Source organism: Micromonospora sp. LZ34 (assembly GCF_052981855.1).
Map to the genome: position 1 here is coordinate 1 of NZ_JBRIQN010000007.1, position 218,871 is coordinate 218,871.

At 74.7% G+C, this 218,871-nt stretch carries 195 protein-coding genes, 8 pseudogenes and 2 riboswitches; of the genes and pseudogenes, 121 read left to right on the forward strand and 82 right to left on the reverse strand.

What is annotated here, in order from left to right:
* Positions 1 to 458 precede the first annotated feature (458 nt).
* From ACVCAH_RS10195 to ACVCAH_RS10205, 3 genes are all read right to left on the reverse strand, one after another.
* Positions 459 to 2,501 carry a serine hydrolase gene (locus ACVCAH_RS10195; RefSeq protein ID WP_447135822.1) on the reverse strand — a complete coding sequence of 681 codons (2,043 nt, stop codon included), beginning with the start codon at positions 2,499 to 2,501 and terminating at the stop codon, positions 459 to 461.
* Between the two features lie 8 nt (positions 2,502 to 2,509).
* The gene (locus tag ACVCAH_RS10200) at positions 2,510 to 4,330 is read right to left on the reverse strand and encodes a glycoside hydrolase family 3 protein (RefSeq protein WP_447135823.1); all 1,821 of its coding nucleotides are present in this window, start codon (positions 4,328 to 4,330) and stop codon (positions 2,510 to 2,512) included.
* A gap of 96 nt (positions 4,331 to 4,426) precedes the next feature.
* Entirely contained in the window at positions 4,427 to 5,542 is a 1,116-nt protein-coding gene (locus ACVCAH_RS10205; protein WP_447135824.1) for a DUF4185 domain-containing protein, read from the reverse strand.
* A gap of 176 nt (positions 5,543 to 5,718) precedes the next feature.
* Here ACVCAH_RS10205 and ACVCAH_RS10210 point away from each other — a divergent pair, with 176 nt between their 5' ends.
* The gene (locus ACVCAH_RS10210) at positions 5,719 to 7,236 is read left to right on the forward strand and encodes a peptidoglycan DD-metalloendopeptidase family protein (protein ID WP_447135825.1); all 1,518 of its coding nucleotides are present in this window, start codon (positions 5,719 to 5,721) and stop codon (positions 7,234 to 7,236) included.
* A gap of 15 nt (positions 7,237 to 7,251) precedes the next feature.
* On the opposite strand, the gene ACVCAH_RS10215 is transcribed toward ACVCAH_RS10210, so the two are convergent.
* Positions 7,252 to 7,674, reverse strand: a complete 423-nt coding sequence (locus ACVCAH_RS10215; RefSeq protein ID WP_447135826.1) for an acyl-CoA thioesterase — start codon at positions 7,672 to 7,674, stop codon at positions 7,252 to 7,254.
* Positions 7,675 to 7,823: 149 nt separating this feature from the next.
* Here ACVCAH_RS10215 and ACVCAH_RS10220 point away from each other — a divergent pair, with 149 nt between their 5' ends.
* From ACVCAH_RS10220 to ACVCAH_RS10230, 3 genes are all read left to right on the forward strand, one after another.
* Positions 7,824 to 8,585 (forward strand): ABC transporter permease, encoded by a 762-nt coding sequence (locus tag ACVCAH_RS10220; protein WP_447135827.1) that lies wholly within the window; start codon positions 7,824 to 7,826, stop codon positions 8,583 to 8,585.
* A 404-nt stretch (positions 8,586 to 8,989) separates the two neighbouring features.
* Positions 8,990 to 10,045, forward strand: a complete 1,056-nt coding sequence (locus ACVCAH_RS10225; protein WP_447136006.1) for an IS110 family transposase — start codon at positions 8,990 to 8,992, stop codon at positions 10,043 to 10,045.
* 518 nt (positions 10,046 to 10,563) lie between these two features.
* Entirely contained in the window at positions 10,564 to 11,499 is a 936-nt protein-coding gene (locus ACVCAH_RS10230) for a rhomboid family intramembrane serine protease (protein ID WP_447135828.1), read from the forward strand.
* 10 nt (positions 11,500 to 11,509) lie between these two features.
* On the opposite strand, the gene ACVCAH_RS10235 is transcribed toward ACVCAH_RS10230, so the two are convergent.
* Positions 11,510 to 11,938: a DoxX family protein gene (locus ACVCAH_RS10235; RefSeq protein ID WP_447135829.1), complete on the reverse strand. Its 429-nt coding sequence runs from the start codon at positions 11,936 to 11,938 to the stop codon at positions 11,510 to 11,512.
* A gap of 224 nt (positions 11,939 to 12,162) precedes the next feature.
* On the opposite strand from ACVCAH_RS10235, the gene ACVCAH_RS10240 reads away from it, so the two are divergent.
* Entirely contained in the window at positions 12,163 to 13,194 is a 1,032-nt protein-coding gene (locus ACVCAH_RS10240) for a hypothetical protein (protein WP_447135830.1), read from the forward strand.
* Between the two features lie 71 nt (positions 13,195 to 13,265).
* Entirely contained in the window at positions 13,266 to 14,033 is a 768-nt protein-coding gene (locus tag ACVCAH_RS10245; RefSeq protein WP_447135831.1) for a Stf0 family sulfotransferase, read from the forward strand.
* A 51-nt stretch (positions 14,034 to 14,084) separates the two neighbouring features.
* Here ACVCAH_RS10245 and ACVCAH_RS10250 read toward each other — a convergent pair whose 3' ends face one another.
* The gene (locus ACVCAH_RS10250; RefSeq protein ID WP_447135832.1) at positions 14,085 to 14,465 is read right to left on the reverse strand and encodes a YccF domain-containing protein; all 381 of its coding nucleotides are present in this window, start codon (positions 14,463 to 14,465) and stop codon (positions 14,085 to 14,087) included.
* A gap of 77 nt (positions 14,466 to 14,542) precedes the next feature.
* Between ACVCAH_RS10250 and ACVCAH_RS10255 the strand changes: the two genes are divergently transcribed.
* The 5 genes from ACVCAH_RS10255 (at position 14,543) to ACVCAH_RS10275 (ending at position 19,772) form a co-directional block, all read left to right on the forward strand.
* Positions 14,543 to 15,466: a hypothetical protein gene (locus ACVCAH_RS10255; protein WP_447135833.1), complete on the forward strand. Its 924-nt coding sequence runs from the start codon at positions 14,543 to 14,545 to the stop codon at positions 15,464 to 15,466.
* Between the two features lie 326 nt (positions 15,467 to 15,792).
* Positions 15,793 to 16,890: a PQQ-dependent sugar dehydrogenase gene (locus ACVCAH_RS10260; RefSeq protein ID WP_447135834.1), complete on the forward strand. Its 1,098-nt coding sequence runs from the start codon at positions 15,793 to 15,795 to the stop codon at positions 16,888 to 16,890.
* Positions 16,891 to 17,231: 341 nt separating this feature from the next.
* Positions 17,232 to 18,050, forward strand: coding sequence for a basic amino acid ABC transporter substrate-binding protein (locus tag ACVCAH_RS10265; RefSeq protein ID WP_447135835.1), 819 nt, complete (start codon positions 17,232 to 17,234; stop codon positions 18,048 to 18,050).
* An 82-nt stretch (positions 18,051 to 18,132) separates the two neighbouring features.
* On the forward strand, positions 18,133 to 18,927 hold the full coding sequence (locus tag ACVCAH_RS10270; RefSeq protein WP_447135836.1) for an amino acid ABC transporter permease: 795 nt from the start codon (positions 18,133 to 18,135) through the stop codon (positions 18,925 to 18,927).
* A gap of 5 nt (positions 18,928 to 18,932) precedes the next feature.
* Entirely contained in the window at positions 18,933 to 19,772 is an 840-nt protein-coding gene (locus ACVCAH_RS10275; protein WP_447135837.1) for an amino acid ABC transporter ATP-binding protein, read from the forward strand.
* 46 nt (positions 19,773 to 19,818) lie between these two features.
* Here the strand turns inward: ACVCAH_RS10275 and ACVCAH_RS10280 are convergent, their stop codons facing one another.
* From ACVCAH_RS10280 to ACVCAH_RS10290, 3 genes are all read right to left on the reverse strand, one after another.
* A complete protein-coding gene (locus ACVCAH_RS10280) occupies positions 19,819 to 20,715 on the reverse strand; it encodes a bifunctional helix-turn-helix transcriptional regulator/GNAT family N-acetyltransferase (protein ID WP_447135838.1) in 897 nt (298 codons plus the stop codon).
* 109 nt (positions 20,716 to 20,824) lie between these two features.
* The gene (locus ACVCAH_RS10285; protein ID WP_447135839.1) at positions 20,825 to 22,006 is read right to left on the reverse strand and encodes a low temperature requirement protein A; all 1,182 of its coding nucleotides are present in this window, start codon (positions 22,004 to 22,006) and stop codon (positions 20,825 to 20,827) included.
* A gap of 325 nt (positions 22,007 to 22,331) precedes the next feature.
* Entirely contained in the window at positions 22,332 to 22,532 is a 201-nt protein-coding gene (locus ACVCAH_RS10290; RefSeq protein WP_447135840.1) for a hypothetical protein, read from the reverse strand.
* Positions 22,533 to 22,635: 103 nt separating this feature from the next.
* On the opposite strand from ACVCAH_RS10290, the gene ACVCAH_RS10295 reads away from it, so the two are divergent.
* Positions 22,636 to 23,382, forward strand: coding sequence for an ANTAR domain-containing protein (locus ACVCAH_RS10295; RefSeq protein ID WP_447135841.1), 747 nt, complete (start codon positions 22,636 to 22,638; stop codon positions 23,380 to 23,382).
* A 219-nt stretch (positions 23,383 to 23,601) separates the two neighbouring features.
* Positions 23,602 to 24,339, forward strand: coding sequence for a SigB/SigF/SigG family RNA polymerase sigma factor (locus tag ACVCAH_RS10300; protein WP_447135842.1), 738 nt, complete (start codon positions 23,602 to 23,604; stop codon positions 24,337 to 24,339).
* Between the two features lie 109 nt (positions 24,340 to 24,448).
* Here ACVCAH_RS10300 and ACVCAH_RS10305 read toward each other — a convergent pair whose 3' ends face one another.
* The gene (locus tag ACVCAH_RS10305; RefSeq protein ID WP_447135843.1) at positions 24,449 to 25,276 is read right to left on the reverse strand and encodes a DUF5994 family protein; all 828 of its coding nucleotides are present in this window, start codon (positions 25,274 to 25,276) and stop codon (positions 24,449 to 24,451) included.
* Positions 25,277 to 25,674: 398 nt separating this feature from the next.
* Here ACVCAH_RS10305 and aceB point away from each other — a divergent pair, with 398 nt between their 5' ends.
* From aceB to ACVCAH_RS10325, 4 genes are read left to right on the forward strand one after another with little or no spacing between them, the layout of a single operon-like run.
* Positions 25,675 to 27,258: a malate synthase A gene (gene aceB / locus ACVCAH_RS10310; RefSeq protein WP_447135844.1), complete on the forward strand. Its 1,584-nt coding sequence runs from the start codon at positions 25,675 to 25,677 to the stop codon at positions 27,256 to 27,258.
* Between the two features lie 28 nt (positions 27,259 to 27,286).
* Complete coding sequence (locus ACVCAH_RS10315) at positions 27,287 to 28,753, forward strand: FAD-linked oxidase C-terminal domain-containing protein (RefSeq protein WP_447135845.1); 1,467 nt, start codon at positions 27,287 to 27,289, stop codon at positions 28,751 to 28,753.
* Positions 28,753 to 30,015 carry an FAD-binding oxidoreductase gene (locus ACVCAH_RS10320; protein WP_447135846.1) on the forward strand — a complete coding sequence of 421 codons (1,263 nt, stop codon included), beginning with the start codon at positions 28,753 to 28,755 and terminating at the stop codon, positions 30,013 to 30,015. Before ACVCAH_RS10315 ends, ACVCAH_RS10320 begins: the two co-directional genes overlap by 1 nt.
* A 1-nt stretch (position 30,016) precedes the next feature.
* Positions 30,017 to 31,420, forward strand: a complete 1,404-nt coding sequence (locus tag ACVCAH_RS10325) for a (Fe-S)-binding protein (RefSeq protein WP_447135847.1) — start codon at positions 30,017 to 30,019, stop codon at positions 31,418 to 31,420.
* Positions 31,421 to 31,476: 56 nt separating this feature from the next.
* Here the strand turns inward: ACVCAH_RS10325 and ACVCAH_RS10330 are convergent, their stop codons facing one another.
* Positions 31,477 to 32,985 carry an Nramp family divalent metal transporter gene (locus ACVCAH_RS10330; RefSeq protein WP_447135848.1) on the reverse strand — a complete coding sequence of 503 codons (1,509 nt, stop codon included), beginning with the start codon at positions 32,983 to 32,985 and terminating at the stop codon, positions 31,477 to 31,479.
* 397 nt (positions 32,986 to 33,382) lie between these two features.
* Here ACVCAH_RS10330 and ACVCAH_RS10335 point away from each other — a divergent pair, with 397 nt between their 5' ends.
* A complete protein-coding gene (locus ACVCAH_RS10335) occupies positions 33,383 to 33,901 on the forward strand; it encodes a hypothetical protein (protein ID WP_447135849.1) in 519 nt (172 codons plus the stop codon).
* 54 nt (positions 33,902 to 33,955) lie between these two features.
* On the opposite strand, the gene ACVCAH_RS10340 is transcribed toward ACVCAH_RS10335, so the two are convergent.
* Positions 33,956 to 35,191, reverse strand: coding sequence for a M14 family zinc carboxypeptidase (locus ACVCAH_RS10340; protein WP_447135850.1), 1,236 nt, complete (start codon positions 35,189 to 35,191; stop codon positions 33,956 to 33,958).
* Between the two features lie 361 nt (positions 35,192 to 35,552).
* Between ACVCAH_RS10340 and ACVCAH_RS10345 the strand changes: the two genes are divergently transcribed.
* Positions 35,553 to 37,385 carry an AMP-dependent synthetase/ligase gene (locus tag ACVCAH_RS10345; protein WP_447135851.1) on the forward strand — a complete coding sequence of 611 codons (1,833 nt, stop codon included), beginning with the start codon at positions 35,553 to 35,555 and terminating at the stop codon, positions 37,383 to 37,385.
* Positions 37,386 to 37,387: 2 nt separating this feature from the next.
* Here ACVCAH_RS10345 and ACVCAH_RS10350 read toward each other — a convergent pair whose 3' ends face one another.
* A complete protein-coding gene (locus ACVCAH_RS10350; protein WP_447135852.1) occupies positions 37,388 to 37,924 on the reverse strand; it encodes a GNAT family N-acetyltransferase in 537 nt (178 codons plus the stop codon).
* A gap of 60 nt (positions 37,925 to 37,984) precedes the next feature.
* On the opposite strand from ACVCAH_RS10350, the gene ACVCAH_RS10355 reads away from it, so the two are divergent.
* Positions 37,985 to 38,575, forward strand: a complete 591-nt coding sequence (locus ACVCAH_RS10355) for a TetR/AcrR family transcriptional regulator (RefSeq protein WP_447135853.1) — start codon at positions 37,985 to 37,987, stop codon at positions 38,573 to 38,575.
* 95 nt (positions 38,576 to 38,670) lie between these two features.
* Here ACVCAH_RS10355 and ACVCAH_RS10360 read toward each other — a convergent pair whose 3' ends face one another.
* The 7 genes and pseudogenes from ACVCAH_RS10360 to ACVCAH_RS10390 form a co-directional block, all read right to left on the reverse strand.
* Positions 38,671 to 39,390 carry an HD domain-containing protein gene (locus ACVCAH_RS10360; RefSeq protein WP_447135854.1) on the reverse strand — a complete coding sequence of 240 codons (720 nt, stop codon included), beginning with the start codon at positions 39,388 to 39,390 and terminating at the stop codon, positions 38,671 to 38,673.
* Positions 39,391 to 39,615: 225 nt separating this feature from the next.
* Positions 39,616 to 40,965 (reverse strand): annotated as a pseudogene (locus tag ACVCAH_RS10365) (pectate lyase family protein).
* Between the two features lie 198 nt (positions 40,966 to 41,163).
* Positions 41,164 to 42,315 carry a Gfo/Idh/MocA family protein gene (locus tag ACVCAH_RS10370; RefSeq protein ID WP_447136007.1) on the reverse strand — a complete coding sequence of 384 codons (1,152 nt, stop codon included), beginning with the start codon at positions 42,313 to 42,315 and terminating at the stop codon, positions 41,164 to 41,166.
* Positions 42,316 to 42,407: 92 nt separating this feature from the next.
* Positions 42,408 to 43,898, reverse strand: coding sequence for a mannitol dehydrogenase family protein (locus ACVCAH_RS10375; RefSeq protein ID WP_447135855.1), 1,491 nt, complete (start codon positions 43,896 to 43,898; stop codon positions 42,408 to 42,410).
* Positions 43,889 to 45,193 carry an enolase C-terminal domain-like protein gene (locus tag ACVCAH_RS10380; protein ID WP_447135856.1) on the reverse strand — a complete coding sequence of 435 codons (1,305 nt, stop codon included), beginning with the start codon at positions 45,191 to 45,193 and terminating at the stop codon, positions 43,889 to 43,891. The genes ACVCAH_RS10375 and ACVCAH_RS10380 overlap by 10 nt, the downstream gene beginning before the upstream one ends.
* Entirely contained in the window at positions 45,190 to 46,620 is a 1,431-nt protein-coding gene (uxaC, locus tag ACVCAH_RS10385; RefSeq protein ID WP_447135857.1) for a glucuronate isomerase, read from the reverse strand. Before uxaC ends, ACVCAH_RS10380 begins: the two co-directional genes overlap by 4 nt.
* A gap of 24 nt (positions 46,621 to 46,644) precedes the next feature.
* Positions 46,645 to 47,973, reverse strand: coding sequence for a Gfo/Idh/MocA family protein (locus tag ACVCAH_RS10390; protein WP_447135858.1), 1,329 nt, complete (start codon positions 47,971 to 47,973; stop codon positions 46,645 to 46,647).
* A 231-nt stretch (positions 47,974 to 48,204) separates the two neighbouring features.
* Between ACVCAH_RS10390 and ACVCAH_RS10395 the strand changes: the two genes are divergently transcribed.
* The 6 genes and pseudogenes from ACVCAH_RS10395 to ACVCAH_RS10420 all read left to right on the forward strand — a co-directional run bounded on the left by ACVCAH_RS10395 (position 48,205) and on the right by ACVCAH_RS10420 (position 54,164).
* Positions 48,205 to 49,335 carry a LacI family DNA-binding transcriptional regulator gene (locus ACVCAH_RS10395; protein ID WP_447135859.1) on the forward strand — a complete coding sequence of 377 codons (1,131 nt, stop codon included), beginning with the start codon at positions 48,205 to 48,207 and terminating at the stop codon, positions 49,333 to 49,335.
* 19 nt (positions 49,336 to 49,354) lie between these two features.
* Positions 49,355 to 50,700 (forward strand): annotated as a pseudogene (locus ACVCAH_RS10400) (ABC transporter substrate-binding protein).
* Positions 50,701 to 50,729: 29 nt separating this feature from the next.
* Positions 50,730 to 51,713, forward strand: coding sequence for a carbohydrate ABC transporter permease (locus ACVCAH_RS10405; RefSeq protein ID WP_447135860.1), 984 nt, complete (start codon positions 50,730 to 50,732; stop codon positions 51,711 to 51,713).
* Positions 51,713 to 52,594, forward strand: coding sequence for a carbohydrate ABC transporter permease (locus tag ACVCAH_RS10410; RefSeq protein ID WP_447136008.1), 882 nt, complete (start codon positions 51,713 to 51,715; stop codon positions 52,592 to 52,594). Before ACVCAH_RS10405 ends, ACVCAH_RS10410 begins: the two co-directional genes overlap by 1 nt.
* Positions 52,578 to 53,240 (forward strand): hypothetical protein, encoded by a 663-nt coding sequence (locus ACVCAH_RS10415; protein ID WP_447135861.1) that lies wholly within the window; start codon positions 52,578 to 52,580, stop codon positions 53,238 to 53,240. The genes ACVCAH_RS10410 and ACVCAH_RS10415 overlap by 17 nt, the downstream gene beginning before the upstream one ends.
* 89 nt (positions 53,241 to 53,329) lie before the next feature.
* A pseudogene (locus ACVCAH_RS10420) lies at positions 53,330 to 54,164 on the forward strand (DUF6807 domain-containing protein).
* A 28-nt stretch (positions 54,165 to 54,192) separates the two neighbouring features.
* Here the strand turns inward: ACVCAH_RS10420 and ACVCAH_RS10425 are convergent.
* The 16 genes from ACVCAH_RS10425 to ACVCAH_RS10500 form a co-directional block, all read right to left on the reverse strand.
* Positions 54,193 to 54,963, reverse strand: a complete 771-nt coding sequence (locus ACVCAH_RS10425) for a hypothetical protein (RefSeq protein ID WP_447135862.1) — start codon at positions 54,961 to 54,963, stop codon at positions 54,193 to 54,195.
* A gap of 29 nt (positions 54,964 to 54,992) precedes the next feature.
* Positions 54,993 to 55,454, reverse strand: coding sequence for a hypothetical protein (locus ACVCAH_RS10430; RefSeq protein WP_447135863.1), 462 nt, complete (start codon positions 55,452 to 55,454; stop codon positions 54,993 to 54,995).
* Positions 55,455 to 55,530: 76 nt separating this feature from the next.
* A complete protein-coding gene (locus tag ACVCAH_RS10435) occupies positions 55,531 to 56,457 on the reverse strand; it encodes a hypothetical protein (protein WP_447135864.1) in 927 nt (308 codons plus the stop codon).
* A complete protein-coding gene (locus tag ACVCAH_RS10440) occupies positions 56,454 to 56,972 on the reverse strand; it encodes a phage tail protein (protein ID WP_447135865.1) in 519 nt (172 codons plus the stop codon). Before ACVCAH_RS10440 ends, ACVCAH_RS10435 begins: the two co-directional genes overlap by 4 nt.
* Positions 56,953 to 59,613, reverse strand: coding sequence for a putative baseplate assembly protein (locus ACVCAH_RS10445; protein WP_447135866.1), 2,661 nt, complete (start codon positions 59,611 to 59,613; stop codon positions 56,953 to 56,955). The genes ACVCAH_RS10440 and ACVCAH_RS10445 overlap by 20 nt, the downstream gene beginning before the upstream one ends.
* Positions 59,610 to 60,041: a GPW/gp25 family protein gene (locus tag ACVCAH_RS10450; RefSeq protein ID WP_447135867.1), complete on the reverse strand. Its 432-nt coding sequence runs from the start codon at positions 60,039 to 60,041 to the stop codon at positions 59,610 to 59,612. The genes ACVCAH_RS10445 and ACVCAH_RS10450 overlap by 4 nt, the downstream gene beginning before the upstream one ends.
* Complete coding sequence (locus ACVCAH_RS10455) at positions 60,038 to 60,376, reverse strand: hypothetical protein (RefSeq protein ID WP_447135868.1); 339 nt, start codon at positions 60,374 to 60,376, stop codon at positions 60,038 to 60,040. The genes ACVCAH_RS10450 and ACVCAH_RS10455 overlap by 4 nt, the downstream gene beginning before the upstream one ends.
* A complete protein-coding gene (locus tag ACVCAH_RS10460) occupies positions 60,376 to 61,971 on the reverse strand; it encodes a phage baseplate assembly protein V (protein ID WP_447135869.1) in 1,596 nt (531 codons plus the stop codon). Before ACVCAH_RS10460 ends, ACVCAH_RS10455 begins: the two co-directional genes overlap by 1 nt.
* The gene (locus ACVCAH_RS10465; RefSeq protein ID WP_447135870.1) at positions 61,968 to 62,726 is read right to left on the reverse strand and encodes a CIS tube protein; all 759 of its coding nucleotides are present in this window, start codon (positions 62,724 to 62,726) and stop codon (positions 61,968 to 61,970) included. The genes ACVCAH_RS10460 and ACVCAH_RS10465 overlap by 4 nt, the downstream gene beginning before the upstream one ends.
* Positions 62,726 to 63,094 carry a hypothetical protein gene (locus ACVCAH_RS10470; protein ID WP_447135871.1) on the reverse strand — a complete coding sequence of 123 codons (369 nt, stop codon included), beginning with the start codon at positions 63,092 to 63,094 and terminating at the stop codon, positions 62,726 to 62,728. Before ACVCAH_RS10470 ends, ACVCAH_RS10465 begins: the two co-directional genes overlap by 1 nt.
* A 1,025-nt stretch (positions 63,095 to 64,119) precedes the next feature.
* Positions 64,120 to 64,599, reverse strand: a complete 480-nt coding sequence (locus ACVCAH_RS10475; protein WP_447135872.1) for a phage tail protein — start codon at positions 64,597 to 64,599, stop codon at positions 64,120 to 64,122.
* Between the two features lies 1 nt (position 64,600).
* On the reverse strand, positions 64,601 to 65,851 hold the full coding sequence (locus ACVCAH_RS10480) for a phage tail sheath family protein (protein ID WP_447135873.1): 1,251 nt from the start codon (positions 65,849 to 65,851) through the stop codon (positions 64,601 to 64,603).
* Between the two features lie 19 nt (positions 65,852 to 65,870).
* Positions 65,871 to 66,569, reverse strand: coding sequence for a carboxypeptidase-like regulatory domain-containing protein (locus tag ACVCAH_RS10485; protein ID WP_447135874.1), 699 nt, complete (start codon positions 66,567 to 66,569; stop codon positions 65,871 to 65,873).
* Positions 66,566 to 67,174, reverse strand: a complete 609-nt coding sequence (locus ACVCAH_RS10490) for a glycine zipper family protein (protein WP_447135875.1) — start codon at positions 67,172 to 67,174, stop codon at positions 66,566 to 66,568. The genes ACVCAH_RS10485 and ACVCAH_RS10490 overlap by 4 nt, the downstream gene beginning before the upstream one ends.
* Before the next feature lie 11 nt (positions 67,175 to 67,185).
* Positions 67,186 to 67,530 carry a hypothetical protein gene (locus ACVCAH_RS10495; protein ID WP_447135876.1) on the reverse strand — a complete coding sequence of 115 codons (345 nt, stop codon included), beginning with the start codon at positions 67,528 to 67,530 and terminating at the stop codon, positions 67,186 to 67,188.
* Between the two features lie 115 nt (positions 67,531 to 67,645).
* Entirely contained in the window at positions 67,646 to 68,434 is a 789-nt protein-coding gene (locus tag ACVCAH_RS10500) for an LppM family (lipo)protein (RefSeq protein ID WP_447135877.1), read from the reverse strand.
* Positions 68,435 to 68,788: 354 nt separating this feature from the next.
* Here ACVCAH_RS10500 and ACVCAH_RS10505 point away from each other — a divergent pair, with 354 nt between their 5' ends.
* Together ACVCAH_RS10505 and ACVCAH_RS10510 are read left to right on the forward strand one after the other, a co-directional pair.
* The gene (locus tag ACVCAH_RS10505) at positions 68,789 to 69,274 is read left to right on the forward strand and encodes an RrF2 family transcriptional regulator (protein ID WP_447135878.1); all 486 of its coding nucleotides are present in this window, start codon (positions 68,789 to 68,791) and stop codon (positions 69,272 to 69,274) included.
* A gap of 32 nt (positions 69,275 to 69,306) precedes the next feature.
* Positions 69,307 to 69,780, forward strand: coding sequence for a cupin domain-containing protein (locus ACVCAH_RS10510; protein ID WP_447135879.1), 474 nt, complete (start codon positions 69,307 to 69,309; stop codon positions 69,778 to 69,780).
* A gap of 90 nt (positions 69,781 to 69,870) precedes the next feature.
* On the opposite strand, the gene ACVCAH_RS10515 is transcribed toward ACVCAH_RS10510, so the two are convergent.
* Positions 69,871 to 71,055 (reverse strand): FAD-dependent oxidoreductase, encoded by a 1,185-nt coding sequence (locus tag ACVCAH_RS10515; protein WP_447135880.1) that lies wholly within the window; start codon positions 71,053 to 71,055, stop codon positions 69,871 to 69,873.
* A 69-nt stretch (positions 71,056 to 71,124) separates the two neighbouring features.
* Between ACVCAH_RS10515 and ACVCAH_RS10520 the strand changes: the two genes are divergently transcribed.
* A complete protein-coding gene (locus ACVCAH_RS10520) occupies positions 71,125 to 71,754 on the forward strand; it encodes a TetR/AcrR family transcriptional regulator (protein ID WP_447135881.1) in 630 nt (209 codons plus the stop codon).
* A 104-nt stretch (positions 71,755 to 71,858) separates the two neighbouring features.
* On the opposite strand, the gene ACVCAH_RS10525 is transcribed toward ACVCAH_RS10520, so the two are convergent.
* The 3 genes from ACVCAH_RS10525 to ACVCAH_RS10535 form a co-directional block, all read right to left on the reverse strand.
* The gene (locus tag ACVCAH_RS10525) at positions 71,859 to 72,800 is read right to left on the reverse strand and encodes an AraC family transcriptional regulator (protein WP_447135882.1); all 942 of its coding nucleotides are present in this window, start codon (positions 72,798 to 72,800) and stop codon (positions 71,859 to 71,861) included.
* 26 nt (positions 72,801 to 72,826) lie between these two features.
* The gene (locus ACVCAH_RS10530; protein WP_447135883.1) at positions 72,827 to 73,531 is read right to left on the reverse strand and encodes an alpha/beta hydrolase; all 705 of its coding nucleotides are present in this window, start codon (positions 73,529 to 73,531) and stop codon (positions 72,827 to 72,829) included.
* An 89-nt stretch (positions 73,532 to 73,620) separates the two neighbouring features.
* Positions 73,621 to 74,607 carry a LacI family DNA-binding transcriptional regulator gene (locus tag ACVCAH_RS10535; protein ID WP_447135884.1) on the reverse strand — a complete coding sequence of 329 codons (987 nt, stop codon included), beginning with the start codon at positions 74,605 to 74,607 and terminating at the stop codon, positions 73,621 to 73,623.
* 158 nt (positions 74,608 to 74,765) lie between these two features.
* Between ACVCAH_RS10535 and ACVCAH_RS10540 the strand changes: the two genes are divergently transcribed.
* Together ACVCAH_RS10540 and ACVCAH_RS10545 are read left to right on the forward strand one after the other, a co-directional pair.
* Positions 74,766 to 75,980, forward strand: a complete 1,215-nt coding sequence (locus ACVCAH_RS10540; RefSeq protein ID WP_447135885.1) for an MFS transporter — start codon at positions 74,766 to 74,768, stop codon at positions 75,978 to 75,980.
* A 162-nt stretch (positions 75,981 to 76,142) separates the two neighbouring features.
* On the forward strand, positions 76,143 to 76,478 hold the full coding sequence (locus ACVCAH_RS10545; RefSeq protein ID WP_447136009.1) for a hypothetical protein: 336 nt from the start codon (positions 76,143 to 76,145) through the stop codon (positions 76,476 to 76,478).
* A gap of 18 nt (positions 76,479 to 76,496) precedes the next feature.
* Here the strand turns inward: ACVCAH_RS10545 and ACVCAH_RS10550 are convergent, their stop codons facing one another.
* Positions 76,497 to 77,204, reverse strand: a complete 708-nt coding sequence (locus ACVCAH_RS10550) for an MBL fold metallo-hydrolase (RefSeq protein WP_447135886.1) — start codon at positions 77,202 to 77,204, stop codon at positions 76,497 to 76,499.
* A gap of 342 nt (positions 77,205 to 77,546) precedes the next feature.
* Positions 77,547 to 77,676: riboswitch (cobalamin riboswitch) on the forward strand.
* A gap of 48 nt (positions 77,677 to 77,724) precedes the next feature.
* Between ACVCAH_RS10550 and ACVCAH_RS10555 the strand changes: the two genes are divergently transcribed.
* From ACVCAH_RS10555 to ACVCAH_RS10625, 15 genes and pseudogenes are all read left to right on the forward strand, one after another.
* Positions 77,725 to 77,847 (forward strand): hypothetical protein, encoded by a 123-nt coding sequence (locus ACVCAH_RS10555; RefSeq protein WP_447135887.1) that lies wholly within the window; start codon positions 77,725 to 77,727, stop codon positions 77,845 to 77,847.
* Between the two features lie 142 nt (positions 77,848 to 77,989).
* A complete protein-coding gene (gene cobN, locus ACVCAH_RS10560; protein ID WP_447135888.1) occupies positions 77,990 to 81,658 on the forward strand; it encodes a cobaltochelatase subunit CobN in 3,669 nt (1,222 codons plus the stop codon).
* A pseudogene (locus ACVCAH_RS10565) lies at positions 81,655 to 83,874 on the forward strand (putative cobaltochelatase); the annotation flags it as partial. The gene cobN and the pseudogene ACVCAH_RS10565, both read left to right, overlap by 4 nt.
* 125 nt (positions 83,875 to 83,999) lie before the next feature.
* A complete protein-coding gene (gene cobO / locus ACVCAH_RS10570; RefSeq protein ID WP_447135889.1) occupies positions 84,000 to 84,611 on the forward strand; it encodes a cob(I)yrinic acid a,c-diamide adenosyltransferase in 612 nt (203 codons plus the stop codon).
* Positions 84,608 to 85,984 (forward strand): cobyrinate a,c-diamide synthase, encoded by a 1,377-nt coding sequence (locus ACVCAH_RS10575; protein WP_447135890.1) that lies wholly within the window; start codon positions 84,608 to 84,610, stop codon positions 85,982 to 85,984. The genes cobO and ACVCAH_RS10575 overlap by 4 nt, the downstream gene beginning before the upstream one ends.
* 86 nt (positions 85,985 to 86,070) lie before the next feature.
* The gene (cobI, locus tag ACVCAH_RS10580; protein WP_447136010.1) at positions 86,071 to 86,808 is read left to right on the forward strand and encodes a precorrin-2 C(20)-methyltransferase; all 738 of its coding nucleotides are present in this window, start codon (positions 86,071 to 86,073) and stop codon (positions 86,806 to 86,808) included.
* Positions 86,805 to 87,677, forward strand: coding sequence for a precorrin-4 C(11)-methyltransferase (gene cobM / locus ACVCAH_RS10585; RefSeq protein ID WP_447135891.1), 873 nt, complete (start codon positions 86,805 to 86,807; stop codon positions 87,675 to 87,677). The genes cobI and cobM overlap by 4 nt, the downstream gene beginning before the upstream one ends.
* Positions 87,674 to 88,825, forward strand: a complete 1,152-nt coding sequence (locus tag ACVCAH_RS10590) for a cobalt-precorrin-5B (C(1))-methyltransferase (RefSeq protein ID WP_447135892.1) — start codon at positions 87,674 to 87,676, stop codon at positions 88,823 to 88,825. Before cobM ends, ACVCAH_RS10590 begins: the two co-directional genes overlap by 4 nt.
* Positions 88,822 to 90,090, forward strand: a complete 1,269-nt coding sequence (gene cbiE, locus ACVCAH_RS10595; protein WP_447135893.1) for a precorrin-6y C5,15-methyltransferase (decarboxylating) subunit CbiE — start codon at positions 88,822 to 88,824, stop codon at positions 90,088 to 90,090. The genes ACVCAH_RS10590 and cbiE overlap by 4 nt, the downstream gene beginning before the upstream one ends.
* Positions 90,087 to 91,904, forward strand: coding sequence for a precorrin-3B C(17)-methyltransferase (cobJ, locus tag ACVCAH_RS10600; protein ID WP_447135894.1), 1,818 nt, complete (start codon positions 90,087 to 90,089; stop codon positions 91,902 to 91,904). The genes cbiE and cobJ overlap by 4 nt, the downstream gene beginning before the upstream one ends.
* Positions 91,892 to 92,062: pseudogene (locus tag ACVCAH_RS10605) on the forward strand (4Fe-4S binding protein); the annotation flags it as partial. The gene cobJ and the pseudogene ACVCAH_RS10605, both read left to right, overlap by 13 nt.
* A 23-nt stretch (positions 92,063 to 92,085) precedes the next feature.
* Positions 92,086 to 93,240, forward strand: a complete 1,155-nt coding sequence (locus tag ACVCAH_RS10610) for a HoxN/HupN/NixA family nickel/cobalt transporter (RefSeq protein ID WP_447135895.1) — start codon at positions 92,086 to 92,088, stop codon at positions 93,238 to 93,240.
* Complete coding sequence (locus ACVCAH_RS10615) at positions 93,237 to 93,827, forward strand: precorrin-8X methylmutase (RefSeq protein WP_447135896.1); 591 nt, start codon at positions 93,237 to 93,239, stop codon at positions 93,825 to 93,827. The genes ACVCAH_RS10610 and ACVCAH_RS10615 overlap by 4 nt, the downstream gene beginning before the upstream one ends.
* Positions 93,824 to 95,464 carry a uroporphyrinogen-III C-methyltransferase gene (cobA, locus tag ACVCAH_RS10620; protein WP_447135897.1) on the forward strand — a complete coding sequence of 547 codons (1,641 nt, stop codon included), beginning with the start codon at positions 93,824 to 93,826 and terminating at the stop codon, positions 95,462 to 95,464. The genes ACVCAH_RS10615 and cobA overlap by 4 nt, the downstream gene beginning before the upstream one ends.
* A 56-nt stretch (positions 95,465 to 95,520) precedes the next feature.
* Positions 95,521 to 96,252 carry a hypothetical protein gene (locus ACVCAH_RS10625; RefSeq protein ID WP_447135898.1) on the forward strand — a complete coding sequence of 244 codons (732 nt, stop codon included), beginning with the start codon at positions 95,521 to 95,523 and terminating at the stop codon, positions 96,250 to 96,252.
* Positions 96,253 to 96,288: 36 nt separating this feature from the next.
* Here ACVCAH_RS10625 and crcB read toward each other — a convergent pair whose 3' ends face one another.
* The 4 genes from crcB to ACVCAH_RS10645 form a co-directional block, all read right to left on the reverse strand.
* Complete coding sequence (gene crcB, locus ACVCAH_RS10630) at positions 96,289 to 96,651, reverse strand: fluoride efflux transporter CrcB (protein ID WP_447135899.1); 363 nt, start codon at positions 96,649 to 96,651, stop codon at positions 96,289 to 96,291.
* Entirely contained in the window at positions 96,648 to 97,124 is a 477-nt protein-coding gene (locus ACVCAH_RS10635; RefSeq protein ID WP_447135900.1) for a fluoride efflux transporter FluC, read from the reverse strand. The genes crcB and ACVCAH_RS10635 overlap by 4 nt, the downstream gene beginning before the upstream one ends.
* A 110-nt stretch (positions 97,125 to 97,234) precedes the next feature.
* A complete protein-coding gene (locus ACVCAH_RS10640) occupies positions 97,235 to 97,993 on the reverse strand; it encodes a class I SAM-dependent methyltransferase (RefSeq protein WP_447135901.1) in 759 nt (252 codons plus the stop codon).
* Positions 97,994 to 98,163: 170 nt separating this feature from the next.
* Positions 98,164 to 99,387 carry an MFS transporter gene (locus ACVCAH_RS10645; RefSeq protein WP_447135902.1) on the reverse strand — a complete coding sequence of 408 codons (1,224 nt, stop codon included), beginning with the start codon at positions 99,385 to 99,387 and terminating at the stop codon, positions 98,164 to 98,166.
* Between the two features lie 139 nt (positions 99,388 to 99,526).
* Between ACVCAH_RS10645 and ACVCAH_RS10650 the strand changes: the two genes are divergently transcribed.
* From ACVCAH_RS10650 to ACVCAH_RS10680, 7 genes are all read left to right on the forward strand, one after another.
* Positions 99,527 to 99,976, forward strand: coding sequence for a MarR family winged helix-turn-helix transcriptional regulator (locus ACVCAH_RS10650; protein ID WP_447135903.1), 450 nt, complete (start codon positions 99,527 to 99,529; stop codon positions 99,974 to 99,976).
* An 86-nt stretch (positions 99,977 to 100,062) separates the two neighbouring features.
* Entirely contained in the window at positions 100,063 to 100,503 is a 441-nt protein-coding gene (locus ACVCAH_RS10655; protein ID WP_447135904.1) for a DUF6766 family protein, read from the forward strand.
* Positions 100,504 to 100,594: 91 nt separating this feature from the next.
* The gene (locus tag ACVCAH_RS10660; protein WP_447135905.1) at positions 100,595 to 101,560 is read left to right on the forward strand and encodes a zinc-binding dehydrogenase; all 966 of its coding nucleotides are present in this window, start codon (positions 100,595 to 100,597) and stop codon (positions 101,558 to 101,560) included.
* Between the two features lie 180 nt (positions 101,561 to 101,740).
* On the forward strand, positions 101,741 to 103,048 hold the full coding sequence (gene paaK, locus ACVCAH_RS10665; RefSeq protein ID WP_447135906.1) for a phenylacetate--CoA ligase PaaK: 1,308 nt from the start codon (positions 101,741 to 101,743) through the stop codon (positions 103,046 to 103,048).
* 31 nt (positions 103,049 to 103,079) lie between these two features.
* On the forward strand, positions 103,080 to 103,460 hold the full coding sequence (gene paaI / locus ACVCAH_RS10670; protein WP_447136011.1) for a hydroxyphenylacetyl-CoA thioesterase PaaI: 381 nt from the start codon (positions 103,080 to 103,082) through the stop codon (positions 103,458 to 103,460).
* Between the two features lie 45 nt (positions 103,461 to 103,505).
* The gene (locus ACVCAH_RS10675; RefSeq protein ID WP_447135907.1) at positions 103,506 to 104,615 is read left to right on the forward strand and encodes a nucleotide disphospho-sugar-binding domain-containing protein; all 1,110 of its coding nucleotides are present in this window, start codon (positions 103,506 to 103,508) and stop codon (positions 104,613 to 104,615) included.
* Positions 104,616 to 104,713: 98 nt separating this feature from the next.
* Entirely contained in the window at positions 104,714 to 105,277 is a 564-nt protein-coding gene (locus ACVCAH_RS10680; protein WP_447135908.1) for a dienelactone hydrolase family protein, read from the forward strand.
* On the opposite strand, the gene ACVCAH_RS10685 is transcribed toward ACVCAH_RS10680, so the two are convergent.
* Positions 105,274 to 106,155: an oxidoreductase gene (locus tag ACVCAH_RS10685; RefSeq protein ID WP_447135909.1), complete on the reverse strand. Its 882-nt coding sequence runs from the start codon at positions 106,153 to 106,155 to the stop codon at positions 105,274 to 105,276. The two genes, ACVCAH_RS10680 and ACVCAH_RS10685, sit on opposite strands and share 4 nt — an antisense overlap.
* Positions 106,156 to 106,361: 206 nt before the next feature.
* On the opposite strand from ACVCAH_RS10685, the gene ACVCAH_RS10690 reads away from it, so the two are divergent.
* On the forward strand, positions 106,362 to 107,036 hold the full coding sequence (locus ACVCAH_RS10690) for a flavin reductase family protein (RefSeq protein WP_447135910.1): 675 nt from the start codon (positions 106,362 to 106,364) through the stop codon (positions 107,034 to 107,036).
* A 19-nt stretch (positions 107,037 to 107,055) separates the two neighbouring features.
* Here ACVCAH_RS10690 and ACVCAH_RS10695 read toward each other — a convergent pair whose 3' ends face one another.
* Together ACVCAH_RS10695 and ACVCAH_RS10700 are read right to left on the reverse strand one after the other, a co-directional pair.
* Positions 107,056 to 107,952: an aldo/keto reductase gene (locus ACVCAH_RS10695; RefSeq protein ID WP_447135911.1), complete on the reverse strand. Its 897-nt coding sequence runs from the start codon at positions 107,950 to 107,952 to the stop codon at positions 107,056 to 107,058.
* Positions 107,953 to 108,095: 143 nt separating this feature from the next.
* Entirely contained in the window at positions 108,096 to 110,411 is a 2,316-nt protein-coding gene (locus ACVCAH_RS10700) for an adenylate/guanylate cyclase domain-containing protein (protein ID WP_447135912.1), read from the reverse strand.
* Positions 110,412 to 110,598: 187 nt separating this feature from the next.
* On the opposite strand from ACVCAH_RS10700, the gene ACVCAH_RS10705 reads away from it, so the two are divergent.
* The 4 genes from ACVCAH_RS10705 to ACVCAH_RS10720 all read left to right on the forward strand — a co-directional run bounded on the left by ACVCAH_RS10705 (position 110,599) and on the right by ACVCAH_RS10720 (position 118,731).
* A complete protein-coding gene (locus tag ACVCAH_RS10705; RefSeq protein ID WP_447135913.1) occupies positions 110,599 to 113,499 on the forward strand; it encodes a helix-turn-helix transcriptional regulator in 2,901 nt (966 codons plus the stop codon).
* A gap of 111 nt (positions 113,500 to 113,610) precedes the next feature.
* Positions 113,611 to 114,381 carry a DUF5995 family protein gene (locus ACVCAH_RS10710; protein ID WP_447135914.1) on the forward strand — a complete coding sequence of 257 codons (771 nt, stop codon included), beginning with the start codon at positions 113,611 to 113,613 and terminating at the stop codon, positions 114,379 to 114,381.
* 467 nt (positions 114,382 to 114,848) lie between these two features.
* A complete protein-coding gene (locus ACVCAH_RS10715; RefSeq protein WP_447135915.1) occupies positions 114,849 to 116,945 on the forward strand; it encodes an amino acid transporter in 2,097 nt (698 codons plus the stop codon).
* Between the two features lie 217 nt (positions 116,946 to 117,162).
* On the forward strand, positions 117,163 to 118,731 hold the full coding sequence (locus tag ACVCAH_RS10720; protein ID WP_447135916.1) for a right-handed parallel beta-helix repeat-containing protein: 1,569 nt from the start codon (positions 117,163 to 117,165) through the stop codon (positions 118,729 to 118,731).
* A gap of 140 nt (positions 118,732 to 118,871) precedes the next feature.
* Here ACVCAH_RS10720 and ACVCAH_RS10725 read toward each other — a convergent pair whose 3' ends face one another.
* The 3 genes from ACVCAH_RS10725 to ACVCAH_RS10735 form a co-directional block, all read right to left on the reverse strand.
* Entirely contained in the window at positions 118,872 to 119,831 is a 960-nt protein-coding gene (locus ACVCAH_RS10725) for a TIGR03557 family F420-dependent LLM class oxidoreductase (RefSeq protein WP_447135917.1), read from the reverse strand.
* A 117-nt stretch (positions 119,832 to 119,948) separates the two neighbouring features.
* A complete protein-coding gene (locus tag ACVCAH_RS10730) occupies positions 119,949 to 120,605 on the reverse strand; it encodes a class I SAM-dependent methyltransferase (protein ID WP_447135918.1) in 657 nt (218 codons plus the stop codon).
* Positions 120,606 to 120,857: 252 nt separating this feature from the next.
* Positions 120,858 to 121,067, reverse strand: a complete 210-nt coding sequence (locus ACVCAH_RS10735) for a hypothetical protein (protein WP_447135919.1) — start codon at positions 121,065 to 121,067, stop codon at positions 120,858 to 120,860.
* 247 nt (positions 121,068 to 121,314) lie between these two features.
* On the opposite strand from ACVCAH_RS10735, the gene ACVCAH_RS10740 reads away from it, so the two are divergent.
* A complete protein-coding gene (locus ACVCAH_RS10740; RefSeq protein WP_447135920.1) occupies positions 121,315 to 122,142 on the forward strand; it encodes a hypothetical protein in 828 nt (275 codons plus the stop codon).
* A 41-nt stretch (positions 122,143 to 122,183) separates the two neighbouring features.
* On the forward strand, positions 122,184 to 122,888 hold the full coding sequence (locus ACVCAH_RS10745; RefSeq protein ID WP_447135921.1) for a maleate cis-trans isomerase family protein: 705 nt from the start codon (positions 122,184 to 122,186) through the stop codon (positions 122,886 to 122,888).
* A 20-nt stretch (positions 122,889 to 122,908) separates the two neighbouring features.
* On the opposite strand, the gene ACVCAH_RS10750 is transcribed toward ACVCAH_RS10745, so the two are convergent.
* From ACVCAH_RS10750 to ACVCAH_RS10770, 5 genes are all read right to left on the reverse strand, one after another.
* Positions 122,909 to 124,114 (reverse strand): low temperature requirement protein A, encoded by a 1,206-nt coding sequence (locus ACVCAH_RS10750; protein WP_447135922.1) that lies wholly within the window; start codon positions 124,112 to 124,114, stop codon positions 122,909 to 122,911.
* A gap of 176 nt (positions 124,115 to 124,290) precedes the next feature.
* Positions 124,291 to 125,217: a helix-hairpin-helix domain-containing protein gene (locus tag ACVCAH_RS10755; RefSeq protein WP_447135923.1), complete on the reverse strand. Its 927-nt coding sequence runs from the start codon at positions 125,215 to 125,217 to the stop codon at positions 124,291 to 124,293.
* Positions 125,218 to 125,452: 235 nt separating this feature from the next.
* On the reverse strand, positions 125,453 to 126,802 hold the full coding sequence (locus ACVCAH_RS10760; RefSeq protein WP_447135924.1) for an FAD-dependent oxidoreductase: 1,350 nt from the start codon (positions 126,800 to 126,802) through the stop codon (positions 125,453 to 125,455).
* 13 nt (positions 126,803 to 126,815) lie between these two features.
* Entirely contained in the window at positions 126,816 to 127,169 is a 354-nt protein-coding gene (locus ACVCAH_RS10765) for a TcmI family type II polyketide cyclase (protein WP_447135925.1), read from the reverse strand.
* Between the two features lie 123 nt (positions 127,170 to 127,292).
* Positions 127,293 to 128,099, reverse strand: a complete 807-nt coding sequence (locus ACVCAH_RS10770) for an AfsR/SARP family transcriptional regulator (RefSeq protein ID WP_447135926.1) — start codon at positions 128,097 to 128,099, stop codon at positions 127,293 to 127,295.
* A 428-nt stretch (positions 128,100 to 128,527) separates the two neighbouring features.
* Between ACVCAH_RS10770 and ACVCAH_RS10775 the strand changes: the two genes are divergently transcribed.
* The 13 genes from ACVCAH_RS10775 to ACVCAH_RS10835 all read left to right on the forward strand — a co-directional run bounded on the left by ACVCAH_RS10775 (position 128,528) and on the right by ACVCAH_RS10835 (position 139,493).
* Positions 128,528 to 128,866, forward strand: a complete 339-nt coding sequence (locus ACVCAH_RS10775) for a TcmI family type II polyketide cyclase (RefSeq protein ID WP_167189890.1) — start codon at positions 128,528 to 128,530, stop codon at positions 128,864 to 128,866.
* Positions 128,863 to 130,587, forward strand: a complete 1,725-nt coding sequence (locus ACVCAH_RS10780; RefSeq protein WP_447135927.1) for an acetyl-CoA carboxylase carboxyltransferase subunit alpha — start codon at positions 128,863 to 128,865, stop codon at positions 130,585 to 130,587. The genes ACVCAH_RS10775 and ACVCAH_RS10780 overlap by 4 nt, the downstream gene beginning before the upstream one ends.
* A gap of 101 nt (positions 130,588 to 130,688) precedes the next feature.
* Positions 130,689 to 131,267, forward strand: coding sequence for an acetyl-CoA carboxylase biotin carboxyl carrier protein (gene accB / locus ACVCAH_RS10785; RefSeq protein WP_447136012.1), 579 nt, complete (start codon positions 130,689 to 130,691; stop codon positions 131,265 to 131,267).
* 10 nt (positions 131,268 to 131,277) lie between these two features.
* Entirely contained in the window at positions 131,278 to 132,807 is a 1,530-nt protein-coding gene (locus ACVCAH_RS10790; RefSeq protein WP_447135928.1) for an acetyl-CoA carboxylase biotin carboxylase subunit, read from the forward strand.
* Positions 132,804 to 133,547 carry an SRPBCC family protein gene (locus ACVCAH_RS10795; RefSeq protein ID WP_447135929.1) on the forward strand — a complete coding sequence of 248 codons (744 nt, stop codon included), beginning with the start codon at positions 132,804 to 132,806 and terminating at the stop codon, positions 133,545 to 133,547. Before ACVCAH_RS10790 ends, ACVCAH_RS10795 begins: the two co-directional genes overlap by 4 nt.
* Positions 133,540 to 133,944 carry a cupin domain-containing protein gene (locus tag ACVCAH_RS10800; protein WP_447135930.1) on the forward strand — a complete coding sequence of 135 codons (405 nt, stop codon included), beginning with the start codon at positions 133,540 to 133,542 and terminating at the stop codon, positions 133,942 to 133,944. The genes ACVCAH_RS10795 and ACVCAH_RS10800 overlap by 8 nt, the downstream gene beginning before the upstream one ends.
* A gap of 55 nt (positions 133,945 to 133,999) precedes the next feature.
* The gene (locus ACVCAH_RS10805) at positions 134,000 to 135,274 is read left to right on the forward strand and encodes a beta-ketoacyl-[acyl-carrier-protein] synthase family protein (protein WP_447135931.1); all 1,275 of its coding nucleotides are present in this window, start codon (positions 134,000 to 134,002) and stop codon (positions 135,272 to 135,274) included.
* A complete protein-coding gene (locus ACVCAH_RS10810) occupies positions 135,271 to 136,518 on the forward strand; it encodes a beta-ketoacyl synthase N-terminal-like domain-containing protein (protein WP_447135932.1) in 1,248 nt (415 codons plus the stop codon). Before ACVCAH_RS10805 ends, ACVCAH_RS10810 begins: the two co-directional genes overlap by 4 nt.
* Entirely contained in the window at positions 136,515 to 136,841 is a 327-nt protein-coding gene (locus tag ACVCAH_RS10815) for an antibiotic biosynthesis monooxygenase family protein (protein ID WP_447135933.1), read from the forward strand. The genes ACVCAH_RS10810 and ACVCAH_RS10815 overlap by 4 nt, the downstream gene beginning before the upstream one ends.
* Positions 136,842 to 136,900: 59 nt before the next feature.
* Positions 136,901 to 137,203, forward strand: coding sequence for a hypothetical protein (locus tag ACVCAH_RS10820; protein WP_447135934.1), 303 nt, complete (start codon positions 136,901 to 136,903; stop codon positions 137,201 to 137,203).
* 89 nt (positions 137,204 to 137,292) lie between these two features.
* On the forward strand, positions 137,293 to 137,760 hold the full coding sequence (locus ACVCAH_RS10825; RefSeq protein ID WP_447135935.1) for an SLOG cluster 4 domain-containing protein: 468 nt from the start codon (positions 137,293 to 137,295) through the stop codon (positions 137,758 to 137,760).
* A gap of 261 nt (positions 137,761 to 138,021) precedes the next feature.
* Positions 138,022 to 139,071 (forward strand): L-dopachrome tautomerase-related protein, encoded by a 1,050-nt coding sequence (locus tag ACVCAH_RS10830; RefSeq protein ID WP_447135936.1) that lies wholly within the window; start codon positions 138,022 to 138,024, stop codon positions 139,069 to 139,071.
* Positions 139,072 to 139,211: 140 nt separating this feature from the next.
* Entirely contained in the window at positions 139,212 to 139,493 is a 282-nt protein-coding gene (locus tag ACVCAH_RS10835) for a DUF6959 family protein (RefSeq protein ID WP_447135937.1), read from the forward strand.
* A 29-nt stretch (positions 139,494 to 139,522) separates the two neighbouring features.
* On the opposite strand, the gene ACVCAH_RS10840 is transcribed toward ACVCAH_RS10835, so the two are convergent.
* Positions 139,523 to 139,930 (reverse strand): MmcQ/YjbR family DNA-binding protein, encoded by a 408-nt coding sequence (locus ACVCAH_RS10840; RefSeq protein WP_447135938.1) that lies wholly within the window; start codon positions 139,928 to 139,930, stop codon positions 139,523 to 139,525.
* A gap of 402 nt (positions 139,931 to 140,332) precedes the next feature.
* Between ACVCAH_RS10840 and ACVCAH_RS10845 the strand changes: the two genes are divergently transcribed.
* The 3 genes from ACVCAH_RS10845 to ACVCAH_RS10855 all read left to right on the forward strand — a co-directional run bounded on the left by ACVCAH_RS10845 (position 140,333) and on the right by ACVCAH_RS10855 (position 143,669).
* Positions 140,333 to 141,460: an alpha-hydroxy acid oxidase gene (locus ACVCAH_RS10845; protein WP_447135939.1), complete on the forward strand. Its 1,128-nt coding sequence runs from the start codon at positions 140,333 to 140,335 to the stop codon at positions 141,458 to 141,460.
* A gap of 150 nt (positions 141,461 to 141,610) precedes the next feature.
* Positions 141,611 to 141,871 (forward strand): hypothetical protein, encoded by a 261-nt coding sequence (locus ACVCAH_RS10850; protein WP_447135940.1) that lies wholly within the window; start codon positions 141,611 to 141,613, stop codon positions 141,869 to 141,871.
* A gap of 133 nt (positions 141,872 to 142,004) precedes the next feature.
* Complete coding sequence (locus ACVCAH_RS10855; RefSeq protein WP_447135941.1) at positions 142,005 to 143,669, forward strand: ribulokinase; 1,665 nt, start codon at positions 142,005 to 142,007, stop codon at positions 143,667 to 143,669.
* Positions 143,670 to 143,849: 180 nt separating this feature from the next.
* On the opposite strand, the gene ACVCAH_RS10860 is transcribed toward ACVCAH_RS10855, so the two are convergent.
* The gene (locus ACVCAH_RS10860) at positions 143,850 to 145,289 is read right to left on the reverse strand and encodes a glycine hydroxymethyltransferase (RefSeq protein WP_447135942.1); all 1,440 of its coding nucleotides are present in this window, start codon (positions 145,287 to 145,289) and stop codon (positions 143,850 to 143,852) included.
* 18 nt (positions 145,290 to 145,307) lie between these two features.
* A riboswitch (ZMP/ZTP riboswitch) is annotated at positions 145,308 to 145,397 on the reverse strand.
* A 212-nt stretch (positions 145,398 to 145,609) separates the two neighbouring features.
* Between ACVCAH_RS10860 and ACVCAH_RS10865 the strand changes: the two genes are divergently transcribed.
* Complete coding sequence (locus ACVCAH_RS10865) at positions 145,610 to 146,464, forward strand: metallophosphoesterase family protein (RefSeq protein WP_447135943.1); 855 nt, start codon at positions 145,610 to 145,612, stop codon at positions 146,462 to 146,464.
* A gap of 43 nt (positions 146,465 to 146,507) precedes the next feature.
* Here ACVCAH_RS10865 and ACVCAH_RS10870 read toward each other — a convergent pair whose 3' ends face one another.
* The 5 genes from ACVCAH_RS10870 to ACVCAH_RS10890 all read right to left on the reverse strand — a co-directional run bounded on the left by ACVCAH_RS10870 (position 146,508) and on the right by ACVCAH_RS10890 (position 150,872).
* Complete coding sequence (locus ACVCAH_RS10870; RefSeq protein ID WP_447135944.1) at positions 146,508 to 147,008, reverse strand: hemerythrin domain-containing protein; 501 nt, start codon at positions 147,006 to 147,008, stop codon at positions 146,508 to 146,510.
* Between the two features lie 114 nt (positions 147,009 to 147,122).
* A complete protein-coding gene (locus tag ACVCAH_RS10875) occupies positions 147,123 to 148,613 on the reverse strand; it encodes a S8 family peptidase (RefSeq protein ID WP_447135945.1) in 1,491 nt (496 codons plus the stop codon).
* A 151-nt stretch (positions 148,614 to 148,764) separates the two neighbouring features.
* Positions 148,765 to 149,637: an NAD(P)H-hydrate dehydratase gene (locus ACVCAH_RS10880; protein WP_447135946.1), complete on the reverse strand. Its 873-nt coding sequence runs from the start codon at positions 149,635 to 149,637 to the stop codon at positions 148,765 to 148,767.
* Complete coding sequence (locus ACVCAH_RS10885) at positions 149,621 to 150,349, reverse strand: histidine phosphatase family protein (RefSeq protein ID WP_447135947.1); 729 nt, start codon at positions 150,347 to 150,349, stop codon at positions 149,621 to 149,623. Before ACVCAH_RS10885 ends, ACVCAH_RS10880 begins: the two co-directional genes overlap by 17 nt.
* Positions 150,350 to 150,401: 52 nt before the next feature.
* Positions 150,402 to 150,872, reverse strand: a complete 471-nt coding sequence (locus ACVCAH_RS10890; RefSeq protein ID WP_447135948.1) for a hypothetical protein — start codon at positions 150,870 to 150,872, stop codon at positions 150,402 to 150,404.
* Positions 150,873 to 151,016: 144 nt separating this feature from the next.
* On the opposite strand from ACVCAH_RS10890, the gene ACVCAH_RS10895 reads away from it, so the two are divergent.
* A complete protein-coding gene (locus ACVCAH_RS10895; RefSeq protein WP_447136013.1) occupies positions 151,017 to 151,247 on the forward strand; it encodes a hypothetical protein in 231 nt (76 codons plus the stop codon).
* A 215-nt stretch (positions 151,248 to 151,462) separates the two neighbouring features.
* On the forward strand, positions 151,463 to 151,789 hold the full coding sequence (locus tag ACVCAH_RS10900) for a hypothetical protein (RefSeq protein ID WP_447135949.1): 327 nt from the start codon (positions 151,463 to 151,465) through the stop codon (positions 151,787 to 151,789).
* Positions 151,790 to 151,964: 175 nt separating this feature from the next.
* Here the strand turns inward: ACVCAH_RS10900 and ACVCAH_RS10905 are convergent, their stop codons facing one another.
* Complete coding sequence (locus tag ACVCAH_RS10905) at positions 151,965 to 152,135, reverse strand: type II toxin-antitoxin system prevent-host-death family antitoxin (RefSeq protein WP_447135950.1); 171 nt, start codon at positions 152,133 to 152,135, stop codon at positions 151,965 to 151,967.
* Between the two features lie 34 nt (positions 152,136 to 152,169).
* Between ACVCAH_RS10905 and ACVCAH_RS10910 the strand changes: the two genes are divergently transcribed.
* Both ACVCAH_RS10910 and ACVCAH_RS10915 read left to right on the forward strand, forming a co-directional pair.
* Positions 152,170 to 153,429 (forward strand): RNA-guided endonuclease InsQ/TnpB family protein, encoded by a 1,260-nt coding sequence (locus ACVCAH_RS10910; protein ID WP_447135951.1) that lies wholly within the window; start codon positions 152,170 to 152,172, stop codon positions 153,427 to 153,429.
* A gap of 3 nt (positions 153,430 to 153,432) precedes the next feature.
* Positions 153,433 to 154,404, forward strand: a complete 972-nt coding sequence (locus ACVCAH_RS10915; protein ID WP_447135952.1) for a DNA polymerase domain-containing protein — start codon at positions 153,433 to 153,435, stop codon at positions 154,402 to 154,404.
* 7 nt (positions 154,405 to 154,411) lie between these two features.
* On the opposite strand, the gene ACVCAH_RS10920 is transcribed toward ACVCAH_RS10915, so the two are convergent.
* Positions 154,412 to 154,921 carry an Lrp/AsnC family transcriptional regulator gene (locus ACVCAH_RS10920; RefSeq protein WP_447135953.1) on the reverse strand — a complete coding sequence of 170 codons (510 nt, stop codon included), beginning with the start codon at positions 154,919 to 154,921 and terminating at the stop codon, positions 154,412 to 154,414.
* Between the two features lie 69 nt (positions 154,922 to 154,990).
* Here ACVCAH_RS10920 and pdhA point away from each other — a divergent pair, with 69 nt between their 5' ends.
* The 4 genes and pseudogenes from pdhA (at position 154,991) to ACVCAH_RS10940 (ending at position 160,434) form a co-directional block, all read left to right on the forward strand.
* Positions 154,991 to 156,184 (forward strand): pyruvate dehydrogenase (acetyl-transferring) E1 component subunit alpha, encoded by a 1,194-nt coding sequence (gene pdhA / locus ACVCAH_RS10925; protein WP_447136014.1) that lies wholly within the window; start codon positions 154,991 to 154,993, stop codon positions 156,182 to 156,184.
* Positions 156,181 to 157,197, forward strand: a complete 1,017-nt coding sequence (locus tag ACVCAH_RS10930; protein WP_447136015.1) for an alpha-ketoacid dehydrogenase subunit beta — start codon at positions 156,181 to 156,183, stop codon at positions 157,195 to 157,197. Before pdhA ends, ACVCAH_RS10930 begins: the two co-directional genes overlap by 4 nt.
* Positions 157,194 to 158,585: a dihydrolipoamide acetyltransferase family protein gene (locus ACVCAH_RS10935; RefSeq protein WP_447135954.1), complete on the forward strand. Its 1,392-nt coding sequence runs from the start codon at positions 157,194 to 157,196 to the stop codon at positions 158,583 to 158,585. Before ACVCAH_RS10930 ends, ACVCAH_RS10935 begins: the two co-directional genes overlap by 4 nt.
* Before the next feature lie 189 nt (positions 158,586 to 158,774).
* Positions 158,775 to 160,434: pseudogene (locus tag ACVCAH_RS10940) on the forward strand (right-handed parallel beta-helix repeat-containing protein).
* A 48-nt stretch (positions 160,435 to 160,482) separates the two neighbouring features.
* Here the strand turns inward: ACVCAH_RS10940 and ACVCAH_RS10945 are convergent.
* Positions 160,483 to 162,579, reverse strand: a complete 2,097-nt coding sequence (locus ACVCAH_RS10945) for a PQQ-dependent sugar dehydrogenase (RefSeq protein WP_447135955.1) — start codon at positions 162,577 to 162,579, stop codon at positions 160,483 to 160,485.
* 25 nt (positions 162,580 to 162,604) lie between these two features.
* Positions 162,605 to 163,552, reverse strand: coding sequence for a sugar phosphate isomerase/epimerase family protein (locus ACVCAH_RS10950; RefSeq protein ID WP_447135956.1), 948 nt, complete (start codon positions 163,550 to 163,552; stop codon positions 162,605 to 162,607).
* Between the two features lie 643 nt (positions 163,553 to 164,195).
* Here ACVCAH_RS10950 and ACVCAH_RS10955 point away from each other — a divergent pair.
* Complete coding sequence (locus ACVCAH_RS10955; protein WP_447135957.1) at positions 164,196 to 165,449, forward strand: Ig-like domain-containing protein; 1,254 nt, start codon at positions 164,196 to 164,198, stop codon at positions 165,447 to 165,449.
* 80 nt (positions 165,450 to 165,529) lie between these two features.
* Here ACVCAH_RS10955 and ACVCAH_RS10960 read toward each other — a convergent pair whose 3' ends face one another.
* Complete coding sequence (locus tag ACVCAH_RS10960; RefSeq protein ID WP_447135958.1) at positions 165,530 to 166,549, reverse strand: SMP-30/gluconolactonase/LRE family protein; 1,020 nt, start codon at positions 166,547 to 166,549, stop codon at positions 165,530 to 165,532.
* Positions 166,550 to 166,733: 184 nt separating this feature from the next.
* On the opposite strand from ACVCAH_RS10960, the gene ACVCAH_RS10965 reads away from it, so the two are divergent.
* A complete protein-coding gene (locus tag ACVCAH_RS10965; RefSeq protein ID WP_447135959.1) occupies positions 166,734 to 167,084 on the forward strand; it encodes an STAS domain-containing protein in 351 nt (116 codons plus the stop codon).
* Between the two features lie 63 nt (positions 167,085 to 167,147).
* Here ACVCAH_RS10965 and ACVCAH_RS10970 read toward each other — a convergent pair whose 3' ends face one another.
* Complete coding sequence (locus ACVCAH_RS10970; protein WP_447135960.1) at positions 167,148 to 167,540, reverse strand: FKBP-type peptidyl-prolyl cis-trans isomerase; 393 nt, start codon at positions 167,538 to 167,540, stop codon at positions 167,148 to 167,150.
* Between the two features lie 204 nt (positions 167,541 to 167,744).
* Positions 167,745 to 168,322 (reverse strand): annotated as a pseudogene (locus ACVCAH_RS10975) (hypothetical protein).
* Positions 168,323 to 168,666: 344 nt separating this feature from the next.
* Between ACVCAH_RS10975 and ACVCAH_RS10980 the strand changes: the two are divergent.
* Entirely contained in the window at positions 168,667 to 169,617 is a 951-nt protein-coding gene (locus ACVCAH_RS10980) for a TerC family protein (RefSeq protein ID WP_447135961.1), read from the forward strand.
* Between the two features lie 23 nt (positions 169,618 to 169,640).
* Here the strand turns inward: ACVCAH_RS10980 and ACVCAH_RS10985 are convergent, their stop codons facing one another.
* Positions 169,641 to 170,369, reverse strand: coding sequence for a helical backbone metal receptor (locus ACVCAH_RS10985; protein WP_447135962.1), 729 nt, complete (start codon positions 170,367 to 170,369; stop codon positions 169,641 to 169,643).
* A gap of 184 nt (positions 170,370 to 170,553) precedes the next feature.
* Here ACVCAH_RS10985 and ACVCAH_RS10990 point away from each other — a divergent pair, with 184 nt between their 5' ends.
* Positions 170,554 to 171,450, forward strand: a complete 897-nt coding sequence (locus ACVCAH_RS10990) for a phytanoyl-CoA dioxygenase family protein (protein ID WP_447135963.1) — start codon at positions 170,554 to 170,556, stop codon at positions 171,448 to 171,450.
* A 116-nt stretch (positions 171,451 to 171,566) separates the two neighbouring features.
* Here the strand turns inward: ACVCAH_RS10990 and ACVCAH_RS10995 are convergent, their stop codons facing one another.
* A complete protein-coding gene (locus tag ACVCAH_RS10995; RefSeq protein WP_447135964.1) occupies positions 171,567 to 172,160 on the reverse strand; it encodes a GNAT family N-acetyltransferase in 594 nt (197 codons plus the stop codon).
* Between the two features lie 130 nt (positions 172,161 to 172,290).
* On the opposite strand from ACVCAH_RS10995, the gene ACVCAH_RS11000 reads away from it, so the two are divergent.
* Together ACVCAH_RS11000 and ACVCAH_RS11005 are read left to right on the forward strand one after the other, a co-directional pair.
* Positions 172,291 to 173,169 carry a hypothetical protein gene (locus ACVCAH_RS11000; RefSeq protein WP_447135965.1) on the forward strand — a complete coding sequence of 293 codons (879 nt, stop codon included), beginning with the start codon at positions 172,291 to 172,293 and terminating at the stop codon, positions 173,167 to 173,169.
* A gap of 499 nt (positions 173,170 to 173,668) precedes the next feature.
* On the forward strand, positions 173,669 to 174,934 hold the full coding sequence (locus tag ACVCAH_RS11005; RefSeq protein WP_447135966.1) for a hypothetical protein: 1,266 nt from the start codon (positions 173,669 to 173,671) through the stop codon (positions 174,932 to 174,934).
* 167 nt (positions 174,935 to 175,101) lie between these two features.
* On the opposite strand, the gene ACVCAH_RS11010 is transcribed toward ACVCAH_RS11005, so the two are convergent.
* Positions 175,102 to 175,449, reverse strand: coding sequence for a histone-like nucleoid-structuring protein Lsr2 (locus ACVCAH_RS11010; protein WP_447135967.1), 348 nt, complete (start codon positions 175,447 to 175,449; stop codon positions 175,102 to 175,104).
* Positions 175,450 to 175,585: 136 nt separating this feature from the next.
* On the reverse strand, positions 175,586 to 176,227 hold the full coding sequence (locus ACVCAH_RS11015; RefSeq protein WP_447135968.1) for a response regulator transcription factor: 642 nt from the start codon (positions 176,225 to 176,227) through the stop codon (positions 175,586 to 175,588).
* A 65-nt stretch (positions 176,228 to 176,292) separates the two neighbouring features.
* Here ACVCAH_RS11015 and ACVCAH_RS11020 point away from each other — a divergent pair, with 65 nt between their 5' ends.
* The 5 genes from ACVCAH_RS11020 (at position 176,293) to lon (ending at position 181,847) form a co-directional block, all read left to right on the forward strand.
* Entirely contained in the window at positions 176,293 to 177,018 is a 726-nt protein-coding gene (locus ACVCAH_RS11020; protein ID WP_447135969.1) for a sensor histidine kinase, read from the forward strand.
* Positions 177,019 to 177,103: 85 nt separating this feature from the next.
* Entirely contained in the window at positions 177,104 to 177,973 is an 870-nt protein-coding gene (locus ACVCAH_RS11025) for a manganese catalase family protein (RefSeq protein WP_447135970.1), read from the forward strand.
* A gap of 69 nt (positions 177,974 to 178,042) precedes the next feature.
* Positions 178,043 to 179,167, forward strand: coding sequence for a putative manganese transporter (locus ACVCAH_RS11030; RefSeq protein WP_447135971.1), 1,125 nt, complete (start codon positions 178,043 to 178,045; stop codon positions 179,165 to 179,167).
* 23 nt (positions 179,168 to 179,190) lie between these two features.
* Positions 179,191 to 179,472: a hypothetical protein gene (locus tag ACVCAH_RS11035; protein ID WP_447135972.1), complete on the forward strand. Its 282-nt coding sequence runs from the start codon at positions 179,191 to 179,193 to the stop codon at positions 179,470 to 179,472.
* A gap of 38 nt (positions 179,473 to 179,510) precedes the next feature.
* Positions 179,511 to 181,847 carry an endopeptidase La gene (lon, locus tag ACVCAH_RS11040; protein ID WP_447135973.1) on the forward strand — a complete coding sequence of 779 codons (2,337 nt, stop codon included), beginning with the start codon at positions 179,511 to 179,513 and terminating at the stop codon, positions 181,845 to 181,847.
* Between the two features lie 88 nt (positions 181,848 to 181,935).
* On the opposite strand, the gene ACVCAH_RS11045 is transcribed toward lon, so the two are convergent.
* Complete coding sequence (locus ACVCAH_RS11045; RefSeq protein WP_447135974.1) at positions 181,936 to 182,430, reverse strand: SgcJ/EcaC family oxidoreductase; 495 nt, start codon at positions 182,428 to 182,430, stop codon at positions 181,936 to 181,938.
* A 55-nt stretch (positions 182,431 to 182,485) separates the two neighbouring features.
* Here ACVCAH_RS11045 and ACVCAH_RS11050 point away from each other — a divergent pair, with 55 nt between their 5' ends.
* Entirely contained in the window at positions 182,486 to 182,950 is a 465-nt protein-coding gene (locus ACVCAH_RS11050) for a MarR family winged helix-turn-helix transcriptional regulator (RefSeq protein ID WP_447135975.1), read from the forward strand.
* 57 nt (positions 182,951 to 183,007) lie between these two features.
* Here ACVCAH_RS11050 and ACVCAH_RS11055 read toward each other — a convergent pair whose 3' ends face one another.
* On the reverse strand, positions 183,008 to 184,786 hold the full coding sequence (locus tag ACVCAH_RS11055) for a DEAD/DEAH box helicase (RefSeq protein WP_447135976.1): 1,779 nt from the start codon (positions 184,784 to 184,786) through the stop codon (positions 183,008 to 183,010).
* A 147-nt stretch (positions 184,787 to 184,933) separates the two neighbouring features.
* On the reverse strand, positions 184,934 to 185,794 hold the full coding sequence (locus tag ACVCAH_RS11060) for a DUF6010 family protein (RefSeq protein WP_447135977.1): 861 nt from the start codon (positions 185,792 to 185,794) through the stop codon (positions 184,934 to 184,936).
* Positions 185,795 to 185,876: 82 nt separating this feature from the next.
* On the opposite strand from ACVCAH_RS11060, the gene ACVCAH_RS11065 reads away from it, so the two are divergent.
* The 9 genes from ACVCAH_RS11065 (at position 185,877) to ACVCAH_RS11105 (ending at position 195,203) form a co-directional block, all read left to right on the forward strand.
* The gene (locus ACVCAH_RS11065) at positions 185,877 to 187,082 is read left to right on the forward strand and encodes a sensor histidine kinase (protein ID WP_447135978.1); all 1,206 of its coding nucleotides are present in this window, start codon (positions 185,877 to 185,879) and stop codon (positions 187,080 to 187,082) included.
* A complete protein-coding gene (locus tag ACVCAH_RS11070) occupies positions 187,079 to 187,684 on the forward strand; it encodes a response regulator transcription factor (protein ID WP_447135979.1) in 606 nt (201 codons plus the stop codon). Before ACVCAH_RS11065 ends, ACVCAH_RS11070 begins: the two co-directional genes overlap by 4 nt.
* A gap of 36 nt (positions 187,685 to 187,720) precedes the next feature.
* Positions 187,721 to 188,242, forward strand: a complete 522-nt coding sequence (locus ACVCAH_RS11075) for a 2'-5' RNA ligase family protein (protein ID WP_447135980.1) — start codon at positions 187,721 to 187,723, stop codon at positions 188,240 to 188,242.
* Positions 188,243 to 188,361: 119 nt separating this feature from the next.
* Positions 188,362 to 189,153 (forward strand): ABC transporter ATP-binding protein, encoded by a 792-nt coding sequence (locus tag ACVCAH_RS11080; RefSeq protein WP_447135981.1) that lies wholly within the window; start codon positions 188,362 to 188,364, stop codon positions 189,151 to 189,153.
* Entirely contained in the window at positions 189,150 to 189,926 is a 777-nt protein-coding gene (locus tag ACVCAH_RS11085; protein ID WP_447135982.1) for an ABC transporter ATP-binding protein, read from the forward strand. Before ACVCAH_RS11080 ends, ACVCAH_RS11085 begins: the two co-directional genes overlap by 4 nt.
* A gap of 76 nt (positions 189,927 to 190,002) precedes the next feature.
* The gene (locus tag ACVCAH_RS11090) at positions 190,003 to 191,895 is read left to right on the forward strand and encodes an AMP-dependent synthetase/ligase (RefSeq protein WP_447135983.1); all 1,893 of its coding nucleotides are present in this window, start codon (positions 190,003 to 190,005) and stop codon (positions 191,893 to 191,895) included.
* On the forward strand, positions 191,892 to 192,776 hold the full coding sequence (locus ACVCAH_RS11095; RefSeq protein ID WP_447135984.1) for a branched-chain amino acid ABC transporter permease: 885 nt from the start codon (positions 191,892 to 191,894) through the stop codon (positions 192,774 to 192,776). Before ACVCAH_RS11090 ends, ACVCAH_RS11095 begins: the two co-directional genes overlap by 4 nt.
* Positions 192,773 to 193,888 (forward strand): branched-chain amino acid ABC transporter permease, encoded by a 1,116-nt coding sequence (locus ACVCAH_RS11100; protein WP_447135985.1) that lies wholly within the window; start codon positions 192,773 to 192,775, stop codon positions 193,886 to 193,888. Before ACVCAH_RS11095 ends, ACVCAH_RS11100 begins: the two co-directional genes overlap by 4 nt.
* A gap of 16 nt (positions 193,889 to 193,904) precedes the next feature.
* Complete coding sequence (locus ACVCAH_RS11105) at positions 193,905 to 195,203, forward strand: ABC transporter substrate-binding protein (RefSeq protein WP_447135986.1); 1,299 nt, start codon at positions 193,905 to 193,907, stop codon at positions 195,201 to 195,203.
* Between the two features lie 46 nt (positions 195,204 to 195,249).
* Here ACVCAH_RS11105 and ACVCAH_RS11110 read toward each other — a convergent pair whose 3' ends face one another.
* On the reverse strand, positions 195,250 to 197,460 hold the full coding sequence (locus tag ACVCAH_RS11110; protein WP_447135987.1) for a family 43 glycosylhydrolase: 2,211 nt from the start codon (positions 197,458 to 197,460) through the stop codon (positions 195,250 to 195,252).
* Between the two features lie 130 nt (positions 197,461 to 197,590).
* Between ACVCAH_RS11110 and ACVCAH_RS11115 the strand changes: the two genes are divergently transcribed.
* From ACVCAH_RS11115 to ACVCAH_RS11140, 6 genes are all read left to right on the forward strand, one after another.
* A complete protein-coding gene (locus ACVCAH_RS11115; protein WP_447135988.1) occupies positions 197,591 to 198,337 on the forward strand; it encodes an ArsR/SmtB family transcription factor in 747 nt (248 codons plus the stop codon).
* 110 nt (positions 198,338 to 198,447) lie between these two features.
* Positions 198,448 to 199,464 carry a cytochrome P450 gene (locus ACVCAH_RS11120; RefSeq protein ID WP_447135989.1) on the forward strand — a complete coding sequence of 339 codons (1,017 nt, stop codon included), beginning with the start codon at positions 198,448 to 198,450 and terminating at the stop codon, positions 199,462 to 199,464.
* Positions 199,461 to 200,243 (forward strand): isocitrate lyase/PEP mutase family protein, encoded by a 783-nt coding sequence (locus ACVCAH_RS11125; protein WP_447135990.1) that lies wholly within the window; start codon positions 199,461 to 199,463, stop codon positions 200,241 to 200,243. Before ACVCAH_RS11120 ends, ACVCAH_RS11125 begins: the two co-directional genes overlap by 4 nt.
* Positions 200,244 to 200,395: 152 nt before the next feature.
* Positions 200,396 to 201,364: a hypothetical protein gene (locus ACVCAH_RS11130; protein ID WP_447135991.1), complete on the forward strand. Its 969-nt coding sequence runs from the start codon at positions 200,396 to 200,398 to the stop codon at positions 201,362 to 201,364.
* 5 nt (positions 201,365 to 201,369) lie between these two features.
* Positions 201,370 to 202,983, forward strand: a complete 1,614-nt coding sequence (locus tag ACVCAH_RS11135; protein WP_447135992.1) for an asparagine synthetase B family protein — start codon at positions 201,370 to 201,372, stop codon at positions 202,981 to 202,983.
* A gap of 181 nt (positions 202,984 to 203,164) precedes the next feature.
* The gene (locus ACVCAH_RS11140) at positions 203,165 to 204,094 is read left to right on the forward strand and encodes a PfkB family carbohydrate kinase (RefSeq protein ID WP_447135993.1); all 930 of its coding nucleotides are present in this window, start codon (positions 203,165 to 203,167) and stop codon (positions 204,092 to 204,094) included.
* 86 nt (positions 204,095 to 204,180) lie between these two features.
* On the opposite strand, the gene ACVCAH_RS11145 is transcribed toward ACVCAH_RS11140, so the two are convergent.
* Positions 204,181 to 204,804, reverse strand: a complete 624-nt coding sequence (locus tag ACVCAH_RS11145; RefSeq protein WP_447135994.1) for a maleylpyruvate isomerase family mycothiol-dependent enzyme — start codon at positions 204,802 to 204,804, stop codon at positions 204,181 to 204,183.
* A 97-nt stretch (positions 204,805 to 204,901) separates the two neighbouring features.
* Here ACVCAH_RS11145 and ACVCAH_RS11150 point away from each other — a divergent pair, with 97 nt between their 5' ends.
* Complete coding sequence (locus ACVCAH_RS11150) at positions 204,902 to 205,894, forward strand: sigma-70 family RNA polymerase sigma factor (protein WP_447135995.1); 993 nt, start codon at positions 204,902 to 204,904, stop codon at positions 205,892 to 205,894.
* Between the two features lie 52 nt (positions 205,895 to 205,946).
* Here ACVCAH_RS11150 and ACVCAH_RS11155 read toward each other — a convergent pair whose 3' ends face one another.
* Positions 205,947 to 206,945: a linear amide C-N hydrolase gene (locus tag ACVCAH_RS11155; protein WP_447135996.1), complete on the reverse strand. Its 999-nt coding sequence runs from the start codon at positions 206,943 to 206,945 to the stop codon at positions 205,947 to 205,949.
* Between the two features lie 102 nt (positions 206,946 to 207,047).
* Between ACVCAH_RS11155 and ACVCAH_RS11160 the strand changes: the two genes are divergently transcribed.
* Positions 207,048 to 207,269: a DUF2188 domain-containing protein gene (locus ACVCAH_RS11160; protein ID WP_447135997.1), complete on the forward strand. Its 222-nt coding sequence runs from the start codon at positions 207,048 to 207,050 to the stop codon at positions 207,267 to 207,269.
* A gap of 307 nt (positions 207,270 to 207,576) precedes the next feature.
* Here ACVCAH_RS11160 and ACVCAH_RS11165 read toward each other — a convergent pair whose 3' ends face one another.
* Complete coding sequence (locus ACVCAH_RS11165) at positions 207,577 to 209,022, reverse strand: LVIVD repeat-containing protein (protein ID WP_447135998.1); 1,446 nt, start codon at positions 209,020 to 209,022, stop codon at positions 207,577 to 207,579.
* 138 nt (positions 209,023 to 209,160) lie between these two features.
* Between ACVCAH_RS11165 and ACVCAH_RS11170 the strand changes: the two genes are divergently transcribed.
* The 5 genes and pseudogenes from ACVCAH_RS11170 to ACVCAH_RS11190 all read left to right on the forward strand — a co-directional run bounded on the left by ACVCAH_RS11170 (position 209,161) and on the right by ACVCAH_RS11190 (position 215,231).
* Complete coding sequence (locus tag ACVCAH_RS11170; protein ID WP_447135999.1) at positions 209,161 to 209,844, forward strand: DUF305 domain-containing protein; 684 nt, start codon at positions 209,161 to 209,163, stop codon at positions 209,842 to 209,844.
* An 83-nt stretch (positions 209,845 to 209,927) separates the two neighbouring features.
* Entirely contained in the window at positions 209,928 to 211,169 is a 1,242-nt protein-coding gene (locus tag ACVCAH_RS11175) for a sensor histidine kinase (RefSeq protein WP_447136000.1), read from the forward strand.
* The gene (locus ACVCAH_RS11180; RefSeq protein ID WP_447136001.1) at positions 211,166 to 211,831 is read left to right on the forward strand and encodes a response regulator; all 666 of its coding nucleotides are present in this window, start codon (positions 211,166 to 211,168) and stop codon (positions 211,829 to 211,831) included. Before ACVCAH_RS11175 ends, ACVCAH_RS11180 begins: the two co-directional genes overlap by 4 nt.
* Positions 211,832 to 211,976: 145 nt before the next feature.
* Positions 211,977 to 212,754, forward strand: a pseudogene (locus tag ACVCAH_RS11185) (ABC transporter ATP-binding protein).
* Positions 212,751 to 215,231, forward strand: coding sequence for an ABC transporter permease (locus tag ACVCAH_RS11190; RefSeq protein WP_447136002.1), 2,481 nt, complete (start codon positions 212,751 to 212,753; stop codon positions 215,229 to 215,231). Before ACVCAH_RS11185 ends, ACVCAH_RS11190 begins: the two are co-directional and overlap by 4 nt.
* A gap of 262 nt (positions 215,232 to 215,493) precedes the next feature.
* Here ACVCAH_RS11190 and ACVCAH_RS11195 read toward each other — a convergent pair whose 3' ends face one another.
* Positions 215,494 to 216,849: a protein kinase domain-containing protein gene (locus tag ACVCAH_RS11195; protein WP_447136003.1), complete on the reverse strand. Its 1,356-nt coding sequence runs from the start codon at positions 216,847 to 216,849 to the stop codon at positions 215,494 to 215,496.
* A 535-nt stretch (positions 216,850 to 217,384) separates the two neighbouring features.
* On the opposite strand from ACVCAH_RS11195, the gene ACVCAH_RS11200 reads away from it, so the two are divergent.
* Complete coding sequence (locus ACVCAH_RS11200) at positions 217,385 to 218,017, forward strand: RNA polymerase sigma factor (protein ID WP_447136004.1); 633 nt, start codon at positions 217,385 to 217,387, stop codon at positions 218,015 to 218,017.
* 16 nt (positions 218,018 to 218,033) lie between these two features.
* Positions 218,034 to 218,871 (forward strand): hypothetical protein (locus ACVCAH_RS11205; protein WP_447136005.1); only part of this gene is annotated, 838 nt, incomplete at its 3' end.

Here is a 218,871-nt window from a genome sequence, read left to right on the forward strand (position 1 = left end):
ATCGACAGGCGGCTGCGTCCACTTCGCACGCCCCCACCGCATCCCGCGAGGTCAGACCGCCAATGGCGGCTGCCGTACTAGGCTGGGCGGCGGCCGGTCCGGCCGCGACCGGGTGACTCGCGGGCCGGGGCGGCCGGCGGCGTGGACGCCTTCTTCGCCAGGAAGCCCGGCGACGTTCGCAAGATCGTCGTCTCGCACCAGCGGCTGGAGTTCACCTGGCGCGACTCCGAGCAGCTCCAGGGCGATCTCGTCGAGGCGGTCACCGCCCTGAAGAACGAGCCCGGTGACGGCACGATCGGGATGAGCGGCTCGGTCTCGGTCGTTCGTCAGTTGCTGGCCGCCCGGGCTGCTGGACGAGCTGCACCTGCTGGTGCACCCGATCGCCGTCCGGAGGGGGATGCGGCTGTTCGACGAGGGCGAGGCGCCGATCCCGCTCACCCTGCTCTCGGCGCAGACCTTCACCCACCGGGGTGCTCAACCTGGTCTACGCCCCGGCCCCGTCCGCCGGCGGCGCCACCTACGGGGACGCCAAGGCCCACCTGCCGCAGGCCTGAGGACAGGAGCGGCGGCCGCCGACCCGGCAGTCGGCGGTCCGGCACGCCGCCGACCGGTGCCGGCGGCGTGCGCGGCGCCACCCGGGGACGGCTGGCGGCGGCCGGCCGTCCCCGCCGGTCAGCTGCGGGCGGGCGACCACCCGTCGGCGACGATCCGCCCGGCGTCCCGGTCCTCGCCGAGGAAGAGCAGGCCGTCCCGGTCCGCCGCGACGATCCGGTCGACGTAGACCCCGCGGCCCTGGCTGGAGACGTCGGTGCTGCTGCTCCAGCGCAGGTGGGTCGCCTGCTCGGGCAGGTCCACCGACACCTGCCACCAGACCCGGCCGCCGTAGCCGGTGACCGCACCGTCGCTGGTCCAGCGCTGGTTGCCGTGGCGGAGCAGCATCCGCGCCGTTGTCCAGGTCGCGCCGCCGTCGGTGGAGACCTCGAACCGGGCGCTGTCGTAGCGCGGCTCGGTGTCGTACCAGAGCAGGAAACTCGCCGTGCCACCGCGCGCCGCCGGCGCAGCGGGGCGGTGAGGGTGACCGTCGCGAGGTCGCGCGGGTCGGCCCGCCAGGCCTCGCGCGACCGGGGCCGCACCGGCATCGCCTCGGCGAGATCCCGCGCGACGGCGCGCCGGGCGACGTTGTTGCTGCCCCAGCCGCGGTCGGGGTGCACCCGGTTGCTGAGCAGGATGACGAACGAGTGGGCGAGCGGGTCGATAACCAGGGAGGTGCCGGTGAAGCCGGTGTGCCCGAACGCCACGGGGGAGGAGAGCCCCATCATGTACCAGTGCTTGTTGAGCTCGAAGCCGAGCCCGCGGTCGCTCTCCGGATAGGCCTGTTCCAGCGGGGCGTTGTAGTTGACCAGCATCGCGCGCACCGTGTCGGGCCGCAGGATCCGCTGCCCGCGGTATTCGCCGCCGTTGAGCAGCGACTGGCAGAGCACGGCCAGGTCCGCCGCGGTGGAGAAGACGCCCGCGTGCCCGGCCACCCCGCCGAGCGACCAGGCGTTCTCGTCGTGCACCTCGCCCCACACCATGCCGCGCCCGGCGTACGGCTGGTACTCGGTCGCGGCGATCCGCGACCGGCGCTCCGGCCCCGGGTTGTAACCGGTGTCGGTCATGCCCAGGGGCGCGGTCACTCCGTCGTGGACCAGGTCGGCCAACGACCGGCCGGTCGTCCGCTCCACCAGCACGCCGAGCGCGATCAGCCCGAGGTCGGAGTAGACGTACCGGGTACCGGGGGTGGCCCCGGCCGCGAGCGGCGTGGCCAGCGCCGCGGCGAACCGCTCGGCCGGCGTCGGGTAGCGGCTCCACAGTGGCGTGAAAGCGGGCAGCCCGGAGGTGTGGGTGAGCAGCATCCGTACGGTGACCGTCGCCTTGCCGCCGGCGGCGAACTCCGGGACGTACCGGGCGACCGGCGCGTCCAGCTCCACCTGTCCCCGCTCGACCTGCTGCATCACCACGATGGTGGTGAACAGCTTCGACACCGAGGCCAGGTCGAAGATGGTGTCGGGCCGCATCGGGAGCTGCTGGTCGGCGGGAAGCTCCACCCCGACCAGTCCGGGCGGCGGCCCGACGGCGGAATAGCGCACCGCCGTCCCCACCGCCGCGTGCTGTACGACCACGCCGTCCTTGGCCGCCAGGACGACGGCACCCGCGAACGTGGGATGGCCGGGGTGGTCCGGCGTCGGCTCGAGGTATGCCGCCAGGTCGGCGGGCATGCGGTCCACGTGCTCGGGGAGCAGCCCCACCTCGGGAGCGCTGCCCGGCCGCAGCGTGTCGTGGCGGAACTGGATGTCGGCGGGAGTGACGGCCGGCGGCGCGGACCCGGCCGGGGGTCGCTCGGCGGCGGCTGCCCCGGTGGCCGGGAGCGTCGCGCCCAGCACGGCCGCGGCCAGTCCGAGCGCCACGGTTCGCCGGGGCCGCGTGGCCGCCGAGGCGGCGCGGACGGTGCTTTCGGCCATGGTCCCTCCTACCAGGTCAGCCCGTGGCCGTAGGGGTAGAGCACCGCCCCGCCGGCCGCCGGGATCGTGACGGGCAGCCGCCCGCCGGGGGACAGCTCGCCGTGCAGCGCGCGGACGAGAGCGTCCATCGCCGCCCGGGTGTACGAGTAGGTCGCCAGGTAGGTGGAGACGCCCGGCAGGTGCGCGATGTCGTACGGGTCCCGGACCGCCACCACGACCACGGGTCTGCCGGTGGCCAGCAGTGCCGCGACGAGCCGCCGCTGGCTGCCGCGCGGGTCGGTGATCTCGATGTCCCACGCCTTGTTCACCAGCACGACGGTGAGGTCGTGGTTGGCCGCCTCGGCGGCGGTCGCGGCGATCACCTGGTCGGACGGCAGGGTCGCGGGTCGGGCGGTGGCCCGGGCGCCGCGGGCGGCGAACCCGTCGGCTACCGTCGCGACCGGCGCGAAGGCGGCGCTGTTCCAGCCGGTGACCAGCACCGACCGGTCCGCGCGGGCGAGTGGCAGCAGCCCGGCGTCGTTGCGCACCGCGGTGAGCGTCGGATCGGTGACCCGGGCGACGGCGGCGACGTGCTCGGCCGCCCCGACGGTGCGTACCGCCGCCTCGACGTCGACCAGCGGGGACCGGGCCAGGCCCTGCCGGTACTTCATGGCGAGGATGCGCCGGACCGACTGGTCGATCCGCCGCTCGGTCAGCTCGCCGGTGGCCACCGCCCGCAGCACCGCGTCCCGAGCCAGCCGCAGGTTCGGTGGCATCAGGAGCTGGTCGGCGCCGGCCTTGAGCGCCAGCACCGGCACCCGCTCGTCGCCGTACTTCTGCCGCACGCCGGCCATGTTCAGCGCGTCGGTGACGATGACGCCGCGGAAGCCGAGCTCGCCCCGCAGCACGCCGGAGAGGATCGTCGGCGACAACGTCGCCGGGTCGCCGGACGGGTCGAGCGCGGGCACCACGATGTGCGCGGTCATGATCGATTCGACGCCCGCGCTGATCGCCCGCCGGAACGGCGGGGCGTCGATCCGGTCCCACTCCTCGCGGCTGTGGTCGATCACCGGCAGGCCGGTGTGGCTGTCGGTGGCCGTGTCGCCGTGGCCGGGGAAGTGCTTCGCCACCGCGGTCGCCCCGGCGTCCTCCTGGAACCCGGTGACCTGCGCGGCGGTCAACTCGGCCACCAGGGTGGGATCGGCGCCGAAGGACCGGACACCGATCACCGGGTTGGCCGGGTCCACGTTGACGTCGGCGATCGGCGCGTACGGCTGGTGGATGCCGACTGCGCGCAGCTCGCGCCCGGTGATCTCCGCCGCGGTCCGTGCCGCCCGGGGTGACCGGCCGGCGCCCAGGGCCATCGCGCCGGGGAACTGGGCGGCGGGCGCGGGCATCCGCAGCACCACGCCCTGCTCCTGGTCGGTGGAGATGAGCAGGGGCACCCGGTCCTTGCCGCCGTCGCCGAGAGCGGCTCGCTGCAGGCCGTTGGAGAGGGTGGCGATCTGGCGGGGACTGTCCAGGTTGTGTGACCAGGAGAAGTAGCAGACGGCGCCGAGGTGGAACTCCTCGACGACCTCGGCCGGCGTCTCGACGCCGAACGCGGCCCGGTTGGCGGCCCGGTCCGCGGCCGTCGGCGCGGTGGCGTCGCCGCCGTAGACGTACGTGGCGAAGAGTTGGCCGACCTTCTGCTCCAGGCTCATGTGGCGCAACGTCGAGGTGACCCAGCCGTGCTCGGCGGCCGGCGGAAGCCCGGCGGTGGAGGCGGCGGTGGCCTGGACGGGGAGCGGTGCGAGGGTGGTGGCGAGGGTGGCCACCAGGACGGTCGCGGTGCCGAGTCGAGTCTTCATAGACGACGGCCTCTCAGTCCGGATGGCTGAAACTTAGCTACACTTCGATTAATCGTCAAGAAGGTTTGCTACATCCCGACGGGTGCGGGCGGGTGGTCACGCGGACCCGACGAACTGGCTGACGTGGTACGCGGTGCTCCGGCCGTCGGGTGTCCTGGTCCACTTCGACACCATGAGATGCAGGTCGTTGGCCCGCCGGCTGGACCAGGGGTGGATGAAGCCGCCGTAGAGCCCGGGCTCCTGCCAGGGGGTCACCTGCACCTTCTCGGCCGTCCAGACCTGGTCCGGCCCGCCCGCGGTGCGGGTGACGATGCAACCGGTGACGCAGTTGAGGTAGGCCATCACCCAGGTGCCGTCGGCCAACCGCCGCACCGACGGCTCGCCGAAGCGGCCGGTCAGGATCGGCGTGCACGGGCGGCCCCAGCCCCAGGTGCTGCCGTTCCAGCCCCAGCCCTCGTAGGACTCGGGGTAGAACAGCCGGTCCCAGCGGACCCGGCGCAGCATCATCGGTCCGTCCTGGCGTCCGGAGCGCACCGAGAAGACGTACACCCAGTCGCCGTCGCGTTGCATCGTCCACATCTGGAACGGGTCCGTGTTGGCGCCGTTGTTCCACCACTTCAGGGGCGTACGGATGAAGTCGTTGCCGTTGTCGCTGTAGGCCAGTCCGGCGTAGCGCGACCTCCAGTGCGGCCCGGCGGGGCCGGCGGAGGCCCAGTTCTCGATGCTCATGTACGAGACGAGCTGGCGGCCGGTCTCGGGGAAGCTGATGCCGTCGTTGGGGATGACGGTCACCTCCCAGAGGCCGTCGATGCCGATTCCGTTGTGGCCGTTGTGCATCAGCTCCGGGGCCCGGCCGTTGCCGGCCACCCGGGCGGCGCTGTCGAAGACGACCCCACCGGCGGCGCCGGGGTGGACGTTGGAGCGCAGCATCACCGGTGAGCGCCAGTCGTTGGGCAGCGGTGGACCCTCCGGCCACGGGGTGTTGAAGGTGTCGCCGAAGAGGTATCCGATGGAGCCGTTCTCCAGCACGTACGGGATGCCGAGGTCGGTGCCGGCGACCTGCCACCGGTGGTTGGTGTCCAGGTCGGCCCCGGTGAGGCGCTTCTTCCAGGTGGCGGCCCGGGCGGCGGCGGGGGCCAGGATCGGCCCGACGGCCGCGGCCGCGCCGACCACGGCGACCCTTCCGAGCAGGGTGCGGCGATCGATGGTCATGGCGGTAGTCAAGCGGGCGGCGGGTGGACGAAGGATGTCTTCAGAGGTCCCTTCTCGCTCTGCCAGAAGTTTTCGAGATTCCATTGACAGGCGTCGTGGTGTCTCCTCAGACTCGCGGCAGTCGGAGCTCAACACCGGCCGGCCCATCACCGGCAACTGGGCGGGAGCGTCGCGTCATGACCAGAGCTGTCCCTCGGACGGGCCCCGCCGCGATTCTCGCGGTGTGCCTGGCGGCCGTCAGCGTCCTCGTCGGCGCGTCGCCCGCACACGCCGTGCCCGTCTTCAAGGCCCCGTTCCCGTGCGGTCAACGGTGGACCTACAGCCACCACGGCAGCGAGGTCCGCCAGGCGCTGGACTTCGTCCGCGCCGACGGCGGCGTCACCAACGGCACCCCCGTGCTCGCCTCGGCGGCCGGCACCGCCTACCGGTACTCGCAGCCCAGCGGCGCCGGCAACTACATCGCCGTCGAGCACGGCGGCGGGTGGAAGACCTACTACTTCCACCTCTCCGCGTACTCGGTGGCCAACGGCGCGACCGTCACCCAGGGGCAGCAGATCGGGCTGACCGGCAACACCGGCAACTCCTCCGGTCCGCACATCCACTACGAGCAGCTCTACAACGGGGTGGGGCAGGCGATCGTCATCAACGGCGTCTCCCTCGCGCCGTATCCGGGCTCGTACCACCAGCGCTACCTCACCAGCGACAACTGCGGCCGCTCCACCGAACCCGTCGCCGGCCGGGCGTTCGGGTTCGGGGCAGGTCAGCACTACGTCGCTGTGGGATCCGCCGGCACGCTGGCGAACCTGTCATGGTCGCCGAACACCGGGCTGGTACGGGCGGACTGGGGCGGTGGTCCGCTGACGGGCAAGGCGGTCGGCTACTCCCATGCGAACCAGCAGCACGTGTTCGCGCGGGGGAGCGACAACACGTTGCGGCACTGGTGGTTCGCGCCGGGGATGGGCTCGCCGGGGCTGGACCACTGGAACACCGTCGGGCGGGTGCTGTCGAATCCGACGGGGTTCGCGTACGGCAGTCAGCAGCACGTGTTCTACCGGAACCCGGACGGACACCTGGAGCACCGCTTCTACGACCTGAACACCGGTCAGATCGCCGGCGGTGTCTGGCCCGGCGGTGCCTTCGTCGGCAACCCCTACGCGTTCGTGCACCGGGACCAGCAGCACATCTTCGGCCGTACCGCGTCGGGCGGACTGATTCATTGGTACTGGTGGCCGGGCATCGATCCCGGTGTCGACAACTGGGGTGTGACCTCGGGGGTGGCGTCGGATCCGACGGGTTTCTCCTACACCGGCAACCAGCACCATGTGTTCTTCCGCAACGCCGACGGCAACCTGCAGCACCGGTTCTTCGACGACCCGTCCGGCACCCTCAACGGCGGGGTGTGGCCGGGTGGGAGCTTCGTGGGGAACCCGCACGCGTTCGTGCACCGCGACCAGCAGCACATCTTCGGTCGGACCGCCGCCGGCGACCTGGTCCACTGGTACTGGTGGCCGGGCGCCAACCCGGGCGTCGACAACTGGGGAGCCCGCGGGGTGGTGACCGACGACCCGGCCGGCCTGTCGACGCCCGGCCAGCATCACGCCTTCTACCGGACCACCAACGGCACCCTGGAACACCGCTTCTTCGACGACACCACCGGCCAGATCGTCACCGACAACTGGGGCGGCGCTCTGTAGTCGCCCTCGCCGGGATCAGAGGTTGAGCGGCCGGGGGTCGCCGGCCAGCTCCCGGAACCGCTCCTGCGGGCTGGGCACCAGCCGCCGGGCCGACAGGTCCAGCAGCCCGCCCACTCCGGTCAGCGTCGCGACCCGGGTGCCGTCCGCGCGGACGAAGTCCTGCTCGATCCGGAAGGTCTTGCCCTCGCCCCAGTGGAACCCGCAGGACACGTCCACCTCGTCGCCACCGCGCAGCTCCCGCAGGTACCTCAGGGTGACCTCGAGGGCGACCGGTCCCACGCCGGTGGCGATGAGCCGGTCCTGCGAGATGCCGGCGGCGCGCAGGCACTCCCACCGGGCGTGCTCGGCGTACTGCAGGTAGACGGCCTGGTTCAGGTGGCCCTGGGTGTCGAGCTCGTAGCCGCGGACCGTGACGCGCACCCGGAACTGATCTTCCACACAGCTGAGCCTACCGGCGGGTACGACACGAGCAGCAGGGTGCCGTTGCCTGCCCACCGGGAGGTGCCTGGCGACGGTAAGCGAGCTGAAGCACATCAACACCCGGCTTCCGACGAGTCCGCCGGGCGTCGGGGCGGGAGACTAACCGGATGTCCTCGACGATCCTGGTGGTCGGCCCCGAGCTGGGGGTCGCGCTGGTGGTGCTGGCCGTCCTGGCGGCCGTGGTGGCGACCGTCGGGCAGCTCGGGCACGGCCGGCAGATCCTGGTCGCCGCCGTCCGCGCCGCGGTCCAGTTGGCGGCCGTCTCGCTGCTGATCACCGCCATCGTGGTGTCGCTCTGGGCGACCGCCGCCTTCGTCGTCCTGATGTGCGTGGTCGCGGCGGGTACCGCCGGTCGACGGATCACCGGTGGCCGGCGGGGCTGGTGGGCCGGCGTGCCGATCGCGGTGGGGAGCCTCTCCGTCGTGGCGGGGCTGCTGCTGGCGGGACTGGTGCCGCTGCGCGGCATCGCGATCATCCCCGTGGCGGGCATCCTGATCGGCGGGGCGATGACCGCGACGTCGCTCGCCGGTCGGCGGGTCGTGGACGAGTTGACCGCCCGGCGGGGCGAGGTGGAGGCCGGTTTGGCGTTGGGGCTGCTGCCCCGGGACGCGATCCTGCTCGTCGGCCGTCCGGTGGCCGGCCAGGCGCTGGTCCCGGCGTTGGATCAGACCCGCACGGTGGGTCTGGTGACGCTGCCGGGCGCTTTCGTCGGCGTGCTGCTGGGCGGCGCGGATCCCCTGACCGCGGGGATCACGCAGGTCTTCGTGCTGGTCGGACTCCTGGCGGTGGAAGCCGTCGCGGTCGTGCTCACCGTCGAACTCGTGGCCCGCGGCCCGCTGTCACCGGCCCGGTCGAAGACGCTCCGGTGACCCCCGGTTCCACCTTCAGTGGATCCGGCGGTGCCGGCCGCCAGCATCGCCACCCGTGTTCCGGGCGGCGGACCCACCACCCCGACAGCCGTCGTGCTGCCGGAGGTGGTCACGCACCGTCGAGCCGGCCGGCACCTTCCCGGCGCTGGCCAGTCCCGACGTGACAGTGAGGATGATGGGGACGGGGTCACCCGGCTGTCTGACTCTCGACGTGATCGACGGTTGCTGTCCTTCGTGGGGATTCGTCGACTGTCCGGGTGCCCCCGCTCCCGCACGTCACCGGCTGGTGCATCTGTGACCTGATAGGAGCCTGTGCGAGAGGCCCATCACTGTCGTGTCCACCGCGCCGGCGGGTGCGTGCCGACCCTCTGTTCGGTGCGAGCGAAGAGGACGACACCTTCAGCATGGCAGCTAAGAAGCGTCAGATCACGGGTGGGGTTGACACCCACGGCAAGACTCACCACGCGGCCGCGGTCGACCGGACCGGCCGGGTACTAGGTGATCAAGAGTTCCCGGCCACCATGGCCGGGTACCAGGCTCTGCTGGCCTGGCTACGTTCCTTCGGCCGCGTGGTCAGGGTGGGGGTGGAAGGTACCGGCACATACGGTGCCGGACTGGCCCGCTATCTGACGGGTGAGGGTATCGAGTTGGTCGAGGTCGACCGGCCGGACCGCAAGACGCGCCGGGCCAAGGGTAAGTCCGACCCGATCGATGCGATCGTCGCCGCCCGCGCCGCCCTGTCGGGACAAGCGTCCGGGACGCCGAAGACCCGAACCGGGCCGGTCGAGGCCATCCGCGCGTTGCGGGTCGCCCGTCGGGGTGCGGTCAAGGCCCGCACCGCCGCGCTCAACCAGATGCACGGCCTGATCGCCTCCGCCCCCGAAACGCTGCGCGTCGAACTGGCCGCACTGCCCGCCGCCGCACTGGTCGCCGCCTGCGCGGACCTGCCAGTCAACGAGGCCGCGATGATCGACCCTACCCAGGCCACCCAGGCGGCGTTGCGCGCGATAGATATCCGCATCCAGACGTTGACCGCCGAGATCACCCAGGCCGACCGGCGGCTACGCCCCACCGTGGCCAAGACCGCGCCACGCTTGTGCGCGCTGCAAGGCGTCGGTGCCGAGGTCGCCGGACAACTACTCACCACCGCCGGCGACAACCCCGACCGGCTACGTTCCGAGGCCGCCCTGGCCCACCTGTGCGGCGCCGCCCCCATCCCAGCCAGCTCCGGACGCACCGACCGGCACCGCCTCAACCGCGGCGGCGACCGAGCCGCGAACAAAGCCCTATACACCATCGCCCTGTGTCGAATGCGTTACGACCCACGCACCAAGGCCTACGTCGAACGCCGCACCAAGCAAGGACTGGGCAAGAGAGAGATCATGCGCTGCCTCAAGCGCTACATCGTCCGCGAGGTCCACGCCGCCCTACTCGCCGACTTTGCCGCCCTCACCCCTTGACATCCATAGGAGAAGAACATGCCTCTGGCGAGGCGCCCGTGGGCGGCGCGAGGATCAGTTGGCCGGCGGAGGCCCGCCCCACCACCATCCGGTGGGGAGTCGCTCACCCTGAACGGTGAGGATCCACAACACCACCAAACACCCGGTGAACGTTAGTGGACACCGCACCAGAGAGGCTCCGCCTCGGACCGCCGAGCAGGCCGGTTGAGCCGGACAAACAGCCTGTGGCCCTACCTCGGGCCAAGCTCACGCAGGGACCTGCGGCCCGATCTTGGCCGGCCGCCGCCACCCGCTGCGCCGATGTCCGGCCGCCGTGGCGACCGGCTGTGCCACACCAAAGTGGCTGGTCAGAACCCATGTCTGCAAAATGTGGAGCGGGCAACCCAACGTTACGCCCGCTCAAAAACTTGACACAAACGTCGAGAATCTGGCGGCCAAGGATCTAGCATGACGCGGCTGACGCCGGCGACGGCGGACGCGTACCCCCAGGCCTTGTCGCGCCAGAACCAGGACTTCAGATGGACACGTTGAACACCGAGCAGCCGCCGCCCGAGGCGGGAGCCACCTGCTTCCGACACCCGCGCCGGGAGACGTACGTGCGATGCACCCGGTGTGACCGCTCGATCTGCCCGGACTGCATGCGGGAGGCGCCCGTCGGCTTCCGTTGCCCGGAGTGCGTCCGGGCCGAGAACCGCACGGTGCGGCAGCCCCGCACGGTGTTCGGCGGCCGAGCGGTCAGCCAGCCCGTGGCGACGTACGTGCTGATCGGGCTGAACGTCGTGGTGTACCTGGTGCAGCTGGCGCGGCCGTCGATCGTCGGCCAGTTCGACAGCCTGGGCACGGGCCTGGTGGACGACAGTGGCCGCTACTACCTCGACGACGGCGCCAGCTACCCCGGCTACCAGCTCGTCGGCATCGCGCACGGCGAGTGGTACCGCCTGATCACCTCGGCCTTCCTGCACGCCGAACCGTCCCAGGGCTACTTCGGGATCGCCCACATTCTGTTCAACATGTACTGGCTCTGGCTGCTCGGGCGGATCCTCGAGGAGCGGCTGGGAGTGGTGCGCTTCCTCGCCGTCTACCTGCTCGCGGCGCTCGGTGGCGCGGTGCTGTTCTTCCTGGTCGAACCGCGCTCGGCCGCGATCGGCGCGTCGGGGGCGGTCTACGGCCTGGCGGCCTGCTACTACGTGGTCAGCCGTCGCCTGGGCTATCAGCCACTGGACCGGAACCGGATGCTCCTCTGGCTGACCGTGTGGCTGGTGCTCTCCGCGGGCTTCACGGCGTGGCAGGGCCACCTCGGCGGCCTGCTGGCCGGCGGCGCCGCGGGCCTGGGGATGGCGTACGCCCCGCGGCGGCGCCGTGGTCTCGTGCAGACCGCCGTGGTGGTGGCGCTCGCGGCACTCCTCGTGGCGTTGGTCGTGCTCAAGTCGCTGAGCCTGGACACGGCAGCCTGAACCGGAGCGGTCACCGCGCGGGGACCGGGGGCCGGGCGGTTCGGCGGGCCGGTAGCAGCGTGTCGACCGCCCACGCGCCCGGGCCGAGCACCGCGATCAGCAGGAACGACCAGCAGAACAGCACGGCCAGCTCACCACCGTTGCGCAGCGGCAGCAGGGCGTCCGGCTGGTGCACCACGAAGTACGCGTAGGCCATCGAGCCGGACGCCAGGATCGCGGCCGGCCGGGTGAGCAGGCCGAGCAGCACCAGGCCGCCGCAGACCGCCTGGATCAGCGCGGCCCACCAGCCCGGCCACTCGCCGGCCGGCAGGGCCTCGCCGCTGCCCCGGTTGCCGCCGAAGACACCGAACACCGAGGCCAGGCCGTGGCAGAGGAACAGCAGCCCGATGACCGCGCGGAAGAGGGCCACCGCCGGTCCGAGGATTTGCTCAGTACGCATTCCGGTACCTCCGTTGGGGACGGGATCGGGCCCAGGATGCCGGGCGTAATTCAGCTGTGTCGATGCTTTCCCCCTTTGTGGGAACGCTCCCATCGATCAGGTCCCGCCGTCTCGCCAGGCTCGCACCACGCACCGGCCTGTCCGCCGCGGCGGAGCCGACCGGCGATGGAAGGATGCCGGTGATGCGACGAGGTGACGGAACGACTCGGAGGCGACGGGGCGCGGTGACCGCGGCCGTGGTCCTCGCCGGCACGGTGATCCCGGGCGGTGCGGCGGCCGCCCCCTCGCCCACCCCGATCGGTGGGGTGTGCGAGATCCGCGACGACCGGCTGACCGAGATCTCCGGGATGGTCGCCACGCAGGACGGGTTCGTCGTGGTGAACGACGGTGCCGACGACGCGGCCCGCCGTCAGGTCTTCTTCCTCGACCCGGACTGCTCGGTGGTACGGACCGTGCGCTACCCGTCCCGGCCACGGGACACCGAGGATCTCGCCATCGGCCCGGACGGCACGATCTGGGTGGCGGACATCGGCGACAACGACCGCTCCCGGAAGACGATCGGGGTGTGGAAGCTCGCGCCGGGAGCCGACCGCCCGGTGCTGTACCGGATGGCCTATCCGGACCGCCCGCACGACGCGGAGGCCATGCTCCTGACCGGCGACGGCCGGCCGCTGATCGTCACCAAGTACTCGGCTGTCCTGTACGCCCCGAGCACCGCCCTGCGGCCGGGCGCGACGGTACCCCTGACCCAGGTGGGACAGGTCCGGCTGCCGACCACCACGACGAGTAACCCGTTCTCGGTGATCGGCCGGACCTCGGTCACCGGCGCGGCCACCGCGCCGGGCGGGGACCGGGTGGTGCTGCGCACCTACGCCGACGCGTTCGAGTTCGACGTCCGCGACGGCGACGTGATCACGTCGCTGACCAGCGGGCAACCACGGATCACCGCGCTGCCCGACGAGCCGCAGGGCGAGTCGATCACCTACAGCCGGGACGGGCGGTCGCTGCTCACCGTGTCCGAGACGGCCGACCAGCCACCAGGAACGAGACCGGCGATCCGGGGGTACCCACTGGCGGCGGCCCCGTCGTCCGTGCCACCGGCCACCCCCGCGCCGACCCACCCGGCCGCCGGCGATGCCGCCGAGGACGCCGGCACCGAGGTCGCACCCATGCTGGCGGCCGGAGCCGTCGGGCTGGGGCTGCTCGTCCTGGCACTGGTGGCGCTGACCCGGTCCCGGCGGAGCAGGTCCCGGTAGCCGTGCGGCCCGGTCCGGCCCGCCGATGAACTCGGTTGCGGGGCCCGCGACCGGTGCGCTTGGGTGTGGCCATGCCGGCCGATCACGTCGACTCGTACTTCGTCTGCGCCACCCCGCGCACCGGCAGTTCGCTGCTGCTCGGGTTGCTGGAGTCCACCGGCGTCGCCGGTCGTCCCCAGGCCTACTTCCGCTCGCCGGACGAGCCGCTCTGGGCTGACCGGTGGCGGCTTCCCCGCGACGCCGCGGGCGGCGTCGACTATGCGGAGTACGTGCGGGCCGCGCTGGCCGAGGGCCGGACCGACAACGGCGTCTTCGGCGCGAAGCTCATGTGGGGCACCCTGGACGAGGTGGTCGCCAAGCTCGCATCGGTCCATCCCGACCTCGCCGGCAAGGACACCGCCCTGCTGAGCCGGGCGTTCGGCCGCACCCGCTTCGTCTTCCTGCGCCGCGACGACGTCCTGGCGCAGGCGGTCTCCTGGCTCCGCGCCGAGCAGACCGGCCGGTGGTTCGTCGGCGGCAACGGGGAGATCAGCGGCGCCGCCCCGGGTGGCGGGGCGGCCCGCTACGACGCCGCCGGAATCCGGCACTTCATCGAGACGATCAGGGAACACAACGCCGCCTGGGCGGCGTGGTTCGCCTCGTGGGGGATCGAACCGCACGTAGTGCGCTACGAGGACCTCGACGCGGACATGGTCGCCACCACACATAGGATCCTGGCGTTTCTCGGGCTGGACCGGCCCGCCGGTGCGGGCGCCGTCGTCGCCCGGCACCAGCGCCAGGCCGACGCCGTCAACCGGGAGTGGATCCGGCGGTACCGGGCCGAGGTGGCCGACATCTGACCGGTTGTCGACGCTCGACGTGACCGGCCGGCGGTGGCGGACAGCTGGCGCCTACGGCGCGTCGACCACGTCCCGGCCGAGGGGCCAGAACGCCACCGGGACGAGCTTGAGGTTGGCCACGCCGAACGGGATGCCGATGATCGTGAGGCAGAGCACGACGCCGGCGACGAGGTGGGACAGGGCCAGCCACCAGCCCGCCAGCACCACCCAGAGGACGTTGGCCAGGCCGGAGGCGACGCCCGCGCCCGGCTTGGGCACCACCGTCCGGCCGAACGGCCACAACGAGTAGCCCGCCAGGCGCAGGGAGGCGACGCCGAATGGGATCGTGACGACGAGGACGAAGCAGATCAGCGCGGCGATGCCGTAGCCGACCGCGAGGACGAGACCTCCGCCGAAGACAAGCCACAGCACGTTCAGCAGAAAGCGAATCACCCTTCCAGCATGAACACCGCTCGCCACCGCAGGCCGCGCCACCGCCGACGCAACCGCGGGCGGCCGGGCACCGTCTCATGACAGGGACCGGCGGCGGCCGGGTACGGCGGAAGGACGGCGACGAGATGGCTCGACGCAACTACCTCTTGGCGATGGTCGTGGCCACGGCCCTGCTGGCCGGCTGCGCCGGGCAGGGCGGGCCGGAGGCGAGCGCCCCGGAGACCCCGCGGCTCGGCGGCGGCGGAAGCCCGGCACCGGCGGATCCGGTGGCCCTGGTCGGCAATTGGACATTGGCGGAGGTTGCCGAGGAGCCGAGCGGCATCCTGCGCATCGCACCTGACCAGATCCAGCTCTTCGGCCGCTGCGGGATGCTGGTCGGCTCCTGGCGAGCCGACGCCGCCGGTCTCTTCGTCGCCGGGACCTTCGGCGCCTCCGGCGCGGAGGGCGTCGCCGGCTGCGAGAAGGCCGCCGAGTCGACCCCGCCCTGGCTGCGGCGGGTCACGTCGTACCGGCTGGTGGGCGGGACACCCGTACTCCTCGACAACCAGGGCGCACCGGTCGCCCGACTGCTGCCGGGTGCGAAGCCCACCGCCGGCCCGAACCTTGCCGCGTCCGAAGTGGCTCCGCCGGAGATCACCGACGAGGTCCGGCGGAGGTTCGCGCCGGCAGCCGCGCTGCCGGCGAGGCTGACCCCAGCGGACCGGGACCGGCTCGTCGGGAAGTGGGTGCCCGCGCGGGGGCCAAGGACGGCGTACGTCGAGTTCCGCGCCGACGGCGAGTGGCGCGGCTCGGACGGTTGCAACGGGCAGGCCGGGCGCTGGGTTGCCGGGCCGGCGGGAGCCCTTCTCGCCACCACCGGGTTCAGCACCCTGATCGGCTGCGACAGCGCGCCGGTCGGGGCCTGGCTCTCCTCGACCTGGCGCGCCGGGCTGGACGGCGAGACCCTGGTGCTCCTCGACGCCGGGGCCGAGGAGGTCGGGCGGATGCGCCGCGTCGGCTGAGCGGTCGTTGGTCCGGCCGAACGTGCGGCTGAAGCCGCAACTTTCCAGGGGCAGGGTCAGATCTGGTACGCCATGAGCGCGTCGCTCAAATCACATCGGTGACAGCCACCGTGGAGCACCGGCGATTCCTGTCGTGGGTGCCGGCCATGTGGCCCACGCCGTAACCCGGGGTGCGCGACCGGCGTCACGCTCGACCGTCAGGTGCGTGTCGGCGCGGTGACGCTTCCGAGACGCCCGGCGATGGATGCTGGTGCATGCCCGCCCCGGTTGCCGGGTGGGCGGCGCCGGTGTCGGCCGGCGTACGTCGGGAAGGCCAGGGGGCCGGCATGAGAAGACGCAGTGTTGTCGCCACGATCGCCCTCACCGTCTGCGCCGGCGTCGCCGGGTCACCCGCCGCGGCGACCGCGCAGCGGCCCGACAGCAGCGGTCCGTTCGGCTGGTGGGGGTTCGACTTCACCCGACCGGAGGTGGTCGCCACCGGTCTCGAAGCACCGTGGGGGCTGGCCTTCCTGCCGGACGGCAGCGCGCTCGTCGCCGAGCGGAACAGCGGGCGGGTCCTGCGGGTGCGCCGGGGCGTGGCCCCGGTGCAGGTCGCGCAGATCGCCGGCGTCGCCGCGACGGGCGAGGCCGGGCTGCTCGGGCTGGCCGTCTCGCCGCGCTACCGCAGCGACGGTTACGTGTACGCGTACTTCACCTCCGGCGTCGACAACCGGATCGTCCGCTTCCGGCTCACCACGCCGAACGTCCAGCAGCCGATCCTGACCGGGCTCGCCCGGGCCAGCGTCCACAACGGCGGGCGGATCGCCTTCGGCCCCGACGGGATGCTCTACGCGGGCGTCGGCGATGCCGGCCAGAGCGCCCTGGCTCAGGAGCCGCGCAGCCGGAACGGGAAGATCCTGCGGTTGCGCCCCGACGGCGGCGTGCCGTGGGGCAATCCGGTTCCCGGATCACCGGTGTACAGCCTCGGCCATCGCAACGTGCAGGGCCTGGCCTGGGACTGGCGGGGTCGGCTCTACGCGACCGAGTTCGGCTCGAGCAGGTGGGACGAGGTCAACCGGATCGTGCCGGGCGGCAACTACGGCTGGCCGGTGGTGGAGGGGGTGGCCAACGACCCGCGCTTCCGCGACCCGATCGTGACGTGGACGCCGGCCGAGGCGTCGCCCAGTGGCGCGGCGATCGTGGGCGGGACCCTCTACGTCGCGGCCCTGCGCGGTGCGCGGCTGTGGGTCGTGCCCCTCGACGCGGCCGGCCGCGCCGGCACGCCCTCCGCCCAGCTCGTCGGCACGTACGGCCGGCTGCGCACGGTCGCGGCCGCACCGGACGGTTCCCTGTGGATCATGACCAGCAACCGGGACGGTCGGGGCACCCCCGCGCCCGGCGACGACCGGATCGTGCGGTTCGTGCCGCGCTGGTGGTGGTGGTGAGCGGAGAGCCGCCGCGACTACTGAGGGCAACCGGCCGGCTCTTCCACCGTTGCCCCGACTCCGTTGCGTGCGACGCCGGTAGCCCGGACCGGTCAACCCGGTAACCCTTGGATCGCCTGGGCCGAGATGCCGTAGTGCGGGAGCAGCGGTCCGTCGTGCCGCCGCTTGCCGTCCCATTGCTGGCCGATTGCCGGGTTTACCGACCGTGACGGTCGTCGCATCGGCTCAACGGCGGGATGTGATCTAGGTGCGACTCCTCACATCAGGTACCGTGCCGTGTCACACCGTCTTTGCACCAACGCTGGCTGCCTGTCAGAGGGGCCGAATCGGAGGACACCGCCGTGACTTTCCATAGCGCCGTCCGCAAGGCTGGTCTCGTCGTGGCGATCGCCGCTCTCGCGGTGAGCGCCGGATGCGCCAAGAAGGATGAGGGCGAGGTCCAGGCGAGCGGGGTCAAGCTCATCGAGAAGGGCAAGCTGACCGTCTGCACCCACCTGCCGTACGCGCCCTTCCAGTCGAAGGACGCCAGCGGCAAGGTGGTCGGGTTCGACGTCGACGTGATGGACCTGGTCGCCAAGGAACTCGGCGTCGAGCAGACGATCGTCGACACGCCGTTCGAGGGGATCAAGTCCGGCCAGGACCTGAACACCGGCAAGTGCGACGCGGCCGCCGCCGGCATGACGATCACCGAGGAACGGCAGAAGGTGATGAACTTCTCCGATCCGTACTTCGACGCGACCCAGGCGCTGCTGGTCAAGACCGGCAAGCCGTACAAGTCGCTCGACGACCTCAAGGGGAAGAAGCTCGGCGTCCAGGCGGCGACCACGGGTCGTGACTACGCCCGGAAGTTCGAGCAGGAGAAGGGCCTGCAACTGGTCGAGTTCGAGGACCTCGCCGCCCTGCAGCAGGCGCTGGCCAACGGCCAGGTGGAGGCCGCCGTCAACGACCTGCCGGTCTGGACCGAGTACATCAAGGAGCACCCCGGCGGGTTCGAGGTGACGGCCGAGTTCGACACCGGCGAGCAGTACGGGTTCTCGGTGAAGAAGGACGGCAACCCGGAACTGCTCAAGAAGATCAACGAGGCGCTGGCCAAGGCGAAGCAGGACGGCACCTACGACAAGATCTACGAGAAGTGGATCGGCAAGCTGCCGAACGCGTGATCCGAACTCCTGGCCGGAGGGCGCGCGCCTGGCGCGCGCCCTCCGCGTCGGCCGCCCCCGCACAGTCAAGGAGCATCGAACCGTGAAGCTGCGACGCCGCCAGCGAGAGCGGCTGTCCCTCTGGCTCCAGTACCTGGCCTTCGCCGCCGTCATCGCCGTGGTGATCTTCGCCGCGGACTGGGGCAGGCTGGGGGACGCGTTCTTCCGCGTCGACATCATCGAGTCGATGTTCCCGACGATCATCACCGTCGCGCTGCGCAACACCATCCTCTACACCCTGGGGGCGTTCGCCTTCGGCCTGGTGTTCGGCACCATCCTCGCGCTGATGCGGCTGTCCAGGGTGGCTCCGTACCGCTGGGTGGCGACGGCGTACATCGAGCTGTTCCGGGGCCTGCCCGCGCTGCTGGTGCTCTTCCTCGTCGGGTACGGCATCCCGATCGCCTTCCCCGAGCGGGAGATCCCGGGCGGGGTGTTCGGGTCCATCACGATCGGTCTCGGGTTGACCGCCGCGGCGTACATGGCCGAGACCATTCGGGCCGGCATCCAGGCCGTGCCGAAGGGGCAGATGGAGGCGGCGCGCACCCTCGGCATGTCGCACTTCACCGCGCTGCGCACGATCGTCATCCCGCAGGCGTTCCGGATCGTGATTCCGCCGCTGACCAACGAACTCATCCTGCTCACCAAGGACTCGTCGCTCGCCTACGTGCTCGGCGTGACGGCGCAGACCATCGAGGTCACCAAGTTCGGTCGGGACACCCTCAACGACCGGGTGAACGCCACCCCGCTGCTGGTGGCCGGCCTCACCTACCTGGTCATCACCCTGCCCCTCTCGCAGGTGGTACGACGCCTCGAACTCCGCTACGCCAAGGCTCGGTGACTTCCATGACGACTACCGAACCCCGTTCCGCCGTCGAGATCCGCGACCTGCACAAGTCGTTCGGGCCGATCGAGGTGCTCAAGGGCATCGACTTCGAGGTCGGCCACGGCGAGGTGGTCTGCGTCATCGGGCCGTCCGGGTCCGGCAAGTCGACGCTGCTGCGCTGCGTCAACCTGCTGGAGGAGCCGACCGCCGGCAAGATCTGGGTGAACGGGATCGAGATGACCGACCCGGACGTCGAGATCGACGCCGTCCGCCGCGGCATCGGCATGGTCTTCCAGTCGTTCAACCTCTTCCCGCACCTGACCGTGCTGGACAACCTCACCATCGCCCAGCGCCGGGTGCTCCGGCGCGGCCGCGCCGAGTCCGAGCGGATCGCGCGGGACAACCTGGAGCGGGTGGGGCTGACCGACAAGGCCCGCGCGTACCCGGCCCAGCTCTCCGGCGGGCAGCAGCAGCGGGTGGCGATCGCCCGATCGCTGTCGATGGACCCCAAGCTGATGCTCTTCGACGAGCCGACCTCCGCACTCGACCCGGAACTGGTCGGCGACGTCCTCACCGTCATGCGCAAGCTGGCCGAGGACGGCATGACGATGATGGTGGTGACCCACGAGATGGCGTTCGCCCGGGACGTCGCCGACCGGGTGGTGTTCATGGACGGGGGTGTGGTGGTCGAGCAGGGGCCGCCCCAGGAGGTGCTCGGCGCGCCGCGGCACGAACGGACCCGCTCGTTCCTGTCCCGGGTCCTCGACCCGACCCATGTCGCGCAGCTCGGTCAGCCCGACCAGTCCCCGGAGCCGACCCGCTCGCCCGGCCTGCCGGCCGACGACCGCCACAACCTGTGACGGCGGCGCGGCGCGCGGGAGTGCCCGCCCCGCGCCGCCGGCCGCGTCACGGCGCCAGGTGCTTCTCGAACCAGTGGTGGGCGTAGCGCTCGGTGTTGTAGGGCTCGATCTCCCGGTAGCCGGCCGAGCGGTACATCGCGATCGCCTCGGTGAGGGTGCGGTTGGTGTCCAGCCGAACCGTGGTCCAGCCCCGCTCGGCGGCGTACCGCTCCAGCTCACCCAGCACCCGCTGGCCGATCCCGAGCCCGCGCACGGTGTCCGACACCCAGACCCGCTTGATCTCGGCGGGCGCGCCGAGGTGGAGCTTGACCGCGCCGCAGCCGACGGGCTCGGCGTTGAGGGTGGCGAGCAGGAACACGCCGGCGGGCGGGACCAGTTCCTCGTCCCGCACCGGGTTGCTCAGGGCCGGGTCGTACCCGTCGTCGAAGCGTCGGGCGATGTCTCGGGCGTAGGCCCGCACGCAGGCCCGGGCGCGGGGGTCGCCCGGCGGGCACGGCTCGATGACCACCATCGACGCGATGAGCAGCCGCTCGACCTCGGCCATCGCCGCGACGAGCCGTTCCCGACGCTGCGCGGTGAGCGGTTCGAGGATCGACCGGGCGAAGTCGTCGGAGCGCTTGTCCAGCCCGGCCCACTCGGCCCGGCCGACGTCGGTGAGCGCCGCGGTCCGCACCCGCAGGTCGCCGCCGGCCCGGTCGGCCGGCCCGACGGTGACCAGCCCGTCGCTCTCCAGGATGCGCAGGAGCCGGCTGAGGTGTCCCGAGTCCAGGCCGAGCCGGGCCCGCAGCGCGGCGACCTCCGCGCCGCCGGGGCCGATCTCCCACAACAGGCGGGCCTGCGCGAGGGGGCGCCCGCGGGCCATGTACTCGTCGTCGAGCGCCCCGACCCGCTGGGTGACCGTCCGGTTGAAGCGCCGTACCGCGGCGATGAGTTCCGAGTCCATATACCTGACTTTAGTCAGGTATATGAGGCCGCCGCCAGTGCGGGGCCGGGTGCCCCGGCCGCTACGCGTCGCCGATGACGGCGTGGCCATGCTGCGTCGACGACGTCGGCTACAGGGCCGGTGCTGGTGCCTCGGGTGGGCCTCCAGCGGCACGGACGGCGTCCGAGACGGCTATCCCGGCCAGTACGACGGTGCCCGCGAGACCGGCCAGCAGTGCGGGCACGAGCACCATCGCGGGTGCCGCGACAACCAGCACGAGCAGCCCGACCAGCCGGGACGGCGACACCCGACTGAACACCTCGTATTCGAACCGGGCCCGTCCGGCCAGGAACAATGCGGGTCCGCCGAGGAGGTAGGCGGCCAGCCAGGGGGTGGTCTGCTCGGTGGGATGGGCGATGACGAGCTCGAAACCGGCGGCGGCGGCGACCACGCCGGCCACCATGAGCAGGTGGGTGTACGGGGCGGACCGTACGAACCGGCCCGGGTCCCGGGAGGCCTCGATGGCGGCTTTCAGCAAGGCGCCGGCGCGATGGACGTAGATCTGCCACAGCAGCACGGTGGCGGTGAACGCGACCAGAAGAGCCCACGTCCTGGCGCCGGTCACATCGCCCGCGGCGTAGGTGAGGGTGATGACGAGGATGAGATCGCCGAGCGCGAGGGTGAAGAACTGCTGGTAACGCTCTGCCAGGTGGTCGGCTGCCACCGCGTACTGGGACGCGGGCACCCGCCCGAGCCGTGGTGTCGGGTAACGAAGCCAGGCTGCCCCGTAGTCGATGGCCAGCGCAGCCGCCCACAGCAGGCCCCGCGTCGTGCCTGCCGCGAGGCTGCCGGCGAGCCACGGTACCGCGGACGCGACGAACCAGAAGATGAACCTGCCGGCGTGAAGTTGCGCCTGGCGACTCTTCAGCGCAGCGGCGAGGAACAGGCCACGACCGATGTGGATCGCCACGTACGCGCCCGCGAAGAGGAGGCCATGGCCGGAGAAGGCTGCGCGCAGCGAACTGGCCATCAGGATGGTGCCGAGCATGACCCAGAGCGTCATGACGAAGATGGGAGGCCGCTGTGCGTGGTAGAGGTCGGTTGTCAGCACCGTGACCGACCAGACCCACCAGACCGCCATCAGCATCACCAGGGTCTGGAGAATCGCGCCCCAGCCGAGGTCCTGCGCCAAGGTCCGCGAGGTCACGGCGAGTGCGGCCACGAACACCAGATCGAGGAACAGTTCCAGCAGGGTCGCTCGCTGTGGGCCCCCGCCCTCCCGCGTCAGCCCTACCGCCTGATTGATCGTCATCGGCGTCCCTGGTCTCCGGTCCGGGTCCACGAGTCGGTCGCCGTTGCCGACGGCGAGATGGCGCCAGTCGGACATCGCAGGACGGCTTCATCAACAATAGCGGCACATATCGTCGGAAACGGCATTCACCACATATCGCCCCGCAGTCCGGTGCCCTTGACGTCGTCGACGTCCGTGTATGCTCGGCGCGAGTCGCCAGGCGGGCTCACCGGTCGCGCGAAATCCGCAGGTTCTGCGGTCAGTATGGCGGCGAACTGGAGATCAGCGCTCGCGACGAGGCGTACGACTCGGCGACGCGCGGCACAGGGACCTGGCGGCTTTGGCGTCACCCGTTCGTCTCTTGACGTGGCACAACGGACAGCCGGAGCCCGTCCTGCGTCTCCTCGATCCGTACCCGTTCCCCATGGCTGTGGTCGGGCAGCATGGCGTCGTACAGTTCGGCGTTGCTGATCTCGACCGTGCCGCCGGCCCGGTCGATCAGGACGTTGAGGACGGCGCGTAGGTTGACGTCACTGAGGTATCGCATGTCATCGTCTCCGTGCTCTCATGTGCAGGGGTGAGTGCCGTTCTGCCTGCTCCCCGTCCGGTGGACGTCAGGTCGCTGCCGCACATCCAGGTGGGACGAGCGTATGCCGGAGGCGAGTGACGTGGCCGAAGTGCAGTTGTCCGACGTGTTCGTGGAGATGGCCGACACACTCGTCGACGACTTCGACGTGATCGAGCTGTTGCACGTGCTCACCGAACGGTGTGTCCAACTGCTGGGTGTCTCGGCGGCCGGGCTGCTTCTGACGGACGAGCACGGCAACCTTCAAGTGGTGGCCGCCTCCTGTGAACGCACCCGGCTGCTGGAGCTGTTCCAACTACAGACCGACCAGGGCCCCTGCGTGGACTGCTTCCGCACCGGGCACCCCGTGTCGGTGATCGACCTGCCGGCGGCCGGCCGCTGGCCCCGGTTCACCGCCGCCGCGGCCGAGGTCGGGTTCGTCGCGGTACACGCGCTGCCCATGCGCCTACGCTCCGAGGTGATCGGCGCGCTGAACCTCTTCGACACCCAGCCGGGTGCGCTCGATGAAGGCAAGCTCCGCATCGGTCAGGCGCTGGCCGACGTGGCCACCATCGGCCTGCTCCAGCAACGCGCCATCCACCGCCGCGACATCCGCACCGCGCAGCTGCAGACCGCACTCGACAGCCGGATTCTGATCGAGCAGGCCAAGGGCGTGCTCGCCGAGCGCCTCGGGGTGGACGTGGGTGCGGCGTTCGCGCTGATGCGCAGCGGCGCCTGCAGCCGCAACCGGCGACTGTCCGACCTGGCTCAGGCGATCGTCGACGGCACCGAGCAGCTGACGCCGGAAACGACAACCGCCGTGTCCGCCTGAGTGCCCGATCAGGTTGCGCGGCCCGGCCGCCACCGCACGTCCCGCCGCCGACGTCCGCCCGTGCGGATCGGCGCGATGAGGCGTACGGTGACGTTGTCGCCCGGGCCCCCGGTGGCCGTCAGTTCCGCCGCCACCAGCCGTAAGGGGCGTTGAACAATGGTCATCCCCACCGCGACAGCGGCCACCGTTCGCCGACATCTGCCGGCGGGTCACGTACCGATGACCACCGACCAGTTGATGCGTCGACAGGCCGCCCTGGCCGGCGACGACCCCGACCGTCGGAAGCTGCGGGATCGGATCATCGAGGGCAATCTGCCGATGGCCAGCCGACTGGCCAGCCGATACACCGGGCGCGGAGAGCCGTACGACGATCTGGCTCAGGTCGCGGCCCTCGCGCTGGTCCGGGCCGTCGACGGATTCGACGTCAGCCGAGGCGTACCGTTCTCCTGCTACGCCGTCCCCACCATTCTCGGCGCGCTCCGCCGGCACTTCCGCGACACCACCTGGGCGATGCGGGTCCCGCGCCGCGCCCAGGAGCTGAACAGCGTGGTACGAGCCGTCACGGGGGACCTCACCCAGCGGCAGGGCCACCACCCGACCGCCGCGGAACTCGCCGAGCACCTGGACGTCAGCATCGACGACGTGGCGTTCGCCCTCGCCGCATCGCAGGCCTACCGCCTGGCGTCGCTGAACGCGCTCCACCGCGGAGCCGACGGCATCGAGACCGAGAAACTGATAGGCGGCGTCGACCCCGGCTACGCGGGCGTGGAAGACCGCCTCACCCTCCGGCCGTTGCTCGCCACCCTTCCCCTGCGTGAGCGCCGGATTCTCGCCATGTCGTTCTACCGTCACATGACCCAGTCGCAGATTGCCGCCGAGGTCGGGCTGTCGCAGATGCACGTGTCCCGGCTGCTGAAGCGCTCCCTGGCCCAGCTCAGGGCCCACCTGCCCGGGTAACGGGTCGGTGGTCCGATCGCGTCCGGCGAACGGCCGATGCCTCAGCCGGTGCGGCATGTGTCCGGCGTGACCAGTAAGCACTGCCGTAGGTGGCTCAGCGGGGCCACTGTCACCGGGCAGGCGGCTCGGTGAGCTCGGCGGGATCCAGATGCAGGGTCGCGAGGAGTCCGGCGTGCCGGGCGATGTCCACCTGCTCCGGCAGTTCCCGCTCGACCCAGTCGGCCCTGGTGTGCTGGCCGCGTCGACGCAACGCGGAGATGATCGTGTGTCGGGCGATGGTCATGATCTGCACCTCGTTGGTGATGGTGGGAAGGTCGCCGGTCCGCTGCTGCCGCGGCCGAGGTGTGGTCGGCGCGGGCGGCGGTGCCACCGGCGCGGACCTCGCGGCCCGGCTGGCGTCGGCTCCGGAGTGGGCGACGGTGGCAAGCGGGTCATGGGTGGTGCGGAGACCGCCGCCCTCCGACTCCCAGGAGCGTCTGCTCGCGCTGTCCACCTGCGCCTCGAACAGCGTGCCAACGGCGGTGAGCAGCTGCGGAGCGTGGATCAGGTTGCCGGCGGTGGCGGCGAGCGCCAGCGCCGCCTCGGCCAACTGGGCAGTGGTCTCCGGCGGGACGACCAACAGGTCGACCCGGTCGTCGTTGCGGCAGATCGCGGTCAGCAGGCTGGCGGGCTGACTGGTGAAGTAGCCCAACCGCAGCACCCTGTCGCCAACCCCGAGGCGGTGCGGACTGCCGTCCCAGGTCCCGGCGTGGAGGACCAGCCGGGTGATCGGCCCGTGCAGCAGATCGATGGCGAGGACGAGGCCGGGCAGCTCCGCGAGCGGATCGGTCGAGCGGGGCCACCAGCCGCCGTCGAGCAGCGTGCGCGGCGACCGGGTCGGTTCGAGCCGCAGGCGCGGCGTCGACGGGGGAGCGAGGGTGTCGGTTCGTGACGTCATGTCGGGTCCCTGTCGCCGTGGCCGCGGCGTAGCGGTGGGGTCGTGCGCGGAATCGCGCCGTGCGAGCGCCACGGGGCGGAACGAATCCGACCTGCGTCGACGGTGATCAACGCTCCCGGGCCGGTGGGTGGTGGGGAGCGCGTCCCGATGCGTCGACGGCGGAGGCGGGACAACCCCAGCCTACGCCTGTCCAGGCCGATCTGCTCGGCGCGGCCGCGACTGGGCCGAGGCTCACCCCGAGCGGCCCGACCACCCCGGCACCTCTCGCGGGCCGGTGACGCGTTGGAGGGAGCAGAGCGTTCCGCCACTCGCGGTCCGTCGACCTCAGCACTAGAGTCGGCAGCAGCATCCCGTGGATCGATCCGACTGCATCTTCCCTCGACGGTGAGGAGCGCGTCATGGGCATGCCCGACGGCGTGGAGCTGGCCGGCCCCCGGCACGACCGGTTCCAGGAGATCCTCACCCCGGAGGCGCTCGCCTTCCTCGGCGACCTGCACCGCTGTTTCGACGCCCGACGGCGGGAGCTGCTCGCCCGGCGGGCCGAACGCGAGGCCGCGCTGGCCGCCGGTGAGCTGCTGGACTTCCTGCCCGGGACGAAGCACGTCCGGGACGGCGAGTGGCGGGTGGCCCCGCCCGCGCCCGGGCTCGTCGACCGCCGGGTGGAGATCACCGGACCGACCGACGCGAAGATGACGATCAACGCTTTGAACTCGGGCGCGAAGGTCTGGCTCGCCGACCACGAGGACGCTAACACGCCACTGTGGGAGAACGTGATCGACGGCCAGCTCAACCTGCGCGGCGCTATCGACCGGAAGCTCTCGTTCACCGCCCCGGACGGCCGGCGGTACGCGCTGCACGACGGCGAGTTGGCGACCATCGTGTTCCGGCCCCGCGGCTGGCATCTGACTGAGAAGCACCTCCTGGTCGACGGCGAGCGCACCTCGGGCAGCCTGGTCGACGCCGGGCTGTACCTCTTCCACTGCGCCGCCCGGCAGCTCGAGCGCGGTTCCGGACCGTACTTCTACCTGCCGAAGCTGGAGAGCCACCTGGAGGCGCGGCTCTGGAACGACGTGTTCCTGTTCGCCCAGGAGCGGCTGGGCATCCCGCGCGGCACCATCCGCGCGACCGTGCTCATCGAGACCTACCCGGCGGCGTTCGAGATGGAGGAGATCCTCTACGAGCTGCGCGAGCACTCCGCCGGCCTCAACGCGGGGCGGTGGGACTTCATGTTCAGCGTGATCAAGAAGTTCCGCACCCGGGGCCGGGACTTCCTGCTGCCCGACCGGAACGCGGTGACGATGACCGCGCCGTTCATGCGCGCGTACACCGAGCTGCTGGTGCGTACCTGCCACCGGCGAGGTGCGCACGCGATCGGTGGCATGGCGGCGTTCATTCCCAGCCGGCGGGACCCGCAGGTGAACGAGACGGCGCTGGCGAAGGTCCGCGACGACAAGACCCGTGAGGCGGGCGACGGCTTCGACGGGTCCTGGGTGGCCCACCCCGACCTGGTGCCGGTCTGCCGCGAGGTGTTCGACGGCGTGCTCGGCGACCGGCCGCACCAGCTCGACCGCACCCGCGACGACGTACGGGTCACCGCGGCGCAGCTGCTGGACGTGCGGAGCACCCCGGGGCAGCGCACCGAGACGGGGCTGCGCAACGACATCAGCGTCGGCATCCAGTACCTCGCGAGCTGGCTGCGCGGCACCGGGGCGGTGGCCATCTTCAACCTGATGGAGGACGCCGCGACGGCCGAGATCTCCCGGTCGCAGGTGTGGCAGTGGCTGCACAACGACGTCACCCTCGACGACACCGGCGAGCAGGTCGACCGGGACCTCGTCGAGCGGCTCGCCGACGAGGAACTGGCGAACCTGCCGGGTGGCCCGGCCGACTACGCCGAGGCCCGGGCGCTGTTCATGGCGGTCGCCGTGGCCGACGAATTCGTGGACTTCCTGACCCTGCCCGCGTACGAGCGGATGCCCTGACCCCTACGGCCGCGACGGGAGGTCGGCGATGACCACGACGGACATCAGCGCCCTCGCCGCCGCGCTGCGGGCGGTGCTCGGCGACGCGCAGGTGATCAGCGACCGGCAGGAGCTGCGCACCTACGAGTGCGACGGGCTCGCCCAGTACAAGGTGGTGCCCGCCCTGGTCGCCCTGCCGCGTACCGCCGCCGGGTGCGCGGCAACGGTGCGGGCCTGCGTGGACGCCGGGGTGCCGTTCGTCGCCCGCGGCTCCGGCACCGGCCTGTCCGGCGGGGCGCTGCCGCACGCCGACGGGGTGCTCATCGTCACCTCGCAGATGCGGGCGATCCGGCAGGTCGCCCCGGCCGACGAGCGGGCCGTGGTCGAGCCCGGCGTGATCAACCTCCAGGTCACCCGGGCGGCCGCCCCGCACGGCTACTACTACGCCCCGGACCCGTCGAGCCAGCAGGTCTGCTCCATCGGCGGGAACGTGGCGGAGAACTCCGGCGGCGCGCACTGCCTGAAGTACGGCTTCACCACCAACCACGTCACCGGCCTGGAGGTGGTCACCCCGGACGGGGACCTGGTGCGCCTCGGCGGCCGGGCCCCGGACACCCCCGGCTACGACCTGCTCGGCGCCTTCGTCGGCTCCGAGGGGACGCTCGGCATCGCCACCGAGGTGACCGTGCGGCTGGTCCGGCTGCCCGAGTCGGTCCGTACGCTGCTCGCCGCCTTTCCCTCCACCGACGAGGCGGGGGCGGCGACCTCGGCCGTGATCGCGGCCGGGGTGGTGCCGGCGGCGATCGAGATGATGGACGCGCTCGCCATCTCCGCCGCCGAGGCGGCCGTGCGCTGCGGCTATCCCGCCGGCGCCGGAGCCGTGCTGATCGTCGAGCTGGACGGCCCGGCCGCCGAGGTCGACGCCCAGTTCGCCGACGTCGAGCGGCTCTGCCGCGACAACGGCGCCACCGAGATCCGGGTCGCCGCCGACGACGCCGAGCGGGCGCTGATCTGGAAGGGCCGCAAGTCGGCGTTCGCCGCGGTCGGCCGGATCAGCCCGGACTACATCGTCCAGGACGGGGTCATCCCGCGCACCGCGCTGCCCGAGGTGCTGCGCCGCATCGCGGAGATCTCCGCGCAGCGCGGCGTCCGGGTGGCCAACGTCTTCCACGCCGGCGACGGCAACCTGCACCCGCTGGTCCTCTTCGACGACAGCGTCGACGGCCAGGCCGAACAGGCGGAGGAGGTCTCCGGCGCCATCCTCGACCTCTGCATCGAGCACGGCGGTTCGATCACGGGTGAGCACGGCGTCGGCATGGACAAGGCGAAGTTCATGCCGCGCATGTACACCGACGACGACCTCGACACGATGCAGCTCCTCCGGTGCGCCTTCGACCCGCGCGGGCTGGCCAACCCGGGCAAGGTCTTTCCGACGCCACGGCTCTGCGGCGAGGTGCCCGGCCGCCGCCGCGGCGTCCACCCGTTGCAGCAGGCCGGTCTGGCGGAGGTGTTCTGATGCCCGACGACGTCCTGGCTGCCCTGCGTGCGGCGGCCGGCGGTCGCGACGCCGTCCGCCCGGCCGGCCCGGCCGACGCCGTGGCCGGCGTACCACCCCGCCACGTCGCCGCGCCCGGCTCCACCGAGGAGGTGGCCGCGCTGCTGCGGGCCGCCGCCGCCCGGGACCTCGCCGTGGTGGCCGAGGGCGGCCGCACCAAGCAGGACTGGGCCAACCCGCCGCGCCGGCTGGACCTGCTGGTCAGCACCCGCCGGCTCAGCGGCGTGGTGGAGCACGCGGCCGGGGACCTCATCGTCGTCGTCCGGGCCGGCACCCCGCTGACGGAACTGCGGGCCAAACTGGCCCCCGCCGGCCAGCAGTTGGCTCTGGACGCGCCGCTGCCACCCGGCGGGGGCGCGGCGACCGTCGGCGGCGTCGTCGCGACGAACACCAGCGGGCCGCGCCGGATGCGCTACGGCACCGTCCGTGACCTGCTGATCGGCGTCACCATGGTGCGCCCCGACGGGGTGGTGGCCCGCGCCGGCGGCAAGGTGGTGAAGAACGTCGCCGGCTACGACCTCGGCAAGCTCCTCACCGGCTCGTACGGCACCCTCGGCCTGATCACCGAGTGCGCGTTCCGGCTGCATCCGGTCCCCGCCGCCCGTGCCTGGCTGCGCCGCCGCGCCGCGGACGATGCCGAGGCGGGCCGCCTCGCCGCCGCCGTGCTCACCGCGCAGGTGGTGCCGAGCGCCCTGGAGGTCGACGCGACGCCCGACGGCGCGCTGGAGGTCGCCGTGCTGTTGGAGGGCACACCGGAGGGGGTCGCCGAGCGGGTCGCCACGACCCGGCGGCTGCTCGACGGCGGGACGGCCACCGACGACCCGCCGCCGTGGTGGTCGGCCTACCCGTGGCGGACGGGTGATGTCGGCCTGAAACTCACCGCCGCGCTCTCCGGCGTCCCGCGACTGCTCGCGGCGGCCCGCGACGCGCACCGGCGACACCGGCTGCCGCTGGCCGTCCGCGGGTCCGTGGGCACCGGCGTGCTCTACGGCGGCGTGACCGGCGCCGCGCCGCCTGAGGCGGTGGCCCGGGTCGTCGCGGACCTGCGCGCCGCGACGGCGGCGGTCGGCGGGCACGCCGTCGTGCTGACCGCGCCGGCCGCGGTGCGGGAGCGGGTCGACCTGTGGGGACCGGTCGACGGGCTCGAGTTGATGCACCGGGTCAAGGCGCAGTTCGACCCGGACGGGCGCCTCGCGCCCGGCCGCTTCGTCGGAGGGATCTGACATGGCCAGTGACCTTCCGGCCCAGCGCGGCGTCGCCCGGCCGAAGGGCAGCCGGGCGGGCAGCACTCCGCCGGACGTGCTGGGACCGGTCGCCGGGTCGCCCGGCGCGCCGGCCTTCGACGACCACCACCCGCCGAGCCGAGACCTGATCGACGACTGCGTGCACTGCGGCTTCTGCCTGCCCACCTGCCCCACGTACGTGCTGTGGGGGGAGGAGATGGATTCGCCGCGCGGGCGGATCTACCTGATGAAGGAAGGGCTCGACGGCGAGCCGCTGAGCGCGTCGATGGTGCGCCACTTCGACCGGTGCCTGGGCTGCATGGCCTGTGTGACCGCGTGCCCGTCCGGCGTCCGCTACGACCGGCTGATCGAGGACACCCGGCAGCAGGTGGAACACCGGCACCCCCGGACCCGCCGGGAGCGGCTGCTCCGGGCCGCCGTCTTCCGGGTGTTCCCGTACCCGCAGCGGCTGCGCCTGCTGCGCGGACCGTTGCGGGCGTACCAGGCCAGCGGCCTGCGGCGGCTGGTGCGCCGGACCGGGCTGCTGGGGCGCCTGGCGCCGACGCTCGCCACCCTCGAATCACTGGCACCCGCGCTGGGACGGCCGGCCCGGATCCCGACCCGGGTGCCGGCGAACGGCGCGCGGCGGGCCACCGTCGGCATGCTCACCGGCTGCGTGCAGCGGGCCTTCTTCCCCGAGGTGAACGCGGCCACCGCCCGGGTGCTCGCCGCCGAGGGGTGCGAGGTGGTCGTGGTCCCGGACCGGCAGGGCTGTTGCGGCGCGTTGAGCGTCCACAACGGACGGGCCGAGGAGGCGCGGCGCTTCGCCCGGGCGATGGTCGACGTCTTCGCCGCCGCCGGCATCGACTACTTCGTGGTCAACGCGGCGGGGTGCGGGTCGTCGTTGAAGGAGTACGGCGAACTGCTCCGGGACGACCCGGCGTACGCCGAGCGGGCGGCGGCGTTCGCCGCGAAGGTCCGCGACCTCTCCGAGGTGCTCGTCGAGCTGGGGCCGGTCGCCCGGCGGCACCCGCTGCCGGTGACCGTCGCCTACCACGACGCCTGCCACCTGGCGCACGCCCAGGGGGTGCGGGCCCAGCCCCGTGCCCTGCTGCGCGGGATACCCGGGCTGGAGCTGCGGGAGATCGCCGACCCGGAGATCTGCTGCGGATCGGCCGGTGTCTGGAACGTGCTCAACCCGGAGCCGGCGGCGCAACTCGGCGAACGCAAGGCCCGCGCCGTCCTGGCGACCGGCGCCGACCTGCTCGTCACCGCCAACCCCGGCTGCCTCCTGCAGGTCGCCGCCGCGGTCGCGCGGCTCGGCGGCACCGTCGCCCTCGCCCACACCGCCCAGGTGCTCGACGCGTCGATCCGCGCCCGACCGGTCACCGACCTGCTGCCGTGACGAAGGTGGCCCCGCCGGCCGCTGGCGCGACCGGAGGGGCCACCGGCGAACGGCGGTCAGAACGTGACCAGCGGGTCACCCACGAAGTCGGCGATGAAGTTGACGAAGAAGAAGCCGAAGAAAATGACATTGATGATGAGCAGTGCGTAGTGCCACGCCCGGGGGCGCGCCGCGCGGGGCAGTCTGCTGTTCAGGTAGATCAACATGAACGGGAAGATCAGTGCGCCCAGATTGGACATGTTCGCCGACCACTGGACCAGGCTGACGGGCAGCGCGAGGTGCAGGACGACCGCGATGATCACCAGCAGCATGAGCATGAACGGGTAGTAGAACCGGCGCGGGTCGCCCTCCAGCAGGCGGCGCAGCCGCGGACTCGTGGCGTGGGCGGCGTCGGTGGTCACCCGGACCATCGCCTCGAAGATGCCGAGTTGGGTGCTGAACAGGATGAGCACGCCGATCGCCAGCATGCCGTAGAACATCACCCGGCCGTACTCGGGCTCGAGTGCGGTGGCCACGAAGGTGGGCACCGTGGCGGTGGTCGGCGTCTCACCGGACAGCTCCACCGCCTGCGCCATCAGGATCGTGGGCAGCAGCATGCCCAGCATGGCGCCGACGAAGAAGATGCCCCACATGTCGGTGAGCAGCAGCCGGTACCACCGCTTCCACCGGGCGGCGTTGGCGGCGTCGTCGGGGAAGGTGACGCCGCTGGCCAGCAACTCCCGCCGATCGCCGCGCAGCCCGGAGATGTAGCCGGTGCGGTAGCCCATGCCGTAGCCCTTGTCCCGGTAGTGGCCCATCACGTACCAGTTCAGACCGGAGGCCAGCGCGGTGAAGCCGGCCAGCCCGCCCAACTGGGTCGCGGTGATGCCGGCCGGCGGCGCGGCGGGGGTGAAGAACCCGCGGATGCCCTCCCACCACAGGCTCCCCGGCACCACGAGCAGGGTGACGAACAGCAGCGCGACCAGGATCGTCCCGACCATCAGCCAGTTGGCCAGCTCCAGCGTCCGGCTGATCCGTCTGGCCGCCGCGGTGATGCCGAAGACCAGCAGCAGCAGGCCGATCGCCCAGAGCCTCGGCTCCTCGGCCCCGGCCGGCGGCACCGCGCCGTGGACCAGCGCGTACAGGCCCTGACCGGCGGACGCGGCCCAGCCGCCGGCGATGAACGCGAAGATGACCAGGAACACCGACAGCGGCACCCACAGCAGGTAGCCGGGGGGCACCCGTCCCCAACCGACGACGGGCGCCTCGCCGGTGGCCATCACGTACCGGGACGACTCGACGTTGTAGAACGTCTGCAGCACGGCCGACACGAGGATCACCCAGCCGACCCCGACGAAACCGAACTGGCCCACCGCCTGCGGGCCGAGCAGCCACTCCCCGCTGCCGATGGAGATGCCGAGCGCGATCAGGCTCGGGCCCAGCGCGTACTTGACCAGCTGCGGGAGCCCGAGCTTGCGAACGCCGAACACCTCTTCCGGCTCGGGCAGGTCTGCCACGGCGAGCGGAGGACGGCTCTTCCCCAGTTCATAGGTGCGGACGTCCGGGGCCTCAGTTACTTCGGTCATGAAGAACCTCCTTATGGGAAGGGCCCCCCTGATCAATCGTCATACTTCGTTAACCCGGAAGCAATAACCATGACGACGGCAGAAATCGCCCGAGTCCTTTTCGCAATCGCGAAGAGATCGCGGAGAACGATCCTGGCCGGCCGGGGCGCACCGCGACACCGGGCCGGTGACACGCGACCGGCCGCCGGCCCGATGCCCTGGCTCCGGCTGGTTCCGGCCGGTCAGTAGATAGGGATTTCCCCGATTCGTCGACGCCCGCCGGCAACTAGCGTCGAGCGTGCCGAGCCGCCCGGGGAGGCGGTGGCGGCGGGCCGACGGGGCGTGCCGGGCCGATCCGGCTCGGCGATGCGGGGTCCCGGCCGGCCGCTCCAGTGGCTGACGGAAGCGAGGGATGGTCATGCGGCGGTGGATTGCGCCAGCGGCGTTGTCGGTTGTGCTGGCCCTGACCGGGTGCGGTGGCCCGGACGAGCCGGAGGCGTCGCCCGGGTCGGCGGCGGACGCCGAGGGCGGCAGCGACGACAGCGTCCTCGACGGCGACGCGGCGGCCGTCGCGCGCCCGTCCTGCCCGTTCACCCCCGAGCGGGCTTCGGAGATCGTCGGGCGGACGATGCACGCCGACGGCAACTGCCTGTTCCGCGACGGCAACGGCGTCGCCATCCTGACCGTCACCCTCGCCTCCGAGCTGGCGGGTCAGACGACCTTCGACTACAGCAGGGAGCAGGCCGGAAAGCGGTTCGAGCGGGTGTCCGGAGTGGACAAGGGGGACCAGGGGTACCTCGCCGCCGGGGGAACCGAGGCCGAGGCCGTGGTGATCAGCGAGGCGGGCAGCTACACGGTGCAGATCAGCAGCTTCAGCGACGACGCCGCCGCCAACGAGGCGCTGCTGCGCAAGCTGGTCGACGCCATCCCCGCCTGACGCGGACGGCGGCCGCGGGAGCGATGACTCCCGCGGCCGCCGGTCGGTCGATCGTCAGTCGGCGGCGGTGTCCCAGCCGTAGTCGGGCAGGTCGAAGAAGTCGTCCCCGTCGACGCGGTCCACCGTGCCGTCGGCCAGGCCGCTGATCAGCGACTCCACCCCGGTGCGCACGCTCTCCACGAGCATGCCGTGCAGCTTCTGACCCAGGTCGTCCTGCTGTCCGCGCACCTCGAACAGCACCGTCCCGGTGCCGTTGAGGGCGAGCGCGGACCGGCCCTGGCCCGCGTACTCCCGGGCGTCGGGGTGGAAGTACCGGCCCACGGCGGCCAGCGGGGACTGGCTGCCGTAGTGCGCCTTGATGCCGTTGGCGACGGTGAGCGCGTACCGGCGGGACTTGTCCTGGTCCAGGGCCGGCCAGGCCGCCCGGTAGGCGGCGCCGTCGTTGACGCCGAGCGGCGGGTAGTCGAGTGAGACGGAGATCAGCTTGCCGTCCTGCTCGCCGCCGGTGAGCCGGTCGCACGGGCCCATGTGGTGCAGGTCGACGTACGCGTCGACGGCGCCCTTCTCCGCGCGCAGCCCGACGTACACGTCCCGGATGGCGCGCGACTCGGGGGAGAGGAAGAAGCCCGCGTCGGTCTCCCGGCCGGGCAGGTCGGCGGCCCGCGGCTGGTAGTCGAGGTCGGGGTTGAAGTCCCGGTTCAGGTCGTAGCCGGGCAGGTCGATGCCGTCCCCGCTGAGCCGGTGGTACCAGGCGCGCGGGGCGCCGGCCAGTTGCGGGAAGTCGGCCACGGTCTCGTCCCAGGACCGCACGTTCATCCGCCGGTTGAGTTCTCCGCCGTCGGGGTTGACCATCGGCATCGCCACGAAGGTGATCTCGTTCAGGACGCTGCGGGTGTGCGCGTCGCCGCTGCTGCCGAGCTGCTTGAGGATCCCGAGCAACGCCTCGGTGCCGGTGCGCTCGTTGCCGTGGATGGCGCTGGTGACCAGCAGCACCCTGTCGCCGGTGCCCACCCGGGCCGCCCACAGTTCCCGGCCCTGCGGTGAGTGTCCGACCACCTGGACGTCGACCCGCCCGCCGCTGGTCCGTTCGATCTGCGCCAGTTGCTGGCCGACCTGTTCGTGGTTGCTCCAGCCGGACCACGACGGGTCGTCGGCGGTCCGGCAGGTGCCCTGGCCGGGTCCCTCCGGGGCGGCGGAGACGGGTGGGGCGGCGAGGATCGAACCGGCCAGCGCCGTTACCGCGACGGCGGCCAGCGCCTTCCGAGGTCGGAGTGTCGTGTGGATCTGCACGCGTGCTCCTTTCGCGGGTCCACACCGCCGCCGGGCGCGGGTCGGATCAGGTGATGCCCGGGGGAGCGGACCACCGCTGGGTTCCGTCGATCCTTTCCGGCGGGTGGGTGGGAATGCAACGGAAACCTTCAAGTTTCTTGGCGTATGTGCAGATTTCCTACGAGTGACGAAGTGGCCACCCGATTCCGCGCCGGTGAAGCCGACAATCGTCCCACCCGCTGCGTCCCGGTACGAGAACGCCGGCCATGACGTTGCTCTTTCCGCCGTTCACCGCCGCCCGCGCCGCCGGCCGCGCCATGATGGCCGCGGAGCCAACCCGGCGGGCCCCGCGTGCCGACGACGGATGAACGGGGGAGTGGACGTGCAGGAGGTGTCGGTCGAACCCGTGACCGCCGAGGCCCGGATGGCGGGCCTGGCCGACATGGTGTGGGAGAACGCCCGCGCCGCTCCGGACGCTTTGCAGTTCCTGCGCCCGGACCCGGTTCCCCGGTCCTGGCCGGGGCCCCGTTCACTGCGCGCCGGCCCGCAGCCGGTGACCTGCCGCCAGTTCCGCGACGACGTGCTCGCCCTCGCCCGCGGCTTTCTCGCCGCCGGCATCGGCCACGGCGACCGGGTGGGCCTGATGAGCCGCACCCGATACGAGTGGACGCTCGTCGACTACGCCCTCTGGTCGATCGGCGCGGTCACGGTTCCGGTCTACGACACCTCCAGCGCCGAGCAGCTGAGCTGGATCCTGGCCGACTCGGGTGCGGTCGGCTGCGTGCTGGAGACCGCCGAGCACGCCGCGATCCTCGCCGGCGTCCGCGGTGACCTGCCGGCCCTGGGCACGGTGTGGCAGATCGAGGGCGGCGACCTCATCGCCCTGGCCGGGCAGGGCCGCGAGGTGGACGACGCCCGCGTCGACGCCCGTCGCGCCGCGGTGACCGGCGGAGATGTCGCGACCATCGTGTACACCAGCGGCACCACCGGACGGCCGAAGGGCTGCGCGCTGACCCACCGCAACATCCACTGTGACCTCGACGGCGCCACCGAAGTGCTGCGCGACCTGCTGCACCCCGACGCCTCGACGGTGTTGTTCCTGCCGTTGGCGCACTCGTTCGCCCGGCTGATCCAGGTCGGCATGGTGCACAGCCGCGCGACCATGGTGCACAGCGCCGAAATGGGCGGCGTCCTCGACCAGCTGCGGACGTTCCGCCCGACGTTCATCCTGGCCGTGCCACGGATGTTCGAGAAGGTGTACAACCGGGCCCGGCAGAAGGCCGACGAGGCGAACCGGGGGCGGTTGTTCGCCGCGGCCGACTGGGTGGCGGTCCGCTACAGCCACGCCCTGGACACCCCGCGCGGGCCGGGGCTGCTGCTGCGCCTGACGCATGCGGTCTTCGACGTCGTGGCGTACCGGAAGCTGCGCGCCGCCCTCGGCGGACGGTGCCGGATGGCCATCGTCGGCGGCGCCCCGCTCGCGGACCGGCTCGGGCACTTCTTCCGCGGTGCCGGGATGGCCCTGCTGGAGGGCTACGGGCTGACCGAGACCTCGCCGGCGCTGACCGTCAACCCGCCCTCGGCCATGCGGATCGGCACCGCCGGCCGCCCGGTGCCCGGCGCGCGGCTCCGGATCGACCCGGACGGCGAGATTCTCGCGCACGGCCCGATGGTCTTCCCCGGCTACTGGAACAACCCCGACGCCACCCGGGAGACGTTCACCAGCGACGGGTGGTTGCGGACCGGCGACCTGGGCAGCCTCGACGAGGACGGCTACCTGCGGATCACCGGCCGGAAGAAGGAGATCATGGTGACGGCGGCCGGGAAGAACCTCGCCCCGGCGCCGATCGAGGAGCAGATCCGCGAGCATCCCCTGATCAGCCAGGTCATGCTCGTCGGCGACCGCCGTCCGTACGTCGCCGCGCTGGTGACGGCCGACGAGCACGCCTGGTCGCGGTGGCGCGCCACCCAGGGGCTGCCCGACCTGCCCGTCGCCGAACTGCGCGACAGCCTGGAGCTGCGTGGCGAGATCCAGACCGCCATCGACCGGGCCAACGCCACGGTGTCCCGGGCGGAGCAGGTGAAGACCTTCCGGGTGCTGCCGCGGGACCTCACCGAGGCCGACGACGAGATCACTCCCACGCTGAAGATCAAGCGTGAGGTGGTGCAGGCGCACTTCGCGGATGACGTCGAGAGCCTGTACCAGGGTCACTGACCTCAGCTCGGCGGAGGAACATCCATCGCAACCTCGGACCGGAGCTTTAGGCTCCAGGTCTGCCCGGTCAGGTCGTGTCCGAAGCTGTGGTGGCGGGCCTCCGCCACGAGTTCGAAGCCGGCGGCCTGGTAGATCCGGCGAGCCGAGGTCAGCACGTCGTTGGTCCACAGGCTGAGCCGCCGGTAGCCGGCGGCGCGGGCGAAGCGCACGCACTCGTCCACCAGTCGTCGGCCGAGACCGAGGCCGCGGGCGGCCGGGTCGACCAGCAGGATGCGCAGCTTGGCGGTCTCGGCGTCCCCGGCGACGCAGAACACGCATCCGGCCCGCTCGCCGTCGACCTCGGCGATCCAGGCCGCGTTCCGGGCGGGGTCGCGGGCGGCGGCGTAGTCGGCCACGATCCGCGCCACCAGCGCCTCGAAGTCGGTGTCCCAGCCGAACTGCTCGGCGTACGTCTCACCGTGGGTCATCACCACCCAGCCCAGGTCGCCGGGCTCGCCCAGCCGCCTGATCGACGTGGTGCGCTCGTCCGTGCGGTCCATGCCCCCTCCGCTGGCCGTCGAACCACTGACACAACTGTTTCAGTCGGTTACGGTAGCAGCGTGAGCGCCGTTGAGCCATCGCCCTCCCCCCGTCGACTCGAGTTGACCGAACTGGCGTACCGGTACGTGCTCGAACACGGCCTGGCGGAGATGTCGCTGCGTCCGCTGGCGACCGCGATCGGGTCGAGCCCCCGGGTGCTGATGTTCCTGTTCGGCAACAAGGAGGGCCTGGTCCGGGCCCTCCTGGCGCGGGCACGCGCGGACGAGTTGGCGATGTTGGCGCAGCTCCGCGACGCCACCCCCGGCGAGCCGGTCGGCCTGGCCGAGGCCGGCCGGCGGCTCTGGGCGTGGTTGAGCTCGCCACGGCATCGACGCCTGCTCACCCTCTGGGCCGAGGCCTACGCCCGCTCGCTGGCCGACCCCGACGGTCCCTGGGCCGGGTTCGCCCGGCAGACCGTCGAGGACTGGCTCGACGTCCTGGCCAAGGCCGACGGACCGGCGACCCGGCGCGGCCACGCGACGGGAGACGAACGCACCCTGCTGCTCGCGGTCCTCCGCGGCGCGCTGCTCGACCTGCTCGCCACCGGCGACACGGTGCGGACCACGGCCGCCGTCGAGCAGCACCTGCGGCACCTGCCGTCCGGTCCCTGACCGGCGGAACGCCTCCGCTCCAGGGCCGAAAGTGCGCGGCTCCGCCGCCGATCGCCGCCGCTGCGTCGCCGCCCGGGCCACGGCAGGGGGTGCGGTCAGGCGGGCTGGTCCAGGATCGCGCTGAACCGCTCCTCGGCGAGATCGAGTTGGTCGAGGATGTGCTGCTTGACCGGGGCCGACAGCGGGGTGTCCGGGCGGGTGACGAGGTCGCGGAAGACCGGCACCAGCGGCCGGTACTTCGTCGCCGAGGACACCACCTTCGGGCCGACGGTGTGGATCACGCCCACCCCGTTGTCGGTGAAGTCGGAGACCTTGATGACCCGGGCCCAGGGCTCGTGCTCCAGGCTGGCCGCCACGTGCTCGCGGTACTGCGCGTGCTTGTCGCGCCCCGGGTCGTACGTCGGATTGGTGACCGCCGCGACCAGGCGGGCGACCCGCGGGCCGAACCGGTCGGCGAGGGTCGCCAGCGCCGCCGCCGTCGGGTCGGCGGCGGCGGGATCGCCGGCCAGTTCGGCGGGGTGGTCCTCGACCGCGTCGTGCAGCAGCCCGGCGACGATCACGTCGACGTCGCGTACCTGGTAGTGGTGCATCAGCCGGATCGCCACCCGCAGCAGGTGGTTGAGGTACGGCTCGCGCACCCGCCGGTCGTCGCGGTGCAGGTCGGCGGCGAGTTCGAGAGCGGCGGTGAGCCGCTGCCGGGCAGGTTCGTCGAACGCTCGGATCTCCAGCCGGAACCGTTCCAGCAGGCCGGGTTCGCCGTGGATCTCGGTGATCGCGTGCATCGGCATGGTGGCCAGGTACGCGGGGAAGTCCATGCGTCACTTATAGCGGATCTTCACCACGGACCCGGTCCCGCCGTCGGTCACCCGACGGGCGGGGCCGGCACCGGCCGGTCCCGCCCCATCGGTGCGGTCAGCCGCTCACCCGGCCGGTGCCGGCGCCAGCGGTCACCGTGGCCTGCACGCCGGTCGCGGGCTCCAGGGTGTACGGATACGGGACCGAACCGTCGTGGGCGGCCCCGGCGGCGAGGCGGTGGGCGGTCAGCGCGGCAGGCGGTCGGCGCCGGCGAGGGCGCCCACCACCAGTGGGACCAGCGGGGCGGGCAGCGCCGGGCCCCGCCGCAGCGTCGGCGTCCAGCCGGCGTCCGCGCTCAGGTCCGGGTCGTGCGCGGCGTTGTACGCGGTCACCAGGTCGACCGGCCGGGCCCGGTCGTCGCCGGCCCGGACCCAGTTGCCGCGGGTGGTGACCGCGGTGCCGCCCCAGTCGTAGAGCAGGTCCTCGGCGGCGACGCCGGCGCCCAGGCTGAAGAAGTTGTCCTCCACATGCACGGCCGACTGCACCCCGACACCGATCGCGTACGAGAACCCCGCTCCGGCCAGCCGGTAGTGGTTGTTCCAGACGTCGACCTGGCCGAAGCGCACCCGGGGCAGCCGCTGCAGCACGGAGTCGAAGAGGTTGTGGTGCAGGGTCACCTTGAGCCGGTCGACGTCCGGGCCGACGGTGTTGGACGAGCCGATCAGCAGCACCTTGTCCCGGCCGACGAACCGGTTGTAGGAGGCGGTCACCAGGCTGGCGGTGTGCGTGACGTCCAGCGAGCCGTCGTGCACCTGGTACGGCCGGCCGAAGTAGCTCGGCTGCGCGCTGTCCGGGTTGCCGCCGTCGGTGAAGGTGTTGTGGTCGATCCAGACGTGCTCGCTGCGGCGCACCGAGATCTGGTCGTACTGGGAGTTCCAGTTGCCGGCCTCGCCGTCGGTCGGCGACCAGGCCGGGAAGCAGTCCCGGGCGTCGTCGAAGGTCAGGTTGCGCACGATCACGTTCGGCGCGCGGTCGATCATCAGGGTCAGCCCGGTCAGCCGGGCGCCGCGCAGGCCGACGATGGTGGTGTTCGGCCCGACGTTGATCTGGGTCTGCCGGGTCTGGTTGGCCACCGACCGCACCCGCGCCGCCTCCAGCGGGCCGGTCGGCGCCACCCGCCCCCACACCGCCGGGTCGTACGCGGCCAGGTAGGCGTCGAGGGAGTATCCGGGGTCGGCCAGGTCGGCGCAGTCGAGCGGGTGCCCGTCCGGGCCCTCGAACCCGTCGACGGTGCCGTCCACGTACACGATCTTCGGGGTGGCGTTGCCGGCGTTGGTGGCGTTGTCCCCGCCCAACGCGGCGACCAGTTCGGCCCGGCTGGAGACCACGCTGACCTGGTCGGCGGCGGCCGTCGCGCCGCCGGTGGTGCCGGGCCCGGCGGCGGCTCAGCCGTCGTTCGCCGGCAGGGTCTGCCGGCCGAGCTGGCGGGCGGCCCGGGAGAGCGGCCCGTCGGCCGCGGCGGCGGCCGGGGCCGGTGGCGGGGCCGCCACGAGGATCAGCGCGGCCAGCGCCGCACCGGTTGCGAAGCTCCGCATCGATCGTCCATTCGTCCGTCGGGAATTGGTATTCATAACGACCGATAGGAATAGCGGTTTATCTGGGTCAATATTAAAGATATGCAGGAATGTTGCAGTTGTCTCGCTCATCCGGCATCGTCCGGCCGGGATCGGCCGGGGATTGTGGGCAGTTGTCCGATACGGTGACGGGCGGGATTTGTCGAGAGTTGCGGCCTCCTATTCGGTCGGTCCGATCCGGTACGGCGGCACCGCCCACGGCACCCCGAGTTCCGAGGGCAGCGCCCCCCGCTCGGCGGCGCGGCGCAGCACGTCGTTGACGCCGCGCAGGCGCAGCACCCGCTCCGGGCCGGTGCCGTCCTGCTCGACCAGGTCGGCGTCGAGCAGCCGTGGTGCGGGTGCCGACCGGAGCGCGTCCAGCACGGCGGTGAAGGCCGCGGTCCGGGCCAGCGGGACGATCAACGGCACACCGGCCGGGTCGGCCCGGTGGTCCAGCAGGTTCTCCAGCAGGCTCCGTCGTCCCGGCACCTCACGCGGCCCGGCGTCGCCGGGCAGCAGCAGCCGGTCGGTCGGGTACTCCAGCACGGCCCGCCCGGCGTCGCCGGTCACCACCACCTCGCCGGCGATGAAGTCCTCACCGGCCAGGGTGACCGCGGCCAGCACCGGCGGCCCCACGCGCGGCCGGAGCCGGAGCACGGCGGTGTCGTCCACCTCGATCGGACGGACCCGGTAGCGCTCCATCTCGATGCCGGCCGGCCGCACCGGTTCACCGGCCACCGCCTCGGCGATCGCCAGGCACTGCATCACCGCGTGCGCCAGCGGGTTGGCCAGCGCCCCGTCCAGCACCGGCCGGCCGTGCAGCGTCCGCCGCCCCGCCCACGGCGCCCGCGCGTAGTACGCGTCGGTGCGCCGCCAGGCGGCGACCGTGGCGATGCCGGTGACCGTGCCGAGCCGGCCGGCGGTCACCGCCGCGGTCAGCTCGGTCAGCGCGGCCGAGCCGAGCGCCTGGAAGCCCACCTGGCAGGCGCGCCCGGCGGCGGCCAGCGCGGCGGCCAGCTCGTCGTGCTCGGCCGTCGACAGCACCGGCGGCTTCTCGAGCAGCAGGTCCGCCCCGGCGGCGAGCGCGTCCAGGGCGACCGGCAGGTGGGTGTGCGGCGGGGTGCAGACGATCACCACGTCCGGCCGTACGGCGGCGAGCATCTCCCGGTGGTCGGTGTGGACGGTGGTCTCCGGCGGCACCGGAGCGGCCGGCTCGTCCTCCACCGGACGCAGGTCCACCAGCGCCGCCAGGCGTACCCGGCCGGCCGCGTGCAGCGGGGCCAGCGCCCGCCGGTGCCAGCGGCCGTGTCCGTTCGCGCCGACCAGCGCCACCCGGGGCGGGTCGCCCGGCCACCGCCTGCGCCGGCCGGCGGCTGCCGCCCCGGGCCGGCCGGTGGTCGGCGACGCCGGTGCGCCCGGCCCGGTCACCGCGCACCGGCCAGGGTCGCCGGCACCCCGTGCCGGTGCAGGGCGGTCAGCCAGTCCACCACGTCGGCGCGGACCTCGGCGTCCTCGGCCACCTCGGCGGGGAAGATCTCGCGCAGGGCGAAGACCGCGTCCACCGCGCCGGCCGGGGTGGGCCGGGCGGCGGACAGCGCCGCGCGGATCCGGTCGGCGAGCGGATCCGGCAACGGCAGCGGCGAGCCGTCGTCGGCGGTGCCCTGGGCGAAGCGCAGCCAGGCCGCGACCACCAGCGCGGCCCATCGCGCGGGCCGGCCGGCGGCGCGCAGGTCGGCGATGGTGTGCAGGACCCGCTGCGGCAGCTTCTGCGAGCCGTCCATCGCCACCTGGAGGGTGCGGTGCCGGATCGCCGGGTCGGCGAACCGGGCCAGCACCTGCTCGCCGTAGTCGACCACCCGGATGCCGTCGGGTGGGGTGAAGCTGGGCGCGACGTCCTCGGCGACCAGCCGGCGCAGCACGTCGGGCAGGTACGGCAGGGCGAGCGCGTCGGCGACCGTCTCGCACCCGGCCAGCGCGCCGAGGTAGGCGGTGGCCGAGTGCACGCCGTTGAGGGCGCGCAGCTTGAGCCGCTCCCACGGCCCGGCGTCGGCGCAGAGCACCGCCCCGGCGCGGTCCCAGGCCGGCCGGCCGCCGGGGAAGTCGTCCTCGATCACCCACTGGGCGTACGGCTCGGCGGCCACCGCCGCCAGGTCGGTCACGCCCAGCGCCCGGCGGGCGACGTCGAGCGTCTCGGCCGTGCTGGCCGGCACGATCCGGTCCACCATCGTGCCGGGAAAGGACACCTGCCCGGCGACCCAGCCGACGGCCCGCTCCGGCGCGCCCGCGTACGCCAGCGCCTGCTCGACCAGGCCGCGCAGCCGGCGGCCGTTGGCCGGCAGGTTGTCGCAGCTGACCAGCGCGACCGGCCCGGCGTCGGCGGCGGCGCGGGCCAGCAGGCCGCGCACCAGCAGGCCCGGCACGGTCGCCGGCGGCCGGTCGCCGGCCAGGTCGGCGGCGAGCGCCACGTCCGGCCGCAGCGCCCCGGTGGCCGGGTCGAGCTGGTACGCCTTCTCGGTCACGGTCAGCGTGACCACCCGGATCGCCGGGTCGGCCAGCAGCGCCACCACCGCCGCCGGGTCGCCGGCGGCGTGCCGCACCCCGGCCAGCGCGCCGACCACCCGGGTCCGCGCCCCGTCGGTGGCGAGCGTGGTGACGCTGAACAGGTTGTCCTGCGCGGCCAGCGCCTCGACCAGTGCCGCGTTGCGCGGGGCCACCCCGACGATGCCCCAGTCACCGCCGGCCGCGCCGACCGCGGCCTCGGTGTACACCGCCTGGTGGGCCCGGTGGAACGCGCCGAGACCCAGGTGGAGCACGCCGGCCGGCACGGTGCCGGGGCGCAGCAGCGGCCGGCTGGCCGTGGGCAGCCGCCGCAGCGAGCCGAGCCCGAGCCGGGACGCGCCCACGGTCAGCGCCATGCCGGGCCGTCCGGGAAGCGGAACCGGGCGACCGACTCCGGCCGCATGGTGCTGCTGTATCCGGGCTCGGTGGGCAGCAGGTACCGGCCGTCCCGGGTGCGCACCGGATCGACGAAGTGCTCGTGCAGGTGGTCGACGTACTCGATCATCCGGCCCGCCAGGCTTCTGCCGACCCGCAGGTGGTCGAAGACCGCCAGGTGCTGGACGTACTCGCAGAGCCCGACGCCGCCGGCGTGCGGGCAGACCGGCACCCCGAACTTCGCCGCCATCAGCAGCTCGGCGAGGACCTCGTCGACCCCGCCGACCCGGCAGGCGTCGACCTGCATCACCCCGATCGCCTCGGCCTGGAGCAACTGCTTGAAGACCACCTTGTTGGCGGCCACCTCCCCAGTGGCCACCTGGCACCGGCCGCCGGTCAGCTCGGCGACGGCCCGGGCGATCCGGGCGTGGCCGAGGATGTCGTCGGCGTGGGTGGGTTCCTCGATCCAGTACGGGTCCACCTCGGCCAGCACCGTCATCGCGGCGATCGCCTCCTCGACCCCCCACACCTGGTTGGCGTCCATCATCAGCACCGCGTCCGGGCCGATCTCCGACCGGATGATCCGGGCCCGGCGCAGGTCGTCCGCGAGCGGCCCGCCGACCTTCATCTTCATCGCCCGCCAGCCCCGCGCGTACGCCTGCCGGGTCAGCGCCCGGACCTTGTCGTCCGGGTAGCCCAGCCAGCCCACCGAGGTGGTGTACGCGGGAAAGCCGTCGCGCTCCAGCCCGGCCAGCCGGTCGGCCAGACCGTCGCGCCCGTTGTCCAGCAGCGCGGCCGCCTCGTCCGGGGTGAGCGCGTCGGCGATGTGCTGGAAGTCGACGCAGGCCACCAGTTCGTCGGTGGGCAGCTCGGCCAGGAACCGCCACAGCGGCTTGCCGGCCAGCTTGGCCCGCAGGTCCCAGACCGCGTTGACCAGCGCCCCGGTGGCCATGTGGATGACCCCCTTCTCCGGGCCCAGCCAGCGCAGCTGCACGTCGGCGACGAGCGAGCGCCAGAACGCCGCCGGCTCGGCGGCGATCTCGGCGACGGTACGCCCGCGCACGTGGTGCTCCAGGGCGCGGACCGCCGCGCAGGTGAGTTCGTTGCCCCGGCCGTTGGTGAAGGTGAACCCGGCCCCGGTCGGCCCGGCGTCGGTGCCCAGCTCGACGTAGGTGGCCGAGTAGTCGCCCCGGTTGATCGCGTCCGAGCCGTCCCCCCGCGCGGCGGTCGGGAAGCGGACGTCGTGCACGTCCACGGAGGTGATGGTGACGCTCATGCCCGCTCCCCGAAGTTGAAGACCCGCCTCGGCAGCCGGTACGCCAGGTCCACGATGGTCTCGGCCGCCTCCTTCATCGGCAGCCGGTGCTCGGCCACCAGCCGGGCCAGGAAACCGGCGTCCACCCGGCGGGCCACGTCGTGCCGGACCGGGATGGAGCAGAACGCCCGGGTGTCGTCGACGAAGCCGGCGGTGTTGTAGAACCCGGCGGTCTCGGTGACCGCCTCGCGGAACCGGCGGAGCACCTCGGGGGAGTCCAGGAACCACCAGGGCGCGCCGAGGTAGAGGGCGGCGTAGCCGCCGGCGAGCGGGGCCAGCTCGCGGGTGAAGGTGTACTCGTCGAGGGTGTAGAGCACCACCCGCAGCCGGGGGTCGTTGCCGTGCGCGTCCAGCAGCGGGGCGAGGGCGTGCACGTACTCGGTGGCCTGCGGCACGTCGCCGCCGACGTCGCGGCCGTGCCGGGCGTGCAACCACCGGTTGTGGTTGCGCACCGCGCCCGGGTGCAGCTGCATGACCAGCCCGTCCTCCAGCGACATCCGGGCGAACTCCAGCAGCATGTGCGCCCGGAACGCCTCCGCGTCGCCCGGGTCGGCCCGGCCCCGCCGGGCCCGGTCGTAGAGCGCCGTCGCCTCGGCCCGGGTCAGCTCGAGCGCCCGGGCGGTGAGGTGGCCGTGGTCGGAGGAGGTGGCGCCGGCCGCGACGAACGCCGCCCGCCGCGCCCGCAGCGCGGCCACATAGCCGGCGTACGTGCCGGTGTCCTCGCCGGTCAGCTCGCCGAGCCGGTCCACGTTGGCCGACCAGTTGTCGAACTCCATGTCCACCATGTCGTCCGGGCGGAAGGTGGTGACCACCCGCCCGCCCGGCCCGCCCCAGCCGTCCGCGGCGAGCTTGGCGTGCTGCCCCAGGTCGTCCAGGGGCGACTCGGTGGTGGCCAGCACCTCGATGTTGAACCGCTCGAACAGCGCCCGGGGCCGGAAGCCGGGCTCGGCCAGCCGGGCGGCCAGCTCGTCGTAGACCGCGTCGGCGGTGGCCGGGGAGAGCGGCTTGCTCACCCCGAACACCTCGGTGAAGGTCTGTTCGAGCCAGAGCCGGGACGGCGTGCCGCGGAACAGGTGCCAGTGCGCGGCGAAGCGGCGCCAGATCCGCCGTCCGTCGGTCTCCACCGGGCTGCCGTCCCGGCTCGGCACGCCCAGCTCGGCCGGCGGTACGCCCTGACTGAGCAGCATCCGGGTCAGGTAGTGGTCGGGCACGATGAGCAGCCGGGCCGGGTCGGGGAACGGCCGGTCCTCGGCCAGCAGCGCCGGGTCGACGTGCCCGTGCGGGGAGATGATCGGCAGCTCGGCCGCCAGCGCGTACAGCTCCCGGGCCAGCGCGCGTTGGCCCGGTTCGGCGGGCAGGAGCAGGTCGGTACGGGACGTGGTGGGCACGGAATGCGGCTCCCGGGTTCGAGGTCAGGGCAGGGTGAGCAGGTCGGCGACCCGGACGGGCCGGCCGGTGTCGAAGGACCGGTTGGCGGCCAGCCCGGTGAGCAGGGCCAGCGCGCCGTCGTGGGCGGTGGCGGCCCGGTCGAGCGGGTCGGGGGCGCCGCCGAAGAGCACCCGGGTCATCCGGGCGTCCGCGCCGCCGTGGCCCTGCCGGGTGTACCCCTCGACGGTGATCGGCCGCGGCGGCGTCCAGAACGGCCGCAGGGTCAGCGTGGCGGCGCCCCCCTCGGCGGCAGCCTCCGCGCCGTGCAGGGCGGCGCCCTTGAGCGCGCCGGCCGCCTCCGGGCTGACGTACGCGCTCTCGGTGACCTCCAGCTCCAGCCGGCCGCGGCTGCCGTTGACCATCACCCGGTAGCCCTCCCAGGGCGCGTACGCGGTGAGGTGGTAGGTCATCGTGGCGCCGGTGGAGTAGCGGGCCAGCACCGCCGTGTCGTCCTCGATGGTGACGCCGGGGGCGAAGACGTTGCGGTCGCGCTGGTAGCCGTCCTCGGCCTCGGCGTCGAGGTAGAGCTCGCGTAGCCGGGGGTGCGCGGCCAGCCGCAGCGCGAACGGGTCGCCGCTGGCGGCGGGGGCGCCGTGCGCCCGGTCGTAGTCGCGGGCGTAGCCGTGCCGGCGGCCGGGCTCGCCGTAGAAGAAGAGCCGGCCGGCGGCGAAGACCTCCACCGGCCGCGCGTCCAGCCACCAGTTGACCAGGTCGAAGTGGTGGCTGGCCTTGTGCACCATGAGCCCGCCGGAGGCGGCCTTGTCCCGGTGCCAGCGGCGGAAGTAGTCGGCCCCGTGGCGCACGTCGAGCAGCCACTCGAAGTGCACCGAGCCGATCTCGCCGACCGCCCCCTCGGCGAGCAGCCGGCGCACCTGCTCGTGCAGCGGGTTGTAGCGGTAGTTGAAGGCCACCGTGACCCGCCGGCCGGTGCGCGCCACCGCGTCCAGGATTCGCCGGCAGCGCGGCGCGTCCACCGTCATCGGCTTCTCGGTGACCACGTCGCAGCCGGCCTCCAGCGCGGCCACGATGTAGCCGTCGTGGGTGACGTCCACGCTGGTCACCAGCACCACGTCGACGCGCTCCTTCGCCAGCATCGCGGCGAAGTCGACGGCCCGGTAGGTCGGCACCGGCGGGCGGCCGGACTCGCCCAGCCACCGGTTGTGCGCGTCCATCCGGGCCTGGTTGACGTCGGCGAAGGCGACCAGCTCGGCGGTGTCGGGGTGGTCGCGCACCAGCGCCCGGACGAACATCTCGGCGCGGGCGCCGGCGCCCACCACGGCGTACCGGAGCCGCCCGCCGGCCTGTGGCGACATCTGGTCGGCCTCCCCAGAAAGCTGCAAAGGTTTGCAGTGAAGTAATCACGATCGATCGTGACGAGTCAACGCCTCGACGGGAATCGGCGGCTTTTGATGGGTTTAGAGCGGGTAAATGTCCCTAATGGGAGCGCGACCGAAATCGAGCTGTAACCATCCACCGTTGACACTGGCGCAACCGTTTGCATTAATTGGCGGCACCCGTGACCGCCGCCACATCGGAGGGACGCCGTGCCAGTCACCATCAGGGACGTTGCGCGGGCCTCCGGCGTGCACATCTCCACCGTCTCCCGCACCTTCTCCGCGCCGCACTTGGTCAACCCGGAGACCCGGGTCCGGGTGCTGGCCTGCGCGGAGGACCTCGGCTACCGACCCAACCGGGCCGCCCGGGCGTTGATCACCGGCCGGACGCACAACATCGGCCTGATCATCGCCGACATCGCCAACCCGTTCTTCCCGCCGCTGATCAAGGCCGCGGAGGGCCAGGCCCGGCACCGCGACTACCACGTCTTCGTGGCCGACACCAACGAGGATCCGATCACCGAGGAGGAGCTGGTCCACGCCCTAGCCAAGCAGGTCGACGGGGTGCTGCTGTGCAGCCCTCGGATGAGCAACAGCCTGATCGAGCAGCTCAGCCGGGAGGTTCCGCTGGTGGTGGTGAACCGCCAGCTGGCCGGGCTGCCGTGCGTGCTGATGGACGTGGGGCAGGGCGCCCGGGCCGCGGTGGAGCACCTGGTCGGCCTCGGCCACCGGGAGATCGCCTTGCTCGGCGGCCCCCGTGGCTCCTGGACCAACCGGGAGATCCGCCGGGCCGCCGCCGCGGCCGCCCGGGCCGGCGGTGCCGAGCTGACCGTGCTCGGCCCGAACCCGCCCACCGAGACCGGTGGCCTGGCGCTGGCCGAACAGGTCCAGCGCAGCGGCGTGACCGCCGTGCTCGCCTACAACGACCTGATGGCGATCGGCCTCATCGAGGGGCTCGACGCACTCGGGATCCGGGTGCCGGAGCAGGTGAGCGTCGTCGGGGTCGACGACATCGCCCTGAGCCGGCTCACCCGGCCCAAGCTGACGACGGTGGCCACTCCGACCGCGGCCGCCGGCCGGACGGCCGTCGACATGCTGTTGCAACAGGACGCCGAGCCACCGCGCGCCGCACGGGGGATCGGCGCCGGGACGGCTGCCGGCGCCCGTCGCACCACCGCACAGGTAATGCTCCAGACCGAACTGGTCATCCGCGACTCGACCGGGCCGGGCCCCTACGCCGGCCGGGACCGTCCCTCGGCCGCCCCGGCAGGCCCGGGCCCGCATCGCCTTGCGGGCCCGGGCGTCCCGGTGGCGGCCACCGGTGACGGCGTCGCCTCCTAACGCCGAGGAGTGAGCGCACATGCACCCCGCAACGCCCCCCACCGCCGGCGCGCCCGCCGGGCGCACCTACCGTACCCCCCTGCCCCGCCGCCGGTTGCTGCGCGGCCTGCTCGCCATGGCGGTCGCCGCGCCGCTGGTCGCCGGGGCCGCCGCCTGCGGCGGCGATGATCCGGCGCCGACCCGAACGCCCCGGTGAAGCTCTCCGTCTTCTGGTGGGGCGGCGAGGCCCGGGCCAAGCTGACCGAGGAGGCTCTCGCCCTCTACACGAAGAAGCACCCGAACGTGACGTTCGAGAAGACCTGGCAGGCCAACCAGGGCTACTTCGACAAGCTCGCCACCCTCACCGCCGGCGGCAACCCGCCGGACCTGTTCCAGATCGACGACAACTTCCTGGCCGAGTACGCCGCCCGCAACACCACGCTGGACCTTACCTCGTACCAGAGTTCCGGCAAGCTGGACACCTCGAAGTTCCCCAAGAGCCTCTGGCAGTACGGGGTGGTCGACGGCAAGCTCGCCGGCCTCGCCGCCGGCGAGAACACCCAGGGCCTGGTCTACAACAAGACGCTGCTGACCAAGCACGGGCTGCCCGAACCGACCACCGGGATGAGCTGGGAGGAGCACATCGCCTGGGCCGAGCGGGTGGCGAAGACCGCCAAGGTGCCCGGCACCCAGGACCCGAGCGCCGACTACAAGGCGTTCTGGGTGTGGCTGCGCCAGCAGGGCAAGGACATGTACTCGGGCAAGGAACTCGGCTTCACCGCGGAGGACGTGACCCGCTGGTTCGAGCTGTGGAAGGGCGCCTGGGACCGGGGCGCCACGCCCACCCCGGACGTCATCCACGAGGGAAACGTCACCGACATCACCAAGCAGCTGGTGGTGACCGGCAAGGCGGCCACCTCCTGGGTCTGGGTCAACCAGATGCCGGAGCTGAAGAAGAACACCAAGGACGAACTGGGTGTGATCGCGTACCCGGGTGACCCGAGCGCGCAGTGGGCCCGGGCGTCGATGTACTGGTCGGTGTTCCGCGGCAGCAAGCACAAGGACGTGGCCGTCGACGTGATCAACTTCCTGATGAACGACCCGGAGGCGGTCAAGCTGCTCGGCACCGACCGCGGCCTGCCGTCCAACCAGGACCTGCGCCGGTCGGTCAGCGACGACACCACCGACCCGGCGATGAAGCAGTCCATCGCGGTCGAGGCCGAGCTGGCGCAGAAGTTCGGCGAGTCCCCGCAGGTGCCGACCAAGGGCCACAGCAAGGTCCGCGCCGAACTGGTGAAGGCCGCCGAGAACGCCCAGTACGGCCGGGCCACGCCGGCGGAGGCGGCCGCCCAGTTCGTCGAGGCCTGCACGTCCGCCATCGCCTGACCCGACGTCGTCCGGAGAGGAGCCGGCTCGTGGCCCTGACCACGGCGCCCGACCCGACCCGCCGCGGCCCCGGATCCGTCCGGCCCCGCGCCAACCGGCGCGGGCCCGGGCGGGCCCGGCACAGCGAAGGTCTGGCGGGGTACGTCTTCCTGTCGCCCTGGCTCATCGGCCTGATGGCCGTCACGGCGATCCCGATGCTGCTGTCGCTCTACCTCAGCTTCACCAACTACGACATCCTCACGCTCTGGTCCGAGGTGGAGTGGGTGGGGCTGGCCAACTACGAGCGGATGTTCACCGCCGACCCCTCGTGGTGGCACTCGGTCCGGGTGACGCTGACCTTCGCGCTGGTCGCCGTGCCGCTGAAGCTGGCCGCCGCGCTCGGGGTGGCGCTGCTGCTCAACCGGGCCTGGCGGGGCGTCGGCCTGTTCCGCGGGTTGTTCTACCTGCCGTCGCTGCTCGGCGGCAGCGTCGCGCTGGCCATCGTCTGGGTCAACATGTTCAACCGGGACGGCGCGTTCAACTCCTTCCTCGCCCTCTTCGGCATCACCGGCAAGCCCTGGGTCAACGACCCGGACTGGGCGCTGCAGACCCTGATGGTGCTGGCCATCTGGCAGTTCGGCGCACCGATGGTGATCTTCCTGGCCGGGCTCAAGCAGGTGCCCACCGAGCTGTACGAGGCGGCCGCGGTCGACGGCGCCGGCCGGTGGCGGCAGTTCGTCAACGTCACCCTGCCGATGCTCTCCCCGGTCATCTTCTTCAACCTGGTGCTGGAGACCATCAACGGCTTCCAGGGCTTCACCGCCGCGTTCGTGCTCAGCAACGGCACCGGCGGGCCGGTCGACTCGACGCTGATGTACACGCTCAACCTCTACATCACCGGCTTCACGGACCTGGAGATGGGCTACGCCTCCGCGATGGCCTGGGTCTTCCTGGTCGCCATCGCGGTGATCACGGTGATCTTCTTCAGCACCGGGCGGTTCTGGGTGCACTACTCGGACGGGGAGGACCGGTGATGGTGGCGGTGACCACGCGCCCGGTGGCGGCCGGCACCCGACGGCCGCGCAGCCGCTCGGCGCTGCGGCTGCTGGTGCTGCTGGTGCTGCTGGCGGTGGTGCTCTACCCGCTGGTCTGGATGCTCGGCACCTCGGTGAAGAGCCAGCAGGAGATCGTCAACAACATCGGCCTGCTGCCGGAGCGGTTCACCCCGGGCAACTACACCGACGGCTGGACCAACTTCGACGTCAGCTTCGGCCGGTTCTTCCTCAACAGCGCCATGGTCAGCCTGCTCACCGTGGTCGGCAACGGGGTGTCCTGCCTGTTCGCCGCGTACGCCTTCGCCCGGCTGCGGTTCCGGCTGCGCGGCGTCTGGTTCGCCGTCATGATCGGTACCCTGCTGCTGCCCGGGCACGTGCTGATCGTGCCGCAGTACATCCTCTTCCGCAGCCTCGGCCTGGTCGGCGGCGAGTGGCCGTACCTGCCGCTGCTGGTGCCGCAGTTCCTGGCCACCGAGGCGTTCTTCGTCTTCCTCATGGTGCAGTTCATGCGGGGCATCCCGCGCGAGCTGGACGAGGCGGCCAAGATCGACGGAGCGAACGCGTTCGGCATCTTCCGGCACGTCATCCTGCCGCTGAGCCGCCCGGCGCTGGTCACCACCGCGATCTTCTCGTTCATCTGGACCTGGAACGATTTCTTCCGGCAACTGGTCTTCCTCTCCGACCTGGAGGACTACACCGTGCCGGTGGCGCTGACCCTGTTCATCGACTCGACCAGCCAGAGCGCGGTCGGCCCGATGTTCGCCATGTCGGTGCTGTCGCTGCTGCCGGTCTTCGGGTTCTTCGTGGCCTTCCAGCGGATGCTCGTCGAGGGGATCAACACCAGTGGCCTCAAGGGATGAACCGGCCCGGAACGCCCGTGATCCGGTCTCCGCGCCGCCGGGCGGCGCCGCGGACCGGACGACGCGCGACTGGCGCGACGTGCTCGCCGACGCCGCCGACCTGGCCCTGCTCGGCATCCTGCTGACCGCGGCCGCGCTGCCGCTGCTGACCGCCGCCGCCGCGGCGGCCACCGCCAGCGCCGCGGTGCACGACCGGTTCAGCACCGGTGGGTGGCCGTCGGCGCGGCGAACCCTGGCCCGGTTCGGCCGGGCCGTGCCGGCCGGCGTGCCGGTGTCCCTGCTCGCCGTGGCCGGCGGCGGGCTGCTCGCCGCCGACCTGGCCGCGCTGGCCACCGGGCGGGTCCCCGGCGGGACGCCCGCGCTGGCGGTCACCGCGCTGGTCGCGGTCGCCGTCGCGGGCTACGCCGGGCTGGTCGTGGTCGAGGTGGGCCGTACCGGGGGGCGGTGGCGGTCCGCCGCCCGGTCCGCCGCCCGCACCTGCCTCGACCACCCGGCCCGCTGGACCGCGCTGGCCGGGACGGCCGGGGTGGCCCTCCTGCTCGCCGCCCTGGTCACCCCGGTCGCCGTGCCGATCCTCGCCGGCTACACGCTGGCCGCCCTGCACGCGGTCGCCCGCCGTCCCGCCGCCCGCCCGGAACCGTCGTGACCGCGGCACCGCGCCCCGCCGGTCCGGACGCCGTCGACGGCGACCGTCCGCGGCTGCTGGTCGACGGCGTCGAGGTGGCCCGGTACCAGGTGGCGCCCGGGCTGGACGCCCGGCACGGTCCCCGGCCGTACCTGCACCCGGTGCGGACCCGGGCCGGCACGGTGGTGACCGACGCGCTCCCCGACGACCACGTCTGGCACCTCGGCGCCTCGCTGGCGGTGCAGGACGTCGACGGCACCAACCTGTGGGGCGGGCGCACCTACGTGCGGGACGTCGGCTAACCCTGGCGCGCCGACCACGGCCGGATCGCGCACACCGGCTGGCTGCACCGCTCGCCCGACCGGCTGGCACACCGCTTGGAGTGGCGGGACCCGGCCGGGGCGGTGCTGCTCACCGAGCGGCGCGCCCTCGGCGTCGCGGCGTTGCCCGGGCACCCCGGCGCGTGGCGGCTCGACCTCGACTACACGCTCACCGCGCCGCCCGGACGCCAGGTGCGGCTGGGCAGCCCGGCCACCAACGGCCGCCCCGGCGGCGCCGGCTACGGCGGCTTCTTCTGGCGCGCTGGCGGACCGGCCGCCGGCGGTGTTCACCGCGTCCGGGCAGGGGGAGGAGGCGGTCAACGGCTCCGCCGAGCCCTGGCTGGCGCTGCGCGCCGAGGCGGGCGGCGACGCGTACACCCTGGTCTTCACCGGGCTCGGCCCCGGCGACCGGTGGTTCGTCCGGGCGCGGATGTACCCGGGGGTGTGCGTGGCGTTCGCGTTCGACCGGCCCTGCGTGGTGCCCGCCGGGGCCGGGCGGAGCGGCCGGCACCGGGTCGCAATCGCCGACGGGGCGCTGGACCGGGACGCTGCCGCCGCACTGGCCGCGGCGCTCGACCCGCCCGCCGGCGTGCCGACCCGCGGCCCCGGCGGGAGCGGCCGGTGACGGCGCACGACCCCGCTGGCCGAACTGGTCAGCCGCGGGCCGGCGGGGGCTCGGTGAGGGCGCCGGTGACCCGGACGGCCTTGACGACGGCCGGGATCGAACCGATCAGCAGCACCAGCCCCCAGACCAGGGCGACCACCGCGAAGACCAGCGCGCCGACGTCGTCGAGGATGCTGACCAGGATCACCGGCACCAGCCGGTGCAGGAACTCCAGCGCGACCGTGCAGAGCAGCGTGGTCAGCACCAGCGCGACCAGGCCCTTGTTCTGCGCGAAGCGCGGCTGCGCGGCCACCAGCAGCCCGGCCCAGGCGAGCTTGAGCAGCAACACCAGCCCGAGCAGCAGCGCCGCCTCGCCGACCGGGAAGAACCCCCACAGCGCCAGGTAGGCGAGGGTGCCGAACGGCGCGGCCAGGAAGAGCGAGACCATCACGGACAGCTCGACGAAGGCGACCACCAGCGCGAGCACCGACACGATGATCAGCACGATCGAGAAGATCAGGGTGGCGACCCCCTGCACCCGGCCCTGGACGCGGTCCGGCAGCACCAGGCTCAGGCAGAACAGCCCGGTGGTCCAGACCGCCACCGCGTCGACGAGCGCCAGGTAGGTGGTACCGCGACCGGACGGCTCGGTGACCCCGGAGACGTCGCCCAGTTCCACGTCCAGATCCCCGGCGCTGTCCCGGAGCGCGGCGCCGGCGTCCCCGCCGCCGGTGAGCAGCCCGGCGCCGAGTTCCACCGCGATCGCCAGCACCACCGCCAGCATCGCCAGCAGCAGGAACGGCTTGCGCAACTCGCCCATGAGGGCCTCCTCCTCGCAGCCGGCGGCGGTCAGGACGGGGCGACGGTGACGGTGCAGGTGCCCAGGCCCGGGCAGCGCAGCAGGACGGCGGTCGGCCGGTCCACGGCGACCCGGACCACCGCGCCGCTGCCGTCGGCGGCCGGCTCGACGTCGTCCCGCACGGTGACGTCGACGTCCCCGGGCGCCGGCGCCTCGATGCTGAACGTGGCCGGGCTGCGCAGGACCAGCGTGCGCAGCCCACCCGGATCGGCGATCCGCAGCGCGCAGCCGCCGGAGAAGACCAGCCGGCCGGTTTCGACGGCGCAGTCCGCGGCGACCGTCGCCGGGTCCACCGCGGCCTGCTCGCCGCCGAACCGACCGAGCCGCTCCACCAGGCCCGACCGGGTGCCGGGGTCGCCCCGGTCGCCCCGGCCGGCGGCCACCGCGACCGCGAAGAGCACCACCAGCAGGACGCCGAGCGCGGCCAGCAGCGCCTTCTGCCGGCCGCTCATGCCGGCACTCCGCTGCGCTGCGTGCCGTCATGAGGCACCTTCGCGCTGAGCCTGATGATTCGCTCGCGATGCTCGCTCATCGGGTGTCCGCCGGCAGGACCTCGGTGAACCGGATCGCGTCGATCCCGGCGAAGTAGCGGTCGCTGCCCTGCGTCTTGCCGAGCACGAGCAGCGTGATCCGGTGCGGACCCGGGCCGAGCCGGATCGTGCCCACGTCGAGCCAGTCGGTCCGGACCACGGCCGGGGTGAAGCCGAGGAAGACCCCGCCGACCTGGGTGCCGTCGATGGTGAACACCGTGTTGGCGTAGTCGAACGACGTGGTGCGGACGGTGGCGAACCGCCAGGTGGCCTCCGCGGGCAGGGTCACCGTCACGCTCACCTGGTCGCCGATCGCCCGCCCCTGGAAGAACAGCTGCTCGTCCTGCGACCAGGTCACCCCGCAGCAGTTCGGCTGCCGCACCACGGTGGCCGCCGAACCCTGTGGCGACACCACCACCGCCGCGTCGACCAGGTCCTCCGCCTCCACGGTCACCACCCGCGGCTCGCCGGGCGCCGGGTCGCCGTCGCGGGTGACCAGGAAGACCACCACCGCCGAGGCGAGCAGCACCAGCGCCGCGGCCGCGGCAACCCACGGACACGGGGAACGCCGGCGCGCGACGACCGCCCGGACCTCGTAGGTGACCCGCCCGCTGGAGCGGGAACTCTCCTCCGGCGCGGTGTTCGCCGAGTACGCGAACCCGGTCATGTCGTAGCGGCGCGGCGCGGTGCCGGCCGGTACGACCAGCCGGACCAGGAACGACACCGAGCCCTGCCCGGGCACCACCCGCTGCGGCTCGGTGACGGTGAACCAGGAACGCTGGCTGCCCTCGCCCGGCGCCACGTCGAACACGACGGTGTCCGGCGCGACGCCGGGGTTGGAGACGGTGAAGGTCAGCTCGCCGGTGTTGCGGGCGTCCAGCGTGAACTGTTCGGCGGCCGCGACGACCGCCCACTCGGTGGTCATGAGGGCTCCTCTGCGACGACGATCTCGACGGTGGTCGATGCGGGCTTCTCCGCCTCGACGATGCGGGTGACCACGGCGAGCTGCTGCCCGGTGGCGGCCGCGGGCACCCGCACCACCACGTGGAACGGCCGGTCGGCCGGTTCCTCCAGCACGAAGCCGGGCAACCCGGTCGCCACCTCCAGCGCGAGGCGCAGCCCGTACGGGGTGCCGCGCCAGCGGGCCAGCAGCGCGCCGTGCGCCACCAGGTCCCGCAGCCGGCCCAGCGGCAGCGGCAGCGGGGCGTCCGGCCGGGGCGAGGCGACCACGTGGTCCATCGCCACCCAGCGGGTCAGCTGGACGACCATCGCGTCCGGCGCCCGGTACGGGGCGAAGAGCGCGTCCACGTCGGCCAGCACCGCCTCGTCCGGGGCGTGCAGCGCCTCCATCACGTCCAGCAGTGCCCACAGCACGCTGCCCGGCACGCACGCCCGCTGGTAGGCCGCGGGCAGCAGCCGCTCAATCGCCGCGCGTCGCATCCTGCCGCACCACCTCGATGTCGTGCTCGCCGGAGCAGAGCAGCCAGGTGTCGGGAACGGTCACCACGTCCGCGGTGGCCTGGTTGGCGCTGGCCGACCAGTCGACGGCGTCGCCGCTGCGGTACACCCCGCGCTCGCCGCCGGCCAGCACCAGCCGGTCCGGCCCGCCGGTGGCGGCGATCGCGTCCACCGGCAGGAACCGGGTGCGGTCCCGCAGCGGCAGCCCGCAGTTGACCATCACCGGCGCCCACTGCGGCTGCCCGGCCAGGGTGTCCAGCCGGAGCACTCCGCCGCTCTGCGTGGCGGCGACCGCCAGCGGGCCGGCGAAGGCCAGGTCCCGGCAGGTGCCGCCGATCCAGCCGGCCTGTACGGCCTGCCACTGCACGTCCGACTCGAACAGCCGGGTGCGGTAGCAGCCCTGGCCGGGCTTCTTCGGATCCGGCTCGCCGGTGCCGCTCCACAGCAGCGTGGCCGGGCCGTCGTACTGCACGGCGAGGACGCGGTTGTCCACGTTGGCCAGCCCGACGTGGCCGAAAGTGCCCGGGCGGCCGGCCGCGGTGGACAGGTAGACGCCGAAGCCGGCCTGCGCGGCCACCGCCACCCCGGGCGCGCCCCGTTCGGAGACGAACGCGCGTACCGCGTAGAAGCCGCGGTCGGCGTCGGCCGGGTCGACCAGGATCTGCAACGGCACCGCGCCGGGCAGCAGGGACACCTCGTACAGCCCGGTGTCGGTGGCGACCAGCAGCGCGCCGGCGCCGTCCCGGTCGATCCAGGCCACGTCGGTGATCCGGGAGGCCAGGTCGGTCAGCAGCGACCAGGTCTCGCCCAGGTCGGTGCTCAGGTACACCCGCGACCCGCCGCCGGGGCGCAGGGTGACCGCGGCGACCGCGCCGGGGCGGGGCACGATGCCCGGGCGGACCGGGGCCGGGGCGGGCGCCACCCGCAGCACCGTCTCCCCGTCGAACCGGCCGGCCGGCTCCCAGCCCGCGCCGGCGTTGGTGGAGCGGAACAGCACCGGCCCGCGCCCGGCGTACCAGGTGCGCGGCTGGTACTGGTCCACCGCCACCGCGCTGACCTGCCCGTCGGGCGCCTCGTCGACCACGAAGCGGACCGACTCCACGTACCGCACCCCCGGCTCGGCGTGTTCCAGCAACCGGTACACGTTCGAGGCGCGCAGCGGCTCGCCGAACGCCCAGCCGGTCGGGTTGAGCGGGGTGGGCAGCGGGCTGAGCGTCTGGTGCAGCCGGTCGTGGATGCGGCGGCGGACCGCGTCGGCGTCCTCCTCACGGCGCACCACCACCCGGGCCCGGATCGACACCGCCTTGTAGCGGGCCCAGCCGGCCCGGCAACTGGTGCCCAGCGCCCGCCGCCGGTCCAGGTCGGCCGCGACCCGGGCCCGGGCCTCCTCGACCTCGTGCTCGCGCAGCACCGTCACCGGCAGCCGGCCGCCCGGTCGGGCCGCCGCCGGCACGTACGGCACTAGCACCACCTCCACCTCGCCCGGGCGGGCGAAGCTGTAGACGGCGGCGCGGGTGAACGCCCGGGCCCGGGCCACCGCGCCGGAGCCGGCGGCGAGCACCTCGTAGTCGCGGGCGGTCACCGCCCGCTGCTGGGCGAAGAACTCGTACGGGCCGCGGAGCAGGGCCGACTCCAGCGACTCCCGCTCCCGCCCGCCGCCGGCCGGCGCCGGGTTCTCCACCCGCACCCCGGGCAACGGGTCACGCAGGCTGGTCAGCGTGCCGGCCGCCACGTTGCCGGCCGGTCCGCCGCCGGCCCGGTACCAGAGCCGGATCTGCCGCCCGGCCGGCGGCACCGCCGCCACGGTCACCGGCCCGGCGCCCGCGCCCGGGTCCGCGGGTCCGGCGGCGGCCGGGCCGGCCGGGTCGGCCGGGTCGCCGCCGGCGGGGCCGTCGGGCGGCGGGTCGCGCAGGTCCAGGGCGGGGGCGAAGGTGACCGTGCCGGAGCAGCGGTCGACCAGGTAGACCCGGGCCTGCGGGCCGACGCCGGCGAAGCTGTCCACCGGCCGCCAGATCTCGAAGGTGCGCCCCTCGTGCTCGCGGGCCGCGGCGCCCAGCTCCACCGACCCGGCCGGCACCTCTACGCCGAGCAGCAGGTCCAGTGGCTCGGCGGTGCGCGCCAGCGGCGCCCGGGCGGCGCGCAGCACCTGGCCGGGCTGCCCGGTGCCGACCCCGAGCAGCTCCGCCTCGACCGGCTCGCAGTGATGCATCCGGACGGTCACCTCGGACTGCCCGGCGGGCAGCAGCGCCGGCTCGGTGGTGACGAAGACGACCGGCCGGGGGTCGGCGCCGCGGGCCGCGGCGACCCGGGTGGCGGCCGGGATCCGGATCGGGCCGTGGTCGCCGCCGGTACGGGTGAACCGGACGTCCGCCCAGGCCACCGACGGCGCGTGCCGGGTCACCCCGAGCAGGTTGAGGAACGACACGTACGCCTTCTCCGGCAGCTGGTTCAGCCGGTAGATCATCACCTCGGTGAGGTACGCGAACGCCTCCACCAGAGCGATTCCCGGGTCGTGCGCGGACAGGTCGGTCCAGCCCGGGCAGGACTGGCGGATCCGCTCCCGGGCCTCGGTGACCAGGTCGAGGAAGGTCCGGTCGTCCAGGTGCGGCACGGGCAGGGTCATGACGGCGCTCCCTCCACGCGGTCGGCGGGCAGCAGGTCGACCGAGAAGACCAGCTGGCCGGGAGCCAGGCTGGCCCGGATCCGGTAGTCCAGCCGGATCACCAACCGCCACGGGTCGTCCGGGTCCGGGCCGGCGTCCACGTCGACCACCTCGACCCGCGGCTCCCACCGGGCGATGGCCTGCCGGACGTAGTGGATGGCCAGCCCGGCGGTGGTGTCGTCGTTCGGCGCGAAGACCAGCCGGTGCAGCCGGGACCCGTAGCCGGGTCGCATCAACCGCTCGCCGGGGGTGGTCGACAGCAGCAGGAACAGCGCCTGGCGGACCGTCTCGTCGCCCTCGGTCATGGCCAGCCCACCGGCGGCGGTCAGCGCGAGCCCGCCGGTACGACCCGCGTCGAAACCAGCGCCGACGAACCGGAACGCCCTCACCGGTCGGCTCCCAGGAACCGCTGGCGCGGGTCGCGCACCCGGTGGTGGACCAGGCCGGGCGGGGTGCCGTCGGTGAACCCGTCCAGGTGCGACAGCACCACCCGGTGGCCGTCCACCCGCAGCCAGTCGCTGTAGCCGACCCGCACCCGAAGCGTCTTCGCGCAGGGCTTGATCGTCGGCCCGTAGTTCGGGCAGGCGGTGATCTCCCGCCCCTCCGGGTCGGCGTCGACCAGCACCGGTACGCCGGACACGGTGACCCACCGTTGCGAGGCCCGGTTCGTCACCCGGCCGTCGTGGTCGCACCTGATCAGCGAGTCGCGGTGGATCCAACGCATCAGCCACCTCCCTCGTGCTGGGCGCGGGCCAGGGTCCGGGCCCGCTCGGCGGCCGTCTCCGCGTCCTCGGCCGCCTCGGCGTGCAGGAAGTCCACGCTGCGCGCCCGGACCACCATCGCCCGGCCGGGCGCGGAGAGCACCAGGTCGCTCGCCGCGTGCAGGGTGGCCAGCTCCGGGGTCAGCTCCAGCCAGCTGCCGCCGTCGGTGGCCAGCCGCAGCCGCCGGCCGGCGTCGTCCACCACGATCGACTGCCCACCCGCGGTACGCAGCGACCAGCGGCCCGCGCGTCCCTCGTGGATCCCCGCGTCGTACGGCTCGACCGCGCCGAACAGCGAGCCGAGCACGACGCCGGACGCCGGCTCGCCCCCGGGCAGCGCCACCAGCACCGTGTCCTGTGGGTCGGGCAGCGCCACGATCCCCTTGCCCCGCCCGGCGCCCGGGCAGAGCACCCCGAGCCACCCGGCGTCCAGCCCCCCGTACGCGGGCAGCTCGACCCGGACCCGGCCCAGGCCCTCCGGGTCGGCGACGTCGGTGACCGTGCCGAGGGTGAGCATCGCCGGGGCGGGCGGCCCGGCCGGCGGCGGCGGTGGCGGGGCGGTGCCGAACCGGGTCAGGTGGCCGTTGGCGTCGACGGTGTGCACCACCTCGGTGAGCACGTAGGTGCCCTCGGCCGGCGTGGCCACCCCAGCCAGCGCGATCCGCCGGCCCGGGCGCAGCGCCAGATCGCCCTCGGCCACCCCGTCCGCGGTGACCAGGGCGGCGACCCGGGCGTCCAGGCCGGCCTGGGCCAGCGCGGCGAGTTCGTCGTCGCTGCGCCCGGGCTGGTCGACCGCGGTGCGCACCCCGTCCGCGCCGACGTCCGCCGGCTCCGGGTCGCCCGCGGTGCGCCGCCCGCAGCGCGGCGCGCCGGCCCGCTGGCTGATCGGTTCGGCCCGCTGCGGGTGCCAGCCCAGCGCCGCGCTGTCCCCGATGGCGCCGTCGACGTTGGTGGCCAGCCGCAGCGAGTACACCGACCGGCCCAGCTCCAGCGGGACCGGCTCGCCGTACCCCTCCAGCGTCACCAGGCGCAGCCGGTCACCGTCGGCGGCCAGGTGCAGCCCGGCCCGGCCGGCCACCTCCAGCAGCAGCTCCAGGTCGGTGTGCCGGTGCTGGGCCAGCCGCTCCAGCCGGGGCCCGTCGGCCTCCGCCGCCACGGTCAGCCCGACCTCGCCGCAGAGCTCCCGGGCCAGGTCGGCGGCGGTCACCGACTCGAACACCCGCAGCCGCTGCCGCTTGCGCAGCCGGTGCAGCGCGTCGTACGCCCGCACCCGGAGCAGCGCGGAGCCGTCCGCGGCGTACTCGACCTCGACGCAGGTGACCTCGCCGGCGAAGAGCGCCTCGGGCTGGTCGGCCAGCCGGACGTCGAGCGTGCCGCCGGTGCGTACCGGCGGGGTGAGCGCGGCCGTGCCGGGCGCGGTGGCGAGCGCGACCTCGCACTGGGTGGGCCGGTCGAGCCGGGCGGCCACCCGCACCGACACCACCCGCCGGGTCGCGCCGTCGGGCAGCGCCGCGCCGTCGAGCAGCACGGTGAGCGCGCGGGGCGCGGCAACGGTCACGGCGCACCTCCCGCCGCGGCGGGCGAAGGCGAACCGGCTGGCGCGGTGGGCGGCGGAACGGCCAGCGCGGTGCCGGCCGGCACGGTCAGCGGGTCGGTGATCCGGTTGTGCTCGGCCAGCAGCCGCCAGCGCAGCGGGGAACCGAGCGCGTCGTGGGCGAGCAGGTCGAACCGTACGCCCGAGTAGTCGGGCTGGGCCGCGCCGTCGCCGGCGGCCACCACGGCGGTGCCGGGCGCGGCGACCGGGGTGCCGGCGGCGGCGAGTTCCTCGGCGAACCCCTCCTGCGCCCGGTCGGCCGACTCGGCCACCCGGACCAGCTTGAGCCGCAGCCAGGACCGGCGGGGCGAGCCGGTCACGGTGAACGCGTCGAAGCGTTCCGCCACGGCGACGATCACCCCGGGCACGTTCCAGGTCTTGCCCCAGACCAGCCGCACCAGCGGGGGTCGCAGCCAGCCGTGCTCGGTGGCCGAGTTCTCCGCGAGCAGCCAGAGCGGCCGGGTGAGCACCCGCACGTCGGTCGGGCGGACCTGGCCCTCGGCGAAGTCGACGTCGAAGAGCAGGTCCAGCACGAGCTCGGTGCGCCCACCGCCGGTGAACACCAGCGGGTCGTCGGCGAGCCCGGCGCCGGTGAGCTGCCCGCCGGCCGCGCCCCGGGGCCGGATGCCGGCCAGCCGGGTCACCTGCACGGTCTCCGGGTTGAGCAGGCAGTCCACCCGGGCGCCGGTGGCGTCGATGAGGAAGGCGACCCGCTCCATCAGGCACCCGCCTGTTCCCGGTCCAACCGGCGCAGGTGCCCGTGGTCCAGGGCGTCCCCGGCCGACGTCCACAGTGCCCGGTCGTCCGGCAGGCGCGGCCACGGATCGCGGCCGCCGGGCGGCTCCGGCCACGGGTCGCCGCCGATCCGCGGCTCGGGACGAGGCCGGTCGCCGGTCATGGTCGGGTCGGGCAGCGCGGGCCAGGGTGGGGTGACCGTCGCGGCGCGGGCCGGCGGCCGAGCGCCGGACGGTGCGGCGGCGGACCCGGACGCCGTCGCGTCGGCGTGCGGTCGGACACCGCCGGGCTGCGGGAGCGTGGCCCGGACGGGTGGGGCCAGGACCAGGGGCCGAGCGGGGTCGACGGGCACCCGGGCGGCATCGGTGTGTGGTGTGGCGGGATGCGGCGGTGGAGCATCGGCGGCCGGCCGTGCGAACCGGAGCGCGGGGGAGGGCGCTCGGTTCTCCCTTTGCTCTGCTTCACTCCACGCAACAGTCCGCCCGGCGCTCCCGGAGTCCGCCGCACCCCACGCCGGAGCCCGACACGCTGACGTACCCGACGCGCCAGCCGCCCGCCCGTCGGACGGCGGGCGTTGCGGTGGTTGACGCAGAGCAAAGGACGCGGCGGGGCGGTGGTCGCCGGGCCGCGGTGGGACCGGTGGCGCGGGAACGGCGCCGGGCGACCTGGCCGGGGCCGCCGGCCGGACGGTTCCCGCGTCCGCGTTGGCCTGCGCCCCGGCCGGCCCTGCGGCCGGTGCGTCGCCGCCGGTCGGATCGGCTGGCGGCGCGTCGGCGGCCAGCCCTGGCTCCGGCTGTACCCGACCCGGTCGGGGACCCCGCTCGGCGGCTCCCGTCCGCGAGGCGAGGCCGGCGGGGCCGGTGCGGGGTGGCGCGCTGCGGTTGGGGTCCGGCGCCTCGGCCCGGCGGCCGCCCGAGCCGGGCAGGTCGCCCCGGGCCTCGGCGGCTGGGCTCCGGCGGTCGGCGTCCCCGGCGGCCAGGGCCACCGGTTCGCCGTCGTCGCCGCCGGGCAGGACGGCCGCGTCGGGCACGCCTAGCGACGGCCCGGCCGCGGCGACGCCGGGTACGGGGTCGGGGCCGAGCCGCAGGTCATGCAGCAGGCCGGGGGCGTGCGTGGCGACCAGGCGCAGCCAGTGCTCCGGCGGCTCGCCGGGGGGGGCGGCGGATCGGCCCGTCGGCGGGCCTCGCCGCCCCACCCGCCGAGCCGTCCGAACCGGACACCGGCCGGTGTCCGGGCCCGTCCCCGGGCTCGGCGCGGGCCGTGGCCGGGTCGGCGTGCTGGGCGCCCCGGCCGGTGGCGGTCGACTCGGCGAGGTCGAGCAGCCGGGCCAGGCGTTGGACCCCCGCCGCCGCGGACCGGAGCCGGTCGGCCAGCCAACTACGCGGGGGTCGGCGCGGCACCGCCGGTCTCCAGTTCCAGGCCCTCGTAGCGCAGCGTCAGCGCCGCGATGGCGATCTCCTGGCCGAGCGTGTTCAGGTGCGCGCCCAGCCAGCGCGTCGGCCACGCGTTGATCATGTTCCAGCGCAGCACCTCGGTGGTGCCGGCGGCGTCGAGCAGCACGATCGAGACGTTGCGCCGGCTCACCGTGCCCCGGGCCACGGCGTGCACCCAGTCCCACAGCTCCCGGCAGGCGGTGAGCCCGAAGTGCAACGTCACCGGCTCGTACTCGGCCTGGCCGGGGATCATCCGGATCCGGTCGTTGCCCTGCTCCCGGTAGGGCATCGCGGGGATGTTCATTTCCAGCCCGCTGACTTCGGTGAAGTGGCCGTTGGTGACGCCGTTGACGAGCAGCTTGAAGTTGTAGGCCCGGTACGGGTCGACCGGGGCGCCCGGCTGCGGGGTGGCCGTGGTCGGCATGTCAGCCTCCGATCGTCTCGGTCTCGGCGCCGCCGGCCCACTGGCTCAGCTTGAACACCACGAACTCCGCGGGCTTGACCACGGCGATGCCGATGTGGGCGACGACCATGCCGGCGTCGCGCACGTCCGACGGGTTGGTCTCCTCGTCGCACTTGACGAAGAACGCCTCCTCGGGCGTCCGCCCCAGCAGGGCGCCGTCGCGCCAGACCCGGGTGAGGAAGGCGCCGATGTCGCGGCGGATCGAGCGCCACAGCGAGAAGTCGTTCGGCTCGAAGACCATCCAGCGGGTGCCGTTGGCGATCGCCTGCTCGATGGCGATGGAGAGCCGCCGCACGTTCAGGTAGCGCCACTCGCTGGCCTCGGCGGCGAGCGTACGGGCACCCCAGACCCGGATGCCCTCGCCGGCGAAGTAGCGGATCACGTTGACCCCCTTGGGGTTGAGCACGTCGTGCTCGGGGCGGGTGACTAGGTAACCGAGGTCGACGGCGCCGCGTACCGGCTCGTTGGCCGGTGCCTTGTGCACCCCGCGCAGCGCGTCGGTGCGGGCCCAGATGCCGGCCATGTGCCCGCTCGGCGGGGTGAGCACCAGTTCGCCGCTGAGCGGGTCGCGGACCCGCAGCCAGGGGTAGTAGAAGGTGCCGAAGTCCGACTGCCGGGGCCGGCACGCCGCCGCCTCCCCGCCCGAGCCGCCGGAACCGCCCGACCCGGCGGAACCGGCCGAGCCGCCGGAGCCCTCGGCCGGCTTCGGGGGCTTGCCGCTGCTCGGCGTGGCCACCCGGGTCAGCGTCGAGATGTCGTCGACGTCCGGCGGCGGGTCGCAGATCGCCACCATGGTGCGGGTCCGCTCGGCCATGCTGAGCAGCGCCTCGTGCGACACCGGGTCGTGGAAGCCCGGAGCGGCCAGGATGGAGATCTCGTCGACCGCCTCCAGCAGCTGCAGGCCGGCGCGCCGCTGGCCGGTGCCGGTGATCGAGCCGTCCTCGCCGACGTTGACCACCCAGCAGCGGGTACCGCCGTTGTCCAGGAAGCCGAAGACGGCCCGGGCCAGCGGGGTGCTCTCCAGCCGGTCCCCGTCGGCGTAGAGCCGCAGGAAGTCCGACCAGTTGTTGACCGCCTGGGCCCGGCCGAGGTGGGCGCCCCGGTCCGGGGCGACCCCGACGAACGCGGCCGTGCTGGTGCCGACCGGTCCGATCGGGCGGGCGCCGCTGGGCACCTCCTCGACATAGATGCCGGGCGAGAAGTAGGTGGGCATCGGTCCTCCCGAGCTCGGGTCAGCGGGACGGTGGTGGGCAGACGATGACGATGTCGGGCTCGGCCGGGTCGACCTCAGCGGTGAGCACCTGGCCGCGGCTGGTGAGCCGGAGCCGCACCGGGCCGGGGCGGTCGGGGTCGTGCGGCACGCCGACCACCCGGAACCGGCCGGCGGGATCGGTGCGGGTCGCGTACGCCTGGCCGACCACCTCGACCCGGACGGCCGCGAGGGGCTGCTCGGCCGGGCCGACCACCCGCCCGTCGAAGGCCAGCATCTCCAGCTGCCGCAGCCGCAGCGGGGCCAGCACCGGCGGCGCCACCGTGCTGGGGTGGGTGACCTGCGCGGCCACGTCGATGAGCAGCGCCGGCCGGGGCCCGGTGCCGAACGCCTGCCAGAGCCGGGGGTCGCCGGCCTCCAGCACGACGGTGTGCGCGCCGCCGGCGGTCGCGGCGACGAGCACCCGGTCCAGCCCGGTCAGCGCGGCCGGGCCTCCGGCGCAGAGCAGGTAGCGGACGGTGAACCGGTACGGCTCGCGGGCGCCGCCGCTGCCCCGGGTCTGCCGGGCCGGGCGCAGCTCCAGCGGCCAGAGGGTCAGCCGCGCGCCGTCGTCGTCGGGCCGCGGCGGGCCGACCGGGACGGGTTCCCCCGCCGCCCCGGCCAGCCACGCCGCCAGCTCGGCGGTGGCCGTCTCGATCGGGCCGCGCCCACCGGTGGTCATCGCGGCGGGGTCCCCTGCACCCGGTAGGCGATGGCCTCGTTCCACACGTGCGGGTAGACGCCGATCTCGAAGTACCGGGTGAACCGGTTGATCGGCGCGTTGCTGTGGTCGTGGTAGAGCAACCAGACCGGGGCGATGGTGAACAGCACGTAGTTGGCGAGCACCAGCGGGATGTAGAGCGGGCCGAGGATGCGTGCCTGGAGGATGTGCACGTCCTCGTGCCGCTGGATGCCCGGGCCGGATCCGGCGCAGACGGTGCCGATCGTGGTGGCGTATCGGGGCGAGACGCCCTCGAGCACGTTGACCCGGCAGCTGTGCTGCGAGGTGGGCCGGTCCAGCGAGTGCCCGAAGACCAGGTGGACGGCCAGGTAGATCGCGCCGACCAGGGTGTTGAGCAGGCTCCAGGTGTGGTCGACGACGAACAGCAGGATCCCCTTCGGATCGGGGCCGTAGACCCGGGCCGAGGCGACCGCCCAGCCGAACACCCCGCCGACGAGCAGGCCGACCACCGCGCCGATCAGCAGCCCGACGGTGCCACCGGCCAGCTGGCCGAGGACGGCGCCGGTCGCCACGTGCACGACGGTGCTGACGATTCCGTAGATCATGGCGGCACCTCTCAGACCCAGGAGCGGATGATGCGGGGCTCGCGACCCTGCGCGAGCTGGGTCGGCGACGACTGGGTCGCCTGCCGGTTGCCGGGCGGCAGCTGGTTGATGCCGAGCGCGGCGGAGAAGATGACCAGGCCGTTGAAGAACGCGATGATCCACTTCTCGGCGCCGGCGTCCGTGGCGAACGCCGCGGTGAGGTAGGACAGCGCGAGCGCGATGCCCAGCGCGATCCACTTGCGGGCCTTGTCGCCGCTCGGGCCGATCAGCCCGCCGATGACGTTGGTGGCCAGCAGCGTCGCGGCGCTCGCGCCGGTCAGGCTGCCCAGGGCGGCCCAGGTGAAGAGATCGTTCATGGTCGATCCCCCTTCGATGTGCGGTGGTGCGATCGGGGTGGTGGTGAGGGCCGGCGGCTCCGGGGAGTCTCCGACGACCCCGCCCGCGGCGGCAGACGGGAGCGGATGGGGTGGCTCAGGCGGACTCCGGCGGGCCGGCGGGACCCGCCGCCGGCTGGCCGGCGGACGCCGCGCCCGGCGCGGTGCGCCCGCCCGGCTGGCCCGGCACCGTCGGGCCGGTCGCCTGCCCGGTCCCGGTCGGGCCGGCGGCGCCGGAGGTCGTCGGGCGACGCCGCAGCAGCAGGACGACGGCGACCGCGACGAGCAGCAGGCCGACCACCCCGCCGACGACCAGCAGCCAGGGGAAGCTCTCGTCGTCGCCAGCGGCGGCGGGGGACGGCCGCGGTGGGGCCTCGGCCACGGCCCGCAACTCGGCCGGCTTGTTCTGGTTGCTGCCGACCTTCCAGCTGACCGACCGTCCGTTGACCGTGCCGTTGGTCTCGCGCACCGCGCCGGGGAAGGTCACCGATATCTCGAACGACATCAGCCGCATGAAATCCTGCTGGCTCTGCGGATGCTGTTCGGCGATTTTGCCGCCGTATTTCTTTGGGTCGAGCGGCAGGTTGAACCGGTAGAGATCGCCGTCCCGGACCAGTTTCACGCTCTCGCTGTTGAAATCGCTCAACGGGGTCTTCTGGTAGGTGATCTGGAAACCGTAGAGCAACGCGTCCTCGTACCGGGTCTCCGTGCCGGGCGGCAGGGCCGGGATGTTCTGCCGCAGCTCGGCGAAGCCGGCCTCGACCGTCCTGTTGCCCGAGGTCAGCACGTTCTTCTCGGCGGTCAGCAGGAGTTGGCCGGTGACCGTGTCGTCGGCGTTGACGGCCAGCCCCATGTTCAGTTGCATGCAGCCGGTCAGTACGGCCACCAGAGCGAGACACCCCGCGACGCGGAGCGTTCTGCCGCGGACGAGTCCCGTATTCATGGGCACAGTGTGTGTGATCCGGATCACGGTCAGCAGTCAGCGATCAGTCACAACGCAGTCGCCGATCTTACCGGCCCGCTGTCACGTTCGGCTGAGGTATGCGAGCGGCGAAATAGATAATCTGAAAGGTTGGCCGTGACACGGCAATTTCCCGGTCGTCCGACCCGGTCCGGCGCCCCTGCAGCGCCCAGGGCCGACCTCGGCCCGGCCGCGGCCGGCGCATGGCTCGGGCAGGGGTCTTGCCGGCGGTGGGCAACGGGCTTGCCAGGCTAATCCTGGATATCTAATATCCAGAACATGCGGATGTCCGAGGGCGTCGAGTGGGCCCTGCACAGTTGTCTCAACCTGACCTGGCTTGCACCGGGGCAGGCGGTGTCGGCAGCCCGCCTGGCCGCCTTCTACCGGCTGCCCACGGCGTATCTGAACAAGCAGTTGCAGGCGTTGGTGCGGGCCGGGATCCTGACGTCCACCCCGGGCCCGCGTGGCGGCTTCCGGCTGGCCCGGCCACCGGAGGCGGTCAGCGTGCTGGACGTCGTGGTCGCCATCGAGGGCGCGGAGGAGGCGTTCCGCTGCGAGCAGATCCTCCGGGTGGGCCCGGGCGGCCGGGCCGACGTCGACTACCGCCAGGTCTGCCTAGTCTCGCAGGCGATGCGCCGGGCCGACCTCGCCTGGCGGCGCGAGTTGGCAGGCCAGACGCTCGCCGACCTGCGTGCCGCCGTGGAACAGCGCTACCCGGACACCCCCGGCAACACCCGCGAGCGGTTCGCCGCCCCGCTGACCTGATCCACCATTCCTTCCGAGAGAGGCAACCCGCCATGACCGCACCCGTGCATGTCCAAGCCACCGACGCCACCGTGCTCGCCGACGGGCCGACCAGCCTGATCACCCTGCTCGCCGACGCCGACGCCACCGCGGGTGCCCTCACCGCCAACCGGGCCACGCTGCACCGTGGTTCGCCCGGCGCGCCGCCCCACCTGCACACCCGCGCGGCCGAGGCGTTCTTCGTCCTCGGCGGAGTCCTCGACGTGCTGGTCGGCGAGGAGATCCGTACTCTGCGCGAGGGCGACTTCCTGGTCGTCCCGGCGCACACCCCGCACGCCTTCGCGCCGGCCCGCGACGAGGCGGCTGACGTGCTGGTGGTCTTCACCCCGGGCATCGACCGGTTCGACTACTACCGCCTGCTGGAGCGGGTCTACCGGGGCGAGGCCGACCCGGCGGAGATCGGCGCCAGCGGCGAGCGGTTCGACAACCACTACGTGGACAGTCCACTCTGGCGCGCCCGGGCCTGACCGGCAGGCGGTCGTGGGTCCGGTTGCCGGGCGTCGGCCCCGGCAGTGACCCGGGTCGGGCTGGACCGGCGGCCGCGGGCCCGCGCCCGGTCAGCGGCCCCGCGCGGGTCGGACCGGGTCGCTGCCGGTCGGTGGCTGCCAGTCGGCGTACCGGGCCATGCCGCGCAGCGCCGCGCGGGACGGGGTCAGCCGGATCAGGGTGTCGCGCAGGGCGAGCGCCGCCGGGTGGCGCAGCTGCTGGCCGAACCGGCCGGTCCGGGCCGCCGCCCGGGCGACGGCCTGGCTGCGCGGTCGCCGCTGCCGGTCGTACGCGGCCAGCGCGGCGGGCACGTCCGCGGCGCCGCCGGCGCAGACCACGCCGAGCGTCACCGCGTCCTCGATCGCCTGGCAGGCGCCCTGTCCGAGGTTCGGGGTCATCGCGTGCGCGGCGTCGCCGAGCAGCGCGACCTGCCCCCGCACGTACGACGGCAGCGGCGTGCCGAGGTGGACGATGTCGTTGCGCAGCACCGCCGCCGGCGGGGTGGCCGCGAGCAGCGCCGGGATCGGGTCGTGCCAGTCGCCGAAACGCTCGCGGACCGCGGCCAGCTCGTCCGGGGCGTGCCCGCCGGGCGGGGCGGTGACCGCGCCGTACCAGTAGACCCGCCCCTCGCCGAGCGGCACCATGCCGAACTCGGCGACCGGCCCCCAGCTGATCGCCGCCGGCACCGCAGCGGGGAAGGGGATCGCCGCGCGCCAGGCGGTGGAGCCGGCGTAGACCGGGGGCGGGGTTCCCGGCCAGAGCCGGGTGCGCAGCACGCTGTGCAGCCCGTCGGCGCCGACCACCAGGTCGGCCCGGAGCGTGGCCGGCTCGCCGCGCCACCGGTAGCGCACCTCGCCCGTGTCCGGGTCCACCTCGTCCACCTCGGCGCCGGTGCGCAGCGTCGCGGGTGGCAGTGCGTCGACCAGGATCCGGTGCAGGTCGGCGCGGTGGATGCCGAGCGCGGTGGTGCCGAGCACCCGGGTCATCTCGGCGGCGTCCAGCCGGGACAGCCAGCGCCCGGTCGAGGTGCGGATCCCGCCGGGGGCCTCCTGACCCCGGGCGCGGACCACCGGCCCGAGCCCGAGCGCGTCCAGCCCGCGCAGCGCGTTCGCCATCAGGGTGAGGCCCGCGCCGACCTCGCGCAGCTCGGGGGCGCGTTCCAGCACGGTCACCTGCCAGCCGCGCCGGTGCAGGGCCAGTGCGGCGGCCAGGCCGCCGATTCCGCCGCCGACCACGACCGCCCGCGCCGTGTCCATCGCACCCGCCTCCTACTACGTCTGTAGAAGGGCATACTACATCCGTAGAAGAGCGGAGGAGGGCCGGGAGTGGGACGGGCGGAACGGGTGGCGGCGCTGGCCGACGCGGCGGTCGAGCTGCTCGCCGAGGGCGGCATGCGCGCGTTGACCCACCGGGCCGTCGATGCCCGGGCCGGGGTGCCGGTCGGCACCACCTCCGCCTACCTGCGGACCCGGCGGGCGCTGATCGAGGCGGTGGTGCAGCGGCTGGCCGACCTCGACCGGGCCGACCTGGTCGACCAGCAGCTGCCGACCGGGCAGGCGCCGCCGCAGCCGGGGCCGCCGCTCACCCCGGACGACCTCGACCGGCTCGCCGCCGGCGTGGCCGAGGTGCTGGACCGTTGGCTCACCGTCGGCCGCGGCCGCACCCTGGCGAGGTACGCCTGCCTGCTGGAGGCGGTGCACCGACCGGAGCTGCGGCAGATCCTCGAGCACGGCACCGGCCTGCGGGTGCAGGCGCGCCAGCTGCTGGCCCGGGCCGGCGCGCCCGACCCGCGCCGGCAGGGCGACCAGCTGGTCGCGTTCGTCGACGGGCTGCTCTTCGACCGGCTGGTCGGCGCCGGCGCGCTCAGCGCGCCACCACCGGGCAGCCCGGCCAGCCGGGCCGACCTGGCGGCGGCCGTCCGCGCCGTGCTGCACGCCGTCACCAACCCGGCCTGACGGCGGCGTCGGGCCGCGACGCCCGGACCCGGCGGACGCGGTGGCGCCGGGCCGGCCCGGGTGGCGGCCACGCCACCTGGCCCGCGCGGCGGATCCGGCCAGGTTCAGTCGCCGGCCGCCGCGCCGATCCGGTGCGCCCGGGGGCTCACCCCGTGCACCCGCCGGAACGCGGCGCTCAGCGCGAACGGGCTGCCGTAGCCGACCCGGCGGGCGACCGCGCCGACGGTGGCGTCCGGTTCCCGCAGCAGGTCGGCGGCGAGGGCCAGCCGCCATCCGGTGAGGAAGGTCATCGGCGGCTCGCCGACCAGTTCGGTGAAGCGCCGGGCCAGCACCGCCCGCGACACGCCCACCTCGGCGGCGAGCGCGGCGACCGTCCACGGCCGGGCCGGGTCCTGCTGCAGCAGCCGCAGCGCCGGACCCACCACCGGATCGCCGGCGGCGGCGTACCAGGCCGGCGCGGTTCCGGGCCGGGCGAACCAGGTGCGCAGCGCGGCGATCAGCAGCAGGTCGAGCAGTCGGTCGAGGACGGCCTCCTGCCCGGGCGCGTCCCGGGTCACCTCGTCGGCCAGCAGCGGCACCAGCGGGCTGCGCCAGTCGTCGCCGGTGACCACCAGCAACGGCGGCAGGGCGGTGAGCAGCCGCCGGCTCAGCTCGCCGGGTAGCTGGTAGGTGCCGGTCAGCGTCACCGTCGACCCGTCCAACCCGGTGCCCCAGGTGCGCACGCCGAGCCCGGTCATCGTGGTCAGCGGCTCGCCGCGCAGCGTGGTGCAGTGCTGGCCGGGGTGGATCACCACCTGCGGCGCGGTCGCCGGGTCGTCGGCGACCGTGTAGGCGTCCGGCCCGCGCAGCACGGCGACGTCGCCGGGGCCCAGCCGGGCCGGCCCGCCGTCGTCCGGCACCACCCAGGCCCCGCCGCGCACCAGCGCCACCACGGTCAACGGCGCCCGGTCCTCGATCCGCAGCGCGAACGGCGGGTCCAGCACCGACCGGAGCAGGAACGCGCCCCGCGCCCGAGCCCCGTCCAGCAACCCGGTCAGCCCGTCCACGCCCCGGATCCTAGTCCGGGGCGGGATCAGGGCTGGGCGGTGAGCCAGGCGGCGGCCTGCCGACGGATGTCGGTGGGGACCTCGTGTCCGCCGGGGAACTCCTGGTAGGTGACGTCGTAGTCGAGGCCCCGCAGGCGGGGGACCAGGCGGCGGCTGCACACGTCGACGGGGAGCACCGGGTCGTCGGTGCCGTGCGAGACGAACACCCGGGGCCGGCCGTGGGTGACCTGCGGCGCGGCGAAGCCGGGGGAGAAGGCCACCACCGCGTCGAACAGGTCGCCGTTGGTCAGGCCCAGGGAGAGGGCGTACGAGGCCCCGTCGGAGAACCCGCCGACCACCACCCGCTCGGTCGGGTAGCCGGCGAAGGCCGTGGCCAGCAACCCGTCGACGCGCCGGACGTCCGGCCCGAACCCCTCGACGATCAGATCCCAGGTGCTCGACTCGGCCTGCGGGGCCACCAGCAGCAGGCGGTGCTCGTCGGCGAGCGGCAGCAGCAGGTCCAGCCCCTGCCGGGCCGATCCGCCGGCCCCGTGCAGGAGCAGCACCAGCCGGTACGGCGGGCCGTCGACCGGCTCCGGGGCGTACACCATGGCCAGCGGCCTGCCCTGCGGGTCGGTCAGCGACGCCAGCCCGGCGGCGGCCAGCGCGGTCGGCGGCGCCGGCCGGGTCGTCAGCCGGCCGTGCCGGGGGTTCTCCTCCGGCTGCCGGTGCGGCGGCGCGGGTTCGGCCACGGGATCACCGCTCTCCGTCCTGGGCGGGCATGCGCCCGCGGTTACCCGGCTGGACGGGGGCTAACCCCGGCGGCGTCGCGTCGGCCGGCTCACCCGCTGGCCCGGCGGACCAGCCGGGACGGGAACACGGTCACCGGCGGCGCCGGCCGGCCGACGAGCGCGGCGGTGGCGGCGGCGGTGGCGATCTGCGCCACCGGGTGGGTGGCCGTGGTCAGCGCGGGGGTGGTCACCGCGGCGAGCGGAATGTCGTCGAAGCCGGTCACGGCGACGTCCCCGGGCACCTGGACGCCGTCGCCGCGCAGCCGGTCGATCACCCCGAGCGCGGTCGCGTCGCTGATCCCGACGATCGCGTCCGTGTCCGGCCAGTGTGCCAGCACCTCCCGGGCGGCCGTCCGGCCCCGGCTCGCGGTGAAGTCCCCGGGCACCAGCCGGGCCGGCAGGCCCGCCTCGCGCATGACCTGCCGGTACGCGCCGACCGAGCGGCCGGCGCAGGAGAGCCAGCGCGGACCGGTCACCATGGCGATCCGGCGCCGCCCGGTGGCGTACAGGTGCCGGACCACGGCCGCCGTGCCGCCGCCGTTGTCCACGTCGAACGAGGGCACCAGGCTGGAGCCGATGCCGATCGAGGCCACCCGGCCGCGCATCGCCCGGGGAACCGCGGCGAGCATCGCCTCGGTGGTGTTGACCAGGACCAACCCGCCCACGCTGCGGTCCTCGGCCAGCCGGCGCAGCCCGGCCGGCTCCCGGGTCGGCAGCCAGTGCAGCGCGACCCCGAGCCCGGACGGCCCGCACGCCCGGGCCGCCGCGCCGACCACCCGGTCCACGTACGGGTCGTCGAGGACGGTCGGGTCGGCGCCGGCCACCACGACCACCAGCCGCATCCCGGCGCCCCGGACGAGCGCCCGGGCCGCGAGGTTCGGCCGGTACCCGAGGCGTTCGGCGGCGGCGGTGACCCGCTCCCGGGTGGCGGCCGAGGCGTAGCCGGTGCCGGCGAGCACCCGTGAGGCGGTGGCCCGGGAGACCCCGGCCGCCCGGGCGACGTCCAGCAGGGTCGGTGGGCGGTGTGCCGTCGTCATGTGTCCTCCCCGTGCTCGGCCGCCTGCGGCGGGGGCCCGTCCGAATCATGCCGCGCGGGGGCCGGCGCGGGTAAGGGGTGTGGCCGGGTTGTGCTGAGAGCGCTTCCAGGTGTGCGATCGAGGGCGGTACGCCGTCCGACCGAGAGGAACCACCCGCCGTGAGTCCCGCCACCGCCCCGCCCGCCGCGCCGGCTCCGCCCGTACCCCGGTCGGTGCTCGTCGCCCGCACCGGCGTGGCCGTGGTGTTCGCGCTCAACGGCCTGGCCGTGGGCACCTGGTTCTCCCGGGTGCCGGCGGTCCGCGACTCGCTCGGGCTCACCGCCGGCCGGCTCGGGCTGCTGCTGCTCGCCCTGTCCGCCGGCGCGCTGCTCGCCATGCCCACCGCCGGCCTGGTGGCCCAGCGCCTCGGGGCGGCCCGCACGGTGGCCCTCTCCACCCTGGTCGTCGCGCTCGGCCTGACCGTGGCCGGGGCGGCTGCCGGCCTCGCCGGCTCCCTGGCCGGGGTGGCGGTCGGCCTGTTCGCCTTCGGCTACGGTTCGGGCACCTGTGACGTTGCGATGAACGTCGAGGGCGCGGCCGTGGAGCGGCGGCTCGGGCGGACCGTGATGCCCCGCTTCCACGCGGCGTGGAGCCTCGGCTCGGTGGCCGGCGCGGCGCTCGGCGCCGGGGCGGCCCGCTTCGGCCTGCCGGTCGCCGCCCACCTGGCTGCGGTGGCGGCGGTGGTGCTGCTCGGCACCGTGCTGGCCGCCCGGTCGTTCCTGCCGGCGGAGCAGGGTGCGGCGACCCCCGCCCCGGCCAGCCGCCGACGCGACCTGCTGGCCGCCTGGCGCGAACCGCGCACCCTGCTCATCGGCCTGCTGGTGCTGGTCATGGCGTTCGCCGAGGGCAGCGCCAACGACTGGCTGGCGGTCGCCTTCGTGGACGGCCATGGGCTGAGCGAGGCGGCCGGCGCCGCGGTCTTCGGCGTCTTCGTCGTCGGCATGACGCTGGGCCGTACCGCCGGCACCCTGGCGCTGGACCGGTGGGGGCGGGTGCCGGTGCTGCTCGCCACCATCCTGCTCGCCGCGCTCGGCGCCGGTACGGCGGTGCTGGCCGGATCGGGGCCGGTGGCGATCGCCGGGGTCGCGCTCTGGGGCCTCGGCGCCTCGCTCGGCTTCCCGGTCGGGATGAGCGCCGCGGCCGACGACGAGGACCGGGCCCCGGCCCGGGTCAGCGTGGTCGCGGTGATCGGCTACACCGCGTTCCTCGGCGGGCCGCCGCTGCTCGGGATGCTCGGCGACCGGGTCGGCACGCTGCACGCGCTGCTAGTGGTACCGCTGCTGCTGGTGCCCACCCTCGCCCTGGTTCCCACCCTCCGCCCGCCGGCCCGCTGAGCTGTCCCGCACCCGCCCCCGCCCGCCACCCGCCGCGCCGCCGATGATCGTCTGTCGGGCAGCAGGGCCCGGGCCGGGTGTTCTCAGCGAGTGCGCAGGGAGCGCGCAGCGGCCGGCAAGGTGGGGGTGGTGGACTGGAGGGGCCGAGGAGAGGGGCGGGGCATGGGCTGGTTCAGCCGGCGGCCGCGGGCCGCCGAGGGTGCGGTGACGAAACTCGACCGGGAGGCCACCCGGGAGGACCTGGCGGCGCTGGAGGCGTTCGTGAGCAGCCGCCAGGGGGTGGAGTTCTACCTGGAACCGGAGACCACGGCGACGGACACCACGGTGGTGGCGATCGCCCACGACGGCGAGTGGATCCGCCGCCGCACCGGCTCGCCGCGGGCCGCCGGCGTGATCGCCCGCAAGCACGCGGTGCCGCTGTACGAGGCGGCGCGCACCGGGTATCCGGAGCGGATGCGCGCCTGGAACCGGGCCCACCCGGAGCGACGCGCCCGCTGACCGGGGCGCCGTCCGGCGTCACCCGGCGGTGACCGCCGCACGCGCCTCGTCCAGCGTCATCGGCGGCTCGTGACTGGCGACGTACCAGTAGACGTCGTCGGTCAGCAGCCGGCGCACCAGGGCGAGGTCGGGCCCGTCCTCCGGGGTGCGCAGGTGCGCCGGCGGCGGGTAGTAGCTGTCGCCGAGCAGCAGCACCCCGGAGTCCGGCACCGCCACCACGGTCGAGTCCGGCGCGTGGCCGCCCCCGACGTGCCGCACCCGTACGCCCACCGGCAGTTCCAATTCGTCGGTGAACGTGCGGGTCGGCGGCAGCACCGCGAAGCCGTCCCACGAGTCGACCGCCAGCGCCCGGGCCCGGAAACTCGGGCCGAGCCGCGGGTTCTCCCGGACCTGCTCGCGCAGGTACCGGTGGCTCCACGGCCGGGCCGCCTCCGCGCGCAGCAGCCGTTCGCCGGTGACGTGGCCCACGATCTCCACGTCGGGCCAGGCGCAGGCGCCCCAGACGTGGTCCCAGTGGTGGTGCGTGTAGACCAGCCAGCGCGGCGCCGGCAGACCGGCGGCGCGCAGCGCGGCCTGGATCTCCCGGGCGTGCGCCGGGCTCTGCCCGGCGTCGACCAGCACGCTGCCCCGCTCGTCGGCGACCAGGGCGACGCCGGCCTGTACGGCCGCCGGATCCGGGTCGCCGGGGCAGAGCCAGACCCGACCGGCGAGGTGCTGGAACCTCATCTCGATGATGGCGGCAACTCCTTCGGACAAATGCGGGACGCGGTTTCGGCCCCGATCCTAGGCGCCGCCGCGGCCAGGGCTTCCGGCACGGCGACCCCTCCGGCGGCATTCCCTCGTCGCCTCCTTTGCTCTGCGTCAACCTACGCAGTGAAAGCGGGCGAGAACCATTGCGTGGGTTGAAGCAGAGCAAAGGGGGACCACAGTGGATCCCGGCGGGTGGGAGCGGATCGACGGCGAGGTAAGGGCGCGATCGCGGCGAGGCAAGGGCGGGATCGCGGCGGCGCGGGGGCGCGTTGACCGGCGGCCGGCGGGTGTGGCAGCATTCGCGGCCTGACGGCAGTGAAGGAAGCCGGTGCGATTCCGGCGCGGTCCCGCCACTGTCACCGGGGAGCGATCCCCCCTCGTGAGTCACGGCCGTGCGTGCACGGTTGGAAGGCCGGGGGTGAGCGTCGATCCGGGAGCCAGGATACTTCGGCCGTCGGGAGTTGACCCCAGGGCGTGGACACCCGAGGAGGACCCGATGACGCACCGCGTCTCCATCGTCGACGGCGACCGCCGTACCCGGCCCGGGCGCGACAGCGCACCCGCGCCCGCCCGCACCGCCGCGCCCGCCTCGGGCCGCCGCACCGCCGTTCACCGCTGAGTTCCGCACCGCGCCGCGTCCCGGCACCGGCCTGCCGCCGGTGAACCGGATGCCGGCTCCGCGTACCCGCTGAACCCGCGCCCACCCTGCCGCGCCCGGTCGCCTCCCGCGACCCGGCGGGCGTCACTCTCCGGAGCCTTCCGTGCGCATCCTGCTGCTCTCCACCGCCGACACCGACCTGCTCGCCGCCCGGGCCAGCGGCGTCGACTACCGGCTGGCCAACCCGGCCCGGGTCGCCGCCGACGCCGTACCCGCGCTGCTCGACGGCGTCCACCTCGCGGTCGTACGCCTGCTCGGTGGGCGGCAGGCGTGGCCCGACGGGCTGGCGGCGGTGCTGGCCAGCGGCGTGCCCACGGTGGTGCTCGGCGGCGAGACGGTGCCCGACGCGGAGCTGATGGCCGCCTCCACCGTGCCGTCCGGAGTGGCCACCGAGGCGCTGGCCTACCTGGTCGAGGGCGGGCCGGAGAACCTCGCCCAGCTGGCCCGGTTCCTCTCCGACACCGTGCTGCTCACCGGCGAGGGCTTCGCCCCGCCCGCGCCCACCCCGGTGTACGGCGTGCACGGCGAGCACCCCGCCCAGCCGGACCGGCCGACCGTCGGCATCGTCTTCTACCGGGCGCACGCCCTCGCCGGGAACACCGGCTTCGTGGACACCCTCGCCGCCGCGGTCGACGCGGCCGGCGGCAACCCGCTGCCGATCTACTGCGGCTCGCTGCGCGGGCTCACCGCCGGCGCCGGGCCGCTGGGACTCTTCGCCCGCTGCGACGCGCTGCTGGTCACCGTGCTCGCCGCCGGCGGCACGGTCGCCGCCGACGCCTCCGGCGGGGGCGACGAGGACGCCTGGGACGTGGGCGCGCTCGCCGCCCTCGACGTGCCGGTGATCCAGGCGCTCTGCCTGACCAGCACCCGCGAGCAGTGGGCCGGCAGCGACGCCGGACTGTCCCCGCTGGACGCCGCCATGCAGGTGGCCGTCCCCGAGTTCGACGGCCGGATCATCACCGTCCCGTTCTCGTTCAAGCGGATCGACGCCGACGGCCTGTCCGGCTACGTGGCCGACCCGGAACGCGCCGCCCGGGTCGCCGGCATCGCGGTGCGGCAGGCCCGGCTGCGCCAGGTGCCCAACGCCGACAAGCGGCTCGCGGTCGTGCTCAGCTCGTACCCGACGAAGCACTCCCGGGTCGGCAACGCGGTCGGACTGGACACCCCCGCCTCGGCGGTCCGGCTGCTCGCCGCGCTGGCCGAGGCCGGCTACCACCTCGGCGACGCCCCGGTGCCCGACGACGGGGACGCGCTCATCCACGCCCTCATCGCCGCCGGCGGGCACGACATCGAGTGGCTCACCCCGGAACAGCTCGCCGCCGCCGAGGCGCGGGTGCCGGGGGAGACCTACCGGCGCTGGTTCGACCAGGCGCCGGCGGAACTGCGGGAGCGGATGCGCGCCCACTGGGGGGAGCCGCCCGGCGAGCTCTACACCGACGGCGGGGACATCGTGCTGGCCGGGCTGCGGTTCGGCAACGTGGTGCTGCTGATCCAGCCGCCGCGCGGCTTCGGGGAGAACCCGATCGCCATCTACCACGACCCGGACCTGCCGCCCAGCCACCACTACCTGGCCGCGTACCGCTGGCTCGCCGCGCCCGTCGCCGACGGCGGCTTCGGCGCCGACGCGGTGGTGCACCTCGGCAAGCACGGCACGCTGGAGTGGTTGCCGGGCAAGGGGCTCGGGCTGGCCGCCGACTGCGCCCCGGACGCCGTCCTCGGCGACCTGCCGCTGGTCTACCCGTTCATCGTCAACGACCCCGGCGAGGGCACCCAGGCCAAGCGGCGCGCGCACGCCGTCGTGGTCGACCACCTGGTGCCGCCGATGGCCCGCGCCGAGACGTACGGCGACCTGGCGAAGCTGGAGCAGCTGCTCGACGAGTACGCCACCGTGCAGGCGCTGGACCCGGCCAAGGTGCCCACCGTCCGGGCGCAGATCTGGGACCTCGTCCGCGCCGCCGAACTGCACCACGACCTGCACACCGAGCAGATGCCCGGCGAGGACGACTTCGACGACTTCGTGCTGCACCTGGACGGCTACCTCTGCGAGGTCAAGGACGTGCAGATCCGCGACGGCCTGCACGTGCTCGCCGCCGCGCCCACCGGCGAGGCCCGGGTCAACCTCGTCCTCGCCGTGCTACGCGCCCCGCAGGTCTGGGGTGGCGCGTACGCGCTGCCCGGCCTGCGGCAGGCCCTCGCCGTCAGCTACGGGCTGGACGAGCAGGCGCTGCTCGCCGCGCCCGGGGAGCGGCTGGCCCTGCCGGCGGCGCTGACCGACACCGTCGACGGGCCGGCCGGCACCGCCGCCGACGCCGTCGACCTGATCGAGGCCCTCGCCCGCCGGCTGGTGGTCGGGATGGAGACCCTCGGCTGGGCCGCCGACAAGGTCGACGCGGTGGTCGAGGAGGTCACCGGCCGGACCGTCCCGGATGCCGCCGCAGTGCTCCGCTTCGCCGCCACCGAACTGGTGCCCCGGCTGGACCGGACCACCGACGAACTGGCGCACACCCTGGCCGCGCTCGACGGGCGGTTCGTGCCGCCCGGCCCGTCCGGCTCGCCCACCCGGGGCCTGGTCAACGTCCTCCCCACCGGTCGCAACTTCTACTCCGTCGACCCGAAGGCCATCCCCAGCCGCAACGCCTGGGACGTCGGGGTGGCCCTGGCCGACTCGCTGCTCGCCCGGCACCTCGCCGACACCGGGGAGTACCCGCGCTCGGTCGGGCTCACCGTCTGGGGCACCAGCGCCATGCGGACGCAGGGCGACGACATCGCCGAGGTCCTGGCGCTGCTCGGCTGCCGGCCCACCTGGGACGACCGCTCCCGCCGGGTCACCGGCGTCGAGGTGGTGCCGCTGGCCGAGCTGGGCCGCCCCCGGATCGACGTCACCGTGCGCATCTCCGGCTTCTTCCGGGACGCCTTCCCGCACGTCGTGGCGCTGCTCGACGACGCGGTGCGGCTGGTCGCCGCCCTCGACGAACCGGCCGCCGACAACCACGTCCGGGCGCACGTCGCCGCCGACCTCGCCGAGCACGGTGACGAGCGGCGGGCCACCGCCCGGATCTTCGGCTCCAAGCCGGGGGCGTACGGGGCCGGGCTGCTGCCGCTGATCGACGCCCGCAACTGGCGCAGCGACGCCGACCTGGCCGAGGTGTACGCCGTCTGGGGCGGTTACGCCTACGGCCGGGGGCTGGACGGGCGGCCGGCGCGGGGCGACATGGAACGCTCCTTCGCCCGGATCGCGGTGGCGGTGAAGAACCAGGACACCCGCGAGCACGACATCGTCGACTCCGACGACTACTTCCAGTACCACGGCGGGATGGTGGCGATGGTCCGCCACCTCACCGGCGCGTCCCCGGCCGCGTACGTCGGCGACTCGGCGCTGCCGCACGACGTGCGGACCCGCACCCTGGGCGAGGAGACCCGACGGGTGTTCCGGGCCCGGGTGGTCAACCCGAGGTGGATCGCGGCGATGCGCCGGCACGGCTACAAGGGCGCGTTCGAGTTGGCCGCCACCGTGGACTACCTGTTCGGCTACGACGCCACCGCCGGCGTGGTCGACGACTGGATGTACGAGCACCTGGCCGCCGCGTACGTCTTCGACGAGACCACCCGGGAGTTCCTGGAGCGGTCCAACCCGTGGGCGCTGCGCGGCATCACCGAGCGGCTGCTCGAGGCCGCCGACCGCGGCCTGTGGGCCGAGCCCGACCCGGTCACCCTGGACCGGCTCCGGGAGACGTACCTGGCCAGCGAGGGTGACCTGGAGGAGCGGCAGTGAGCGCGACGAGTGAGCCGGTTCTGCGAGCCCCGCAGCCGCGAACGGAAGGCAGCGCAGTGACCGGCTACCCGTTCAGCGCCGTGCTCGGCATGGCCGACATGCGGCTCGCCCTGCTGCTCAACGCGGTCAGCCCGGCCATCGGCGGCGTGCTGGTACGCGGCGAGAAGGGCACCGCCAAGTCAACCGCCGTCCGCGCGCTCGCCGCCCTGCTGCCACCGGTCGACCGGGTGGCCGGCTGCCGGTTCGGCTGCGATCCGGCCGCCCCCGACCCGGCCTGCCCGGACGGCCCGCACCCGGCCGGGTCGGCCGCCGAACGCCGCCCCGCCCGGCTGGTGGAGCTGCCGGTCGGCGCCGCCGAGGACCGGGTGGTCGGCTCGCTGGACCTGGAACGCGCCCTCGGCGAGGGGGTCCGCGCCTTCGAGCCCGGCCTGCTCGCCGCCGCGCACCGCGGCGTGCTCTACGTCGACGAGGTCAACCTGCTCCACGACCACCTGGTCGACCTGCTGCTCGACGCGGCCGCGATGGGCCGCTGCCACGTCGAGCGGGAAGGGGTCTCGGTCAGCCACGGCGCCCGCTTCCTGCTGGTCGGCACCATGAACCCGGAGGAGGGGGAGCTGCGCCCGCAGCTGCTCGACCGGTTCGGGCTCACCGTGGAGGTCGGCGCCAGCCGGGACCCGGCCGTCCGGGTCGAGGTGGTCCGCCGCCGGCTCGCCGCCGACGCCGACCCGGCCGGGTTCGCCGCCCGCTGGGCCGCCGCCGACGCCGAGATCGCCCGCCGGGTGGCCGCCGCCCGGCGGCGGCTGGACGCGGTGCGGCTGCCCGACGCCGCGCTGCGCCAGATCGCCGAGGTCTGCGCCGCCTTCGACGTGGACGGCATGCGCGCCGACATCGTCACCGCCCGCACCGCGCTCGCGCACGCCGCCTGGCACGGCCGGGACGCGGTCACCGTCGACGACGTCCGGGTCGCCGCCCGGCTGGCGCTGCCGCACCGCCGCCGCCGGGACCCGTTCGACACCCCGGGTCTGGACGAGAAGCGCCTCGACGAGGCCCTGGACCGGGCCGGCGACGACGACCCCGACGACGATCCCGATGGTCCTGGCGGTTCCGGCGGCGGCCCCGACACCCCCGGTCCCGACCCGCACGGCGGTCCCGGCGGCACCGGCGACGAGGGCCGACCCGACGGGCCCCGGGAGGACGGCGGATCCGGCGGCGCCCCGCCGGACGGACCGGACTCCGCGCGCGGCGACGCCGCCCGGGACCGGGCCGGGAGCAGCGGACCCGACCGGTCCGGCGGCGCCGACGGGGTGCCCGAGCGCTCCGACGACCTGCTGGCCGGCCCCGATGGCGGGGACCCGGGCGCGGGCGGCGGGTCCGGCCGGACCCGTCCGGACGGCCGGCCCGGCGCGGCCGGGCAGCCGGTGGCCGTACCCCGGCAGGGCCTGAAGGCGCGGTTGCTCACCGCGCCCGGCGTCGGTGACGGCGTGCCCGGCCGCCGGTCCCGGGCCCGCACCGGGCGGGGCCGGACCACCGGCGCCCGGGTGCCGGCGGGCCGCGCCGGGGCGCTGCACCTGCCGGCGACGCTGCTGGCCGCCGCCCCGCACCAGGCAGCCCGGGGCCGCACCGACGGTCCACTGCGGCTGCGCCCGGTCGACCTGCGCGAGGCGGTCCGCGAGGGGCGCGAGGGCAACCTGGTGCTCTTCGTGGTGGACGCGAGCGGGTCGATGGGCGCCCGGCATCGGATGGCCGCGGTCAAGGGCGCCGTGCTCGCCCTGCTCACCGACGCCTACCAGCGCCGGGACAAGGTCGCCGTGGTCGCCTTCCGGGGCGCCGCCGCGCAGACCCTGCTGCCGGCCACCTCCTCGGTGCTCGCCGCGTCGGCCCGGCTCGCCGACCTGCCCACCGGCGGGCGCACCCCGCTCGCCGAAGGGCTGCTGGCCGCCGCCGACCTGCTCCGCGTGGAGCACCTTCGCGACCCCCGCCGCCGCCCGCTGGTGCTGGTGCTCACCGACGGCCGGGCCACCGCCGGCGACCGGCCGCTCGACCGGGCCGCCCGCGCCGCGGCCCTGCTCGCCGCCACCGGCGCCCCCTGCGTCGTCGTCGACTGCGAGACCGGCCCGGTCCGCCTCGGCCTGGCCCGCCGCCTCGCCGCCCAACTCGCCGCGGACCACCACCCCCTGGACGAGGTCGCCACCGCCCCGCTCACCCAGCTGGCCACCCACCCCACCCACCACTCGCGATCTCGCACTCCGGGCCCCGTCACAACGGACGGAAGCACTGAAACCGCGGGCACGAACCGCAAGATCGCCGGTGCACGAGCCGAGCCGAACAGGAGCGTCGCCTGATGCCGCAGGGAAAGCCGACCCACGTACCCGCCGACGGGCTGACCACCCGGCAGCGGCGCAACCGTCCGCTGCTGCTCGTCCACACCGGACAGATGAAGGGGAAGTCGACGGCCGCGTTCGGCCTGGCGCTGCGGGCGTGGACCGCGGGCCTGCCGATCGGGGTGTTCCAGTTCGTCAAGAGCGCCAAGTGGCGGGTGGGGGAGGAGAACGCCTTCCGCGCGCTCGGCGAGGTGCACGAGCGCACCGGTCAGGGCGCCCCGGTGGCCTGGCACAAGATGGGCGAGGGCTGGTCCTGGATCCAGCGCGGCGGCGCGGCCGACCACGCCACGGACGCCCTGGAGGGCTGGCGGCAGACCCAGCGCGACCTGGCCGCGCAGCGCTACGGGCTCTACGTGCTCGACGAGTTCACCTACCCGATGAAGTGGGGCTGGGTGGACGTCGACGAGGTGGTCGACACCCTGGCGAACCGCCCCGGCTTCCAGCACGTGGTGATCACCGGCCGGGACGCCGACCCGCGGCTGGTCGACGCCGCCGACCTGGTCGCCGAGCTGACCAAGGTCAAGCACCCGATGGACGCCGGCCAGAAGGGCCAGAAGGGCATCGAGTGGTGAGCAGCACAGTCCCCGACCCGGCCGCGCCCTGGGCGCTGCCCCGGGTGGTGGTGGCCGCGCCGGCCAGCGGGCACGGCAAGACCACCGTCGCCACCGGGCTGCTCGCCGCGCTGCGCCGCCGCGGCCTGACGGTCAGCCCGCACAAGGTCGGTCCGGACTACATCGACCCCGGCTACCACGCGCTGGCCGCCGGCCGGCCCGGCCGCAACCTCGACCCCTGGCTGGTCGGTGCGGAGCGGATCGCGCCGCTGCTGCGGCACGGCGCCTCCGTGCCGACCCCGGCCGACGTCGCCGTGATCGAGGGCGTGATGGGGCTGCACGACGGCGCGGTCGGCCGGCGCGGCTTCGCCTCCACCGCACACGTCGCCCGACTGGTCGACGCCCCGGTGCTGCTGGTGCTGGACACCACCGCGCAGGGCCGCTCGGCCGCCGCGCTGGCGCTGGGCATGGCCGCGTTCGACCCGGACGTGCGGATCGGCGGCGTGCTGCTCAACCGGGTCGGTTCGCCCCGGCACGAGACGCTGCTGCGCGACGCGCTCGCCGAGGTGGGCGTACCGGTGCTCGGGGCGGTCGCCCGGGCCGCCGAGGTTGCCGCGCCGTCGCGCCACCTCGGGCTCGTGCCGGTCGCCGAGCGGGCGCCGGAGTCGCTCGCGGTGGTGGCCGCGCTCGCCGACCTGGTGGAGTCCACCGTGGACCTCGACGCCGTGCTGGAGCTGGCCCGGACCGCCCCGCCACTGACCGCGCCGGCCTGGGATCCGGCCGCCGCCGTCGGCGGCCCGGCGGGCACCGGCCGCCCGGTCGTCGCGGTCGCCGGCGGCCCCGCCTTCACCTTCTCCTACGCCGAGCACGCCGAGCTGCTCGCCGCCGCCGGCGCCACGGTGGCCACCTTCGACCCGCTGCGCGACCCGGCGCTGCCCGCCGGCACCCGCGCGGTGGTCGTCGGCGGCGGCTTTCCCGAGGCGTACGCGGGGCAGCTGGCCGACAACGGGGCGCTCCGCGCCGAGCTGGCCGCGTTCGACGGCCCGCTGCTCGCCGAGTGCGCCGGCCTGCTCTACCTCGGCCGGTCCCTGGACGGGGTGCCGATGTGCGGCCGGCTCGGCCTCACCGCGCGGATGACCGACCGGCTCACCCTCGGCTACCGGGACGCGGTGGCCGCCACCGACTCCCCGCTGGCCCGCGCCGGCGAGCCGGTACGCGGCCACGAGTTCCACCGCACCACCACCGACCCCGGTCACGGCGACCGGCCGGCGTGGCGCTGGGACGATGCCGAGCACGGCTTCGTCGCCGGTGGAGTGCACGCGTCCTACCTGCACACCCACTGGGCGGCCCACCCGGCGACCGCCCGCCGGCTGGTCGAGGCGGCCGGCCGGTGAGCGCCGGCACGCACCGCGCCGGCGGTGCCGCGCGACCGGGCGCCGGCGAACCGGCCGGTGGGCGACCGGGCGACCGGCCGCCCACGCTGACCGGGGTCGGCGTCGGGCCGGGGGACCCGGAACTGCTCACCCTGCGGGCCCTGCGGGCGCTGCGCGAGGCCGACCTGGTGTTCGTACCCGTCCTGGACCGGCCGGCCGCGGACGGCGCCGCCGGGCCGGGCCGGGCCGAGGCCACCGTGCGCGCCCACGTGACCGGCGACCGGCTGCGCCGGCTGCCGTTCGCCCTCGACGACCGGGGCGGGGTGACCGTCCGCCGGGAAGGCGCCTGGGACGCGGCGGCCCGGGCCGTGGTCGACGCGGTCGACGGCGGCGCCCGCGCGCTCGCCTTCGCCACCATCGGCGACCCGAACGTCTACTCCACCTTCGGCTACCTGGCGCAGACCGTCCGGTCGCTGCGCCCGTCGGTGGAGGTGCGCACGGTGCCCGGGATCACCGCCATGCAGGAGTTGTCCGCGCTCAGCGGGGTCCCGCTCTGCGAGGGCCGGGAGCCGCTGACCCTGCTGCCGGCCACCGCCGGGCTGGCGCTCTTCGCCGACGCGCTCGCCGGCCCGGGCACCGTGGTCGCCTACAAGGGCTGGCGGCGGCACGCCGACCTGGTCGCCGAGCTGCGCCGGCAGGACCGGCTCGGCGACGCCGTGCTCGGCCGGGGGCTGGGCCTGCCGGGCGAGCGGATCGGGCCGGTCGAGCCGGCCGGGGACGACCTGCCCTACCTGTCCACGTTGCTGGTCGCGGCCCGCCGCGACCGTCGGGGAGGAAAGCTGTGACCACTGGAGCGATCGCCGGGACCGGCGGGCCGGCCGGCCCGGGCAAGGTGTGGTTCGTCGGCGCCGGCCCCGGCGCGGCGGATCTGCTGACCCTGCGGGCCGCCCGGGTGATCGGCGCCGCCGACGTGGTGATCTGGGCGGCCAGTCTGGTGCACGCCGACGTGCTCGGGCACGCCCGGCCCGACGCCGAGATCGTCGACTCCTCGCAGCTGCCGATCGAGGGGGTGCTCCCGCTCTACGAGCGGGCCGCCGCCGACGGGCTCACCGTGGCCCGGATCCACTCCGGCGACCCGGCCCTCTGGGGCGCGGTGCAGGAACAGCTCGACCTGTGCCGGGCGCTCGGGCTGGCGGTCGAGGTGGTGCCGGGGGTCTCCTCGTTCACCGCGGTCGCCGCGATCGTCGGCCGCGAGCTGACCATCCCCGAGGTGGCCCAGTCGGTGATCCTCACCCGGCTCGAGGGCGGCAAGACGCCGATGCCGGCGGGAGAGCGGGTCCGCGACTTCGCCCGGCACGGCACCACCATGGCGCTCTTCCTCTCCGCCGCCCGCTCCGGCCAGGTGCAGGCCGAGTTGCTCGCCGGCGGCTATCCGGCGGACACCCCCGCGGTGGTCGCATACCAGGCGACCTGGCCGGACGAGCTGGTGGTGCGCTGCACCGTCGGCACCCTGGCGGCCACCGTGAAGGAGCACCGGCTCTGGAAGCACACCCTGTTCCTGGTCGGCCCGGCGCTGGCCGCCGCCGGGACCCGCTCGCACCTCTACCACCCCGGGCACTTCCACACCTTCCGCAAGGCGGAGCGGGCCGCCCGCGCCGAGCTGCGCCGGGCCCGGGTCGCCGACGAGGCCGCGGGGGACGGGCGCCCGGCATGACGTACGCCGAGCCGCCGCTGCGCGAGCCGGACCTGCCGCGTACCGCGAAGGTCCGGCCCACCGCGCTGCGCACCGGCTGGACCACCGGCGCCTGCGCCACGGCGGCGGCGAAGGCCGCGGTGACCGCGCTGGTCACCGGCGTGCCGCAGCGGGAGGTGGAGATCGGGCTGCCCACCGGGCGGCGGGTGCGCTTCCCGGTCGCCCGGTGCGAGCTGGCCGCCGGCCCGGCGCCGGGCGCGGAGGCGGTGGTGGTCAAGGACGCCGGGGACGACCCGGACGTCACCCACGGCGCGGAGCTGACCGCCACCGTGCGCTGGTCGGCGGCGCCCGGGCTGCTGCTGGCCGGCGGCACCGGCGTCGGCACCGTGACCCGGCCCGGCCTCGGGCTGGCCGTCGGCGGGCCGGCCATCAACGACACCCCGCGCCGGATGATCGGCGAGGCGGTGGCCGAGGTGGTCGACCTGACCCGGGCCGGCGTGCACGTGGTGATCGGCGTGCCGCGCGGCGAGATCATGGCGCGCAAGACCACCAACCGGCGGCTCGGCATCGTCGGCGGCATCTCGATCCTCGGCACCACCGGAATCGTCCGTCCCTTCTCCACCGCCTCCTGGCGGGCCAGCGTGGTGCAGGCGGTGCACGTGATGGCCGCGCAGGATCAGCGGACCGTGGTGCTCTGCACCGGCGGGCGCACCGAGCGGGCGGCCCGGGCGTTGCTGCCGCAGCTGCCCGAGGTCTGCTTCGTCGAGGTGGGCGACTTCACCGGCGCGGCGGTCACCGCCGCCGTCGCCGACGGCCTGACCGGGGTGGTCTTCGTCGGCATGGCCGGCAAGCTGGCCAAGCTCGCCGCCGGCGTGCTGATGACCCACTACACCCGGTCCAAGGTGGACCTGTCACTGCTCGGCGCGGTCACCGCCGAGGCCGGCGGCGACGCCGACCTGGTCGCCGCGGTCACCGAGGCGAACACCGGACGGCACGCGTACGAGATGTGGGAGGCCGCCGGGCTGCTCGGCACGGCCGGGGATTTGCTCTGCCGCCGGGTACGCCAGGTGCTGCGCCGCTTCGCCGACCACGCGGTGGCCGTCGACGTGGCGATGGTGGACTTCGCCGGCTCCCGGATGGTCGCCTCCTCCGGCCGGTGGGCGGCATGACGCCGCCACCGCCGCCTGCCGAGGTCGCCCGGACGCCCGGGCTGACCGTCGTGGGGGTCGACGCCGCGGGCCGCCCGGCACACCCCGGGCTCGCCGAGGCGCTGGCCGGCGCCGGCCTGGTGGTCGGCGCGGCCCGGCACCTCGCCGCGGTGCCGCTGCCGCCCGGCTGCGCCACCGTCACCCTGGGCCCGCTCACCCCCGCGCTGGACCGGCTCGTCGCCGCGGTCGCCGCCGGCACTCCCGCCGTCGTGCTGGCCAGTGGCGACCCCGGCTTCTTCGGCATCGTCCGCCGGCTGCGGGCCGCCGGCCTGCGCCCGCGGGTGCTGCCGGCGGTCTCGAGCGTCGCCGCCGCGTTCGCCCGCGCCGGCCGGCCCTGGGACGACGCGGTGGTGGTCAGCGCGCACGGGAGGGACCTGCGGCCGGCGCTGAACGCCTGCCGGGCGTTGCCGGCGGTGGCGGTGCTCACCGCGCCCGGCGCCGGCGCGGCCGAGATCGGCGCCGGGCTGGCCGGCTGGTCGCGCCGGCTGGTGGTGGCCGAGCACCTGGGCACCGACGCCGAGCGGGTCGTCGAGACGACGCCCGCCGTGGCCGCCGCGCAGGCCTGGACGGACCCACACGTGCTGCTCTGCCTCGCCGACCCGGTTCCGGGGGCCAGGACCGGTGGCGGCCCGGCGTCCGGGATGCGGGTGGACAACCAGCCGGCCGCCGCGCCGGCCAGCGGCTGGGCGCTGCCCGAGAGCGCCTACGCGCACCGCGACTCCATGATCACCAAGTCCGAGGTCCGCGCCCTGGCGGTGGCCCGGCTGCGCCCCCGGCTCGGCCGGCTGGTGTGGGACGTCGGGGCGGGCAGCGGCTCGGTCGGCGTCGAGTGCGCGCTGCTCGGCGCGGCCGTCGTCGCGGTCGACCGGGACCCGGCCGCGGTCGGGCTGGTCCGCACCAACGCCGGCCGGCACGGCGCCGACGTCCGGGTGGTGTGCGGGAGCGCCCCGGCGGCGCTGCGCGGGCTGCCCGACCCGGACGCCGTCTTCGTCGGGGGTGGTGGCACCGACGTGCTCGCCGCCGTCGCCCACTGCCGGCCGGACCGGGTGGTGGTCACCCTCGCCGCCGTGGACCGGGTCGCCCCGGCGGTCGGGCTCCTGCGCGCCGCCGGCTACGCCGTCGACGGCGTCCAGCTCGGCGCCGCCCGCCTCGCCGACCTGCCCGGCGGATCCATCCGACTCTCGGCCACCAACCCGGTGGTCGTCCTCACCGGGGAGCGCCCGTGAACCACCCGACCACCGCCCCGCCCGGCGGAAACGCCTTCCCGGCCCGGATCGGACTCGTCGCGGCCACCGCCGCCGGTCGCCGGCACGCCGGCGTCCTCGCCGACGCCTGGCCGCAAGCCCGGCCGGTGACCGGAGCGAGCGTCGCCGACGCGCTGCGCGCCGCCTGGTCGGAGTGCGACGCGGTGGTGGCGTTCCTGGCCACCGGAGCGGTGGTGCGCGTCCTCGCGCCGCTGCTCGGAGACAAGCGCACCGACCCCGCCGTGGTGGTGGTCGACGAGGCGGCCCGGCACGCGGTCGCGCTGCTCGGCGGGCACGCCGGCGGCGCCAACGACCTCGCCGAGCGGGTCGGCGCGCTGCTCGACGCGCGGCCGGTGGTGACCACCGCCACCGACACGGCCGGCCTGCCCGGGCTGGACACCCTCGGCTGGCCGGTCGAGGGCGCCGTCGCCGCGGTCAGCCGCGCCATCCTCGACGGCGAGCCGGTCACGCTGGTCGCCGACGCCAGCTGGCCGCTGCCCGCGCTGCCACCCAACGTCCGTCCCGCGCCCGCGCCGGCGCTGCCCGACCCGGCGGCGCCCGCGGGCGCGGGTGCGGAGGTGACGGCTCAGGCCGCGCCGGTGCTGGACGCCGGGCCGGCGGCCGGCGGCGGGTACCGGCTGCTGGTGACCGACCGGCTGGTGCCGCTCGACGGGCGGACCGCCGTGCTGCGGCCTCCGTCGCTGGTCGCCGGGGTCGGGGCCAGCCGCGGGGTGCCCGCCAGCGAGGTGCGCGGGCTGCTGGACCGGGCGCTCGCCACGGCCGGGCTCAGCCCGGCCAGCCTGCGCCACCTGGCCAGCGCCGAGGTCAAGGCCGACGAGCCGGGCATCCGGGCGACCGCGGACGCGATCGGCGTACCACTGGTGACCTATCCGGCCGCGGAGCTGGCCGCGGTCGACGTGCCGCACCCCAGCGAGGTGGTCCGCGCGGCGGTCGGCACGCCGAGCGTCGCCGAGGCGGCCGCGCTGCTCGGCGGCGACGGCGAGCTGCTGGTGCCGAAGACCGCGTCGGCGATGGCCACCGTGGCGGTGGCCCGGCACGCCCCGCGCGGCCGGCTCGCCGTGGTCGGTCTCGGCCCCGGTGCGGCCGACCTGCGCACCCCGCGGGCGGTCGCCGAGCTGCGCCGGGCCGCCGTGGTCGTCGGCCTCGACCAGTACGTCGACCAGGTGCGTGACCTGCTGCGCCCCGGCACCCGGGTGCTGGCCAGCGGGCTGGGCGCCGAGGAGGCCCGGGCCCGCGCCGCGGTCGCCGAGGCCGCCGCCGGGCACGCCGTCGCCCTGGTCGGCTCCGGCGACGCCGGGGTGTACGCGATGGCCAGCCCCGCCCTGGAGTACGCCGACGAGCGGATCGACGTGGTCGGCGTGCCCGGGGTGACCGCCGCCCTCGCCGCCGGGGCCCTGCTCGGCGCGCCGCTCGGCCACGACCACGCCTACCTGAGCCTCTCCGACCTGCACACCCCGTGGGAGGTCATCGAGCGCCGGCTGACCGCCGTCGCCGAGGGCGACCTGGTGGCCCTGCTCTACAACCCGCGCAGCCGCACCCGGGACTGGCAACTCGACGCGGCGCTGCGGCTGCTCGCCGCGCGCCGCCCGCCGGACACCCCGGTCGGTGTGGTGCGCAACGCCAGCCGGGCCGGCGAGCACGTGCACCTGGCCACCCTGGCCACCGTCGACGCCGCGCTGGTCGACATGTACAGCGTCGTCGTGGTGGGCAGCAGCCGCACCCGGATCGTCGCCGGCCGGATGGTCACCCCGCGGGGGTACCGGTGGCGGCCGTGACCGTGGCCGGCTGCCAGGGCTGCGGCGCCTGCCTGCTCACCTGCCCGACGCACGCGCTGCGGCCGGTGGCCGGCGGGCTGGAGGTGCGCGCCGACCGGTGCACCGGCTGCCTGGAATGCCTGGAGATCTGCCCGGTGGACGCGATCCGCGCCGCCGGCACCGACCGATGTGGAGGAATCCGATGAGTTCGACCGTGGCCAGCGCCGCACCCCCGGCCGGCCGGTGGAGCCGGGCCGAACGGGTGCGGCTCGGCGGTATCGTGCTGGCCGTCGCCGTGCTGCACGTCGCCGGCTGGAGCCTCTACCTGTACTGGAACGACCAGCCCGCGGCGGCCGGCGGGCTCGCCGGCGCCGGCACCCTCGCGTACGTGCTCGGGGTGCGGCACGCCTTCGACGCCGACCACATCGCCGCGATCGACGACACCACCCGGCTGATGCTGCTGCGCGGCCGGCGCCCGGTCGGCGTCGGATTCTTCTTCGCCCTCGGGCACAGCGCGGTGGTGCTGCTGCTGGCGCTAGTCGTCGGGCTCGCCTCGGCCAACCTCGCCGGACCCGGCCTGGAGCAGGCCCGCGAGGTGGGCGCCACCGTCGCCATCGTCACCGCCACCGCGTTCCTCGCCCTGGTCGCGGTGCTCAACGCCGCCGTGCTGGCCGGCCTGGCCCGGCTCTGGCGCCGGCTGCGCCACGGTGAGCTGGACGAGCGGGAACTCGACCTGCACCTGCTCAACCGCGGGCTGGTGCAGCGCGTCCTCGGCTCGCGGGCCCGCGCGCTGGTGCGCCAGTCCTGGCACATGGCGCCGGTCGGGTTCCTCTTCGGCCTCGGCCTGGAGACCGCCAGCGAGGTGACCCTGCTCGCCCTGTCGGCGAGCACCGCCGCCGCCGGCGGGCTGCCGGTGCTGGCCCTGCTCACCCTGCCGCTGCTCTTCGCCGCCGGGATGTCCGCCATGGACACCGCGGACAGCCTGCTGATGAGCCGCGCCTACTCGTGGGCGTACCGGCACCCGGCCCGCCGGCTCTACTACAACCTCGCCACCACGGCGATGACCGTGCTGGTCGGCGCCGTGGTGGCCAGCGTGTACGCCGCCGGGCTGCTCGCCGACCACCTCGGCCTGTCCGCGCTGGCCGGCTACGCCTCGGTCGCCGACCACTTCGAGCAGCTCGGCTACGCCGTGGTGGTGCTCTTCGTGGCCGCCTGGGCCGGCGCGGTGGCGCTGTGGAAGCTACGCGGCTACGACCGCCGGTACGGCGCGGTGACCCCGGTCGGGACGGCGACCGCGGCCGACACCGCGCCGACGGTCACGGTGGACGGGCCGGGCGGGCCCGGGGCGGGCCGGTGAGCCGCACCGTCCACCCCATCGAGCGGCGGTCCTACGAGATCCTGCGGTCCCGGGTGGACCTGTCCCACCTGCCGCCGTTGACCCGCGCCGTCACCGAGCGGGTGGTGCACGCCAGCGCCGACCTCGACTACGTCACCGACCTGGTCTGCGTCGAGGCGGCCCTGGCCGGCGGGCTGGCCGCGTTGCGCGCCGGCGCGCCGGTGGTCACCGACGTGGCGATGGTGGCCGCCGGCATCACCGGGCGGGAGACGATCTGCCCGGTCGCCGAGCCGGCCGCCGCCGCGCTGGCCCGCGCGGCCGGGCTCACCCGGTCGGCGGCGGCGGTCCGGATCGCCCTGGACCGGGTCGGCCCCGGCGCGGTGTGGGTGGTCGGCTGCGCGCCCACCGCCCTGGACGAACTCGTCACCTCCGACGCCCGGCCGGCGCTGGTCGTCGGGCTGCCGGTCGGCTTCGTCGGCGCGGTCGAGGCCAAGGCGGCGCTGCGCGCTAGCGGCCTGCCCGGGTTGTCCAACCGGAGCGAGAAGGGCGGCTCGGCGGTCGCCGCCGCCGCCCTCAACGCCCTGCTGTACGAGGAGGAGGGACCATGACGGCACTGGTCGTCGTCGGGCACGGCACCCGCAGCGCGGCCGGGGTCGCGCAGTTCGCCGCGCTGGTCGAGCGGGTCCGCGACCGCGCCGCCGGCGTGGTCGCCGCCGTCGAGGGCGGCTTCATCGAGCTGTCCCGCCCCCCACTGGCCGACGCGGTCGGCGCGCTGGTCGACCGGGGCCACCGGTCGCTGGTCGCGCTGCCGCTGGTGCTCACCGCGGCCGGGCACGGCAAGGGCGACATCCCGGCCGCGCTGGCCCGCGAACGGCGGCGCCATCCGGGGCTGCGCTACCGCTACGGGCGCCCGCTCGGCCCGCACCCGCTGCTGCACACCGTGCTCGAGGAGCGGATCGACGCGGCGCTCGGCGGGGACGAGCGGGCCGGCACCTGGGTGGCGCTGATCGGCCGGGGCTCGACCGACCCGGACGCCAACGCCGAGGTCGCCAAGGTGGCCCGGCTGCTCTGGGAGGGGCGCGGCTACGCCGGCGTGGAACCCGGCTTCGTCTCCCTCGCCGAACCGTCGGTGCCGGCCGTGCTGGACCGGCTGCGCCGGCTCGGCGCGCGGCGGATCGTGGTGGCGCCGTACTTCCTCTTCGCCGGGGTGCTGCCGGACCGGATCGTCGCCCAGTCCGCCGCGTACGCCGCCGCGCACCCGGGGATCGACGTCCGGGTGGCCGACCTGATCGGCGACTGCGACGCGCTGGCCGACCTGGTGCTGCAACGGCACGCCGAGGCGCTGCGCGGGGACATCCGGATGAACTGCGACACCTGCGCGTACCGGGTGGCGCTGCCGGGCTTCGCCGACAAGGTCGGCCGGCCGCAGACCCCGCACGACCACCCCGACGACCCGGTCGGCGGGCACCACCACCACGGCCACCACGACGCGGGCCACGACCACGGTTCCGGACCGGGCCAGGTCGCGGTGGTCGGCGGCGGCCCCGGGCCGGACGACCTGATCACCGTACGGGGGCGGGCGCTGCTCGACGCCGCCGACGTGGTGGTGGTCGACCGGCTGGCCCCGCAGGGCCTGCTCGTCGGGCTGCGCCCCGGAGTGCGGGTGGTCGACGCGGCCAAGGTGCCCCGCGGCCCGTCGATGGCCCAGGACGCCATCAACGCCGCCCTGATCGAGCACGCCCGCGCGGGACGACGGGTGGTCCGGCTCAAGGGTGGCGACCCGTACGTCTTCGGCCGGGGCCACGAGGAGGTGCTGGCCTGCACGGCGGCCGGGGTGCCGGTCACCGTGGTGCCCGGGGTGACCAGCGCGGTGGCCGCGCCCGCCCTGGCCGGCGTGCCGGTCACCCACCGGGGCGTGGCGCACGAGTTCACCGTGGTCTCCGGGCACCTGCCACCCGGGCACCCCGACTCGCTGGTGGACTGGGCCGCGCTGGGCCGGGCCCGGGGCACCCTGGTGCTGCTGATGGCGGTGGACACCGTCGACAAGATCGCCGCGGTGCTGGTCGAGCACGGGCGGGCACCGGACACGCCGGTGCTGGCGGTGCAGGACGCCGGGCACGCCGACCAGCGGGCACTGCGGTCCCGGCTCGACGAGATCGGCGCGCTGGCCGCCCGGGAGGGGATGCGGCCGCCGGCGGTGTTCGTGGTCGGCCCGGTGGCCGCCCTCGCCACCCCCACCGGCTGACGCCGTTCGGGTAGCTTGCCCGCGACCGGTACGGCCGGCGGGGGAGGGGGCTCGGCATGGACGGTGACGGTTTCGCGGCCTGGCGGCGCGACTTCGAGCAGGAGGCGCGCCGCCGGGCCGGGCTGACCGAACCGCCGTGGGCGGACGGTGGCCCGCTGGACCCGGCGGTGGTCCGCAGCATCCAACGGTTCCAGGCGGGCGAGGACGGCGACGGCGCCAGCCTGATCGCCCGCGCCGGCCAGGTTGGCGGCCCGGACTACCTGGCCGCGGTGCGGCTCTTCGTCGCCGAGGAGCAGCACCACGCCCGGCTGCTGGAACGCCTGCTGCGCAACGCGGGCGCCGGCACGATCCCGGGGCACTGGAGCGACCGGGTCTTCGTGGCCGTCCGCCGCTGCGCCGGCCTCCGGCTGGAACTGCTGACGCTGATGGTCGCCGAGGTGGTGGCGCTGCGGTACTACCGGGCGCTGCGCGACGGCACCACCGATCCGGCGCTGACCGAGGTGGCCGGCCGGATCCTCGCCGACGAGCGGCGGCACGTCCCGTTCCACGTCGACCGGCTGCGGGCCGGCTTCGTGGCCACCCCGGCGCCGGCCCGGTGGTTGGCGGCGGCCGCCTGGTGGGTGTTGCTGCTCGGCGCGACCGCCGTGGTGGCGGTGGACCACGGCGCGGCGCTGCGCCGGCTCGGCCTCACCCGGGCCGGGTTCCTCCGCGACACCGCCGCGATGTTCCGCCCGCTGGTCGCCGACGTGTTCCGCCGGCCACGGCGCCGGCAGCCGGTCAGCCGGTGAACACCCCCGGCCGGGACGGCACGGCGGCGCGGCCGGTCAACCGGTGAAGGCGCGGGCGAGCGCGTAGCCGGCGGTGGCGGCGGCGAGCCCGGCGGCCACGCTCGCGGTGACGTTGGCCAGCGCGGCCGGCCGCCGGCCGGCGCGGGCCAGCCGCAACGTCTCGTAGCTCAGCGTGGACCAGGTGGTCAGGGCGCCGCAGAAGCCGGTGCCGACCAGCGCGCCGACCGCCGCGGTCGCTGGCAGCCCGGCGACCACCCCGAGCACCAGCGACCCGACCACGTTGACGGTGAGCGTGCCCCAGGGGAAGGCCGAGCCGAGCCGGGCCTGCACCGCCCGGTCGGTGAGGTAGCGCAGCGGCGCGCCGACGGCGGCGCCGAGCGCGACGAGCAGGACGGTCACCGGCCGCTCCGGCGCAGCAGCCGGTCCGCGGCGGCGTCCCCGACCCAGACCGCGAGCAGCGCCCCGACCAGCGTCGCGCCCAGGTACGCCAGCGCGGTCGCGGGTGCGCCGGCCAGCAGCGCCCGGTGGACGTCGACGGCGTACGTGGAGAAGGTGGTGTAGCCACCGAGCACGCCCACGCCGAGGAACGGGCGCAGCAGCGGTCGCCCGCCACCGACCCGGCCGAGCACCGCCATCAGCACGCCGATCAGCAGGCAGCCGCTCAGGTTGACCCCGAAGGTCGCCCACGGAAAGCCGGCCGGACCGTGCGGAAACGCCGCCTGGAGGCCGGCCCGGGCCAGCGCGCCGAGCACGCCCCCGGCGGAGACCGCGCCGAGCACCGCCGCCGGGTGCGCGGACAGTTCGCTCCGGTCGCCGGGGAGCCGCAGGTCGACATCGGGGTCGATGCGTGGTGGCTCGGGAGGGCCCGTCACGTCTCCTCCCCGGCAGCGGACGCCGCCGCCGGCAGCGGCCGTCCGGCGGCGGGCGCCAGCATAACGTCCGGTGCACCGACCGGCGCGCCGAACCGGACCGGGGGGTGGGGTCAGCGCACCGCCGCGACGGCGGCGTCGGTGCCGCCCCGCCAGAGAATGCCCACCTCGGCGAAACCGGCGTCGGTCAGCGCCGCCAGGTGCCAGGAGACCGGCGGGTTCCACTCCGGGCTGTGCCCGCTCGGGTAGATCTCCCGGCGGCGGGCGACCAGCGGGCCGAGCGTCGGATCGGCCGCCGCCCGCTCCCACCAGTCCGACCAGGACAGCACGGCGCCGGCGGCGTACCGGGCGTCGCGGCGGTCCCGGGCGCGGTCCAACAGCCGCTTGGTGAGCTGCGGCAGGCTGTCGTCGGGCATGTGGTCGGCGTTGAGCAGGATGCCCCCCGGGCGCAGCAGGTCGCGCACCTCGGCGTAGAGCCGGGCGAGCCGGTCGCCCGGCAGCCAGTGCAGGGCGGTGGCGGTGAGCACGGCGTCGTACTCCCGGTGCGGCAGCGCGGCGGACCAGTCGGGCCGGCCGAGGTCGGCGGTCACCACGGTGACCCGGTCGCCGAGGGTGGCGCGGGCGATGGCGAGCAGCGCGGGGTCGAGGTCGACCAGCGTCACCTCGGCGTCGGGGAAGCGGCGCAGCGCCCGCTGGGAGATGGTGCCGGTGCCGCCGGCCAGGTCGAGCAGGCGGGGGCGCCCGCCGTCGAGGATCGCATCGACCGCGTCGAGCATCGCGGCGAACCGGTGTTCCCGGTCCGGCAGGAACGCCTCCTGCTGGCGGTCCCAGCTCTCCTGCCACGCCGCGGCGTTGCTGATGTAAGGACTCATAGCGAGCAGGCTAGTTACATGTCGGGACGGGTGTCCAGACCTTGTTGCCAACAATTTGCAATTGCGAGAAGATGGCGTGGCGATGATCGGGTGCGGGGTCGGGCCGGCGTTCCGGCCCGGCCCCGCGCCGGTCTCCGAGCGATTGCCGGCGGTTCGCCGGTGGCCGGCGGTCACCCGGTGGCCGCGTCCACCAGGTTCGGCTCGGCGTCCGGCCGGTCGGCGCGCCGGCGGGCCGGACGCAGTGCCGCCAGCAGCACGCCGAGGCCGGCCAGGGTGACCGCGGCGCCGGCCCAGATCGGGGCGGTGTAGCCGAGCCCCGCCGAGATGGTCACCCCACCGACCCAGGCGCCCAGGGCGTTGCCGACGTTGAAGGCCGCGATGTTCGCTCCGGAGGCCAGCGTCGGGGCCTGGTGGGCGTACCGCATGATCCGCATCTGCAGCGGGGGCACGGTGGCGAAGCCGAAGGCGCCCATCAACAGCAGGGACACGATGGTGAGCGGCTGGCTGGCGGCGGTCAGGGCGAAGCCGGCGAGCACCACGGTCAGCGCCGCCAGGACGGTGACCAGGGTGCGGGACAGCGACACGTCGGCCGCCCGCCCGCCGAGCAGGTTGCCGGCGAAGAGGCCGACCCCGAAGAGCACGAGCAGCCACGGCACGGCGCCGGTGGCGAAGCCGCTGACCTCGGTCAGGGTGTACGCGATGTAGGTGAAGGCGCCGAACATGCCGCCGAAGCCCAGGATCGTGACGAGCAGCGACAGCCACACCTGCGGGTGGGTGAAGGCGCGCAGTTCGCTCCGGAGCCCGCCCGCGGGGCCGGTGTCGCCGGCCGCCCGGCCCGGGACGAGCAGGGCCAGGCCGGCCAGCGCCAGCACGCCGATGCCGGTGATCGCCCAGAAGGTGGACCGCCAGCCGAAGTGCTGGCCGAGGAAGGTGCCGAACGGCACGCCGAGCACGTTGGCGGTGGTCAACCCGGCGAACATCAGCGCGATGGCGCCCGCCCGGCGGGCCGGCGCGACCAGCCCGGCGGCGACCACCGCGCCGATGCCGAAGAACGCACCGTGGCAGAGGGCGGCGACGATCCGGCCGGCCAGCATCGCGGCGTAGCCGTCGGCCACCGCGGAGAGCAGGTTGCCCACGATGAAGAGCACCATCAGGCCGAGCAGCACCTGCTTGCGGGGCAGCCGGGTGACCGCCGCGGTCAGGGCCACCCCGCCGACCGCGACGCTCAGCGCGTAGCCGGAGATCAGCCAGCCGGCGACCGACTCGGTGACCGCGAAGTCGGCGGCGACCTGGGGCAGCAGACCCATGATCACGAATTCGGTGAGGCCGATGCCGAAGGCGCCGACGGCCAGCGCGAACAGGCCGGCGGGCAGGGACCGGGTGCGTGCAGACATGGTCGTCCGTTCCGGGGAGGGGTCAGATAGGCGGCGTGTGCAACTACACGCGGCAGCAACGAAATAGTTGCACGCGCGTTCTACCGGCGCAAGCGTGTTAGCCTGGTTGTCGACCGGGACACACTTCCAGGGGGCACCGATGGGCATCGGCGACGACGCGGTCGAGATCCGCGCCCAGGGTTGGCGCACCCTTGCCGCGCTGCACGGCCTCATCGAGACGTCCCTGGAGCGCGCCCTGCAGGCCGGGCACGACCTCTCGGTGGTGGAGTACACGGTGCTCGACGCGCTCTCCCGGCAGGACGGCTGGCACATGCGGATGCGCCAGCTCGCCCGGGCCGCGGCGCTCTCCGACAGCGCCACCACCCGGCTGGTCACCCGGCTGGAGGATCGCGGCCTGCTGACCCGGGTGCTCTGCGCGGACGACCGGCGCGGCATCTACACCGAACTCACCCCGGCCGGCTCCGAACTGCTCGACCAGGCCCGCCCCACCCACGACCGGGTGCTCGCGCAGGCACTGGCCGGGGCGGAGGCCACCCCGGAACTCGCCCCGCTGGTCGACGCCCTGCACCGGCTGCCGGCACCCCGCTGAACCGCCGTCGCGCCACGCCGACACCTCGTTTCGACGCCGCTGAGCTGGGGAACAAGCTCGGCAGGCTTCGTCGAGAGGGGGTCGCGATGGCGGAGACGACGACGTCGGCCAAGGAGCGCCCGTCCGGTTCAGCCTCCGGCGGGGGACGGTCGCGCGGCCGCGGCACTCGGGCCGCGGGGCCGCCGTTCCGCAAGCCGCGGTGGCCGAAGGCGTACGCGTTCGCCCTGGTGACCGGGGCGCTGTTCCTGTTCTCCTGGCTCGGCCAGTTCGTCTTCCAGGCGGTCGTGGAGAGCAACGAGGCGAGCCAGCACGGCCAGTCTTTCGCCTGGGCCGACTTCCTGTCCCAGTTCTTCGCCTCGACCTTCGAGAACTGGCAGTCGGAGTTCCTCCAGCTGGTCTGGCAGGCGGCCGGGCTGGCCCTCTTCTACTACTGGGGTTCCTCCCAGTCCCGTGAGTCCGACGAGCGGATCGAGGCGAAACTCGACGCGCTGCTGCGGGAGCGCAAGCTGGACCCGGAGTACCCCTGACCGGTGGGGCACGTCACCCCACGGCCCGTTGACCTCAACCCCGCTTCACCTCAGAGGCTGGTCCCAGCGGACGAGCAATGTGGAGGGCGACATGCGGGTGATCGAGGTGACGGCGTTCGGGGGGCCGGAGGTGCTGACGCCGACCGAGGCGCCGGAGCCGGTTCCTGGCCCCGGTGAGCTGCTGGTCGAGGTGGCCGCCGCGGACGTGCTCTGGGTGGAGACGATGATCCGGCGCGGCCAGGGTGGGGCGTACTTCCCGGTCCGGCCGCCGTACCGGCCGGGGGTGGGGGTGGCCGGCACGGTCGCCGCGGTCGGCGCCGGGGTCGACCCGGGCTGGGTCGGCCGCCGGGTGGTCAGCCGCACCGACGAGCGCGGCGGCTACGTCGAACGGGCCGTGGCGCCGGCGGCGAACGCGGTGCCGGTGCCGGACGGGGTCCGGCTCACCGACGCGGCCGCGCTGCTGCACGACGGGGTCACCGCGTTCGGGCTGCTCGACCTGCTGCCGGTCGAGGCCGGCGACCGGGTGCTGGTCACCGCCGCCGCCGGTGGCCTCGGCGCGATCCTGGTGCAGCAGGTACGCGCCAGCGGCGGGTTCGTCGTCGCCGCGGCGCGGGGCCCGGCGAAGCTGGACGCGCTGCGCCGGCTCGGCGCGGATCTGGTGGTGGACTACGACGAGCCGGGCTGGACCGACCGGGTCCGCGCCGACGTCGGTGCGGTGGGCGTGGTCTTCGACGGCGCCGGTGGCGACTACGGCCGGGCGGCCTTCGACCTGGTGCGCCCGGGCGGCCGGTTCTCCGCGCACGGCACCCCGGCCGGGGCGTTCGCGGTACCCGACCCGGAGTCCGCGAAGGCCCGGCGGATCGCGGTCACCGGCATCGCCGACGTGCAGTTCACGCCGGAGCAGGCCCGCCGGCACCTGCGCGCCGCGCTCGACGCGGCGGCGGCCGGGCGGATCGCGCCGCTGGTCGGGCAGACCTTCCCGCTGCACCGGGCCGCGGACGCGCACCGGGCCGTCGAGGGCCGGACGGTGGTCGGCAAGGCCCTGCTGACCGTCTGAGCACCGCCCGGGCGGGCGCCACCCGGCGGTGGTGCCCGCCCGGCGGCGGGCGTACGGTACCCGGATCGGCGGGCGCGTGATCTCCCGGCGCCGAGGCGGTGACCGCGCGGGCGCGGACGAGCCGGTGCGGGGCGCTCACCCGACCCGCCGGCCGCGCCGGGAGCCACGCAGGAGGCAACGATGCAGGACCGCACCCCTCGCCCCGAGGACCTGGAACCGATCGAGCGGGCCGGCGTCGACGAGCTGCGGGCGCTGCAACTCAAGCGGCTGCGCTGGTCGCTGCGGCACGCGTACGACAACGTGCCGCACTACCGGCGCGCCTTCGAGGCCGCCGGCGTGCACCCCGACGACTGCCGGGACCTGGCCGACCTGGCCCGCTTCCCGTTGACCGGCAAGGCCGAGCTGCGGGAGAACTACCCGTTCGGCATGTTCGCCGTGCCCCGCGAACGGATCGCCCGGCTGCACGCCTCCTCCGGCACCACGGGCCGGCCGACCGTGGTCGGCTACACCGCGGCCGACCTGAAGACCTGGGCCCGGTTGATGGCCCGGTCGATCCGCGCGTCCGGCGGTCGCCCCGGCGACCGGGTGCACGTCGCGTACGGCTACGGGCTGTTCACCGGCGGGCTCGGCGCGCACTACGGCGCCGAGGAGCTGGGCTGCACGGTCATCCCGGTCTCCGGCGGGATGACCGAACGGCAGGTGCTGCTGATCCGGGACTTCCAGCCGGAGATCATCATGGTCACGCCGAGCTACCTGCTGGCGATCGTGGACGAGATGGAGCGACAGGGCGTCGACCCGCGGGAGACCTCGCTGCAGGTGGGCATCTTCGGCGCCGAGCCGTGGACCGAGGACATGCGCCGGGAGATGGAGCAGCGGCTGGACATGCACGCCGTCGACATCTACGGGCTGTCCGAGGTCATGGGCCCCGGGGTGGCCAACGAGTGCGTGGAGACCAAGGACGGGCTGCACCTGTGGGAGGACCACTTCTACCCGGAGATCATCGACCCGGTCACCGGCGAGGTGCTGCCCGACGGGGAGCGGGGTGAACTGGTGCTCACCTCGCTGACCAAGGAGGCCATGCCGGTGGTCCGCTACCGCACCCGGGACCTCACCCGGCTGCTGCCCGGCACCGCCCGGCCGATGCGCCGGATCCAGAAGATCACCGGGCGCACCGACGACATGATGATCGTGCGCGGGGTGAACGTCTTCCCGACCCAGATCGAGGAGCTGATCCTGCGTACCCCGCAGCTGTCGCCGCACTTCCAGTGCGTCCTGGACCGGCAGGGGCGGATGGACACGCTGACCGTACGGGTGGAGCGGCGCGCCGGGGTCACCGTCGACGCCGCCGAGCGGGCCGGCGCGGCCCTGGTCGACCTGGTCAAGAGCACCGTCGGGGTGAGCGTGGCGGTGGAGGTGGTCGAGCCGGACGGCGTGGAGCGGTCGATGGGCAAGATGCGCCGGATCGTCGACCAGCGGCGGGCCGGCTGACGTGGGCGCCGCACGCAACGCCGCGTACGACATGTTCGACGCCGACGCGGCCTCCCGCAGCCTCGGGATCGAGCTGGTCGCCGCCGCCGACGGTACGGCGGTGGCCCGGATGCGGGTGACCGCCGCGATGGTCAACGGCCACGCCATCGCCCACGGCGGCTACGTCTTCCTGCTCGCCGACACCGCCTTCGCGCTGGCCTGCAACAGCCACGGCCCGGTCACCGTCGCCGCCGGCGGCGAGATCACCTTCGTCCGGCCGGCCCGCGCGGGGGACCTGCTGGTCGCCCGCGCCACCGAGCGGACCCGGTACGGCCGCAGCGGCATCTACGACGTCACGGTCACCCGGTCCGACGGCGAGGTGGTCGCCGAGTTCCGGGGCCGCAGCCGCACTGTCAACGGGCAGCCGGGGTGAGGCGCGGCCCCCACCGGGTCGCGCCGGCCACCTAGCATCGACGCCATGCGCGTGCTGGTGGTCTCCGCGCCGTTGATCGGCCACGTCTTCCCGCTCGTCCCGCTGGCCGTCGCGCTGCGCGACGCCGGGCACGAGGTGCTGGTGGCCACGGCCGCCGACGGGCTGGACGTGGCCCGCTCCGGGCTGCCGGTGCGCGACGTCGCGCCGGCGTTCGACTTCGGCCGCATCGCCCGCGGCGTGCTGCTGCGCCACCCGCTGGTGGCCCGCGCCGAGCTGGCCGGCCGGGCCGGCACCCGGGGCGCCGGCCTGCTCTTCGGTGCGGTCAACGACCAGCTCGCCGACGGGGTGGTCGCGCTGGCCGAGGAGTGGCGGCCGGACCTGGTCGTGCACGAGCCGTTCGCGGTGGCCGGCGCCGTCGCCGCGGCCCGGCTCGGCGTGCCGGCGGTACGCCACGAGAACGCCCTGTTCGACGGCCGGGCGCTGGTCCGGGCCACGGTCGAGCGGCTCGCCCCGGCGCTGCGCCGGCACGGCCTGGCCGAACTGCCCCCGCCGGCGGCCGCCGTCGCGGTCGCCCCACCGAGCCTGCTCGGCCAGGACGGCTGGCCGATGCGCTACGGCTCGTACCTCGGCGGCGGTGACCTGCCGGACTGGCTGCGCGAGCCGGGCGGGCGCCCCCGTGTGCTGGTCAGCCGTAGCACCGTGGCCGGGCCCGGCGGCGGTGGCCCGATGCGCGCGGTGGTCGCCGCGGCGGGCCGGGTGGACGCGGAGTTCGTCCTGGTCCGGCCGGACGAGCGGCTGGCCCGGGCGACGCTGCCCGACAACGTCCGTACCGTGGGCTGGATCCCGCTGCCGGCCGCGCTGCCGGCCAGTGCGGCGCTGGTGCACCACGGCGGCGCCGGCAGCATCTTCGGCGCCCTGGTCGCCGGGGTGCCGCAGCTGGCCACGGTGGGGCCGGGCGATCGGCGGCAGAACGCGGAACTGGTGGCTGCCCGGGGCGCCGGCATCGCCGCCGCCACCCGCGACATCACCCCGGCAACCCTCACCCGGCTGGTCGCCGACCCCGCGCTGCGCGACGCCGCGACGCAGGTCAGCCGGGAGATCGCCGCGATGCCGGCGCCGGCCGAACTGGTGCCGCGGCTGGTGGCGCTGGCCTGACGGCGACTACCCAGGGTCGGGCCGGCGGGCGCCGCGTCGGCCGGGTGGCCTCCGCGCGGCGCGGCCGGTCCGGTCGGGGTTTCGGGCACGATGGGCCGATGCGACACATCGTGCTCTTCCACTCGGTCTACGGGCTGCGTCCCGCCGTGCTGAGCGCCGCCGACCGGCTGCGCGCCGCCGGGCATGAGGTCAGCACCCCCGACCTGTACGGCGTGCCGGCCGCGGAGACGGTCGAGGACGGCTTCGCCCTGTTCGACAAGATCGGGGAGGAGGCCGTGCTCGACCGGGCCCGGGCGGCGCTGCGCGGCCTGCCGGCCGACACCGTGCTCGCCGGTTTCTCGATGGGCGCCGGGGTGGCCGGCGCGATGCTGGCCGAGCGTCCCGACACCGCCGGGCTGCTGCTCTTCCACGGCACCGCCGGCGCGCCGGAGGCGGTCCGCCCGGGCCTGCGGGTGCAGCTGCACCTGGCCGACCCCGACGAGTACGAACCACAGCCCGAGGTGGACGAGTGGCAGCGGGCGATGACCTCCGCCGGCGCCGCGGTGGACGTGTACCGCTATCCGGGGGCCGGGCACCTGTTCACCGACCCGGACGTGCCCGACCACGACGCGCGGCCCGCCGAGCGGACGTGGGAACGGTCGCTCGTCTTCCTCGCCGGTTAGGGCGTCGGCGGCGGCCGGCCGATGGTGTCGAGCTCGGCGACCGCGGCGGCCGGCAGCTCCAGCTCGGCCGCGGCGACGTTCTCGCGCAGGTGGTCGAGGGACGACGTGCCCGGGATGAGGGCGGTCGTGGCGGAGCGCTGGAGCAGCCAGGCGAGGGCGACCTGCTGCGGTGAGGCGCCCAGGCGGACGGCGACGTCGACGAGCGTGTCGGACTGCACCGGGTTGAAGCCACCGAGCGGGAAGAACGCGGCGAAGCCGATGCCCTCGGCCGCGCACCGGTCGACCAGCGGGTCGTCCTGCCGGTTGGCCAGGTTGTAGAGGTTCTGCACCAGGACCACCGGCGCGATGGCCTGCGCCTCGGTGAGCTGGGACGGGGTGACGCCGCTGAGGCCGAGGTGTCGGATGACGCCCGCGTCGCGCAGCTCGGCCAACGCGCCGAACTGGTCCGCGATGGATTCGTCGGAGGTGCCCTCCGGCGAGCCGATTCGCAGGTAGACCACGTCGAGGGCGGCCAGCCCGAGGTGCTCGAGGTTCTCGTGCACCTGGGCCTTCAGGTCGTCGGGCTCCAGGGACACCTCCCAGGAGCCGTCGTCGCCGCGCCGGGCCCCGACCTTGGTGGCGATGCGCAGCTCGGCCGGGTACGGGTGCAGGGCGTCCCGGATCAGCTCGTTGACCACCCGCGGGCCGTAGAAGTCGCTGGTGTCGATGTGGGTGACGCCCAGGTCCACCGCTTCGCGCAGCACCGCGAGGGCCTGGTCCCGGTCCTCGGGCGGGCCGAAGACGTTGGGCCCGGCGAGCTGCATGGCCCCGTAGCCGATCCGGCTGATGGTCAGGTCGTCGGCGAGGGTCAGGGTGCCGCCGGAGACGGTGCGGGTCATGGCTTTCTTCCCCTTGTCGCCAATATGTCAGCTATCCGGCGTTCTGAGGGTAGCCCGTGCGCCGACGACTCTGCGCGGGATCCGGCGCGCTGCCGGCACCACTCTCCCGGGACCGGCGGGTCCCGCGTGCACGGCCGCCGGCGGCAATCACCGCCCCGGGATCCTTCGACCGTCGCCGAAAGGTCCGCGCCCTACCGTCCCGGGGCATGGACACCGCCACCGACAGCCGCGCACCCCGGACCGCGGATCACCTGCCCATCACGCCGAGCATCCTGTACTTCGGCACGCCGGTCGTGCTGTTGTCGACGGAGAACGAGGACGGCTCGACCAACCTCGCGCCGATGTCGTCGGCCTGGGCGCTCGGCCAGGTGGTCGTCCTGGGGCTGGGTAGCGCCGGACAGACGGCCGGCAACCTCCGCCGCCGCCCCGACCTGGTGGTCAACCTCCCCGGTCCCGACCTGTGGCCGGCGGTGGAACGGCTGGCACCGCTGACCGGCCGGCGCGACGTACCCGAGCACAAGCGGACGGCCTTCCGCTTCGAGCCGGACAAGTTCGCCGCCGCCGGCCTGCGCCCCGTGTCGTCCGACCTGGTCCGGCCGCCCCGGGTCGCCGAATGCCCGCTGCAACTGGAAGCCCGTGCCACCCGCGTACGGCCCGACGCCGCGGGAGACTTCTTCATCGTCGAGGCTGAGGTGCTCAAGGTGCACGCCGACCCGCGGGTCGTCGTCCCGGGCACCCAGCACGTCGACCCCTCGGCGTGGAGCCCGCTGATCTACAACTTCCGCCACTACTTCGGCTTGGGGCCCGAGCTCGGCCACAGCTTCCGCTCCGAGACACCGGGATGCCGACCCGGGGCCGCGGGCGGCCCCGGGTCGGGGTGAGGGCCCGGTCGGGGCGTGCTCAGCCGAGGCGGGCCAGGTCGTCGGGGGAGAGCCGCAGCGCGCCGGCGGCGACGTTCTGCGCCAGGTGCTCCGGGTCGCCGGTGCCGGGAATGGCCAGCACGTGCGGGCCCTGGTGCAGGGTCCAGGCCAGCCGTACCTGGTGCGGGGTCGCCCCGTGGGCGCGGGCGACCTCGCGTACGGCCGCGTCGTGCTCGGCGGTCGCCCCGGCCTCGCGACGCGTACCGGCCAGCGCGAAGAAGGGCACGAACGCCACGCCCCGCTCGCCGCAGACCCGCAGCACCTCGTCCGAATTTCGGTGCGCGTCGACGGCGTACGCGTTCTGCACGCACACCACCGGCGCGATCGCCTGCGCCTCGTCGAGGTGGTCGACCCGGACGTTGGAGAGCCCGAGGTGGCGGATCAGTCCCGCGTCGCACAGCTCGGCGAGGGCGGCGAACCGGTCCGCCACTGAGTCGTCGCCGGGCCGGCGCACGATCCGCAGGTTCACCACGTCGAGGTGATCGCGGCCCAGCCGGCGCAGGTTCTCCTCGACCTGCTGGCGCAGGTCGGCGGGGCTGGTCAGCTCCCCGCTCCAGGCCGAGGTGCGGTAGTCGGGCCCCACCTTGGTGGTGATGACCAGGTCGTCGGGGTAGGGGGCGAGTGCCTCGCGAATCAGCTCGGTGGCGTACCGGACGGGGCCGGTGCCGACCCCCAGCGGCCCGCCGGGCGAGAAGTAGAAGGCGGCCGTGTCGATGTGGTTGACGCCGAGCTCGACCGCCCGTCGCAGCACGCGGACGGCCAGGTCCCGGTCCGGGTTCGCGGTGAGGCGCATCGAGCCGAACCCCATCCGGTGCACGGTGCGGTCGCCCAGGGTCCAGCTGCCCGCGGCGGCCGCGGTGATCTCGTCGATAGGCATCGGGCGAACCTAGCCAACGGCGCTGACCTGCGCACTCGGCCGCGCACCCGATACCGCCGCCGGATGCTGGCTGATAGCTTGGATCGTGGCGGAGAAACGCCCCCGCGCCGGGACCGGCCGCCCGGTAGGCATCCAGCCCCGCGTCAGGCGGCGGTCGACGTGGGCGCCCGTACCGACCGCGCCGGTGCGCGCCCGCCCATGCCCGGCCGCGGCGCCGGGACCGCCCCGCCACCACCCGATCCACGTTTCCCGTGCCGCGGCGAGCGCCACCACGGCTCCTCCGGGTCGCCGACGGCCCGGCCCGACGGCGCCGGCCGCCGCGCCGACCCGAGCGGCAGGACCGACGGGCGCGCCGACCGGGTCGCCGGCAGGAGGCCCTGGCGGTGCCGCCCGCCGGCGGTCGTCCCCACCGGGCGCGTCGGTCCGGCCGCGCCGGCCGGCTGGCCGCCGGGACGGTCCGTGCTGTCGGCGCCGACGGACGCGAGGTGCCGAGGTGGCGCCGGAACTCCGCCGTTGCCGGCCACCGGCACCGGCCCGACCGGCCGTGCCACTGTGAGCGTGCCGGTGCGAGCCGGCGTGGCTGCCGGCACCGCCGCGGGGATGCCGGTCCGGACCGGCGTGGGTGCCGGCAGGCCTCGCGACCGGGCCGGCGGGGTGCGCCGGGAGGCCATCGGGTGGGCGTTCGGGGCCGGAACCGGGTGGGCGGTCGGGGTCGCCGTCGGAGCGGGGGCCGGCGCCGCGGCCCGTCGGGCGAACTCGGCCCGCACCGCCCGCGGCAGCCGCGCGTACGCGACCTGGCGCACCACCGCCTCCGCGACGGCGTACCCGCCGGCCGGACGGGTGGCCAGAAGGCCGAGGGCGACCAGCGCCCGCAGCACCGGCCGAGCCCGTCCGGGCGCCCAGTCGAGCAGCCGGTCCACGGTCGGCGCGGTGCAGGCCGGCGCCCGGCTGGCCACGGCCATCAGCGCCGCCCGCTGGTCGCCGTCGAGCCGGTCCAGCCGCGCGTCGACGGCCCGGCGGACCGGCTCGGGCACCGGCAGTTCCGCCGCGTTGTCCGCACCCTCGACCAGCGACCGGACGTACGCCACCGCGTGGCCGGGACTGCCCCCGACCAGGGGCAGCAGCCGGTCCACCAGCGCGACCGGCCGGCCGGCCCGGGTGAGCAGGTGGCGCAGCAGCCGGCCGCTCTCCACCGGGTCGAGCGGTCGCAGGTCGACCGGCGCGCCGGACCCGGGCAGCGGATCCGCCCAATGCGGACGGTGCGCCGTCACCACCGCCATCGGCAGGCCGCGGTCGGTGGCCTCGGCGAGCAGGGTACGCAGGAAGCGGGTCACCACGGGCGCGGCCCGGTCCACGTCGTCCACCGCCACCACCACCGGCTGCCGGGCGGCCAGGGCCAGCAGCGCCTCTCCCCACAGCGCCGCCGGGTCGGGGCCCGCGACGTCGTCCGGCCGGCTCAGCAGAAGGGCCAGCGTGGACACCGCCCCCGGCAGGCGCCCCGGCGGCAGCAGGCCGGCGAGGGCGGTGGCGAGCCGCCGGCGTACCCGTGCCGGCGGGTCGGTGGCGCGGAGGCCGGCGAAGCCGCGGACCAGTTCGGCGACCGGCGCCAGGGGGTGGTCCGGGTACGGCGGGCAGTGCGCCACGCACCAGCGGACCGCCACCGAGTCCACCGTCGCCACCGCCCGGCTCAGCTCGTGCAGCAGCCGGCTGCGCCCGCTGCCGGCCGGGCCGACCACCGACACCCAGCGCGGGCGGCGGTCCCGTACCGCCCGGACGATCTGGTCACGGGCGGCGGCCATCTCCCAGCGGCGGCCGAGGAACGGGCCGCCGTGCCGCACCGGGGCCGGCCGCACCACGGCGGTGGCGTGCCAGACGTCGACCGGCGACGCCTTGCCGGCCATCGCCACCGGCGGAACGCGGCGCTGCTCGACCAGGCCGGCGGTGGCCCGGTGGGTGGCCGCGCAGAGCGCCACACCGCCCGGCGGGGCATGCTCCTGCAGCCGGGCCGCGGCGGTGATCACCGCGCCGCTGGCCGCGCCGTGACCGCCGTCCCGGGCGCCGGCCAACTCCACCACCGCCTCGCCGGTGGCCACCCCGACCCGCACCCGCAGCGGCGGCCCCCCGGCCAGCGACCGCCGGTCCAGGGCGCGCTGGATCTCCAGCCCGGCCCGCACCGCCCGGTACGCGTCGAAGCCGTCCGAGTCGCGGGCGCCGAAGAGCGCCATGACCGCGTCGCCGATGTACTTCTCGACCACCCCGTGCCACCGCCGCAGCACCTCGGCGACCGTGGCGAAGTAGGCCCGCTGCAGGGCCCGGACGTCCTCCGGGTCCAGTCGGTCCACCAGCGCGGTGGACCCGACGATGTCGACGAACAGCACGCTGACCGTCCGCCGTTCCTCGGGCACCGGCCAGCGCACGGGTGTGGCCGGCACCGCGTCGGCGATGGTGGTGGTGGGCATGGACACCGCCTTTCCCCCGTTCGTGGCTGATGACGTTCGGAGACTGTCACCACCGGGCCGACGGGGGATCGGCAGAACGACGTATGTCGGCCCGGCGCAACCTTTGGTCGCAATGTCGACGCGAGGAGTACCACACCGGCGATCGACCCGTAGAACGGTGCCGGGACGTGTGACTAGGCTGCGTGCCATGGCCAGCGATGTGGACACCGCGCCGCTCGTCGGCCGGGCCGACCTGCTGACGGCGGTGCGGTCGGCGCTGCTCGACGACGTGGCGCCCGGGCACACCGCCGCGGTCTTCCTCACCGGTGAGAGCGGCGTGGGCAAGACCCGGTTGCTGCGCGAGGTGGGTGCCCGGCTGCGCGACGCCGGTGCCCTGGTGCTCACCGGGTCCTGTCTGGACATCGGCGACGCCTCTCCGCTGCACCCGCTGCTGCAGGCGCTGCGGCGCTTCGACGCGGAACTGACCGCGTCGCACGCCCGGACGTCGTCGGCGGTCCGCAGCCTGCTGCAGACCTTCACCGACGAGACCGCCGGCGCGGACGGCGCCGGCGCGCTGCTGGAACGGGTCTCCCGCGGGCTGCACCTGATCGCCGAGGGGCGGCCGTTGGTGCTCGTCCTGGACGACCTGCAGTGGGTCGACCGGAGCACCCGTCAGCTGCTGCTCTATCTGCTCGCCGGCCTCGGCGACCTGCAACTGTCGGTGCTGGCCGCGGTGCGGGCCGAGTCGCTGCAGGGCGCCCACCCGCTGCGCCGGGTGCTCACCGAGCTGCGCCGGCTGCGGTCGGTGCGGGTGCTCGACCTCGCCCCGCTGGACCGCCCCGACACCGAGCGGCTCGCCGCCGCCGTGGTCGGCCGCCCGCTGGCCCCGGAGGCGGCGGAGCAGGTCTGGCGGCGCAGCGGCGGCAACCCGTTCGTGGTGGAGGAGCTCGCCCGCGACCTGCGCGACGGGCGGGACGGGCTCTCCGACACGCTACGCGAGATCTTCCTCGCCCGGGTGGACGCGCTGCCCCAGCCCGCGCACGCGGTGGTGCACGCGGTCGCCGCCGGGGTGGAACCGGTCGAGCACTGGCTGCTGGCCCGGGTGGTCCGGCTGCCCGAGGACGAGCTGATCGAGGCGGTCCGCGCGGCGGTCGCCCACCGGCTGCTGGTCGGCGCGGACGACGGCTACCGGTTGCGGCACCGGCTCGTCGCCGAGGTGCTGGAGCACGAGCTGCTGCCGGCCGAGCGGGCCGCGCTGCACCGCCGGTACGCCGAGGCGCTCACCGCGGCGCCGGCCGAGCTGCACCAGGCCCGGCTGGCGCACCACTGGCGGCTGGCCGGCGAGCCGGCCCGGGCGCTGCCGGCGGCGATGGCCGCCGCCCGGGAGGCCGAGCGGCTGCACGGCTACGCCGAGGCGCACCGGCACTGGTCGGTGGCGCTGCAGCTGGCCGACACGCCGGCCGGCGGGCCGCCGGCGGTGGACCGGTCCACCCTGCTCGAACACGCCGCCGAGGCGGCCCACCACTGCGGCGAGCACGCCCGGGCGCTGACGCTGCTGGAGGAACTGGCCGCCGCGGACGCCGGCGGGTCCGCCTGTGCGCTGCACATCCGTCGGGCCCGCTACCTGGCCGCCGCCGGCCGGTCCGCGCCGGCCGAGGCCGAGTACCAGCGGGCGCTGGAGGCGGCCGACTGCAGCCCCGGGGAACGGGCCACCGCCGCCGCCCACCTGGCCGAGCTGCTGCTGCACCTGGGCCGGTACGCCGACGCCGGCCGCCGGGCCCGGGAGGCGCTGCGGCTGGCGGGGCGGGTGGACGGGTCCACCACCGAGGTGGTGCTGGCCAGCGCGGCGCTGGGCTTCTCCGAGGCGTACCTGGAGGATCCGGACGCCGGGCTGGCGGTGATGCGCGAGGCGCTGGAGACCGCCGAGCGGGCGGGCCGGCCGGAGGACGTGGCCTGCGCGTACCTGCACCTGGCCGAGCTGCTCACCGGGCCGCTGAACATCCTCGAGGAGGGGGTGGTGGTGGCCCGCCGGGGCGCGGAGCGGGTGGCCGAGCTGGGGCTCGGTCGCACGTACGAGACGCGGCTGCTGGCCATCGCCACCAACGGGCTGTTCCGGGTGGGCCAGTGGGCCGAGGCGGAGAAGGTCGTCGCGGCGGCGCTGCGGCACCGCCCGTCCGGCGCCGACGCCGTCGAGCTGCTGCTGGCCCGGTGCCGCCTCTCCGTCGGCTACGGCGACATCGAGGCCGCCGACGGGGACCTGGACGCGGTGGCCACGGTGCTCGCCGGCGGCGGCGCCCGGCACGTGATCCCGCTGCTCACCCTGCGCGCCGGGCTGGCGATGTGGCAGGGCCGGCACGACCTGGCCCGGCAGGCGGTGCAGCGCGGCCTGACCGAGAGCCGCTCCGACGACGTGGGCATCCTCGCCGCGCTGGTCTGGCACGGCCTGCGGGCCGAGGCGGAGGCGCACGCGAGCCGCACCGTGGCGGTCGACCAGACCGCGGTCCGCCGGCTGCGCGAGGTCGCCGAGCGGGTGGCCCGCAAGAGCGAGCACGCAGCCCGGCCGGTCCGCGACGTGGTCGACGGGTTCCTGGCGCTCTGCGCGGCCGAGGTGAGCCGGCTCGACGGCAGCGACCCGGAGCTGTGGGCGCATTCGGTGGCCGAGTGGGACCGGCGCAACCATCCCTATCCGGCCGCCTACTCCCGGCTGCGCCAGGCCGAGGCGCTGCTGGCCAGACGCAGCCGCAGCGCCACCGCGGGGAAGCTGCTGCGGCAGGCGTACCAGGTGGCCCAGGGCCTCGGCGCGGTCCCGCTGACCTCGGAGATCCGTACCCTCGCCGGGCGGGCCCGGGTGCGGCTGGAGGAGCGCGGCCCGGCCGGGGACGCCGGCCCCGCCGCCGGCTCCGACGGCGACGAGCTGGCGGTGCTCACCGCCCGGGAGCGCGAGGTGCTCGCCGCGGTGGCCGAGGGGCTGACCAACAAGGAGATCGGGCAGCGGCTGTTCATCAGCGAGCGGACCATCGGCGTGCACGTGTCGCACATCTTCGACAAGCTCCAGGTCCGCACCCGGGTCCAGGCCAGCGCCATCTACCTGCGTAACCGATCGGCTTAGGCGCGCGGGTACGGATACGTCGTTCTACTGATCCGGCGGACAGCCGCCGGCTGGAAGGCTGTGCCCTGTCACGGCGACACGGGGGTGTCGCGGAGCAGTGTGGAGGAGAAGATGACCGAACCGGTCTGGGGGCCCGTGCACCGGGACATCGTCGACCTGCTCGCCGATCACCCCGCCGACGTGCCGGCGGTGGTCGACCACCTCACCAAGCTCCAGGACCTGCTGGTCCGGCTGCCTCCGCTGGAGGAGAGCTGCCCGCTCGCCGACTTCAACAAGCTCTACCTCACCATCACCACCAGCGTGCTGGACGGCCTCTACGACGACCGGTTCGCCGACCCGGTTTTCCTGTCCCGGCTCGACGTCGAGTTCGCGGCCCGCTACTTCGATGCGATGCGGCTCTGGACGGACTCCAGCCCCGGCTGCCCCAAGGCCTGGTCCTGCCTGTTCGAGCGGATGCGCGGCCCGGACGCCCGCCCCCTGCCGTCGGCCGCCGCCGGGGTGAACGCGCACATCAACTTCGACCTGCCGTTCGCGCTGGTCACCACGTTCGACAGCCTGGAGTCGGAGCCGGTGGACGGCACCGACCAGCACCGCGACTACGTCGAGATCAACAACATCTTCGCGGACAAGATCCCGGGGCTGCGGCGCGGCTACCTGGACCGCTGGCAACTGCTCATCGACATGCTCAACGGCGACATCGACGACTGGTACCAGGGGGAACTCGTCGAGTACACCCGCGACGTCGCCTGGCGCAACGCGCAGAAGATCTGGCGCTGCCGGCACGATCCGGCCGCCCACGAGTGCGAGCGCGCGCGGCTGGACGACAACGCCGCGCTGCTCGGTCGGTTGCTGCTCTCGCCCCTCGGGGCGTTCCTGCAGTAGCCGGGACGGGGGGTCCCCGCGCCCCGTCCCACATGGGGCGCGGGGACATGTCCGCTCATCCGCCGGCCGGCACGGGGGCGGGTCACCCGGTCGGGTGACCGGTGTGGCCGGTGGACGACGGTGGCATCGCGGCCGGGCCCGGGGGGCGCCCGCCGCGACCGTGGGGGAGGGCCGGCCGGCCCGGGGGGTGTCGGCCGGCCCGCACGGGGTACGCGCGCGCCATGACCGCCCAGGCCCGGCGCCGCCCCGCGGCGCGACCCCGCCCCCGGCCCGACGCCCCGCCCCGGCCCGCCCGGCCGGGTGACGGGCGCCGTCGAGGTGGCGCGCGCTGACCCACCGGTGCCACCCGCCCGCTCCGCCGCCCGGCTCCGTCCGGCCCGAGGAGTGCCCGGCTTCGCCCGTTCCGCCGGGCCGGTGGCCGGTCAGCGCCTACCGTCGGGGCAGGACGGCTGAGGGCGGGACGGGGGATGGCTGACGAGCACCGGGCGAGACCTCGACGCGAGCGGGGGCGCCCGCAGCCGGCGTCCCGGGGGCTCGGGCCGGACCTGCGTGCCGCCCGGGACCCGACCCGCCCCGGCGACCGCGCCGGCCGGCGGGTCACCGTCCCGGAGCGGGTGGAGAACCCGGCCCGGCGCCAGGAGCCGCAGGGCCGGCTCTGCCGGTGGTTGTTCCAGCACCAGGTGCAGCCGCTCGGCCCGGAGACCAGCGAGGGACAGGCCCGGTCGCACGCCTGGTGGCAGGTGATGTGCCTGACCGGGGTGGACTACTTCTCCACCCTGTCGTACCTGCCGGCCATCGCGGCGGTGGCGGCCGGCGCGCTGTCGCCGCTGGCGACCCTGCTGATCGTGGCGCTCACCCTGCTCGGGATGCTGCCGATGTACCGCCGGGTGGCCCGGGAGAGCCCGCACGGGCAGGGGTCGGTGGCGATGCTGGAGCAACTGCTCCCGTTCTGGCGGGGCAAGATCTTCGTCCTGGTCCTGCTCGGCTTCGTGGCCACCTCGTGGATCATCACGATCACCCTCTCCTCGGCCGACGCCACCGTGCACCTGCTGGAGAACCCGTACCTGCCGGAGGGGTTCGGCGGCCCGGGCCTCGCGGTAGTGGTGACCGTGCTCCTGCTGCTGGTCCTGGGTGGGGTGTTCCTGCTCGGGTTCCGGGAGGCGGTGGTGGTGGCCATCCCGCTGGTCGGGGTCTTCCTCGCCCTCAACGCGGTGATCGTGGTGGTCGGGGTGGCCGAGATCGTGGCGGACCCGGGCACGCTGTCGGACTGGACCGCCGCGCTGACCACCACGGGCGGGCCCGGGGACGTGGTGCTGACCGCCGTGCTGGCCTTCCCGCTGCTGGTGCTGGGGCTGTCCGGCTTCGAGACCGGGGTCAGCATGATGCCGCTGGTGGCCGGCCGGGGCGCGGACCGGGAGGCCCGGCTGGCCGCCCGGATCCGCAACACCCGCAGGTTGCTCACCACCGCCGCGCTGATCATGTCGGTGTACCTGCTCTCCACCACGTTCGTCACCACGGTGCTCATCCCCGCCGAGGAGTTCGAGCCGGGCGGGGCGGCCAACGGCCGGGCCCTGGCGTTCGTCGCCCACGAGCACGTCGGCGAGGCCTTCGGCACGGTCTACGACGTCAGCAGCGTGCTGATCCTCTGGTTCGCCGGCGCCTCGGCGATGGCCGGCCTGATCAACATCGTGCCCCGCTACCTGCCGTCGTACGGGATGGCGCCCGAGTGGGCCCGCGCCGTCCGGCCGGTGGTGATCGTCTACACCCTGGTCAGCGTCGCCATCACCATCGTCTTCCGGGCCGACGTGAACGCCCAGGCCGGGGCGTACGCCACCGGGATCCTCGCCATGATGGTCTCCGCCGCGGTGGCGGTGGCCATCTCCGCGGCCCGCCAGCACCGGCGGGGCGTCGCCGCCGGCTTCACCGTGCTGGTCCTGGTGCTGCTGTACGCGTTGGTGGAGAACGTGATCGAGCAGCCGGACGGGATCACCATCTCGGCCCTGTTCATCCTCGGCATCATCGTCGTCTCGCTGGTCTCCCGGGTGAGTCGCACCACCGAGCTGCGGGCCGAGCGGATCGAGTTCGACGAGCGGGCCCGGCGGTACATCCGCGAGTCGCTGGCGCACGACGGGCGGCTGCACCTGATCGCCAACAAGCGCGACAGCGGCGCGGTCAAGGAGTACACCGTCAAGGAGCGGGCGCAGCGGGGGATTAACCCGGTGCCGGGCGCGGCCGACGTGCTCTTCCTGGAGATCGACGTGGTCGACCCGTCGGGGTTCAGCCAGGTGCTGCGGGTGCACGGGGTGGAGGTGGGCGGGTTCCGGGTGCTGCGGGCCAGCAGCCCGGCCGCCCCGAACGCCATCGCGGCGATCCTGCTCGCGCTCCGCGACGCCACCGGGGTACGGCCGCACGCGCACTTCGAGTGGTCGGAGGGGAGCCCGCTCGCGCACCTGCTGCGGTACCTGATCCTCGGCCGCGGCGACACCCCGCCGGTGGTCCGGGAGATCCTGCGCCGCACCGAGCCCGACCCCACCCGCCGCCCGGGCATCCACGTCGGCGGTTGACTGCGGCGCTCGCCGAACGGGGCCGGGCCCGGGCGGGTGTCCGCCCTGTTCGGTGCCCGCTGAGACAGATAAAGGTGAAAAGCACCCTGATTCATGTTCGCCGGACTTGTCCGGTTACCCGCCGTATCGTGACTTTCGGTGGCTGCAGCGACGTCAGCCACTCGGCGCCCGTTTCGGGGCGGCCGTGTCAGCCACGCACGAGAGGCAGGGAAGCGTGATGTCCAGCTACCAGGGGAGCCGGCGCCCAGCACGACCGAGGCGACGATCGCGGTGGTTCTTAGCCGGCGGGTTCGTGGCGGGCAGCCTGGTGGTTGGGGCGACGGGGATGACCGGGGTGGCGGCCACGGCCGCCGACCGCGGGCTCGCCGTCGCCGACCAGGGCCGGCCGGCCACGGTCCTGCCCAGCGCCGAGGCCGACGCGGAGCAGCGGGACGCGGAGGGGCCGCGGGACGCGGACGGGCGCCCGGACGACGGTCGTACCGGCTGGGAGCGCGCGGGCGGCGGCGACCCGCCGGAGCGGCGGCCAGCCGGCGGCAACCGGTGGCACCGGGACGCGGTCGAGGTGCCCTGCGACTCCGCCGCGCTCATCGCGGCGCTGGTGCGGGTCAACGCCGAGGGCGGCGGCACCGTCCGGCTCGCGCCGAAGTGCACGTACCCGCTGACCCACGCCTTCCAGCAGCCCGACGAGTACGACGGCGGGATCCGCGACGCCCGGGAGGCCGCCGACACGGCCGAGAACCCCGGTGACGCCGAGGCGCCGCCGCGCGACCCGGCCGACGACAAGGCCGGCCTGCCGGTGATCTACCACCCGGTCACCGTCGAGGGCGCCGGCGCCACCATCGTCCGCAAGTCGGACGCCGAGGCGTTCCGGTTCTTCACCGTCCGTGACGGCGGCGAGTTGACGTTGCGCGACGTCGTCCTGCGCAACGGCCGCTCGGCGGCCGAGGGCGGCAGCATCCACGTGGTGCACGGCGCTTCGGCGACCATCGAGCGCACCACGATCGCGCACAGCGTCTCGCTCTCCGCGGAGGGCGGCGGTGGCGCCATCTTCAACGACGGCAACATGGTGGTCGACGAGAGCACGTTCGTGGAGAACAGCGCGGCCGGCAAGGCGGGCAAGGGCGGCGGGTTCCTCAACGGCGGGGTCCTCACCCTGCACCGCTCCGAGTTCCGCGACAACAGCGCCGTCGCGTACGGCGGCGGGCTGGCCAACTACCGCGGCGCGGCCGAGGTGCAGGGCATGACCTTCGCGCACAACAGCGCGACGCACGGCGGTGGCCTGGCCAGCTTCTCGGCCCGGACCCGGGTCTCGGACACCAAGGTCCTCGGCAACAACGCCCAGGTCGGCGGCGGCCTGGCCAACTCGGACGCGGTGCTCTTCCTGCGCCGCCTCACCGTGCGGGACAACACCGCCACCGGCAACGGCGGTGGCATCTCCACCTTCCAAGGGCTGGTCCCGCTGGACGACAGCGTCGTCGCCGGGAACACCGCGCGTGGCAACGGCGGCGGCATCTACGCCGAGAAGTCGAACCTGCTGGTACGGCAGACCGAGCTGGGCCACAACGCCGCGGTCGGCGCCCGGTCGACCGGCGGGGGGATCTTCGCCACCCTGGGCCAGCTCTCGCTCTACCGCAGCGAGGTGATCCGCAACCGGGCGACCGGCATGCCGGGCGGTGTCTTCGCCGACAAGGCCCGGGTCAAGGTCGACGACGAGACCGACATCATCGAGAACCGCCCCACCAACTGCGCGGGCTCCCGGGTGCCGGTCACCCACTGCTTCCGCTGACGGCGAGCGTCGACCCGACGCTACCTCCGGCCCGCCGGGGACGATCACCGATCGCCCCGGCGGGCCGCCGCGTGCGGCCTGCCTGCGGGGCGTGGGTCGGGGCGCGGCCTGCGCGCGGGGCGTGCGTCGGGGTGGGTGGCTCAGCCGAGGGCGCGCAGCCGGCCGGCCAGGTCGGCGGCGAAGAAGTCGAGGAAGCCGTCCGGGTCCGGGCCGGCGTTCTGCAGCACGATGTGGTCGAAGCCGGCCTCGACGTAGGGCCGCACCGCCCGGACGTGCACCTCCGGGTCGGGGCCGACGGCGAACAGCTCGCGGACGTGCCGCTCCTCCACGTACGAGCTGGCCGCGTCGAAGTTGACCGGGTTGGGCAGCTCGCTCATCACCTTCCAGCCGGTGACCATCCACCGGCTGGTCTGCAGCACCGCCTGCACCGCCTGCCCCTCGTCGGTGGCCCAGGCCAGCGGCACCTCGGCGTACCGCGGACCCTGCCCGCCGGCGGACCGGTAGTGCTCGACGATCGACCCCTTCGGCTCGGTGGCGAACAGCCCGTCGCCCAGCTCCGCGGCCATCTCGGCCGAATCCGGGCCGCTGGCCGCCACCGCGATCACCGGCGGGGTGGGCGGCAGGTCGAAGACCCGGGCGTCCTCCAGCTGCAGGTGCCTGCCCTCGTACGACTGGTAGCCGCCCTGCCAGAGCAGCCGGATGATCTCCAGCGCCTCGCGGAGCCGCTCGTGGCGCCCGCGTACGCTCGGGAAGCCCTGCCCGACCACGTGTTCGTTGAGCCGTTCCCCGGCGCCCACCCCGAGGGTGAACCGCCCGTCGGAGATCAGGGCCAGGGTGGCGGCGGCCTGGGCGATGATCGCCGGGTGGTAGCGGACCGTCGGGCAGGTGACGCCGGTGGCCAGCTTCAGGGTGGTGGTCCGGGCGGCGATCGCGCCGAGCACGCTCCAGGCGAAGGACGAGTGGCCCTGGGCCTCCAGCCACGGGTGGTAGTGGTCGCTCATCTCCACGAAGTCGAAGCCGACCTGCTCGGCGCGGACCGCCTGTCGGATCATCTCCTGCGGCCCGTATCCCTCGGCGGCGAGCTTGTAGCCGATCTGCATGCCAAGGTGCTCCGTCCCGTGCGGCAGTGGAGCAAGGCCCGTTCCCCGCGCGACCGGCGGCAAACGTCACCCCGGCGCGGGCGGTGGCGCACCCGCCCCGGCGCGGGCGCGGGCCGTTCAGGGGCGCCGCAGCAGCAGGTAGCAGCGCTCGCTGGGATGCTCCCGTGCCGGGTCCGGCCGGCGGTCCAGCCGCGCGGTGAGTGTCAGCCCGGCCCGGTCGAGGGCCGCCACCTCGGCCGCCGGGTCGAGGAACCGGAAGGTCAGCTGCACCGGGCGGCCCCACCAGTCGGTGAGCGTCCGGGCCTGTCCGGGCGGGGTCTCGGCGTCGCGGGTGTGGAAGGCGATCAGGGCGCTGCCGCCGGGGCGGAGGACCCGGGCGAACTCGGCGTAGGCGGCGGCCCGCCGGTCCGGGTCGAGGTGGATCACCGCGTACAGACAGACGATCGCGGCCACCGCCGCGGACCGGACCGGCAGCGCGGTCATGTCCGCCGCGCAGCAGGGCAGCGCGGTCGCCCGCCGGGCGAGCGCGCACATCGCCGGCGACAGGTCGAGGCCGACCGGGCGTACGCCCCGGCCGGCCAGCTGGGCCGCCGCCTGGCCGGGCCCGCAGCCCACGTCGAGCACCGGCCCGCCGGCGCCGAGTTCGGCCAGCGCGGCGAGCAGCGCCCGGTCCAGGGGCTTGTCGCGCAGTTCGTCGCCGATCTCCGCCGCGTAGCGGTCGGCCACCCGGTCGTAGCTGCGTCGGGTGCCGGTCATCTCCACCGTTTTGTCCACGCCGACCAGTCTGGACCTTCCCGGACGGGTCCCGCCGTCCCGGACGGCACCACCGTCTTCCTAGGACGCTTCAGGGGGAGTGACTGGCCGGACCCGTGCGCGTCGTGGCCACCCTCCGGTCGCGGCGGGGCAGCGGCCGGGCGGTGCGGCCGCGCGCCGAGCATCCGTCGGACGGGGACACGGGGTGAGGCGGACGCCGGCCGGGCACGCGAACGGCCCGCGCCGGAGGGCGCGGGCCGGGGGCGGAGTGTCCTACCGGGACGGCTCGGGCAGCTCGCAGTCGACCTTCGGGTTGGCGCCGATGTAGTTCAGCGGCCCGGCCACGATGGTCACCAGGATGGTGCCCGCCTCCGCGCAGTTGGTTTCCTCGTCGTCGCCGTAGTAGCCGCGCTGACCGGCGGCGATCGCGCCGATGATCAGCCAGATCACGACCAGGACTCCAAGTATCGACGTGCCGCGCATGGTTGCCTCCAGGGGTGGTGGTTTTCGAGGTGCAGGCCTTGTACCCAATCGCGTCGAGCGGCTAACGGCACCACCGATCGGCGGGGCCCCGGCCGGCCGTCCGGCAGCCCCGGCCGACCGTTGGTACGGCGGGGGGTGGACCGCCCGCACCGGGCCCGGCCGGTCGCCTATCGGATCGAGGACCGACCACGGCGCCCGGCGGGCCGGCGGACGTACAACTGCGTCACGGCCCCGCGGAGGAGGAGTCATGGGCGCCTGGACACCGCACCTGTTCATCGACCATCCCGAGGACGTCGCCGCCGCGGCCCGGGCGCTGGCCGGCGGCGCGGTCGTCGCGGCCGCCTTCGCCAACTTCTACGTCATCGTCACCCGGCCGGACGCCGCCACCGTGCGCCGGGTCAACCTCGCCAAGGGCCGCCCGGCCGGTCAGGTCGGCAGCATCACCGCCCCGGCCGGACGGATCACCGGGATGTTCGACTGGTCGCTGGTGCCGCACCGGCTGCCGGAGCGGCGGGTGCGCCGGTTGATGGACGCGCTCTACGGCGCCGGCCCGTTCGGCTTCCGCGGGCCGGCCGCCGCCCGGCTGCCCGACCACCTGACCCAGCCCGACCAGGGGGTACGGACCACCCAGGTGATCGCACCGGGGCTGGCCTGCCCGTCCAACGCCTTCTTCGAGCGGGCGGTCGCGGAGACCGGCCTCGACCACCTCTACATCACCTCGGCGAACCGGTCCCGGCACCTGACCGGCGCCGACGAGGAGCCCGCGCACTGGCGGGCCGAGGGCATCGCCGCGGACTTCGCCCCCCTCGACGACCTGGTCGTCCTCGCCCACCGGGACGAGGCGGCGGCCCGGGCCGCGTACCCGGGGCACCTGCCCACCTCGGTGACCCTGCTGTCGTTCCACGCCCCCGGCGGCGACCCGGAGGAGCCGCCGGTGCTCACCGTGGACCGGCACGGGTCGCTGCACGTCGACGAGGTACGCCGGGCGGCCACGCCGCTCGGGCTCCAGGTGCGGCTCGGCGCCACCGCCGGGCAGCGGTTGCGGGTCCGCGCGTACGCCGGGGCGCTGGTGTGACCCGCCGGATCGGTCTCGTGGTGCCCAGTTCGAACACCACTATGGAGACCGAGATCCCGGCGATGCTGCGCCGCCGCGAGGCCGTCGACCCGACGGTCAGCTTCACCACCCACGCCAGCCGCGTCCGGCTGCACCGGGTCACGCCCGAGGAACTGGCCCGGATGAACGCCGCCAGCGACCGGTGCGTCGAGGAGTTGGCCGACGCCCGCTGCGACGTGCTCGCGTACGCCTGCCTGGTGGCGGTGATGAACGACGGCGCCGGCGCGTACGAGCGGACCGGCGCGCGGTTGGGCCGGGCGGCGGCCCGGGCGGGGCACGGCATGCCGGTGGTGACCAGTGCCGGCGCGCTGGTGGCCGGGCTACGGGCGTTGGGCGCGCGGCGGGTGGCGCTGATCGCGCCCTACCTGCCCCCGCTCACCGCCAAGGTGGCCGACTACCTCGGCGGGTACGGCGTGACGGTGACCGAGGCGGTGAGCCTGGCCGAGCCGGACAACCTGGCGGTCGGCCGGATCCCGGCCGAGCGCCTGGTCGCCCTGGCCGACCGGCTGGACGTGGGCGCGGTCGACGCGGTGGTGCTCTCGGCGTGCGTGCAGATGCCCTCGCTGGCCGCGGTGCCGCGGGTCGAGGCGCGGATCGGCCGTCCGGTGCTGACCGCGGCCACCGCCACCGTGCACCAGTTGCTGACCGCGCTGGACCTGCCGCCGTACGTGCCGGACGCCGGCCGGCTGCTGGCCGGGGCGGCCTGAACGGCCGCGACCGGGCGGGGTCAGTGCGGCGGGGCGGGCGCCTCCGGCGGCTTGCCCCGGCTGCGCCGGGCATCGGCCACCGCCACCCCGAGGAGCACGGCCATGGCGGCGAGGGCGGCGAACCACGGCGGCAGGAACAGCGCGGCCGGCGCGGCGGTGAGCAGGGCGAGCAGCCCGCCGGGGCGGGACAGCGAGACCCGGCTGAACACCTCGTACTCGAACGCGGCGCGCCCGAGCAGGAACAGCGCCGGGCCGCCGAGGATGACCGCCGCCCAGGCCGGTGGCGCCCGGCCTTCCGGGTGGTGCAGCACGAGGTCGAACCCGGCGGCGGTGGTCACCACCCCGGCGACCATCAGCAGGTGCGTGTACGGGGCGGTGTTGAGGAACTTGCTCGGCGCCCGGGCGGCGGAGATGGCCAGCGGCAGCAGCTCGCCGGACTTGTGCACGTAGATCCGCCAGAGCAGCAGGGTGGTGCTGAACGCGATCGCGAACCCGGCGATGTTCTCCGCCTCGGAGTGGTCCAGGCTGAACATGGTGCCGATGGTCAGGATCGCGTCGCCGAGGGCGATGATGAAGAACTGCTGGTAGCGCTCGGAGAGGTGCTCGGCGGTGACGCTGCGCAGGGACTCGGGCACCGCGCCCAGTCCGGGCACCGGGTAGGCCAGCCGGAAGCCGACGTAGTCGATGGCCAGGGCGAGCGCCCACAACGCCATCCGGCCGTCCCCGGAGACGAAGGCGCCGGCGATCCACGGCACCGCCGAGACGGCGAACCAGGTGAAGATGCGGGCGGTCCGGCGCTGGGTCTGCCGGTGCCGCCGGACCGCCGGCATGAGGAACAGGCCGCGGCCGAGGTGGATCGCCACGTACGTGCCGGCGAAGACGAGCCCCCGGGCGTCGAACGCCTCCGGGATGGCGGTGGTCATCAGCAGCGCGCCGAACATCACCGCGGCGACCAGCAGCTTGATCTCGGCGCGTTCCGGATCGTAGAGGTCGGTGACCAGGGTGGTGATCGCCCACGTCCACCACAGCGCGCCCAGCATGATCAGCGCCTGCCCGGCCCGGTGCCAGTCCAGCTCCTCGACGAGGCCCCGGGAGATGAGGGCGAGCGCGACCACGTAGACGAGGTCGAAGAAGAGCTCCAGCAGGGTCACCCGCCGGGGGGCCTCCGGGTCGCGTACCGGGGGATCGTCCCGGCGCGGGGCAGGCTCCGGCCTCGGGTCCTGCACGGGCGGCTCCTGGCGGGGATCGGCTCGGCGGGCCGTCCGGCCCTGCCCCGACGGTAACGACGTCCGGTCCACCATGCACCGGTACGCGGCTTTTCCGCGCCGGCCGCGCGACCCGGTGAGGGTTCGCGCCGGTCGCGGCCCGGCGGTCGGTTCGTCGACCGCCGGGCCGCGACCGGTCAGGCGTCGTCCCCGCCCGCCGGCAGCGCGGCGGCCGCCTCCGGCGCACCGGCGAGCACCTTGGCCTGCTGCGGCCAGGTGGCCAGGCCGGGTGCGGCGCGCAGCCCGGCGGCCCGGATGAGGTCCCGCAGCGCCGCCTCGTCCAGCTCGCCCAGCTGCCGGTAGGTCCGGATGCCGGCGGCCTGCAACGCCGCCGCCATCTTCGGCCCGACCCCCTGGATGCGGCGGAAGTCGTCGGCCGGCTCGGCGGCGGCCTCCTCGGCCGGCGCGGGCGCGGGCACCGGCCGCACCGGCGGCGTGGCGACGGCCGGCCGCGCCGGCGGCTCGGCCGCGACGGGCTCGGCAACCTCGGGCGCCCGGGTCGGGGCGGCGGCCTCGGGCTCCTCGGTCCGCTCCGCGGCCGGCGCCGGGCGCTGCGCGACCACGGCCGGCTCGTCGACGCTCGACTCGTCGGCGTCGGCCACGCTCGTCGGCACGTCCTCCTCGGGCCCGCCCTCGCCATCGCCGGCGGCCAACTCGGTGACCAGGGCCGCGTCGGCCTCGGCCGGCTCGCCGGCGGCGGCCCGCTCCGGCTCCGGATCGAGCGTGGACGGCGCGGCCGGGGCGTCGGTGAGGGCCATGTCCGCCGGGTCGGCGGTGTCGGCCGCGGGGGCGGCCGGCCCGGGCTGGGCCGGTACGGTGTCGACCGGCCCGGGCTGCTCGGCGACCGCGGCCGGGGCCGGGTCGACGGTGGCCTCGGGCCGTACCGTTTCGGTGGTGGCGGCGGGGGCCGGGTCGGCCACCACGGCCGTCATGCCGGCGGCACCGTCCACCCTGGTCGAGCCGGCGGCCGCTGCGTCGCGCCGGTCACGCAGCACCCAGCCGGCGGCCAGGCCCACCAGCAGAGCCACGATCAGTATCAGCCAGTGCCCGAAAGACCACGCCACGGCAAACCTCCCTCTCGTTCACGTCGGAAACTCGCGAGAAAAACTCGCCGCAGCTTCGCACACGCGCGATCCGGCCGACAGGGAGGCTCGGCAACCGGCCGCGCCGGTGGGACGGGCCGCACCGGCGGTGCCCGGCAGGCGACGGACGGTGGCGGCCGGCCCGCCCGGGGCCCGCGGCCCCGGCAGGCGACGCCCCCGGTGCCGCCGGACACCGGGGTCGTGACGGGACGGTCGATCAGTCCTCCTCGCCCCGGTAGGTGTAGAAGTCGTCGACGAACTTCCGCCGCAGCCGCGGCACCCGGCTGGTGACCGTGAAGTAGCCCCGGGCCCCGAGCAGCGCGAGCCGGCCGAACACCGGGTGGTACATCCGGTCGTCGCCGTTGGTGCCGCTGCGGTTGAGTGAGTCGGCGACCCGGGCGAACCCGTACGGCACCATCACCGTCTCGTAGTCGGCCACCGCCTGCACCAGCGTCTTGTCGCCGGCGGCGGCCAGCCGGAGCTGCCGGCAGAGCAGGGCGGCGTCGCGCAGGGCGGTGTTCGCGCCCACCCCGCGACCGGGGGTCATCGTGTGGATGGCGTCGCCGAGCAGCGTGACGGTGCTGCTCTTCCACGGCGGCACCGGCTCGGAGGTGGCCACCCTGATCGGCAGGGCGCTGCCCGGGTCGCCGCAGGCCAGCAGCTCGCGCAGGTTCGGGTGCCAGCCGCGGGTGAGCTGCAGGGCGAGCCGGATCAGCTCCTCGCCGCGCCGGCGCATCACGTCGGCGGGGAACCGGCGGGCGGTGCTCCAGATGACCAGGTTGATGTTGTCGCGGGTGGTGTCGTGCGCCAGGCCCGGCCAGCGCTCCAGCACCGCGGCCTCGGCCGCGCTGACGCCCGGCTTCACGGCGCCGTCGCGGTCCCACTTGAACTCCATCACGTGCAGCACTCCCATCATCCCGCCGCTGCCGAAGATCAGCGAGATGCCCTGCCGGATCCGCTCGGGGAGCAGGCCGCGGGTGTGCGGGGTGAGCGGGATCCGGGTGGCGATGTTGATGGTGCCGGCGTCCCGGGTGACCGCGTGCGGCAGGTACTGGCGGCGGACCGCGGAGTGCGTGCCGTCCGCGGCGACCAGCAGGTCGCCGGTGGCGGTGCTGCCGTCGGCGAAGTGCGCGGTGACGGTGCCGTCGTCGCGCTGCTCGTAGCGGGTGAAGGTCTTGTCGAAGTGCACCACGTCCGCCATACCGGTGAGCAGGACCTGGCGCAGCGTCATCCGGGCCACCGACCGTTCGGTGTCGACCGGGTCGGTGTCCGGGCGCAGTTCGAACGACGCGGTCTCGCGCAGGCGCTGGCTGATCACGTTGAAGTACCGCGGTGACCGGGCGCAGGTGGCGAGGTAGATGTCGAACAGCTCCGGCGGCAGGCACTCGCGCAGCGCCCGGCTGCCGGTCGGGCCGATGCCGACCCGGTAGCCGAGCAGGCCCTCGCCGCGGGTGCGGTACCGCTCGTAGACCGCGACGCTGATACCGGCCCGGCGCAGCCCGTGCGCCAGGCAGAGCCCGCCGGTGCCGGCGCCGATCACCAGGACGTGCGGTGCGCTGGCTGCCATCGCGTCCGCCCGCTCAGCCGGCCGGTCGGGGCGCGGGCGCCGGCGCCGCCGCGGCGTCCCACCGGTAGAAGCAGCCGGCGATCGCGTCCCGCGGTGAGCGCCAGGTCGGCAGGTACGGCGAGGTGTGCGCCGAGAGCCGCTCGTTGACCTGGCGGTAGAGCGGGTGGTTGCGCGCCTCGGCCAGCGCGTCCGGGTCGACCTCCGCGGTCTCCATCAGGTGTACGCACAGGTCGTGCAGGCAGTACAGGGACCGGTGCCGGACCCCGGTCAGGGTGGGCAGTTCGGTCGCGTCGGACTCGGCGAAGATCTGCGCCACCCGTCCCTCCGCGCCCGGGATGATCCTGCTGACGATCAGTAGACGGCTCATGGGACCCCTCTCCCCGGCGGCGCTCCCGACCGGGGAGCGGCCACGGACACCTGTGCCGCCCACCCTGCCCGTCGCCCTGTCACCCGGCCGTCACGCCCGTCGGGCCGGCGATGACGGGCGGGTTCAGCGGATCGCGCCCCGGCCGGCCGGATCCCGGCGGGGGCGTGGCCGGGCGTTGCCGCTGGCCCGCCGGATCGGCGCGAGGGTGTCGTCGAGCAGGGCGCTCATCGCCGCCGACGGTTCCAGGTGCAGCTCCCGGCGCAGCAGGTCCCGGTAGACGTAGAAGGCGTGCACCGCCTCGAAGGCGTTGCCCTCGGCGAGGTGGATACGGACCACCAGCCGGTGCGGGGTCTCCCGCAGCGGCTCGGCGGCCATCGCCTCCAGGGCGGCCTCCAGCGCCTCGCCGTGCCGGCCGGCCGCCAGGTGCTGGCCGGCGACCTGTTCCAGCATGTGCAGCCGCAGCTGGCGCAGTCGCTCCCGCTCCAGCAGCACCCAGTCGTCGTACCAGCCGGGGAGCAGGTCGTGCCGGCCGGCACAGAGCGCCCCCGCGGCGGTGTCCGGGTCGTCGCCGTCGCGCACCCGGGCGGCCGTGCCCACCAGGTCGTCCACGTCGACCCGGACCACCGGGTCGAGCCGTACCGCGTCGCCGCTGGTGTCCAGCGGGCAGCAAGGGTCCTGCCGGAGCCGCCACAGCGCGGTGCGCAGCGAGGAGAGCGCCCGCTCCTCGGACGCGTCCGGCCAGAGCAGCCCGGCCAGGTTGCTGCGGGTGACGCCGGGGCGGAGCCCGATCAGCGCGATGACCCGCTGCAGGCCGCGCGGCACGACCACCGGCGCGCCGGCGTGCAGCAGGCGGAAGCCGCCGAGCAGGTGCAGCGAGATGCCGGCGCCGGGGCGGTCCCCGGCGGTTGGCACGGACGGATCTGCGGCCACGCGGCACCCCCTGCAGAACGCTCGTCCCGACTGTCTGCTGTGTCCCCGGCGCGGCCGCCCGTGACGCCACTGTCGAGCTCGCTCCGCCGCGGCACCGGCGGCGCGCGCGGCGCCCGCCGGGGTGACCGCGACGAAGATTATCAATGATGGTTACGCTGGGTCAACATGTTGGTCGACCTGGCGACGCCCCGACGCCGACCGTGAGAACCGCTCTGAACTGCGAAGACGCGACGGCGTGATGACGTGACGGTCAGCGGAAAAACAGCCGATACACAGCTTGCGTCAACGCACCGTCACCGAGTCGCGTCGCCGGGCGGCGGTGCCCGGTGACGGCCGGGTGACGGTCTCCCGCGCATCGTGTCGGCAGTCGTCCGGCGCGTCCGGCGCCGGTGTCACCGGACGCCGGGCGCCGTGGGGGGAGGCCATCCATGGACCGTTCGCTCATCGTCGCGAAGGTGGTCCCGACCGCGGAGGCGCAGGTCGCCGAGATCTTCGCCGAGTCCGACGCGACCGAGCTGCCCCGCCTGGTCGGGGTCCGGCACCGGTCGCTGTACCGGCTGCACGACCTCTACGTGCACCTGCTGGAGACCGAGCTGCCGGGCGACGGGGCGGTGGAGACGGCCCGGGGGCACCCCGAGTTCGAGCGGGTCAGCGCACGGCTGCGGCCGTACATCTCGCCGTACCTGCCGGACTGGCGGTCGCCGCGGGACGCGATGGCCCGCTGCTTCTACCGCTTCGACGCCGCGCCCGCCGGACGGCCGTCGTGACCGCCACCGCCCCTCGGGAGGGGCAGCTCTGGTCCCGCTGCGCCGGCTGCGCCACCCTGCTGTACCGCAAGCGGCTGCACCGCAACCTCGACGTCTGCCCCGAGTGCGGCACGCACGCCCGGCTCGGCGCACCCGAACGGCTGCGCCAGCTGGTCGACCCGGGCTCGTTCGCCGCGCTGCCGGACGCCCCGGCCGTGGTGGACCCGATCGGCTTCGTCGACGTGCTGCCGTACCCGCACCGGCTCACCGCCGCCCGGGCCGGCACCGGACTGGCCGAGGCGGTCGTCTGCGGCACCGCGACCATCGGCCGGCACCCCTGCGCGCTCGCCGTGATGGACTTCCGCTTCCTCGGCGGCAGCCTCGGCTGCGCGGTCGGCGAGCTGATCACCCGCGCCGCCGAGCGGGCGCTGGCCGACCGGGTCCCGCTGGTCCTGGTCACCGCCTCCGGCGGGGCGCGGATGCAGGAGGGCGCGCTGTCGCTGATGCAGATGGCCACGGTCAGCCAGGCCGTCGCCGCGCTCCGGGAGACCGGCCTGCTCACGGTCAGCGTCCTCACCGACCCGACGTACGGGGGAGTGGCGGCGTCGTTCGCCACCAACACCGACGTGGTGATCGCCGAGAGCGGCGCCCGGATGGGCTTCGCCGGCCCCCGGGTGATCCGCCAGGTGACCGGGCGGGCCCTGCCCGACGGCTTCCAGACCGCCGACTTCCTGCTCCGGCACGGGCAGGTGGACATGGTGGTGCCCCGGCGCGCCCTGCGGGGCCGGCTGGTCGCGCTGCTCGCCGCGGCCCGGGCCGGCCACCGGCCCGACGCGCGGGCGGAGGTGCCCCGGCCGGCGCCGCCACCCGCCGGCGCGACGCCGGCCGGCACCGGCGCGCTGCCCGCGGCGACCACCGACGGCGACCCGGCCGCCGACGCCTGGGCGACCGTACGCGCCGCCCGGCACCCGGGCCGGCCCACCACTCTGGACTATCTCGAGTCGGCGTTCGACGACTTCGTGGAGCTGCACGGCGACCGGCTCGGCGGGGACTGCCCGGCGGTGGTCGGCGGCCTGGCCCGGCTGGACGGCCGGCCGGTCATGGTGATCGGCCACCAGAAGGGGCACACCACCGCCGAACTGGTCGCCCGCAACTTCGGCATGGCCAGCCCGGCCGGGCACCGCAAGGCGCTGCGGCTGATGCGGCTCGCCGCCCGGCTCGGCCTGCCCGTGGTGACCCTGGTGGACACCCCCGGCGCGGATCCCGGCGTGGACGCCGAGCAGCAGGGCCAGGCGGCCGCGATCGCGGAGAACATCCTGGCGATGACCATGCTGCCCACCCCGGTCGTCGCGGTGATCACCGGGGAGGGCGGCAGCGGCGGCGCGCTGGCCCTGGCCGTCGCCGACCGGGTGCTGATGCTCCGGCACGCGGTCTACTCGGTGATCAGCCCCGAGGGCTGCGCCGCGATCCTCTGGCCCGACCGGGGGGCGGCCCCGCAGGCGGCCCGCGCGCTGCGGCTCACCGCGCCGGACCTGTGCCGGCTCGGCGTGGTCGACGAGGTGGTGCCGGAGCCGGCGGCCGGGGCGCCGGACGATCCGGAGGCGGCCGGCCGGCTGCTGCGGACCGCGCTGCTGGCCAACCTGACGCCCCTGCTGGAGGTGCCGCCGGTGACCCTGGTGCGGCGGCGGCGGCAGCGGTTCCGGCGCTTCGGCGCCGCCGGCGTCCGGGCGGGTGCCCGATGACCGCCGCGCGGCCCCGCACCGAACCGGCCCCGGACGGCGCGGTCCCGCCCCTGCCCCGGCCCGGCCCGCGCGCGACGGACGGGCCGGCCGAGCGCGAGTCGGTGGCCCCCGGTTCCGGCGCGCCGCCCGCGCCCGGCGGGCCGCCACCGGCCGGAGCCGCCGGGACCGAGCCGCCGCCCGCTCCGGCGGCGCCGGCCGGCGCGGACGCGGCGGGTGGGGTGGAGGCGGTGCTGGCCGGACTGCGCCGGCAGGCCCGGCAGCTCGTCGCCGAGCTGGCCGGACCGGTGCGCCGGGTCCGGCTGCGCAGCGGGCAGACCGTGCTGGAGGTGGAGTGGCACGGCACAACCGCCCCGGCCGCCGCGCCACCGCAGCCGCCCCGGACGGCGCCCGCCCCGGCCGCCGGGACGCACGCGCCGGCGGACGGCGCGGACGCGCCCGCCCGCAGCACGGTGCGCTCGCCGATCGTCGGCACCTTCTACCGCGCCCCGGAGCCCGGCGCCGCGCCCTTCGTCGCCGTCGGCGACCTGGTCCGGCCGGGCCAGGTGGTCGGCATCGTCGAGGCGATGAAGCTGATGAACGAGGTAACCGCCGACCGGGCCGGGCGGGTGGTCGAGGTGCTGGCCGACGACGGCCAGCCGGTGGAGTACGACGAGCCGCTGGTCGCCCTGGATCCGGCCTGAGGTGGTGGCGATGTTCGAGAAGGTGCTGATCGCCAACCGGGGCGAGATCGCCCTGCGGGTGCTGCGCGCCTGCCGCGAGCTGGGGGTGCGCACCGCGATCGTCTACTCCACCGCGGACGCCGACTCGACGCCGGTCCGCCTCGCCGACGAGGCCGTCCGGATCGGACCCCCGCAGAGCCGGCGTAGCTACCTCAACGCCGCCGCGATCGTGGAGGCGGCCCGGCAGGTCGGCGCGCAGGCGGTGCACCCCGGCTACGGGTTCCTCTCCGAGGACGCCGACTTCGCCGAGATCTGCGCGCAGAACGGGCTGACCTTAATCGGCCCGCCGCCGCGGGTGATGGCCGACCTGGCCGACAAGTCCTCCGCCCGCGCGCTCATGCGGCGGGCCGGGCTGCCGCTGCCGCCGGGCAGCGTGCAACCCGTGCCGACGGCGGCCGCGGCGGCGGCGGTGGCCGCCGAGATCGGTTACCCGGTGATCGTCAAGGCCGCGGCCGGTGGCGGCGGGCGGGGCATGACGGTGGTCCGGACGCCGGCGGAGCTGCCCCGGGCGTACGCGCGCACCCGGGCCGCCGCGCAGGCCGCCTTCGGTGACGACCGGGTGTACGTCGAGCGGTACCTCACCGACGCCCGGCACGTCGAGGTGCAGGTGCTCTGCGACCAGCACGGCAACGGCGTGCACCTGGGCACCCGGGACTGCTCGGTACAGCGGCGGCACCAGAAGCTGGTCGAGGAGGCCCCGGCGCCGGCGCTCTCCGCGGCCACCCTGGAGGCCATCGCGGTGGCCGCCCTGCGCGGCGTCCTCGACGTCGGCTTCACCGGCGCCGGCACGGTCGAGTTCCTGGTCGACGCCGAGGAGCGGTTCCACTTCCTGGAGATCAACTGCCGGATCCAGGTGGAGCATCCGGTCACCGAGATGATCACCGGGATCGACCTGGTGCACGAGCAGCTGCACATCGCCGCCGGGGTGCCGCTGCGGCTGCGGCAGGAGGACGTCCGCGCGCACGGGGTGGCGGTCGAGTGCCGGGTCAACGTGGAGGACCCGGACCGCGACTTCGCCCCCACCCCCGGCCGGTTGGAGCGGTTCCTCCCGCCCGGTGGCCCGTTCACCCGGGTCGACACCCACGGCCACCCCGGCTACCTGGTCGGCCCGTACTACGACTCGCTGCTGGCCAAGGTGGCGGTCTGGGCGCCGGACCGGGAGCTGGCCCTGAACCGACTGGAACGCGCCCTCGACGAGTTCGACGTCGCCGGGCCCGGGGTGTGCACCACCATCCCGTTCGTCCGGCGGGTGCTCGACGACCCCGGCTTCCGCAAGGGGCGCTACTCGACCGGCCTGGTCGACCGGCTGCTGGCCGGCCGGGACCCGCACCAGCCGGCGGGTCCCCCCGCCCGGCCCTCCCCGGGGCCGCCGGCTGCCCGCCCGCCCGCCGCCCGGCCACCCGCCACCCGCCCGCCCGCCGATCCACCGGCGGCCCGAGATCCCGCCCGCCCCGCCGAACCCGCCGGCCCGTCCGACCGACCACACAGGAGGACCAGATGACCGTCACCCATGGCCGTCCGCTGACCACGGAGATCACCGACATCCTGGTGGCGCACTGTGGACTGGATCCCGACGCGGCCGCCCGCGCGCCGGCGGCGTCCCTGGAGGAACTCGGCATGGACTCGCTGGCCCTGCTGGAACTCTCCGCCGTCGTCGCCGACCGCTGGCAGGTGCGGATCCCGGAACAGGCCGCCCAGCTGAGCATCCCCGCCGTGGCGGAGCTGGTCGCCCGGCGCGCCGACCCGCCCGGACACACCGAGAACAGCGTGCTCATCGCGGCGCCATTGCCGCTGGTCTGGGACGTCACCAACGACGTCGCGCGCTGGACCGAGCTGTTCACCGAGTACGCGCGGGTGGAGATCCTGGACCGCGACGGCGACACCGTGCGGTTCCGGCTGACCATGCACCCGGACGAGAACGGCGTGTCCTGGAGCTGGGTCAGCGAGCGCACCGCCGACCCGGCGACCCGGCAGGTACGTGCGCAACGGGTGGAGACCGGGCCGTTCGAGTACATGCGGATCCACTGGCGCTATACCGAGGAGCCCGGCGGCACCCGGATGACCTGGATGCAGGACTTCGCCATGAAGCCGACCGCCCCGGTGGACAACGCCGGCATGACCGACCGGATCAACGCCAGCAGCGCGGTGCAGCTGGCCGTCATCAAGGAGCGGATCGAACGGCTGGCCCGCGACGGTGCGCCGGCCGGGGCCGCCGACCCGACGGGAGCCGGCGATGAGTGAGCAGACCCTGCGGCTGGTCGCCGCCCGGGACGTACCGGCGGACCGCCGCCGCGGCGGTGAGCTGCGGGTCCTGCTCGGCCCGCGGACGGTCGGCAGCACCTCCGGCTTCATGGGGGTCGCGGCGCTGCGGCCGGGGGAGCGGATCGCCGAGCACTACCACCCCTACAGCGAGGAGTTCCTCTACGTGGCCCGCGGCGCGATCACCGTGGACCTCGACGACCGGCCGGTGCCGCTCGCGGCCGGCGAGGCGCTCCTCGTCCCGGTCAACGTCCGGCACCGGCTGCGCAACACCGGCGACGAGCCGGCCGAGGTGGTCTTCCACCTGGGACCGCTGGCGCCCCGGCCCGAACTCGGTCACGTCGACACGGAACTGGTCGAACAGCGGGGCGGGTCGTGAGCGCGTGGAGTGAGCCGGGGTTGCGAGCCCCGCAGCCGCGAACCGAGGTGGCGTCGTGACCGGCCGCCGCACGGTGGTGACCGGCATCGGGGTGGTCGCACCGGGCGGCGTGACCCGGGACCGGTTCTGGAAGGCGATCACCGAGGGACGCACCGCGACCCGCCGGATCAGCTTCTTCGACCCGTCGCCGTTCCGGTCCCGGATCGCCGCCGAGTGCGACTTCGACCCGGTCGCCGCCGGGCTCACCGAGACCGAGCGACGCCGCGCCGACCGGTACGTGCAGTTCGCGCTGGCCTGCGCCGCCGAGGCGGTCGCCGACGCCGGGCTGGAGCTCACCGAGGCCGAGCGGGACCACGCCGGGGTGGTGCTCGGCACCGCCGTCGGCGGCACCATGGCGCTGGAGCAGGAGTACGTCACCGTCAGCGACACCGGCCGCCGCTGGCTGGTCGACCACGCCCGTGGCGGCCCGTACCTCTACCAGGCGCTGGTGCCCAGCAGCCTGGCCGCGGACGTGGCCTGCCGGCACGGCCTGCACGGCCCGGCCCAGGTGGTCTCCACCGGTTGCACCTCCGGTATCGACGCCATCGGGTACGCCCACCAGCTGATCGTCGACGGCGAGGCGGACGTGGTGCTGGCCGGGGCGGCGGACTCGCCGATCTCCCCGGTCACCGTGGCCTCCTTCGACGCGATCAAGGCGACCAGCCCCGACAACGACGACCCGGCGCACGCCTCCCGGCCGTTCGACGCCGACCGGCAGGGCTTCGTGCTCGCCGAGGGCGCGGCGGTGCTGGTGCTGGAGGAGGCCGGGCACGCCCGGCGGCGTGGCGCGCACGTCTACTGCGAGGTCGCCGGCTACGCCAGCCGCAGCAACGGCTTCCACATGACCGGGCTGCGGCCCGACGGGGTGGAGATGGCGCTGGCCATCACCGCCGCGCTGCGCCAGGCCCGGCTCGTTCCGGCCGACGTGTCGTACGTCAGCGCGCACGGCTCCGGCACCCGGCAGAACGACCGGCACGAGACGGCGGCGTTCAAGCGGGCGCTCGGCGAGGCCGCGTACCGGGTGCCGGTCAGCTCGATCAAGTCGATGGTGGGGCACTCGCTCGGCGCGATCGGCTCGATCGAGATGGCGGCCTGCGCGCTGGCCATCGAGTTCGGCGTGGTGCCGCCGACGGCCAACTGGGCCACCCGGGACCCGGAGTGCGACCTGGACTACGTGCCGACCGAGGCACGCGAGCTGCCGGTGGACGTGGCGCTCTCGGTCGGCAGCGGCTTCGGTGGCTTCCAGTCCGCCATGGTGTTCCGCCGGCTGCCCCGGACGGTGCCGGCGTGACCGCCCGCGCCGTGATCACCGGTATCGGCGTGGTGGCGCCGAGCGGCGTCGGCGCGGACGCGCACTGGCGGACCGTGCTGGCCGGCACCCGCCGGACCGGTCCGCTCACCCTCTTCGACCCGGCCGGCTATCCCACCCGGCACGGCGGCGAGGTGCCCGGCTTCGACGCCGCCGCGTACGCCGACAACCGGCGGCTGGTGCAGACCGACCGGTGGACGCACCTGGCGTTCGCCGCCACCCGGCTGGCGCTGGCCGACGCCGGGCTGCCCGAGCGGGCCCCCGACCCGTACGGCTGGGCGGTCACCCTGGCCAGTTCCTCCGGCGGGAACCTGTTCGGGCAGCGGGAACTGCAACGGCTCTGGGGTTCGCCGGCGCGGACCGTCGGGGCGTACCAGTCGATCGCCTGGTTCTACGCGGCCAGCGTCGGGCAGCTCTCCATCCACCACCAGTTCAAGGGGCCCTGCGGGGTGCTGGCCGCCGAGTCCGCCGGTGGCCTGGACAGCCTGGCGCACGCGGTGCGGACCATCCGCCGGGGCACCCCGGTGGTGATCGCCGGGGCGACCGAGTGCCCGCTGAGCCCGTACGCCCTGGCCTGCCAGCTGCGCTCGGGGCTGCTCAGCGACGTCGCCGACCCGGAGCGGGCGTACCGGCCGTTCGACGCCGCCGCCAGCGGCTACCTGCCCGCCGAGGGCGGCGCGGTCTTCGTGGTGGAGGAACTGGGGCGCGCGCTCGCCCGCGGCGCCCGGGTCTACGGGGAGGTGGCTGGCTGGGGCGCCACCCACGACGGCGTCCACACCGGATCGGACAGCGCCGGCGACCCCCGGCAGTACGCCCGCGCCATGCGACTGGCCCTGGACCGGGCCGGTGTCGACGCGGCCGAGGTTGACGTGGTGCTGCCCGACGCCCTCGGCGTGCCCCGCTACGACCGCACCGAGGCCGCCGCGCTGCGCACCGTCTTCGGCACTCGTCCACCCCCGGTGACCACGCAGAAGCCGCTCACCGGCCGGGCCCACCAGGGCGGCTCGGCGGTGGACGTGGCGACCGCGCTGCTCGCCTTCCAGCACGACACGCTGCCCGCCTCGGCCGGGCCGCAGGACGTGGCCGACGGCTGCGAGCTGGACTTCCTGCGCGCGCACCGCCGACCGGAGAGCCGGATCGCCCTGGTCAGCGCGCGCGGCTTCGACGGCTTCAACAGTGCCCTGGTGCTGCGCGGCGCGGCGCCGGCGAGAGGAGTGGGGCGATGACCGACCAGCAGCGGGCCCGGGTGGTCTTCCTGGTGCGGGTGCCGGCGGCCCGCACCGCGGCGTTCCTCGCCGCGTACGAGCAGATCCGGCACCTGGTCGCCGACGGGGTGCCGGGGCACCTGGTGGACCAGGTCTGCCGTTCGGCCACCGACCCGGAGCAGTGGCTGATCACCAGCGAGTGGGCGGCGCTGGCCGATTTCGAGGCGTGGGAACGTAGTCCGGAGCACCGCGACCTGGTCCGGCCGATGCGGGAGTGCTTCACCGACGCCCGGTCGCTGCGCTTCCTCGTGCACGCGCAGACCCCCGCCACGGCCCCGGCCTGAGCCCCGCCCCGCCGGCCGAGGGGGCGGTCGCCCGCCGGCCCGGATGGCAGGCTGTGGGGGTGAGCGACCGTGACCTGCCCGCGTTGACCCGGGCCGAACAGGAACTCGTCGAGCGGTACCTGCGCGTCGTCGACCTGGTCGCCCGGCTCAACCCGGCCCGCGACAGCGGGCACTTCGACCCGCTCGGCTGCGTGATCGCCGCCCAGGCCCTGGCCGCCGAGGCGCGGGCCGTCGCCGCGGTGGCCGAGCTGATGCGCGAGCGCGGTGAGACCGAACTGCACGCCGCCACCCTGGCCCGCGCGATGCGCGCGATGGACGGGGAGCGGCGCACCGCCCGCGTCGCGCCTCCGCCGGCACCCTGACCTCCGGTGGCAACGGCAACTGCCCGGCGGATCCGTCGGGGAGCCACCCGCCGCCAAGGGCATGATGGGCGGCGGAAGGGGGCGCGAGCATGGTGCAGGTGGCGGTCTGCGGCCCGGCGTCCGCGTCCGAGACCGAGCTGGCGTACGCCCGCCGGGTGGGCGAACTGCTCGCCGAGCGCGGCGCGACCCTGCTCTGCGGGGCCGGCGGCGGGGTGATGGCCGCCGTGGCCGCCGGCGCCCGCTCCCGCGACGGCCTGGTGATCGGGGTACGCCCGGACGACGGCACCGACCCCGGCCCGGCCGACTGCTCCGCGGTACTGGTCACCAACATGGGCCAGGCCCGCAACGCGATCCTGGTGTGGAGCGCCGACGCGGTGATCGCCGTCGGCGGATCCTGGGGCACCCTCAGCGAGGTGGCGCTCGGCCTGCGCCGCGGCGGCATCCCCGTGGTGGTGCTCGGTGGGTGGCGGATCCTCGACGCCGACGGCACCCCGGTCCCCGGCCCGGTGCACGTCACCACCCCCGAAGAGGCCGTGGCGGTGGCGCTGTCGGGTTGACGTCGTCGGGACGCGCATCCGCTGTCCGGGCTGCGGCGACGAGCGGACGGTTCCGGCCGGCGCCGGCCGGGCCTGACCGGGCAGGCGCCAGGTCCGACCAGGGGGCACCCAGGGCCCGGGCGCCCCGGCGGCCCTGGGGATCTCAGGTCGCAGTGCCGGCGTCTGCCGGGTGAACCGCTCGTCGCCCGGGGGCGGGCATGGCGAGCGGTTCGGCGGGTAGGCCGCTGCCCCGGGAGCGTCGCGACGGAGGGAGCGGGTGGGATGAGCGGTGAGCTGCCGGACCGGGAGGACGACCCGCTGGTGCCCGTGCACGCCTCGGACCGGATCTGGAACGGCGTGACGACGGCCGCCGGGCGGACGTTCGTCTGCTACCCGAACGCCGACGGGCCCGGGATCAGGCTGGCGGAACTGCGGGCCGACGGGGCGGCCGCGCCGTACCCGGACGCGGCCTGGAACGCGGTTCGCGACGACCACGACCCGGACGGCGCCTTCGTCACCGTGAACAGCCTGCGGATCGGGCCGGACGGGCTGCTCTGGCTCGTCGACAGCGGCACTCCCGGGTTCGGCGCGCCGCCCGTGCCGGGCGGCCCCCGCCTGCTCGCCGTCGACCTCGCCGCCGACCGGATCACCCGCGCGTACGACCTGACCGCCGCGACCCGACCGACGAGTTTCCTCGACGACGTCCGGTTCAACGGCCCGACCGCCTACCTCACCGACGCCGGCGCGCCCGGCCTGGTGGTGCTCGACCTGCCCAGCGGCCGGGCCCGCCGGGTGCTGGACGGGCACTGGAGCACCACCGCCAGTGAACCGATGAGCGCGGACGGCACCGCGCTGCGGGACCCGGACGGCGCCGAGGTCCGGCTGCACGCCGACCAGCTGGAGGTCTCGCCCGACGGCGTCCACCTCTACTTCCAGCCGGCCTGCGGTCCGCTCGCCCGGGTCGCCACCCGCTGGCTGGACGACCCCGACGTCCCGGCCGACACCCTCTCCGGGGCCGTCGAGCGCTGGCTGGACACCCCGTCCACCGGCGGGACCGCGATCGACGCCGACGGCGCCATCTACCTCAGCGACGTGGACCGCCGCCGGATCCTGCGGATCGACGCCGACCGCGAGATCGAGGTGCTGGTCGCCGACCCGCGCCTGGCCTTCGCCGATGCGCTCTGGATCGACGGCGACGGCGCCCTGCTGATCCCGGTGACCCAGCTGCACCGCACCGCCGGGATGGCCGGCGACCGGGACAGCGTCGAGCGGCCGCTGCGGATCTACCGGCTGCCCCTCGGCGCCCGGCCGGCCCCGAACGACCACCCCTGAGCCGCGGCCCACGCGCGCGCTCGGCCGGCGCCCGGACGGCCACCCTGAGCGCGGCGCACCGTCCGGGGCAACACGGCCCCGGTGGCCGGTCGCCCGCGCCCGGTGCCGCCCGCCGTCGCGCCCCGCTCTAGGCTCGGCCGGTGGAATCCCAGGAGGTCGAGGTCTGGAACCGCGACACCAACGCGGTGGTCCTGCGGCTGCCGTGGCGGCGCTTCCCGGGGATGCTGCTGCAGGGCGACACCCTCGCCACCCTCGCCGAGCAGGCGCGGCTGCTGCGTGACAGGGTGCGCGACGGCCGGCTGGACGAGGCCCGCGACGAGGCGGACGACCTGACCCGCAGACTCGACGACCTGGTGCGGCACTACGCCGCGGTGCTCGACGACGCCGGCGTCCCGCTGCGGTTCCACCGCCCGCACGCCTGACCGGTGGCGGCCGGCCCGGCCGTACCGGCTCAGGACGAGGCGGTGGGTGTCTGCCCGGCCTGGTACGCGGCGGCGAGGCGCTTCGGCGCGCAGGCGTACCACGCCTCGACCACGAGTTCGGTCAGCTCCTCGACGTCGATCCGGTCGAGCCGCACCAGGATCACCGGGTAGCCGCCGAAGTGCGGGGTGGTGAAGTAGACGGCCGGGTCGTCGGCGAGCAGCGCCTCCTTGGCCCCGAGATCAGGCACGTAAGCCCCGAGCACCGGGCCGTCCGACGCGGCCGCCCCGAGCGCCTCCCGGTCGGCCTTGCGCAACGGGCGGTCGAAGACGAAGGACTTCTTCTTCACCCGCCACGCCGGTGCCCCGTTGTACGACGGGTGCTCACTTGTCTCCGGCAGGTCCAGCGCGATGCGGCGTACGTCGTCCCAGGTGGCCACGGCCCGACCATACGCGCCGCCCGCCGCCGGCGGGTCGCCTGACGGTCAGCCCCCGGGCCGGGGAATGTCATGGTGGTTCACCGCTCGCCACGTCGGGGCCGGAATCTGACGCGAACTCCACGACCAACCGACATCGGGTCAGGAGTGGCGGGGGCGGGGTGGGTGCGGGTGGTGCGGAGGATGCCGGCGAGCGGAAGCAGGGTCACCAGCAGGCAGGCGGCGGCCATCCCCAGCAGGGTGATTGACGGCGACCTTTCCCGGCCGCTAGTTTCCGGTCCACGTCCAGGCGACGGCCGTCAGTGGACGGCCCTGGGCTGCCACGCGATGGAGGTTCGATGGCGACTCGGTTCGGGCTGACCGGCGCCGATCCGCAGGCGGTGCAGGTGGGGAAGGGGCCGGAGGATGGCTGAGGGTGTGCTGCCGAAACCGGACGTGCCGGTGGCGGAGCCGCCCGGACCGGCCTGCCTGGCCGACTTCGCCGCGCCGGCCCGGGCGGTGCTGCCACCCGAGGTGTGGGACTACATCGACGGCGGCAGCGGCGCCGAAACCACCCTCGCCGCCAACCGGCGCGCCCTGGACCGGGTGGCCGTGCTGCCCCGGGTGCTGCGCGAGGTGTCCACCCCCCGCACCGGGGCGCGGCTGCTCGGCACGCCGTACGCGCTGCCGGTGGCGGTCGCACCGATGGCGTACCAGCGGCTGGTGCACCCGGACGGGGAACTGGCCCTGGCCGGCGCGGCCGGGGCGGCCGGCGTGCCGTACCTGGCCAGCACGCTGAGCAGCGTGCCGATCGAACAGATCGCGGCGACCGGTGCGGCGGTCTGGTTCCAGCTCTACTGGCTGCGCGACCGGGGCCTGGTCACCGACCTGCTGGACCGGGCGCACGAGGCCGGCTGCACCGCGCTCACCGTCACCGTGGACGTGCCGATCCTCGGCCGGCGGCTGCGCGACGTGCGCAACGCGTTCGCCATCCCGCCGCACGTGGTGGCGGCCAACCTGCCGGCCGGGCGGGACGACCTCGCGCACACCGTCACGCCGGGCGCCTCCGCGGTCGCCGCGCACACCGACCAGGCCTTCGCGCCCGCGTTGACCTGGGCCGACCTGGACTGGCTGCGTGGGCGCACCGCCCTGCCGCTGGTGGTCAAGGGCATCCTCGACCCGCGCGACGCCGCCCTCGCGGTCGCCGCCGGCGCCGACGCGGTGGTGGTCTCCAACCACGGCGGCCGGCAGCTCGACGGAGCGCCGGCCACCGCCGCCGTGCTGCCCGAGGTGGTCGCGGCCGTCACCGACCGTTGCGAGGTGCTGCTGGACAGCGGCGTCCGCGGCGGGGTCGACGTGCTGCGCGCGCTGGCGCTCGGCGCGAACGGGGTGCTGGTCGGCCGGCCGATGCTCTGGGCGCTGGCCGTCGGCGGCCGGGCCGGCGCCGAGGCGGCGCTGTCCCTGCTGGCCGCCGAGTTCCGCGACGCGCTGGCGCTGGCCGGCTGCGCCGACCCGGCGGCCGCCCGCGAGCTGCGCACCCGGACGGTGGACTGAGCATGGACCGGCAGGCGGTGGCCCAGCACCAGCCGGACGCGGTGTCGCTGGCCTGCCGTGGCACGCCCAGCCGGGTCGGCTGACACACCGCGTTCACCGCATGGCAATCCGCCACTGCCCGCGTTCACGCGTCCTGCATGGACGGTCATAATGGACGCCATGATCGCCTGGGAGTACGCCCTGCTGGTCCGCCGCTACCAGGGGCAGGGCCGCAATTTCCACGTCAGCTTCATCTGGTACGGCCCGGACGGGACACGCCGGGACATCACCGCGTACGGCGACACGGCGATCGCGCACCTCAACCGGGTCGGCCGGGAGGGCTGGGAACTGGTCTCCGCCGCCGAGGACGTGAACAACGTCCAGGGCAGCACCGAGGTGCACCGCTACCACCTCAAGCGCCCGATCGGCTGACCCGCCCGGCGTCCCCCGTCCTGCCCGCCGACATACGCCGGCGGCGTGCCGTTCACCCGGCGGTGTTGTTACCGTTGCCTCCCGCCGCCGGCGGCCGGTCGCCAGGTGCCGGGTGGCGGCGGGAGGAGGAGCAGTGGCGCAGCCCGCGAACGGGCGGCCCCGGTACGTGGTCGGGGTCGACTTCGGCACCCTCTCCGGTCGGGCCCTGGTGGTGGACGTCGCCGACGGCACCGAGGTCGGCGAGGCGGTGCACCCCTACCGGCACGGGGTGATGACCGAACGGCTCCCCGGCGGCCCGGCGCTGCCGCCCGACTGGGCGGTGCAGCACCCCGACGACTACCGCGAGGTGCTGCGGGTGGCGGTGCCCGCCGCGCTGCGCGCCGCCGGGGTACGCCCCGACGACGTGCTCGGCATCGGCGTCGACGCGACCGCCAGCACCGTGCTCCCCGCCCGCGCCGACGGCACCCCGCTCTGCGAGCTGCCCGGGCTGGCCGACCGGCCGCACGCGTACCCGAAGCTGTGGAAGCACCACGCGGCGCAGCGGCAGGCCGACCGGATCAACGCCCTGGCCGTCGAGCGCGGTGAGCGCTGGCTGGCCCGCTACGGCGGCCGGGTCTCGGCGGAGTGGCAGCTGGCCAAGGCGCTGGAGCTGCTGGAGGAGGACCCGGAGATCTTCGACCGCGCGGAGCGCTGGATCGAGGCGGCGGACTGGATCGTCTGGCAGCTCTGCGGCCGGGAGACCCGCAACGTCACCGCCGCCGGCTACAAGGGGCTGCGCCAGGACGGGCGGTACCCGTCGGCGGAGTTCCTGCGCGCCCTGCCCCCCCGGCTGGACGCCCTGCTGCCGCGCGTCGACGGCCCGCTCGCGCCGCTGGGCGCCCGGGCCGGCGGGCTCACCCCCGAGGCGGCCGGGTGGACCGGCCTGCCGGTGGGCGCCGCCGTCGCCGCCGGCACCATCGACGCGCACGTCACCGCCGCGGCGGCCCGGGCGGTGGAGCCCGGGCGGATGCTCGCCGTGCTCGGCACCTCCACCTGCCTGATCATGAACGCGGACGCCTGCCACGAGGTGCCCGGGGTGTGCGGCGTGGTCGACGGCGGCGTCACCACCGGCGCCTGGGGATACGAGGCCGGGCAGAGCGGGGTGGGCGACATCTTCGCCTGGTACGTGACCAACGCCCTGCCCGCGTCGTACGCCGAGCGGGCCCGCGCGCTCGGGGTGAGCCCGTACCAGCTGCTCGACTCCCTCGCCGCCGAGCAACCGGTCGGCAGGCACGGCCTGCTCGCGCTGGACTGGCACAGCGGCAACCGCTCGGTGCTGATGGACCACGAGCTCAGCGGCGTGCTGTTCGGGCTGACCCTGGCCACCCGGCCCGAGGAGATCTGGCGGGCGCTGCTGGAGTCGACCGCGTTCGGCGCGCGGACCGTGGTCGCCGCGTTCGAGGACGCCGGGGTGCGGGTGGCCGAGCTGACCGTCGCCGGCGGGCTGACCGACAACCGGCTGCTGCTGCGGATCTACGCCGACGTGCTGCGCCGGCCGCTGCACGTGGTGGACTCCGCGCACCCGGCGGCGCTGGGCGCGGCGATCCACGCCGCGGTGGCCGCCGGGGCGTACCCCGACGTGCCGGCCGCCTCGGCCGCGATGGGCGCCCCTCGCCGGGAGACCTGGCACCCGGACCCCGCCCGGGCGGCGGTCTACGACGAGCTGTACGCCGAGTACCGCGCGATGCACGACCACTTCGGTCGCGGCGGCGCCGACACCCTGCACCGCCTCCGCGCCCTCCGCAACCGCACCCGCTGACCCCGCACCCCGCCGCGCTGCCCTCCCGCCCACCCACCCCGTTGATCATGAAGTTAGCGGTGCGAAATGTCCGGACCCACACCGTCAACCTCATGATCAACGGAGGAGTGTAGGGGGTGGGCGCGCGGACGGCGACGCCCCGCGCGGCGGGGCCGGGCGGGGCGTCGGGGGTGGTGCGGGTCAGCCCAGGTCGACGGCGGGGTAGAGCGGGAAGCCGGTGAGCAGCTCGGCGGCCTGCCGGCTGATCTTGTCGGCGACGGCCGGGTCGAGCACGTACTTGGCCTTCGACGGGGTGCCGTCGGCGTTGCTGCCCGGCGTGGTCTGACTGAGCACGGTGTGGATCAGCTCGGCGGTCTGGTCCATCTCCGCGGTGCCCAGCCCGCGGGTGGTCAGCGCCGGGGTGCCGATCCGGATGCCGGAGGTGTACCAGGCACCGTTCGGGTCCTGCGGGACCGAGTTGCGGTTGGTGACGATGCCCGAGTCGAGCAGCGCCTGCTCGGCCTGCCGGCCGGTCAGCCCGTAACCGGAGACGTCGATCAGCACCAGGTGGTTGTCGGTGCCGCCGGTGACCAGCTTGCCGCCCCGGCGCAGCAGCCCCTCGGCGAGGGCCTGCGCGTTGTCGACGATCCGCTGGGCGTAGTCGGCGAAGTCGGGACGGCGGGCCTCGGCCAGGGCGACCGCCTTGGCGGCCATCACGTGCGGCAGCGGGCCGCCGAGCACCATCGGGCAGCCCCGGTCCACCTGGTCGGCCAGCTCCGGCTGGCAGAGCACCATGCCGCCGCGCGGCCCGCGCAGCGACTTGTGGGTGGTGGTGGTGACGATGTGCGCGTGCGGCACCGGGTCGAAGTCGCCGGTGAAGACCTTGCCGGCGACCAGGCCGGCGAAGTGCGCCATGTCGACCATGAAGGTGGCGCCGACGGAGTCGGCGATCTCCCGCATGATCCGGAAGTTGACCTTCCGCGGGTACGCCGAGTAACCGGCGACCAGGATCAGCGGCTTGAACTCGCGGGCCGCCTCGGCGACCTTGTCGTAGTCGACCAGGCCGGTGGCCGGGTCGGTGCCGTAGCTGCGCTGGTCGAACATCTTGCCGGAGATGTTCGGCCGGAAGCCGTGGGTGAGGTGCCCGCCGGCGTCCAGCGACATGCCCAGCATCCGCTGGTTGCCCAGCTCGCGGCGGAGCGCGAACCAGTCCGCCTCGGTGAGCTCGTTGACCTGCCGGACCTGCGCCTTCCGCAGCGCCGGCGACTCGACCCGGTCGGCCAGGATCGCCCAGAACGCGACCAGGTTGGCGTCGATGCCGGAGTGCGGCTGCACGTACGCGTGCGCGGCGCCGAACAGCTCCCGGGCGTGCTCGGCGGCGAGCGCCTCCACCGTGTCGACGTTCTGGCAGCCGGCGTAGAAGCGGCGGCCGACGGTGCCCTCGGCGTACTTGTCGCTGAACCAGTTCCCCATCGCCAGCAGGGTGGCCGGGGAGGCGTAGTTCTCGCTCGCGATCAGCTTGAGCGACTCGCGCTGGTCGGCGAGCTCCGCCCCGATGGCGTCGGCCACCCGCGGTTCGACCGCGCGGATCACCTCGAGGGCGCTGCGGAAAGCGGTGGATTCGGCGTTCAGCGACGACATGCGACCTCCAGGTGACGTGCGGAAGGCCCAGGCGCTCGGCATGCGTCCTCATGACGGGACCGCTTCCCGATGGTGCTCCATCCCCACGCGCCAGTCACGGCCCGGGCTGATCCTACCGGGTCCGCGGCCCGCCACCCCGGTCCGCCTCCGGCTCGTGGCGCGCCGGGCGGTTGGCCCGTCCGTCCGAGCGCACAGCCGGAGGTGCGGCCTCCCGGTGCGGCGAGGCGACAACTTCGCGGAAGTTGTGCGGACCGGTGCCCGGTGGCCGGGGTGGCGAGTGGGGGTCGCCGTGGGGGTGGGGTGGTCCATAGGATCGGGGCATGGCGGCCGACGGGAGCGAGGGCGGCAGTCTGCTCGCCATCAGCGACCTGCACGTCAACCACCGGGAGAACCGGGCCGTCGTCGAGGGGCTGCGGTCCGACTCGCCGCACGACTGGCTGCTCGTCGCCGGGGACGTGGCCGACACGGTGGCCGACGTCGAGTGGGCCCTCGGGCTGCTGGCCCACCGCTTCGCCCGGGTGGTCTGGGCGCCCGGCAACCACGAACTCTGGACCCCGCCGAACGACCCGGTGGCGCTGCACGGGCTGGAGCGCTACCAGCACCTGGTGGCGGTCTGCCGGCGGCTGGGCGTGCTCACCCCGGAGGACCCGTACCCGGTGTGGCGGGGGTCGGGCGGGCCGGTGCTGGTGGCTCCGCTGTTCCTGCTCTACGACCACAGCTGGCTGCCGGACGGGTTCGACACCCGCGAGGCGGCGCTGGCCGAGGCGTACCGGACGGGGATCGTCTGCACCGACGAGTTCCTGCTGCACCCCGACCCGTACCCGAGCCGTCCGGCCTGGTGCGCGGCCCGGGTCGCGCAGACCCGGCAGCGGCTGGCCGAGCGGGAGCCGGCGCTGCCGACCGTGCTGGTCAACCACTACCCGCTGGTCCGCGAGCCGACCCGGGTCCTGCGCTACCCGATCTTCGCCCAGTGGTGCGGCACCGAGGCCACCGCCGACTGGCACCTGCGCTTCGACGCCGCCGCGGTGGTCTACGGGCACCTGCACATTCCCCGGACCACCTGGCACGACGGCGTGCGGTTCGAGGAGGTGTCGGTGGGCTATCCGCGGGAGTGGCGGCAGCGGGCCGTACCGCCGGGGCGGCTGCGGCGGATCCTGCCGGCGCCCCCGGCATGACGACGGGCCCCGACGCGCCGGGGCCCGTCGCGCTCGTCGCCGCTCAGGCGGTCACCGCGTCCAGCGACTTCTTGATCGCCTTCGGGTCGGTGGGCTTGCGGGGAGCCTTGTCGCGCAGCTCGATCATCCGCTCGCCGATCTCCTGCAACTGCTTACGGCCGAGCGCCTCGCGCACCTTCGGGAACCACTCCTGCTCCTCCTCCTCGACGTGGTGCAGGACGTTCTCGATCAGCACCGTGGTCTTCGCGTTAAGGTGCTCGTCCGCGGCGTCCATGGTGAACAGTTCGGCGCAGAGCAGGTCGGCGACGTGGTGCTCCTCGTACGACTCGAGGATGTCGTCCTCCAGGTCCGGCAGGAGCTTGCGGACCTCCGGGTACATCACCTCGTTCTCCAGGTACGTGTGCACGGTGAGCGCCTCGATGATCTGCCCCACCAGCTGCTGCCGCTTGCTCGCCGGCCCCTCCTCGGCATCCTGGAATGCCTTGAACAGGCGCCGCATCTCCTTGTGGTCCTCTTTCAACAGGACGATGGCGTCGGTGGACACCGTTGGCCTCCTCGGCTCGTCGGACGCCTCCTCCCGTACCCCGGCCGTGAGCAGCGAAAACGGGTGGGGCCCGGCGGATCACCGCCGGGCCCCGCCACTGGTCGTGCTGTGCTGCTACCGCACCACGTTGTAGGCGCTGACCATGCCGGCGCCGTAGAACGAGTTGCGCGCCCCACCGGAGCAGGTCGAGTCGTACGCGTTCGGGCCGTCCGGGTGCAGTGGAGCCGGGTTGTAGACACCCTCGGGGCAGGACTTCGCCTCGGCGGTGCGCTCCAGGAACGAGGTGAGCTGACCCGGCGTCATGCCCGGGTGGGCCGACAGGGCCAACGCCGCCACGCCGGCGGCGTGCGGGCTGGACATCGAGGTGCCCTGCTTGTAGCCCCACCCGTTGGTGCGGGTGGTGATGTTGAAGGTGGTCGACAGGATGCCATCGGTGCTGGTGCCCACGGCACCCTGGGTACGGAACCGGGTGTCGCCGCCCGGTGCCGTCACCTCGACCACGCCCTGCCCGTACGAGGAGTAGAAGCTCTTCTCCCCGGTCCGGCCGACCGCCGAGACGGTCAGCACGCCCGGCGCCTCGCCCGGCAGGACGAGGCAGGCGCTGTTGAGCTCGGCCGACTCGTCCGGGTAGCTGCCGTCGTTGGGCCGCTCGTCGTCGTAGTTCTTGTGGGCGAGGTCCCAGTTCGAGTTGCCCGCGGACGCCACGTTGAGCACGCCCTTGGACTGCGAGTAGCGGATGGCCCGCTGCACGGCCTGCCACACCGGACGCTGACGGGCGTCGTTGCGGCAGTTCAGCTCCCACGGGTCGATGTAGTAGCTGTTGTTGGTGACCCGCATGCCGTGCTCCGCGGCCCAGACGAAGCCGCAGATCGCGGCCTCCGGGTAGATGAACAGGTCGTCGTTGACCACCTTGACGGCGGCCACCTTGACGTCCGGCGCCACCCCGGTCACCCCGACGCCGTTGACGCCGGCGGCGATGGTGCCGGCCACGTGGGTGCCGTGGTCGGAGGTGGTCGGGTTCCAGGCCGCCTCGGTGGTGTCGGCGACACCACCGATGCAGGACGCGCTCTTGTCCTTGGCGATCTGGCTGGCCAGGTCGGGGTGGCTGCTGGAGATGCCGCTGTCCAGCACGCCCACGACCACGTCGGCGCTGCCGGCGTTGATCGCGTGCGCCTGCGGGACACCGATCATCGGCATGTCCCACTGCTGACCGAAGAGCGGTTCCGTGGTCGGGTCGGCGGTGGCGGTCACGGCGTCGGCCGCGGCCACCTCCACGGTCTCGCCCTGGTCGAGGGCAGTGCCCAGGCCGGCGGTGGACGCCACCGACTCGACGCCCGCGCCCGCCACGTCGGTGGCGAAGTCGGGGTTGGTCGAGCGGGCGACGAGCACCCCGATCTGGTCGTAGCTGGCCACCACCGTGCCCTTGGCGGCGGCCACGCGGGCGGCCGCCTTGTCGGTCTTCGCCCCCTGCGGGGCGAGGACCAGGAACGTGGTGTCCGGGCCGGCGGCCGACGCGGCGGGCGCGAGCCCGCCGGTGACGGCCAGACCGACGCCGAGCGTCACGGCGGACGCGGCGGCCAGTGTCTTGCGGCGGAGGTTCTTCACACAGACTCCCAGGGGGGCCGTTGCCCGCCGGCTGACGCGTCCCTGGTGGGGGCGCGGACCGGCGGGAAGCAGGCAGGATGCTTGCTTCTGTGCAACAAGCGCCGGGCGCCGGTGTGGCGTTACACACACTTCCCCGGGTGGGCAAGGAGTGTCAGACAGTGGCGAGAGTGTGCGGGATCTCGTCGAGCAGCTCGCGGGCGAGGAAACCGATCCGGCCGAACCGGGGAACCAGCCGCTGGCCACTCACCGCGTGGGCGAACGCGGCCCAGCACGCGGCCTGCGCCGGCTCCGCGCCCCGGGAGAGCAGCCCGGCCAGCAACCCGGCCCGGACGTCCCCGCTGCCCGAGGTGCCGAGGCCCGCGTCGCCGCTCTCCTCCTCCCGCCAGCCCCGCCCGTCCGGGGTGGCGATGTGGCCGTACAGCGACACCACCGCGTCGTACCGCCGGGCCAGCTCGGCCGCCTCCGCGTCCAGGTCGTCGCCGGGCTCCCGGCCGAGCAGGTGGCGCGCCTCGGTCAGGTTGGGCGTCAGCACCACCGGCCGGCCGGACCCGACCAGCAGGTCCCGGCTGTGACTGAGCGCGCCCAGGGCGTACGCGTCGAGCACCAGCGCGGTCTCCGGGCCGGCCCCGTCGAGCACCAGGTTGAGCAGGGCCCGGGTCTCGTCGATGTCCTTGAGCCCGGGGCCGACGGCCACCACGTCCGCCTCGGCCACCAGCTCGGTCAGCCGATCGCCGGGCTGGCCGGCGATCGCGCCGTCCGTGGTCTCCGGCAGCCCCACCACCAGCGCCTCCGGCACCTGGATGCTCAGCGCGGCGGCGGTGGACTCGGCGGCGGCCAGTTGCAGCACGCCGGCGCCCGTGCGCAGCGCGGCCACCCCGGCGAGCAGCACCGCGCCGGGGGTGAACCGGGAGCCGCCCACCACCAGCACGGTGCCGCGGGCCTGCTTGCCGCCGGTCGGCACCGGCAGCGCCCAGTCCCGCAGCAGTCGGGGCGTGATCACCAGGGTGTCAGACCGGTTCGGCATGGACCTCGTCCTCCCGGGTCGGCGGCGCGCCCTGGCGGCGCAGGTGGGACACGTCGTTGAACACGTCGAGGGTCAACCGGCCGTGCTCGTCGGCGGACCAGCCGGTGATCGAGCAGTTGGCGATGACCTGCCCGCGGGTCAACGCCATCAGCTCCGCCTCGGTCAGCTGCTCGACCAGGTAGCGGGTGAGGAAGACCAGCGCGTCGTGCCCGAAGAGCAGCACCCGGCGGCCCGGGTGGTCGCGGCGCAGGTCGCCGAGGAGGGTACGCAGCCGCAGCGCCACATCCGTCCAGGACTCCCCACCGGGAGGCCGGTAGTAGAACTTGCCCAGCCGGGCCCGGCGGGCCGCCTCGTCCGGATACCGCTGGCGCACCCCGTGGCCGGTCAGCCCGTCGAGGATGCCGAGCTCCCGGTCGCGCAGCCGCTCGTCGCGGACGACCGGAATGCCGGTGCCGGCCAGCGCCAGCTCGGCGGTGCGCACCGCGCGCAGGTACGGCGACACCACCGCCTGGTCGGGACGGCGGGACTCGGGCAACCCGGCCAGCCACCGCCCGGTGGCCCGGGCCTGTTCCTCGCCGGTCGGGGAGAGCGGCACGTCGGCGTCCCGGTGGGTCAGCTCGATCAGCTCGGCCCCCGACTGCTCGGCCGCGCTCGCCGCCACGTTCGCCGTGCTCTCGCCGTGCCGGACGATCCAGAGCGCTGCCAGTTCCATGGGGCAACCCGTACCCGGGTGTCGTGGGTGGTAACCGCAGGGTGGCGGCGGCTCAGCCGGTGGGACCGGCGTCCCGGCCGGGCCGTCCCGCCGGACAGCGGACGAAGAGGATGGTGAAGTCCGGATCGATCCGCTCGACGCCGAGCACCAGCTCGTCCCCGTTCCCGGCGACGGTCAGCTCCAGTTCCTCGTCCACGCCGGTCGCGTCGAAGGTCGACCAGTTCAGCACGACGTGCTCCCGGCGGGCCTGGAACATGTCACCGCGGTCGACGAAGACGTGCCAGCGGCCGGCGCCCCGCTCCGGTGTCACGCCGTTGTAGTCGGTCTGCCGCCGGTATCCCACCACGTACGCCTCGTCGTGCAGGACCTCGTCGACGAGCTGGGTCGAGACGTCGGTGGCGGTGAACGTGCGGGCCGGGTCGAGCGTGAGCACGTCCCGGTCCGGGCCGCACCAGACCCCGACGTAGTCCTCGGCGGTCGGCGGCGGCGGTTGGTCGACGCAACCGGCGACGAGCAGCAACATGGCAAACCCCGCGTACCTCGCCCTCGCGCCCACGACCACCCTCCCGGTCCGGCAGCGTAGCCCGGAGCGTGGGCGTGAACCCGCCGAGGCCGGGTAAGCGCTGGCTCCACGATCACCGACAGGGGAGGTTGCGCCGTGGCGACCATGACCAAGGAACAGAAGAGCCCGCTCAAGGACAAGAACTACGACCTCATCCGCACGCTGCAGATGTCACTGGAAAACGTGTACCGGATGGACACGTACATCGCCGACGCGGACGCCCGGGGCGACACGGAACTCGCTACCTGGTTCCGCAAGATCCAGGAGAACAACCGCAAGGCGGGCGACCAGGGCAAGCAGATGCTGATGAGCCGCATACAGCAGGAACAGCGCTGAGGTCCGGCACGGGGACCGGGTCGACGAGTCGTCGACCCGGTCCCCGTGCGCGCCGGGACCGGATCCGCGCACCACCGGCCACCGACCTGATCGCGGCGAGAGTCGGTGATCCGACCGCCGGTCGCCGTCGTCCGGGGCAGCGGCACGACGCGTCGACGGGGCACAATGTCCGCCCGGGGCGGCCACGCCGCCGGGAGGCGGAGGTGAGGTCGTCGATGACGGTCGTCCGGGGTCTGCGCGAGGCGCTGGTGCTGCTCGCGATCGCGCTGGTGGTGGTCGCGGCGGCGGCGGGGATCTGGGTGGCGGTCGCCGGCGGCGACTTCGTCTCCCGGTTCGGCATCGCGCTCGTGGTCGTCGGCGCCCTGCTCGGGGTGACCGGTGACCTGACGCTGAGCCGGATCGGCATGCTCGACGCCCGGTCCACCTTCGGGCTCGCGCCGGAGCAGGAGACCGGCGGAGGCGGGCGGGTGCTCACCGGCGTCGGGATCTTTCTCTTCGTCGGGCTGCCGCTCGTGGTCGTCGGCATCACGCTGATCGCCTGAGTCAGAGCTGCCGGCCCGTGGATCGCCGGAAGCCGCCCGACCGGTGCGCTGGTCGCGCGCGGCGCGCTGTCCCCGGCACCGGCCGGGCGCCGCTACCGGGATGCGGGCCATGCTCCGCCCTTGATGGCGGGGGTGAAGCCTGCGTGGGGAGGGCCACCAAGGCCCGAGCGCTGCCTTAGGCCGGCGGCTTCTCGATCTGCTCAGCCACGGGTACGGGGACGAGTGCGGCGATTCGGCGGCCGTTACGGGTCACGTAGACGATACGGCCGTGGACGGCAACGTCGTTCAGCATGTCAGCCAGGTTCTGTCGAAGGTCGCTTGCTCGAATCTCGGTCGTGTCCGTCATGGCAGTAATCGTACGTTGCTGTACCCTGTTGTACGTGCAGCTCCGGTACAACTACCGCATCTACCCGAGTCCCGGGCAGCAGCAGTCGTTGGCGCGGGCATTCGGGTGCGCGCGGGTGGTGTTCAACGACGGGCTGCGCGTACGCCAGCAGGCATGGGCGTATGGCCTGTCGTACGTGTCGGACGGGGACCTGTCCAAGCAGGTCATCACCCAGGCTAAGGGCACGCCGGAGCGGGCATGGCTGGGCGAGGTGTCGGCGGTGGTGTTGCAGCAGGCACTGGCGGATCTGAGCACCGCGTACTGCAACTTCTTCAACTCGGTGTCCGGCAAGCGCAAGGGCCGCAAGCTGGCACCGCCGCGGTTTCGGTCACGCAAGGACAACCGGCAGGCCATCCGCTTCACTCGCAACGCCCGGTTCGCGGTGCTAGACAACGGCCGTCTGCGGCTGCCGAAGGTCGGCGACGTGCTGGTCCGCTGGTCGCGCAACCTCCCGGCCGAACCGTCGTCCGTGACGGTGATCCGGGATGCGGCGGGCCGGCACTTCGCCTCGTTCGTCGTGCAGACCGCCGAGGACGAGACACTGCCATCGACCGAGTCGGAGGTCGGTATCGACCTCGGACTGACGCACTTCGCGGTCCTGTCTGACGGCACGAAGGTTGCCGCACCGAAGTTCCTGCGCCGCGCGGCCCGCAAGCTGCGCCGATTGCAGCACGACCTGTCCCGCAAGCAGCGGGGCAGCAACAACCGCAAGAAGGCCGTCGTCAAGGTGGCGAGGGCGCACGCCAGGGTGGCCGACACCCGACGGGACTGGCAGCACAAGCTGTCCACGATGATCATCCGCGACAGCCAAGCGGTGTACGTCGAGGACCTGTGCGTCGTTGGTCTCGGCCGGACCCGGCTCGCCAAGAGCGTCCATGACGCCGGATGGGCCAGCTTCACCAGCATGTTGGAGTACAAGGCCGCCCGGTACGGGCGCACCTTCGCACGGGTGAACCGGTTCTTCCCGTCTACCCGCATGTGCTCAGTCTGCGGACGGATCAACGACAAGTTGGATCTGTCCATCCGGTCGTGGGACTGCCCGTGCGGCAGCCACCACGACCGGGACATCAACGCCGCCAAGAACGTGTTGGCCGCTGGACAGGCGGACAAGTCAAAAGACCGTGGAGCGTACGTAAGACCGGCACCCGTGCCGGCGGCGCGCAGAGAAGCGGTAACCCACCCGGACGCCGCGCAGTCCACGCGCGGCGTGGAGGGAATCCCCGTCCTTCGGGGCGGAGAGGATGTCAAGGTGTGAGGCGTGGCGACGGCGGCCGAGGAGATCGAGGTGGGGGAGCGGGTTGTCCGCGTCTCCAACCCGGACAAGCCCTACTTTCCAGAGCGTGGGCTGACCAAGCTGGACGTGGTGCGCTACTTCCTCGCCGTCGGCGACGGCATCCTGCGCGCGCTGCGCGACCGGCCGACCATGCTAGAGCGCTGGCCGCGGGGCGTCTTCCCGGGCGCGAAGATCGGCACCCGGCAGGACAACCGCGGCGACGCCTTCTACCAGAAGCGGCTGCCGGCGGGCGCGCCCGACTGGGTCCGCACCGCGCACATCACCTTCCCCAGTGGGCGGACGGCCGACGAGGTGGCGCCGAGCGAGCTGGCCGTGGTGATCTGGGCGGCCAACCTCGGCACCCTGCGGTTCCACCCGTGGCCGGTCTCCGCGGCCGACGTGGAGCGGCCCGACCAGTTGCGGATCGACCTCGACCCGATGCCGGGGGTGGGCTTCGACCAGGTGGTGCCGGTGGCCCGCGAGGTGCGGGCGTTCCTCGACGAGCTGGGCCTGACCGGCTACCCGAAGACCACCGGCGGGCGGGGCCTGCACGTCTACCTCTCCATCGAGCCCCGGTGGAGCTTCGGCGACTGCCGGCGGGCGGTGCTGGCCCTGGGCCGCGAGATGCAGCGCCGGCTGCCGGAGCTGGTCACCACCACCTGGTGGCGCGACCAGCGGGACCGGCCGGTCTTCGTGGACTACAACCAGATGTCCCGGGACCACACCATGGCCTCCGCGTACTCCATCCGGCCCACCCCGCAGGCGCTGGTCTCTGCGCCGCTGGACTGGTCGGAGCTGGACGACGCGCGGCCGGAGGACTTCGACGTGCCGTCGATGCCGGCCCGGTTCGCCGAGCGCGGCGACCCGCACGCCGGGCTGGACGAGCGGCGCTTCCCGCTGGAGCCGCTGCTCGAGCTGGCCGACCGGGAGGGCCTGGAGGCGCCGCCCGAGCGGTGAGGCCGGCTCACGCCCACGGGCTGCGCTCGCCGTCGAACTCCTCGAAGACCAGCCAGGTGCGGGTGGAGAGCACCCCGGCGATGCTCTGCACCCGGTTGAGCACCACGTCCCGCAGGGTGGCGTTGTCCGGCGCGCGGACCAGCGCCAGCACGTCGTGGTCACCGCCGAGCAGCGCCGCGTGCTCGATGTAGCGCACCCGGGCCAGCTCCGCGGAGACCTCCCGCCAGGTGTTCTGTTCGATCTTCAGCGCGATGTACGCCGAGGTGCCCAGCCCGGCGGCCTCCGGCGCGACGTGCGCCCGGAAGCCGGTGATCACGCGATCGCGCAGCAGCCGTTCGACTCGCGCATAGGCGTTGGTGCGGGACACGTGCACCCGTTCGGCGAGGGTGCGCACCGAGGTGCGGCCGTCCCGGACCAGTTCGTCCAGGATCCGCCGGTCCACCTCGTCGAGCGGGCGGGCCGATCGTCCCGTAACGGCCGCCGCGTCCGCCCCTGATCCGGATTCCTGGCTCACCACGACGCCTCCCGCATGCCATCCGTCCCGCAATTCGCGTGGATCTTGAGTCAATCATCCGACAGCAGGAGCATAGGCCCACCACACGTCCAGGAGGTCCCCGCCGTGACGACCACACCCCAGGCGGTCCGCAGGGCATCCACCCGCCGGTCGGCCACCCCGCCCGACCCGGCCCGCGGGCTGCTCCCGGCCGCCGAGCCGGTACGCCTGCTCGACCCGACCGGCAGCCCGCTGCCCGCCCGCGCCGACTATCCCGAACCGGCCGCCGACGCGCTGGCCGAGCTGTACCGCCGGATGGTGATCGGCCGCCGGTTCGACGTCCAGGCCACCGCCCTGACCAAGCAGGGCCGACTGGCGGTCTACCCGTCGTCGCGCGGGCAGGAGGCATGCCAGGTGGGCGCGGTGCTCGCGTTGCGGGACACCGACTGGGTCTTCCCGACCTACCGCGAGTCGATGGCGCTGGTCTCCCGCGGCCTCGACCCGGTCGAGGTGCTCACCCTGCTGCGCGGCGACTGGCACTGCGGGTACGACCCGGCCGCCCGGCGCACCGCGCCGCAGTGCACCCCGCTGGCGACCCAGTGCGTGCACGCCGCCGGGCTCGCCTACGGCGAGGCGTACCAGGGGCGGGACAACGTGGCGCTGGCCTTCATCGGCGACGGCGCCACCAGCGAGGGCGACTTCCACGAGGGGATCAACTTCGCCGCGGTGTTCAAGGCGCCGGTGGTCTACTTCGTGCAGAACAACCGGTACGCGATCAGCGTCCCGCTGTCCCGGCAGACCGCCGCCCCGTCGCTGGCCTACAAGGGCGTCGGTTACGGCGTGGCCAGCGAGCAGGTCGACGGCAACGACCCGGTGGCGGTGCTCGCCGTGCTGAACCGCGCGGTCGCGCACGCCCGGGCCGGCAACGGGCCGTTCCTGGTCGAGGCGCACACCTACCGGATGGAGCCGCACACCAACGCCGACGACGCCACCCGCTACCGCGACGGCGCCGAGGTCGACGCCTGGCGGGACCGGGACCCGATCGCCCGGCTGGAGACCTACCTGCGGGAGCGCGGCGTGCTCGACGAGGAGGCCGTCGCGGCGGTCGCCGCCGAGGCCGAGGAGTACGCGGCCGACCTGCGGACCCGGATGAACGCCCAGCCGACGGTCGACCCGCTGAGCCTGTTCGACCACGTCTACGCCGAGCCGACCCCGCAGCTGGTCGAGCAGCGGGAGCAGGTCCGCGCCGAACTGGCCGCCGACCGGGACGCCGAGGGGGAGCACTGATGGCCACCACCATGGCGAAGGCGCTCAACGCCGCGCTCGCCGACGCGCTGGCCGACGACGAGCGGGTGGTCGTCTTCGGCGAGGACGTCGGGCAGCTCGGCGGCGTCTTCCGGATCACCGACGGCCTGCAGGCCCGGTTCGGTGACCAGCGCTGCTTCGACACCCCGCTGGCCGAGGCCGGCATCGTCGGGTTCGCGGTCGGCCTGGCCATGTCCGGGCTGCGCCCGGTGGTCGAGATGCAGTTCGACGCGTTCGCCTACCCGGCGTTCGAGCAGATCGCCTCGCACGTGGCGAAGCTGCGCAACCGGACCCGGGGCGCGCTCAGCGTGCCGATCGTGATCCGGGTGCCGTACGCCGGCGGCATCGGCGGGGTGGAGCACCACTGCGACTCCAGCGAGGCCTACTACGCGCACACACCCGGCCTGAAGGTGGTCACCCCGGCCACCGTCGAGGACGCGTACTCGCTGCTGCGCGAGGCGATCGCCGACCCCGACCCGGTGGTCTTCATGGAGCCGAAGAAGCTCTACTTCTCCAGTGCCGAGGCGGAGCTGCCGGCCCGCACCGAGCCGTTCGGCCGGGCGGTCGTCCGCCGGCCCGGCCGCGACGCCACCCTGGTGGCGTACGGGCCGGCGGTGCCGGTCGCGCTGGAGGCCGCCGAGGCCGCCCGCGAGGAGGGCTGGGACCTGGAGGTGGTGGACGTGCGCACCATCGTGCCGTTCGACGACGCCACGGTCACCGCCTCGGTACGCCGCACCGGCCGCTGCGTGGTGATCCAGGAGGCGCAGGGCTTCGCCGGGGTGGGCGCCGAGATCGCCGCCCGGGTGCAGGAGCGCTGCTTCCACGCCCTGCACGCCCCGGTGCTGCGGGTCAGCGGGCTGGACATCCCGTACCCGGCGCCGATGCTGGAGCACACCCACCTGCCCGGCGTGGACCGGGTGCTCGACGCGGTGGCCCGCCTGCAGTGGGACGACCAGCCGGACCCGCGCTGGCTGACCGAAGGCAGCGCGGCATGACCGAGCAGGTGTTCCGGCTGCCGGACCTGGGCGAGGGGCTGACCGAGGCGGAGATCGTCGAGTGGCGGGTCGCCGTCGGCGACACGGTCACCGTGGACCAGACCGTGGTCGAGGTGGAGACCGCCAAGGCCGTCGTCGACGTGCCCTGCCCGTACGCCGGCCGGGTGGTGGCCCTGCACGGCGCGGCGGGCGAGGTCCGCCCGGTCGGCCAGCCGCTGATCACCATCGCCCCGCTGGACGCCGCCACGGCGCCCGCCGACGGCGGCGAACCGGCCGGCCACGCCACCTACCGTGAGGAGGAGCGGGCCGGGTCGGGCAACGTCCTGATCGGCTACGGCACCGGCCACGGCGGGTCGGGGCGGCGGCGTCGCCGGCCCCGGCTCGCGGTCGCCCCGGAGCCCGCGCCGCACGACAACGGGGCCACGCCGTCCGGCAACGACGCCACGCCGCCCGCCAACGGGGCCACGCCGGCCTCGGCCGCCCTGGTCATCTCGCCGATCGTGCGCCGGCTGGCCCGCGAGCACGGCCTGGACCTGGCCACGCTGCACGGCACCGGGCCCGGTGGGGTGGTCCGCCGGGCCGACGTCGAGGCCGTCCTGGCCGGGGCGGCACCCGCCCGGCTGGCCGCCGTGCCGGACCGCCCGGATCCGGCCGACGCGCCGGCGGCGCACGCCGGGCTCGCCCCGGCTGACGCCGGAGACGTGGTCATCCCGCTGACCGGCATCCGCAAGGCGATCGCCGACAAGCTGTCCCGCAGCCGGCGGGAGATCCCCGAGGTCACCATCTGGGTGGACGTGGACGCCACCGCGCTGCTGGAGACCCGGGCCGCGATCAACGCCGCCCGGCCGGACCAGCCGGTCAGCATCCTGGCCCTGCTGGCCCGGATCTGCCTCTCCGGGCTGCGCCGCTACCCGCAGCTCAACGCCCGGGTGAACACCGAGGCGCAGCGGATCGTCCAGTCGGCCGGGGTGCACCTGGGCATCGCCGCGCAGACCGACCGTGGCCTGGTCGTGCCGGTGCTGCGGGACGCGCAGCGGCTGACCACCGGCGAGTTGGCCGCCGAACTGGCCGCCACCACCGCCGCGGCCCGGGCGGGCACCCTGCCGCCGGCCCGGCTCACCGGCGGCACCTTCACCCTGAACAACTACGGGGTGTTCGGCGTCGACGGCTCCACCCCGATCATCAACCACCCGGAGGCGGCGCTGCTCGGCGTGGGGCGGATCGTGGACAAGCCGTGGGTCGTCGACGGCCAGCTGGCGGTCCGCAAGGTGACCCAGCTCAGCCTCACCTTCGACCACCGGGTCTGCGACGGCGGGGTGGCCGGCGGGTTCCTGCGGCACGTCGCCGACTGCGTCGAGCAGCCGGCCCTGCTGATCGCCACCGTCTGACCGCGGCGACGGCCCCGGCCCGCGCGGGCCGGGGCCGTCGCGTCCGCGGCGCTCCCAAGGGCGGCGCGAGCCAGGCCGGGGCTCGTGGGCGTCCGTCGCGGCCGGGCCGCGTTTCCGGCCGGCCGGACCGGGAATGCGGGCTGCCCAGTCGCCGAGGGGAGGACGACGTGGCGCACCCGGGCGTGTCCGGTGTCGGCCGGTGTGCGGAGCCATCCGGTCGCCGGCGCTCCGCTGCTCTGCGACGCGCGCGAGCACGGCCTGACCGGCGACAGCGTGACCAACGACCAGCCCGCCCTCGCGGCGCTGGTCGACCGGCTCGGCGACGCCTACCAGGCCGACGGGCGGGCCCGGGTCATCCACTGCCCCCCGGGGGTCTACTCGATGCGGGACGCCGGCACGGTCTGGCGCAGCGGGGTGTCGCTGGTCGGGGCCGGCCCGGGGGCGACCCGGTTCGTGCTCAGCAACGCCGGCAACCGCGCCGACCCGGCGCCGCTGGCCTTCCACACCGCCCTGCTGCACGGCGCCGGCCGGGACCGGCACCTGGCCGACTGCACCTTCGCCGACTTCGAGATCGACGGCTCGCTGGTGGCGTCGGCGGAGTACCACCCGTTGGCCAAGGGACTCGGGTTGCAGTAGCTGGTCCGGGGCGTCTTCCGCAACCTCTACATCCACCACACCGCGGCCACCGGGCTGGGCTGCGACTTCCTGCAGGACTGCCTGATCGACGGGGTGCTGGTGGTGGGATGCGGCCGGCTGGACAACGGCACCGAGATGGGCGGCGCCGGGATCGGGATCGGCATCGGCGGATGGGGCAGCGTCGAGCGGCTCGCCATCGTCAACTGCAGCGCGGTGGGCAACGCCACCAACGGCATCTTCCTCGAGCTGCAGGACGCGGAGAGCCTGCGTCCCCGGGGGATCAAGGTGATCGGCTGCCACGCCCAGGGCAACCGCTTCGGCATCTCCGACTGGGGCGCCAACGGCCTAACCGTCACGGCCTGCACGATGACCGGAAATTTGGAGGCCGGCTTCCACGTCTCGGCGAAGGGCACCACGCGCACCGCCGGGCGCGGCGGCATCCTCACCGACTGCGTGATCGACGGCAACGTCCGCGACGGGATCAGCATCGGCAACACCCCCGGGCCGTACACCATCCGCGGCAACCGGATCAGCGGCAACGGACGGCACGGCTACCACCAGCGCAGCTTCGGCGCGGCGGCCAGGGTGGCGGCCGAGGAGATCGTCATCGAGAGCAACGACTTCTACGGCAACAGCGGCGACCGCGATCCGCTTCGACCGGCCGGTCCGGGACGCGATCGTGGTCGGCAACCGGATTCGCAACAACGGCCGGCAGTGGGCGCCGGCGATGATCGGGCGGGGCGACTCGGTGCGGTACAGCGAGAAGACCGTGGTGGACCGGACGGCCGACTGGCCGAACGACGGGCACCGGGGCAAGGTGGTGCGGGTCGGCCGGACCATCGCGGTGGTGGCGGCCAACGACGCCGACACGCTGACCCTGGCACCGATCCGCCCGGGCGCGTTCACCGCGTGGAGCGGCGACACGCCGATACCGGGGACGGCGTACGAGTTGCCGGCCGCGCCACCGGTGCGGGCCGGGATCACGGTCAACGCGACGCTCGAGTCGGCGACCGTGCGGGGCAACCGGATCTGGGACAGCCGGGATCCGGCCACCCAGACGCACGGTCTCTGGATCACCGACGAGGGCAGTTGCGTGGACTGCCGGGTGGAGGAGAACGATCTCGTCGGCAACGCCGAGGCCGCCGTCCGCGCGGACACCCCGCCGGTGGGCGGCCGGTGGGAACGCAACCACGGCCAGGACGGCGGGGCCTGACGCCGCCGGCGGCGGTCCCGGTTGCCCGGGACCGCCGCCGGCCTGGCGTCACTGGGTCGAGGTCGGGTGCAGCACCACCGTGGCCGTCCCGGTCTGCGGGGGTACGTCCGGCTCGGTCGGCGCGTCGGTGTACTCGGCGACGAAGACCGCGGACAGGTTGGGCGCGCCACCGTGTCCGCCGTCGACGAACGTGGTGATGGTGCCCGTGCAGCCCGAGGCGGTGGAGAGCGGGTGCCCGTGCTCGTCGTGCCCGAGGATGTAGGTCACCCGCACCCGCGAGCAGTCCACCGGCCGGTCGTCGGTGACCTTGACCTCGAAGGCGACGGTCTGCCCGAACTCGAACGGCTGACCGGCCACCGGCGCGACGAACTCCACGATCGGCGCCCGCGGCCCGATCAGCAGCGGCAGGGTGGCCGCCGCGGACCGGCCGGTGCGGTCGGTGACCTTCAGCGTCGGCGAGTACGAGCCGTTGCTCCGGTAGGTCCAGCTCGGGTTCGCCTCGGTGGAGTCGACCGAACCGTCGGCGTCGAAGTCCCAGGCGTAGCGCAGCGGGTCGCCGTCCGGGTCGACCGTCCCGGCACTGGAGAAGTTGACGGTCAGCGGCGCCTGCCCGGCGGTCGGGTCGGCGCTGATCTTCGGGATCGGGGTCCGGTTGCCGCGGACGAAGTCGATCCGGGCCAGCTGGGCGTCCGGGTTCTCCGCGAAGTAGCCGTCGCCGTACTCGAGCACGTAGAGCGCGCCGTCCGGGCCGAACTCCAGGTCCATCGGGTTGTCGACCACCAGCGAGGGCACCACCGGCCGGATGTCGACGACCTCACCGGAGCGGTCGAGGCGGAACTCCTTGATGTAGTCGCGGGTCCACTCGTAGAACAGCGGGACCCCGTCGTAGTAGGCGGGCCACCTCACCCGGGAGGTGCTGCGCCCGTCGTAGTCGTACGCCGGGCCGCCCATCGGGCCGATCCCGCCGGTGCCGAGCTGCGGGAACTCGCCGGACGCCGCGGACGGGTACCAGACCTGCGGCGCCTCGACCGGCGGCAGGCGGCGCTGCCCGGTGTTGTGCGGTGAGTCGTTCACCGGCCGCCGGCAGTCGAAGTGGGTCCCGGGCGTGCCGGTGGCGAAGTCGTAGTCGCGGTACGGCATGGTCGGCGTGACACAGTACGGCCAGCCGTAGTTGGCCGGCTCGTCGACCAGCATCCAGCGGCCGTGTCCGGCCGGTCCCCGGTCCGGGTTCGCCGACCCGGCGTCGGGGGAGTAGTCGGCGAGGTAGACGTCGTCGGTGCGTCGGTCGACGGCGAACCGGAACGGGTTGCGCAGGCCCATCGCGTAGATCTCGGGCCGGGTCTTCGGGGTGCCCGGCCGGAACAGGTTGCCCGCCGGAACCCGGTAGCCGCCGCCGGGGTTGACCCGGATCCGCAGCAGCTTGCCGCGCAGGTCGTTGGTGTTGGCCGAGGTGCGCTGGGCGTCGAAGGCCGGGTTCCGGTCGGCGCGCTCGTCGATCGGGGTGTAGCCGTCGGAGAAGAACGGATTGGTGTCGTCGCCGGTGGACAGGTAGAGGTTGCCCTTGCTGTCGAAGTCGATCTGCCCGCCCACGTGGCAGCAGATGCCCCGGTCGGTGGGCACGTCGATGATCCGCTGCTCGCTGCGCAGGTCGAGCGTCATCCCGTCGAGCTTGAACCGGGACAGCCGCAGCACGCCGCGGAACCGTTGCCAGTCCGCCTCGGTGCCGACCAGCGGCGCATCCCCCTCGTTGACGTCCGGCGTCGCCGGGTCGTCGACCGGCGTGTTCCCCGGCGGGGAGTAGTACAGGTAGACCCACTTGTTGCGGGCGAAGTCCGCGTCGATCGCGATGCCCTGCAGGCCCTCCTCGTCGTGCTCGTACACGGGCACGTCGGCGGCGAGGGTGTTCAGGCCGGTACGCGGGTCGTGGATGCGGACCTCACCGGTGCGGGAGGTGTGCAGCACCCGCAGGTCGGGCAGAACGGCGAGGCTCATCGGCTCGCCGGGGAAGTCGTTGAGCGTGACCTTCTGGAAGCTGCTGTCGGGCGGTGCGGCGGCCGGCGTGGGCGCGGCGGCGACCGGCGAGGCCGGCGCGGCGAGGCCGGCGGCCACCAGCACCAGGGCGGACAGGAGTGCGGCTCTTCTCATCTGGGCGGTCCCCCGATGTCGTTGTTCAGTAGCGGAGTGAGGCGAGGTAGGCGTAGCCGGCCCGGGCGGTGTCGAGGGCGTCGGCGGGGGCGCGCGGCGGGGTACCCGCGTCGTCGCGCTCCACGATGTACTCCTCGATCCCGGCCTCCCGGGCGTGCGCGAAGATCCGGCCGAAGTCGATCAGGCCGTCGCCGAGGTCGGCGAAGCTGGCATTGGTGTCCATGTCCTTGACGTGCACCTGTCGGATCCGGCCGCGGTGGGCGTGGATCACGTCGACCGGGTCGCGGGCGCCGCGCCAGGTCCAGAACAGGTCGAGTTCGAAGTGGACCAGCCGGGGGTCGGTCTCGTCGGCCAGGATCTCGAACCCGGTCCGCCCGTCGGTCAGCGGCACGAACTCCAACTGGTGGTTGTGGTAGCCGAACCGCAGCCCGGCCCGCTCGGCCATCCGCCCGGCGCGGTTCAGGTCGTGGGCCAGCGCCCGGTAGCGCTGCGGGTCCCGGATCGGCCGGCCCTCGGCGTCCAGCCCGAACCAGGGGTGCACGAGGTAGCGGCAGCCGACCGTGTTGGTGTCGGCGAGCACCTGCTCCCACGTGTCCGGGTCGAACGGTTGCGGGATACCGACGTGCCCGGAGGTGGCCCGCAGCCCGGCCTGGTCCAGCGCGGCCCGGAACTGGGCGGCCGTCCGGCCGACGTAGCCGGCGTGCTCTACCCGGCGGTAGCCGATCTGCCGCAGCGCGGCCAGCGTCCCGGGCAGGTCGGCGGCGAGCTGGTCGCGCAGCGTGTACAGCTGGATGCTGATCCGGTCGGCCGGGACCCGGCGCCGACCGTGCGGCCCGGAATCGGCCGCGGCGGGTGCGCCGAGCAGCCCGGCGGTGCCGAGCGCCGCGGCCGAGACCGTGGCGGCACGCAGCACGCCGCGCCGGCTGACCGGCTCCCGGCCGGGTGCCGGCGGCCGGGATTCGAGTTCGTCCATGGTGCTGGTCCTTCCTGCCGGGCGTTGCGGGCCCGGCCGTTCGGGCCGACCGGCCGTCCGCCGGGCACGCCGGACCGACCGGGCGCGGGCCCGGCGGCGCGGTCGCGGTCAGGACGCGGCGATCCGACCCACCGACGGTGGGTCGGACCGCCCGGAGGGGGCGGGGCAACGGATCGACCAATGGACAACTTTGGATCTGATTGGTCACCGTACCCTTGTCGACGATCGATGGCAAAGGTTCGTCGGGATTGACGAAACTTCTGCTCGCGCCGACAAAAGCCGGTCGCTGCCGGCTCCGTCCGTGGTCCACTCCCGATCGGCGCCGGTCGCGCGGATCGACTCTCCGCGGCCGGCGGGTCGGCTGCTGATTCCGTGCAGACCGGGCCGATCCCGACGCCGGCCGCGAAGCGGCGAAGGGTGCAGCGGTCGGGCCCGGAGGGGACGGGCCGTCCCGCCGGGGCGCGCGAGGGTCGAACGGGCCGATCCGCCGCGGCAGTCGGCTCCCCGCTCAATTACCGGCAATTAAGCACACCACGGGAACATGGGTTACCAAACACTTCTTCGAATCCGTCGAAATTGCGCGCGTAGCCCCGGACGGTGGAGAGAATGTGGCGAAGGGAAGCCGTAAACGGGGGGACGCATCATGGAGTTGAGGCGGCGATTGGCGCTGCTGGCGGTGAGCATCGCGGCCACACCGTTGGTCCTCGGTGGCTGCACCGCCGACCGCAAACCGGGCGAGGGCCGGGCGGCCCCGCCGGAGTTGAGTGTGACGCCCACCGACCGGGCCCGGGACGTCCCGGTCAGCGCCGAGGTGGGCACCGCCGTCAAGGGCGGCCGGGTCACCGCCGTGCGAATCACCGACGACAAGGGCAAGGAAGTCAAGGCGGAGCCGCGGGAGGACGGCTCGGGCTGGGTGCCGAGCACGACACTGCAGCCGAAGCGGACCTACACCGCCGAGGTGACCGCCACCGGCGACCGCGGCGCCACCACCACCCGCAAGACCACCTTCACGACCATGCCGAAATCGTCGAAACCGGCGATAACCAGTACGTTGTATTTCGCCGGTAATCGGACATACGGCACCGCGATGCCGGTAACCGTGTCGTTCGACCCGCCCATTCCGAAAGAGGCCAGGGCGGATGTGCAGCGGCGCTTGTTCGTGAAGACGGACCCGCCGCAGCCCGGAGCCTGGTCGTGGGTGTCCGACGGCAGCCAGGTCTATTACCGGGCGCCCGATTTCTGGCGGCCGGGCACCACGATCAGCGTCCGGGCCGGGCTGGAGGGCATGCCGATCGGCAGGGAGCACGTCGGCGACGCGGACCGGCGGGCCACCTCGAAGATCGGCCGGCAGGTGGCACTGGAGATCGACAACGCCACCAAGCAAATGTCGGTGCTACGCGACGGCAAGGTCGTCCGCAAGATCCCGGTCAGCATGGGCAAGCCGAGCACGCCGACCTCCAGCGGCAAGATGGTGATCATGGAGAAGCACGAGTACACGACCTTCGACACCCGGGGTTCGGCCGACCCTTACGTGGTCGACGTCGAGGACGCGCAGCGGCTCACCTGGGGCGGTGAGTTCATCCACGCGGCGCCGTGGTCGGTGGGGGACCAGGGCAACACCAACGTCTCGCACGGCTGCACCAACGTCTCCAACGAGGCCGCGGACTGGCTGATGGGCGTGACCCAGGTCGGTGACCTGGTCACCATCAAGGGCACCGAGGTCAAGCTGGACGAGGGCAACGGCTGGACGGCCTGGAACGTCAGCTGGGACCGGTTCGCCAAGGGCAGCGCGCTGCCCGTACCGGCCGGGCTGGGGCCCGCTCCGACCCACCTGCCGCACCCGGGCGCGGTGGCCGGGGGAACGCCGGCGCCCGTGCCGTCGGCGACCGGCGGCTGATCCAGGGATACGCGGACCGGCCCGGCACCGTGCCGGGCCGGTCCCGCGTACCCGCCGCCACGCACTAGGCGGTACGACGATCAGCGCAGCGGCACCCGGGCCACCCCGGTCCCGGTGAGGCTGCCCAACCAGAGCTGGTCGCCGTGCTGCCGGACGCCGGTGATCATGTGGTACCCGCCGCGCGGGCCGTGCAGCGTACGCAGCACCCGCCCCGCGCCGTCCACCAGCGCGACCAGGCCGTAGCGCAGCGGTTTCGGCTGCACCGCGGCCGGCAGCACCGCGACCAGCTGGCGCAGCCGGGGGTGGGGCAGCAGCCGCTCCATCGCCGGCAGCCGCGGGCTGGGCAGCGCGATCCAGTACGTCCCGTCGCCGACCCCGGTCAGGTTGTCCGGGTATGCCGGCAGGTCGGCCAGCACGGTCAGCTCGCCGTCGGGCAGCGTGAGCCGGACCAGCCGGTGGGTGGCGGTTTCCACCAGCATGAGCGCCGACTCGTCCGGGGTCAGCGCAATCCCGTTGGGGAAGTACAGCCCGTCCCGGACCACCTCGGTGCGCCCGCTGCCCGGGTGGTAGGCCAGCACCCGCCCGTTCGGCCGGTGCTCGAGCAGGTCCCGCTTCCAGTGCGAGACCGGGAAGCGGTGGGACGAGTCGGTGAAGTAGACCGTGCCGTCGAGGGCGACGGCGGCGTTGTCGGCGAGGTGGGGCCGCTCCCCGAGGCCGGTCAGCTCCCGTACCGCCCCGTCCGGGGCCACCCGCAGCAACCCCCGGTACGCGTCGCAGACCACCAGGCTGGCGTCGCGCGGGTCCAGCTCGACGCCGAGCGGCCGGCCGCCGGTCTCGGCGAGCAGCCGGGGGCCGGTGCCCGGGGCCGCGTTGACCGGCCACCACCAGAGCCGGCCGCCCTCGTCCCCGCTGATTACCCGTCCGGCGGGGTCGACGAGCACGTCCTCCGGGCCGGCCGCGCCAGCGGGCAGGGGCAGCAGCTCGACCGAGTCGAGCCGGTCGTCGGTCGGGGCCCACGGCCCGTCCAGCGGCGGCGGAACGGTGGCCGGCTCGCGGACGGGACGGATCAACCAGGGCGCGCGCGGGCGGGGGACGGCCATCCGGCCATTCTCGCCCGCCGATGCCGTTCGCGTCGCCCCCGACCGGCCGGCGGCCGGCGGCGGCCGGGCGTCGGCGGTCATCCCTGAGGAGGATACCGCGGACCTCGGGGTCGAACCCTGGGCGTACCCGGATTCGGTCCGCGGCAGGTCGGAACTGTCGGTGGTGCCGGCTAGATTCGTCGGCATGGGACAACGCGGCGACCGCCTGCACGTGCAGATCAGCACGGCTGACCACGCGGTGGAGGTGCGGGTGAGCGGCGAGGTCGACATCGCCACCGTCGGCGCGCTGCGGTCCGCCCTCTGGGCCGCCCCGGCCCGCGCGGTGCTGCGGCTGGATCTCTCCGGCGTGCGCGTGCTCTCGGCCGCCGGGGTGCGCGCCCTGGTCGCCGCGCACCTGCGGATCCGCGCCCGCGGCGGCGAGCTGGTGCTGGTCGGCCCCGACCCGACGGTCCGCCGGGTGCTGCGCGCCACCGGGCTGTACCGGGTCATCCCGATCGTCGACCCGTGCGCCGACCGGGAGCTCGTGGCCTGCTGAGCGCGGCCCGACGGCCGTCGGGGCCGACGACGGATCGCCGACCCCGACCGCGGGCTCGGTCGGTCAGCGGACGCCGAGCAGGTCGACGACGAAGACCAGCGTCTCGCCCGGCTTGATGACGCCGCCGGCGCCCCGGTCGCCGTAGCCCAGGTGCGGCGGGATGGTCAGCCGCCGCCGGCCGCCGACCCGCATGCCGGCCACACCCTGGTCCCAGCCGGCGATGACCCGGCCGCCGCCGAGCGGGAACTCGAACGCCTCACCGCGGTTCCACGACGCGTCGAACTCGCGGCCGGTGGAGTGCGCCACCCCGACGTAGTGGACGCTGACCCGCTGACCCGGCTGGGCCTCCGGGCCCTCGCCGACGCTGATGTCCTCGATCACGAGGTCGGCCGGCGGCGCGCCCTCGATCGGACCCACCTCGGGCTTGCCCGAGCGGGCGCCTGCTGCCTGGTTCATTCGGGAGTCTCCTGCCGTACTGGTCGTGATGTCCGGTCACCGCCGATCCTGCCGGATAGCGGTCCGCCGATGCCCGGCGGTCCCGCGACCCGGGCCGCCGGCACCGGCGGACCGCCCGGCCAGCCGGCGGGGAACCGGCCGGCGCGCGAACCCGCTCGGCGGGCGTCACCGGTGGTGACGCCCGCCGAGGGGGTGTGCCGGTGGCTACCGGAGCCAGCCGTACGCTGGACGATCGGGAGCCGGGCCCACACCCGGCCGAGGCCCCAGGTGTCGCCGGCGTCGACCAGGGCGAGCACGGCGAGCACCGCGGCGTAGACGAGGTGGTCGTCCATGAACGGGTTGTTCTCCGGGGGCAGGACGGCCGTCCACATCATGACCAGGAGCAGCCCGCCGGCCGCGGCGGCGACGCGCATCCCGATGCCGAGGACGAGGGCGGTGCCGATCGCCGCCAGACCGGTCATGAAGAGCCAGTCGGCCCAGGCCGCGCCGGCGATGCCCTGGTAGAACCCCTGGAACGGGCCGGCGGAGCCGAAGGCGAGGAAGCCCGTGGTGGGGCTGCCCCCGTCAAGCCAGGCGTTCTTGGTCTCGGTGGCCAGGCCCAGGCCGAAGAGCTTGTCCAGGAAGGCCCAGAGGAAGACCCAGCCCAGCGCCAGGCGGATGCCGGCGAGCAGGTATCGGGTGGCCCGCGCCCGGCGGGTCCCGGTGACCGGCGTCCCGTGACGGGTCGCTGCAGCGGTGGTCTCGGCGGTGGTCCGCCTGGTCGTCGCGGTCATCGTCGCCACGTCCCTTCCTGTGCCTCGCACCGCGCTTCCCGGTGGCATCTCCATTGGACTTCCCCCGGCGGGTGGCGATCAGGGCCGACCGGGCCCGTCCGCACCGGGACCTTCGACCCCTCTCACCCCGGGCCCGTCCGGCCCGGTGCACGATCCGACGCACGGTCACCCCGGTGGCCTCAGCACGCCACGGGCCCCCCTTCGTGGGCGCGGCCCGTGGCGTCCCGGCGGACTTCGCCGGACCGCCGCCGGCCGTCCGGCCGCTCGCCTAGGCTCGGATACGACGCGGTCCGGTGCCGTCGCCCCGCGTCACGGGTGCACAGAGCCGCCGTCACGGATGCGGAGGGCGCCGGGTGGACGAGGCGACGTTCACGGCACCGCTGTGGGCCTGGGCGGCGGTCGCCGCGGTGCTCGCCGTCATGCTGGCGGTGGACATGTTCTCGCACCGCGACGACCACGTCATCGAGCTGCGGGAGGCGCTGGTCTGGAGCGCCGTCTGGATCACCGCCGGGCTCGCCTTCGGCCTGCTGGTCTGGCTCTGGCGCGGCGGTGAGCCGGCGCTGGCCTACTACTCGGGCTATCTGCTGGAGAAGGCGCTGTCGGTGGACAACGTCTTCGTCTTCGCGCTGCTCTTCAACTACTTCCGGGTGCCCCCCGGCTACCAGCACAAGGCGCTGTTCTGGGGCGTGATCGGGGCGCTCGGCTTCCGGCTGGTCTTCATCTTCGCCGGTGCGGAACTGCTGCACCGGCTGGCCTGGCTCGGGTTCGTCCTGGGTGCCTTCCTGATCTGGACCGGCTGGCGGCTGGCGGTGCGCGGCGAGCCGGACGTCGACCCGGACCACAACGTGGCGGTCAAGCTGTTCCGCCGGCTGGTGCCGACCGAGCCGCGCTTCCACGGCAGCCGGTTCACCGTCCGGGTACGCGGCCGACGGCACGCCACCGTGCTGCTGGTGGCAATCGTCGCGATCGAGGCCACCGACGTGATCTTCGCGATCGACTCGGTGGCCGCGATCCTGGCCATCACCACCAACACGTTCATCGTCTGGACGGCCACCGCCTTCGCCGTGCTCGGCCTGCGCAGCCTCTACTTCTGCCTGGCCGGCCTGCTGCGCCACTTCGGCTACCTGCGGTACGGGCTGGCCGTGCTGCTGGCCTTCGCCGGCCTGAAGCTGATGCTGGCCGAGACCCCGGTGGGCAAGCTGCCGATCTGGATCACCCTGGCCGTGGTGGTGCTGACCCTCTCGGTCTCCATCAGCTGGAGCGTGGCCGCCGTGCGGCGCGAACGCCGGCACGCGGGAGGCTGAGCCACCCGGTGCGCGGCCGGCGCTCACCCGGCCGGGTGCACCACCGGTCGGGCCAGCTGGGCGGCCAGCACCGCCGGCGCCTCGGCGAGCGACGGGCCGTACCAGGTCAGGTGCCGTCCGGAGAGCAGGGCGCAGGGGACGCCGGGAAACGCCTCCGGCCCGTCTCCCGCGGTGAAGCGGTACGGCTCGTCGGGCAGCACCACCAGGTCGGGCGCGTGCGCGCGCAGCTCGTCCAGGCCCGGGCGGGGATAGCGGTCGGCGTGGTCCGCGTAGACGTTGCGTACGCCGAGCCGGCTCAGCACGTCACCGGCGAAGGTGTCGCCGCCGAGCACCACCCACGGTTTCCGCCAGACCGGCACCACGGCCCGGCGGGCCACCGCCGCGGGCAGCTCCGCCCAGGCCCGGCGGGCGGCGACCAGCCAGTCGGGCTCCGCCGGCGCGCCCAGCTCACCCAGCAGCGCGGCCAGCTCGTCCAGCGCCCCGTCCACGGTGCGCGGGTAGGTGATCCGCACCGGCACCCCGGCCGCGGCCAGCGCGTCCGCGTCGGCGCGGCGGTTCTCCTCCACGTTGAGCAGCACCAGATCCGGCCGCAGGGCGAGCACCCGGTCCAGGTCCGGGTACTTGCTGCCGCCGACCCGGGACACGTCCAGCCCCGCCGGGTAGGTGCACCAGTCGGTGGCGCCGACCAGCAGCCCGGGCAGGGTGCGGGCCACCGCCTCGGTCAGCGACGGCACCAGCGACACCACCCGCATCCCGTACCCCCTCGTCCGCGCCCGTCACGGTCGATCATGCCGGGCCCGCCGGCCCCGGCCCGCGCCGGCCGCCCCGTCCGCCCGGGTGCCGGCTCGGGGACGCCCGAGCACGTCGCACGCGGCGCTCTTGTCAGTCTTCTACAACGTTGGAATACTCGCCCCGTCCCCACCAGGGAGGTACCCGATGAGGCCCCACTCCGGTCCACCCGCGCCGCGCGCCGGGCAGCCCGACAACCGCGCCGCGTCGAGCGGCACCGACCGGTTCCCGGACGACGACGTGCCCGTCGAGGCGCTCGGCGACCTCTACCGCGACGGGATCACGGCGTGCCGGGGCGCGTTCGCCGTCGACTGGGTGGACCGGGTCGGGGAGGACATCGACGCGGCCTTCCACGAGGCGCGCTCCCGGCCGGACGGCGCGGTCGGGCGGGGTCCGGAGCGCTGGTACGTCGAGATTCACCCAGAACAGCTGCGCGGCTTCGTCGACCTGGTCACCCACCCCTGGGTGGTGGCGGTCTGCCGGGCGGTCCTCGGCCCCGACTTCGAGATCGTCGAGCTGGGCTTCGACATCCCGTTCCCGGGTGCGGCCCTGCAGCCGTGGCACCGCGACTTCCCGATGCCGGAGGACACCCGTCGACAGCGCCGGCTGACCTCGCTCGCGTTCAACCTGACCACCGTGGACACGGTGGAAGAGATGGGCCCGTTCGAGATCGCCCCGGGCACCCAGTGGGACGACGGCCGCGACTTCGACCACGAGATGTTCCCGCCGAAGGAGCGCTATCCGCGCTACGAGCGGCGCGCGGCGCGCAAGTACCCGCAGCGGGGCGACATCTCCGCGCGCTCCGCGCTGACCATCCACCGCGGCACCCCGAACGTGTCGTCGCTGGCCCGTCCGGTGCTGGTGCTCGGCGTGGACGCGCCCGGCGCCGGCAACGCCGGCCACCACGACATGGCGGTCACCCGGGGCTACTGGGAGAGCCTGCCGGAGCTGGTCCGCGCCCACCTGCCGTGTCCGGTGGTCGACGCGCTGGTGCCGATCCGGCAGAAGCACACCATCGAGGGCCTGGTGATGGGCGCCCAGTGACACCCCCGGCGGCGCCGGGTCGGCGGCCCGCACGGGGCGGCGGCCCACCGGCGGCCGTCCCTGCCGGTCCGTCGCTGAGGTGACCGCCCGACCGTGGGCCCGGTCGCCGCGGGTGCTCAGTCGGCCCGGCCGGCCACCGGGCCGACGCCGTCGCGGTCGACGCGCCACTGCTCGCGGGTGAGGGCGTACTCGACCTCGCCGTGTTCGGAGCCGTCGATCGGCTCCGGCCAGTCGCCGTGGTACGTGCGCACGTGCCGCAGGCCGACCTTCTCCATCACCCGCCGCGAGGCCAGGTTCACCGCCATGGTGTTCGCGGTGACCCGCTCCACGCCCAGCTTTGCGAAGCCCTTGTCGACCAGCGCCCGGCAGCCCTCGGTGGCGAGGCCGGCGCCCCACGCCGAGCAGCGCAGCCGGTAGCCGAGTTCCACCTCGCGGACGTCGCCGTCGCGCACCGGCCGGAACTCGAACCAGCCCAGGAAGTCGCCGGTGGCCCGGTCCACGGCCGCCCAGTAGCCGAGCCCCGGCGGCCGCCGGTAGAGCGCGAGGATCGCCGGCAGGGTCCGCCCGCGGACCACCTCCGGCGGGGTTGGCCGGCCGCCGGTCAGATAGCGCATCACCTCGGGGTCGCTGTCCAGGTCGACCAGCAGGTCCGCGTCGGCCGGGGTGAACAAGCGCAGCGCCAGCCGCGCGGTGGTGAGGAAGGCGGTCACCGGCCCATCCCACCGGGGCCGGCCCGCGCGGCTCAACCGGTTTTGCCCGGCCGGGCCGCACCGACGGGGCGACGACCATGATCGACGGCCTAGACTCGGGCCGGCCCACGGACGACGGATGGATCAGGCGATGACGAGCACCGGTAGTGACCACGCCTCCTGGCTGCGCGCGATCCCGACGGACGACGGCCGTGCCCCGGTGCTCACCCGGGGCGGGCAGGTCGTGCACGCCGACCGCAGGATGGGCGAGCTGGTGCAGCGCCGTCCGCCGGGGATCACCGGCCACCAGTGGAGCACGGCCATCCGCGAGGGCTTCGACTTCGTGGTCTGCGCCGGCGACAGCGGCCGGCCGCTGTTCGCCGTCGAGATCGGCCCGCCCGCGCCGGCCGGCTCCGCCGCCCAGCGCACCGAGCGGATGAAGAACGCGGTCGGCGCGGCCGTCGGCCTGGAGGTGCTGCGGATCGAGTCGCCGACGTTGCGGGCCGCCGACCACGGCCGGCGGATCGTGGCGTACGTGATCGACGCGCGTGGCTACGCCGAGGGCGGCGCGCCGGGCGAGCCGGGAGAGGCCGCGGTCGGGTTCCGGGACATCCTCGGCCGGCTGCCGGACGGCCGCACCGGTCACGTCAACGATCTCGGCGCGCTGGCCCGGGCGGCGGCGGTGGAGGCGTACGTGTCGCGCCGGCTGGCCGACCCGATCGTGCGCGGGCTGCACGTGCGGTGGAAGGACGGGCCGGCCGAGGGCTGGAGCTGGGTCGAGGTGCGTCCCGGCGCCTGCCTGGTGGAGCGGGTGTCGGTGTGGGAGCACCGGTTCTCCTGCGGGGTGGACGCCGCCCGGCTCGCCGAGGACCTGGCGGCGGTCGCCGTCGGCCAGTGGCTGGCCGAGCCGGAGGGCGGTACGCCGGCCCTGGTCTCCCGGGACGAGCTGCGCGCCGAGATCCGCGGCCTGCGGGCGCGACGCGACGAGCTGGAGAACGGCTTCGCCTTCGACCACCTCTGCGCGGACTGATCCGTCCCTCCGGGCGCGCGTCCGCACGGTCGCCCCGGGCGCCGGGCCCGACCGTCTCCGCCGGCACGATCGCAGCCGGTGCCCGATCGTCGACCTGGGACGCAACGACTGACCAAGAGCGTCGCCCCCGCACCATTTCCGGCTGTCCGGCCGGGGGCCGTCGCCGGCCCGCCCGGCCCTTTCCGCCGGAGCCCTCTCCGGCCGCCCGGCTCCGTCGCGAACCGGTCCGTCCGACACCCGGACATGGTCGCCGTGACCAGGTGTGAATTTTTGTCCGATCCGCTTTGAACCGTGGCGGCTGCCGCTTCGTACTCCTGCGGGAATGGACAGGATCTCCCCATCCGGTCCCGGGACGCGGGAGACGGTGCGGAAAGGGCATCGTCGGTCGTCGACATGCCACCGGTCCGTCCGGACGGTTTCCGTCGGGGCGTGCCGCCTCAATTCCGTCGGTCCGCCGAGGTCACGAATCAACTACCGGATCGAGAAGGAGTGCAATTCGATGCGCAGGTCCACACGGGCGCGCCGGTCATCCGGTAACGCGCGGAGCAAGCGTCTGCTGGCCGTCGTCGGCACGCTCGCGGTCTTCGGCGGAGTGGTCGCCGTGACCCAGATCTCGTCGGCCGAGGACCGGCGGTCGAACCGGACGCGGCCGGCGGCCGCGGCCTGCGTGGCGCCCAGCCCCGGGGCGACCGCGCCGAGCGGGCGGGACGGCACCACGCGTACCTGGCAGAACGGCCGGTGGGTCCGCAACCACTGGGGCGACGGGCAGCAGACGGTGGAGGAGTGCCAGGAGGTCCGTGAGGGCGAGGCGCCCAACGGCGGTTCCGCGGTCGCCTGCCCCGACGTGGCCGGCCGGCTCCCGCAGGTGCCCGCCCGGGCCCGGGCGGAGGTGGACCGCAACCTGAACCTGCTGCAGAACCAGATCGCCGAGGCCGACCGCCGGCTGGCCGCCGAGGGCGACCGGGGCGAAGCCTTCATCCGCAACTCGATCCTGCAGCCGCTGGCCGGCAAGCGCCGGGCGACGCTGGACCGGATCACGATCGTGATGGACCGGTTCGGTCCGCGCCCGCAGGGGCTGCGTCAGCTCGCCGAGTGCCAGGTGCAGCCGACCGGCAACGGCGGCAACTCCGGTGGTGGCGACAACGGTGGCGACGACGGCGGAAACACCGGCGGGAACAACGGGGGCAACAACGGGGGGAACAACGGCGGTCCGGGTGCCGGGCTCGGCGTCCTGGCGAACGACTGCGACGACAGCCAGCTGCAGCCGCACGACGGCTTCCAGAACGGCAACCGCTGCGTCAGCACCGCGTTCGGCGAGGTCGGCGCCGCGGCGAACAACCCGTCGCTGCTGATCACCGACTTCCCCGAGCAGGTGGGTGCGAACCAGCCGTTCACCCTCCGGGTCTCCACCCGGAACCTGGTCCGCGACCGCTTCCTCGCCGCCGGTCAGGGCGGCTACTACGTGGAGAGCTCGCTGCTCAACGAGCAGGGCCTGGTCCGGGGCCACTTCCACACCGCCTGCCGGATGCTGGACAGCCTCGAGCAGCCGCCGGCGCCCCAGGAGGTGCCCGCGTTCTTCGTCGCCACCGAGGACAGCCGCGGCGGCGCCGAGCCGGACGAGGTGACCATCCAGGTCCCCGGGCTGCCCGAGTCCGGCACCGCCCAGTGCGCGGTCTGGGCCGGTGACGGTTCGCACCGGATCCCGATGATGGAGCGGGCCAACCAGACCCCGGCCTTCGACGCGGTGCGCATCGAGGTCAACTGACCGACCGGGTGGCCGGGGCGGTGCGGGGCGTACGTCCCGCACCGCCCCGGCGCGGCAAGGGCCGGCTGCCGTACGGGCAGACCCGGCCAGTGGCCCCGGCTCGCACAGCAGGAAGCGGGGCCGGGCGTCAGCCCGACCCCGCCAGCGGGACCCGGTCCCGCCTCCGCTCAGCGGTTCTTGTACGCCTCGACGACCTCGACCGGGATCCGGCCCCGCTCGGAAATCTTGTAGCCGTGCTTGGCGGCCCATTCGCGGATGGCGCGGTTCTGCTCGCGATCCATTCCCGCGCCGCCGGTTCCGCCCGCCCGACGGGGCGCCCGGCCGGTGTCGACGGCGCCCCGGCCGATGCGCCGGCCGGCGCTGATGTAGGCGTCCAGCGCCTTACGGAGGACTCCCGCGTTCTCGTCGGAGAGGTCGATGGTGTATGCCACGCCGTCGAGACCGAACTCGACCGTCCGGTCGGCCTTTCCGCCGTCGAGATCGTCGGTCAGCACCGTGATTACTTTTCTTGCCATCGCCGATTACTCCCTGTGTGCGGCGGGGTGTGGTCAAAGTTTGACCCATCCCGCGCCATATCCGCAACAATTCCGCCGTTTTCATTTCGGCGGGTCGCGTTTCCGCGAAAAGCGGAGCGGCGGGAAAGAGGTCCGTTCACTCACCGAGCAGACCGGCGTGGCCGGCGAGCGCGGCGGCCTCCGCCCGGCTGGACACCCGTAGTTTGCGCAGCAGCGTGGCCGTCATCCGTTTGACGGTGCGTTCCGAGACGTGCAACTGGTCGGCGATCTCCAGCGTGCTCCGCCCGGCGGCGATCGCCTGGAGCAACCGCCGCTCCTCGCCGTCGAGGTCGACCGGGGTGGTGCGGGACGGCCGGAGCAGCGCCCGCAGCAGGTCGCTCGGCAGCACCGCCCACCCGTCGAGGATGGCCAGCAGCGGCGGCAGCAGTTCCTCCGGCTCGGCGCTCTTGGGCAGGAAACCCTCGGCGCCGGCCCGCAGCGCGTCCAGCGCGGGCGCCGGGTCGTCGCTGCCGGACATCGCCACCACCCGCACCCGCGGATTCGTCCGGCGGATCGCGGCCACCGCCCGGATCCCGCCGGGCGGGGGCATGTGCAGGTCGACCAGGGCCAGGTCCGGGAGGCACCGGCTGACAAGCGAGGCGGCCGCCGACGCGTCGCCGGTGGAACCCACCACCTCGGCCCGGCCGCCGGTACTGGCGGGAAGCAGCAGCTCCAGCCCCCGGACGAAGAGCGGGTGGTCGTCGACCACAGCCAGCCGGAGGGTGGGGGAGCTGAGCATGTCTGGACCCTTCCCGAGCGGGTACCGATCATGCGGCGGTGGCCGGACGAGGGGGAGGCGGACGGATGCGCGGACGGCACGGGTTGCAGGGGTTGATGCGGGGGTTCCGACGGAGCGGCCCGGGCGGGCCACCCGGCGCGGCCGACCCGGAACTGCTGCTGCGGGTGCTCTGCCACGAGTTCCGCACGCCGGTCAGCACCCTCACCTCGCTGACCCGGGCCCTGGCCGACGACCGCCGCGAGCTGACCGGCGACGACCGGCGGGCGATCAGCGAACTCGCCCGCGACCAGGCCGTACACCTGCAGGACCTGCTCCGGGACGCGGCGGCCAGCACGGGCGCCCTGACCCGCGCGGCGCAGCCCGAGGTGACGACCGCGCCGCTGGCGGAGATCCTCCGCGGGGTCGCCGTCCTGGTGCCCGAGCACCGGCGGCGGGTGCGGGTCACCCGCCGGGCCGGCGGCTGCCCGGTGCCCGAGCGCCGGACCCGGCAGGTGCTGGAGAACCTGGTGCAGAACGCGCTGCGGCACGGGCCGGCCGAGGGGCGGATCGGCATCTACGCCTCGCTGCGCCGCGCCGGACTGAGCATCCTGGTCGTCGACGAGGGCCGGGTGGACGGCGCGCTGCTCGCGGCGCTGCGCCGGCCCGTGCCCGCCGCCGGGATGTCCGGCCTGGGGCTGTGGATCGTCCGGCGGCTGGTGGCCACCGACGGCGGCCGGGTGCGGGTGCACCGGCTGCGGCCGCGCGGGGTGGCGCTGGAGGTGCTGCTGCCCGGGGTCGGTCCGACGACCTGACCCGGCGGGGCCGTCGGTTGGCCCGGGCGGGTCAGCGTCGGGGGAAATGCCCTCGGTACCGAACCAGTGGCACCGAGGAGGACCCGTGTTCAGCCACGTCAAGGACCTGCAGTTCGAGGCCAAGCCGGACGGCCCGGACGCCGCGTTCGCCCGCCGGCTCCAGGAGATCCTGGGCGGCAAGTGGGGCGAGATGACCGTCGCCAACCAGTACCTCTACCAGGGCTGGAACTGCCGGCTGCCCGGCAAGTACAAGGACCTGTTCCTCGACGTGGGCACCGAGGAGATGGGCCACGTCGAGATGATCGCCACCATGATCACCCGGCTGCTGGAGAACGCGCCGCTGTCGCTGCAGGAGGCCGCCGACGACAACCCGATGGTGGGGGCGATCTACGGGGGCTCGAACCCGGCGCACTTCATCCACGGCGGCGGCGGGGCGCTGCCCACCGACAGCAACGGCGTGCCGTGGAACGGCAACTTCATCACCGCCAGCGGCAACCTGATGGCCGACTTCCAGCTCAACGTCACCGCGGAGGCGCAGGGCCGGCTCCAGGTCTCCCGGCTGTTCAACATGACCGACGACCCGGGCGTCAAGCAGATGCTGCGCTTCCTGCTGGCCCGCGACACCATGCACCAGAACATGTGGCTGGCGGCCATCGAACAGCTCAAGGAGGACGGCCTGGAGGAGATGCCGGTGCCGGACGCCTTCCCCGACTCGAAGGAGTTCACCGAGCAGTTCAGCTACACCTACCTCGACTTCTCGCCGGGCGGTGACGCGGCCGAGGGGCGCTGGGCCTCCGGGCCGGCGCCGGACGGCAAGGGCGAGTTCCGCTACGACCACAGCCCGCGCGCGCACGCGCCCGAGCCGGTGCTCCCGCCCGGCGATCCGCGGCTGTACGGCACCAACCCGGGTGTCGCCGGCGGGGTCGTCAACAAGGTCAAGAGCAAGATCACCTGACGCCGCACCGCCGGACCGTCCGCGAGCGGCGGACGGTCCGGCGGCGCCCGTACCCGGAGGAGGTGTGCCGTGACCGAACTCGTGCTCCGCCCGCTCGCGGACGCGTTCATGCAGGTGGGCGTCTACGTCGCCGTGCTGGTCGCGCTCTTCGGCTGGCTGCGCTGGCGCTACGGCGACCGGGTCACCGACGGGCTGACCCGCCGTCGCCGGCTCGGCCCGCTGGTCGGTGCGCTGCTCGGGGTCAGCCCGGGCTGCGGCGGGGCGATCATCCTGATGCCGCTCTACGCCCGGGGGAAGGTCTCCTTCGGCACCGTGGTCGCCGCGCTGGCGGCCACCATGGGCGACTCGTCCTGGGTGGTGATCGCCTGGAACCCGCTCTTCGCGCTCCAGATCCACCTGTTGCTCTTCGCGGTCGGCCTGGTCACCGGCTACGTCGTCGACGCGCTCGGCATCGACCCCGCCCGCGCCGCGCGGCGCCGTCCCGCGGTCGCCCCGGCCGCCGCCGTGGCCGCCGCGCCGGCCGGGCTGGCCGCGGCCGGCGGACCCGACCTCGCCGGTACCCGCCGGCTGCTCGGCGGGCTGCTGCCCCGGGTGCCGGCGTCCGCCGCGTTCTGGGGACTGACCACGCCGGCGTTCCTGGTGTCGGTGCCGGTGGTCTTCCAGATGGTCGACCCGGGGGTGCTGACCGACTGGCTCGGTGGCGTCGACCCGTACCTCGCGCTGGGCGTGCTCGGCACGCTGACCGCCATGCTGATCTTCGCCGCCGGGCGGGGGCGGCTGGCCGACGACACCCTGGAGACCGCGCAGGCCCGGTCGTTCCGGGAGACCCTGCGGCACAGCGCGCACGAGGCGTCCTTCGTGACGGTCTGGGTGGCGGTGGCCTACCTCGCCTGGCAGGTGATCACCACCAGCACCGGCTTCGACGGCTCGGAACTCGCCCTCACCGGGATCTTCGGCGTGCTGGTCGGCGCGGCGGTCGGCCTCATCCCGGGCTGCGCCGTGCAGATCGTCTTCACCGGCCTCTACGTCAGCGGCGGCCTGCCGCTGCCCACCCTGGTGGCCAACGCGATCAGCCAGGACGGCGACGCGCTGATCCCGCTCGCCGCCATGCGCCGGCACTCCGCCGCGCTGGCCACCGTGATCACCACCATTCCGGCGGCGGCCGTCGGCGCCGGCCTGCTGCTCCTGCTCTGACCACCGAACCGGAAGGGGAACCGATGCCGTCCGCCGCGCGCACCCCGGAGATCTGGCCGCTGCCGGTCGCCCGGACCCGGGTCAAGCTGCTCGTCTTCACCACGCTGACCGTGGTCGCCGGGCTCGCCGGGATGCCCGGCCCGACCGTCGCCGCGCTGGCCCTGATCAGCCTGGCGATCCCGCTCGCGGTCGCCCTCGCCGGGGGCGCGGGGCTGCTGCGGGACCTGCTCGGGCCACCCGCCCGCCCGACGCCGGATTGTGCTCTGGGTCACACGCCGGAACAAGGGGAACGCTTTGTTACTTGAGCGAGACAGGCTCAAGACAACGCGATAGCAGGTGTTCGATGGCAACTCTTCCGGTACTTCCGCTGACCGACGCCGTGCTCCTGCCCGGCATGGTCATCCCGGTGACCCTCGACCCGACCACCCAGGCCGCCGTGGACGCGGCCCGCGCCACCGGCGACCGCAAGCTGCTCGCCGTGCCCCGCATCGACGGCGAGTACGGCCCGGTTGGCGCGGTGGCCACCATCGAGAAGGTCGGCCGGCTGCCCAGCGGCGAGCCCGCCGCCGTCATCCGCGGCCTGTCCCGGGCGCGGATCGGCTCGGGCGTGCCCGGGCCCGGCGCCGCCCTCTGGGTCGAGGCGACCGAACTGCACGAACCCGCCCCCGCCGGCCGGGCCCGGGAACTCGCCCGCGAGTACCGCGCCCTGATGACCTCGGTGCTCCAGCAGCGCGGGGCCTGGCAGGTCATCGACGCGATCGAGCGGATGACCGACCTGTCCGAGCTGGCCGACTCGGCCGGCTACGTCTCCTGGCTCAGCCTCGCCCAGAAGACCGAACTGCTCGCCGCGCCGGACGTCACCGCCCGGCTGGAGCTGCTCGTCGGCTGGGTCAAGGACCACCTGGCCGAGCAGGAGGTCACCGAGCAGATCAACAACGACGTCCGCGAGGGGCTGGAGAAGTCCCAGCGGGAGTTCCTGCTCCGCCAGCAGCTCGCCGCGATCCGCAAGGAACTCGGCGAGGACGAGCCGGACGGCTCGGCCGACTACCGGGCCCGGGTCGAGGCCGCCGACCTGCCGGAGAAGGTCCGCGAGGCGGCGCTACGCGAGGTCGGCAAGCTGGAGCAGGCCAGCGACGCCTCCCCGGAGGCGGGCTGGATCCGCACCTGGCTGGACACCGTGCTCGAGATGCCGTGGAACACGCGTACCCAGGACAACACCGACCTGGCCGCGGCCCGCGCGGTGCTCGACGCCGACCACGCCGGCCTGGCCGACGTGAAGGACCGCATCCTGGAGTACCTCGCGGTGCGCAACCGTCGCGCCGAGCGCAACCTCGGCGTGGTCGGCGGGCGCGGCTCCGGCGCGGTGCTCGCCCTCGCCGGCCCGCCCGGCGTCGGCAAGACCAGCCTCGGCGAGTCGATCGCCCGGGCGCTGGGGCGCAACTTCGTCCGGGTCAGCCTGGGCGGCGTGCGCGACGAGGCCGAGATCCGCGGCCACCGGCGCACGTACGTCGGCGCGCTGCCCGGCCGGATCGTCCGGGCGCTGCGCGAGGCCGGCTCGATGAACCCGGTGGTGCTCCTCGACGAGGTGGACAAGCTGGCCGCCGGCTACGCCGGCGACCCGGCCGCGGCGCTGCTGGAGGTGCTCGACCCGGCGCAGAACCACACCTTCCGGGACCACTACCTGGAGGTCGACCTCGACCTGTCCGACGTGCTCTTCCTGGCCACCGCGAACGTGGTGGAGACCATCCCCGGCCCGCTGCTGGACCGGATGGAACTGGTCACCCTGGACGGGTACACCGAGGACGAGAAGGTGGCCATCGCCCGGGACCACCTGCTGCCCCGGCAGCGGGAGCGGGCCGGGCTGACCGCCGACGAGGTGACCGTGGCCGACGAGGCCCTCGCCCGGATCGCGGGGGAGTACACCCGCGAGGCCGGCGTACGGCAGCTGGAGCGGGCGCTCGCCAAGATCCTGCGCAAGGTGGCGGTGGCCCTGGCCACCGACCCGACGCCGGTCCGGGTGGACACCGGCAACCTGGCCCGCTACCTGGGCCGGCCGAAGTTCACCCCGGAGTCGGCGGAGCGGACCGCGGTGCCCGGCGTGGCCACCGGTCTGGCGGTCACCGGCGCCGGCGGCGACGTGCTCTTCATCGAGGCGACCAGCATGGAGGGCGAGCCGGGGCTGACCCTGACCGGCCAGCTCGGCGACGTGATGAAGGAGTCCGCGCACATCGCCCTGTCCTACCTGCGCTCCAACGGGCGTCGCCTCGGGCTGGACCCGAACGCCCTGGCCGGGCGGCGGATCCACCTGCACGTGCCGGCGGGCGCGGTGCCCAAGGACGGCCCCAGCGCCGGCATCACCATGGTCACCGCCCTGGCGTCGCTGGCCAGCGGCCGGCCGGTCCGCCCCGAGTTCGGGATGACCGGCGAGGTCACCCTCTCCGGGCGGGTGCTGCCCATCGGCGGGGTGAAGCAGAAGCTGCTCGCCGCGCACCGGGCCGGCCTGACCGAGGTGATCATCCCGGCCCGCAACGAGCCGGACCTGGACGACCTGCCCACCGAGGTGCGGGAGGCGCTGACCATCCACACCCTGGCCGACGTCGCCGACGTGCTCGCCCTGGCGCTGCGCCCGGCCGAGATCGACCAGGAGTCGCTGGACGGACCGGCGCTGGCCGCCGCCTGAGCCTGCCGAAAGCGTGCTCCGGCGCAGCCGCGCCGTAGCCGCTGCACGCAGGGCCCCTGTCGTCGGAACGGACGACAGGGGCCCCGTGCTAGGCGGTGGCGCCGGTGCGGCCGAGCCCGAGCCCGCGCGCACAACGGGCCATGGCTTGCGACAGCCGGGCGGGCGCCGAGTCCGGCGCGGGAATCCGCACCGGACGGACCCGGCCGTTGTGCAGCGCGGTGAACCGCCACCCGGCGGCCGTTCGCACGGCGACCAGGGTCTGCCGGGACAGCCGGCGGCGCGGCAGGCGCGAACGCCAGGGCATCAGCACCGAGCCGGTGCCGTGCACGATCGCCACGTCGGCGGTCACCGCCCGGATCGACTCCACCTCGCCGACCAGCGCAGACCCGGCGAGGACGCCCCGGAACAGCCGGTCGTGCGCCTCCTGCATCGGCGCCCGGCCGGTCGCCCGGGTGCCGTCGTACGACACGTAGTCGGAGTCCTCGGTGAAGCAGGCGCCGTAGGCGACCGCGTCGTTGTCGGTCCACGCCCGCAGCAGCCGGTCGAAGAGCTCGCGGATCTCCCTGCGGTCGTCCTCGGTCATGGTCACTCCCTGCTAAAGTTCGAATGCCGAAATCTAAGTTAGCAGGAAGATTCGAATGTCGAAAAATGAGCTGGTGCACCGGGTGGCTCGGGAGATCCGGCTGCTGCAGCAGAGCTTCGACGCCTTCGACGAGGCGGCCGCCGGCCGGCTGGGGATCAACCGGACGGATCTGCGGGCGCTGGACGTCGTCCTCGGCTGTGGGCCGGTGACGGCCGGCGAGTTGACGGCGGCGCTGCGGCTCAGCCCGGCGGCCACCACCACGGTCATCGACCGGCTGGAACGAGCCGGCCTGGTGGCGCGTACCCGGGACGCCGCCAACCGGCGCCGGGTGCTGGTCGAGGCGACCGAGGCGGCCCGGGCGGCCGAGCGGAGGATCTACCGGCCGGTCGGAGAGGCCGGCCTGCGGGCGCTGACGCGGTACGACCACCGACAGCTCGAGACGATCGTCGACTTCCTCACCACCGCTCGCGCCGTGCAGCAGGAGCACGCCGAACGGGTGACCGGGGAGCCGGCCGACTGACCGCTGCCCGGACGCGACGAGGCCCCCACCCGGAACGGCGGGGGCCTCGTCGGTATGTCAGCGCCGGTCGCGCCGGTCACCGAAGTCCCGGTCCCGGCGCTCGCGGCGGTCGGCCCCGTCGAAGCGGCGCTCGCCGCCCCCGTCACCGTCACGATCCCGGCGTACGGTCGCCTTGCGGCCCTTGATGGTGCTGCCGCGCAACCCCGCGATCACCTCGTCGGCCACCGCGTACGGGACCTCGACCAGGGAGAACCGGTCGGCGATCTCGATCGAGCCGATGTCCCGGCCGCTCACCCGGGTCTCGCCGGTGATCGCGCCGACCAGGTCCTGCGGGCGCACCCCGGCCCGCCGGCCCAGCCCGATGAAGACCTGGGTGGTGCCGCCCGGGCGGGGCCGCCCGGCGCGCCGCTCACCCCGGCCGCCCTCCGGCCGCGCCTCCCGCGCGCCGCGCAGCGGGACCTGCGGGATCTCCTCCTCGTCGTCCGCGCCGGGCGAGGTCGCCTCGTGTGCCAGCCGAACCGCGGCCAGCGCCACCTCGACCAGGTCGAACTCGTCGGTCAGCGACTCCACGATGGCCCGGAACGGGTCGAGGTCGTCCTCCAGCAGGCTCTCCCGCAGCGCCGCCTGGGTCAGCTCCAGCCGCCGGGTCCGCAGGTCGGCCACGGTGGGGATCTTGTCGATGGTGATCCGCTGCCCGGTGACCCGCTCGATGGTCTTGAGCATCCGGTGCTCGCGCGGCTCGGCGAGGGTGATCGCCACGCCCTCCCGCCCGGCCCGGCCCACCCGGCCGATCCGGTGCACGTACGACTCCGGCGCCGACGGCACGTCGTAGTTGACCACGTGGGTGAGCTGCTCGACGTCCAGGCCCCGGGCCGCCACGTCGGTGGCGACCAGCAGGTCCGCGGTGCCCGACCGCAGCCGGCCCATCACCCGGTCGCGCTGCTCCTGGCTCATCCCGCCGTGCAGCGCCTCGGCCCGGTAGCCGCGCCCGTTCATCGTCTCGGTGAGCCGGTCCACCTCCTCCCGGCTGCGGCAGAACACGATCGCGGCGGTGGGCGACTCGACGTCCAGCACCCGGCCGAGCGCCGCCGGCTTGTGCCCCCGGGCGACGATGTAGGCGCTCTGCCGCACCCGGGGCGCCTCGCCGGCCACCGGCTGCTCCCGGGCGATCAGGATGCGCACCGGGTCGGTGAGGTGCTGCCGGGCCATCCCGTCGATGCGGGCCGGCATGGTCGCCGAGAAGAGCACGGTCTGCCGCTGCGCGGGCGCGTGCTCCAGGATCGCCTCGATGTCCTCGGCGAAGCCCATGTCGAGCATCTCGTCGGCCTCGTCCAGCACTACGCTGGCCAGCCCGCCCAGCCGCAGGGTGCCCCGGGCGATGTGGTCCAGCGCCCGGCCGGGGGTGGCCACCACCACGTCCACCCCGCTGTCCAGGGCGCGCAACTGCCGGCCGATCGGCTGGCCGCCGTAGATGGGCAGCACCCGGGCGCCCAGGTCCTTGCCGTACCGGTGGAACGCCTCGGACACCTGCACGGCGAGTTCCCGGGTCGGCACCAGCACCAGCGCCACCGGGTCGTCGCCGCGTTCCGGGGGCATCCGCTGCAACAGCGGCAGCGCGAAGGCGGCCGTCTTGCCGGTGCCGGTGGCCGCCTGGCCCAGCAGGTCCCGCCCGGTCAGCAGCTGCGGGATCGCCTCCCGCTGGATCGGGGTCGGCTCCTCGTAGCCGAGCGCGGCCAGCGCGCCGAGCAGTTCGTCGCGGAGCCCGAGCTCCGCGAAGCCGCTCGCGTCCTCGGTGCCTGGGTCGGTGGGGTGGGTCTCTGCGGGTGCCGAACTCATGCGGTAAGCCTTTCATCACCACCTTCCGTCCGCTGCGCCGACCGGCACAACCCGCCGCCGGGCCCACCGTTCCGGCCGGCCCGGCGCCCGCCGCGGCCGGGGTCACCCGCCGCCGGAAGGCCGCTGGTGACCCCCGGCCGCGTCCGGTCACCCGGTCAGGATGGCGAGGACGACCGTGCCGGCGACCAACGCGTCGAACACGGCGCACCACTCGGCGTAGCCGCGCGGCACGACCTCGCCGCGGCGGTGGTGCACCACGTCCCAGGCGGCGTGGGCGAGCCAGCCGAGCGCCACCAGCCAGGCGGCGGCCCGGCCGCCGACCGTGACCGCGACCAGCGCCAGCGCCGACCAGGCGGCGAGCCCGGCCAGCTGCCGGGCCAGCGCGCCCGGCCCCCGCAGCTGCCGCCGGTACGCCCCGATGAGCAGGTAGCCGGCGGGCAGCACCAGCAAGGTCCAGGGGCTGAGCACCGTCGGCGACACCCAGCTGTCGACCGTCATCAGCAGGGCCAGCCCGGTCGGCCAGCGCCGGACCACCGCCACCACCGCCGGGTGCCGCCGGGGCGCCGGGCCGGCCGCGGCGTGCCGGTGCCGCAGCGCCACCAGCACCATCGCCGGCACCATCAGCAGGTGCCCGCCGAGCATCAGGGCGTCGGCGGGGAGCAGCCCCGCCCAGTACGGCGCGAACAGCAGCAGGAACGGGACGTACATCGCGGCCGCCATCTCGGCGGTGGCCGCCCAGGCGTGCCGGCGGTACCGCATCCAGACCGTCATGCCGACGGTCATGTCGGTCGCCATCACCAGCGCCGTGACGTCCGGCCGGGCCAGCACGGCGGCGAGCCCGAGCGGGGCGCCGGCCACCTCCCACACCGGACCCAGCAGCAGCATTCCGGCGATCATCGCGAGCGCCATCTCGCCGAGGTGCCACAGCAGCCGCCGGGCGCCGCCGGCCGGATGGGCGGTGGGCGACGGAACGGGGACCACCGGGTGGTCCGTCAGGGTCTGTCTCATGCCCTCGACCCTGCCGGCGCCGGCGCACCGGGCGACAGGCGCGCGCGTCACCTGATTCTCGTGCGGACCGCACGGTCCGACCGTGACGATCGCACGGGTGAACCGGGCGGTGAGCCGCTCTAGGATCTGCTCCGTGGCGCAGCAGGCGGCGGTACCCCGGGCGGACCGGCGGCTGCGCCGCGCCCGGTTCGCCACCCTGCTGTCCCTGGCCACCGGGATCTGGGCCAGCCTCGTGCTGCCGGCGGTCGGCGTGCTGCGGGAACCCGACCCGGCGCGCGCCGGGCTCGGCGCGGCGGGGGTGCTCGCCTTCGCCGCCGCCCAGTCCGCCGTGCTGTACGCGGCCGCGACGCCGTGGCTGGCGCAGCGCCGCCGCCGGCGGTTCCAGGTGTGCCTGGCCGGGGCGGCGGTGCTGAGCGTCCCGCTGGTCGGGCCGGTCGCCGCCGGGCAGTGGCCCACCTGGGCGTGGCTCGGCGCCTCGCTGGTGGGCATGGCGCCGCTGCTGGTCCGGCCCCCGGCCGCGCTGGCGGTGGCGGCGCTGACCGTCGCGGTCGCCCTCGGGGTCGCCGGCTGGACCGGGGGCTCGTTCGCGCGGCATCTGGCGGTGACCGCCGGGGTGGGTGCCGCCATCGCCGTGGTGAACTGGTTCCAGGTCTGGTTCTGGGACCTGCTCGTCGAGGCCCGGCAGGGCCAGGCCGCCCAGGCCCGGCTGGCCGCGGCCGAGGAGCGGCTGCGCCTCTCCCGGGAGGTGCACGACGTGCTCGGGCACAACCTGACGGTGATCGCGTTGAAGGCCGAGCTGGCCGCCCGGCTCGCCCCGACCGACCCCGGGCGGGCCGGCCGGGAGGCCACCGAGGTGCAGCGGCTGGCCGCCTCGGCGCTCACCGAGGTACGCGCGACCGTGCACGGCTACCGGAGCGTCGACCTGGGCGAGCAACTCACCGCCGTCGCCGAGGTGCTGCGCTCGTGCGGCGTACGGTGCACCGCCCCGGCCCCGCCGGCCGACCTGCCGGCGCGGGTGGCCGGCGAGTTGGCCGCGGTGCTGCGCGAGGCGAGCACCAACGTGCTGCGGCACAGCCGGGCGGGTTGGTGCCGGATCGAGATCACCCAGGAGGACGGCGTGGCCAGAATGACGGTGACCAACGACGGCGCCGCCGACCGCGGCCCGGACGAGCGGAGCAACGGCCTGCGCGGGCTGACCGACCGGCTCGGCGCGGTCGGCGGCCGGCTGCGGGTCCGGCGGGAGGACACCGTGTTCACCCTGGAGGCCACCGTGCCGGTGACGTCATGATCCGGGTCCTGCTCGCCGACGACGAGGAGCTGGTCCGGGTGGCGGTGGCCGCCCTGCTCGGCCTGGAGCCCGACCTCGAGGTGGTGGCGCAGGCCGCCGACGGCCCGGCGGCGGTGACCGCGGCGCTGGCCCACCGGCCGGACGTGGCCGTGGTGGACCTGGAGATGCCGGGCCTCACCGGCATCCAGGTCGCCGCCGAGGTGACCCGGGTCCGGCCCGAGTGCGCGGTGGTCCTGCTGACCGGCCACGGCCGGCCGGCGCACCTGCGCCAGGCGCTCACCGCCGGGGCCCGGGGCTTCCTGCCCAAGGGCGCGCCTGGCGGTGCGCTCGCCGACGTGATCCGCCGGGTGCACGCCGGCGGCCGGTACGTGGACCCGTCGCTGGCCGCCGACGCGCTCACCCTGCCCGAGTGCCCGTTGACGCCACGCGAGTTGGAGACGCTGCGGCTGGCCGAGTTCGGCGCGCCGGTCGCGGTGATCGCCCGGCGCACCCACCTGGCCGCCGGGACGGTCCGCAACCACCTGGCGGCGAGCGTGCAGAAGCTGGGCGCGGCCGACCGGGCCGAGGCGGTGCGGATCGCCCGCGAGGCCGGCTGGCTCTAGCACCCCCGACCGCCACACCCGGCTAGCCTGGCGGCCGTGCGTACGGTCGAGCTGCTCTGTTCCCCGGCCCTGGAACGGGCGGTGCGCACCGCCTGGGACCGGCTGGCCGCCGCCGGACTGCCCAGCCTGGCCCGTAACACTCACCCGACCAACCGGCCGCACCTGACCCTGGCCGCGGCCGACGAGTTCCCGCCCGGCGCGGTGGCCCGGCTGGCCGCGTTGCTCGACGCGGCACTGCCGCTGCCGGCGCGGCTCGGTGAGGTCGCCGTGCTCGACGGCAGCGCGCCGCTGGTCTGGCTGGTCCGCCCGGACGCCGAGCTGACCGCGCTGCACGCGGCGGTGTGGCGCGTCCTCGACGACGCCGACGGGCGCAACCCCTGGCACGCGCCGTCGCGCTGGCGCCCGCACCTGAGCCTGGCGCTGCGGTTCCGCGACGCCGACGCCGGCCTGGCCCGGGCAGTGGTCGGCGACGCCCGGCCGGCGGGGGCGTTCGTCGCGGCGCGCAGCTACCACAGCGTCACCCGCACCACCCACCCGCTCGGCGCGGCGACCGGCTGATCGGGCGGGGAAAGATCGGCGGATCCAACCGTTCCGATCTTTTGCGGCGGCGTTCCGCGCGGTTTAATGCTCGGTAACTTGTGGCGCACGCCACAGTCGAGCCCCCGGGAGCGCCGGCCATGCTGCAGGTGCGCAACCTCGAGGTCGTCTACGACGACGTGATGCTGGTGCTCCGCGGCCTGAGCATCACCGTCCCGCCGGGCGGGATCGTCGCGCTGCTCGGCGCCAACGGCGCCGGCAAGACCACCCTGCTGCGGGCGATCACCGGCCTGCTCGACATCCACCACGGCGAGGTGGTCCGCGGCGAGGTCACCCTGGACGGTCAGCCGCTGCACCGGCTGCGTCCGGCCGCGATCGTGCGGCGCGGCGTGGCGCAGGTGATGGAGGGGCGGCGGATCTTCGGCGAGCTGACCGTGGAGGAGAACCTGCGCCTGGGCGGGCACACCGACCCGCGCCGGATCCCGGCCCGGCTCGACGAGGTGTTCGAGCTCTTTCCGGTGCTCGCCGAGCGGCGCCGCCGACCCGCCGGCTACCTCTCCGGCGGCGAGCAGCAGATGCTGGCGATGGGCCGGGCGCTGATGGCGGGGCCGCGCTACCTGCTGCTGGACGAGCCCAGCCTGGGCCTCGCGCCGCGCCTGGTCGAGCAGGTCCGCGAGCTGATCGTCCGGATCAACGCCGCCGGGACCGGGGTGCTGCTGGTCGAGCAGAACGCCGCCATGGCGCTCTCCGTCGCCGCGCACGGCTACGTGCTGGAGACCGGCCGGGTGGTGCTCGACAAGCCGGCGGCGCAGCTGCTCGCCGACGACGACGTCCGCGAGTTCTACCTCGGGCTGCACGCCGGCGCCGAGGCCGGCCGGCGCTCCTTCCGGGAGGTCAAGCACTACCGGCGACGGAAGCGGTGGCTGTCGTGACCGACGAGATCCTGCGCTTCACCGACGTGCGGCTGAGCTTCGCCGGGGTCCGGGCGATCGACGGGGTGAGCTTCACCGTCGGCCGGCAGGAACTGTTCGCCGTCATCGGGCCGAACGGCGCCGGCAAGACCTCGATCTTCAACGTGCTCTCCGGGGTCTACCGGCCGCAGTCCGGCCGGGTGGTCTTCGACGGCGTCGACCTGGTCGGCCGGCGGCCGCACGAGATCGCCGCGCTCGGGTTGGCCCGCACCTTCCAGAACGTCGAGCTCTTCGCCAACCTCACCGTGCTGGAGAACCTGCTGCTCGGCCGGCACCACCACATCCGGTACGGGCCGCTGTCGGCGGTGCTCTGGCGCGGCCGGGCCCGCCGTGAGGAACTGGCCGCCCGGGCCGCCGTCGAGGAGATCGTCGAGTTCCTGGAGCTGGAGCAGTGGCGGCGGATGCCGGTCGGGCTGCTGCCGTACGGGGTGCAGAAACGGGTGGAGCTCGGCCGGGCGCTGGCCATGGAGCCGAAGCTGCTGCTGCTCGACGAGCCGGTCGGCGGGATGAACCTCGAGGAGACCGAGGACATGGCCCGCTACATCCTCGACGTCCGTGAGGAACTGGGCGTCCCGGTGGTGCTGGTCGAACACGACATGGGCCTGGTGATGGACCTCGCCGACCGGGTGCTGGTGGTCGACTTCGGGCAACCGGTGGCCACCGGCACCCCGGCCGAGATCCAGCACCACCCCGACGTGATCCGCGCCTACCTGGGGGAGGTGACCACGACGTGAGCGAGCGTCAGCGAGCGAATCATCGACACAGCCCGGCGGTGCCTCGTGGCGCCGCGGAGCGAAGCGGAGCGGCGACATGAGCACCACCACCGCGCCGACCGGGACGCCGGCCACGGGCACCGCCGGCGCCGCGGCCCCGACGATCGCCGCCCGGGTACGCGACCGCGCCCGGGCCACCCCGGACCGGGTGGCGTTGCGGGAGAAGGTCCGGGGGATCTGGCAGGAGGTGACCTGGGCGGCGTACTGGGACACCGTGCAGACCGTGGCGCACGGCCTGCTCGCCCTCGGGGTGGACCCGGGGGAGCGGGTGGCGGTGCTGGCCGAGAACCGGCGCGAGTGGCTCTGGACCGACGTGGCCACCGTCGCCGTCCGGGGCGTCACCGTCGGGCTCTACCCGACCAACCCGGCCGCCGAGATCGGCTACCTGCTGGCGCACTCCGGCGCGCGGGTGCTCGTCGCCGAGGATCAGGAGCAGGTCGACAAGGCTCTCGCGGTGCTCGACGACTGCCCCGAGCTGGACCGCGTGATCTACCTAAAACCGCGCGGCGTCCGGGGCCGCTACCAGCACCCCGCGCTGCTGCACTGGGACGACTTCCTGGCCCTCGGCGCCGCCCACCGGCTCGCCCACCCCGAGCGGGTGCCCGAGCTGATGGCCGCCGCCACCCCCGCCGACCTGGCCACCCTGATCTACACCTCCGGCACCACCGGCCGGCCCAAGGGCGCCATGCTCACCGTCGCCAACGTGGACTTCGCGGTGCGGACGGTCACCGAGGGCGGCGGCCTCGCCCAGCCCCCGCCCGGACCGGACGACCTGCTCCTGTCCTACCTGCCGCTCTGCCACGTCGCCGAGCGGGTCTTCACCACCTGGAGCAGCGCCGGCGCCGGGGTGCAGGTGAACTTCGCCGAGTCGGTCGCCACCGTGCCGGCGAACCTGCGCGAGGTGCAGCCCACCATCCTGTTCGGGGTGCCGCGGATCTGGGAGAAGATCCTCGCCACGGTCACCATCCGGGTGGCGTCCGCGTCCCCGCTCAAACGGGCGGTGGCCCGGTTCTGGCTGCGGGTCGCCGACCGGATCGGCGCCACCCTGGTGGCCACCGGCGGCCGGCACACCCCGGCCAGCCGGCTGGCGTACGCGGTGGGCTGGCTCTTCTGCTACCGGGCGCTGCGCGAGCGGATCGGCGTGCGCCGGGTGCGCTACGCAGCCTCCGGCGCCGCCCCGATCGCCCCCGAGGTGCTCCGCTTCTTCATGGGCATCGGCGTGCCGATGCACGAGGTGTACGGGATGACGGAGAACTCGGCGATCGCCACCGGCAACCGGCCGGGCCGGGTGAAGCTCGGCACGGTCGGCGAGCCGCAGGACGGTGTCGAGTTGCGCATCGGCGAGACCACCGGGGAGATCCTCACCCGCCACTCCGGGGTCTTCGCCGGCTACCTGGACGACCCGGCCGCCACCGCGGCCGTGCTGGAGCCGGACGGCTGGCTGCACACCGGCGACGTCGGCGAGTGGGTGGACGGCACGCACGTGCGGATCACCGGCCGGGCCAAGGACATCATGATCACCGCGGGTGGCAAGAACATCGGCCCGGCCGGGATCGAGAACGAGCTGAAGGCCTCCCCGTACGTCAAGGAGGCGGTGCTGATCGGCGACCGCCGGCCCTACCTGGTGGCGCTGATCGGCATCGAGGCCGACACGGTGGGGCAGTGGGCGCAGCGCCGCCGGCTGCCGTACACCACCTACCGCGACCTCACCGGCAAGCCGGAGGTGGTCGACCTGATCCGCACCGTGGTCGACGAGGTCAACGCCCGCCACCCGCGGGTCGAGCAGATCAAGCGGTTCCGGCTGCTGCCCAAGGAGCTCGACCAGGACGACGGCGAGCTGACCGCGACCCAGAAGGTCCGCCGGGAGGCGGTCACCCGCGCCTTCGCCGACCTGGTCGACGAGCTGTACGCCCCCGGCGGTGACCGGTGACCGAGCTGGCCGAGAGCGTCCTGCGCGGGCTGGGCACCGGCAGCGTCTACGCCCTGCTCGCCCTCGGCTTCGTCATCATCTACAAGGCCACCCGGGTGATCAGTTTCGCCCAGCCCGCGTTCATGCTGGCCGGCGTCGTCGCGGTCACCTACCTCACCCCGGCGGTCGGGTTCTGGGCGGCGGTGCCGCTCGCGGCGGTCGGCACCGGGCTGCTCGCGCTGGGCGTCGAGCGCGCCGCCGTCCGGCCCATGGTGGGCCGGCCCGCGTTCGTGGTCGCCATCATCACCCTGGGCGTGGACGTCGCCGTCCGGGTGGTGGTCAACGCCTTCATCGGCCTGGACGTGCGGCACGTCGGCGACCCGTGGGGGCTGCGCACCCTTTCGCTGGGCCCGGTGGAGCTGCAACAGCGGCACCTGGCCGCGGTGGCCGCCACCGCGCTGCTGGTCGTCGGGCTGTTCGCGTTCTTCCGGTTCACCCGCACCGGGCTGGCGATGCGGGCCGCCGCGCTGGACCAGGAGGCGGCGCTGGCGCACGGCGTGTCGGTCGGCGCGGTCTTCGCGGTCAGCTGGGCGCTGGCCGGCGGGCTGGCCGCGGTGGCCGGCACCTTCGCCGCCGCCGGGGGCAGCGTGGACGCCGCGCTCTGGCTGATCGCGCTGACCGCGCTGCCGGTGATCATCCTGGGTGGACTCGACTCGCTGCCCGGCGCGGTGGTCGGCGGGCTCGCCGTCGGCGTGCTCCAGGAACTCACCGCCAGCTACGCCAACGACCTCGCCTGGCTCGGCGGCAACGTCTCGGTGATCACCCCGTACGTGCTGATGCTGGTGGTGCTCCTGGTCCGCCCGTACGGACTGTTCGGCACCCGAGAGGTGGAGCGGGTATGACGTCCTCGCGGGTCCGTGGCCGGCCGCTGCTGCGCACGTCGTACGCCCAGGACCTGGCGCTGCTGGACACGCCGGCCAAGCGGTGGTGGACCGGCGCGCTGCTGGCGCTGGCGTTCGCGCTGCCCTTCCTGCTCACCGACGATCTGCTGCAACTGCTCGCGGTCGGCTGCGTGGCCGCGATCGGCGCGATCGGGCTCGGCCTGGTCACCGGGTACGCCGGCCAGGTCTCCCTCGGGCACGCGTTCTTCCTCGGCATCGGGGCGTACACCGCGGCGGCGATCAGCGGCGACCCGGACGGCCGGGTGATCGGGCTCGGGGTGACCGACATCGCGGTCTGGCTGCCGGCCGCCGGCCTGGTGGCCGCGCTCGCCGGCGTGCTGGTCGCCCCATTGGCCACCCGGCTGCGCGGGCTCTACCTGGCCATCGTCACCCTCGGCCTGGTCTTCATCGGCCAGCACGTGTTCAACGAGTGGTCCGCGCTGACCGGCGGCGCCGGGGTGGGCCGGCCGGCGGCCACCCTGGAGTTCCTCGGCCGGCCGCTGGCCGTCACCGGCGCCACCGCCACCCGGGACCAGAAGCTGTTCTGGCTGATGCTGGCGCTGCTCGTGGTCTTCGCGGTGGCCGCCCGGAACCTGGCCCGCTCCCGGATCGGCCGGGCGTTCACCGCGATCCGGGACCGGGACATCGCCGCCGGGGTGATCGGGGTGAACCTGCCCCGGTACAAGACCATCGCGTTCGCGGTGTCCTCGGCCTACGCCGGCTGCGCCGGGGCGCTGCTCTACACCGTCACCGGCTTCTTCGACCCGAGCTCGTTCAGCCTGCTGCTCTCCGTGCAGTACATCGCCATGGTGCTGATCGGCGGCGCGGGCACCATTTCCGGCGCGATCGCCGGGGCGTTCTTCATCACCCTGCTGCCCCGGCTCACCCGGGAACTGCAGGCGTGGGTGCCGTTCATCAGCACCCAGCCGAACGAGGTGCCGAACGTCTTCCAGGTGGAGACGATCCTCTACGGCGTACTCATCATCGTCTTCCTGATCTTCGAACCGCGCGGGCTGTTCGGGCTCTGGGTCCGGGCCCGCGCCTACTGGAAGGCGTGGCCGTTCTCCTACTGACACGAGCGAGGAAGCCATGGCACTACGGACGTCGCGGACCGCCCTCGGGGTGGCCCTTATCCTGCTGGCCGGCACGCTCACCGCGTGCCGTGGCGGGGACACCACGACCGACGAATCCGGGCTGCGCACCGACGTCGGCGTCACCGCCGAGCCGTGCCCGGAGGCGGTCGACCGCAACAAGGGCTGCATCTACCTCGGCATCATCTCCGACCTCACCGAGGGGCCGTTCCGGGCCCTCGCGGTGCCGATCACCGACGCGCAGAAGGCGTTCTGGAAGCGGGTCAACACCGCCGGCGGGATCGGCGACTACGAGGTGGACGTGACCCGCTTCGTGCGGGACAACAAGTACAACCCGCAGACCCACAACCAGGTCTACCAGGAGATCAAGCCGAACGTGCTGGCGCTGGCGCAGAGCCTCGGCTCGCCCACCACCGGCGCGATCCTGGGCGACATGAAGGCCAGCAACGTGATCGCCGCCCCGGCCGCGTGGACCTCCGGCTACGCGTTCGAGGACGTCATCATCGAGTCGGGCGCGAACTACTGCATCGAGTCGATGAACGCGCTGGACTACGCCCGCGAGACGTACGCCCCGAAGTCGGTGATGGCGGTGCACCTGGCCGGCGACTACGGCGACGACGCCGCGGCCGGGGTGAAGCTGGCCGCGCAGACCCTGGGTTTGACCTTCACCGACGTCAAGACCGACTCGGGCGCGGACAAGCAGGCCGGCGCGATCCAGGCCATCCTCGCCGGCAAGCCGGACCTGGTGGTGCTCACCATGGGCCCGGCGGACGCGGCGACGATCGTCGGGCAGGCGGCGGCGCGCGGCTTCGCCGGGCGGTTCATCGGCACCAGCCCGACCTGGAACCCGGCGCTGCTGCAGAGCCCGGCCGCCCCGGCGCTGCTGGCCCGCTACGAGCAGACCGCGCCGTGGAACACCTGGAGCAGCGACACCCCGGGGCACCGGGCGCTGCGGGAGGCGCTGCCCGGGGTCACCCCGAACGACGGCTACACCTCCGGCTGGGTCTGGTCGTACCCGATGAAGGCGGCGCTGGCCAAGGCGGTGGCCGACGGTGACCTGACCCGGGCCGGCCTGCTCAAGGCGGTGAAGTCGCTCTCCTCGGTGGACTACGAGGGGATGCTGCCGGCCACCGCGGGCAACTACGCGGCCGGGGCGAACGAGGGCGCGGTCCGGGTCACCGCGGTCTACAAGCCGGATAAGGCGTCACCGACCGGGGTGAGCCAGGTGCGCGAGCTGTTCACCGGGCCGACCGCGCAGGCGTACAACCTGGACCGGCCCTGCTACGAGAAGCTCTGAGGCGACCGGGTCGGGCCCCCGCGCATGGCGGGGGCCCGACCGCGGGTCAGCGGTGGAACCGCAGGTAGTCGAACTCGGCGGTGACCGGCGGCTGCGCGCCGCCGTGGGCGACCAACCCGATCCGGGGGGTGGTGTCGGCCGGGAAGGTCCACACCCCGCCCCAGGTCCAGTGCCGCCCGTCCCGGCTGGACCCGGCCCGGAACTCGTGCTCCCCGGTGGCCGGGTCGACCCGGTGCGCCAGCCGCAGCCAGGTGGTGGTGGCCGGGGTGCCGACGATGTTTCCGCCGTACACCGGCTGGCCGGCGAAGGGCAGCTCGTAGCCGTACTCCACCTGCCGGGTGTTCCAGATGGCCACCTGGGCCAACCGGGCGAACCGGTCGTCGTCGACGTACGCGACCAGGCCGGCCTGCTGGTAGTTGCGGACGGTCTCCTCGCCCAGGTCGAGGGTCACCTTCGTCTCCACCACGTAGGCCCCGGGCGGCGCGTCGCGCAGCAGCACGCTCGCGGTGTTGCCGGTGCCGGTCAGGTCCGCCGCCTGCACCGGCCAGCGCAGCGCGCCGCCGGACACAACGGCGGCCGGGTCCGGCCGCACCCAGCTCCAGGCCGGGTCGAGGCCGTCGGTGAACTCGTCGGACCAGGCGGGCAGCGGCGCGCCGGCCCGTGGTTCGGGCACGGCCTGCCGGGCCGACCGGTGGAGCCGGGCGAGGCTGACGTTGTCGAACTCGGCGGCGCCGCCGGTGGCGGTCAGCCCGAGCCGCCCGGGCACCGGGCGGTCCAGCCGCAGGGCGACCGTGGCCAGCTGGTCGCCGAGCCGGGCCGGGCTCAGCTCGGCCACCAGCTGCCGGCCACGGACCTCGACGGCGAGGTTGTGCCGGTCGGTCGGGCGGTAGCCCGCCGGCAGCACCGCGCTGGCGGTACGGTGCCCGTCGCGGGCCACCAGCCGGCCGGCCGGCGCGTCGACGCGCACCTCGACCCGGCCGCCCAGGGTGAGCCCGGCCGTGCCGGCGGCGGCCATCCGCAGGTCGGTCTCCGCCCGCACGTCGCTGCCCACCGTGCTCCGGCTGGTCAACGCGCCGCTGCCGGTGAGCCGGCCGTCGGCGACCCGCCAGCTGCCGGTGCCCCGCCAGCCGGCCAGGCCGGCGTCGAAGCGTTCGTCCACCCGGCCGCTAGTCACCGGGGCGGGACGGGTGCCGTCGGACGGGCCGGCGCCGGCGTTGACCGTCGGCCAGCCGTCGATCCAGTCGAGCCGGTCCAGCAGCATCGGCCGCTCGTTGATGCCGAACGGCTCGTCCAGGTACGGGTCGGCCCGGTCGATCGCGTGGTAGACGATCCAGTCCTGCCCGGACAGGTCGGTGAGGAAGCCGTTGTGGCCGGTGCCGATCCACCGGTTGCCGTTCTGGCTGAGCACCGGGGTGCCGCCGGCTCGGGACGCGGTCAGCGCGATGCCGTCGCGGTCGGCGAACGGGCCGCGCGCGGAACGCGACCGGCCGACGTGGACGGAGTAGCCGGTGGCCGGGCCGGCGCAGCAGTTCGCCGTCGAGGCGAACAGGTAGTACCAGCCATCGTGGCGCAGCACGTAGCTGCCCTCGAACTTGTTGTCGATCGCCACCAGGGTCGGCTGGCCGACCGCGCGCAGCCCGTCCGGGGAGAGTTCGGTGACCGAGATCCCGCCGAAGTAGCTGCCGTAGTAGAGGTAGTTGGTCCCGTCGACGTCGGTGAACTGGGTCGGGTCGATGGTCCACAGCCAGCCACCGCCGGCGGGGCGTGGGGCCACCACCGGCTGGTCGGCGAAGGTCCACGGGCCGGTCGGGGTGGGCGCGGTCGCCGCGCCGATCGCGAAGTCGCCGCCCCCGGGCGAGCCGGTGTCGGTGACCGTCACGTACATGACGTACCGGTCGCCGATCCGGCGCACGTCGGGCGCCCAGAAACCGGCCCCGGCCGCGGCGTACGGGGGCCGCTGGTCGGCGCCGAAGGCGTCCCCGACGTAGGTCCAGTCGACCAGGTCGGCGGAGCGGGCGGTGGGCACCCGGTGGAACTGCCGCTCGCCCTCGCGCAGCGGATCGGTGGTGCCGTAGGCGTACCAGAAGCCGTCGTCACCGCGGACGATGACGGGGTCGGCGAAGGTGTCGGCGAACCCGGCCGAGACCGGGTTGCGGTAGCCGGGGTCGGGGGCGGCGACGGCCGGCGCGGACGCCGTCGCCGCCAGCAGCAGACCGAGTACGGCGGCGAGCGCACCGCCACGACGGAGTTGTCCCATCAGACCTGCCTCGGGTGGGGGAATGTCGACGAGGGTCACTCCGTCCGTTTCTACAACGATGGATACAACGTTGTAAAGAGCTGGTGACCGGTCGGTGGGCGCCGAAGCGTCCCCGTGCCAGCATGGGGCGATGAGCGCCACCAGCACCGACGGCGCGGCCCTGGCCCGCCTCGCCGGCCTGCTCGCCGACCGCACCCGGGCCAGCTTCTGCCTCGCCCTGCTCGACGGCCGGGCCTGGACGGCGGGCGAGCTGGCCCGCGCCGCGGGGGTCGCCCCGTCGACCGCGAGCGAGCACCTGGACCGGCTGGTCCGCGGTGGGCTGCTGGTCGAGGAGCGGCAGGGCCGGCACCGCTACCTCCGGCTCGCCGGGCCGTCGGTGGCGCAGCTGGTCGAGGACCTGGCCGGCCACAGGCCGGGCGCCGCGCGGCCCGTCCGCTCGCTGCGCGCCGCCCGGGCCGACGCGGCGCTGGCGTACGCCCGGACCTGCTACGACCACCTGGCCGGACGGCTCGGTGTGCTGCTGCGCGACACGATGCTGGCCCGCGGGCTGCTGGACGACGCGGCCGGGCTCACCCTCACCCCGGCCGGGCGCGACTGGCTCGACGGGCTGGACGTCCCGGTCGCGTCGCCGGGTACGGCCCGACGCCCGCAGCTGCGCGACTGCCTGGACTGGACCGAGCGGCGTCCCCATCTGGCCGGCGCCCTCGGCGCGGCGCTCTGCGGGCGGCTGTTCGACCTCGGCTGGCTCACCCGGGGCACCGGCCGGGCGGTGCGGCTGACCCCGGCCGGCGCCCCCGCGCTGGCCGGCGCGCTCGGCCTGCGGGTCGCCGACCTCGTCCCCGCCGCCGCCCCGGACACCGGCGGCGGCCGCGCCTGAGCGGGTCCGCCCGTCGTCGGCACCGGCCGACCGGCGCGCCGGTCGGGGGCGGCGGACGCCGGCGGTTGCTTCGGCGGAGACCGAACCGACCAGGCCCTACCGTCGGCCGGGTGACCGTCGCCACGACCCTCCTCGCCCCCGGGCCCGGCACCCCGCCGTGCGGCCCGCCCACCCTCGACCCGGCCACCGGCTGGTTGCTGACCCGGTACGCCGACGTCCGGGCCGCGCTGCTCGACCCGGCCTGCCAGGTACCGACCGCCGAACCCGGCCCGCCCGGCACCCTGGCCTGGCTGCGCGGCGCGGTGAGCCGGTTCAGCCCACCCGGGCGACACCCGGCCCGTCGGGCGGTCGGCGTCGCCGCGCTGGCCGCCCTCGACCCCGACGAGCTGCGCCCTGCGGCGGCCCGGCTCACCGGGGAGACGCTCGACCGCGCCGGTGACCGGCTGGACGTGATGGGCGCGCTCGCCCGCCGGGTGCCGCTGCGGGTGCTCACCGACCGGCTCGGCCTCGCCGACCCGGACGCGGCCGTGCCGGCGGTGACCGCGGTCGCCGCCGCCTACCATCCCGGGGCCGACCCGGCCGCGGTCCGGCGCGCCGATCGGGCCGTGGCCGCGTTGCTGGCGCTGACCCCACCGGCCGATCCGGAGGTCCGGGCCAACCGGATCGGCCTGCTGGTCCAGGCCGCCGACGCCACCGCCGGCCTGATCGGCGCCGCCAGCCGGCACGTGCTGGCCTGGCCCGCCGAGGTGCCCACCGGTGACCTGCTGGCCGAGGTGCTCCGGCTCGACCCGCCGGTACGCGGCACCCGGCGGGTCACCACCGGCCCGGTCCGGCTCGGCGGGCGGGAACTCGCGCCGGGCAGCCCGTTGCTGCTGCGCTTCGACGCCGCGAACCGGGACCCGGCGGTCTTCGCCGACCCGGACCGCCTCGCCCCCGGGCGCCCGGGCGCCGGGCTGACCTTCGGCGCCGGACCGCGCGGCTGCCCGGGGGAGCGGCACGCCCTGGCGCTGGCCGCCGGCGTCGTCGATGTGCTGCGCCGCCGCTGCCGACCGGTCGCCGCCCCGGTCCACCACGAACCGCACGCGCTGCTGCGGGTGCCGACCCGGCTGGAGGTACGTCCCCGATGACCGACCGTTGCGCCGCCTTCCGCGCCCTGCACCACGCCGGCCGGCCGCTGCTGCTGCCCAACGCCTGGGACCACGCCAGCGCCGCCGCCCTCGCCGCGCGTGGCCACCCGGCCGTCGGCACCACCAGCCTCGGCGTGTCCGCGGCCGCCGGGCTGCCCGACGGCGCGGCCGCCACCCGGGCGGAGACCGTCCGGCTGGCCCGGCTGCTGCGCCGGCTCCCCGTGCTGCTGACCGTCGACGTGGAGGCCGGGTTCAGCGACGACCCGGCCGAGGTCGCCGACCTGGCCGCCGAGCTGGCCGCGCTCGGCGTGGTGGGGATCAACCTCGAGGACGGCCGGGCCGACGGCGGCCTCGCCCCGGCGGAGCTGGCGTCCGCGAAGGTGACCGCGGTCAAGGCGGCCGTGCCGCAGCTGTTCGTCAACGCCCGGACCGACACCTGGTGGCTGGGCACGCCCGACCCGCTCCCGGAGACGCTGCGCCGGACCCGGGCCTACCGGGACGCCGGCGCGGACGGCGTCTTCGTGCCCGGGGTGGCCGACCCCGCCACCATCGCCCGGCTGGCCGCCGCGGTCGACGCCCCGCTCAACGTGCTGCTCTCGCCCGACGGCCCGGGCCCGGCCGAGCTGGGGGCGCTCGGGGTGGCCCGGGTGAGCACCGGCTCCCTGCTGTTCCGGGCCGCGCTCGGCGCGGCCCTCGACGTCCTGGCCGGCCGGGGCGTCCCCGCCGGGCTGCCCTCGTACGCCGAGGTGCAGCGACTGAGCGGGTCGTCCGCCGACTAGCGGTTCGTCCCCTGTCGGCCGTCCGGCGGCCGTCCGGGCTGCTCGTATCCCTTCCGGGGAAGATAGGAGGATTGTTCGGACTTGACCCGGTCCGGCTGTTTACGGTGTGCCACAGAGGGTGCCCACCGTTGTCGTGACGGGAGATACCGACCATGCGCGTGCCCAGCCGAAGCCCGGGACACCAGCCCAGGCCGCCCGCCACGTCCACCCCCCCCGCGCGGCGCCGACCGCCGACCGCGGTGCGCCGGACCGTGCCGTCCTCCGGCCCCGACCTGGACGCCTACCGCGACGCCGTGGCCGAGCTGTTGCTCGAGGTCGGGGCCCTGGCGGGCGCGCCCTCCACCACGGCCCGGCAGGTGCTGATCGACGCGCGGCTGCGCGAACCGGCGATCGCCGCGGTGCTCGACGCCACCCCGCAGGGCTTCGTGGGCGCCCGCGAGACGCTGCTGCTGGAGATGGCCCGCTACCAGCCCAACGAGCGCAGCTCCGCGGCGGACCTGACCGCCCTGGTCCGGATCTACCTGCTCTCCCGCATCGACGTGATGTGGTGGAGCGACGCCCCCACCTACCTGACCGACGCTCAGGTCAACGGCAGCGCCGAGTTGGTGGACCTGGAGTGGCTGCGCCGGCGGGACCTGCTCCGCTTCCGCTACCAGGAGCAGCCGGGCACCGTGCTGGGGCGTGGGGTGCGCGCGCTGCGCCGCCGGCTGCGCCCGGACGCCACCCCGCGCACCGCCGGGCTGCTGTTCCGCAGGACCCGGCGGGAGGTGGTCGCCTTCCTCAACGACCTCGGCCGCGAGTTCGCCGCGAGCACCCCGCCCGGCACCCCGCCGCTCTGGGTCACCAGTCTGGTCCGCAGCGCGGAGCACCAGTACCGGCTGCGCCGCCTCGGCTACGCCGCCATGGTGCCCAGCGGACACTGCCTCGGCTGGGCGGCCGACGTGGAGATGGCCTGGTTCGACCGGTTCGGCGTCCGGGACACCCTGGCCGGGCTGCTGCTGGCGCGGCAGCAGGCCGGCGAGGTCAACGTGGTCGACGAGGGCCAGGCCTGGCACGTCTGCCTCGCGCCCGGGGCGCGGCGGCGGCTGCGCCGGGCGTACGAAGCCGAGATGGGGGTTTGAGCGGGATGTGCGGCCTCGTGTTGAGCCTCGGCCCGGAGGCCGACCCGGCGATCTTCCGGCGGATGCTGGCGGTGCTCGCGCCGCGCGGCGAGGTCACCGAGACCCGGTACGAGAACGGCCTGCTCACCGGCGTCCGGCGGCTGCGGGTGGTGGACCGGGAGCGGGCGGTGCAGCCGTGGACGTCCGCCGACCAGCGGTGGGTGCTCTGCTACAACGGCGAGGTCTTCAACCACCACGAGCTGCGCGCGGAGCTGACGCGGCTCGGGTACCGGTTCCGCAGCGCCAGTGACACGGAGGTGGTGCTGGCCGCGTTCCTGCGGTGGGGCGAGCGGATGGTGGGCCGGCTGCGCGGCGAGTACGCCTTCGCCGTCGTGGAGCGCGCCACCGGCCGCGCCTACCTGGTCCGCGACCCGCTCGGGGTCAAGCCGCTCTACTGGACCCGCACGCCCGGTTGCCTGCACGTCGCCAGCGAGGTCAAGGCGCTGGTCGGGCACGGCACCCCGATCGCCGAGGTGCCGCCCGGGCACCACGGCTGGGCGGATCCCGACGGGTCGGTGCTGCTGCGCCCGTACGTCGACCTGCTCCGGCTCGGCGAGGGGCTGCCGGTGGTGGACGACCCGGACGAGGCCGCCGTGCTCGTCCGTGCCGCGCTGACCGACAGCATCCGGGTGCGGGTGGACACCGACCTCACCGTGGGGGTGGTGCTCTCCGGCGGGCTGGACAGCTCGCTGGCCCTGCTGCACGTACGCGAGATGCACCCGGACTGCGTCGCGGTCACCGTGGGCGCGCCGGATAGCCCGGACGTGGCGTACGCCCGGCGGCTCGCGGCCGACCTGGGCGTGCCGCACGAGGTGGTCGAGCTGCGCCCGCGCGACATCCGGCTGGCCGACATCCGGGAGGCGATCCGGATCTCCGAGCTGACCGAGTACGGCGACATCATCAACGCGGTGGTCTCCGTGCCGATCTTCCGTCGGCTGCGCGAGCTGGGCGTCAAGGTGGTGCTCACCGGGGACGGCTCGGACGAGCTGTTCGGCGGCTACCCGATGTACCACGAGGTGGGCCCCGAGGCGTCCCACCGGCTCTTCCTGCACAGGATCCGCAACCTGTACCGGACCGAGTTGCAGCGCATCGATCGGGCCAGCATGGGACACGGGGTGGAGGCCCGGGTGCCGTTCCTCGACCCGAGCGTGGTGGAGCTGGCGATGCGGCTGCCGATCGGGCTGAAGCTGCGCGAGGGCCAGGAGAAGTGGATCGTCCGCCGGGCCTTCGCCGACCTGCTGCCCGACTACGTACGGCGGCGGCCGAAGAGCCCGATGTCCTACTCGTCGGGGCTGCACGAGCGGGCCCGGCTCTACAAGCCGCTCTTCGCCCGGCTGCACCGCCAGTTCGGCTACCACCTGCTGGAACCGGTCCGGCGGGACTTCGACACCGTGCTCACCCGCTGCGGCAACGACCTGGACCGGGCCCTCGCGGCCGGCCGGGAGCGGCCGGACTACACCGTCCTGGAGCACGCCCGCGACCTGGTCGGCGCGGCGAAGTGGAACGCCGCGCCGGTGGTGCGCCGGCTGGTCGGCCCGCGCCGGACCCGCGGCGACGAGGAAGCCCCGCTGCCGGGCTGAGGTGCCGCTCCCGGGTTGACCGTCGGCGCCGATCCCGAGCCGCGGCCGTCGTCGACTGCCCGCGGTGTCACGGCGACCTCCGCGCGCCGGACCGGCGACACGGCAGGGAAGCGGCAGCGGGGGCGTGGGCGGCTCCCTCGTGATGGGGCGTGGCCGGCGCCGGCCGGGGTAGTAGCCGGACATGGCGGAACTGGACGTGCTGGTGGTCGGGCAGGTGGCCCGGGATCTCGTGGTGCAGGTGGACGAGCTGCCGCCGGCGGGGGGCAGCGCCGCGGTGCGGTGCCGCCGCGAACTGCTCGGCGGCAAGGGCGCCAACCAGGCCGTCGGCCTGGCGCAGCTCGGCGCGCGGGTCGGGTTGCTCGGGGTGGTCGGCGACGACGAGGTGGGGGAGCGGCTGCTCACCCAGGCCCGCGCCGACCGGGTGGACGTCGGCACGGTGGTGCGCCGCCCCGGAACGCGCACCGGGCTGATCGTCGACCTGGTCGACCGGGAGGCCCGCTGGCGCTACCTGGAGGACCTGCCCGAGGCGGTCCTGCTCACCCCGGACGACGTGGCCACCGCCGCCGACGCGCTGCGGGACGCGCGGGCCGTGCTCGTGCAGTTGCAGCAGCCGCCGGCGGCGGCGCTCGCCGCGGTCCGGACCGCCCGGTCCGCCGACCGGCTGGTGGTGCTCGACGGGGCACCCGCGGATCCGGCCGCCGACGACCTGCTGACGCTCGCCGACGTGCTGCGGGCGGACGCCCGCGAGGTCGCTCTCCTCACCGGCGACGAGCCGGCGGACGCCGAGGCCGGGCTGGCCGCCGGACGCAAACTGCTGCGGCGCGGCCCGTCCCTGCTGGCCGTCGAGGTGGCCGGGGCCGGCAACGCGTTCGTCTGGCCCGACGGTGAGCTGTTCGTGCCGTTGAGCGAGACGCCCACCGTGGACAGCACCGGAGCCGGGGACGCGTTCGTCGCCGCGCTCACCCTCGGGCTGCTCCGCGGCGAGCCCCGGGAGCGGGTGGCCCGGTACGCCGTCGCCGCGGCCGGCGCCACCGTCGGCCACCCGGGCGGACGTCCGTCGTTGACCCCCGAGGCGATCCGCGCGCAGCTCGACCGGATCCCCGACCGCTGACCGGCCGCCCGCCACCGGCAGGCCGGTGCCGGCCCGGTGGCGGGTAGCGGCTACCGCCGCCGACGACCGGCGCTGCCCGGCCGCCGCTATCGGGCGAACCGTGCCGCGGCCGGGCCCGCGAGCCGTCCGGCGGGCAGGCGGCGTCCGCAGAGCACGAGCAGCAGGTCCTGGGCGAGACCCCGGACGTCCGCTCCGGTGCCGTGGCCCCAGTCCAGGTCGGTGGCGCGCAACGCCACCCCGCTGAGGTTGACGCCGAAGAACGCGATGTTCCGCGGCCGCATCCCGGCCAGCACCAGGGCGACCCGCTCCGGCGGCACCCGGCGGTCCAACCCCAGACCTACGGTGATGTCGAGGCCGTGGATGACGTCGTGCGCGAGCGCCCCGCCGACGCCCCCGCCCGGCGGCGTCCAGGGATGCGCGACGTTTTCGCGCAGCGCGGCCAGCAGGTTCTCGGCCGGCAACCGGGCCGCGTCGCGGCGGGCGCAGCGGTCGGCCATCCGGTTGACGTTCCCGCCCGCCCGGGCCAGCTCCAACACCGCCCGGGCGAGCGAGGTGCGGAACGGCATGGTGGTGTGCGCGACCACCTCCCGTACCCGCCAGCCGGCGCAGAGCGTGGGCGCGTCCCACTGCTCCGGCCGCAGGGTGGCGAGCAGGTCCGCCTGCTCGCGCCGCTCCGCCACCACCGCGGCCCTCAGTTCGTCCTCCGTCATGACCCGCCTCCCGTCGTCGTCGCCTCTCGGGGGATACGAGCCGGGCGCCGGAAACTCATCGGTCGGGGGCGTCGGCGGTGGCGCGTATGGTCGAGCCGTGACGCAGACGGCGACGGGCGGGGTGGCGCGGCTGGAGACCTACCGGGTCGAGCTGACCGGCTACTGCTACCGGATGCTCGGGTCCGGTTTCGAGGCCGAGGACGCGGTCCAGGAGACGTTGCTGCGCGCCTGGCGGTCGTACGACCGCTACGACGAGCAGCGGGCGTCGCTGCGCACCTGGCTCTACCGGATCGCCACGAACGTCTGCCTGGACATGCTGCGCGGCGCCCGCCGCCGGGCCGTCGCGATGGACCTCGGCCCGGCGGCGGAGGCCGGGTCGGCCCTCGGCGCACCGCTGCCGGAGGGGGCCTGGATCCAGCCGGTGCCGGACGGCCGGGTGCTGCCCTCGACCGGCAGCCCCGAGGAGGTCGCCCTGCGGCGCGAGACGATCCGGTTGGCGTTCGTCGCGGCGTTGCAGCACCTGCCGCCCCGCCAGCGGGTCGTGCTGATCCTGCGCGACGTGCTGTGTTGGCGCGCCGACGAGGTCGCGCAGCTGCTGGGCGGCAGCGTCGCGTCGGTCACCAGCGCGTTGCAGCGTGCCCGGGCCACGCTGGCGAAGCTCGACCGGGCGCCCGCCGCGGCGCCCCGACCGGCCGCGGCGGCCGAGCGCGACCTGCTCGCCCGCTACTGCGCCGCGTTCGAACGGCACGACATCCCGGCGCTGGTGGCCCTGCTGCACGCCGACGCCACAATGTCGATGCCGCCCTTCCGGTGGTGGCTGCGGGGCCGGGACCAGATCCGGCGGGTGCTGCTCGACCCGGCCGGTTCGTGCGCGGGCGCCCGGCTGGTGCCCACCGCGGCCAACGGCTCTCCGGCGTACTGGCAGACCCGGCCCGGGCCCGACGGCCGGCACGCACCCTTCGGGCTGGTCCTGCTCGACGTCGCCGACGGACTGGTCGCCGGCATCACCACCTACCTCGACGCCGAACGCTTGCTGCCGCTGTTCGACGCCGCCGCCCCGCCCGCGGTCCACGTGCCGTCCAGCGGCTGACCGCTGCGCCGGCCGGGCCGCACGGCCGCGACGGGCGGGTACGCCGACCCGCTCACCTCACCGGCATCTGGTAGCGGCGTTCGCCGCCGCCTGAGGCGGTGGTCAGCCGGACCTCGCCGCTGCGCAGGCCGTACGTCACCGACCAGCGGGTGTGCGCCTGGCGGACGTCGGCGAGGATCTGGAAGGCGGCCGGAGCGTCGGCCACCCCGCCGCTGCGGCTGAGCGCCTCGGCGATCACCCCGTAGCGGTGGTCCTCCCGCCGGCGCTGCTCCGGCACCCCGGCGACCGGCACGTTGGTCAGCGCCTGCCAGCCGCCCGACCCCCGCTCGACGCGCATCCGGCCGTCGGTGAACTCGACCACCAGCGAGGCGCCGGTGGCGTCGGCGATGAGGTAGTGCAGCGGGGGCCCGCCGTCGAAGTCCACGTTGTACCGGTTGAAGACGGCCACCGCCTCGTCCACCGTGGCCGCCTGGTCGAGCACCAGCCGCAGGATGCGTACCGACCCGACGGTCGGCTTGCCCGGGTCGCGGTCGGCCCGGGCGGCGTCATCGGCGGCCAGCCCCACCGCCAGGCCGCGTTCGTTCATGCCGTCGAAGGGCAGCAGCGGGGCGTTGAGCAGCCGCCGGTCGTTCGTCGGGTCGGCGCCGACCCCGAGGTAGGACATGTCCACCACGGAGATGCTCGCGTAGCCGTCCGGCGGGTCGGTGCGCAGCACCATCGCCGGATTGGCGTCCCAGTCGAAGTTGCGGGCGAACAGCGGTCGCCCCGGGTCACCGGCGGCGACGAAGAGCGAGCAGCCGAACGGCTTGGTCGTCGGGCTGGCGTCCGTGGCCACCGTCGGGTCGTACGCCCCGACGTAGGTCATCTCGTACAGCGGCAGGTCGTCGACCCTGCGCAGGCTGGCCAGGGTCTGCTCGACCTGGCCCGGGTCCTGGCGGGAGGCGATCGGCGTCCCGGTGGCGCCCGGCGCGCCCGGCTCCGGGTCGGCAGCGGAACAGGCGGTCACGGCCAGTGCCAGGGCGACGCCGGCGCCCCACAGAGTCCTCCGCATATCTGTTGGACGCTATGGCAGCGATAGACGGTTGTCCACCGTCCCGGTTTTCGGCGCGGGAGACCGGGGTACCTGAATCGCCACGAACGAGAGGCAGGTGGCATGAAGCGCAACGAATACCACGTCGTGCCGAACGGCGGCGGCTGGAAGGTCGAGCAGGGCAACCAGGTCGTCGGCACCTTCGACACCAAGCAGCGTGCCGTCGAGGCGGGCCGCAAGGCGGCGCACGGCAACGAGCCGAGCCAGCTCGTCGTGCACAACGCGGACGGGAAGATCGAGACGGAGTACACCTACCAGAACGACCCGTACCCGCCGGCGGGCTGAGCGGCGGAACCCGAGCGGCGCCACGGGTTGCGGACGTGGCCGGGCCCGGCCCCTTGGATGGGGGCCGGGCCCGGTTCTGTGTGTCGTGCGGCCTACCAGCCGATGACGGCCGTCGATGTGAGCTGAGTCACAGGATAGCTCGCCCGTTGATGGACGCCATCGCGGTGACCTCGACCGGAGGCGGTCGGTCCATGACCAATCGGGGCGCCGGGCCGACCGATTGTCACAGTGCCGCTCGCCGACGTGCCGCCCGCCTCGGCGCGACACGGGCCCGACCCCTGGCGGGATCGGGCCCGTGTCGTCGCGGTCAGTCCCGGTACTCGACCTGGGTCTGCGCGTTGAGCTGGTCGACGCGCCTCGTCTTCGCGCCGGGGATCGACTCGTCGTCGATCCGCAGCACGTCCAGCCCCTTTTGGTCGCTGGAGTAGACGTGTCCGTTGTAGTAGTACGCCGACCAGGTGCCGCCGAAGGTCAGCTGGGTGGCCGAGACCGGGCCCCGCTCCCAGTAGCCGATCTCCTTCGGGTTGGCCGAGTCGGTGAAGTCCCAGACCGAGACGCCGCCCTGGTACCAGGACTGGACCATGATGTCGCGGCCGGGCACGGGGATCAGCGAGCCGTTGTGGGCGACGCAGTTCTCGGTGTCGGCGTTCTCCCGGGGAATCTTGTAGTAGCTGCGGAAGACCAGCGAGCGGTCGTCACCGCGGCCGGTGACGTCGTAGATGGCGTCCGCGCCCTTGTCGGGCCCGATCTTCCGGTTGCAGGTCGCCCCGCTGCCGCCGCCCAGTTCGTCGGTGAAGACGACCTTGGTGCCGCTGTTGTTGAACGTGGCCGAGTGCCAGAAGGCGAAGTTCTTCGTGTCGCGCACCTGGTCGATCACCCGCGGCGCCTCGCGGTCGCGGATGTCCAGCAGGATGCCGTCGCCCATGCACGCGCCGGCCGCCAGGTCCTTCGCGGGGAAGGCGGTGATGTCGTGGCAGCCGCTGGTCGCGGTGCCGTTGCCGCTGCCCTTGTATCCGCCGTCGGGGAAGAGGTTCGGCGTGGCCACGACCGCCGCGGCGGTCGGCGCGTCGAGCGGCACCTTGACGATGGAGATCGAGTCGTGCGGCGGCTGGCAGTCGGGGTACTGGTCCGACGGGAAGTACGACGACACGTACAGGTAGACCGTGGCACCGTCCTTGGCCGGGACGACGGTGTGGGTGTGGGAACCGCAGTTGGTCTCGACCGCCTTGATGTAGCGCGGGCTGGTCTTGTCGCTGATGTCGAAGACCTTGATGCCCTCCCAGGACTCCTTGATGGTCGCGGACTGCGCGACGCTGTTGCAGGAGTCGTTGCTGCGCGAGGAGTCGGTGGAGAGGAAGAGCAGGTTGCCGTAGACCGAGATGTCGTTCTGCGAGCCCGGGCAGAGCACCTGCGACACGATGGCCGGCGCGCTGGGGCGGGCGATGTCGTAGATCACGAAGCCGTTGTAGTTGCCGACGAAGGCGTAGTTGCCCTGGAAGGCGAGGTCGCTGTTGGTGGCGGTCAGCGGGGCCTGCTTCGGCAGGTTGGCGATCTGCCGCAGGTTGGGGCTGCTGACGATCTCGTCGACACCGGGGACGGTGCTGCTGGCGTCCACAGTGCCCGCTGGCGCGGCCTGCGGTGCCACTCGGGCGTTGCTCGGTGGGGCGGTCATGACGCTGGCGATGAGGAGGCCGGCCGCGGCCAGGCTCACGAATGTGAACTGCCGTGTTCGCGGCGTGGAGGATCTGATCATCGGCGAGCCCTTCGGGAGGGGGATGACGGCTGTCCACACCCTACCGAGCCTCGAGATCCCTCGATGTGACCTGAGTCACATGGCAGTGCCTTCCTCAATGGATAGCATCGCGGTGACCTCGATCTCAGGGAGTGGCCCATGACCAACCGGCGCGCGCGGACCCTGGCGATCGTCACACTGGCCCTCGTCCTGCCGCTGGTGATCCTGATTGTGGTCCGGGCCGGCGGCGACCCGGCGAGCGACACCGGACCCGTCGCCGCGCCCACCGGCACGCCGGGCCCGACCGGCCCGCCGGTCATCGTGCCGGGCCGTCCCGGCGAGTCGGCGGCCGTCCGGCCGGCCGAGGAGGTCCGCGGCGCCGGTGAGCGTCCGCACAACGCGATGGACGTCGAGTTCGTCCGCATGATGATCCCGCACCACGGGCAGGCCCTGGTGATGGCCGAACTCGCCCCCGACCGGGCCGCGGACCCAGACGTGCGGGCCATCGCCGAGCGGATCCGGGCCAGCCAGGGGCCGGAGATCGGCATGATGCGCGGCTGGTTGCAGAACCGGGGCCTGTCGGAGCACGTCGAGGGGCACGACCACGGCGCCATGCGGGGCATGCAGACGCCGGCGGCGATGGACCGGCTCGCCGCCGCCCGCGGCGCCGACTTCGACCGGCTCTTCGTGCAGATGATGACCGAGCACCACCAGGGGGCCATTGAGATGGCCACCGAGCTGCTCAAGGTCGGCTCCGACCTCACCCTCTCCGAGTTCGCCAACTCGGTCGCCACCGAGCAGTCCGTCGAGATCGCCCGGATGCGCGAACTCCTCGCTTCCTGATCGTCGGGGGGGCCGCCCGGCCCCGCGTCCCCAAAAGCGATCATGGCGGAGGCCTGCCCCGCCCGCCCGGCCACGTACGCTGGGTGACCGTGAACCGCACGCTCCTCGGCCGTCCGCTGCGCAGCCTCGCCTTCGACGCCTTCGTCTCCGGCGTGGTGGTGCTCTTCGGTCTCGTCGGAGTGGTGACCCAGCCGGGCGGGTGGAAGGCGACCCTGGTCGGCTGCGCGATGGGGGTCGCGCTGCTGTTCCGGCGCACCCACCCGTCGGCCGTGGCCGTCGCGGTGGGGCTGCTCGCGCTCGGCCAGGTGGTCGTCGGCTGGGGGCCGCTCGCCTTCGACGTCGGGGTGCTGATCGCCGTCTACAGCGTCGTCAAGTACGCCGACCGGCTGCGGGACGGCGTCCTCGCCGGGATCGCCGCCGCCGTCGGGGTGGTGCTCGCCGCGCTCCAGGTCGACGGACCCGGCCCCTGGTGGGGCAGCGCGATCTACTTCGGGCTGGTCACCGGCGGCGTCTGGCTGGTCGGGCTGAACGTGCGCACCCGCCGGCTCTACGTGCTCAGCCTGGAGGAGCGGGCGGCCACGCTGGAGCGGGAACGCGAGGCCGAGGCGCGGGCCGCGGTCGCCAGCGAGCGCACCCGGATCGCCCGCGAGCTGCACGACGTGGTGGCGCACAGCATGGCTGTCATGATCGTCCAGGCCGACGGGGCGCGGTACATGCTCGACCGGGACCCGGAGACCGCCCGGGCCGCGGTGAAGGTGGTCGCCGACACCGGCCGGCAGGCGCTGGAGGAGATGCGCCGGCTGGTCGGCGTACTGCGGGAGGAGGGCCGGCCGGAGGCGGCGGCCGGCTCCGGCGCGGCGGGCGCGCCCGGCGGCGCGGCGGTGACCGCCGACCCGGAGCACCGCCGGCTCGCGCTGACCGAGCTGCCCGCGCTGCTCGACCGGTTCCGCAGCGCCGGCCTGACGGTGCGGCACACGGTGACCGGCGAGCCGGCGCCGCTGCCGCCCGGGCTGGAGCTGACCGTCTACCGGGTGGTGCAGGAGGGGCTGACCAACGCGCTCAAGCACGCCGGCGTCGGCGCGGGCGTCGACGTCGCCCTCGCCCACGAACCCGACGCCGTGCTGGTCCGGGTGGTCGACGACGGGCGCGGCCGGAGCGTGGTCGGACCGGCGCCGTCCGGCGGTCACGGCCTGGTCGGCATGCGCGAGCGGGTGGCGGTGTACGACGGCAGCCTGACCGCCGGACCCCGGCTGGCCGGGGGCTGGCAGGTGCAGGCGCGGCTGCCGCTACCGTCGACGCCCGGAACGGAGGTGGTGGCGGCATGACGGTCCGCGTGGTGATCGTGGACGACCAGGCGCTGGTGCGCGCGGGTTTCCGGATGGTGCTGGACTCCCAGCCCGACCTGGAGGTGGTCGGCGAGGCCATCGACGGCGCCGACGCGCTGCGGGTGCTCGCCCGGGTCGAGGCGGACGTGGTGGTGATGGACATCCGGATGCCGACCATGGACGGGGTGGAGGCGACCCGCCGGCTCTGCGCCGGGCGGCCCGCCGGCCCGCCCCGGGTGCTGGTGCTGACCACCTTCGACACCGAGGCCGACGCGTTCGCCGCCCTCCAGGCCGGGGCCAGCGGCTTCCTGCTCAAGAACGTCCCGCCGGAGGAGCTGCTGGCCGCGATCCGGGTGGTCGCCCAGGGCGACTCGGTGGTCGCCCCGCCGATCACCCGGCGGTTGCTCGACCGGTTCGCCGGCCAGCTCGGCCCCGGCCCGACGGAGGACCCGCGACTGGCGCAGCTCACCGAGCGGGAACGGGAGATCCTGCTGCTGGTGGCCCAGGGGCTGTCCAACGCCGAGATCGCCGCCCGGGTGCACGTCGCCGAGGCCACCGTGAAGACCCACGTCGGGCGGATCCTGGCCAAGCTGCGGTTGCGCGACCGGGTGCAGGCCGTGGTGCTGGCCTACGAGAGCGGGCTGGTCACCCCCGGCGGCTGACGGCGGCTACGACCTGGGTCGTACGGCTCGGGGCCGGCCGGGCGACCGGGGAGGTAGTCAGGTCGAGCGCGCAGGTGGAGATCAACTGACCGGTTCCGCGCCTAGCGTCGGTGGCGTCAGATCCCACCTCCACGGGGAGTTCCACGTGTCCGTCGCACCTCCCGCGCACGCCGCCGCCGGCGTCGCCGTCACCGCCCGCGGCCTCACCAGGCGGTACGGTTCGGGCCAGGCCGCCGTCGTCGCCCTGGCCGGCGTCGACGTCGACTTCGCCGCCGGCCGGTTCACCGCCATCATGGGCCCGTCCGGCTCCGGCAAGTCCACCCTCATGCACTGCCTGGCCGGCCTGGACCGGCCCAGCGCCGGCGAGGTGCGCATCGGCGAGGCCGACCTCACCCGGCTGGACGACCGCCGGCTCACCCTGCTGCGCCGCGACCGGGTCGGCTTCGTGTTCCAGAAGTTCAACCTGCTGCCCGCGCTGAGCGCCGAGGAGAACATCGTGCTGCCGCTGGCCATCGCCGGCCGCCGCCCCGACCCCGGCTGGCTGCGCCAGGTGGTGGCCGCGGTGGGGCTGGCCGACCGGCTGCGGCACCGCCCCGCGGAACTCTCGGGCGGGCAGCAGCAGCGGGTCGCGGTGGCCCGCGCCCTGATCACCAAGCCCTGGGTGATCTTTGCCGACGAGCCCACCGGCAACCTGGACTCCCGCTCCGGAGCCGAGGTGCTGCGGCTGCTCCGAGAGGCGGTCGACACCCTCGGCCAGACCGTGGTGATGGTGACCCCACGACCCGGTGGCCGCCGGGCACGCCGACCGGGTGGTCTTCCTCGCCGACGGGCGGCTGGTGCGCGACCTCGCCACCCCCACCGCCGAGCGGGTCCTCGACGCGCTCGCCGGTCTCGACCCGGCCCGCGAGGCGGTGGCCCGGTGATCCGGCTGACCCTGCGTTCGCTGCGCGCGGAGGCGCTGCGGCTGCTGCTCTCCGCGCTGGCCGTCGTGCTCGGCGTGGCGTTCATCGCCGGCACGCTGATCTTCGTCGACGGCATGCGGGCCGGCGCGTACGACCGGGCCGGCGCCTTCGACCGGCACACCGACCTCGGCGTCTACGCCGACTCCGAACCGCTCCCGCCGGCCCTGGTCGACCGGGTACGGGCCGTCGACGGGGTGGCCGCCGCGGCGGGCGAGCTGACCGGCACCGGCGGGGTGGTCGGCGCCGACGGCCGGCCCGTCCTCGGCTACGCCGTGCTGGCCGCCATCCCGGTCGAGCCGGCCCTGCGCTCGTACGACGTGGTGGCCGGCCGGCTGCCGGACCGTCCCGGCGAGGTGGTGCTCGACGCGCCGACGGTCGCTGCGGAGGGCTTCACCCTCGGCACACCGGTACGCGTCGGCGGCGCCGGGGGAGCGGCCCGCCCCTACACCCTGGTCGGCACGGTGGACGTGGCCGACACCGCGCGCGACATCGGCGGGCCGTTCATCGGCCTGGTCGGTCCGGACGCCCTCGCGGTCACCGGGGAGAAGGGGTACGGCCGGATCATGGTGGCCGCCCGGCCCGGCGTGCCCGAGGCCGAGCTGGCCCGGGGTGTCGCCGCGGTGGCCGGTGCCGGGACGACCGTGAAGAGCCGGCAGCAGATCCTCGACGACGCGGTCGACGAGGCGGTCCGCAACCTGGAGCAGTTCAACATGGTGCTGCTCACCTTCGCCGGGATCGCCGTGGTGGTGGCCGGGTTCGTCATCGCCAACACGTTCGCCATCGTGCTGGCCCAGCGGACCCGACGGACCGCGCTGCTGCGGTTGGTCGGGGCGACCCGGGGGCAGCTGTTCCGCGCCGCGCTGCTGGAGGCGACCGTGGTCGGGCTGGCCGCCTCCGCGGCCGGCGTGCTGATCGGCTTCGGGCTGGCCGCGGGCCTCGGCGAGCTGATGTCCCGGCTGGACGCGCCGGTCTCCGGCGGGCTCACCGTCACCGCGCCGACCGTGCTGGTCAGCCTGGTGCTGGGCACCGCGATCACGGTCGGCGCGGCCCTGCTGCCGGCCTGGCGGGGCACCCGGGTCGCCCCGGTCGCCGCGCTCACCGACGCGGCGGTGCAGCCCACCCGCCGCGCCGGCCGGTCCCGGCTGGCCGTCGGTGCGGTGGTCTTCGCCGCCGGGATCGCCGCGCTGGTCGGCGCCGCGTTCGTCGTCCAGGTGGTGCTGGTCGCGGCCGGCGGGGTGCTGACCTTCTTCGGCATCGTGCTGTTCGGGCCGGTGCTGGTGCCGGCCCTGGTGCGGGTGTTCGGCTGGCCGGCCCGCCGGCTGTTCGGTGCGACCGCCGGCCTGGCCGTGGCGAACGCGGTGCGCAACCCGCGCCGGATCGCCGCCACCGCCACCGCGCTGGTGATCGGGATCGGGCTGGTCTCCGCGTTCGTGGTCGGCGCCCGCAGCACCAAGGACGGCATCGAGCGCAGCGTGGACGCCGAGATCGGGGTCGACCTCGTGGTCACCGGGATCGGCGGCGACCTGCCGGCGACGCTCCCCGGTGAGCTGCGCGCCCGCCCCGAACTCGGGGTGGTGCACGAACAGCGCGGCGCGGTCTCCGCCGGGATGCAGATCCGGGCCGCCCACCCGGCCCTGGTGGCCCGGACGCTCACCGGGGTGGTCGCGGGCGACCTCGACGGGTTCGGTCCCGGCACGGTGCTGGTGCACCGGGAACTGGCGCAGGCGCGCGGCTGGACGGCCGGCTCCACGGTCGCCGTGCGCGGCCGGGCGCTGCGGGTCGCCGCCGTGGTCACCGACGACGGGTCGGGTCCGGTCGGCGGCGCGGTGCCGGCCGGCCACGTGATCGACGTGGCGGACGACGACTTCACCGCGCTCTTCCCGGACCAGCGGGGCTTCCTGGCCGAGGTCGTCCCGGCCGACGGGGTCTCCACCGACCGGGCCCGGGACGCAGTGGCGACGGTCCTGGCCCGGTACCCGACGGTCAACCTGATGGACCAGGGCGCGTACAAGGAGATGCTGACCGGCACGGTGGACATGCTGCTGGCCTTCGTCACCGCGCTGCTGGGCCTGGCCGTGGTGATCGCGCTGGTCGGAGTGGCCAACACTTTGAGCCTGTCGGTGGTGGAGCGCACCCGGGAGAACGCGGTGCTGCGGGCCGTCGGGCTGACCCGGGGCCGGATGCGCGCCATGCTGGCCGTCGAGGCGGTGCTGATGTCGCTGGTCGGCGCGGTGCTCGGGGTGGGGCTCGGCACCGGGGTCAGCGCCGCCGCGATGGCCCTGTTCGCCCGGATGGGCGGGGACTTCCACCTGGTGCTGCCGCTGGGGCAGCTCGGGCTCATCCTCGCCGTCGCCGTGCTGGCGGCGCTGGGCGCCTCGGTGCTGCCCGCCCGCCGGGCGCTGGCCCGGCCGGTGGTGGAGGCGCTCGGCGACCAGTGACCGCCGGATAGCGGTGACATCCGCCGGCCGGTCCCGCCGCATGTCGCGGCGGCGGGACCGGCCAGCGGTGCCGGGTCCACCGCGGCCTGCGGCGAGCGCGCAGCCGCCGCGCCGAGGTTCCGGGCCGCCACGCCGGGCGACGGGGTACGCGGTGACGGAACCTGCTACCTGCCTTCGACCATAGGGCGGTCTTCGGCATCGTGAGTCCGTTTTGGGAATATCGGTGCCGGTGGTACGGCAGTGCCGGCCGGCCCCGCCGGGGTCACTCGGCCGATCCGCCGCCGGTGTCGCCCGGCGGAGTGGTGGGCGGTTCTGCCGGTGTCGAGGGCGACGCCGGGGTGGACGGGGTCTCGCTCGGCGGGCTCGACGGCGTCTCGGTCGGCGCCGGGGACTCCGGGCTGCTGGTCTCGCTGGGCTGCGCGCTCGGGGTGGGGTTCACCGACGCCGAGGGTTTCCCGGTGGAGCCGGCCGGCCGGATTGGCCGGTCCGCCGGGTTGACCGGGCTGTCATCCGGCACCGGCAGCTCGGCGTCGCCGCTCGGCGCGGTGGCCGGCGCGTTGGTCGGCATCTCCACGGCCGGGGCGTCGGCCTCCCGGGCCGCGCCCAGCGCCACGCCGAGCGCGGTGAGGGCGACCACCACGACTCCCGTCGCGCCGACCAGGGTGCCCCGCCGCCGGCGCCCGGTCGCGGCGCCGACCGCCGCCGGCATGTCGGTGCGGGTGTCCGGCCCGGCCTGGCGCAGGCCGGCCGCCCCCGCCGGCACCATGGCGGTGGGCGCGGACGGGTCGGAGACCGCGGCCCGGGCCGCCGCGGCCATCGCGGCGCCGCTGCCGAACCGGTCGGCCGGATCCTTGGCCAGGGCGCGCCCGACCAGCACGCGGACCGCCTCCGGGATGTCGTGCGGCAGCTCCGGCGGCTCGTCGTCCAGGTGCCGCACGGCGACCTGGAGCGGGTTGTCCCCGGTGAACGGCGGGCTGCCGGTGAGGCAGCAGTACGCGACGGCGCCCAGGGCGTAGATGTCGGTGGCGCCGGAGACCGGCCGGCCGGCGGCCTGCTCGGGGGCCATGTAGAGCGCGGTGCCGGGCACCGCGTTGGTGCTGGTGATGCTGGTGACGTTGGTCGACCGGGCGACACCGAAGTCGACCAGCACGACCGAGCCGTCCTCCTGCACCAGCAGGTTGCTCGGCTTCACGTCCCGGTGCACGATGCCGCCGGTGTGCGCGGCGTGCAGCGCCTGCGCCACCTGGGCGACGATCGACATCGTCTCGGCCACGTCCAACCGGCCGGCGGCCTCGATCCGCTTCGACAGCGGCTGACCGGTGACGAACTCCATGACCAGGTAGTCGGCGCGACTGCCGTCGGGCAGGTCGTCCTCGCCGCAGTCGAAGACCTGCACGATGCCCGGGTGCCGCAGCGCGGCCATGATCCGGGCCTCGGCGCGGAACCGGGCGATGAAGTCGGGGTCGGAGACCAGCGCCGGCAGCAGCACCTTGACCGCGACGGGACGGCCGAGGACCAGGTCCGAGGCACGCCAGACGTCGCCCATGCCGCCGGTGGCGACACGTTCGTCCAGGCGGTAACGGCCGCTGAGCACGACCTCCGATGACAACACAGCCATACCGTACCCAGAGCGCTGCTGAAGCACTCGTCGCGACCGGCCCGCGCCGCCCGCCGCCGGCGGGCCGGCGGGGGCGTCGCCACGTCGACATCCTCGGATATCCTGTGACCGGCCCGGCACCTTCCGTGACGAGAGTCGCCCGTACTCCGGCTGTGCTGGGCGAACGGCCCCGACGGCGGCACCGCAGCGTTCCGCGGGCCCACCGCGTTACGGCGACCCGCCGGCCGATCGGCTAGACAATTCTCACTTTTTTCCTTACCGTTGCCGACTTGTCCGATCAGCCCTCGCCTCCTAGCGTTAGCCCGACTCGGGCCCGCCCCACGGCTCCGCCGCGGCACCACGCCGCCGGCCGGGTGCCCGTGGCGAGTGTCCAAGACATACCGCCCGGGCCGCTGCGGCCGCGGGCGCGAACAGGTCAGCGGGGGGCTGAGGGTGCGGGATCAGGTCCGGCTGCCGGACCGGACTGGCGTCGCGCACGCCGGATCCGGCGTGCGCCGCCGCGCCGTGCCCGCGATCCGGAGCCGGCGGCGGACCCGTGAGCGGTGAGCTGACCGAGGCGGTCGTCGCCGCCCAGGCCGGCGACGAGGACGCGTTCCGCTTCCTCTACCGCAGCCTCCAGCCGGGCCTGCTCCGCTACCTCACCGCCCTGGTCGGTGCGGACGCCGAGGACGTCGCCTCGGAGACCTGGCTGCAGATCTCCCGCGACCTGCCCAGCTTCACCGGCGGCGAGTTCCGCGCCTGGACGGTGACGATCGCCCGCAACCGGGCCATGGACCACCTGCGCCGGCAGCGCCGCCGTCCGTCCCTGCCGGTGCCCGTGCAGGCCCTCAGCGAGCTGGCCGGCGACGCCGACACCGCCGAGCGGGCCGGCGAGACGATCGGCACCGAGGCGGCGCTGGCGCTGATCTCGACTCTGCCGCCCCGGGAGGCGGAGGCCGTCCTGTTGCGTGCCGTCATCGGGCTGGACGCGGAGACCGCCGGCCGGGTGCTGGGGCGGCGGCCCGGGGCGGTGCGCACCGCCGCGCACCGTGGACTGCGCCGGCTCGCCGCGATGATGGAACAACGCTACGACCCGGCCGAGCCGCCGGCCGTACCGGAGGGCCCCGCCCCGCCCCGTCCGCGTAACGGGCGCCGGCAGGCCCCGCACGCCGAGCCGGCGGACGGTTGACGTGAGGGGATTCAGGATGAGCTTCCGCCGGTCCGGCCGGCCCGCCGACCGCACCGAGTCCGATCGGCTGCTCGACGCCGCCCGTCCCGACACCTCCGCCGGGACGGACCCGCTCGCCCGGTTGCTGTCCGCCGCGGCCGCCCCGGCCCGTCCCGGCGAGCTGGCGGGGGAGGAGGCGGCGATGGCGGCCTTCCGCGCGGCCCGGGCGGCCGGTCCGGCGTCCGCGCCGGGACGCACGCCGCGCCGTCGCGGGTTCACCGCCGGCGCCGTCGCCTGGATCGCCGGCATCGCGGCCACCGCGACCGCCGGCGCCGCGTTCGCCGCCGCCACGCTGGACCGCCCGCAGGATCCGACCCCGCCGCCCCGGCCCGCCACCCCGGCGCCGGAGCCGACCACCGGGCAGCCCGGCGGGCCGGCCACGTCCGCCGGCGCCGGGGCGCCCAGCCCGGCGCCGCCCACCACCGGGCCCGGCACCGACGGGCCCTTGCCCGCCGGCGAAGAGCAGCTCACCGGGCTGTGCCGGGCGTACCTGGCCAAGCCGCCGGCGCAACGGGAGAAGGCGCTGGACATGCCGGCGTTCGGCGGGCTGGTGCGCGCCGCCGGTGGCCGGGACCGGGTCGAGGGCTACTGCCGGGACCGGGTGCCGGGCGCCGCCGAGCCGGAAAACTCCGGGAAGGCCACGCCGGAGCCCTCCGGGAAGGCCACGCCGGGGAAGTCTGAGAAGCCCACGCCGGGGAAGTCCCGGAACGGCAGCCCCGCCGAACCGGCCGTGCCCGCGTCCGGCCCGCAGGCCCGGCCCGCCGCCGGCCGGGACGCCGGGCCCGCCGCGGGCCCGCGGGCCCGGCCGCCCGCCG

What these genes read in the sequence shown, in the direction of transcription:
- ACVCAH_RS10195 (WP_447135822.1), bottom strand. Translation starts at nt 2,501, where the DNA reads ATGGCCGAAAGCACCGTCCGCGCCGCCTCGGCGGCCACGCGGCCCCGG.
- ACVCAH_RS10200 (WP_447135823.1), bottom strand. Translation starts at nt 4,330, where the DNA reads ATGAAGACTCGACTCGGCACCGCGACCGTCCTGGTGGCCACCCTCGCC.
- ACVCAH_RS10205 (WP_447135824.1), bottom strand. Translation starts at nt 5,542, where the DNA reads ATGACCATCGATCGCCGCACCCTGCTCGGAAGGGTCGCCGTGGTCGGC.
- ACVCAH_RS10210 (WP_447135825.1), top strand. Translation starts at nt 5,719, where the DNA reads ATGACCAGAGCTGTCCCTCGGACGGGCCCCGCCGCGATTCTCGCGGTG.
- ACVCAH_RS10220 (WP_447135827.1), top strand. Translation starts at nt 7,824, where the DNA reads ATGTCCTCGACGATCCTGGTGGTCGGCCCCGAGCTGGGGGTCGCGCTG.
- ACVCAH_RS10225 (WP_447136006.1), top strand. Translation starts at nt 8,990, where the DNA reads ATGGCAGCTAAGAAGCGTCAGATCACGGGTGGGGTTGACACCCACGGC.
- ACVCAH_RS10230 (WP_447135828.1), top strand. Translation starts at nt 10,564, where the DNA reads ATGGACACGTTGAACACCGAGCAGCCGCCGCCCGAGGCGGGAGCCACC.
- ACVCAH_RS10235 (WP_447135829.1), bottom strand. Translation starts at nt 11,938, where the DNA reads ATGCGTACTGAGCAAATCCTCGGACCGGCGGTGGCCCTCTTCCGCGCG.
- ACVCAH_RS10245 (WP_447135831.1), top strand. Translation starts at nt 13,266, where the DNA reads ATGCCGGCCGATCACGTCGACTCGTACTTCGTCTGCGCCACCCCGCGC.
- ACVCAH_RS10255 (WP_447135833.1), top strand. Translation starts at nt 14,543, where the DNA reads ATGACAGGGACCGGCGGCGGCCGGGTACGGCGGAAGGACGGCGACGAG.
- ACVCAH_RS10260 (WP_447135834.1), top strand. Translation starts at nt 15,793, where the DNA reads ATGAGAAGACGCAGTGTTGTCGCCACGATCGCCCTCACCGTCTGCGCC.
- ACVCAH_RS10275 (WP_447135837.1), top strand. Translation starts at nt 18,933, where the DNA reads ATGACGACTACCGAACCCCGTTCCGCCGTCGAGATCCGCGACCTGCAC.
- ACVCAH_RS10280 (WP_447135838.1), bottom strand. Translation starts at nt 20,715, where the DNA reads ATGGACTCGGAACTCATCGCCGCGGTACGGCGCTTCAACCGGACGGTC.
- ACVCAH_RS10285 (WP_447135839.1), bottom strand. Translation starts at nt 22,006, where the DNA reads ATGACGATCAATCAGGCGGTAGGGCTGACGCGGGAGGGCGGGGGCCCA.
- ACVCAH_RS10290 (WP_447135840.1), bottom strand. Translation starts at nt 22,532, where the DNA reads ATGCGATACCTCAGTGACGTCAACCTACGCGCCGTCCTCAACGTCCTG.
- ACVCAH_RS10295 (WP_447135841.1), top strand. Translation starts at nt 22,636, where the DNA reads ATGCCGGAGGCGAGTGACGTGGCCGAAGTGCAGTTGTCCGACGTGTTC.
- ACVCAH_RS10300 (WP_447135842.1), top strand. Translation starts at nt 23,602, where the DNA reads ATGACCACCGACCAGTTGATGCGTCGACAGGCCGCCCTGGCCGGCGAC.
- ACVCAH_RS10305 (WP_447135843.1), bottom strand. Translation starts at nt 25,276, where the DNA reads ATGACGTCACGAACCGACACCCTCGCTCCCCCGTCGACGCCGCGCCTG.
- aceB (WP_447135844.1), top strand. Translation starts at nt 25,675, where the DNA reads ATGGGCATGCCCGACGGCGTGGAGCTGGCCGGCCCCCGGCACGACCGG.
- ACVCAH_RS10315 (WP_447135845.1), top strand. Translation starts at nt 27,287, where the DNA reads ATGACCACGACGGACATCAGCGCCCTCGCCGCCGCGCTGCGGGCGGTG.
- ACVCAH_RS10320 (WP_447135846.1), top strand. Translation starts at nt 28,753, where the DNA reads ATGCCCGACGACGTCCTGGCTGCCCTGCGTGCGGCGGCCGGCGGTCGC.
- ACVCAH_RS10325 (WP_447135847.1), top strand. Translation starts at nt 30,017, where the DNA reads ATGGCCAGTGACCTTCCGGCCCAGCGCGGCGTCGCCCGGCCGAAGGGC.
- ACVCAH_RS10330 (WP_447135848.1), bottom strand. Translation starts at nt 32,985, where the DNA reads ATGACCGAAGTAACTGAGGCCCCGGACGTCCGCACCTATGAACTGGGG.
- ACVCAH_RS10335 (WP_447135849.1), top strand. Translation starts at nt 33,383, where the DNA reads ATGCGGCGGTGGATTGCGCCAGCGGCGTTGTCGGTTGTGCTGGCCCTG.
- ACVCAH_RS10350 (WP_447135852.1), bottom strand. Translation starts at nt 37,924, where the DNA reads ATGGACCGCACGGACGAGCGCACCACGTCGATCAGGCGGCTGGGCGAG.
- ACVCAH_RS10360 (WP_447135854.1), bottom strand. Translation starts at nt 39,390, where the DNA reads ATGGACTTCCCCGCGTACCTGGCCACCATGCCGATGCACGCGATCACC.
- ACVCAH_RS10375 (WP_447135855.1), bottom strand. Translation starts at nt 43,898, where the DNA reads ATGGCGCTGACCGTGGGCGCGTCCCGGCTCGGGCTCGGCTCGCTGCGG.
- ACVCAH_RS10380 (WP_447135856.1), bottom strand. Translation starts at nt 45,193, where the DNA reads ATGAGCGTCACCATCACCTCCGTGGACGTGCACGACGTCCGCTTCCCG.
- ACVCAH_RS10390 (WP_447135858.1), bottom strand. Translation starts at nt 47,973, where the DNA reads ATGTCGCCACAGGCCGGCGGGCGGCTCCGGTACGCCGTGGTGGGCGCC.
- ACVCAH_RS10410 (WP_447136008.1), top strand. Translation starts at nt 51,713, where the DNA reads ATGGTGGCGGTGACCACGCGCCCGGTGGCGGCCGGCACCCGACGGCCG.
- ACVCAH_RS10425 (WP_447135862.1), bottom strand. Translation starts at nt 54,963, where the DNA reads ATGGGCGAGTTGCGCAAGCCGTTCCTGCTGCTGGCGATGCTGGCGGTG.
- ACVCAH_RS10430 (WP_447135863.1), bottom strand. Translation starts at nt 55,454, where the DNA reads ATGAGCGGCCGGCAGAAGGCGCTGCTGGCCGCGCTCGGCGTCCTGCTG.
- ACVCAH_RS10435 (WP_447135864.1), bottom strand. Translation starts at nt 56,457, where the DNA reads ATGACCACCGAGTGGGCGGTCGTCGCGGCCGCCGAACAGTTCACGCTG.
- ACVCAH_RS10440 (WP_447135865.1), bottom strand. Translation starts at nt 56,972, where the DNA reads ATGCGACGCGCGGCGATTGAGCGGCTGCTGCCCGCGGCCTACCAGCGG.
- ACVCAH_RS10445 (WP_447135866.1), bottom strand. Translation starts at nt 59,613, where the DNA reads ATGACCCTGCCCGTGCCGCACCTGGACGACCGGACCTTCCTCGACCTG.
- ACVCAH_RS10455 (WP_447135868.1), bottom strand. Translation starts at nt 60,376, where the DNA reads ATGCGTTGGATCCACCGCGACTCGCTGATCAGGTGCGACCACGACGGC.
- ACVCAH_RS10465 (WP_447135870.1), bottom strand. Translation starts at nt 62,726, where the DNA reads ATGGAGCGGGTCGCCTTCCTCATCGACGCCACCGGCGCCCGGGTGGAC.
- ACVCAH_RS10475 (WP_447135872.1), bottom strand. Translation starts at nt 64,599, where the DNA reads ATGCCGACCACGGCCACCCCGCAGCCGGGCGCCCCGGTCGACCCGTAC.
- ACVCAH_RS10480 (WP_447135873.1), bottom strand. Translation starts at nt 65,851, where the DNA reads ATGCCCACCTACTTCTCGCCCGGCATCTATGTCGAGGAGGTGCCCAGC.
- ACVCAH_RS10485 (WP_447135874.1), bottom strand. Translation starts at nt 66,569, where the DNA reads ATGACCACCGGTGGGCGCGGCCCGATCGAGACGGCCACCGCCGAGCTG.
- ACVCAH_RS10490 (WP_447135875.1), bottom strand. Translation starts at nt 67,174, where the DNA reads ATGATCTACGGAATCGTCAGCACCGTCGTGCACGTGGCGACCGGCGCC.
- ACVCAH_RS10495 (WP_447135876.1), bottom strand. Translation starts at nt 67,530, where the DNA reads ATGAACGATCTCTTCACCTGGGCCGCCCTGGGCAGCCTGACCGGCGCG.
- ACVCAH_RS10505 (WP_447135878.1), top strand. Translation starts at nt 68,789, where the DNA reads ATGCGGATGTCCGAGGGCGTCGAGTGGGCCCTGCACAGTTGTCTCAAC.
- ACVCAH_RS10510 (WP_447135879.1), top strand. Translation starts at nt 69,307, where the DNA reads ATGACCGCACCCGTGCATGTCCAAGCCACCGACGCCACCGTGCTCGCC.
- ACVCAH_RS10515 (WP_447135880.1), bottom strand. Translation starts at nt 71,055, where the DNA reads ATGGACACGGCGCGGGCGGTCGTGGTCGGCGGCGGAATCGGCGGCCTG.
- ACVCAH_RS10535 (WP_447135884.1), bottom strand. Translation starts at nt 74,607, where the DNA reads ATGACGACGGCACACCGCCCACCGACCCTGCTGGACGTCGCCCGGGCG.
- ACVCAH_RS10545 (WP_447136009.1), top strand. Translation starts at nt 76,143, where the DNA reads ATGGGCTGGTTCAGCCGGCGGCCGCGGGCCGCCGAGGGTGCGGTGACG.
- ACVCAH_RS10550 (WP_447135886.1), bottom strand. Translation starts at nt 77,204, where the DNA reads ATGAGGTTCCAGCACCTCGCCGGTCGGGTCTGGCTCTGCCCCGGCGAC.
- ACVCAH_RS10555 (WP_447135887.1), top strand. Translation starts at nt 77,725, where the DNA reads ATGACGCACCGCGTCTCCATCGTCGACGGCGACCGCCGTACCCGGCCC.
- cobO (WP_447135889.1), top strand. Translation starts at nt 84,000, where the DNA reads ATGCCGCAGGGAAAGCCGACCCACGTACCCGCCGACGGGCTGACCACC.
- ACVCAH_RS10590 (WP_447135892.1), top strand. Translation starts at nt 87,674, where the DNA reads ATGACGTACGCCGAGCCGCCGCTGCGCGAGCCGGACCTGCCGCGTACC.
- cbiE (WP_447135893.1), top strand. Translation starts at nt 88,822, where the DNA reads ATGACGCCGCCACCGCCGCCTGCCGAGGTCGCCCGGACGCCCGGGCTG.
- ACVCAH_RS10610 (WP_447135895.1), top strand. Translation starts at nt 92,086, where the DNA reads ATGAGTTCGACCGTGGCCAGCGCCGCACCCCCGGCCGGCCGGTGGAGC.
- cobA (WP_447135897.1), top strand. Translation starts at nt 93,824, where the DNA reads ATGACGGCACTGGTCGTCGTCGGGCACGGCACCCGCAGCGCGGCCGGG.
- ACVCAH_RS10625 (WP_447135898.1), top strand. Translation starts at nt 95,521, where the DNA reads ATGGACGGTGACGGTTTCGCGGCCTGGCGGCGCGACTTCGAGCAGGAG.
- ACVCAH_RS10640 (WP_447135901.1), bottom strand. Translation starts at nt 97,993, where the DNA reads ATGAGTCCTTACATCAGCAACGCCGCGGCGTGGCAGGAGAGCTGGGAC.
- ACVCAH_RS10645 (WP_447135902.1), bottom strand. Translation starts at nt 99,387, where the DNA reads ATGTCTGCACGCACCCGGTCCCTGCCCGCCGGCCTGTTCGCGCTGGCC.
- ACVCAH_RS10650 (WP_447135903.1), top strand. Translation starts at nt 99,527, where the DNA reads ATGGGCATCGGCGACGACGCGGTCGAGATCCGCGCCCAGGGTTGGCGC.
- ACVCAH_RS10655 (WP_447135904.1), top strand. Translation starts at nt 100,063, where the DNA reads ATGGCGGAGACGACGACGTCGGCCAAGGAGCGCCCGTCCGGTTCAGCC.
- ACVCAH_RS10660 (WP_447135905.1), top strand. Translation starts at nt 100,595, where the DNA reads ATGCGGGTGATCGAGGTGACGGCGTTCGGGGGGCCGGAGGTGCTGACG.
- paaK (WP_447135906.1), top strand. Translation starts at nt 101,741, where the DNA reads ATGCAGGACCGCACCCCTCGCCCCGAGGACCTGGAACCGATCGAGCGG.
- paaI (WP_447136011.1), top strand. Translation starts at nt 103,080, where the DNA reads ATGTTCGACGCCGACGCGGCCTCCCGCAGCCTCGGGATCGAGCTGGTC.
- ACVCAH_RS10675 (WP_447135907.1), top strand. Translation starts at nt 103,506, where the DNA reads ATGCGCGTGCTGGTGGTCTCCGCGCCGTTGATCGGCCACGTCTTCCCG.
- ACVCAH_RS10680 (WP_447135908.1), top strand. Translation starts at nt 104,714, where the DNA reads ATGCGACACATCGTGCTCTTCCACTCGGTCTACGGGCTGCGTCCCGCC.
- ACVCAH_RS10685 (WP_447135909.1), bottom strand. Translation starts at nt 106,155, where the DNA reads ATGACCCGCACCGTCTCCGGCGGCACCCTGACCCTCGCCGACGACCTG.
- ACVCAH_RS10690 (WP_447135910.1), top strand. Translation starts at nt 106,362, where the DNA reads ATGGACACCGCCACCGACAGCCGCGCACCCCGGACCGCGGATCACCTG.
- ACVCAH_RS10695 (WP_447135911.1), bottom strand. Translation starts at nt 107,952, where the DNA reads ATGCCTATCGACGAGATCACCGCGGCCGCCGCGGGCAGCTGGACCCTG.
- ACVCAH_RS10700 (WP_447135912.1), bottom strand. Translation starts at nt 110,411, where the DNA reads ATGCCCACCACCACCATCGCCGACGCGGTGCCGGCCACACCCGTGCGC.
- ACVCAH_RS10705 (WP_447135913.1), top strand. Translation starts at nt 110,599, where the DNA reads ATGGCCAGCGATGTGGACACCGCGCCGCTCGTCGGCCGGGCCGACCTG.
- ACVCAH_RS10710 (WP_447135914.1), top strand. Translation starts at nt 113,611, where the DNA reads ATGACCGAACCGGTCTGGGGGCCCGTGCACCGGGACATCGTCGACCTG.
- ACVCAH_RS10715 (WP_447135915.1), top strand. Translation starts at nt 114,849, where the DNA reads ATGGCTGACGAGCACCGGGCGAGACCTCGACGCGAGCGGGGGCGCCCG.
- ACVCAH_RS10720 (WP_447135916.1), top strand. Translation starts at nt 117,163, where the DNA reads ATGTCCAGCTACCAGGGGAGCCGGCGCCCAGCACGACCGAGGCGACGA.
- ACVCAH_RS10725 (WP_447135917.1), bottom strand. Translation starts at nt 119,831, where the DNA reads ATGCAGATCGGCTACAAGCTCGCCGCCGAGGGATACGGGCCGCAGGAG.
- ACVCAH_RS10735 (WP_447135919.1), bottom strand. Translation starts at nt 121,067, where the DNA reads ATGCGCGGCACGTCGATACTTGGAGTCCTGGTCGTGATCTGGCTGATC.
- ACVCAH_RS10740 (WP_447135920.1), top strand. Translation starts at nt 121,315, where the DNA reads ATGGGCGCCTGGACACCGCACCTGTTCATCGACCATCCCGAGGACGTC.
- ACVCAH_RS10745 (WP_447135921.1), top strand. Translation starts at nt 122,184, where the DNA reads ATGGAGACCGAGATCCCGGCGATGCTGCGCCGCCGCGAGGCCGTCGAC.
- ACVCAH_RS10760 (WP_447135924.1), bottom strand. Translation starts at nt 126,802, where the DNA reads ATGGCAGCCAGCGCACCGCACGTCCTGGTGATCGGCGCCGGCACCGGC.
- ACVCAH_RS10765 (WP_447135925.1), bottom strand. Translation starts at nt 127,169, where the DNA reads ATGAGCCGTCTACTGATCGTCAGCAGGATCATCCCGGGCGCGGAGGGA.
- ACVCAH_RS10775 (WP_167189890.1), top strand. Translation starts at nt 128,528, where the DNA reads ATGGACCGTTCGCTCATCGTCGCGAAGGTGGTCCCGACCGCGGAGGCG.
- ACVCAH_RS10790 (WP_447135928.1), top strand. Translation starts at nt 131,278, where the DNA reads ATGTTCGAGAAGGTGCTGATCGCCAACCGGGGCGAGATCGCCCTGCGG.
- ACVCAH_RS10795 (WP_447135929.1), top strand. Translation starts at nt 132,804, where the DNA reads ATGACCGTCACCCATGGCCGTCCGCTGACCACGGAGATCACCGACATC.
- ACVCAH_RS10800 (WP_447135930.1), top strand. Translation starts at nt 133,540, where the DNA reads ATGAGTGAGCAGACCCTGCGGCTGGTCGCCGCCCGGGACGTACCGGCG.
- ACVCAH_RS10815 (WP_447135933.1), top strand. Translation starts at nt 136,515, where the DNA reads ATGACCGACCAGCAGCGGGCCCGGGTGGTCTTCCTGGTGCGGGTGCCG.
- ACVCAH_RS10825 (WP_447135935.1), top strand. Translation starts at nt 137,293, where the DNA reads ATGGTGCAGGTGGCGGTCTGCGGCCCGGCGTCCGCGTCCGAGACCGAG.
- ACVCAH_RS10830 (WP_447135936.1), top strand. Translation starts at nt 138,022, where the DNA reads ATGAGCGGTGAGCTGCCGGACCGGGAGGACGACCCGCTGGTGCCCGTG.
- ACVCAH_RS10845 (WP_447135939.1), top strand. Translation starts at nt 140,333, where the DNA reads ATGGCTGAGGGTGTGCTGCCGAAACCGGACGTGCCGGTGGCGGAGCCG.
- ACVCAH_RS10850 (WP_447135940.1), top strand. Translation starts at nt 141,611, where the DNA reads ATGGACGCCATGATCGCCTGGGAGTACGCCCTGCTGGTCCGCCGCTAC.
- ACVCAH_RS10860 (WP_447135942.1), bottom strand. Translation starts at nt 145,289, where the DNA reads ATGTCGTCGCTGAACGCCGAATCCACCGCTTTCCGCAGCGCCCTCGAG.
- ACVCAH_RS10865 (WP_447135943.1), top strand. Translation starts at nt 145,610, where the DNA reads ATGGCGGCCGACGGGAGCGAGGGCGGCAGTCTGCTCGCCATCAGCGAC.
- ACVCAH_RS10880 (WP_447135946.1), bottom strand. Translation starts at nt 149,637, where the DNA reads ATGCCGAACCGGTCTGACACCCTGGTGATCACGCCCCGACTGCTGCGG.
- ACVCAH_RS10885 (WP_447135947.1), bottom strand. Translation starts at nt 150,349, where the DNA reads ATGGAACTGGCAGCGCTCTGGATCGTCCGGCACGGCGAGAGCACGGCG.
- ACVCAH_RS10890 (WP_447135948.1), bottom strand. Translation starts at nt 150,872, where the DNA reads ATGTTGCTGCTCGTCGCCGGTTGCGTCGACCAACCGCCGCCGCCGACC.
- ACVCAH_RS10895 (WP_447136013.1), top strand. Translation starts at nt 151,017, where the DNA reads ATGACCAAGGAACAGAAGAGCCCGCTCAAGGACAAGAACTACGACCTC.
- ACVCAH_RS10900 (WP_447135949.1), top strand. Translation starts at nt 151,463, where the DNA reads ATGACGGTCGTCCGGGGTCTGCGCGAGGCGCTGGTGCTGCTCGCGATC.
- ACVCAH_RS10905 (WP_447135950.1), bottom strand. Translation starts at nt 152,135, where the DNA reads ATGACGGACACGACCGAGATTCGAGCAAGCGACCTTCGACAGAACCTG.
- ACVCAH_RS10935 (WP_447135954.1), top strand. Translation starts at nt 157,194, where the DNA reads ATGACCGAGCAGGTGTTCCGGCTGCCGGACCTGGGCGAGGGGCTGACC.
- ACVCAH_RS10945 (WP_447135955.1), bottom strand. Translation starts at nt 162,579, where the DNA reads ATGAGAAGAGCCGCACTCCTGTCCGCCCTGGTGCTGGTGGCCGCCGGC.
- ACVCAH_RS10950 (WP_447135956.1), bottom strand. Translation starts at nt 163,552, where the DNA reads ATGGACGAACTCGAATCCCGGCCGCCGGCACCCGGCCGGGAGCCGGTC.
- ACVCAH_RS10955 (WP_447135957.1), top strand. Translation starts at nt 164,196, where the DNA reads ATGGAGTTGAGGCGGCGATTGGCGCTGCTGGCGGTGAGCATCGCGGCC.
- ACVCAH_RS10960 (WP_447135958.1), bottom strand. Translation starts at nt 166,549, where the DNA reads ATGGCCGTCCCCCGCCCGCGCGCGCCCTGGTTGATCCGTCCCGTCCGC.
- ACVCAH_RS10965 (WP_447135959.1), top strand. Translation starts at nt 166,734, where the DNA reads ATGGGACAACGCGGCGACCGCCTGCACGTGCAGATCAGCACGGCTGAC.
- ACVCAH_RS10970 (WP_447135960.1), bottom strand. Translation starts at nt 167,540, where the DNA reads ATGAACCAGGCAGCAGGCGCCCGCTCGGGCAAGCCCGAGGTGGGTCCG.
- ACVCAH_RS10985 (WP_447135962.1), bottom strand. Translation starts at nt 170,369, where the DNA reads ATGCGGGTGGTGTCGCTGGTGCCGTCGCTGACCGAGGCGGTGGCCCGC.
- ACVCAH_RS10990 (WP_447135963.1), top strand. Translation starts at nt 170,554, where the DNA reads ATGAGGCCCCACTCCGGTCCACCCGCGCCGCGCGCCGGGCAGCCCGAC.
- ACVCAH_RS11000 (WP_447135965.1), top strand. Translation starts at nt 172,291, where the DNA reads ATGACGAGCACCGGTAGTGACCACGCCTCCTGGCTGCGCGCGATCCCG.
- ACVCAH_RS11005 (WP_447135966.1), top strand. Translation starts at nt 173,669, where the DNA reads ATGCGCAGGTCCACACGGGCGCGCCGGTCATCCGGTAACGCGCGGAGC.
- ACVCAH_RS11010 (WP_447135967.1), bottom strand. Translation starts at nt 175,449, where the DNA reads ATGGCAAGAAAAGTAATCACGGTGCTGACCGACGATCTCGACGGCGGA.
- ACVCAH_RS11015 (WP_447135968.1), bottom strand. Translation starts at nt 176,227, where the DNA reads ATGCTCAGCTCCCCCACCCTCCGGCTGGCTGTGGTCGACGACCACCCG.
- ACVCAH_RS11020 (WP_447135969.1), top strand. Translation starts at nt 176,293, where the DNA reads ATGCGCGGACGGCACGGGTTGCAGGGGTTGATGCGGGGGTTCCGACGG.
- ACVCAH_RS11035 (WP_447135972.1), top strand. Translation starts at nt 179,191, where the DNA reads ATGCCGTCCGCCGCGCGCACCCCGGAGATCTGGCCGCTGCCGGTCGCC.
- lon (WP_447135973.1), top strand. Translation starts at nt 179,511, where the DNA reads ATGGCAACTCTTCCGGTACTTCCGCTGACCGACGCCGTGCTCCTGCCC.
- ACVCAH_RS11045 (WP_447135974.1), bottom strand. Translation starts at nt 182,430, where the DNA reads ATGACCGAGGACGACCGCAGGGAGATCCGCGAGCTCTTCGACCGGCTG.
- ACVCAH_RS11050 (WP_447135975.1), top strand. Translation starts at nt 182,486, where the DNA reads ATGTCGAAAAATGAGCTGGTGCACCGGGTGGCTCGGGAGATCCGGCTG.
- ACVCAH_RS11055 (WP_447135976.1), bottom strand. Translation starts at nt 184,786, where the DNA reads ATGAGTTCGGCACCCGCAGAGACCCACCCCACCGACCCAGGCACCGAG.
- ACVCAH_RS11060 (WP_447135977.1), bottom strand. Translation starts at nt 185,794, where the DNA reads ATGAGACAGACCCTGACGGACCACCCGGTGGTCCCCGTTCCGTCGCCC.
- ACVCAH_RS11070 (WP_447135979.1), top strand. Translation starts at nt 187,079, where the DNA reads ATGATCCGGGTCCTGCTCGCCGACGACGAGGAGCTGGTCCGGGTGGCG.
- ACVCAH_RS11080 (WP_447135981.1), top strand. Translation starts at nt 188,362, where the DNA reads ATGCTGCAGGTGCGCAACCTCGAGGTCGTCTACGACGACGTGATGCTG.
- ACVCAH_RS11090 (WP_447135983.1), top strand. Translation starts at nt 190,003, where the DNA reads ATGAGCACCACCACCGCGCCGACCGGGACGCCGGCCACGGGCACCGCC.
- ACVCAH_RS11100 (WP_447135985.1), top strand. Translation starts at nt 192,773, where the DNA reads ATGACGTCCTCGCGGGTCCGTGGCCGGCCGCTGCTGCGCACGTCGTAC.
- ACVCAH_RS11105 (WP_447135986.1), top strand. Translation starts at nt 193,905, where the DNA reads ATGGCACTACGGACGTCGCGGACCGCCCTCGGGGTGGCCCTTATCCTG.
- ACVCAH_RS11110 (WP_447135987.1), bottom strand. Translation starts at nt 197,460, where the DNA reads ATGGGACAACTCCGTCGTGGCGGTGCGCTCGCCGCCGTACTCGGTCTG.
- ACVCAH_RS11115 (WP_447135988.1), top strand. Translation starts at nt 197,591, where the DNA reads ATGAGCGCCACCAGCACCGACGGCGCGGCCCTGGCCCGCCTCGCCGGC.
- ACVCAH_RS11125 (WP_447135990.1), top strand. Translation starts at nt 199,461, where the DNA reads ATGACCGACCGTTGCGCCGCCTTCCGCGCCCTGCACCACGCCGGCCGG.
- ACVCAH_RS11130 (WP_447135991.1), top strand. Translation starts at nt 200,396, where the DNA reads ATGCGCGTGCCCAGCCGAAGCCCGGGACACCAGCCCAGGCCGCCCGCC.
- ACVCAH_RS11135 (WP_447135992.1), top strand. Translation starts at nt 201,370, where the DNA reads ATGTGCGGCCTCGTGTTGAGCCTCGGCCCGGAGGCCGACCCGGCGATC.
- ACVCAH_RS11140 (WP_447135993.1), top strand. Translation starts at nt 203,165, where the DNA reads ATGGCGGAACTGGACGTGCTGGTGGTCGGGCAGGTGGCCCGGGATCTC.
- ACVCAH_RS11145 (WP_447135994.1), bottom strand. Translation starts at nt 204,804, where the DNA reads ATGACGGAGGACGAACTGAGGGCCGCGGTGGTGGCGGAGCGGCGCGAG.
- ACVCAH_RS11155 (WP_447135996.1), bottom strand. Translation starts at nt 206,945, where the DNA reads ATGCGGAGGACTCTGTGGGGCGCCGGCGTCGCCCTGGCACTGGCCGTG.
- ACVCAH_RS11160 (WP_447135997.1), top strand. Translation starts at nt 207,048, where the DNA reads ATGAAGCGCAACGAATACCACGTCGTGCCGAACGGCGGCGGCTGGAAG.
- ACVCAH_RS11165 (WP_447135998.1), bottom strand. Translation starts at nt 209,022, where the DNA reads ATGATCAGATCCTCCACGCCGCGAACACGGCAGTTCACATTCGTGAGC.
- ACVCAH_RS11170 (WP_447135999.1), top strand. Translation starts at nt 209,161, where the DNA reads ATGACCAACCGGCGCGCGCGGACCCTGGCGATCGTCACACTGGCCCTC.
- ACVCAH_RS11180 (WP_447136001.1), top strand. Translation starts at nt 211,166, where the DNA reads ATGACGGTCCGCGTGGTGATCGTGGACGACCAGGCGCTGGTGCGCGCG.
- ACVCAH_RS11195 (WP_447136003.1), bottom strand. Translation starts at nt 216,849, where the DNA reads ATGGCTGTGTTGTCATCGGAGGTCGTGCTCAGCGGCCGTTACCGCCTG.